Origin of the sequence: Notoacmeibacter marinus (genome assembly GCF_002238045.1) — a bacterium.
Taxonomy (GTDB): domain Bacteria; phylum Pseudomonadota; class Alphaproteobacteria; order Rhizobiales; family Rhizobiaceae; genus Notoacmeibacter; species Notoacmeibacter marinus.
Window position 1 is genome coordinate 115,344 of the sequence record NZ_NBYO01000001.1, and the last position, 229,268, is coordinate 344,611.

General features: G+C 61.1%; 208 protein-coding genes, 4 tRNA genes, 2 pseudogenes and 1 riboswitch (2 of these 215 cut by a window edge). Of the genes and pseudogenes, 96 read left to right on the plus strand and 118 right to left on the minus strand.

Features of this window, described 5'->3' with window-relative positions; translation table 11 throughout:
- Together B7H23_RS00540 and B7H23_RS00545 are read left to right on the plus strand one after the other, a co-directional pair.
- Window positions 1-471, plus strand: the 3' portion of a protein-coding gene (locus B7H23_RS00540; protein ID WP_094075473.1) for an arginyltransferase. 285 nt of this gene lie to the left of the window's left edge; 471 of the gene's 756 nt are visible here — the last part of the coding sequence; the start codon falls outside the window, past its left edge; it ends in the stop codon at window positions 469-471.
- Between the two features lie 80 nt (window positions 472-551).
- A complete protein-coding gene (locus B7H23_RS00545) occupies window positions 552-1,469 on the plus strand; it encodes a DMT family transporter (protein WP_094075474.1) in 918 nt (305 codons plus the stop codon).
- Window positions 1,470-1,493: 24 nt separating this feature from the next.
- Here B7H23_RS00545 and B7H23_RS00550 read toward each other — a convergent pair whose 3' ends face one another.
- The 5 genes from B7H23_RS00550 to B7H23_RS00570 all read right to left on the minus strand — a co-directional run bounded on the left by B7H23_RS00550 (window position 1,494) and on the right by B7H23_RS00570 (window position 9,645).
- Entirely contained in the window at window positions 1,494-4,649 is a 3,156-nt protein-coding gene (locus B7H23_RS00550) for an efflux RND transporter permease subunit (protein WP_094075475.1), read from the minus strand.
- Window positions 4,646-5,869 carry an efflux RND transporter periplasmic adaptor subunit gene (locus B7H23_RS00555; RefSeq protein ID WP_158215727.1) on the minus strand — a complete coding sequence of 408 codons (1,224 nt, stop codon included), beginning with the start codon at window positions 5,867-5,869 and terminating at the stop codon, window positions 4,646-4,648. The genes B7H23_RS00550 and B7H23_RS00555 overlap by 4 nt, the downstream gene beginning before the upstream one ends.
- A gap of 1 nt (window position 5,870) precedes the next feature.
- Window positions 5,871-6,554: a TetR/AcrR family transcriptional regulator gene (locus B7H23_RS00560; RefSeq protein ID WP_094075477.1), complete on the minus strand. Its 684-nt coding sequence runs from the start codon at window positions 6,552-6,554 to the stop codon at window positions 5,871-5,873.
- A gap of 220 nt (window positions 6,555-6,774) precedes the next feature.
- On the minus strand, window positions 6,775-9,018 hold the full coding sequence (parC, locus tag B7H23_RS00565) for a DNA topoisomerase IV subunit A (RefSeq protein ID WP_094075478.1): 2,244 nt from the start codon (window positions 9,016-9,018) through the stop codon (window positions 6,775-6,777).
- A gap of 147 nt (window positions 9,019-9,165) precedes the next feature.
- On the minus strand, window positions 9,166-9,645 hold the full coding sequence (locus tag B7H23_RS00570; RefSeq protein WP_094075479.1) for a hypothetical protein: 480 nt from the start codon (window positions 9,643-9,645) through the stop codon (window positions 9,166-9,168).
- A gap of 354 nt (window positions 9,646-9,999) precedes the next feature.
- Here B7H23_RS00570 and B7H23_RS00575 point away from each other — a divergent pair, with 354 nt between their 5' ends.
- Both B7H23_RS00575 and B7H23_RS00580 read left to right on the plus strand, forming a co-directional pair.
- Complete coding sequence (locus B7H23_RS00575) at window positions 10,000-11,196, plus strand: hypothetical protein (RefSeq protein WP_094075480.1); 1,197 nt, start codon at window positions 10,000-10,002, stop codon at window positions 11,194-11,196.
- Window positions 11,197-11,267: 71 nt separating this feature from the next.
- Window positions 11,268-11,612: pseudogene (locus B7H23_RS00580) on the plus strand (2'-5' RNA ligase family protein); the annotation flags it as partial.
- A gap of 80 nt (window positions 11,613-11,692) precedes the next feature.
- Here the strand turns inward: B7H23_RS00580 and B7H23_RS00585 are convergent.
- Together B7H23_RS00585 and aspS are read right to left on the minus strand one after the other, a co-directional pair.
- Window positions 11,693-12,352, minus strand: coding sequence for a pyroglutamyl-peptidase I (locus B7H23_RS00585; RefSeq protein ID WP_094075482.1), 660 nt, complete (start codon window positions 12,350-12,352; stop codon window positions 11,693-11,695).
- A 4-nt stretch (window positions 12,353-12,356) separates the two neighbouring features.
- Complete coding sequence (aspS, locus tag B7H23_RS00590; RefSeq protein ID WP_094075483.1) at window positions 12,357-14,174, minus strand: aspartate--tRNA ligase; 1,818 nt, start codon at window positions 14,172-14,174, stop codon at window positions 12,357-12,359.
- 232 nt (window positions 14,175-14,406) lie between these two features.
- On the opposite strand from aspS, the gene rnd reads away from it, so the two are divergent.
- Both rnd and B7H23_RS00600 read left to right on the plus strand, forming a co-directional pair.
- A complete protein-coding gene (gene rnd / locus B7H23_RS00595; RefSeq protein ID WP_094075484.1) occupies window positions 14,407-15,558 on the plus strand; it encodes a ribonuclease D in 1,152 nt (383 codons plus the stop codon).
- Window positions 15,559-15,682: 124 nt separating this feature from the next.
- Complete coding sequence (locus B7H23_RS00600; protein WP_094075485.1) at window positions 15,683-17,008, plus strand: hemolysin family protein; 1,326 nt, start codon at window positions 15,683-15,685, stop codon at window positions 17,006-17,008.
- Between the two features lie 19 nt (window positions 17,009-17,027).
- Here the strand turns inward: B7H23_RS00600 and B7H23_RS00605 are convergent, their stop codons facing one another.
- Together B7H23_RS00605 and B7H23_RS00610 are read right to left on the minus strand one after the other, a co-directional pair.
- A complete protein-coding gene (locus B7H23_RS00605; RefSeq protein ID WP_094075486.1) occupies window positions 17,028-18,545 on the minus strand; it encodes a Ppx/GppA phosphatase family protein in 1,518 nt (505 codons plus the stop codon).
- Window positions 18,542-20,746 carry an RNA degradosome polyphosphate kinase gene (locus B7H23_RS00610; RefSeq protein ID WP_240535008.1) on the minus strand — a complete coding sequence of 735 codons (2,205 nt, stop codon included), beginning with the start codon at window positions 20,744-20,746 and terminating at the stop codon, window positions 18,542-18,544. The genes B7H23_RS00605 and B7H23_RS00610 overlap by 4 nt, the downstream gene beginning before the upstream one ends.
- Window positions 20,747-20,980: 234 nt before the next feature.
- On the opposite strand from B7H23_RS00610, the gene B7H23_RS00620 reads away from it, so the two are divergent.
- From B7H23_RS00620 to B7H23_RS00665, 10 genes are all read left to right on the plus strand, one after another.
- A complete protein-coding gene (locus B7H23_RS00620) occupies window positions 20,981-21,226 on the plus strand; it encodes a zinc-finger domain-containing protein (RefSeq protein WP_094075489.1) in 246 nt (81 codons plus the stop codon).
- A gap of 20 nt (window positions 21,227-21,246) precedes the next feature.
- Window positions 21,247-22,452 carry an FAD-dependent oxidoreductase gene (locus B7H23_RS00625; RefSeq protein ID WP_094075490.1) on the plus strand — a complete coding sequence of 402 codons (1,206 nt, stop codon included), beginning with the start codon at window positions 21,247-21,249 and terminating at the stop codon, window positions 22,450-22,452.
- An 85-nt stretch (window positions 22,453-22,537) separates the two neighbouring features.
- Window positions 22,538-23,710, plus strand: coding sequence for a cystathionine beta-lyase (locus B7H23_RS00630; protein WP_094076779.1), 1,173 nt, complete (start codon window positions 22,538-22,540; stop codon window positions 23,708-23,710).
- Between the two features lie 123 nt (window positions 23,711-23,833).
- A complete protein-coding gene (locus B7H23_RS00635; protein ID WP_094075491.1) occupies window positions 23,834-25,930 on the plus strand; it encodes a 3-hydroxyacyl-CoA dehydrogenase NAD-binding domain-containing protein in 2,097 nt (698 codons plus the stop codon).
- Window positions 25,931-25,973: 43 nt separating this feature from the next.
- Window positions 25,974-27,155, plus strand: a complete 1,182-nt coding sequence (locus tag B7H23_RS00640; protein ID WP_094075492.1) for an acetyl-CoA C-acyltransferase — start codon at window positions 25,974-25,976, stop codon at window positions 27,153-27,155.
- Window positions 27,156-27,173: 18 nt separating this feature from the next.
- Window positions 27,174-28,379 carry a pimeloyl-CoA dehydrogenase large subunit gene (gene pimC, locus B7H23_RS00645; protein WP_094075493.1) on the plus strand — a complete coding sequence of 402 codons (1,206 nt, stop codon included), beginning with the start codon at window positions 27,174-27,176 and terminating at the stop codon, window positions 28,377-28,379.
- A gap of 37 nt (window positions 28,380-28,416) precedes the next feature.
- A complete protein-coding gene (locus tag B7H23_RS00650; protein ID WP_094075494.1) occupies window positions 28,417-29,565 on the plus strand; it encodes an acyl-CoA dehydrogenase family protein in 1,149 nt (382 codons plus the stop codon).
- A 153-nt stretch (window positions 29,566-29,718) separates the two neighbouring features.
- Window positions 29,719-30,156, plus strand: a complete 438-nt coding sequence (locus tag B7H23_RS00655) for a YeeE/YedE family protein (protein WP_094075495.1) — start codon at window positions 29,719-29,721, stop codon at window positions 30,154-30,156.
- Window positions 30,157-30,159: 3 nt separating this feature from the next.
- Window positions 30,160-30,603 (plus strand): DUF6691 family protein, encoded by a 444-nt coding sequence (locus B7H23_RS00660; protein ID WP_094075496.1) that lies wholly within the window; start codon window positions 30,160-30,162, stop codon window positions 30,601-30,603.
- 66 nt (window positions 30,604-30,669) lie between these two features.
- Window positions 30,670-31,005, plus strand: a complete 336-nt coding sequence (locus B7H23_RS00665) for a protein tyrosine phosphatase family protein (RefSeq protein ID WP_094075497.1) — start codon at window positions 30,670-30,672, stop codon at window positions 31,003-31,005.
- Between the two features lie 70 nt (window positions 31,006-31,075).
- Here B7H23_RS00665 and B7H23_RS00670 read toward each other — a convergent pair whose 3' ends face one another.
- From B7H23_RS00670 to B7H23_RS00680, 3 genes are all read right to left on the minus strand, one after another.
- A complete protein-coding gene (locus B7H23_RS00670) occupies window positions 31,076-32,398 on the minus strand; it encodes a TRAP transporter large permease (protein WP_094075498.1) in 1,323 nt (440 codons plus the stop codon).
- Window positions 32,395-32,913: a TRAP transporter small permease gene (locus tag B7H23_RS00675; protein ID WP_094075499.1), complete on the minus strand. Its 519-nt coding sequence runs from the start codon at window positions 32,911-32,913 to the stop codon at window positions 32,395-32,397. The genes B7H23_RS00670 and B7H23_RS00675 overlap by 4 nt, the downstream gene beginning before the upstream one ends.
- A 128-nt stretch (window positions 32,914-33,041) precedes the next feature.
- A complete protein-coding gene (locus B7H23_RS00680) occupies window positions 33,042-34,166 on the minus strand; it encodes a TRAP transporter substrate-binding protein (protein WP_094075500.1) in 1,125 nt (374 codons plus the stop codon).
- A 256-nt stretch (window positions 34,167-34,422) separates the two neighbouring features.
- Between B7H23_RS00680 and queF the strand changes: the two genes are divergently transcribed.
- From queF to B7H23_RS00695, 3 genes are all read left to right on the plus strand, one after another.
- Window positions 34,423-34,884: a preQ(1) synthase gene (gene queF, locus B7H23_RS00685; protein ID WP_094075501.1), complete on the plus strand. Its 462-nt coding sequence runs from the start codon at window positions 34,423-34,425 to the stop codon at window positions 34,882-34,884.
- 81 nt (window positions 34,885-34,965) lie between these two features.
- Complete coding sequence (mutL, locus tag B7H23_RS00690) at window positions 34,966-36,798, plus strand: DNA mismatch repair endonuclease MutL (protein WP_094075502.1); 1,833 nt, start codon at window positions 34,966-34,968, stop codon at window positions 36,796-36,798.
- A 51-nt stretch (window positions 36,799-36,849) separates the two neighbouring features.
- On the plus strand, window positions 36,850-37,086 hold the full coding sequence (locus B7H23_RS00695) for a DUF2093 domain-containing protein (protein ID WP_094075503.1): 237 nt from the start codon (window positions 36,850-36,852) through the stop codon (window positions 37,084-37,086).
- Between the two features lie 3 nt (window positions 37,087-37,089).
- On the opposite strand, the gene lpxK is transcribed toward B7H23_RS00695, so the two are convergent.
- The 5 genes from lpxK to B7H23_RS00720 all read right to left on the minus strand — a co-directional run bounded on the left by lpxK (window position 37,090) and on the right by B7H23_RS00720 (window position 42,112).
- Window positions 37,090-38,133, minus strand: a complete 1,044-nt coding sequence (gene lpxK / locus B7H23_RS00700; RefSeq protein ID WP_094075504.1) for a tetraacyldisaccharide 4'-kinase — start codon at window positions 38,131-38,133, stop codon at window positions 37,090-37,092.
- Between the two features lie 9 nt (window positions 38,134-38,142).
- Window positions 38,143-39,471, minus strand: a complete 1,329-nt coding sequence (locus tag B7H23_RS00705) for a 3-deoxy-D-manno-octulosonic acid transferase (RefSeq protein ID WP_094076780.1) — start codon at window positions 39,469-39,471, stop codon at window positions 38,143-38,145.
- A 117-nt stretch (window positions 39,472-39,588) separates the two neighbouring features.
- Window positions 39,589-39,834 (minus strand): DUF4170 domain-containing protein, encoded by a 246-nt coding sequence (locus B7H23_RS00710; protein WP_240534917.1) that lies wholly within the window; start codon window positions 39,832-39,834, stop codon window positions 39,589-39,591.
- Between the two features lie 111 nt (window positions 39,835-39,945).
- The gene (locus B7H23_RS00715; protein WP_240534918.1) at window positions 39,946-40,755 is read right to left on the minus strand and encodes a 3'(2'),5'-bisphosphate nucleotidase CysQ; all 810 of its coding nucleotides are present in this window, start codon (window positions 40,753-40,755) and stop codon (window positions 39,946-39,948) included.
- Window positions 40,742-42,112, minus strand: a complete 1,371-nt coding sequence (locus tag B7H23_RS00720; protein ID WP_240534919.1) for a TldD/PmbA family protein — start codon at window positions 42,110-42,112, stop codon at window positions 40,742-40,744. Before B7H23_RS00720 ends, B7H23_RS00715 begins: the two co-directional genes overlap by 14 nt.
- Before the next feature lie 107 nt (window positions 42,113-42,219).
- Between B7H23_RS00720 and B7H23_RS00725 the strand changes: the two genes are divergently transcribed.
- Window positions 42,220-44,034 carry a monovalent cation:proton antiporter-2 (CPA2) family protein gene (locus B7H23_RS00725; protein ID WP_094075506.1) on the plus strand — a complete coding sequence of 605 codons (1,815 nt, stop codon included), beginning with the start codon at window positions 42,220-42,222 and terminating at the stop codon, window positions 44,032-44,034.
- Between the two features lie 24 nt (window positions 44,035-44,058).
- Here the strand turns inward: B7H23_RS00725 and B7H23_RS00730 are convergent, their stop codons facing one another.
- From B7H23_RS00730 to B7H23_RS00750, 5 genes are all read right to left on the minus strand, one after another.
- Complete coding sequence (locus B7H23_RS00730; RefSeq protein ID WP_240534920.1) at window positions 44,059-44,994, minus strand: patatin-like phospholipase family protein; 936 nt, start codon at window positions 44,992-44,994, stop codon at window positions 44,059-44,061.
- An 8-nt stretch (window positions 44,995-45,002) separates the two neighbouring features.
- Window positions 45,003-46,511 carry a M16 family metallopeptidase gene (locus B7H23_RS00735; protein ID WP_240534921.1) on the minus strand — a complete coding sequence of 503 codons (1,509 nt, stop codon included), beginning with the start codon at window positions 46,509-46,511 and terminating at the stop codon, window positions 45,003-45,005.
- Window positions 46,508-48,001, minus strand: coding sequence for a M16 family metallopeptidase (locus tag B7H23_RS00740; protein ID WP_094075507.1), 1,494 nt, complete (start codon window positions 47,999-48,001; stop codon window positions 46,508-46,510). Before B7H23_RS00740 ends, B7H23_RS00735 begins: the two co-directional genes overlap by 4 nt.
- Window positions 48,002-48,092: 91 nt before the next feature.
- Window positions 48,093-48,650: a 16S rRNA (guanine(966)-N(2))-methyltransferase RsmD gene (gene rsmD, locus B7H23_RS00745; protein ID WP_094075508.1), complete on the minus strand. Its 558-nt coding sequence runs from the start codon at window positions 48,648-48,650 to the stop codon at window positions 48,093-48,095.
- Window positions 48,650-50,497 (minus strand): pseudouridine synthase, encoded by a 1,848-nt coding sequence (locus tag B7H23_RS00750; RefSeq protein WP_094075509.1) that lies wholly within the window; start codon window positions 50,495-50,497, stop codon window positions 48,650-48,652. The genes rsmD and B7H23_RS00750 overlap by 1 nt, the downstream gene beginning before the upstream one ends.
- Window positions 50,498-50,660: 163 nt before the next feature.
- On the opposite strand from B7H23_RS00750, the gene B7H23_RS00755 reads away from it, so the two are divergent.
- On the plus strand, window positions 50,661-51,110 hold the full coding sequence (locus B7H23_RS00755; protein WP_094075510.1) for a nucleoside deaminase: 450 nt from the start codon (window positions 50,661-50,663) through the stop codon (window positions 51,108-51,110).
- 13 nt (window positions 51,111-51,123) lie between these two features.
- Here the strand turns inward: B7H23_RS00755 and B7H23_RS00760 are convergent, their stop codons facing one another.
- From B7H23_RS00760 to B7H23_RS00780, 5 genes are all read right to left on the minus strand, one after another.
- The gene (locus tag B7H23_RS00760; protein WP_094075511.1) at window positions 51,124-51,753 is read right to left on the minus strand and encodes a hypothetical protein; all 630 of its coding nucleotides are present in this window, start codon (window positions 51,751-51,753) and stop codon (window positions 51,124-51,126) included.
- 158 nt (window positions 51,754-51,911) lie between these two features.
- Window positions 51,912-54,935, minus strand: a complete 3,024-nt coding sequence (gene ileS, locus B7H23_RS00765; RefSeq protein ID WP_094075512.1) for an isoleucine--tRNA ligase — start codon at window positions 54,933-54,935, stop codon at window positions 51,912-51,914.
- Between the two features lie 261 nt (window positions 54,936-55,196).
- A complete protein-coding gene (locus B7H23_RS00770; RefSeq protein ID WP_158215728.1) occupies window positions 55,197-56,297 on the minus strand; it encodes a PAS domain-containing protein in 1,101 nt (366 codons plus the stop codon).
- Between the two features lie 164 nt (window positions 56,298-56,461).
- Window positions 56,462-57,472, minus strand: coding sequence for a bifunctional riboflavin kinase/FAD synthetase (locus B7H23_RS00775; protein ID WP_094075514.1), 1,011 nt, complete (start codon window positions 57,470-57,472; stop codon window positions 56,462-56,464).
- A complete protein-coding gene (locus tag B7H23_RS00780) occupies window positions 57,473-58,315 on the minus strand; it encodes a TIGR01459 family HAD-type hydrolase (protein ID WP_094075515.1) in 843 nt (280 codons plus the stop codon).
- 129 nt (window positions 58,316-58,444) lie between these two features.
- Here B7H23_RS00780 and B7H23_RS00785 point away from each other — a divergent pair, with 129 nt between their 5' ends.
- The 5 genes from B7H23_RS00785 (at window position 58,445) to B7H23_RS00805 (ending at window position 63,020) form a co-directional block, all read left to right on the plus strand.
- Window positions 58,445-59,617, plus strand: a complete 1,173-nt coding sequence (locus B7H23_RS00785; RefSeq protein ID WP_143534696.1) for an EAL domain-containing protein — start codon at window positions 58,445-58,447, stop codon at window positions 59,615-59,617.
- 180 nt (window positions 59,618-59,797) lie between these two features.
- The gene (gene groES, locus B7H23_RS00790) at window positions 59,798-60,094 is read left to right on the plus strand and encodes a co-chaperone GroES (protein WP_094075517.1); all 297 of its coding nucleotides are present in this window, start codon (window positions 59,798-59,800) and stop codon (window positions 60,092-60,094) included.
- 63 nt (window positions 60,095-60,157) lie between these two features.
- A complete protein-coding gene (gene groL / locus B7H23_RS00795) occupies window positions 60,158-61,801 on the plus strand; it encodes a chaperonin GroEL (protein WP_094075518.1) in 1,644 nt (547 codons plus the stop codon).
- Between the two features lie 476 nt (window positions 61,802-62,277).
- Window positions 62,278-62,814, plus strand: a complete 537-nt coding sequence (locus B7H23_RS00800) for a DUF2975 domain-containing protein (RefSeq protein WP_094075519.1) — start codon at window positions 62,278-62,280, stop codon at window positions 62,812-62,814.
- Complete coding sequence (locus tag B7H23_RS00805; RefSeq protein ID WP_094075520.1) at window positions 62,814-63,020, plus strand: helix-turn-helix domain-containing protein; 207 nt, start codon at window positions 62,814-62,816, stop codon at window positions 63,018-63,020. The genes B7H23_RS00800 and B7H23_RS00805 overlap by 1 nt, the downstream gene beginning before the upstream one ends.
- An 18-nt stretch (window positions 63,021-63,038) precedes the next feature.
- On the opposite strand, the gene B7H23_RS00810 is transcribed toward B7H23_RS00805, so the two are convergent.
- On the minus strand, window positions 63,039-63,341 hold the full coding sequence (locus B7H23_RS00810) for a chorismate mutase (protein ID WP_094075521.1): 303 nt from the start codon (window positions 63,339-63,341) through the stop codon (window positions 63,039-63,041).
- 218 nt (window positions 63,342-63,559) lie between these two features.
- On the opposite strand from B7H23_RS00810, the gene B7H23_RS00815 reads away from it, so the two are divergent.
- Window positions 63,560-63,964 (plus strand): DoxX family protein, encoded by a 405-nt coding sequence (locus B7H23_RS00815; protein ID WP_094075522.1) that lies wholly within the window; start codon window positions 63,560-63,562, stop codon window positions 63,962-63,964.
- Here B7H23_RS00815 and hisG read toward each other — a convergent pair.
- From hisG to hisS, 3 genes are read right to left on the minus strand one after another with little or no spacing between them, the layout of a single operon-like run.
- Complete coding sequence (hisG, locus tag B7H23_RS00820) at window positions 63,961-64,680, minus strand: ATP phosphoribosyltransferase (protein ID WP_094075523.1); 720 nt, start codon at window positions 64,678-64,680, stop codon at window positions 63,961-63,963. The two genes, B7H23_RS00815 and hisG, sit on opposite strands and share 4 nt — an antisense overlap.
- Window positions 64,677-65,795, minus strand: coding sequence for an ATP phosphoribosyltransferase regulatory subunit (locus B7H23_RS00825; RefSeq protein ID WP_094075524.1), 1,119 nt, complete (start codon window positions 65,793-65,795; stop codon window positions 64,677-64,679). The genes hisG and B7H23_RS00825 overlap by 4 nt, the downstream gene beginning before the upstream one ends.
- A 10-nt stretch (window positions 65,796-65,805) precedes the next feature.
- A complete protein-coding gene (gene hisS / locus B7H23_RS00830) occupies window positions 65,806-67,428 on the minus strand; it encodes a histidine--tRNA ligase (protein WP_094075525.1) in 1,623 nt (540 codons plus the stop codon).
- A 180-nt stretch (window positions 67,429-67,608) separates the two neighbouring features.
- Here hisS and B7H23_RS00835 point away from each other — a divergent pair, with 180 nt between their 5' ends.
- On the plus strand, window positions 67,609-68,493 hold the full coding sequence (locus B7H23_RS00835; RefSeq protein WP_094075526.1) for a DMT family transporter: 885 nt from the start codon (window positions 67,609-67,611) through the stop codon (window positions 68,491-68,493).
- A gap of 48 nt (window positions 68,494-68,541) precedes the next feature.
- Here B7H23_RS00835 and B7H23_RS16280 read toward each other — a convergent pair whose 3' ends face one another.
- Both B7H23_RS16280 and B7H23_RS00845 read right to left on the minus strand, forming a co-directional pair.
- Window positions 68,542-68,994, minus strand: coding sequence for a BA14K family protein (locus B7H23_RS16280; RefSeq protein WP_094075527.1), 453 nt, complete (start codon window positions 68,992-68,994; stop codon window positions 68,542-68,544).
- Between the two features lie 105 nt (window positions 68,995-69,099).
- Window positions 69,100-69,732, minus strand: coding sequence for a DNA-3-methyladenine glycosylase I (locus tag B7H23_RS00845; protein WP_094075528.1), 633 nt, complete (start codon window positions 69,730-69,732; stop codon window positions 69,100-69,102).
- Between the two features lie 245 nt (window positions 69,733-69,977).
- Between B7H23_RS00845 and B7H23_RS00850 the strand changes: the two genes are divergently transcribed.
- Window positions 69,978-70,781, plus strand: a complete 804-nt coding sequence (locus tag B7H23_RS00850) for a L,D-transpeptidase (protein ID WP_094075529.1) — start codon at window positions 69,978-69,980, stop codon at window positions 70,779-70,781.
- A 15-nt stretch (window positions 70,782-70,796) separates the two neighbouring features.
- Here the strand turns inward: B7H23_RS00850 and glcF are convergent, their stop codons facing one another.
- The 4 genes from glcF to B7H23_RS00870 are packed head-to-tail and all read right to left on the minus strand — an operon-like array spanning window position 70,797 to window position 75,593.
- On the minus strand, window positions 70,797-72,185 hold the full coding sequence (gene glcF / locus B7H23_RS00855; RefSeq protein ID WP_094075530.1) for a glycolate oxidase subunit GlcF: 1,389 nt from the start codon (window positions 72,183-72,185) through the stop codon (window positions 70,797-70,799).
- The gene (locus B7H23_RS15790; RefSeq protein WP_143534697.1) at window positions 72,185-72,850 is read right to left on the minus strand and encodes a hypothetical protein; all 666 of its coding nucleotides are present in this window, start codon (window positions 72,848-72,850) and stop codon (window positions 72,185-72,187) included. The genes glcF and B7H23_RS15790 overlap by 1 nt, the downstream gene beginning before the upstream one ends.
- 11 nt (window positions 72,851-72,861) lie before the next feature.
- Window positions 72,862-74,085, minus strand: a complete 1,224-nt coding sequence (gene glcE, locus B7H23_RS00865; RefSeq protein ID WP_094075532.1) for a glycolate oxidase subunit GlcE — start codon at window positions 74,083-74,085, stop codon at window positions 72,862-72,864.
- Window positions 74,082-75,593 carry an FAD-binding oxidoreductase gene (locus B7H23_RS00870; protein WP_420814455.1) on the minus strand — a complete coding sequence of 504 codons (1,512 nt, stop codon included), beginning with the start codon at window positions 75,591-75,593 and terminating at the stop codon, window positions 74,082-74,084. Before B7H23_RS00870 ends, glcE begins: the two co-directional genes overlap by 4 nt.
- 90 nt (window positions 75,594-75,683) lie before the next feature.
- On the opposite strand from B7H23_RS00870, the gene B7H23_RS00875 reads away from it, so the two are divergent.
- Window positions 75,684-76,616, plus strand: coding sequence for a LysR family transcriptional regulator (locus tag B7H23_RS00875; RefSeq protein WP_094076786.1), 933 nt, complete (start codon window positions 75,684-75,686; stop codon window positions 76,614-76,616).
- A 36-nt stretch (window positions 76,617-76,652) separates the two neighbouring features.
- On the opposite strand, the gene B7H23_RS00880 is transcribed toward B7H23_RS00875, so the two are convergent.
- On the minus strand, window positions 76,653-77,990 hold the full coding sequence (locus tag B7H23_RS00880) for a DUF3422 family protein (RefSeq protein WP_094076787.1): 1,338 nt from the start codon (window positions 77,988-77,990) through the stop codon (window positions 76,653-76,655).
- 82 nt (window positions 77,991-78,072) lie between these two features.
- Here B7H23_RS00880 and B7H23_RS00885 point away from each other — a divergent pair, with 82 nt between their 5' ends.
- The 3 genes from B7H23_RS00885 to B7H23_RS00895 are packed head-to-tail and all read left to right on the plus strand — an operon-like array spanning window position 78,073 to window position 81,022.
- Window positions 78,073-78,900, plus strand: coding sequence for a (Fe-S)-binding protein (locus tag B7H23_RS00885; protein ID WP_094075533.1), 828 nt, complete (start codon window positions 78,073-78,075; stop codon window positions 78,898-78,900).
- Complete coding sequence (locus B7H23_RS00890; RefSeq protein ID WP_094075534.1) at window positions 78,897-80,324, plus strand: LutB/LldF family L-lactate oxidation iron-sulfur protein; 1,428 nt, start codon at window positions 78,897-78,899, stop codon at window positions 80,322-80,324. The genes B7H23_RS00885 and B7H23_RS00890 overlap by 4 nt, the downstream gene beginning before the upstream one ends.
- Window positions 80,321-81,022, plus strand: coding sequence for a LutC/YkgG family protein (locus tag B7H23_RS00895; RefSeq protein WP_094075535.1), 702 nt, complete (start codon window positions 80,321-80,323; stop codon window positions 81,020-81,022). The genes B7H23_RS00890 and B7H23_RS00895 overlap by 4 nt, the downstream gene beginning before the upstream one ends.
- Window positions 81,023-81,081: 59 nt before the next feature.
- Here B7H23_RS00895 and B7H23_RS15980 read toward each other — a convergent pair whose 3' ends face one another.
- Window positions 81,082-81,222 (minus strand): hypothetical protein, encoded by a 141-nt coding sequence (locus tag B7H23_RS15980; RefSeq protein ID WP_158215729.1) that lies wholly within the window; start codon window positions 81,220-81,222, stop codon window positions 81,082-81,084.
- A 299-nt stretch (window positions 81,223-81,521) separates the two neighbouring features.
- Between B7H23_RS15980 and B7H23_RS00900 the strand changes: the two genes are divergently transcribed.
- From B7H23_RS00900 to xseA, 4 genes are all read left to right on the plus strand, one after another.
- Window positions 81,522-82,292: a 16S rRNA (uracil(1498)-N(3))-methyltransferase gene (locus B7H23_RS00900; RefSeq protein ID WP_094075536.1), complete on the plus strand. Its 771-nt coding sequence runs from the start codon at window positions 81,522-81,524 to the stop codon at window positions 82,290-82,292.
- Between the two features lie 72 nt (window positions 82,293-82,364).
- Window positions 82,365-83,738: a glutamate--cysteine ligase gene (locus B7H23_RS00905; protein WP_094076788.1), complete on the plus strand. Its 1,374-nt coding sequence runs from the start codon at window positions 82,365-82,367 to the stop codon at window positions 83,736-83,738.
- 57 nt (window positions 83,739-83,795) lie between these two features.
- The gene (locus B7H23_RS00910) at window positions 83,796-84,734 is read left to right on the plus strand and encodes a DUF937 domain-containing protein (protein ID WP_094075537.1); all 939 of its coding nucleotides are present in this window, start codon (window positions 83,796-83,798) and stop codon (window positions 84,732-84,734) included.
- A gap of 21 nt (window positions 84,735-84,755) precedes the next feature.
- Window positions 84,756-86,252 carry an exodeoxyribonuclease VII large subunit gene (gene xseA / locus B7H23_RS00915; RefSeq protein ID WP_240534923.1) on the plus strand — a complete coding sequence of 499 codons (1,497 nt, stop codon included), beginning with the start codon at window positions 84,756-84,758 and terminating at the stop codon, window positions 86,250-86,252.
- A 3-nt stretch (window positions 86,253-86,255) separates the two neighbouring features.
- Here the strand turns inward: xseA and B7H23_RS00920 are convergent, their stop codons facing one another.
- The 4 genes from B7H23_RS00920 to B7H23_RS00935 form a co-directional block, all read right to left on the minus strand.
- Window positions 86,256-89,717 (minus strand): ATP-binding protein, encoded by a 3,462-nt coding sequence (locus B7H23_RS00920; protein ID WP_094075539.1) that lies wholly within the window; start codon window positions 89,715-89,717, stop codon window positions 86,256-86,258.
- An 8-nt stretch (window positions 89,718-89,725) separates the two neighbouring features.
- The gene (locus tag B7H23_RS00925) at window positions 89,726-90,979 is read right to left on the minus strand and encodes a metallophosphoesterase family protein (protein WP_094075540.1); all 1,254 of its coding nucleotides are present in this window, start codon (window positions 90,977-90,979) and stop codon (window positions 89,726-89,728) included.
- A 144-nt stretch (window positions 90,980-91,123) separates the two neighbouring features.
- Window positions 91,124-91,200: transfer RNA gene (locus B7H23_RS00930), tRNA-His, on the minus strand.
- A gap of 172 nt (window positions 91,201-91,372) precedes the next feature.
- On the minus strand, window positions 91,373-91,909 hold the full coding sequence (locus tag B7H23_RS00935; protein ID WP_240534924.1) for a phasin: 537 nt from the start codon (window positions 91,907-91,909) through the stop codon (window positions 91,373-91,375).
- A 254-nt stretch (window positions 91,910-92,163) separates the two neighbouring features.
- Between B7H23_RS00935 and B7H23_RS00940 the strand changes: the two genes are divergently transcribed.
- From B7H23_RS00940 to B7H23_RS00955, 4 genes are all read left to right on the plus strand, one after another.
- A complete protein-coding gene (locus tag B7H23_RS00940; protein ID WP_158215730.1) occupies window positions 92,164-95,664 on the plus strand; it encodes an ATP-binding protein in 3,501 nt (1,166 codons plus the stop codon).
- A 136-nt stretch (window positions 95,665-95,800) separates the two neighbouring features.
- Complete coding sequence (locus B7H23_RS00945) at window positions 95,801-96,850, plus strand: extracellular solute-binding protein (protein ID WP_094076790.1); 1,050 nt, start codon at window positions 95,801-95,803, stop codon at window positions 96,848-96,850.
- Window positions 96,851-96,935: 85 nt separating this feature from the next.
- The gene (locus B7H23_RS00950; RefSeq protein ID WP_094075542.1) at window positions 96,936-98,639 is read left to right on the plus strand and encodes an ABC transporter permease; all 1,704 of its coding nucleotides are present in this window, start codon (window positions 96,936-96,938) and stop codon (window positions 98,637-98,639) included.
- A 296-nt stretch (window positions 98,640-98,935) separates the two neighbouring features.
- Window positions 98,936-100,759, plus strand: coding sequence for an AsmA family protein (locus tag B7H23_RS00955; protein WP_094075543.1), 1,824 nt, complete (start codon window positions 98,936-98,938; stop codon window positions 100,757-100,759).
- 11 nt (window positions 100,760-100,770) lie between these two features.
- Here the strand turns inward: B7H23_RS00955 and B7H23_RS00960 are convergent, their stop codons facing one another.
- Window positions 100,771-102,216, minus strand: coding sequence for a helix-turn-helix domain-containing protein (locus B7H23_RS00960; protein ID WP_094075544.1), 1,446 nt, complete (start codon window positions 102,214-102,216; stop codon window positions 100,771-100,773).
- A 270-nt stretch (window positions 102,217-102,486) separates the two neighbouring features.
- Here B7H23_RS00960 and B7H23_RS00965 point away from each other — a divergent pair, with 270 nt between their 5' ends.
- The gene (locus tag B7H23_RS00965) at window positions 102,487-102,720 is read left to right on the plus strand and encodes an SMc00767 family acetate metabolism repressor (protein ID WP_094075545.1); all 234 of its coding nucleotides are present in this window, start codon (window positions 102,487-102,489) and stop codon (window positions 102,718-102,720) included.
- 83 nt (window positions 102,721-102,803) lie between these two features.
- Here B7H23_RS00965 and B7H23_RS00970 read toward each other — a convergent pair whose 3' ends face one another.
- A complete protein-coding gene (locus B7H23_RS00970; RefSeq protein ID WP_158215731.1) occupies window positions 102,804-103,598 on the minus strand; it encodes a DUF1206 domain-containing protein in 795 nt (264 codons plus the stop codon).
- 120 nt (window positions 103,599-103,718) lie between these two features.
- Here B7H23_RS00970 and B7H23_RS00975 point away from each other — a divergent pair, with 120 nt between their 5' ends.
- Entirely contained in the window at window positions 103,719-104,435 is a 717-nt protein-coding gene (locus B7H23_RS00975; RefSeq protein WP_240534925.1) for a DUF1223 domain-containing protein, read from the plus strand.
- Here B7H23_RS00975 and B7H23_RS00980 read toward each other — a convergent pair.
- On the minus strand, window positions 104,414-105,178 hold the full coding sequence (locus B7H23_RS00980; protein ID WP_094075548.1) for a phosphatase PAP2 family protein: 765 nt from the start codon (window positions 105,176-105,178) through the stop codon (window positions 104,414-104,416). The genes B7H23_RS00975 and B7H23_RS00980 overlap by 22 nt on opposite strands.
- A gap of 89 nt (window positions 105,179-105,267) precedes the next feature.
- On the opposite strand from B7H23_RS00980, the gene B7H23_RS00985 reads away from it, so the two are divergent.
- The 6 genes from B7H23_RS00985 (at window position 105,268) to edd (ending at window position 112,658) form a co-directional block, all read left to right on the plus strand.
- Entirely contained in the window at window positions 105,268-106,707 is a 1,440-nt protein-coding gene (locus B7H23_RS00985) for a glutamine synthetase family protein (RefSeq protein WP_094075549.1), read from the plus strand.
- Between the two features lie 10 nt (window positions 106,708-106,717).
- On the plus strand, window positions 106,718-107,116 hold the full coding sequence (locus B7H23_RS00990; RefSeq protein WP_205319994.1) for a nuclear transport factor 2 family protein: 399 nt from the start codon (window positions 106,718-106,720) through the stop codon (window positions 107,114-107,116).
- Between the two features lie 56 nt (window positions 107,117-107,172).
- Window positions 107,173-108,465 carry an NAD(P)/FAD-dependent oxidoreductase gene (locus B7H23_RS00995; protein ID WP_094075551.1) on the plus strand — a complete coding sequence of 431 codons (1,293 nt, stop codon included), beginning with the start codon at window positions 107,173-107,175 and terminating at the stop codon, window positions 108,463-108,465.
- Window positions 108,466-108,611: 146 nt separating this feature from the next.
- Window positions 108,612-110,084 carry a glucose-6-phosphate dehydrogenase gene (gene zwf, locus B7H23_RS01000; protein ID WP_094075552.1) on the plus strand — a complete coding sequence of 491 codons (1,473 nt, stop codon included), beginning with the start codon at window positions 108,612-108,614 and terminating at the stop codon, window positions 110,082-110,084.
- On the plus strand, window positions 110,071-110,835 hold the full coding sequence (pgl, locus tag B7H23_RS01005) for a 6-phosphogluconolactonase (protein WP_094075553.1): 765 nt from the start codon (window positions 110,071-110,073) through the stop codon (window positions 110,833-110,835). The genes zwf and pgl overlap by 14 nt, the downstream gene beginning before the upstream one ends.
- A gap of 5 nt (window positions 110,836-110,840) precedes the next feature.
- Complete coding sequence (gene edd, locus B7H23_RS01010) at window positions 110,841-112,658, plus strand: phosphogluconate dehydratase (protein WP_094075554.1); 1,818 nt, start codon at window positions 110,841-110,843, stop codon at window positions 112,656-112,658.
- A gap of 42 nt (window positions 112,659-112,700) precedes the next feature.
- Here edd and B7H23_RS01015 read toward each other — a convergent pair whose 3' ends face one another.
- Window positions 112,701-115,193, minus strand: a complete 2,493-nt coding sequence (locus B7H23_RS01015; protein ID WP_094075555.1) for a GumC family protein — start codon at window positions 115,191-115,193, stop codon at window positions 112,701-112,703.
- 166 nt (window positions 115,194-115,359) lie between these two features.
- Here B7H23_RS01015 and B7H23_RS01020 point away from each other — a divergent pair, with 166 nt between their 5' ends.
- Window positions 115,360-116,676 carry a lipopolysaccharide biosynthesis protein gene (locus tag B7H23_RS01020; protein ID WP_240534926.1) on the plus strand — a complete coding sequence of 439 codons (1,317 nt, stop codon included), beginning with the start codon at window positions 115,360-115,362 and terminating at the stop codon, window positions 116,674-116,676.
- A gap of 24 nt (window positions 116,677-116,700) precedes the next feature.
- Here the strand turns inward: B7H23_RS01020 and B7H23_RS01025 are convergent, their stop codons facing one another.
- The 3 genes from B7H23_RS01025 to B7H23_RS01035 are packed head-to-tail and all read right to left on the minus strand — an operon-like array spanning window position 116,701 to window position 119,437.
- A complete protein-coding gene (locus tag B7H23_RS01025; protein WP_094075556.1) occupies window positions 116,701-117,597 on the minus strand; it encodes a DUF6492 family protein in 897 nt (298 codons plus the stop codon).
- The gene (locus B7H23_RS01030; RefSeq protein WP_240534927.1) at window positions 117,594-118,325 is read right to left on the minus strand and encodes a WecB/TagA/CpsF family glycosyltransferase; all 732 of its coding nucleotides are present in this window, start codon (window positions 118,323-118,325) and stop codon (window positions 117,594-117,596) included. Before B7H23_RS01030 ends, B7H23_RS01025 begins: the two co-directional genes overlap by 4 nt.
- A gap of 17 nt (window positions 118,326-118,342) precedes the next feature.
- Window positions 118,343-119,437, minus strand: a complete 1,095-nt coding sequence (locus tag B7H23_RS01035; RefSeq protein ID WP_338044311.1) for a glycosyltransferase family 4 protein — start codon at window positions 119,435-119,437, stop codon at window positions 118,343-118,345.
- 265 nt (window positions 119,438-119,702) lie between these two features.
- Between B7H23_RS01035 and B7H23_RS01040 the strand changes: the two genes are divergently transcribed.
- From B7H23_RS01040 to proC, 3 genes are all read left to right on the plus strand, one after another.
- Window positions 119,703-120,722, plus strand: a complete 1,020-nt coding sequence (locus B7H23_RS01040; RefSeq protein WP_094076792.1) for a glycosyltransferase family 2 protein — start codon at window positions 119,703-119,705, stop codon at window positions 120,720-120,722.
- Complete coding sequence (locus B7H23_RS01045) at window positions 120,691-122,025, plus strand: O-antigen ligase family protein (protein WP_094075559.1); 1,335 nt, start codon at window positions 120,691-120,693, stop codon at window positions 122,023-122,025. Before B7H23_RS01040 ends, B7H23_RS01045 begins: the two co-directional genes overlap by 32 nt.
- Before the next feature lie 68 nt (window positions 122,026-122,093).
- Complete coding sequence (proC, locus tag B7H23_RS01050; RefSeq protein WP_094075560.1) at window positions 122,094-122,900, plus strand: pyrroline-5-carboxylate reductase; 807 nt, start codon at window positions 122,094-122,096, stop codon at window positions 122,898-122,900.
- A 90-nt stretch (window positions 122,901-122,990) separates the two neighbouring features.
- Here the strand turns inward: proC and B7H23_RS01055 are convergent, their stop codons facing one another.
- The 5 genes from B7H23_RS01055 to B7H23_RS01075 form a co-directional block, all read right to left on the minus strand.
- The gene (locus B7H23_RS01055) at window positions 122,991-124,277 is read right to left on the minus strand and encodes an imelysin family protein (RefSeq protein WP_094075561.1); all 1,287 of its coding nucleotides are present in this window, start codon (window positions 124,275-124,277) and stop codon (window positions 122,991-122,993) included.
- Window positions 124,278-124,299: 22 nt separating this feature from the next.
- Window positions 124,300-124,788, minus strand: a complete 489-nt coding sequence (locus tag B7H23_RS01060; protein WP_143534698.1) for a hypothetical protein — start codon at window positions 124,786-124,788, stop codon at window positions 124,300-124,302.
- A 168-nt stretch (window positions 124,789-124,956) separates the two neighbouring features.
- A complete protein-coding gene (locus tag B7H23_RS01065; protein WP_094075563.1) occupies window positions 124,957-126,027 on the minus strand; it encodes a DUF1513 domain-containing protein in 1,071 nt (356 codons plus the stop codon).
- A 1-nt stretch (window position 126,028) separates the two neighbouring features.
- Window positions 126,029-127,132, minus strand: a complete 1,104-nt coding sequence (locus tag B7H23_RS01070; RefSeq protein ID WP_094075564.1) for an imelysin family protein — start codon at window positions 127,130-127,132, stop codon at window positions 126,029-126,031.
- Window positions 127,129-128,733, minus strand: coding sequence for a di-heme oxidoreductase family protein (locus B7H23_RS01075; protein WP_240534928.1), 1,605 nt, complete (start codon window positions 128,731-128,733; stop codon window positions 127,129-127,131). Before B7H23_RS01075 ends, B7H23_RS01070 begins: the two co-directional genes overlap by 4 nt.
- Window positions 128,734-128,918: 185 nt before the next feature.
- Here B7H23_RS01075 and B7H23_RS01080 point away from each other — a divergent pair, with 185 nt between their 5' ends.
- A complete protein-coding gene (locus tag B7H23_RS01080; protein ID WP_094075566.1) occupies window positions 128,919-129,329 on the plus strand; it encodes a response regulator in 411 nt (136 codons plus the stop codon).
- Between the two features lie 62 nt (window positions 129,330-129,391).
- Here B7H23_RS01080 and B7H23_RS01085 read toward each other — a convergent pair whose 3' ends face one another.
- Genes B7H23_RS01085 through B7H23_RS01095 form a run of 3 tightly spaced genes read right to left on the minus strand, consistent with a single transcriptional unit; the run spans window position 129,392 to window position 134,491 of the window.
- On the minus strand, window positions 129,392-132,820 hold the full coding sequence (locus B7H23_RS01085) for a PAS domain S-box protein (RefSeq protein WP_094075567.1): 3,429 nt from the start codon (window positions 132,818-132,820) through the stop codon (window positions 129,392-129,394).
- 12 nt (window positions 132,821-132,832) lie between these two features.
- Window positions 132,833-133,180 (minus strand): Hpt domain-containing protein, encoded by a 348-nt coding sequence (locus tag B7H23_RS01090; protein ID WP_094075568.1) that lies wholly within the window; start codon window positions 133,178-133,180, stop codon window positions 132,833-132,835.
- Window positions 133,181-133,207: 27 nt separating this feature from the next.
- Window positions 133,208-134,491, minus strand: coding sequence for a GGDEF domain-containing protein (locus B7H23_RS01095; RefSeq protein WP_158215732.1), 1,284 nt, complete (start codon window positions 134,489-134,491; stop codon window positions 133,208-133,210).
- A gap of 181 nt (window positions 134,492-134,672) precedes the next feature.
- On the opposite strand from B7H23_RS01095, the gene B7H23_RS01100 reads away from it, so the two are divergent.
- Complete coding sequence (locus B7H23_RS01100; RefSeq protein WP_158215733.1) at window positions 134,673-135,860, plus strand: GGDEF domain-containing response regulator; 1,188 nt, start codon at window positions 134,673-134,675, stop codon at window positions 135,858-135,860.
- A 30-nt stretch (window positions 135,861-135,890) separates the two neighbouring features.
- On the opposite strand, the gene B7H23_RS01105 is transcribed toward B7H23_RS01100, so the two are convergent.
- Window positions 135,891-136,274, minus strand: coding sequence for a response regulator (locus tag B7H23_RS01105; protein ID WP_094075571.1), 384 nt, complete (start codon window positions 136,272-136,274; stop codon window positions 135,891-135,893).
- 34 nt (window positions 136,275-136,308) lie between these two features.
- Entirely contained in the window at window positions 136,309-138,090 is a 1,782-nt protein-coding gene (locus tag B7H23_RS01110; protein WP_094075572.1) for an ATP-binding protein, read from the minus strand.
- Window positions 138,091-138,472: 382 nt separating this feature from the next.
- Between B7H23_RS01110 and B7H23_RS01115 the strand changes: the two genes are divergently transcribed.
- From B7H23_RS01115 to B7H23_RS01135, 5 genes are read left to right on the plus strand one after another with little or no spacing between them, the layout of a single operon-like run.
- Window positions 138,473-139,333, plus strand: coding sequence for an STAS domain-containing protein (locus tag B7H23_RS01115; protein WP_158215734.1), 861 nt, complete (start codon window positions 138,473-138,475; stop codon window positions 139,331-139,333).
- A 4-nt stretch (window positions 139,334-139,337) separates the two neighbouring features.
- Entirely contained in the window at window positions 139,338-139,715 is a 378-nt protein-coding gene (locus B7H23_RS01120; protein WP_240534929.1) for an STAS domain-containing protein, read from the plus strand.
- Window positions 139,716-139,732: 17 nt separating this feature from the next.
- Complete coding sequence (locus B7H23_RS01125; RefSeq protein WP_143534699.1) at window positions 139,733-140,116, plus strand: ATP-binding protein; 384 nt, start codon at window positions 139,733-139,735, stop codon at window positions 140,114-140,116.
- A complete protein-coding gene (locus tag B7H23_RS01130; RefSeq protein WP_094075575.1) occupies window positions 140,101-141,117 on the plus strand; it encodes an ATP-binding protein in 1,017 nt (338 codons plus the stop codon). Before B7H23_RS01125 ends, B7H23_RS01130 begins: the two co-directional genes overlap by 16 nt.
- On the plus strand, window positions 141,114-142,253 hold the full coding sequence (locus B7H23_RS01135) for an ATP-binding protein (protein ID WP_094075576.1): 1,140 nt from the start codon (window positions 141,114-141,116) through the stop codon (window positions 142,251-142,253). The genes B7H23_RS01130 and B7H23_RS01135 overlap by 4 nt, the downstream gene beginning before the upstream one ends.
- Window positions 142,254-142,328: 75 nt before the next feature.
- Here the strand turns inward: B7H23_RS01135 and B7H23_RS01140 are convergent, their stop codons facing one another.
- On the minus strand, window positions 142,329-143,111 hold the full coding sequence (locus tag B7H23_RS01140; protein WP_094075577.1) for a FadR/GntR family transcriptional regulator: 783 nt from the start codon (window positions 143,109-143,111) through the stop codon (window positions 142,329-142,331).
- Between the two features lie 231 nt (window positions 143,112-143,342).
- Here B7H23_RS01140 and B7H23_RS01145 point away from each other — a divergent pair, with 231 nt between their 5' ends.
- The 9 genes from B7H23_RS01145 to B7H23_RS01185 all read left to right on the plus strand — a co-directional run bounded on the left by B7H23_RS01145 (window position 143,343) and on the right by B7H23_RS01185 (window position 153,271).
- Window positions 143,343-144,392, plus strand: coding sequence for a TRAP transporter substrate-binding protein (locus B7H23_RS01145; protein ID WP_094075578.1), 1,050 nt, complete (start codon window positions 143,343-143,345; stop codon window positions 144,390-144,392).
- Window positions 144,393-144,508: 116 nt separating this feature from the next.
- Window positions 144,509-146,572 carry a TRAP transporter large permease subunit gene (locus tag B7H23_RS01150; protein WP_094075579.1) on the plus strand — a complete coding sequence of 688 codons (2,064 nt, stop codon included), beginning with the start codon at window positions 144,509-144,511 and terminating at the stop codon, window positions 146,570-146,572.
- A 73-nt stretch (window positions 146,573-146,645) separates the two neighbouring features.
- Window positions 146,646-148,370, plus strand: a complete 1,725-nt coding sequence (gene dld, locus B7H23_RS01155; protein WP_094075580.1) for a D-lactate dehydrogenase — start codon at window positions 146,646-146,648, stop codon at window positions 148,368-148,370.
- Between the two features lie 11 nt (window positions 148,371-148,381).
- A complete protein-coding gene (locus tag B7H23_RS01160; protein ID WP_094075581.1) occupies window positions 148,382-149,530 on the plus strand; it encodes an alpha-hydroxy acid oxidase in 1,149 nt (382 codons plus the stop codon).
- Window positions 149,531-149,670: 140 nt separating this feature from the next.
- Window positions 149,671-149,811, plus strand: coding sequence for a hypothetical protein (locus tag B7H23_RS01165; RefSeq protein WP_476703818.1), 141 nt, complete (start codon window positions 149,671-149,673; stop codon window positions 149,809-149,811).
- A gap of 185 nt (window positions 149,812-149,996) precedes the next feature.
- Complete coding sequence (locus tag B7H23_RS01170; RefSeq protein WP_094075582.1) at window positions 149,997-151,016, plus strand: glycosyltransferase family 2 protein; 1,020 nt, start codon at window positions 149,997-149,999, stop codon at window positions 151,014-151,016.
- Window positions 151,009-152,037, plus strand: coding sequence for an acyl-CoA/acyl-ACP dehydrogenase (locus B7H23_RS01175; RefSeq protein WP_094075583.1), 1,029 nt, complete (start codon window positions 151,009-151,011; stop codon window positions 152,035-152,037). The genes B7H23_RS01170 and B7H23_RS01175 overlap by 8 nt, the downstream gene beginning before the upstream one ends.
- Window positions 152,034-152,687, plus strand: a complete 654-nt coding sequence (locus tag B7H23_RS01180; protein WP_158215735.1) for a PIG-L deacetylase family protein — start codon at window positions 152,034-152,036, stop codon at window positions 152,685-152,687. Before B7H23_RS01175 ends, B7H23_RS01180 begins: the two co-directional genes overlap by 4 nt.
- Complete coding sequence (locus B7H23_RS01185) at window positions 152,684-153,271, plus strand: class I SAM-dependent methyltransferase (protein WP_094075585.1); 588 nt, start codon at window positions 152,684-152,686, stop codon at window positions 153,269-153,271. Before B7H23_RS01180 ends, B7H23_RS01185 begins: the two co-directional genes overlap by 4 nt.
- 94 nt (window positions 153,272-153,365) lie before the next feature.
- On the opposite strand, the gene B7H23_RS01190 is transcribed toward B7H23_RS01185, so the two are convergent.
- The 8 genes from B7H23_RS01190 to murA all read right to left on the minus strand — a co-directional run bounded on the left by B7H23_RS01190 (window position 153,366) and on the right by murA (window position 158,528).
- Window positions 153,366-153,441: transfer RNA gene (locus B7H23_RS01190), tRNA-Phe, on the minus strand.
- A 125-nt stretch (window positions 153,442-153,566) separates the two neighbouring features.
- Entirely contained in the window at window positions 153,567-153,770 is a 204-nt protein-coding gene (gene yacG / locus B7H23_RS01195; protein WP_094075586.1) for a DNA gyrase inhibitor YacG, read from the minus strand.
- Between the two features lie 87 nt (window positions 153,771-153,857).
- Window positions 153,858-154,490: a Maf-like protein gene (locus B7H23_RS01200; protein ID WP_094075587.1), complete on the minus strand. Its 633-nt coding sequence runs from the start codon at window positions 154,488-154,490 to the stop codon at window positions 153,858-153,860.
- Between the two features lie 32 nt (window positions 154,491-154,522).
- Window positions 154,523-154,741 carry a translation initiation factor IF-1 gene (infA, locus tag B7H23_RS01205; RefSeq protein WP_094075588.1) on the minus strand — a complete coding sequence of 73 codons (219 nt, stop codon included), beginning with the start codon at window positions 154,739-154,741 and terminating at the stop codon, window positions 154,523-154,525.
- Window positions 154,742-154,862: 121 nt separating this feature from the next.
- Window positions 154,863-155,342, minus strand: a complete 480-nt coding sequence (locus tag B7H23_RS01210; RefSeq protein WP_094075589.1) for a UPF0262 family protein — start codon at window positions 155,340-155,342, stop codon at window positions 154,863-154,865.
- Entirely contained in the window at window positions 155,335-156,645 is a 1,311-nt protein-coding gene (gene hisD, locus B7H23_RS01215; RefSeq protein WP_094075590.1) for a histidinol dehydrogenase, read from the minus strand. The genes B7H23_RS01210 and hisD overlap by 8 nt, the downstream gene beginning before the upstream one ends.
- A 62-nt stretch (window positions 156,646-156,707) precedes the next feature.
- Window positions 156,708-157,148, minus strand: a complete 441-nt coding sequence (locus tag B7H23_RS01220; protein WP_094076794.1) for a DUF2948 family protein — start codon at window positions 157,146-157,148, stop codon at window positions 156,708-156,710.
- 90 nt (window positions 157,149-157,238) lie between these two features.
- Window positions 157,239-158,528 (minus strand): UDP-N-acetylglucosamine 1-carboxyvinyltransferase, encoded by a 1,290-nt coding sequence (gene murA, locus B7H23_RS01225; protein WP_094075591.1) that lies wholly within the window; start codon window positions 158,526-158,528, stop codon window positions 157,239-157,241.
- Between the two features lie 444 nt (window positions 158,529-158,972).
- Here murA and B7H23_RS01235 point away from each other — a divergent pair.
- Window positions 158,973-159,047: transfer RNA gene (locus tag B7H23_RS01235), tRNA-Thr, on the plus strand.
- 544 nt (window positions 159,048-159,591) lie between these two features.
- Here B7H23_RS01235 and B7H23_RS16300 read toward each other — a convergent pair.
- The 8 genes and pseudogenes from B7H23_RS16300 to B7H23_RS01275 all read right to left on the minus strand — a co-directional run.
- Window positions 159,592-160,587, minus strand: a pseudogene (locus B7H23_RS16300) (recombinase family protein); the annotation flags it as partial.
- On the minus strand, window positions 160,584-160,979 hold the full coding sequence (locus tag B7H23_RS01245; protein WP_094075593.1) for a hypothetical protein: 396 nt from the start codon (window positions 160,977-160,979) through the stop codon (window positions 160,584-160,586). The gene B7H23_RS01245 and the pseudogene B7H23_RS16300, both read right to left, overlap by 4 nt.
- Window positions 160,980-160,994: 15 nt before the next feature.
- On the minus strand, window positions 160,995-161,690 hold the full coding sequence (locus B7H23_RS01250) for a hypothetical protein (RefSeq protein WP_094075594.1): 696 nt from the start codon (window positions 161,688-161,690) through the stop codon (window positions 160,995-160,997).
- Between the two features lie 135 nt (window positions 161,691-161,825).
- Window positions 161,826-162,326 carry a hypothetical protein gene (locus B7H23_RS01255; RefSeq protein WP_094075595.1) on the minus strand — a complete coding sequence of 167 codons (501 nt, stop codon included), beginning with the start codon at window positions 162,324-162,326 and terminating at the stop codon, window positions 161,826-161,828.
- On the minus strand, window positions 162,319-162,633 hold the full coding sequence (locus B7H23_RS01260; RefSeq protein ID WP_094075596.1) for a hypothetical protein: 315 nt from the start codon (window positions 162,631-162,633) through the stop codon (window positions 162,319-162,321). Before B7H23_RS01260 ends, B7H23_RS01255 begins: the two co-directional genes overlap by 8 nt.
- Window positions 162,630-164,009, minus strand: coding sequence for a type IV secretory system conjugative DNA transfer family protein (locus B7H23_RS01265; RefSeq protein WP_240534932.1), 1,380 nt, complete (start codon window positions 164,007-164,009; stop codon window positions 162,630-162,632). The genes B7H23_RS01260 and B7H23_RS01265 overlap by 4 nt, the downstream gene beginning before the upstream one ends.
- A 71-nt stretch (window positions 164,010-164,080) precedes the next feature.
- Window positions 164,081-164,383, minus strand: a complete 303-nt coding sequence (locus B7H23_RS01270; RefSeq protein ID WP_094075598.1) for a hypothetical protein — start codon at window positions 164,381-164,383, stop codon at window positions 164,081-164,083.
- The gene (locus tag B7H23_RS01275; protein WP_143534700.1) at window positions 164,380-164,742 is read right to left on the minus strand and encodes a hypothetical protein; all 363 of its coding nucleotides are present in this window, start codon (window positions 164,740-164,742) and stop codon (window positions 164,380-164,382) included. Before B7H23_RS01275 ends, B7H23_RS01270 begins: the two co-directional genes overlap by 4 nt.
- Window positions 164,743-164,810: 68 nt before the next feature.
- On the opposite strand from B7H23_RS01275, the gene B7H23_RS16135 reads away from it, so the two are divergent.
- Entirely contained in the window at window positions 164,811-165,350 is a 540-nt protein-coding gene (locus tag B7H23_RS16135) for a hypothetical protein (RefSeq protein ID WP_206608837.1), read from the plus strand.
- Here B7H23_RS16135 and B7H23_RS01285 read toward each other — a convergent pair.
- Window positions 165,308-166,588, minus strand: a complete 1,281-nt coding sequence (locus B7H23_RS01285) for a hypothetical protein (protein WP_143534702.1) — start codon at window positions 166,586-166,588, stop codon at window positions 165,308-165,310. The two genes, B7H23_RS16135 and B7H23_RS01285, sit on opposite strands and share 43 nt — an antisense overlap.
- Window positions 166,589-166,720: 132 nt before the next feature.
- On the opposite strand from B7H23_RS01285, the gene B7H23_RS01290 reads away from it, so the two are divergent.
- The gene (locus tag B7H23_RS01290) at window positions 166,721-167,560 is read left to right on the plus strand and encodes a hypothetical protein (protein WP_143534703.1); all 840 of its coding nucleotides are present in this window, start codon (window positions 166,721-166,723) and stop codon (window positions 167,558-167,560) included.
- Window positions 167,557-167,979 carry an ankyrin repeat domain-containing protein gene (locus tag B7H23_RS01295; protein ID WP_094075603.1) on the plus strand — a complete coding sequence of 141 codons (423 nt, stop codon included), beginning with the start codon at window positions 167,557-167,559 and terminating at the stop codon, window positions 167,977-167,979. The genes B7H23_RS01290 and B7H23_RS01295 overlap by 4 nt, the downstream gene beginning before the upstream one ends.
- Before the next feature lie 11 nt (window positions 167,980-167,990).
- Here B7H23_RS01295 and B7H23_RS01300 read toward each other — a convergent pair whose 3' ends face one another.
- The 4 genes from B7H23_RS01300 to B7H23_RS01315 are packed head-to-tail and all read right to left on the minus strand — an operon-like array spanning window position 167,991 to window position 170,915.
- Window positions 167,991-168,467 (minus strand): type II CBASS E2 protein, encoded by a 477-nt coding sequence (locus B7H23_RS01300; protein WP_094075604.1) that lies wholly within the window; start codon window positions 168,465-168,467, stop codon window positions 167,991-167,993.
- A 2-nt stretch (window positions 168,468-168,469) separates the two neighbouring features.
- The gene (locus tag B7H23_RS01305) at window positions 168,470-169,672 is read right to left on the minus strand and encodes a nucleotidyltransferase domain-containing protein (RefSeq protein ID WP_094075605.1); all 1,203 of its coding nucleotides are present in this window, start codon (window positions 169,670-169,672) and stop codon (window positions 168,470-168,472) included.
- A complete protein-coding gene (locus B7H23_RS01310; protein WP_240534934.1) occupies window positions 169,669-170,682 on the minus strand; it encodes a CBASS cGAMP-activated phospholipase in 1,014 nt (337 codons plus the stop codon). The genes B7H23_RS01305 and B7H23_RS01310 overlap by 4 nt, the downstream gene beginning before the upstream one ends.
- 8 nt (window positions 170,683-170,690) lie before the next feature.
- Window positions 170,691-170,915, minus strand: coding sequence for a DUF2188 domain-containing protein (locus B7H23_RS01315; RefSeq protein ID WP_094075607.1), 225 nt, complete (start codon window positions 170,913-170,915; stop codon window positions 170,691-170,693).
- Between the two features lie 136 nt (window positions 170,916-171,051).
- Between B7H23_RS01315 and B7H23_RS01320 the strand changes: the two genes are divergently transcribed.
- The 5 genes from B7H23_RS01320 to B7H23_RS01340 all read left to right on the plus strand — a co-directional run bounded on the left by B7H23_RS01320 (window position 171,052) and on the right by B7H23_RS01340 (window position 174,019).
- On the plus strand, window positions 171,052-171,366 hold the full coding sequence (locus B7H23_RS01320; protein ID WP_094075608.1) for a helix-turn-helix domain-containing protein: 315 nt from the start codon (window positions 171,052-171,054) through the stop codon (window positions 171,364-171,366).
- Between the two features lie 10 nt (window positions 171,367-171,376).
- A complete protein-coding gene (locus B7H23_RS01325; RefSeq protein ID WP_094075609.1) occupies window positions 171,377-172,258 on the plus strand; it encodes an ImmA/IrrE family metallo-endopeptidase in 882 nt (293 codons plus the stop codon).
- A gap of 539 nt (window positions 172,259-172,797) precedes the next feature.
- Window positions 172,798-173,307, plus strand: a complete 510-nt coding sequence (locus tag B7H23_RS01330; protein ID WP_094075610.1) for an antirestriction protein ArdA — start codon at window positions 172,798-172,800, stop codon at window positions 173,305-173,307.
- Window positions 173,308-173,408: 101 nt separating this feature from the next.
- On the plus strand, window positions 173,409-173,687 hold the full coding sequence (locus tag B7H23_RS01335) for a type II toxin-antitoxin system RelE/ParE family toxin (RefSeq protein WP_094075611.1): 279 nt from the start codon (window positions 173,409-173,411) through the stop codon (window positions 173,685-173,687).
- 11 nt (window positions 173,688-173,698) lie between these two features.
- Window positions 173,699-174,019 carry a HigA family addiction module antitoxin gene (locus B7H23_RS01340; protein WP_094075612.1) on the plus strand — a complete coding sequence of 107 codons (321 nt, stop codon included), beginning with the start codon at window positions 173,699-173,701 and terminating at the stop codon, window positions 174,017-174,019.
- A gap of 226 nt (window positions 174,020-174,245) precedes the next feature.
- On the opposite strand, the gene B7H23_RS01345 is transcribed toward B7H23_RS01340, so the two are convergent.
- Window positions 174,246-174,815 carry a recombinase family protein gene (locus B7H23_RS01345; protein ID WP_094075613.1) on the minus strand — a complete coding sequence of 190 codons (570 nt, stop codon included), beginning with the start codon at window positions 174,813-174,815 and terminating at the stop codon, window positions 174,246-174,248.
- A gap of 190 nt (window positions 174,816-175,005) precedes the next feature.
- Between B7H23_RS01345 and B7H23_RS01350 the strand changes: the two genes are divergently transcribed.
- Window positions 175,006-175,368, plus strand: a complete 363-nt coding sequence (locus B7H23_RS01350; protein ID WP_094075614.1) for a hypothetical protein — start codon at window positions 175,006-175,008, stop codon at window positions 175,366-175,368.
- Window positions 175,369-176,220 (plus strand): hypothetical protein, encoded by an 852-nt coding sequence (locus B7H23_RS01355; RefSeq protein WP_094075615.1) that lies wholly within the window; start codon window positions 175,369-175,371, stop codon window positions 176,218-176,220.
- Window positions 176,221-176,247: 27 nt separating this feature from the next.
- On the opposite strand, the gene B7H23_RS01360 is transcribed toward B7H23_RS01355, so the two are convergent.
- From B7H23_RS01360 to B7H23_RS01405, 11 genes are all read right to left on the minus strand, one after another.
- A complete protein-coding gene (locus B7H23_RS01360) occupies window positions 176,248-178,323 on the minus strand; it encodes a hypothetical protein (RefSeq protein ID WP_094075616.1) in 2,076 nt (691 codons plus the stop codon).
- A 908-nt stretch (window positions 178,324-179,231) separates the two neighbouring features.
- Entirely contained in the window at window positions 179,232-179,858 is a 627-nt protein-coding gene (locus B7H23_RS15795) for a hypothetical protein (RefSeq protein ID WP_143534704.1), read from the minus strand.
- Between the two features lie 384 nt (window positions 179,859-180,242).
- Window positions 180,243-180,428, minus strand: a complete 186-nt coding sequence (locus B7H23_RS15800) for a hypothetical protein (RefSeq protein ID WP_143534705.1) — start codon at window positions 180,426-180,428, stop codon at window positions 180,243-180,245.
- A gap of 312 nt (window positions 180,429-180,740) precedes the next feature.
- A complete protein-coding gene (locus B7H23_RS01370; RefSeq protein ID WP_094075618.1) occupies window positions 180,741-182,006 on the minus strand; it encodes a relaxase/mobilization nuclease domain-containing protein in 1,266 nt (421 codons plus the stop codon).
- Entirely contained in the window at window positions 182,003-182,449 is a 447-nt protein-coding gene (locus tag B7H23_RS01375) for a plasmid mobilization protein (RefSeq protein ID WP_143534706.1), read from the minus strand. The genes B7H23_RS01370 and B7H23_RS01375 overlap by 4 nt, the downstream gene beginning before the upstream one ends.
- Window positions 182,450-182,778: 329 nt before the next feature.
- Window positions 182,779-183,456, minus strand: a complete 678-nt coding sequence (locus B7H23_RS01380) for an HAD family hydrolase (RefSeq protein ID WP_094075619.1) — start codon at window positions 183,454-183,456, stop codon at window positions 182,779-182,781.
- Entirely contained in the window at window positions 183,456-183,689 is a 234-nt protein-coding gene (locus tag B7H23_RS01385) for a tautomerase family protein (RefSeq protein ID WP_094075620.1), read from the minus strand. The genes B7H23_RS01380 and B7H23_RS01385 overlap by 1 nt, the downstream gene beginning before the upstream one ends.
- Before the next feature lie 30 nt (window positions 183,690-183,719).
- Window positions 183,720-184,568 carry a hypothetical protein gene (locus B7H23_RS01390; RefSeq protein ID WP_173861866.1) on the minus strand — a complete coding sequence of 283 codons (849 nt, stop codon included), beginning with the start codon at window positions 184,566-184,568 and terminating at the stop codon, window positions 183,720-183,722.
- A gap of 62 nt (window positions 184,569-184,630) precedes the next feature.
- Window positions 184,631-185,404, minus strand: a complete 774-nt coding sequence (locus tag B7H23_RS01395; protein WP_094075621.1) for an AfsA-related hotdog domain-containing protein — start codon at window positions 185,402-185,404, stop codon at window positions 184,631-184,633.
- A 28-nt stretch (window positions 185,405-185,432) separates the two neighbouring features.
- Window positions 185,433-186,044 carry a hypothetical protein gene (locus tag B7H23_RS01400; RefSeq protein ID WP_094076797.1) on the minus strand — a complete coding sequence of 204 codons (612 nt, stop codon included), beginning with the start codon at window positions 186,042-186,044 and terminating at the stop codon, window positions 185,433-185,435.
- Between the two features lie 186 nt (window positions 186,045-186,230).
- The gene (locus tag B7H23_RS01405) at window positions 186,231-187,175 is read right to left on the minus strand and encodes a LysR family transcriptional regulator (protein ID WP_094075622.1); all 945 of its coding nucleotides are present in this window, start codon (window positions 187,173-187,175) and stop codon (window positions 186,231-186,233) included.
- Window positions 187,176-187,222: 47 nt separating this feature from the next.
- Here B7H23_RS01405 and B7H23_RS01410 point away from each other — a divergent pair, with 47 nt between their 5' ends.
- Genes B7H23_RS01410 through B7H23_RS01420 form a run of 3 tightly spaced genes read left to right on the plus strand, consistent with a single transcriptional unit; the run spans window position 187,223 to window position 189,811 of the window.
- Window positions 187,223-188,206, plus strand: a complete 984-nt coding sequence (locus B7H23_RS01410; RefSeq protein WP_094075623.1) for an aldo/keto reductase — start codon at window positions 187,223-187,225, stop codon at window positions 188,204-188,206.
- Window positions 188,203-188,598, plus strand: a complete 396-nt coding sequence (locus tag B7H23_RS01415) for a carboxymuconolactone decarboxylase family protein (RefSeq protein ID WP_094075624.1) — start codon at window positions 188,203-188,205, stop codon at window positions 188,596-188,598. Before B7H23_RS01410 ends, B7H23_RS01415 begins: the two co-directional genes overlap by 4 nt.
- Before the next feature lie 25 nt (window positions 188,599-188,623).
- A complete protein-coding gene (locus tag B7H23_RS01420) occupies window positions 188,624-189,811 on the plus strand; it encodes an MFS transporter (RefSeq protein ID WP_094075625.1) in 1,188 nt (395 codons plus the stop codon).
- A 37-nt stretch (window positions 189,812-189,848) separates the two neighbouring features.
- On the opposite strand, the gene B7H23_RS01425 is transcribed toward B7H23_RS01420, so the two are convergent.
- The 6 genes from B7H23_RS01425 to mscL all read right to left on the minus strand — a co-directional run bounded on the left by B7H23_RS01425 (window position 189,849) and on the right by mscL (window position 195,452).
- On the minus strand, window positions 189,849-191,153 hold the full coding sequence (locus B7H23_RS01425) for an NAD(P)/FAD-dependent oxidoreductase (protein ID WP_094076798.1): 1,305 nt from the start codon (window positions 191,151-191,153) through the stop codon (window positions 189,849-189,851).
- A gap of 120 nt (window positions 191,154-191,273) precedes the next feature.
- A complete protein-coding gene (gene fghA, locus B7H23_RS01430; RefSeq protein WP_094075626.1) occupies window positions 191,274-192,116 on the minus strand; it encodes an S-formylglutathione hydrolase in 843 nt (280 codons plus the stop codon).
- Window positions 192,116-192,883 carry an NYN domain-containing protein gene (locus B7H23_RS01435; RefSeq protein WP_094075627.1) on the minus strand — a complete coding sequence of 256 codons (768 nt, stop codon included), beginning with the start codon at window positions 192,881-192,883 and terminating at the stop codon, window positions 192,116-192,118. Before B7H23_RS01435 ends, fghA begins: the two co-directional genes overlap by 1 nt.
- Before the next feature lie 2 nt (window positions 192,884-192,885).
- The gene (locus B7H23_RS01440; RefSeq protein ID WP_094075628.1) at window positions 192,886-193,995 is read right to left on the minus strand and encodes an S-(hydroxymethyl)glutathione dehydrogenase/class III alcohol dehydrogenase; all 1,110 of its coding nucleotides are present in this window, start codon (window positions 193,993-193,995) and stop codon (window positions 192,886-192,888) included.
- A gap of 138 nt (window positions 193,996-194,133) precedes the next feature.
- Window positions 194,134-194,928 carry a 3-hydroxybutyrate dehydrogenase gene (locus B7H23_RS01445; protein ID WP_094075629.1) on the minus strand — a complete coding sequence of 265 codons (795 nt, stop codon included), beginning with the start codon at window positions 194,926-194,928 and terminating at the stop codon, window positions 194,134-194,136.
- Between the two features lie 80 nt (window positions 194,929-195,008).
- Window positions 195,009-195,452: a large conductance mechanosensitive channel protein MscL gene (mscL, locus tag B7H23_RS01450; protein ID WP_094076799.1), complete on the minus strand. Its 444-nt coding sequence runs from the start codon at window positions 195,450-195,452 to the stop codon at window positions 195,009-195,011.
- Between the two features lie 177 nt (window positions 195,453-195,629).
- On the opposite strand from mscL, the gene B7H23_RS01455 reads away from it, so the two are divergent.
- Window positions 195,630-199,133: a PAS domain-containing hybrid sensor histidine kinase/response regulator gene (locus B7H23_RS01455; RefSeq protein ID WP_094075630.1), complete on the plus strand. Its 3,504-nt coding sequence runs from the start codon at window positions 195,630-195,632 to the stop codon at window positions 199,131-199,133.
- Window positions 199,134-199,144: 11 nt separating this feature from the next.
- On the opposite strand, the gene B7H23_RS01460 is transcribed toward B7H23_RS01455, so the two are convergent.
- Entirely contained in the window at window positions 199,145-199,819 is a 675-nt protein-coding gene (locus B7H23_RS01460) for a response regulator (protein ID WP_094075631.1), read from the minus strand.
- Window positions 199,820-199,938: 119 nt separating this feature from the next.
- Between B7H23_RS01460 and B7H23_RS01465 the strand changes: the two genes are divergently transcribed.
- Both B7H23_RS01465 and B7H23_RS01470 read left to right on the plus strand, forming a co-directional pair.
- Complete coding sequence (locus B7H23_RS01465) at window positions 199,939-201,495, plus strand: hypothetical protein (protein ID WP_143534707.1); 1,557 nt, start codon at window positions 199,939-199,941, stop codon at window positions 201,493-201,495.
- Complete coding sequence (locus B7H23_RS01470) at window positions 201,492-202,346, plus strand: acyl-CoA thioesterase (protein WP_094075633.1); 855 nt, start codon at window positions 201,492-201,494, stop codon at window positions 202,344-202,346. Before B7H23_RS01465 ends, B7H23_RS01470 begins: the two co-directional genes overlap by 4 nt.
- Here the strand turns inward: B7H23_RS01470 and B7H23_RS01475 are convergent.
- Window positions 202,343-202,765, minus strand: a complete 423-nt coding sequence (locus B7H23_RS01475) for a hypothetical protein (RefSeq protein ID WP_143534708.1) — start codon at window positions 202,763-202,765, stop codon at window positions 202,343-202,345. The genes B7H23_RS01470 and B7H23_RS01475 overlap by 4 nt on opposite strands.
- A gap of 52 nt (window positions 202,766-202,817) precedes the next feature.
- On the opposite strand from B7H23_RS01475, the gene B7H23_RS01480 reads away from it, so the two are divergent.
- Both B7H23_RS01480 and B7H23_RS01485 read left to right on the plus strand, forming a co-directional pair.
- Window positions 202,818-203,165: a DUF952 domain-containing protein gene (locus B7H23_RS01480; protein ID WP_094076800.1), complete on the plus strand. Its 348-nt coding sequence runs from the start codon at window positions 202,818-202,820 to the stop codon at window positions 203,163-203,165.
- A complete protein-coding gene (locus B7H23_RS01485) occupies window positions 203,162-204,259 on the plus strand; it encodes a quinone-dependent dihydroorotate dehydrogenase (RefSeq protein ID WP_094075635.1) in 1,098 nt (365 codons plus the stop codon). The genes B7H23_RS01480 and B7H23_RS01485 overlap by 4 nt, the downstream gene beginning before the upstream one ends.
- Here B7H23_RS01485 and B7H23_RS01490 read toward each other — a convergent pair.
- Entirely contained in the window at window positions 204,219-205,595 is a 1,377-nt protein-coding gene (locus B7H23_RS01490; RefSeq protein ID WP_094075636.1) for an MATE family efflux transporter, read from the minus strand. The two genes, B7H23_RS01485 and B7H23_RS01490, sit on opposite strands and share 41 nt — an antisense overlap.
- Before the next feature lie 139 nt (window positions 205,596-205,734).
- On the opposite strand from B7H23_RS01490, the gene B7H23_RS01495 reads away from it, so the two are divergent.
- Window positions 205,735-206,643, plus strand: coding sequence for a histone deacetylase family protein (locus tag B7H23_RS01495; RefSeq protein ID WP_094075637.1), 909 nt, complete (start codon window positions 205,735-205,737; stop codon window positions 206,641-206,643).
- On the opposite strand, the gene B7H23_RS01500 is transcribed toward B7H23_RS01495, so the two are convergent.
- The 3 genes from B7H23_RS01500 to B7H23_RS01510 all read right to left on the minus strand — a co-directional run bounded on the left by B7H23_RS01500 (window position 206,640) and on the right by B7H23_RS01510 (window position 208,229).
- Window positions 206,640-206,912 (minus strand): DUF6460 domain-containing protein, encoded by a 273-nt coding sequence (locus B7H23_RS01500; protein ID WP_094075638.1) that lies wholly within the window; start codon window positions 206,910-206,912, stop codon window positions 206,640-206,642. The genes B7H23_RS01495 and B7H23_RS01500 overlap by 4 nt on opposite strands.
- A 99-nt stretch (window positions 206,913-207,011) precedes the next feature.
- Window positions 207,012-207,085: transfer RNA gene (locus B7H23_RS01505), tRNA-Gly, on the minus strand.
- 49 nt (window positions 207,086-207,134) lie between these two features.
- Window positions 207,135-208,229 (minus strand): 2'-deoxycytidine 5'-triphosphate deaminase, encoded by a 1,095-nt coding sequence (locus tag B7H23_RS01510; protein WP_094075639.1) that lies wholly within the window; start codon window positions 208,227-208,229, stop codon window positions 207,135-207,137.
- A 140-nt stretch (window positions 208,230-208,369) separates the two neighbouring features.
- On the opposite strand from B7H23_RS01510, the gene B7H23_RS01515 reads away from it, so the two are divergent.
- Window positions 208,370-209,884 carry a bifunctional metallophosphatase/5'-nucleotidase gene (locus B7H23_RS01515; protein WP_094075640.1) on the plus strand — a complete coding sequence of 505 codons (1,515 nt, stop codon included), beginning with the start codon at window positions 208,370-208,372 and terminating at the stop codon, window positions 209,882-209,884.
- A gap of 38 nt (window positions 209,885-209,922) precedes the next feature.
- A riboswitch (SAM riboswitch) is annotated at window positions 209,923-210,001 on the plus strand.
- Window positions 210,002-210,042: 41 nt separating this feature from the next.
- Window positions 210,043-211,224 (plus strand): O-succinylhomoserine sulfhydrylase, encoded by a 1,182-nt coding sequence (locus tag B7H23_RS01520; RefSeq protein ID WP_094076801.1) that lies wholly within the window; start codon window positions 210,043-210,045, stop codon window positions 211,222-211,224.
- Here B7H23_RS01520 and B7H23_RS01525 read toward each other — a convergent pair.
- Window positions 211,221-211,826: a CDP-alcohol phosphatidyltransferase family protein gene (locus B7H23_RS01525; protein WP_094075641.1), complete on the minus strand. Its 606-nt coding sequence runs from the start codon at window positions 211,824-211,826 to the stop codon at window positions 211,221-211,223. The genes B7H23_RS01520 and B7H23_RS01525 overlap by 4 nt on opposite strands.
- 64 nt (window positions 211,827-211,890) lie before the next feature.
- On the opposite strand from B7H23_RS01525, the gene apaG reads away from it, so the two are divergent.
- Window positions 211,891-212,283, plus strand: a complete 393-nt coding sequence (gene apaG / locus B7H23_RS01530; protein ID WP_094075642.1) for a Co2+/Mg2+ efflux protein ApaG — start codon at window positions 211,891-211,893, stop codon at window positions 212,281-212,283.
- Here the strand turns inward: apaG and B7H23_RS01535 are convergent.
- The 4 genes from B7H23_RS01535 to B7H23_RS01550 all read right to left on the minus strand — a co-directional run bounded on the left by B7H23_RS01535 (window position 212,280) and on the right by B7H23_RS01550 (window position 216,767).
- Window positions 212,280-213,464 carry a sensor histidine kinase gene (locus B7H23_RS01535; protein WP_158215736.1) on the minus strand — a complete coding sequence of 395 codons (1,185 nt, stop codon included), beginning with the start codon at window positions 213,462-213,464 and terminating at the stop codon, window positions 212,280-212,282. The genes apaG and B7H23_RS01535 overlap by 4 nt on opposite strands.
- A gap of 195 nt (window positions 213,465-213,659) precedes the next feature.
- Complete coding sequence (locus B7H23_RS01540) at window positions 213,660-214,643, minus strand: Hsp33 family molecular chaperone (RefSeq protein ID WP_094075644.1); 984 nt, start codon at window positions 214,641-214,643, stop codon at window positions 213,660-213,662.
- A gap of 1 nt (window position 214,644) precedes the next feature.
- Window positions 214,645-215,568 carry an ornithine carbamoyltransferase gene (gene argF / locus B7H23_RS01545; RefSeq protein WP_094075645.1) on the minus strand — a complete coding sequence of 308 codons (924 nt, stop codon included), beginning with the start codon at window positions 215,566-215,568 and terminating at the stop codon, window positions 214,645-214,647.
- Window positions 215,565-216,767: an aspartate aminotransferase family protein gene (locus B7H23_RS01550; RefSeq protein ID WP_094075646.1), complete on the minus strand. Its 1,203-nt coding sequence runs from the start codon at window positions 216,765-216,767 to the stop codon at window positions 215,565-215,567. The genes argF and B7H23_RS01550 overlap by 4 nt, the downstream gene beginning before the upstream one ends.
- 443 nt (window positions 216,768-217,210) lie before the next feature.
- Here B7H23_RS01550 and B7H23_RS01555 point away from each other — a divergent pair, with 443 nt between their 5' ends.
- Window positions 217,211-217,753, plus strand: a complete 543-nt coding sequence (locus tag B7H23_RS01555) for a GcrA family cell cycle regulator (protein WP_094075647.1) — start codon at window positions 217,211-217,213, stop codon at window positions 217,751-217,753.
- Window positions 217,754-217,905: 152 nt separating this feature from the next.
- On the plus strand, window positions 217,906-218,820 hold the full coding sequence (ppk2, locus tag B7H23_RS01560; RefSeq protein ID WP_240534937.1) for a polyphosphate kinase 2: 915 nt from the start codon (window positions 217,906-217,908) through the stop codon (window positions 218,818-218,820).
- Here the strand turns inward: ppk2 and B7H23_RS01565 are convergent.
- The gene (locus B7H23_RS01565; RefSeq protein WP_094075648.1) at window positions 218,783-220,813 is read right to left on the minus strand and encodes a glycosyltransferase family 2 protein; all 2,031 of its coding nucleotides are present in this window, start codon (window positions 220,811-220,813) and stop codon (window positions 218,783-218,785) included. The genes ppk2 and B7H23_RS01565 overlap by 38 nt on opposite strands.
- A gap of 171 nt (window positions 220,814-220,984) precedes the next feature.
- On the opposite strand from B7H23_RS01565, the gene B7H23_RS01570 reads away from it, so the two are divergent.
- Complete coding sequence (locus B7H23_RS01570) at window positions 220,985-221,848, plus strand: transporter substrate-binding domain-containing protein (RefSeq protein WP_240534938.1); 864 nt, start codon at window positions 220,985-220,987, stop codon at window positions 221,846-221,848.
- Between the two features lie 90 nt (window positions 221,849-221,938).
- Window positions 221,939-223,609, plus strand: a complete 1,671-nt coding sequence (locus B7H23_RS01575; RefSeq protein ID WP_094075649.1) for a lysine--tRNA ligase — start codon at window positions 221,939-221,941, stop codon at window positions 223,607-223,609.
- A gap of 2 nt (window positions 223,610-223,611) precedes the next feature.
- On the opposite strand, the gene B7H23_RS01580 is transcribed toward B7H23_RS01575, so the two are convergent.
- From B7H23_RS01580 to B7H23_RS01605, 6 genes are all read right to left on the minus strand, one after another.
- Entirely contained in the window at window positions 223,612-223,902 is a 291-nt protein-coding gene (locus B7H23_RS01580; RefSeq protein WP_158215737.1) for a polyhydroxyalkanoic acid system family protein, read from the minus strand.
- Between the two features lie 94 nt (window positions 223,903-223,996).
- Window positions 223,997-224,944: a hypothetical protein gene (locus B7H23_RS01585; protein WP_094075651.1), complete on the minus strand. Its 948-nt coding sequence runs from the start codon at window positions 224,942-224,944 to the stop codon at window positions 223,997-223,999.
- Between the two features lie 44 nt (window positions 224,945-224,988).
- Window positions 224,989-225,651 carry a S24 family peptidase gene (locus B7H23_RS01590; RefSeq protein WP_094076804.1) on the minus strand — a complete coding sequence of 221 codons (663 nt, stop codon included), beginning with the start codon at window positions 225,649-225,651 and terminating at the stop codon, window positions 224,989-224,991.
- A gap of 99 nt (window positions 225,652-225,750) precedes the next feature.
- Window positions 225,751-226,365 carry a 2-hydroxychromene-2-carboxylate isomerase gene (locus B7H23_RS01595; protein ID WP_094075652.1) on the minus strand — a complete coding sequence of 205 codons (615 nt, stop codon included), beginning with the start codon at window positions 226,363-226,365 and terminating at the stop codon, window positions 225,751-225,753.
- 192 nt (window positions 226,366-226,557) lie between these two features.
- Entirely contained in the window at window positions 226,558-228,771 is a 2,214-nt protein-coding gene (locus tag B7H23_RS01600) for a 3-hydroxyacyl-CoA dehydrogenase NAD-binding domain-containing protein (protein WP_094075653.1), read from the minus strand.
- A gap of 24 nt (window positions 228,772-228,795) precedes the next feature.
- On the minus strand, window positions 228,796-229,268 hold the 3' portion of the coding sequence (locus B7H23_RS01605) for an acetyl-CoA C-acetyltransferase (protein ID WP_094075654.1). The gene runs 736 nt beyond the window's last position; the window shows 473 of its 1,209 coding nt (coding positions 737-1,209); the start codon falls outside the window, past its right edge — the gene reads right to left on this strand; it ends in the stop codon at window positions 228,796-228,798.

Here is a 229,268-nt window from a genome sequence, read left to right on the forward strand (position 1 = left end):
GTCGGCACGGCCTACGCCGCCGAGCCCAGTTCGGAGCAGTACGATCTGTTCCGGGACTATCTGCTGCATCGCCACGCGGAAGGCGGCATGGCCGAAATGACGGTGCTGGATTACGCGATGATGGTCGAAGACAGCTTCGTCAATACGCAGATCATCGAATATAGGCGGCGCGGTCCCGACAGTTTCCTGACCGGCGAAGGACAAGGCAAGCTGGTCGCGGTCGCACTGACCGACGAGATGGCGGACGGGCTGTCCATGGTCTATTCGTTCTACGATCCTGCGGAAGAGCATCGCTCGCTCGGCACCTATCTGATTCTGGATCATGTCAAACGGGCGCGCGACGTCGGAAAGCCGCATGTCTATCTTGGCTACTGGGTCGAAGGATCGCGGAAGATGGCCTACAAGGTCCGGTTTCAGCCGCAGGAACATCTGATGCCTGACGGCTGGCAGCGCTGTACGGTCGGCGACTGAGGCCGCCGGCGGCCGGGATCGACAGTGCCAGGCTTAGCGTCTAAGGCCGTGGCACCGCCAACTCTTTCAAGCAGGTTCATATGACAAAGGCCGGATCACGGTCGCTGGTGATGGGATACGGGCTCGCCCTTCTGGGCGGGCTTTCTCTGACAGCCGATATTCCGACGCTGCGCCTGGCGGACGCCGATCTGACGTCCGCGCTCTTGTTCCGGTCGCTTCTGGAGGTTGGCGCGGCACTGCTAATTTGGGCCGTATGGCGGATCGCGCGGGGCGATGCACCGGCACTCGTTCCCGGATGGCCGGGTCTGCTTGTCAGCTTCTTCTACGGCTTGGGGTCCATCGTCTTCATCATCGGCGTCATGGAATCGGCTGAGCACGGTGCGACCGGCGCGCTGCTCTTTCTGCTGGCGACAAGCCCACTGCTTGCGGCCCTCCTATCGTTCTTCTTTCTGGGCGAACGACCTTCGTTGCCCACATGGATCGCGCTGGCGACCGTTCTGCTCGGTGTCGGTCTGATCGCCGGCAATCCGACGGCCGGAAGTACTCTGGTGAAGATTTGCGGGTTCGGCTCCGCCCTGCTGATTGCCGCGGCGATCACGACCTCGCGATGGAGCGGTCGGGCTATGGGCTTCACGCCGCTGATCGCCTGCGTCCTTCCAGCCATGATTGGCGCGGCCATCATGATGATGGGCGACGGCGTCACGATCGAAGTCGGCTCGTGGTTCTGGCTGACGGTCAATGGCGCGCTGGTGCTGCCGATCGCCTTCTTCCTGCTGGCCCAGGCGCCGCAATATATTCCCGCGCCTCAAGCCGCTCTGTTCTACCTGCTGGAGACGACCATCGCTCCGGTCTGGCTGTTTCTGATCTTCGGCGAAACACTGTCCACGCCGGCGCTGATCGGCGGCGCACTGATCGTCGGCGCTGTGGCCTACGACACATTCATGCAGATACGCCGGACCAGGCGGCCGCCCGGCATCCGCCCGCGCCGCAGCGCCTGAACAGGGGGCTGGTCGGCCCGCCGCCTATTCCGCGGCGTGGCCGAACCGGTCCATCACCTCGTGCGCATCATCCTTGTGCTGTTTGATGTTCGCCTGGTGAATCTCTTCATCACTGATCTCCTCCTTCTTGTTGGGCTTCAGAGCCCAGCGGAAGAAGGCCGTGATCCGGCGACTGATCGAATCCATGATGTCGAACATGCTCGGCACGAAGATCAGCGTCAGAAGCGTGCCGATCAGAAGACCACCGATCACCGCGATGGCCATGGGCGCGCGGAACTCGCCGCCATCGCCGATGGCGAGCGCGGCCGGCACCATGCCCGCACTCATCGCGATGGTGGTCATGATGATCGGACGGGCCCGCTTGCGGCAGGCGTCGATCATCGCATCACGCCGCGGCACACCCAGCTTGATCTCCTCGATGGCAAAATCGACCAGCATGATCGCGTTTTTCGTCACGATGCCCATCAGCATGAGAATGCCGATCACGACAGGCATGGAGATGGCGGTGTTTGTGAGCACCAGACCGGCCACCACGCCGCCGATCGAGAACGGCAGCGACAGAAGAATCGTCAGCGAATGAAAGACCGAGCCGAAAAGCAGGATCAGGACAACGAGCACCAGCATCAAACCGGTGACCATGGCATCCCGGAACCCGGCGAACACATCGCCCATGATCTCCGCATTTCCCGATTCCTGAATCCGCAGACCATCCGGCAGGTTCTGCACTTCCGGCAGATTGTTAACGATCTCGGTTCCCACACCGATCTCGACCCCTTCAATCATGGAGGCGCCGATCAGAATGCGACGTTCGCGGTCGAAACGCTGGATGGATGTCGGTCCCTGCCCGAACCGAACATCGGCCACCGAGGCCAGCGGTACGGTCTTGCCCGACGGCGTCGGAATGGAAAGCTGGCGGATCACACCGATATTCTCGCGCGCCTGCTCCGTAAGCTGAACACGGATCGGGATCTGACGGTCATCGACCTTGAACTTCGCCAACCGCTGATCGAAATCGCCGATCGTCGCCACGCGCAGCACATTGGACAGCGTCGCGGTCGAAATATTGAGTTCGGCCAGACGGTCTTGGCGCGGCTCTACGATGATTTCCGGCCTGTCCAGCGCCGCATTGGAGGTCACGGAGCGGAACTGGCCCGTCTTGACCATTGCCTGCTGAATGCTACGAGCCGCCTCGTCGAGGGGAAGATCGTCATTTTCGGCCAGAAGCGCGATCTGCAACTCCCGTTCGCCGCGATCATCGACGAAATAGGCGCGTATATCCGGCACCTCTTCGACGAGGTTCAGAACCTGCGTCTCGATCTGCGCCTGTGAGCGTTCACGCTCCGATTTGTGGCTTAGATCGATGGTGATGGAACTGCGCCGCAATTCCAGATCGCCCGTCGGGCTGGCGCCACCGACAATATAGACATTGTCAACTTCCGGAATCTCTTTCAGGCGCGCGACCAGTTCATCGGCCGATCTGCGCGTATCGGACAGCTTGCTGCCCGGCGGCAGTTCGAGCGACAGCACGATGCGCGACGCATCTTCCTTCGGAACGAAGCCGGTCGGCAGCAGCGATGTGCTCCAGATCGCAGCGGAGAAGAAAGCTATGCCGATAAACAGGGTCAGCCACCGGAAGCGGAGCGTGCCGTAGAGAAAATCGGTATAGGTATTCATAAGGCGGCTAGGCGCCTGGTCTTCCGAATGACCCGATCCCCGCATCAGGTAGGCGGCCATCAAAGGCGTGATCAAACGCGCGACCAACAGCGAGAAAAAGACCGCTACGGCAACCGTCAGACCGAACTGCTTGAAGTACTGACCAGCGATCCCATCCATAAAGGACACCGGTGCAAAGACGGCAATGATCGTCGTGGAGATGGCGATCACGGCCAAGCCAATCTCGTCGGCCGCCTCGAGCGAGGCGCGATAGGGAGACTTGCCCATGGAAATATGGCGGACGATGTTCTCGATCTCGACGATAGCGTCGTCGACGAGAATGCCGACAACGAGAGTGACGCCCAGAAGCGAGACCAGGTTGAGCGAGAAGCCCAGCAGGTCGAGAACCCAGAATGTCGGAATGATCGAGAGCGGTAACGCAAAGGCCGCAATCATCGTGGCGCGCCAGTTCCTCAAGAAGAGGAACACGACAGCGACGGAGAGGATTGCGCCCTCATAGAGGGTATGCATTGCGCTTTCGTAATTGCCTTCGGTATATTCCACCGATGTGTCGACGAGATTCAGCTCGAATTCCGGGTTCTGCTCGCCGATCTCTGCCACAGCTTCAGACACCCGTTCGGCCACGGACACGTCGGACGCGCCCTTGCCACGGAATATGGCGAAGCTGACCACCGGTTCGCCGTTGAAGCGGGAGAAGGATCGCTGCTCGGACCAGCCATCGGTGACGGTTGCCACCTGCTCGACCCGCACTCGGCGACTGCCTGCCAGGGGGATTTCGAGCTTGCGCAGATCCTCGATGCTCTGCGTGGCTCCAAGCGCACGGATCGTCTGTTCGCGGCCGGCGATTTCGGCGCGCCCGCCCGTCATATCCGCGTTGGCGGCGCTGAGCGCCTCGCTGATCTGTCCGACAGAAACGCCAAGTGCGGCCAGACGGTCCGGATCGACCTCGACCTCGATCTCGCGGGTGACGCCGCCATAGCGGTCGACGCGCGACACGCCCTTCAGCCCCTGCAGTTCCGAAATCACGGTATCGTCGACGAACCAGGACAATTGCTCCAGTGTCAGCCCCGGATTGGAGACAGCGTAGGTCACGATCGCCTGGCCTTCGATATCGATCCGGTTGACGATCGGATCGTCGGCCGAACCGGGCAGGTCCGCCTGAATGCCTTCGATGGCGTCCTTCGTATCGGTCACCGCTTCTTGGGTCGGCGTGTCCAGCTTGAACTGGACCACAGTGACCGAGCGCCCTTCCGTGACGTTGGAAATGACCTCATCGACACCGGAAATGTTGGCGACGGCGTCCTCGACGATCTTGGTCGTCTGCGTCACCATTTCGGATGCCGCGACACCCGAATCCGTCACGACAACGGAGACGAGCGGAAAATCGATGTTCGGAAAGCGGGTAACCGGCAGCTTGAAGAAGCTCATCATGCCGAGCGCCACCAGTACGACGAACAGAAGGATCGGCGGCATGGGGTTGCGAATGGACCAGGCGGAGAAGTTCATCGGTCGATGGATCCTGTCTTCTGGGCCGTGTCGGGCACCGATGCCGTTTCGCGAATAGGCCTGATCTGGTCGCCATTGGCGACGAAGGTGCCGGCACGGCTTACGATGAGGTCGCCCTCGTCGACACCGTTCCGCACCTCGATAAACCCGTCGGTCCGAACACCGAGCTCAATCGGTGTGGTCTGAATCACATCGTCGACCACCTTCTGCAGTTGCGGCTGCCGACCGTCGAAGAGAATGGCGGTGGACGGCACGGCAACCGCCTGGCGATCCACCGTTTCGATTTCGGCGCGTGCAAAGGCGCCAGCCCGAAGACCCTCGACCTTCGGCAGACCAATCCGCACCGTGCCAAGGCGCGTAACCGGATCGATTTCCGGATCGACAATACGAAGCGTTCCCTCGATAGGCTCATCGCGCCCCGGCAGAACGACCTGTGCCTTCATGCCCTTTTCCAGAGAAAGAAGTTCGATTTCGGACACTTCCGCCGCCAGTTCCAGTTCTCCATCGACAGCGATGCGAAACAGCGGCGAAGAGCCTGCGGCCACCACCGCACCGAGCGTGGCGTTGCGCTCCAGGATCAGCCCTGGCGACAGAGCCGCAACCTCGGCGTCGTCGATCTGCCGGTCGATATCGCGAATCTGCGCATCCGAGAGGGCGATCTGCGACTGCGCCGCCATCACGGTCCGTTCAGCCGTCAATAGTTTGGCGCGGGCGCTGTCGAGCGCGTAACGCGCATTGTCCAGCGACGCCTTTGCAACGGTGCCGCTCTTGCGCAACCTGTCCTGCCTATCGAGCGCGTCTTCCGCCTGGCTGACCGCGACCCGTGCATCGGCCACCTGCGATTGGGTCTGGGCGACCTTGGCCTCCGCGGAGTCCCGCTGCGCGACAGCCTGTATGCGCTGAATATCGAGCGAACTGGTATCGAGGCGAGCCAGAACCTCGCCCTTCTCGACAATATCGCCTTCATCGGCGAGCAACTCCAAAATGGCCAGACCCGAAAGATTCGTGCCGACGACCGCCTCCTGTCTCGGCTCGATCGTCCCATTGGCCGGCAGAGACGCCGTCATGTGACGGCTATTCGCCTCGATCACCCGAATGGCCGGTGGCTTGGTCTGCACCTCATTGGGCCGTGCCGCATCGGCATCGTTGGCCACTACGGAGGGCAATGTTCCGAGTATCAGGGCCGCAGCCGTCATCGAGAAAAGTACAAAACGACGCATATTAGTTTGTTCCATCAAGGCAAAGTGACGATGTGCCATGCGACGCCTCGACGGGCCGCACGACAGCGGAAATTTTTGCTCTAAGAGCCTTCTGTATGTCTGCGGCGGATAATTCGCGACCCGGCAGATCCGCCATGATGAGCCCCTCACCGACCGCCATGAGAACGGTCACGACCGCGTCCAAGGAAACAATGGGACGGATGCGGCCATCCCTCCAGGCCTCTTCCAGATAGAGCCGGAAACTTGCCCGAACGTTATCCTCATTCTTGCGACAGGTGTTGCGAACCGCCGTGTTACGCATGGCTTCTGCACGAATTTCGACAAAAAGCGGACGCAGGCCGGTCTCTTCCGTCAGGCGAAGATGATTGTAGAAGGCTTCGACGATGCCCTCGACCACATCCTCGCAACTGGCCATTTTGGTCAGAATCTCGACGTCATTCTTACGGGCTTCGGCGACGATCGCATCGATGATCGCCTCCTTGGAGGGGAAATAGCGGTAAAGCGCACCCGGGCTCATCTCGGCTTCGCGGCAAATATCGTGGATGGAGGCGCCCTGAAATCCCGAACGGACGAAACACGCCGTCGCCGCGCGCATGATGCGCTGGGTCTGAAGCTCGCGTTTCTCCGCCCGGCTCGACTGCCCATCGGCAGCGTTCCGGGACTGGCAGGATTTGAAGAAGTTCATCGGACAAAAACCAAATGCGAATGACCGTTCGCATTTATTGCGTCGCGGCGAGATGGTCAAGTGAGAGCGAACGATCATTCGCAATGAAAAATGCCGTGGTTAAGAGGTCGGTTAGTCCCGACCGGTGCGATCCGCGCCGCTCATCTCCAAACCGTTATGTCGAAAGCAGACGTTACGCGCCGGCCATCGAACGCTCCGCCATATCCAGCAAGACGACTCATCAGCCGTCGAATTTACCGCTCTTCGGAAACCCCTTCGGAACCATGCGGCCAGTCATGGCGCGGTCGCCTTTCCATTCCAGCAACTCCTCGTTGGATCGCGTGAAGCTGCGGCCCGCGCTGTCATGCCAGGTCAGGCCGTCCGACAGGTTGAAGACCTGCACGTCCGATACGCCGCCATCCTTGTAGCGTTGCAGGCGCACGCCCTTGCCGCGCGTCAGTTCTGCAACCTGCTCCACGGGGAAGACCAGCATTTTCCGGTTCTCGCCGACGATCGCCACCGTCCCGCCCGTCACCGGGACGGCGAAGGCTGCCTCATCCGGAGCCTTGACGTTCAGCGCCTGTTTGCCTTTGCGCGTATTGGCAACCAGATCGTCTTCCACGCCGACGAAACCGTAACCAGCCTTGCTGACCATCAGTCGCCTGGCGCCTGGCTTGTGAACGAAGGCGGTAACGATATCGTCGTCGTTTTCCATGTCGACCATGATGCGGATGGGCTCCCCGGCGCCGCGCCCGCCCGGCAGGCGGTCCGCGCCGATCGTATAGACCCGGCCGAAACGGGACATGACCAGAATCTTGTCGGTCGTCTGCGCGTGGAAGGCCACCTTCAGGCCGTCGCCATCCTTGAAGGACAGGTTCGACATATCGGCGAGATGCCCCTTGAGCGCGCGGGCCCAGCCCTTTTTCGACAGAACGACGGTGACAGGCTCCTTTTCGATCATCGCTTCGTGAATGGCCGCCAAGTCTTTCGCCGGCGCATCGCCGAAATCGGTTCGACGACGTCCAAGATCGGTCTTCGGTCCGAAGGTCTTGCGAACCTCCCGAATCTGGCCGGAAATGGTCTTCCACTGCTCTTCATCGGACGCCAGAAGCGCCTCGAGACCGGCCTTCTCCTCGGTCAGATTTTCATGCTCGCGGCGTATTTCCATCTCTTCGAGCTTGCGCAGATTGCGCAGGCGCATGTCGAGGATCGCATTGGCCTGCACGTCGGTCAGGTCGAAGGTTTGGATAAGTTCCTGCTTCGGCTCGTCCTCCTCGCGAATGATGCGGATCACCTCGTCGAGATTGAGATAGGCGATGAGCAGTCCGCCGAGCACTTCCAGCCGCTGTTCGATCTTGCCGAGTCTGTGCCGCGAGCGCCGGATCAACACGTCCTTACGGTGTTCCAGCCATTGAAGAAGGCAATCCGCCAGCGAAAGAACGCCCGGCACCTTGCCGCCGGACAGCACGTTCATGTTCAGCGAGACACGGCTTTCCAGATCGGTCAGGCGGAACAGGCTCTCCATCAGGAGTTCGGGATCGACCGCGCGGCTCTTGGGCGTCAGGACGATGCGGATGTCTTCGGCGCTCTCGTCGGCAATGTCTTCCAGAAGCGGCAGCTTTCTGGACAGCAACAGTTCGGCCGTCTTCTCGATCAGCCGGCTCTTCTGCACCTGGTATGGAATTTCGGTGACCACTGCGACCCAGTTGCCGCGGCCGAGATCCTCCTTGTGCCAGCGGGCACGGACGCGGAAACCGCCGCGGCCGGTCTCGTAGGCCTCGGCCATGCTGTCGGCGCTTTCGACGATGATCCCGCCGGTCGGGAAATCCGGTCCGGGCACAAAGCGCATAAGGTCGCGGCTTTTCGTGTTCGGGTGCTTGATGAGATGCAGCGCGGCATCGCACAGTTCCGCAGCGTTGTGCGGCGGGATGTTGGTCGCCATGCCGACCGCAATTCCGGACGAGCCGTTCGCCAGAAGGTTCGGAAAGGCACCCGGCAGGACGACTGGCTCGCGGTCTTCTTCATTGTAGGTGTCGCGGAAATCGACCGCGTCTTCTGCAATCCCCTCCAACAAAAGGGACGCCACCTCGGTCATCTTGGCTTCGGTGTAGCGCATCGCTGCGGCGTTATCGCCGTCGACATTGCCGAAATTGCCCTGCCCGTCGACCAGCGGATAGCGAACCGAGAAGGATTGCGCGAGCCGCACCAGCGCATCGTAGATGGCGCTATCGCCGTGCGGATGGAACTTGCCCATCACGTCGCCGACGATGCGGGCGCATTTGACGTAGCCGCGATCGGGGTCGAGCCGCAGCAGGCGCATGGCATGCATGATCCGACGATGCACCGGCTTCAGGCCGTCGCGCACATCCGGCAGGGCGCGATGCATGATTGTCGATAGCGCATAGGCAAGGTAGCGCTCTTCAAGCGCACTCTTGAGATCGATCGGAGTGATCTCGTCTTTCGGCGACTCGCCATTCTTACCCATGGTTCAGTCATACCGAAATCCTTGGGGTTCACCAATTCCAAACGCCGCTTTGTTGCGGTTTTCACCGGATTTCGACGCATCCGGCGCAACGAAGCCCGTCGAACCGGCACGCAGTCCGACAGGGCTCAATTCTTTCACTCATAAAACCTAGCGCGAGAAGCACTGCCGGTTCGGCAAGGCGCGGTTCGCCGCGCGTTTATACCAGCGTTCGCCGATATTGAGCGTGCGGCTCAGCGAAACCTTCTCGACACCGACACCGCCGAGACAAACCCGATCCCGCGTGAAGCTCTGGACCGTCGCGCCAAGGCGGATCGATCCGGACGCATCGCGGCGGATCTTCCGCTTCAACGTCACCGAAAGGTCGGCGCGCATCCGGCAACCATCGAAGCGGACCCGATCGACGCCGCGTATAATCAAGGTCTTGCGACGGCTGATCTCGTAGCGCGCGCCTGCGACGCGAGCATTCATCTGATCGCGGATATCGCCCGCCAGTGCATTGCCTATGCTTTGTACGACGCGGCAATTGACCTGGGCCTGCGCCGGCGCGGGGTTGGCCAATATAGCGGCGACAAAAGCGCCGAGGGCCACCGTGCCACTGCATGCCATGATTTTGAACAGATTAGGCATGATCGTCTCCTCTCCTATCTCTCCCATTATTCTTCCGCTACGGAAGATGTGGGAGCATGGCAGGTCCGACCTATCGCAGCCATGAAGGCGACGTTCAGTTAGCGTTCACGCATCAAGGAGGGTTTGTTGTTCCGCCGACTATGGTTTCCCAACTCCAAACGCGCATTCACAGTTCTAGTGAGGACGGGGTTGCAGTCGGTTCGTGCTGGCCCGATCCAATCGAAAGGCGCCGGCATCGGTTCGGTCATCAGTCAGATGTGACCAATCGTGTCTTTCCCTTCCAGGGACGCGCGATAGGTTGCTGTTCAATTGGCAAGACACGGCCATCGGCCGATCGACATAAAGGATATTTCCATGCGCCATATTCTACTGACTGCAGGCCTCAGCCTTGCCTTCGCGCCGGTGCTCGCTCTTCCTGCCTGGGCCGTCGATGCGCAGGCCGTTTCGGACAGGCTGGTGGAACTGCTCAATGAGGAAGGCTTCGATGTCGAGATCGGTTCGGCGACGGAGGACGGCGACGACGTCGTGCTCGGCGACGTCCGGTTCGGCGAAGGCGACAAGCAGTTCAGCTATGACGAAATTCGCCTGGAGAATGTTTCCGAGCAGGGCGACTATTTCCTGATCGAACGAACCGAACTGCCCGCCAAAACCGTCGACATGGACGACAACGCCAAGATGGACCTCTCCTCCATCTCTTTGGAAAAACTCCAGCTTCTGCGCCAGGACGATCCGGAGCATATAGCACCGCTCCAGCTCGATGCGTTCCAGATGGAGCGGATGTCCATTTCCGTGCCGGCTGGCGAGTTTCTGGTGCTGGAGGATCTGGCAGGCGCCGGCATGACGTACGATCCCGAAAAGCCGATGGAGGCGACCGGATCGGTCGGCAGCTTCGTTCTCGATACGCAGATTCCCTTCGGTCCGAACAAAGACGAGAGTGCGGCCATGCGCAAGCAACTGGCCGATCTGGGCTATTCCACCATTAAGGGACGGGGCGAAGGCTCCGGGCGCTACGATCCGCAATCGGGCGTCATGTCTTTCGCGCAGCGGATGGAATTCACTGATGCCGCTTCCCTTCAGTTCGAAGGCGAAGTCTCGGCGGCGACGCCCGAACTGATGAGGGAACTGCAGAAGGCCGACCGGAAAGTCAGCCGGATCGACGATATCGAAAAGCAGAACAAGGCCATGATCGAAGACCTCGCGCCCCTCTACGGGCAGCTCGTTCTGGAAACATTCTCGCTGCGGCTCCAAGATGCCTCGCTGACAAACAAGCTGATCGGCATCGCCGCCGAACGACAGAATGCGGCGCCAGAGCAGTTGAAGCTTCAGATGGCGATGATGGCGCCGGCGCTTCTGGCTTCCTATGTGCCGGCGGAACTGGCGCAGAAGGTCGGTGAGGCGCTCCAGACCTATCTGAACGATCCGCAATCGCTTTCCATCACCATCGAGCCGAAGGACGGTACGACGATCGGCCAGATCAGCGATATGGTCCGCTCGAACCCGAAAGAACTACCCGCGGTCTTGAACCCGGATATCACCGCCAATCAGGACTGATGGCAGCCGATGACGCTCCTCTGATCGTCACGCTCGGTTTCGACGCCGTCGCCTTCGCTCATTTCGATGCGATGCGGCGGCGTCACTTTCCGGCGGAACGGAACCACATTCCCGCGCATCTGACACTGTTCCATCACCTTCCGGCAGCGGAGGAACCGGCCGTTCGCGCCGCCTTGGCCGAAGAAGCCAATCGAATGCGCGAGCCTTCCATGGCTGTTGTCGGTCTCTTCTTCATGGGGTTCGGCAGCGCCTACCGGATCGAAAGTCCGGAACTGGGCGGCCTTCGCAGCAGGTTATCCGAGCGGTTCGAGCCATGGCTGAGCCAGCAAGACCGACGGCCCTTTCGCCCGCATGTGACCATTCAGAACAAAGCGCCGGCGGCCAAGGCCAAGGCCCTGTTCAGCGAATTGCAGGCCGCATTCGTGCCATTCGAGGCGACAGGCGTCGAACTGCTGCTCTGGCGCTATCGCGGCGGACCGTGGGACGCAGCCGGGCGTTATCCCTTCTCAGGCGATTCCGAACGATAGGCTGTCAGGGCCGACCCGATGACGATCTGCGCGCCAGGCAGCAACTGGCTTTCCGTCAGCGTGACGCAATCGCCCTGCCCCTCGCCGCGCATCCGCTCGAGCAGCGGCACGTGAACAAACCCCGCCATGGCAGGCGAATAATCCTTGGCGACCCGATCGGACAGTGCGTGGAACATGACGTGGTTGCATAAGTATCCGCCGGCATCGTCGCTCCATTCGACCGGCAGATCGGCCAAAGCGAGACGTTCGGCGATCATGTCGAGCGGCAAGGTTGCGACGCAGTCCGATGCGCCGGCGACTATTGGATCGTCACTGCGCACCTCACCGCGATTGTCCGGTGTTGAAGAGTAGCACCGGTTTTTGGCCAGCCGTTCCAGCCGAAAACCCTTGGCCGCAAGCGCCAGACCGAAATGAATGGCGATATCGGGCTGATAGTCGGCGCCAATAGCCTCCAGCACGGACGGTGCGGCGATAAAATCAACCGGTAGCACCGCCGTTGCGAGATCGGCGCCAGCAGGGCGCCAACCGGCCAGCGCGCCCATCAGCCATTCGGTCGGATTATCGGGCGCGCCGGGAAAGGCCGGGAAACCGGTGACGAGAATCCTCGCCGGTCTGTCCCGATCGCGCACCGCGTCAGTCTTTTTCGCGCGGGATGACCCGCATGTTCAGTTCGCGAAGCTGGGCGTTGGTCGGCGGCGCTGGCGCGCCCATCAGAAGGTCGCGCGCCTGCTGGTTCATCGGGAAGAGGGAGACGTCGCGCAGGTTTTTGGCGCCCGCCAGCAGCATGATCACGCGGTCGACGCCGGCTGCCATCCCGCCATGAGGTGGCGCACCATACTGGAAGGCGCGATAGAGGCCGCCGAAGCGTTCCTCGACCACCTCTTTCGACAGGCCGGCCAATTCGAACGCCTTGACCATGGTTTCCGGCAGGTGGTTTCGGATGCCGCCGGATGCGATCTCGAAGCCGTTGCATACCATGTCGTACTGGAACGCCTTCAGACCGAGAAGCGCTTCGTCGCCGCCCTTCTCCGCCTCGATCAGCGCATCCATGCCACCCTGCGGCATGGAGAAGGGATTATGGGCGAACTCGATCCGCTTTTCCTCCTCGTTCCATTCGAAGAACGGGAAATCGACGATCCAGCAGAGTTCGAACCGATCCTCGTCGACCAGTCCGAGCTCCTGCCCCGCGCGGTCGCGGGCAGCACCGGCAAACGAGGCAAAGCTCTTCGGATCGCCGGCGACGAAGAAACACGCATCGCCCGAACCCAAGCCAAGTTGCTCGCGGATCGCTTCGGTACGCTCCGGACCGATATTCTTGGCGAGCGGACCGGCACCAGCGATAACGCCACCCTCTTCGCGCCAGAAAATATAGCCGAGACCAGGCTGGCCCTGCTGCTGCGCCCAAGAGTTCATCCGGTCGCAGAAGGCGCGGCTGCCGCCGCTTTTCGCCGGGATCGCCCATACCTGGTTTTTCGGCGACGACGCCAGAATGTTGGCGAAGACCTTGAAACCGGAATCGCGGAAATGATCGGAGACCTCTTCCATTTCGATAGGGTTGCGAAGGTCCGGCTTGTCGGAGCCGTATTTGCGGATCGCCTCATCGTAAGGGATGCGGCGGAAGGTTTCCGTGACCGGCTTGCCATCCGCGAACGTCGTCATGACATCGCGCATCACCGGCTCCATCGTGGCCAGCACATCGTCCTGCGTGACGAAGCTCATTTCGAGGTCGAGCTGGTAGAACTCGCCCGGCAGGCGGTCGGCGCGCGGATCCTCGTCGCGGAAGCAGGGCGCGATCTGGAAATAGCGGTCGAAACCGGAGACCATCAGAAGCTGCTTGTAGATCTGCGGGGCCTGCGGCAGCGCATAGAACTCGCCGGCATGAATGCGGCTCGGCACCAGAAAGTCGCGTGCGCCTTCCGGCGAAGATGCCGTAAGAATGGGCGTGGAATATTCGGTAAAGTTCGACAGCGCCATCTGGCGACGCATTTCGGAAACGACCTTCGTGCGCAGGACGATATTGTTGTGCAGCTTCTCGCGGCGCAGGTCGAGGAAGCGATATTTCAGACGCACCTCTTCCGGGTAGTCCAGATCGCCGAAGACCGGTAGCGGCAATTCCTTGGCTTCGCTCAGCACTTCGATGTCGCGCGCGAAGATTTCTATGTTGCCGGTGGAAAGGTTCGGGTTGACCGCTTCTGCGTCACGTTCCTTGACGGTGCCGTCGACGCGGATCACCCATTCGCTGCGCAGGGTTTCGGCCGTTCCGAAAGCAGGCGAATCGGGGTCCGCAACGATCTGGGTAAGACCGTAATGGTCGCGCAGATCAATGAACAGCAGGCCGCCATGGTCGCGGACACGATGCACCCAGCCGGAGAGACGTACCGTCTGGCCAGCTTCGGATAGCGAAAGCGCACCGCAATTATGCGTGCGATAGCGATGGATGGAATCGTCCATTTCTCTAAAAACCCTTGAGGTCTAGCCGAGCGTCTGCCCGTCAAAATCCGATGCCGGCAAAGCGCCCGAAAAGGTGCGGCGTGGACCAGCGGAAACCGGCGCGGACAAGCGCATGGGATCGGCCTTGTGTCAAGGCGAACGCGGGATGCGCCTTGACGACGACCGGTAGCGGCCCTTAACGGATGGCTTTCGCGAAGGCAACCAGAAGACGTTTTGCCAGGAAAGAGGCGTAATGCAGATCATTACAGAGACGGATGAACTCGAAGCGGCCATGAACCGGCTTTCGAGGGCCGAGTTCGTCACCGTCGACACCGAATTCATTCGCGAGACGACCTTCTGGCCGGAACTGTGCCTCATCCAGATCGCGGACGACGAAGACGTCTTTCTCATCGATGCGCTCGCCCAGGAGATCGATCTTTCCTCCTTTTTCGGACTGATGGGCGATGAGTCCGTCATCAAGGTCTTTCACGCCGCACGGCAGGATCTCGAAATCGTCTACAAGATGGGCGAGCTCATTCCGCACCCGATCTTCGATACGCAGATTGCCGCCATGGTCTGCGGCTATGGCGATTCGGTCTCCTACGACGCGCTGGTGCAGAAGGTGACCGGCAAGCAGCTCGACAAATCCAGCCGCTTCACCGACTGGCGACGCCGCCCGCTTTCCGAAAAACAGCTCAATTACGCCGCCGCGGACGTTACCCATCTGCGCGACGTCTACCGCGAATTGAAGCAGACGCTGGAGCGCACGGAGCGTACGCATTGGGTGGCCGAGGAAATGGATATCCTGACCTCGCCCGCGACCTACGACATCAAGCCGGAGGACGCATGGCGCCGTTTGAAGATGCGGGTGCGCAAGCCGCGTGAACTGGCGGTCATGCAGTCCGTCGCCAGATGGCGCGAGGAACAGGCTCGCGGCCGCAACGTACCGCGTGGCCGCGTATTGAAAGATGATGCGATCTATGAGATCGCGCAACAGCAACCCCAAACCCAGGAAGCGCTCGGACGCCTCCGGGCGGTGCCAAAGGGCTGGGAGCGGTCGCAACACGCGCAGGGGCTTCTCGATGCGGTGAACGCGGCGCTCGCGATTGCCGATGACGAACTGCCGAAGATCGAAAGGCAGCGCCGTTCACCCGAAGGAGCCGGCGCGGCAAGCGAACTGCTCAAGGTTCTCCTGCGGCTCATCGCCGAACGCGAAGGGGTTGCGCCGAAGGTGCTGGCCACGACCGACGAGATCGAGAAGATCGCATCGATGGGCGAACAGGCCGATGTTCAGGCTCTTTCCGGCTGGCGGCGCGATGTCTTCGGCGTCGAGGCGCTGCGATTGCTAAGCGGCGATGTCGGCCTGGCCTTCCGGGACCGCAAGATCGCGGCCATCGATCTGTGATGGGATCGCCGGGCGGCGATCTCCGCTTTGCGCGAAGCATTCCGAGGCTTGCGGTTGGCCTGGGGCGGGTCGGGCTCTAGATGGGTAGCGAGCCGCAACGGCCAGTGCCCATTGGATTAGACCCTTGCTGACTAATATTCTCATCATTCTTGCGCTTTTCATCGTCAACGGCGTTTTGGCCATGAGCGAACTGGCCGTGGTGTCCGCCCGTCCGGCCCGACTGAAAACGATGGCCGATGATGGCTCGATCGGCGCGGCCATCGCGCTGCGTCTGGCGGAGGATTCAGGGCGTTTTCTCTCGACCGTGCAGATCGGCATCACGCTGGTCGGCATCGTGTCCGGCGCATTTTCCGGCGCCACGCTCGGGCTGCAGCTCGCCGACATTCTCAAAGATTTCGGATGGAGCCCCGACACAGCCGATACGCTCGGCGTCGGCATCACCGTGGTCGCCGTCACCTATCTATCGCTGGTCATCGGCGAACTGGTGCCCAAGCAGATCGCGCTTCGCCACCCCGAAGCCATCGCCACGAAGGTGGCTGGGCCGATGCGCTTCCTTTCCAGGATCGCCGCGCCCATCGTCTGGATCCTCGATATGAGCGGCAAAGCCGTGCTGTTCCTTCTGGGCCAGAGCCGTGAATTGAAGCAGACGGTGACCGACGAAGAGGTCAAGAGCGTGCTCGACGATGCCGAAGAGGCCGGCACGATCGAGGCGGAAGAAAAAGCGATGATCAGCGGGGTCATGCGGTTTGCAGACCGGCAGGCCAAGGCGCTGATGACGCCGGCCATCGAAGTGGAAATGCTCGATATCTCGCAGGACCACCAATCCATCCGCGACCAGATCGAAGCGACACGGCGCTCGCGCCTTCCTATCCGGGATGGCTCGGACGACAATATTCTAGGCGTTGTGCGAACGCAGGACCTCCTGATCGCCTTCGGCCGCGGCGAGGATATCGATCTTCGCGAAATGATGCAGAAAGCGCCTGTCATCTACGAGAACGCCCGCTCGATCCAAGTGCTCGACAAGCTGCGCGAATCCACTGTCAATATGGGCCTGGTCTTCGACGAATACGGCCATTTCGAAGGCATCATCACCACCGAGGACATCCTGGCGGCCATTGCCGGCGTGTTCGAGGAGGAAGACAATAGCGAGCCGGCTTTCGTCGAGCGCGCCGACGGCACCTATCTCGTTTCCGGCTGGATGCCAGTCGATGAATTCCGCGATGAGTTCAACGTGTCCATTCCGCCGGGCGATTACGAAACGGTTGGTGGCCTCACGCTGGAATCAGTGGGACATCTGCCTGCAGTGGGCGAAGTCTTTCAAGTGTCGGACTGGATGTTCGAGGTTGTCGATCTGGATGGCCGGCGCGTCGACAAGCTACTGATCACGCCTCCCGGAAAAGCCGGCGATCCAAGCGACGATGAAGCCGCCGAAGAGGACGGAGCGCGCTAGCATCCTGGCCGTCAGTCAGCTAGTTCACAACCAGACGCATCGGTCGATCCAGATATTTGGAGAGTTTGGCCAGCCTGTTGGCAGGACGTGTGCCGTGTAACGCGCTGAGCGCCGCCGGAATGGCGATCTCGATAGTGCCATCGTCATCGCTGCCGATGGTCAGGCGCGGCAGAACGCCCGGCATGGATGCGGAAAGCACGTATAGTACACGCATCAGGAGCCCCAAAGTCCGGGCGCGGTGAACCAGCCGTTCATTCATCAATTTCAGAAGGTCGGCCGACCAGCCATCATCCTTGACGCCGTTGTATCGGTAGAAATTGGCGAGCGCCAAAAAGGCGCGCCCATCGTGACCGATGGCGGTAAGCGAGGAATAGGCGATAACGTTCATGGACTGCATGCCACGATAGTCCGGATGGGCCCGCCATCCGAGATCGGCGATCAGGCAGGTCGCCCGGCGCAGACGCCGCTCGTCCTCGGTCTCTTCCAGTTTAAAAGCGGCAAAGGCGGCGTCCGTCCAGTTCGCCAGTTCTTCGGCATGTTTGACAGATCGCGCCCGCAGGATGGCCAGCTCACGCGCGCCGACCAGAAGCGGGTCGTCGTCGCGATCCTCGTCGTCGAGCAGCGAAAACAGATAGCCTTCCCGCACGCCGACACCCGAGGTCATGACGCGCTTGGGTTTCATCGCCGCGATAATTTCAAGCAGGACGGCTGCGCCATAAGGCAGCAGCGCGCGTCGATTTTTCGATACGTCGTCAATACCGTCAAAACGATCCAGATCACCCGTCGCGACTGTCTTTAGAAATGCGATCGTTGCCGGATCCTGTGCGTCGATCGCATATTCGTGCAGAACCGATAGAGGATAATCGATCGTCGACATGTGAAGGCGCGCGAGGTTTCGCCATGTGCCGCCGACCGCAAAGAAATCCGTTCCCGCCGCTTCCTTCAGAAACGGCGCGCGTTGGAGTTCCCTCGCTGCGACAGCTGCCGCCTTCTGCGGGTCGCCATCGGTCACATCGGACAGGCGCAACCCGCCGAGCGGCAGGGTGATGCCCTGCTCCGGGTGATCGCCATTGACCCGCACCAGTTCCAGCGAGCCGCCACCGAGATCACCCGCGATGCCCACCGGTTTGTAGAAATGCGCCTTGACGGCAAGGGCCGCGTAATAGGCCTCTTCCCGGCCAGACAATACGCGGATTTCGGTTCCGAGACGCTTCTGCGCTTCGGCGATGAACTCTTCGCCATTCTCTGCTTCGCGGGCGGCAGCCGTCGCGATGACATGGACATCCGTCGCGCCGGCCTGATCGGCGAGCGCGCGAAACCGGCTAAAGGATTGTAACGCGGCGTCGACGCCATCATCATTCAGTTTCCCGGTATCGACGAGTGAGCGTCCAAGGCCGGCCAGCAGCTTTTCATTAAAGAAGAGCGTCGGTGCGCGCGTCACACCCTCGAAAATTACCAGTCGGACGGAGTTGGACCCGATATCGACGATTGCTACGGGGTCGCGGCCGGGCAAGCGGCCTTGGGACTGCAGCCTCATTCCTTGCCGGAGCCCGCCTTGTTCGCCGAAACCGACTGTCTGCGACGGCGGCGATAATTGGCGAAGCGCTTGGGCGCGTGGCTTTTGATCGAAGCGCCGCGGCCCGACAGCGATGGATAGTTCATGAAGTATTCCTGAACACTGAAGGCTTCCTCGCCCTCCTCTCGCACGATTCGGCGCGAGCTGCCATCGGGCAGAATCTCCCAGCTCTGCTGGTTGTCGATAATGTTGGCGACCATGATCTGGTCGAGGATCTGCTCGTGGACGGTCGAGTTCTTGATGGGCACATGCACCTCGACCCGCCGGTCCAGATTGCGCGGCATCATGTCTGCGCTGCCAATATAGACGATGGCCTGATCGCTCGGCAGTCCATGGCCGTTGCCGAAGCACAGAATGCGGCTGTGCTCCAGAAACCGTCCGACGATGGACTTGACCGAAATATTCTCCGATAGCCCCGGCACGCCGGGGCGCAGCGAGCAGATGCCGCGAATGACCAGATCAATATCCACACCGGCTTCGCTGGCGCGGTAAAGCGCATCGATGATGGCCGGGTCGAGCAGGCTGTTCAGCTTCATCCAAATCTGGGCCGGACGACCGGCTTTCGCGTGCGCGATCTCGTCCTCGATGTGACCGATCATCCGGTCGCGCATGATAAAGGGAGAATAAGCCAGTTGAATCTCGTCTGTCGGCTCAGCATAGCCGGTCACGAAATTGAAGATCTGCGCCACATCGTGCGCAACGGTCTCGTTCACGGTGAAATAGGACAGGTCGGTGTAGATCTTGGCGGTGATCGGATGATAGTTGCCGGTGCCGACATGGCAGTAGGTCACCAGCCCCCTTTCCTCCTTGCGGACAACTGTGGTCAGCTTGGCGTGGGTCTTCATCTCCAGAAAACCGAAGACGACCTGTACCCCTGCCCGTTCCAGATCGCGGGCCCAGCGAATATTGGCTTCCTCGTCGAAACGCGCTTTCAGTTCGACAAGGGCTGTGACGCTCTTGCCGGCCTCGGCAGCGTCGATCAGGGCGCGAATGATCGGGCTGTCGTTGGACGTGCGGTAGAGCGTCCCCTTGATGGCGACGACGTTCGGGTCCTGCGCCGCCTGGCGAAGAAACTGCACCACCACGTCGAAGCTCTCATAGGGGTGATGGACGATGATATCCTTTTCGTGGATGGCGGCGAAACAGTCGCCGTCGTGTTCGCGAATGCGCTCCGGGAAGCGCGCAGAATAGGATTCGAACTTCAGGTCTTCGCGCGGCAGCGATACGATCTCGGAAATCTGATTGAGCGCCAGCGGACCCTCCACCACGGAAACGCGGTTGCCCGCCACTTCCAGATGCTCGGCGACGAAATCGCGAAGCGCCTCGGGCATGGCGGCGGAGAACTCCACCCGCACCACCGATCCCTTCCGGCGACGCTTCAGGGCGCTTTCGAAATAGCGGACGAGATCTTCGGACTCCTCTTCCACCTCGATATCGCTGTCGCGAATGACCCGGAACGTACCCGAGCCGATCACCTCGAAGCCTGGAAAGAGCTTCGGCACGAACAGTTCGATGACCGATTCCAGCGCGATGAAGCGGGTCGGCTGGCCCTCTTTGTCAGGAAGCTGGATGAAACGCGTGAGCGCCGGCGGCAGACGCAGAAGCGCACTCATCTGCTCGCGCGTCGTCTTGCGCTTCAGTTGCAGTGCGATGGAGAAGCCGAGATTGGGAATGAACGGAAAGGGATGGGCCGGATCGATGGATAGCGGCGTCAGGACTGGAAAGACCGAATCGTCGAAATGTTCGGTGATCCATTTGCGATCCGTCTGGTTCAGCTTCTTGGCCTGGACCAGCTCGATATTCTCTTCCTTCAGATCATCCAGCAGACTGACGAGCACCTTTTGCTGCTCATCCTGCAGGCGTCCGGCCTCCTTCAAGATGACGTCCAGCTGCTGAGCGGGCGTGCGGCCATCGGCCGAGCGCACGGTTACGCCGGCCTTGACCTGGCCTGCGAGCCCGGCCACGCGCACCATGAAGAATTCGTCCAGATTGTCGGCCGAGATGGAGAGAAAACGCAGCCGCTCGAGAAGCGGTTGGTTCTCATTGGTCGCCTCTTCCAGCACGCGGCGGTTGAACTGCAACCATGACAGCTCCCGATTGACGAAGCGTTCGGGCCGTTCGCTCAGCGGCACTTCGCCGGAATCGGGAACGGGATCGACCATCGAACCATTGGCCGCAATCTCAATTCGTCCGGAATCGCTTATGGTGTCCATCGCTAAGCCTATGATCTCCTTTGTTTTCTCCGTCATTACAACGTGGAAGTATCGCGATCACGTAACAATTCTGCGACAATCCGAAACCAGCCATCGAAAGCTTGCAATGGACGGCTCTATGATACAAACCCTCATCCTGCCGGGTCGTTGCAAAACCGGCGTCAAGTCGGCTTACGGAGAGATATGATGGCCAGTCGCATTGCCCACTTCCAGAACAGTTCCGGGCACGACCGTATCGAGATCGGCGTACGGGAATTCATGTGCGTCGGCGCCAACCCGCCCTTCGATCATCCGCATGTCTTTCTGGATATGGGTCGCGACAATGAGAAAGTCTGCCCCTACTGCTCCACGCTCTATGTTTTCAACGGCACGCTGACCGCCGAGGAAACCAAGCCGAAGAACTGTCTCTACCGGGTGGTTGCTGCCTGAACCGGTAAGGCGACAGCAGTTTGGAACCTCCTCGAACCATTATCGTCGCCGGTGCGGGCATTGCCGGCCTTACCACCGCGCTAATCCTGGCGCGGCAGGGCCGGCCCGTCATTATCATCGAGCGGTTCGACGAGCCGAGTGAGGTCGGAGCCGGCCTGCAATTGTCGCCCAATGCCAGTCGCATTCTGTTCCGTCTCGGCCTGGAAGAGCGGTTGCGCGATCAGTCCCACCAGCCCGAGGCTATTCGCCTGGTGGCTGGCGGACGGCGGACGGCTATTACCGAACTGCCGCTCGGCGACCTGGCCGAAAGCCGCTGGGGCGCCCCCTATCTGACCATTCATCGCGGGCGCCTGCATGCCATTCTTTGGGATGCGGTCAAGGCGGAACCGCAGATCACCATCGAAACAGGACACGCGATCGTCGGGATCGAAACCGACGCCGTGGGTCCGCGTGCGATCGTCGGCGGGCCGGATGGCGAAGAGGACCGGTGGGGCCATCTTGTGGTGGGCGCCGATGGCGTTCGCTCGGCGGTTCGGGCGGCCATGCCGAAGGGTTTACCACCCCGCTATACCGGAGAGATTGCGTTTCGCGCCGTCCTGAAAGGGCCGGACGCGCTTGCCAAGGCGGCGGCCGCCGGCATCGACACGAAAAGCGTTTCGGCGTTCCTTGCCCCGTCCGTTCATCTGGTCGCCTATCCGCTCGGCGGTCATCGCGGCGTCAATCTCGTCGCCAATATTGCCGGCAACGATCCCGGGCCCGGGTGGAGCGAGATTTTCTCGGCCATGACGGCACAACGGGCAATCGGCCGCATCTCGCCCGCGCTCGGCGAGATGGCTGGAGATCTGAACTGGCTGGCCTGGGGTCTCTACGCGGTAGCGCCACGCACCCCTTATATCGATCCGGGTGGTGTCGCGCTCGTCGGGGATGCGGCCCATGCCATGACCCCATTTGCCGCGCAGGGCGCGGCAATGGCCATCGAGGATGCCGCCGTTCTGGCGCGCTGCCTCAAACGCTGGCATGGCGACCGCCGCGCCGCGCTGCTGCAATATGAAGCCGAGCGGCGTCCCAGAATCGCTCGTGCCCGGCGACGTGGCGCGTTCAACCACTTCGTCTGGCACGCGCCTTTTCCGATCTCGCTTGGACGCGACATCGTTCTTCGCGCACGCAACGGACAGAACCTTCTATCCGATCTGGACTGGCTCTACGGCTACGATGCCGGGCGCTGATCAGCCGCCTGCATCCTCTTGGGCCGCAATGGCAATCGAACAGACAGGCATTGTCGAGACACAATCGAACGCGGAGCATTCTTCGATGACGAAACTTCCCAAGGATATCGGGATCAACACTCTGCTGGCTCATGCCGGCCACGACCCGAACGACTATCACGGCTTCGTCAATCCGCCGGTCGTCCACGCTTCGACCGTCCTCTTTCCCGACACCGAAACCATGCTGAGCCGCAACCAGCGCTACACATACGGCACCCGCGGCACGCCGACGACCGATGCGTTGGCCAGCGCCGTCGATGCGCTCGAAGGGTCGGCGGGCACGATCTGCGTGCCGAGCGGGCTTGCCGCCGTCACCATTCCGCTTCTGGCCTTCCTGTCGTCGGGCGATCACCTGCTCTGCGTCGACAGCGTCTACAATCCGACGCGGCGCTTCGCCGACGGTCTTCTGAAGCGCATGGGCATCGAGACGACCTATTACGAACCGGAGATGGGCGCGGATATCGAAAGGCTGATCCGGCCCAATACGAAGGTCGTCTGGACCGAAAGCCCCGGCTCCAACACGTTCGAAATGCAGGATATTCCCGCCATTTGCGAAGTCGCGCACCGGCACGACGCCATCGTGATGATGGACAATACCTGGGCGACGCCCCTCTATTTCAAACCGCTCGATTTCGGCGTCGATATCTCCATTCACGCAGCGACCAAATATCCAGGCGGCCATTCCGACGTTCTGCTCGGTCTGGTGTCGGCCAATGAACGATGCTGGACGCAACTGCACGACACGCACATCACGATGGGCTGCTGCTCCGGACCGGACGATGTCTATCAGGTGCAGCGCGGGCTGAAGACGATGGGTATCCGGCTCGACCGTCACCAGAAAAGCGCGCTCGAAATCGCCCGCTGGTGCGAAGGGCAGGACGGGATCGCTTCGGTCCTGCATCCGGCCCTACCGAGCCATCCCGGATACGATCTCTGGAAACGCGACTTCTCCGGCTCCTCCGGCCTCTTCTCCATCGTTCTCGATGGCGGAGGACAAGATGCCGCGGCGGCCTTCCTCGACGCGCTGACAATCTTCGGCCTCGGCTATAGCTGGGGTGGCCATGAGAGCCTCGCCGTTCTCGTCAACCTGTCCGACCGGACGGTGGCACGGGGCGATTATGGCGGTTCCGTTATCCGGCTGCAGATCGGACTCGAAGACCCGGCCGATCTGGTTGCCGATCTGGAGCGCGGCCTTGCCGCCGTCAAAGCGCTCGACTGACACCGGCCTTGCGTCCATCAACATACTGAGTAGTATGTCTGGGTGGAGAGGCTTCGTTGCGCGCTATCTGGTGCGGTTGAGGCACCCGTCGTAGGCGGGAAATACGGTGTCGGAGGAGTTTTCATGGACGATCTCGTAACCACCAAGCGGGATGGCGATATCGCCATCGTTACCATCGATAATCCGCCGGTGAACGCACTTGGTCATGCGATGCGGACCGAGCTTCACGCCGCACTGGAGAGCGCAAAGACCGATAACGACGTTCATGCCATCGTCCTTGCCTGTGCCGGCCGGACCTTCGTCGCGGGGGCGGAAATCAAGGAATTCGGCAGCGACAAGGCGCTTGCCGATCCCAATCTGCCGGGTCTGATCGCGCTTCTGGAAAGCATCGATAAACCGACCGTCGCGGCCATTCACGGCACGGCGCTCGGCGGCGGGCTGGAACTCTCCTTCGGCTGTCACTACCGCGTCGCCCTTGCCGGATCGAAAGTCGGTCTGCCGGAAATCAATCTCGGCCTCATTCCCGGCGCGGGCGGTACGCAACGCATGCCGCGACTTGTCGGGCCGGAGCGCGCGCTCGACATTATCCTGTCGGGCAAACCCATCCCGGTCGAGGCGGCGCACAAGGACGGCGTTATCGATGCGGTGTTCGAAGGCGATCTGGTCGAAAACGCAATCGCCTTCATTCGTGAGAAGGCCGAGGGCGGGGAAACGGTCGCTCATATTCGCGACCGCGACGACAAGCTCGCCGGCTGGAAGGATGATCCGAACCGTTTCGATGCCGTCATCGCGGAGAAGACCAAGAAGAGCCGAGGGCTTGACGCTCCCATCGCAGCGGCGCGCGCGGTGAAGGCCACGCTGACCATGGACATCGACGAGGGCCAGAAATTCGAGCGGGAGCAGTTCGTCAAACTGGTAAGCGGAGACCAGTCGGTCGCGCAGCGCCACATCTTCTTTGCACAACGCGAAGCCACAAAGGTTCCGGGTATCGGCAAAGAGGTGAAAGCACGCACCGTCAAAAAAGTTGGAGTGATCGGCGCCGGCACGATGGGCGGCGGCATTGCCATGTCGATGGCCAATGGCGGCTATGACGTCGCTATTCTGGAGATGAACCAGGAGGCGCTCGACAAAGGGCTCGACCGCGTATCGAAAACCTATGATATTTCCGTCAAGCGTGGCTCGATGAACGAGGATGCCAAGGCGAAACGCATGGCGCGGCTCAGCGGCACGACCACTTATGGCGATCTAGGCGATTGCGACCTCATCATCGAGGCCGTGTTCGAGGATATCGGCGTCAAGGAGGACGTGTTCGGCAAGCTCGACAAGATCGCCAAGGACGGCGCCATCCTCGCATCCAACACTTCCTATCTCGATGTCGACAAGATCGCCGGCTTCACCGGGCGCCCTCAAGACATTCTCGGCACGCACTTCTTCTCGCCCGCCAATGTGATGAAGCTGCTCGAAATCGTCCGCGGCGGGAAGACCGCGCCGGATGTGATCGCCACGGCGCTCGAAGTCGGCAAGCGCGCCGGCAAGATACCGGTGGTCGTTGGCGTCTGTCACGGCTTTGTCGGCAACCGGATGCTGGAGGCGCGCTCGGCCGAGGCAGAAGACCTGCTGCTGGAAGGCGCGACGCCGGCCGAGGTCGACAAGGCGTTCCGCGATTTCGGCTGGCCGATGGGTCCCTACCAGATGAGCGATCTGGCGGGTATCGATATCGGATGGCGCAAGCGCCAGGCGCGCGGCGAACGCGCCGAGATCGCCGACACGCTCGCTGAACAGGGCGATTTCGGACAGAAGACCGGCAAGGGCTATTACAGCTATGAGGATGGGCGCACGCCGGTTCCGCGCAGCGAAACGCAGGACATCATCGAGCGTGTCGCCGGTGAGAAGGGCGTCGAACGGCGCGCCATTTCCGACGAGGAGATTCTGGAGCGGACGCTCTATCCGATGATCAATGAGGGCGCGAAGATCCTCGAGGAGGGGATCGCAACCCGCCCGTCGGACATCGATGTCGTCTGGGTTTATGGCTACGGCTTCCCGGTCGGCAAGGGCGGACCAATGCACTGGGCCGACCAGCATGGTCTTTCCAAAATCGTCGAACGGCTGGAGCATTGGGGCAAGGCGACCGGCAAGGATGTCTATGCGGTGTCGCCATTGCTGAAGATGCTGGCCGGTGAAGGCAAGGGGTTCGCCGATTACCAGAAAGAACGCGCCTGAGCGCGGCAACGGACGCGCATTCGCGCTAGGAGGAGAGAATATCATGGTCGAAGCCGTCATCGTATCCACGGCACGCACGCCAATCGGCAAAGCCTATCGGGGCGGCCTGAACAATACGGATGGCCACAGGCTGGCCGGTCATGCCATCAAACACGCGCTGAAGCGTTCGGGACTGGAAGGCTCCGACATCGAGGATGTCGTGATGGGCTGCGCCATGCAGGAGGGCACGACCGGGCTGAACGTCGCCCGCCGCGCGCTTCTCTCCGCTGGTCTGCCGAACACGGTCGGCGGCACAACCATCGACCGCCAGTGCTCATCGGGCCTGCAATCGATGGCGGTGCTGGCCAACGCCATCCGCAATGACGGCGTCACCGCCGGCATTTCCGGCGGCGTGGAATCGATCAGCCTCGTTCAGAACGATCACCGCAACACATTCCATCTACTCGACAAATCGCTGTCCGGCGATGCGGCGGATGTTTACATGCCGATGATCGATACGGCCGAGAATGTCGCCAAACGCTACGGCATCTCCCGCGAGGCGCAGGACGAATATGGCGCGCGCAGCCAGCAGCGCACCGCCGAGGCGCAGGATGCCGGCAAGTTCGCCGACGAGATCGCGCCGATCAGCACCACGATGGGCGTGATGGACAAGGAGACCAAGGAAGTCTCTTACAAGGACGTGACGGTAGAGAAGGATGAGGGCGTGCGTCCCGGCACCACCGTCGAGGCGGTGTCCGGCCTCAAGCCCGTGCGCGAAGGCGGCACGATCACGGCGGGCAATGCTTCGCAGCTGTCCGACGGGGCGTCGGCGCAGGTCGTGATGAGCAGCAAGGAAGCGGAAAAGCGCGGCATCGAGCCGCTCGGCATCTTCCGCGGTTTCAACGTGGCGGGCTGCGCGCCGGACGAGATGGGCATCGGCCCTGTGTTTGCCGTGCCCCGCCTTCTGGAGCGCCATGGTTTGTCGGTCGACGATATCGATCTTTGGGAACTGAACGAAGCCTTTGCCGTGCAGGTTCTCTATTGCCGGGACAAGCTCGGCATTCCGGACGAGAAGCTGAACGTCAATGGCGGTTCGATTGCCGTCGGTCATCCTTACGGCATGAGCGGCAGCCGAATGATCGGCCATGTTCTCATTGAGGGCAAACGCCGCAACGCCAGATATGCCGTCATCACGATGTGCGTCGGCGGCGGCATGGGCGCGGCCGGTCTGATCGAGATCGTCTAAGCCAGGGAGGCAAGAGCCATGGAACTTAAGCTGAGCGACGAGCAACGCGCCTTTCGCGATGAGGTTCGGACCTTCTTCAAGGAAAACGTGCCGGACGACATTCGCAAGACGATGGTCGAGAGCGGCCATCCGACGAAGGAGCAGTTCCAGCGCTGGACGAAGATCCTTGCCTATAAGGGCTGGGGCGCGCCGCACTGGCCGGAAGAGCATGGCGGCACGGGCTGGGGACCGGTCGAGCAATACATCTTTCTGGAAGAGTTGCAGGCCTATCCCGCGCCAGCGCCGCTGCCCTTCGGCGTCAACATGGTCGGGCCAGTGATATACACGTTCGGCAATGAGGAGCAGAAGCAGACATATCTGCCGCGCATTCTCGATCTGACTGACTGGTGGTGCCAGGGCTTTTCCGAGCCGGGCGCCGGCTCGGACCTCGCTTCGCTGAAGACCCGCGCGGTGAAGGAGGGCGACCACTACATCGTCAACGGCCAAAAGACATGGACGACGCTGGCGCAACACGCCGACTGGATCTTCTGTCTGGTTCGCACCGACCCCGATGCCGACAAGCCGCAGAAGGGCATTTCCTTCCTGCTCATCGACATGAAGAGCGAAGGCATCACCGTGCGCCCGATCCAAACCGTCGATGGCGGTGTCGAGGTCAATGAGGTTTTCTTCGACGATGTGAAGGTGCCGGTCGAAAATCTCGTCGGCGAGGAGAACAAGGGCTGGGATTACGCCAAGTTCCTGCTCGGCAATGAACGCACCAACATCGCCCGGATCGGCATGAGCAAGCATGCGGCGAAGCGCATCCGCGAACTGGCCGGAATCGAACTGGCGGGCGGCAAGCCGCTGATCGAGGATCGACGGTTTGCCGAGAAGCTCGCAATGCTGGAGATCGACCTGAAATCGCTGGAGATCACTCAAATGCGTGTGGTCGCCGACGATGCCAAGAACCCGAACGCGAAAACGCCAAATCCGGCCTCGTCCATTCTCAAGATCAAGGGCAGCGAAATCCAGCAGCGTTGCACCGAGCTTCTGATGGAGGTGATGGGACCCTATGCCGCGCCGCGTCAGCACGACGATTATCTCGGCCACAACGAGCCGCCGATCGGACCGGACTACGCCGCCCATGCCGCGCCGGGCTACTTCAATTATCGCAAGGTTTCGATCTATGGCGGGTCGAACGAAATCCAGAAGAACATCATCGCCAAGGCCGTGCTCGGTTTCTGATCCCGGCTGATGCGACTGCGAATGGAGGACTGATCGGATGGATTTCGATCTTACCGAAGAACAATCGATGCTGAAGGACAGTCTCGACCGGCTGCTCTCCGACAATTACGGTTTCGAGGATCGCGAAAAGATCCGCAAGGCAGAACCGGGCTGGTCCAGGGATGTCTGGGCGCAGCTTGCCGAACTCGGCCTGCTTATGCTGCCCTTTGCCGAAGAGGACGGTGGTTTCGGCGGGGGGCCGGAAGACGTCATGCTTGCCATGGAGAGCCTTGGCGGAGCGTTGTCTCTGGAGCCGTTCCTCGCGACCGTCGTGCTGGCTGGCGGCGCATTGCGCGAAGCTGGCTCCGATGAGCAACGCGGTGAGCTGGTGCCGCAGATCGTCGGTGGCGAACTCGTGATGGCGCTGGCGCATGGCGAACGCGGCGCGCGCTACACGCTCAGCCATGTCGAGACGACGGCGAAGAAAGACGGCGACAGCTATGTGCTGAACGGCGAAAAGAGCATCGTTCTGCACGGCGCGGATGCGCACAAGCTGATCGTCTCGGCGCGGACCTCCGACGATGCGGCCGATGAGGACGGGATCAGCCTGTTCCTCGTCGATGCGGATGCCGACGGCATTTCGCGCCGCGGCTACAGGTTGCAGGATGATCGGCCAGCCGCCGAGATCACGCTGTCGGACGTCAGGGTACCAGACTCAGCGCGTCTGGGCGCTGAGGGCCAGGGCTATGGCGTTCTTGCCAAGGTGCACGACCAGGCCATCGCCGCGCTTGCGGCCGAAGCGGTGGGCCTGCTGACGCGCATTCTGGCGACAACGACGCAGTATCTGAAGGATCGCAAACAGTTCGGCGTGCCGATCGCCAAGTTCCAGGTTCTGCAGCACGATAGTGTCGATATTTTCGTCGCGCTGGAGCAAATCCGGTCCATCGCCATGTATGCGACGTCCGAAGCCGACAATGAGGACGCAGAAATTCGTTCGCGGGCGGCATCGGCGGCCAAGGTCATGCTCGGTCAGGACGGTCGCAAAGCGGCGGAGACGGCGATCCAGCTGCATGGCGGCGTTGGCGTCACGATGGAATACGCCATCAGCCACTATTTCAAACGCATGACGGTGAACGACATGCTGTTCGGCAATGCCGATCACCATCTGAAGCGGATTGCCGAGACGGGATCGCTTTTGGAAAGCTGAGTACGACGATGCGGCGGACCCGAGCGAAGGCGCGGCCCGACGGCCGCGCCTTTTTTCGCTTGAGCGTATCGGCTCGCCAGCCTTGCGGATCGTACAACGCTTTCATATATGACTTTCTCTATATATTATCCCAGCGAACGAGACATTTTCGCCATGGACTTCATACCAACCGAATTCACGCCATGGGCATCGCTCGCCGGCGGCATTCTGATCGGCCTGTCGGCCGTTCTGCTCATGGCCCTCAACGGCCGTATCGCCGGCATGACAGGCATTCTCTCCATTCTGACTCGACCCGCCGACTGGTCCGGCGAACCCTGGAAGATCGCGTTTCTCGCATCAGCCATCGCGGCGCCGCTTCTTCTCCTGGTCTTCGGCTATACGGTGCCCGTTCAGGTGCCCGCTTCCACACCCTTTCTGGTCGTGGGCGGACTTCTGGTCGGCATCGGCACGATGCTGGGCAGTGGCTGCACGTCCGGCCACGGCGTCTGCGGGATCGCCCGGCTATCGCCACGGTCCATCGTCGCTACGGCAACATTTCTCGGCATGGCGATCGTGACCGTATTCGTCGTCCGTCTAACGACGGGGGCCTGATCCATGAGCATTCGCCAGATCGCTGCCGGCGCGGCTGCCGGTCTTCTTTTCGGGCTCGGCATCGCTCTTTCGGGCATGATTAACCCTGCCAAGGTGATCAGCTTTTTCGATGTTACCGGAGAATGGGACCCGTCGCTGCTGTTCGTCATGGGCGGCGCGTTGATGACAGCCTTCATCGGCTATCGCATCATCTTCAAGACATGGTCGCATCCGCTGTTCGACACGAAATTCAATCTGCCGAGCGCGGCGGAGATCGATGCGCGGCTCGTCAGCGGCGCCGCCATTTTCGGTATCGGATGGGGCATTGCCGGTTTCTGCCCGGGCGGCTCACCGCCAGCGATCCTTCTCAATCCCGTGCCGACGCTGATTTTCATCGTGTCGCTGCTTGTCGGCGGTGTCATCGCACGACTTTTCATCGCACCGCGCTTTCAAACCGCGAAGGCTTGAGAAGGTTCGTCCGACGGGCGATAAGGCACGATATTCCCACGTGTCTCATTTCGAGGACTGACGAAGATGGATCTCCGCTACCTCACCGAGGATCTGGCCGTCGCCGGACAAATATCGGCCGACCACATACCCGCCATCGCCGAAGAGGGCTTCAAATCCGTGATCTGCAACAGGCCCGATAGCGAAGACGGAGCCGTCGCGCATGAAGAGGTGGAGCGGGCGGCGGCGGAAGCCGGCCTGCAATTTCGCTACATTCCTGTCGTCTCCGGCGCGATCGTCGCGAACGACGTCACGGAGATGGGCCAGGCCCTTCAGACCTTGCCCAAACCGGTTCTTGCCTATTGTCGCTCCGGCGCACGGTGCACCAATCTTTTCGCGTTGACCAAGCAGGCCGGTTACTGATCCAAAAGACAATCACCCGAACCGAACGGCCGCATTCCGATGCGGCCGTTTTCCGTTTGCCAGCCCGTTCCTAGAAGACGCGCAGAAGACCCAGTGTCAGGATCGGGAACGCCACCAGTACGACGACCCGCAAGAGGTCCGAAGCGACGAAGGGCAGCACGCCCGTGAAGGTTTCGCGGATCGGAATCTCCCGTTTCGCCATCGAATTGATGATGAAGAGATTCATGCCGACCGGCGGCGTGATGAGCCCCACCTCCACCACGATCAGAGCCAGAATCCCGAACCAGATGGAGAAATCCTCCACGCTCATTCCAAAATCGAGCTGGATGACGATCGGGTAGAAGATCGGGATGGTCAGCAGGATCATCGAGAGCGAATCCATGACGCAGCCCATCAGAAGGTAGAATACCAGAATGATGATGAGCACCATCATGGGGGCGAAGCCCTGATCGGTGACCCAGGCCGCCGCCTCCTGCGGCACCTGCGTCAAAGCCAGAAAGCCATTATAGATGCCGGCGCCGAGCACGATGAGGAAGATCATCGCCGTGGCCGATGCCGTCGCCAGGATGCTTTCGGAGAAGGTGCGCCAGTTCATGCCGCCATTGACGAGCGCAATGAGACCCGTGCCGGCCGCGCCGACAGCAGCGCCCTCGGTCGGCGTGAACCAGCCGCCGTAAATGCCGCCGACCACGAGAATGAAGATGACCAGCACCGGCCAAACTTCTCCGAGCGCAATGAAGCGTTCCTTATATGGCACGCGCTCGCGAATGCCGGCGCTTCCCGGCCTAAGGCGGACATAGATGGAAATCGTCAGCATATAGCCGATGGCGGCCAGGATGCCTGGAATGAAAGCCGCGACGAACAGTTTGGCGATGTTCTGTTCCGTCAGAATGGCGTAGATGACCAGAATGACGGAGGGCGGGATGAGAATGCCGAGCGTGCCGCCGGCCGCGAGTGTGCCGGACGCCAGCGCACCGCTATAGCCATAGCGGCGCAGTTCCGGCAGGGCGACCTGCCCCATCGTGGCAGCGGTGGCGAGGGATGACCCGCAGATGGCGCCAAAACCAGCGCAAGCGCCGACTGCGGCCATCGCCACGCCGCCCTTTCGATGGCCCATCCAGACCTCCGCAGCTTTGAAGAGGCTCTGGCTCATGCCACCGAGAGTGGCGAACTGGCCCATCAGTAGAAAGAGCGGGACGATCGACAGCGAATAGGAGGAGAAGGTGGTGTAGGTCTCGCTTTTCAGCTTGGCCAGGATCATCAGGGTCGAGCCGCCAACCATCCAGGAGCCGCAAAAACCGACGACCAGCATGGCCAGTCCGATCGGCATGCGCAGAAAAATGAGCAAAAGCAGGACTGGAAACGACCAGAGGCCGAGTTCGAGATTGCTCAATGGATCGTTCCCCCGGTTTCGATCGGCCGCTTGTCCGACAGTTCGCCGATACGAACGAACACCATGTAAATGGACACGATGCATGCAATGACAGCCGGCACGAACGCCGCCGCATAGCCCCACCAGACCGGAAATTGCAGAATGAAGGTGGTCTCGCCGTAGCGCAGCTTGTCGGTCAATCCATGATAGAGACGCCAGGTGATGACGATCAGCGCGACTGTCATTACGATCTCGCTAACGAGATCAATCCAACGATTGATCTGTGCGGGCAGTCTTGCAGTAAAGAGATCGACCATCGCGTGAGCACGGCGGAGCTGGCACCATGGCAGAAAGGCGAAGATAGCGAGGGCCACACCCGCCTCTATCAGTTCGAAATCGCCCTTGACCGGTTTCAAGCCCACCGACAGGCCGGCCCGGCCGATAATGCTGATACAGGTCATGATCGTCAGCAAGACGAGCACAATGCCTCCCACCATGGCGCTGGTCTTCGCCAGACGCTCAATCCACCTGCTCATGAAAGTCCCTCCCCCGGGAAATTGGCCGCGCCATGGGCTGCGCGGCCAATCCAATTCAAGCTCGATCTGCCGCTACCATAGAGGGCTACTTGGTTGCAAGTGCAACCGTTTTGGCGCCCAGCCGGCTATCAATTCGCGGTTTTCGTGTCGGATCCGGCGTCGGAGGGGGCCTCATCGAGCGGTCCCACCGAGCTGTTGCCTTCTGCCAGCCAGTCGTTCTCTTCCCTGATGAACGTCTTCGCTTCGTCAAGAAGCGCCTTTCCGTCGATTCCCTTGGAATCGATATCTGCGGTCCATGCCTCGACGACGGGCTTGGCGGCATCCTTGAAGCCCTGGAGCGCATCGCCCTCCAGCACCATGACATTGTTGCCCATTTCGACGGCTCTCTCCCGCGAGGGGCCGTCGGCGCCTGCCTGTGTTCGACCAGCGAAGCCGGAGAACTCGATTCCGGAATTGTCATCGATGACCTTCTTCAGATCGTCCGGCAGGCTCTCATATTTGTCCTTGTTCATGGCGAGAACGAAGGTGAGCGTATAAAGCGCGGGCGTTCCGAACTCGGTGTGGTTCTTGACGAGCTCCGACACTTTCAGGGCCGGCACCACTTCCCACGGAATGGTTGCGCCGTTGATGACGCCTTTCGACAAGGCTTCCGAAATAGCGGGCACAGGCAGGCCGACCGGTTCGGCGCCCAGCTCGTCCAAAAAGGCATTGATGGTTCGCGAACCGCCACGAATCTTCATTCCGGCCAGATCGTCGACACTCTCGATCGGCTCGTCGGAATGGAAGATGCCGGGACCGTGCACCCAGGTTCCAAGGATCTTGAAATCCTTGAACTCCGTATCCTTCATGTCCTTTTCGAAAAGACGCCAGAACGCTCGCGACGTCGCCTCGGCGTTTTCCATGATGAAGGGCTGCTCGAACACTTCGCTGCTCGGGAACAGACCGGGCTTATAGCCGATGACGTACCAGGTGATGTCGATCACCCCGTCCCGCACCTGATTGATGAGTTCCGGCGGCGTGCCGCCGAGTTGCATCGCGGGGTAGATGTCGATCTTGATCCGATCGTCCGATTCCTGTTCGACGGCCTTGGCCCAAGGTTCAAGAATAAGTCGCGGCACGTTCGCCTGTGCCGGCAGGAAGTGCTGCATGCGCAGGAGGACTTCTTCGGCCATGGAACTGGCTGGCGATACGAAGGCCGCCGCGGCTCCAAGAACGGTTCCGAGAGCCAGACGGCGCAGTGAGAATGTCGACATATATTCCTCCCTTGGCGATTTAGCATCGGAGTGGCGCTCGTTTCTTGCCGCTACCTGATGCGCCGGCGTATGATACCGGCGACGCGACCATTCCCCTAGGGGCAGTGTCGCCAAATCTTTTAAGACCGACCAAGCGGTCATGTAAACGCAATTCATCGCGGAACAGACAACTTCCATGACTTGATGGCATCGATGCCTGTCTTTACAGCCCGTGCGACAGGACCGTCGATCCGTTCGCGCATGAGGGAGATGAGTGGTGACCGACACATCCAATCTGAAGATGCTGGGTAGCCAAACCGAGCAGCCGCAAAATCCGGACGAAGCGATTCTCGAAACAGTGCCTTACTCAGGCACGGCCGAGGCGCCGTGCGTCGTGCGCTTTACCTGTCCGGAATTCACCTCCCTTTGCCCGATGACGGGCCAGCCCGATTTCGCGCATCTGGTCATCGATTATGTGCCGGGGCCAAAGCTGGTGGAAAGCAAGAGCCTCAAACTCTTTCTGACGTCGTTCCGCAATCACGGCGCGTTTCACGAAGACTGCACGCGCATGGTAGGCCGACGGATCGCGCAGGCGACCGAATGCCGCTGGTTGCGCATTGGCGGCTACTGGTATCCACGCGGCGGCATTCCGATCGACGTGTTCTGGCAGACCGGACCGATGCCAGGCGATGTCTGGATTCCCGACCAGGGCGTGCCGCCCTATCGTGGCCGAGGCTAAGGGCGAAGGACGCCCTCAGAAGCCGGTGGAAAGTGAAGGACCGCTTTCGATTTTGGCCCCATTGTGCCGTAAGATCGATCGATGAGCATCCGCCAGCTTCCCGAAACCATCGTTAACCGGATCGCGGCCGGCGAAGTGGTCGAACGCCCGGCCTCCGTCGTGAAGGAGTTGGTGGAAAACGCCATCGACGCCGGGGCCAGCCGTATCGAGATTGCGACTGCCGGGGGCGGGTTGTCCCTCCTTCGCGTCAGTGATGACGGCGCTGGAATGGAACCGGATCAATTGCCGCTCGCCGTCGCGCGGCACTGCACAAGCAAGCTCGGCGACGATATTTTCGACATACGTTCGCTGGGTTTCAGGGGCGAGGCTCTGCCCTCGATCGGTTCGGTCGCGCGGCTTTCCATCCGCTCGGCGAGGGCAAGCGGCGAAGGTGCAGAAATCGCTGTCGAAGGGGGGCGATCGTCTCCCGTTCGCCCGGCAGCCTGCAATCGCGGCACTGTCGTCGAGGTGCGCGACCTTTTCTTCGCCACGCCCGCGCGGTTGAAATTCATGAAGAGCGAACGGGCCGAGAGCGCGGCGATCACCGAACAGGTGCGCCGCATCGCGCTGGCGTTTCCGGCGATCCGTTTCGCGTTGTCCGGGCCGGACCGAACCTCGCTGGAACTGCCTGCCTGCAGCGGCATGTCCGAAGCCGCAGCCAAAGCGCGGATGGGCGAAATACTCGGCGAAACCTTTACCGAGAACTCGCTTTCGATCGATGCTATGCGCGAGGGTGTGCGCCTGACCGGCCGGGTTTCCACGCCGTCCTACAGCCGCGGCAATGCGCAGCATCAATACGTCATGGTCAATGGCCGGCCCGTCCGCGACAAGCGCCTGTCGGGCGCCATTCGCGGCGCCTATGCCGATACCCTGCCAGGCAACCGGCATGCCGCAGCCGTTCTTTTTCTGGATCTTGACCCGGCGCTGGTCGACGTGAATGTCCACCCGCAGAAGGCCGATGTCCGTTTCCGCGACAGCGGTCTGATTTCCGGGTTGATCGTCGGCGCAATCCGACAGGCTCTGTCCGGAGCCGGTATCCGACCCTCCACCGCTGCGGCCAGCGCCATGGCGTCGGCCTTCAACGCCCCGCCGCACGACCAATCGGCGATGGTCAGCAAAGCGCCGCTCTCGCCGAGCAGCTTCGCCTTCTCGCCCTCGGCCCGCAGCGAAACGGCATGGGCCGGCGCGCTGTCACCCTACCGACCCGTCGAAACCGGCTTTGCCGAAGCGGCGCAAGACGCCTTCGAGGCGCGATCCGATGAAGCCGAACCGACTGCGCAGGAACAGCCAACGAACTTTCCGCTCGGCGCGGCGCGAGCGCAAATTCACGAGAACTATATCGTGGCGCAAACCAAGGATTCGCTCGTGCTCGTCGATCAGCACGCGGCCCATGAGCGGCTGGTCTATGAAAGGTTGAAAACGGCCATGGAGGGCCGCGCCCTTCCCGCCCAGCATCTCCTCATTCCGGACATCGTCGATCTTCCGGCAGATGATGTGAGCCGGCTGGAAGAGGTTGCGGCGGAACTGGCGCAATTCGGCCTCATCATCGAACGGTTCGGCCCCGGCGCGATAGCCGTTCAGGCCACGCCCGCCATGCTGGGTGAGATCGATGCGGGCGCGCTTGTCCGTGATCTTTGCGATGAGTTGGCGGACGAGCAAGGAAAGGACGGGCTGCGCCTTCGGCTCAACCATGTCGCCGCGACGATGGCGTGCCATGGCTCGGTTCGCTCCGGCCGCCGGCTACGCACCGAAGAAATGGACGCGCTCCTGCGGCAGATGGAAGCGACACCCGGCTCAGGCACGTGCAATCATGGCCGGCCAACCTATATCGAACTCAAACTCACCGATATTGAAAGACTGTTCAGCCGCCGTTAGAGAACAAGCCATCATTGCTTTGCCGGTGGAACGCGCTCAGGATCTGCACCTATGAATCATCTGGACTTCCTTTCGTCCCGAGAAGCCGAGATACAATATCTGGACGCCGATTTTCGCATCAAGAGGAATGGGAGCTTCGTCCGGTGCGCTGTGACCGGCGAGCCCATTCCGCTGGAAGAGCTGAAATACTGGAGTGTCGACCGGCAGGAAGCCTACCGCGACTGCCATGCCTCGCTACAGCGGGAACTCGAACTCGATCCGGCATTGCGCAAGCGCAAGAAAACTTAACGCTCAGCGCTTGTTCCGTTCGTTCAGGCGGCGGCGCTTGAACGCGTCTATCGTGGCCTCGACGATACGCGTCGCAGCGGTTGGATTGTCGAACGCCGCTTCCACCGGCAGCACCGCGCTCTGCTCATAAAGCGTCTGGAGCGCGCCTTTTCCTCCGCGCAGGCGAATAGCGTCCTTCTCCGTCGTGACGAGTCGCAGGCCATCCCGGTGCGCGTCGGCAAGCAGTTCGGCCGCGTCGTCCTCGGTGAAGACGTGATGGTCGGGAAACGAGCGGGTTACGGCAACCGACGCGCCGATCCGTCGAAGCGTTGTAAAGAATTTCTCCGGCACACCGATACCGGCAAAAGCGAGGCACGGGGTCCCCATCAAATCGGGCGAGCCTGTGGGATTTATCTTCGCCCGATGAATGGGTAGGGCCGCCCGGGCCGCGATCCGCACCACATGATCGGCGGCATCGCCGTCCCCCATGACGAGCAGGCTGTCGGCATGGCGAAGTTGCGTGCGGAGCGGTGCCCGCAAGGGGCCCGCGGGAATAATATGGCCATTGCCGAAACCGTGATGGGCGTCGACGACAAGAAGGGCGTGATCGATGGCGATCCGCGCGCTCTGAAAACCATCATCCATGATCAAAAGGTCGCACTGCCGCTCTTCCATGAGCAGACGCGCCCCGGCGAGGCGATTGGGCGTAACAGCGACGGGAGCGGCGCGCGCCAGCAGCAGCGGCTCGTCGCCAACGTGACGGGCAAGATCGTGATCTGGGTCGACGATGCGGGGCCGATCGAGATTGCCGCCATAACCTCGGGACAGAATGCCAGGCTTTCGGCCAAGCTGGATCGCCATGCGCGCCAGTTCGATAGCGACCGGAGTCTTGCCGGCTCCGCCGACTGTGAAATTGCCGACGCACAGAACCGGCGCGTCGACCGGGCGACGCGGCGCGCGATCCTGCCGGTAGCCGGCCACCGCTCCATAAACCCAGCCCGCCGGCGCCAACGCATAACCGCGCCAGTCGCCATTTATCCACCAGAAGGGAGGAGCTTCGCTCGCCATGATACCCGCCTAGTGAACATCGTCGGTTTCGTTGCGAAAGGTCGCATCCATGATGAGTGGATGGATGAAGCGGTCGAGTTCGCGCAAGGTTGCGTCCAGCGCGCCTCGCATCTTGCCGGCGGCATCGGCTGCCGCAGCGGCCATCCGGTTGCGCATGGACGGCCGGGTCAGCAGAAAATTGACGGCACCCGCCAGCGTCTTGCTGTCTTCCACCACCTTCGCTCCGCCGGCCGAGCGCAGCTTTTCGAAAGCATCCCGGAAATTGGTGTGGTCCGGGCCGGTGAGAATGGCCGTGTCCAGCATCGCCGCCTCGAGAGGATTCTGGCCGCCTGTCGCTTCCGCCGCCATGGAGCGGCCCATGAAGGCAATACCGGAAAGACGCAGATAAAGGCCCAGTTCGTTCATCGTATCGCCAAGCCAGATATCGGTCTGCCGATCCGGCACTTCGCCCTTGCTACGTTGCGCAACGCGAAAGCCCACTTCGCTCAACTGGGCTGCGATCACGTCGCCCCGCTCGGCATGGCGCGGCACGATGAGAGTCAGAATATCGGGATGGCGCTTTTCCAGCATGCGATGGACGGCGCCTGCCATTTCTTCTTCGCCGGGATGGGTGGAAATCGCGGCCCAGACATCCCGTTGGCCGATAGCCGCGCCCAGACGGCGAACCTCGTCCATCTCCGCCGCCGGGATCTGCGCATCGGCCTTCAGATTGCCCGTCGAGGTCACCCGCCGCTCCGACAGGAGACCGAAACGCTCGGCCTGTTCGTCCGATTGGGCCAGGATCAAAGCGTAGCGATTGAGAAGGGCGGCGGCGAGCGAAGGGTTCTTGCGCCAGCGGGCAAAGGTCTTGTCCGACAGGCGACCGTTGACGAGCGCATGGGGAATGTGCCGCTCGGACAGAAGATGAATGGTGGTCGGCCAGATCTCCGATTCGCAGCTCACCACAAGGTCGGGCCGCCAGAAATTCAGAAAGCGGCGCATGATCGCCGGAATGTCGAGCGGGCGGTATTGATGGGTAACCCGATCGGTGAAACGCTTCGAGGCGATTGCCGCTGCCGTCACGGTCGATGTGGTCAACAGCACATGGACGTTGTGCCGCGCTAGATGATCGATCAGCCCGGCAATGGCGTTCAGTTCACCGACACTGGCGGCGTGGACCCAGACCAGTGGGCGTTCGGGCCGCTCGGCCGAAGCGTAGCCGTAGCGTTCTCGCCGGCGGTTCCGTTCTTCCTTTCCGGCGAAAGAACGCCCCGCCAGATAAAGCCCCGCGAAAGGCCGAGCGATCTGGCCGACCGTCCGATAAGCGCCGAAAGCAATTCGCGGAAAAAGTGGTTTCATGGGCAAGGGAGGAATGCCGTTGCGAACGTGACGGAATTGACCGGCGAGGACGCCAAGAACCAGCCCCTCCATAGAGGCGGGAACGGCAATCCGTTTCGGCGCGCGGCCATCGGGGCCTCAGTCCTGCCCGGGCGACAGGAAACGATGCATGTGAACGATGAAATAACGCATATGCGCGTTGTCGACGGTCTGCTGGGCCTTCTTGCGCCAGGCTTTCTCGGCCGTCGCGAAATTGGGAAAGATGCCGACAATATCGAGTTTGTCGATGTCGCGAAATGTCAGCCCATCGAGGCTTTCGAGCTCGCCACCGAAAACGAGATGGAGAAGCTGTTCTGACTCCTGGCTTTGTGCATTCGTGGCCAAGCTTTCCTCCTGAAAGGTCATATTGCTGTTTGAGCGCGAGCCCGGCGTTTAGACAATCAATATTTGTTCTACGCAAGAGCCCCGACCTGCAAAGACAGGACTATTGCGCAATCATGATCGCTTGTGGGCAGCGGCTCGAATAACGGGCAGAAGATCGCCGGTTACATGCAAATGACTGGCGAGAAGGGGGCCATGACGTGGTGTTGTCCCACAGAGTTTCACGTCGCCGCCATCGGGCCGGAGGAGCCGGCCGCCCATCTCGGTCAGAAGGAGCATGGCGGCCGCAATGTCCCAATCATGCGCGTTGGCCTTGATCAAGGTGGCGTCGAGACGGCCATCGGCCACCATGGCGATCCGATAGGCGAGCGAGGGAATATGGCCGCGATGCCGATTGGCCACGGCAAGGCTCGGCGGCAGGTCCCGAAGCAGGCTTGCCGGACCGGCAATGGACACAGCCTGTCTACTTCCCGCTGCCTTCAACAGCTTGCCGTTGCACAGTGCGCCCTGCCCGGCTACGGCTTCGAACGACTCTTCCAAGGCCGGGCAATCCAACACCCCAGCAAGCGGCGCTCCATCCTCGACGATTGCGATGGATACGCACCAGGTCTTCTTTCCAGCCAGAAAGGCGCGCGTGCCGTCTATGGGATCGACCACGAAAGCGCGGCGGCGCGACAGACGGGACGAATCGTCCTCGGTCTCCTCCGACAGCCAGCCATAGTCCGGTCGGGCGGCCAGAAGCGTCTTGCGTAGGAACTCGTCCACCGCCAGATCGGCTTCGGAAACGGGACTGTTGTTCTCCTTGTTCCAAACATCGGGATCGCAGCCGAAATGATCGAGTGCGATCCGTCCCCCTTCGGATGCGGCCTGACGGATAAGGGCCATATCGTCGGCAAGGGTCGGCAGCGGGTCATTCGCCGGCAAGTGTCATCCCCTCAATGCGCAGCGTCGGCGCGGCGGTGGCAAAGGAGCGGTCCAGATCGTCGGCCGCCACCATCTGGCGAAACATGTCCTTCAGATTGGCGGCGATCGTCACTTCCGTCACCGGGTATGTCAGCTCACCCTTCTCGATCCGGAACCCCGAAGCACCGCGCGAATAGTCGCCGGTTATCAGGTTCACGCCCTGTCCGATCACTTCCGTGACGTAAAAGCCGTGATCGATGTCCCCGATCATGTCTTCGGCAGATATGGCACCGGCCTCGATAGCCAGATTGGTGCTGGACGGCACAACCTGCGCACCGCTTCGCGCACCGCGGCCATTCGTCTGCAGTCCCAGTTCGCGCGCGGTCGATGTGGAGAGGAACCAGTTCCGCAGAACCCCCTCCTCCACCATCGTCATCGGCGCGCCACGCACGCCCTCACCATCGAATGGGCGTGAGCCGCCACCGCGTCGTATCTGTGGATTGTCGGTGAGCGTAATGCCGGAAGCGGCGACGGCCTGCCCCATCAGATCACGCCAGAAACTGGTCTTTCTCACAACGGCGCTGCCATTGACCAACTGTCCCATGGTGCCCGCCAGTCCACGCGCGACCCGCGGATCGAACACGACCGTGACCGGTCCCGTGGGCATTTTCCGCCCGCCGAGGCGGCGAACGGCGCGTTCTCCAGCGTGGCGGCCAATCGCCTCGGGATCCCGCAAATCACTTCGATGACGTGCCGAGGAGAAATCGTAGTCGCGCTCCATGGACTGGCCCGTTCCGGCAAGCGCGGCGACGGATTGCGAAAAATGACTGCCCCGGTACGAACCGGAGAACCCGCCCGATGTCGCGAGCGTCAGGCCGCTCCGCGTACACGATACGCCCGCTCCCATGATTTGCGAAACACCCTCAACCGCGTCGGCTGCACCTTCCATCGCAAGGGCCGTTGCAACCATCGCTTCGGTATCGGGCCAGCTATCGTCGAACAGGTCCAGATCGACGACCTCATGCGCCAAACGGTCGGGCTCGGCCAGCGAGCGGCTTTCGTCCACCGGCGCAACGCGCGCCATGGCCACGGCTCGTTCGGCAAGCCGGCCCGGTTCATAACCGCTCGTCGCACCGACCGACGCAACGCGCCCGTCCACGAAAACACGCAACGACACGTCGTCACTCTCGGCGGCTTCGCTGTTCTCGACCTTGCGTTCGCGAATGGAGACCGAAATGGAGCGGCTTGCGACACAAACGGCATCGGCCGCGTCGGCTCCTGCCCTGCGCGCCGCTTCGACCAGTTCCGAAACACGGTCGAGCCGCGCTTGCTCGTCCTCGTCAGCCCGTTCGGGACGATGCTTATTCGCAAGGGTCAATGGATTCTCTTCTGTCGATTTTGCTATGCACCATCTATGAAGGAAGAACCGCCGTGACAAGCAGCCGCTTGTGACGGTTAGACACCCAGCACAAGGAACGAACGGGTTTGGCCACGCCAGAAGCATCTCTTTACGGTGAAGCGGTTCTCCTTCTGGCAGGGGCTGTCGTCGCCGCACCCCTCTTCAAGCGAATCGGCCTTGGCACGGTTTTGGGCTATATTGCTGCTGGCATCCTCATCGGACCTGTGGCGCGGCTGATCGCCGACGGCGAAGAAATCCTCCACATAGCCGAACTCGGCGTGGTCTTTCTTCTGTTCCTGATCGGGCTGGAACTGAAGCCCTCGCGGCTCTGGGCGCTGAGGCGCGATATCTTTGGGCTGGGCCTGTCGCAAGTCATGCTGACGGGCTTCATCATCTCCTTGCTATTGCTGATATTCCTGCCGCCGGCCGCAGCGGTCATCGCCGGGTTCGGCCTTGCCCTTTCGTCCACGGCTTTCGGCATGCAGATCCTGGAAGATACAGGCGACACCAACCGGCGTTACGGCCAGCGCGCCTTCTCCATCCTGCTTTTCCAGGACATCGCCATCGCCCCGCTTCTGGTGCTGGCCACGTTCCTGGCGCCCTATGGCGCGGAAGATGCGCGTTCGCCGCTTCTCTCGATTCTGCTTGCAGTCGGAACGGTTGCCGCGCTGATCGTCGCGGGCCGCTATCTGCTCAACCCGCTCTTTCGGATCATCGGCAATACCGGTGCGCGCGAAGTGATGATCGCAGCAGCGCTTTTGCTCGTCATCGGTTCGGGCCTCGCCATGCAGTGGGCGGGACTTTCCATGGCCATGGGCGCTTTCATCGCCGGCGTTCTTCTGGCCGAATCGCGCTATCGGCACGAGCTGGAAGCCGATATCGAGCCGTTCCGTGGCATTCTTCTGGGCCTTTTCTTCATGGCCGTCGGCCTGTCGCTCGACCTCACCGTCATTCAGAACAATCTGCTGCTGATCGTGGCGGCCGTGCCGGCCCTTCTACTTATCAAAGGGCTGATCATCTTTCTTCTGGCGCGGGTCTTCGGATCGACCAGTGACGACGCTATGCGTGTCGCCAGCCTTTTGCCGCAGGGCGGCGAATTCGGTTTCGTTCTGTTTTCGGCAGCGGCCAGCAGCGGCATCTTCTCCGCCCGGACCGCCTCCATCCTTGTGGCCATCGTCACCATCTCGATGGCGCTCACGCCGCTCAGCCGGCGGATCGGCGACTGGATCACCAGCGCCACGCTGCGCGACGACGATGTCATGGAAGAGGACTTCGCCAATGCCGGCAGCGATGTGCTGATGATCGGGTTCTCGCGTTTCGGTCAGATCACCGCGCAGATGCTGCTCGCCGGCGGCGTCGACGTGACGGTGATCGATCTGTCCGCCGAGCGCGTAACCCAGGCAGGGAAGTTCGGCTTTCGCATCTATTACGGCGATGGCTGCCGCAAGGACGTACTGGAAGCGGCAGGTATTCGCCGCGCCAAGGTGGTGCTGGTCTGCACCCATCTGCCGTCGATCACCAACCGCATCGTCGATCTGGTCTCGTCGGAATATCCGAACGCCAAGATCTATGCGCGTTCCTGGGACAGGGCGCACGCCATCGCGCTGCGCAAGCGCAATGTGGATTACGAATTGCGCGAGACCGTGGAGAGCGCGCTCGTCTTCGGTCGCCAGACCCTTCATGCCCTTGGGATCGAAGACCATCTGGCGCATGAAATCGAGAAGGATGTGCGCCAGCGCGATGAAGAGCGTCTGGCCATCCAGCAGGTCGAAGGCCTGTTCGCCGGTCAGGAAAAGGTCTTTACCAGCCCCGTTCCCGAGCCGCTCATCGAACCTCGGAAAAGGCGCGAGGCCGGGGACGGCAAGCACGATAAGGATGACGGCGCATGGTCCGCCGGATGATCGACAACGATTGAGAACGGGCCGTCAGTGCTGGGCGGATAGCCGCTCTACAATCCGGTCGGCAACGAGTTCGGGCCTCAGCCGAAGCAGAGCTTCGCGAAGGTCGAGACGCACATTGCGGCTCTCGTCCAACACCTGGTCCACGCGGGCGAAATCGAGCACCCGGAACCGGTCGATGGCCGGGCGGAGCATGATGTCGGGCGGTCGCCGCTCCAGTTTTCCAGCCGTGATCGACTGCATCATAAGTTGCGTGGCGCCGAAGAGAAGATCGATCGAGGACGGGCTTTTGCCGCTTCGGCGCGGCGAGCCCACGACATCGACCGCTATCACGATATCGACGCTGTCGCCGAACAGATCGAACGGCACGGGCGAACAGATGCCGCCATCGATAAAGAGCGTGCCGTCTCGCCGAACGGGTGCGAACAGCGCCGGCACCGCCGCTGACGCCGCCAGCGCGCTCAAAAGATCGCCATCCTTGAGGATGCAGGCGCGATGACCGTAATAATCCGTCGCCGTGACCAGCAGGGGAACTTCCAGTTCCTCGAACCGCGAATGCAGCCGCTTGGGGAGAAAGGCGGCCAGAATGTTCTCGATATTGAACTGTCCGAGATGAAAATTGCCGGAGACCGTTTCGCCCACACGCGTCGGGCGGACCTGAAAGACCCGTTTCAAGGTCTCGACCTTCCGGCCGAACGCACCTATCGCATAATCGCGAATCTCGGCTCCACTCATACCGGCCGCATACCCCGCGCCCACGAGCGCGCCGATTGAGGATCCGGCAATCACCGTCGGACGGATACCAAGCGCATCCAGCTCTTCCAGAACGTGAATATGCGCGAGGCCTCTGGCCCCGCCGCCGCCTAGCGCCAAGCCGATACGCGGATCTGCACCGCCGGCCGAACGCGTGTAGGGCTGGCGGTGTTTCTCTTCGGGAACTGCCTCGTCTTTCGCTGTCATCATTCCGTCCGTCAGTCACTGCCCGTCGTTTCGCCGGGTTTGCCGGTCGACGGTTTGCTGCCCACCTCGCCCGTATCGGCGCCGGCGGCACCCTCGCCCAATGCGCCAGCCGGCGCCTGCCGAATCGTGTCGCCATCGTCCGACGATGCCGCACCCTTTTCGGCATCATCGTTGGCGGCGGTCGCCAGAGGCGGTCCCACGACAAGAAGGGAAGGCTCCACCGAAAGGAGGCGTGCGGCCTCCTCATTTACCTCATCCAACGTCACCGCGCGAATGGTCGCTTCCCGCGTATCGATATAATCGATCGGCAGGCCGGCCAGTTGCAGGCCGAGCACCGTACCGGCGATCGACGCCGATGAATCGAAGTTCGCGATGGCATAGGCGCCGACCACGAAGCTTTTCGCAGCTTCCAGTTCGTCCTCGGTGACACCCTCTTCGGCAACCTTTCGCACCTCTTCACGTATGATGCCGAGTGTTTCCGCTCCCCGGTCCGCACTCGTGGCCGTCCCGATGCCCCAGGTGCTCGTATGATCGAGATTGGAAAGGTTCGAGCCCACGCCATAGGCAAGGCCGCGCTTTTCCCGCACCTCGTCGTAAAGTCGCGAGGAAAAAGATCCACCGCCCAGAATATGATTGGCGAGGTAGGCTGCGAAGAAACGCGGATCCTCGCGTTCGATACCCGGATAAAGGAGCGACAGGCGGGTCTGTGGAAGCGGATATTCGTAATGGACGGTATGACCGAATTTCGGTTCGAGATCAGGCACGTCGCTGAGATTCGCTTCTTCAGGCAGGGCACCGAAAATCTGATCCAGACGCTGGCCGAGCTTTTCTGCTGAAATTGCGCCCACGGCGGCAACGATCAGATTGCCCTGCGCAAACTGATCGCGGTGAAAGGCGCGCAGATCGTCCGCCGTCAGGCCAGCCATGCTTTCCTTCGTGCCATCGCTGTCGCGAGCGTAGGCATGGTCGCCGTAGATTTCCTGACGCCATTGGCGACCGGCCAGCGTGTTCGGGTCGCGTTCTTCCGCGACAAGGCTCGTCAGGAACTGGCTTTTCATGCGCGCGACGGGCTCGTCATCGAAACGAGGCTCATTCACGGCCATCGTCAGGAGGCGCACGGCCTCGTCCTCGCGCTCGGCCAGCCAGGTCATCGAGCCGGTGATTTCGTCGATGCCGGCAGAGAACCCCATTTCGGCGCCGGATACATCGAGTGCATCCTGAAAAGCGTCCCGGTCGAGGTCGCCCGCACCCTCGTCAAACAGGCCCGTCATCAGTTTGGCCAGCCCGCCCTTGCCTTCAGGATCCTGGGACGAGCCGCCCTTGAAGGCGAACTTCATCGAGACCAGCGGAACGGTATAATCCTCTACCAGCCAGGCCTTGATGCCGCCGGGCGAGACCACTTCCTGGATCTTGACGGCCGCATTGGCCGGCACAGCGATGAGGAATACAACCGTGGCAAGAGCCGCAAGAGCGCTCCCACGGGCTTCTTTAAAGAAGGACGCGATCATCATTTTCATCATTCGCCCTGCTCCACAGCCGTCAAATCTTCGTCTCGATCCATATCGGTTTCCGCATTGTCGTTGGCCGCCCCATCCGCCGGCAATGCTTCTTGCATTGCCCGGTCCTTCGGTGGGAGAAGATAGGCGGTCGTCGCCAAATCCTCATCGAGCCAGCGTGTTGCAGCAGCGCTGATCTGTTCGCTTGTGACCGCGCGGATATGACCTGCCCATTCGTTGACGTCCTCGACCTTGCCGCCGGTGGTCAGCAGAGCGCCATAGATCCGGGCCATCGTCGCCTGGCTGTCACGCGCGAAAATAAGCGCCTTGATCGCGCGGTTCTTCGCCTTGTCCAACTCGTCATCCGGCACGCCATCCGCCGCGATCCGTTCGATTTCCTCCCGGATCGTCCGTTGCATCGCTGCGATCTCACCTTCGCCGCGCGGCGAACCCCAAATGGTGAAGGAACCATCGTCCCAGGCCGATGCGTCATAAGACGCGCCGACACTCTGGGCGATGCCTTCCGCCACGATGAGGCGCTGATAAAGCCGCGAACGCACGCTGCCGCCCAGCACTTCGGCCAGCATCTCAAGGGCTGCCGTCTCGGCGTGATGCTTCGCCGTGTTATAACTCGGTGCGACCCATTCGGAATAGAAGGACGGCACGCTCACGCGCTCATCGCGCAACGTGACCGATCGGGCGGTGTTCTGTTCCGGCTCCCGTGGGCGGATGCGAGGCGGCAGGTCGGGACCGCGCGGCACCTTGCCGTAGGTCTCTTCGGCCATGGCTTTCACCTCATCGGCGGAGACATCTCCGGTAACAACGAGAACCGCATTGTTCGGCGCGTAGAAGCGCGTGTAAAAATCGATCGCGTCCTTGCGATTGAGCTGCTCCATCTCGTGCTTCCAACCGATCACTGGAATGCCGTAGGGGCTGTTCTGCCAGAGGGTCGCGGAATGCTCCTCGCGCAACAACGCCGCCGGGCTGTTTTCGACCCGGCTGTTGCGCTCTTCCAGAATGACAAGGCGCTCCGGGCCGATCACGTCCTCGGTCAGCACCAGATTGACCATCCGGTCAGCCTCGAACGCCATCATATCCTTCAGCGCGGAAGGCGGCACCTGCTGGTAGTAGGCCGTGTAATCGTAGGAGGTGAAAGCGTTCTCCTCGCCACCGATCTTCGAGATGGCCTTCGACATGGCCCCGGCCGGGTGATTCTTCGTGCCCTTGAACATCAGATGCTCGAAGAAATGGGCAATGCCGCTCTTGCCCGGCGCTTCGTCGGCGCTGCCGACCTTGTACCACAGCATATGAGTCACAACCGGCGCGCGCCGGTCCGGCACCACCACGATCTCCAAGCCATTGTCCAGCGTGAAATGGCTGACATTGGGCACTTTGTCGTAGGAAGACGACGCTTCGGCCGATGTCTCTGCCGCGGGAGCATTTGCCAGAGCGACGCCACTGGCGGAAAACAGAAGCGAAAATGCAACAAGACTGGTTGCCAGAGAGTTGGCCATTCGATCACCCGGGTTCGTGTCGTTGAGGGGCCAGATAGGCCGATCGATTGAGGCGGAAACGCGCCGGAGGGATGAAAAGATCGTAAGGCGGTTAAGATTGCGGTCGAACAAACCGCAAGATGCTGTCACCCATCGGCCGCTCATCCACAAGATCGAAGCCGCCCGGTAGCAAGAAAGGCGCATCCGCCGCTTCTTCGAGAACGCAGAGCGCACCATCCGCCAGCCATTCACCCGATAGCGCGGCAGCAAGCGCTTTTTCGCCGAGCCCCTTGCGATAAGGTGGATCGGCGAAGACCAGATCGAAGGGTTTCATGGTGCCGACAGCGCCGATCCGCGTCGCATCGCGACGAAAGATCTTCGTGCGCCCTGCCAGACCCAGCGTCTCAATATTGGCGCGGATAGTGGCGCGAGCCGCCCCGGCATCTTCGACGAAGAGGGCAAACGCCGCGCCGCGCGAGATGGCTTCGAGGCCGAGCGCACCGGTTCCGGCGAAAAGGTCCAGCACACGCGCGCCATCCACATCGGCATCGTCGCGGTGCGACAGAATGTTGAACAGCGATTCACGCGTCCGGTCGGTGGTTGGGCGCGTGGCGTCGGATGATGGCGTCTTCAGAGGTCGTCCGCGAAACGCGCCGCCGACAATCCGCATCAGCTTTTGCGTCCGCGCGGACCACCACGCGGTTTTCCGTCGCGCGGCGCACCGCCGCCCAGCTTATCACCACGCGGTGCCCCACCGCCAGGGCCGCTCCTGCCGCCCGGCTTGCCGCCACGCGGCGCGGCGCCCTGCGGCTTGCGGCCATCGTCGCGCTTGTCGGGGCGGCGGCTGTCCGGTCTACCGCCATCCGGTTTACGGGCATCCGGTTTGCGGCTATCGGGACGGCTGTCGCGACCCGGCCTTTCAGAGCGAGCCGGCCTGTCGGAGCGAGCCGGCCGCTCGCCGTCGCGCGAAGGCCGGCCCTGGCCGGACGGTCTGTCCGCACGGCGGTCGGACCCGGCCCGTTCGCCCGGATGTCCGCTGCGATCGCGCGTGCCGCGTCCCTCCGAACGCTTGTCGTCACGGGCGGGGCGGGCGGGCCGGCCGGGGCGGCGCTCGCTTCCTCCGCTCTTTGCGTCTTCATTGTCCCGCTGAAAGGTCGCGGCCTTGTTGGCGTCTCGAATCTTCGCCCGCTCCTTTTCCTTTCTGGTCAGCGGACGCGCACCCTCCGCCAGCCAGACATGCGTGTTGCGCTGGCGCGAGCGTAGCGGCTCGTAATCGCCCGAACCTGCCGCCTTCTTGTCGTCTTTGGCATCCTTGCGGTCACGACCGGTGCTTCTGACCCACCCCTCGTCACGCGAGGTGGACAGTCGGTCGAGCGCATCGTTGCGGACATCGTCCTTGTCGCGCCGGACCTTGGACTTGTTGTCCGTCTCTTCGGGTTTACGCTCGGCACGGACCGGCTTGTTGCTGAAAGCGTTCAGGATCGGTGCTTCGAAATCGGCGCCCGATTCCTCAATCAATTTGACACCGAGCTGATCGCGAAGGGTCCGGCCCTTCAATTCACGAACCGTGCGCTCCGGCAGATCGACAAGCTGGAAAGGGCCGTAGGAAATGCGGATCAGGCGCGTCACTTCCAGACCGAGCGCGCCCATAATGTTCTTCACTTCGCGGTTCTTGCCCTCGCGAAGGCCGACTTCCAGCCAGGCATTGGAACCTTGCGTGCGTTCCAGCGACGCTTCGACGCCGCCATAGAACACGCCATCGACCGCGATCCCATCCTTCAGTTCGGCCAGACGCGCTTCGTCGACCTTGCCGTGAACGCGCACCCGGTAGCGCCGCAGCCAGCCGGTCGATGGCAGTTCCAGCGCACGCGCCAAACCGCCATCATTGGTCAGCAGCAACAGACCCTCGGTGTTGATGTCGAGGCGACCGACCGAAACCACGCGAGGCATATCGCTCGGCAACGCACCGAAAACCGTCGGGCGGCCTTCCGGATCGCGATTGGTGGTGACGAGACCGGCAGGCTTGTGGAACAGCCAGAGCCGCGTCCGTTCCTTTTGCGGGATCGGTTCATTGTCCAGCGTGATCTTGTCGCCGGGCATGACATTGAAGGCCGGGCTGTCCAGCACCTTGCCATTGACGGCCACACGGCCCGCTTCGACCAGCGCCTCCGCCTCGCGGCGGGAAGCCAATCCCGCACGGGCCAGCCTCTTGGCGATGCGCTCACCCTCGGCAATACGTTCCTCTACCCGATCGGCCGCCTCGCGTGGCCCTTTCGAACGCGGGCCGGCATCGCGACCGCCGCCGTCACGACCACCCGTGTCGTCGCGCCTTGCCGCCGGCCGCTTGCCGTCAGCGGCGCGGTGTGGCGGCTTGCCGGTGTTACGATCATTGCCCTTCGCCCCATCGCGGGCGCTATGACCCTTCGATCCACCGGGCCTGTCGTCCCGGTGGCGGGAGGGTCCGCCCGGCCTCTGGCCTTTGCGATCTGGGCGCTTGTTGTCGTCTCTGTCGCTCATGCGGGGACAGACCTTTCCGTAGGTGCAGTTCTTCATCGATCGCCAGCAGGATCAAGAGGACCCGGCGATCATCGCTTCCCGGCGAAGCCGAAACGCTCTAACAGGAAGCCGCACCTTGCACTAGAGGCCGTCTATGAACAGGACGAACAGAGGCGACAGCCCGATGAAGCGCGCGCTCGACGAAGCGCGGAAGGCCGGGCTGCGCGGCGAAGTGCCGATCGGCGCCTGTCTTGTCTTGGACGGCGCGATCATCGCAGCCGCCGGCAATGAAACACGGGTGAGCAACGATCCAACCGCTCACGCGGAAATACTTGTCATCCGCCGGGCCTGCGCCGAACTCGGACAGGAGCGGCTTGTCGGCGCCGATCTCTACGTGACGCTGGAGCCCTGCCCCATGTGCGCGGCTGCCATCTCATTCGCGCGGATTGCGCGGCTGTACTACGGCGCGCAAGACCCGAAAGGCGGCGCGGTCGAGAGCGGCCCGGCCTATTTCCAATCCGCGATCTGTCACCATGCGCCGGACGTCTATTCCGGTCTGGCGGAAGCCGAAAGTGCCCAAATGCTCCGCGCCTTCTTCGCCGAACGCCGCGGCCAGGCCATCACCACAGGCTGAACGTTCGAAACGGTCAGAAGAAGATAAAGCGCTTCTTCTTTTTGACGCCCGCTTCCTTGGCAAGGCGCGCCGCCTTGTCCTTCTCGTCCTCACCAATCTCGCCTGTGGGCGCGCCATCGGCGGGGACCCGGTAATCAGTGGGCGGTTCGGAGAGGAAGCGCCGCTGCTCGGCGTCACCGACCGACGCAATGCGTTTGCGGCGCTTATATTCAGCGCTCTGCGCCTTCATACGATCGAGTCGCTCCAGATTGGAGGAGGCGTCGATCCTTGCCGCGCTGGAAGCGTAACGGGGCGAACTGACCACAGGACGGAAACCGGTTTCATCGCGATTTGCGGTCGCAAAATCACGGTAGCGCTGGCGGCGCTCCTCGGGCGATTCCACCCACTGGTCGGACTGGGTGGCATTCTGCTGCGGCGTCGGCAGAGCGGCAACTGTCGGAGGGGTCACGAGTTCGGGACGCGGCTGATAGGCGATGGGCTCGCCCTTTTTGGGCGTCAGGTCGACCATGGAGGTGACATCTTCGAGCAATTGCACATTAGCGCCCTTGCCGGTGCCATAGGTCGGGCCCTGCAGGCCGCAACCAGTCAGCGCCGCCAGCGCGGCCAGCGTCGCTATCGCTCTCACGGATGAGAAATGGTTCATCGATCGTCCCTCAGTTCCCCAAGCGCCCGCCGCAAGAGCGCCATTTACTGCCTGTTCCCCTGACGGAACAATCCGGCAAGATCATGTCGAAAGGAAGGGCCGCGCCTCCTGCGCGCCCCTTCCGGCCCAAATCTGTGGCCAGTATGCAACGGCTCGCCTCAGAGCGATAGCCGCCCGCCCGCCTTCAATTCACGCAGCGCTTCGGCATCACGCGGCGTCACATCCGGATAGTCGGGATCGGAGCCGACCTGCGGCGACACCTTCCATGACCGGGCGCATTTGCGGCCCTTGGCCAAGGTCGGAACAACGCCGACGCCGGCCACTTCCGGCATCCGGAACGCCGCTTCCGGCGGTTCGGCGGTCGTGATCACAATATCGCTCGTGATACAAATCTCGGCCATATCGAGCCCGGCAATCGCCTTCGAAAGCTCCGGATCGGTCACATGCACAATCGGCGCGGCCTCCAGTGACGAGCCGATGCGCTTGTCCTTCCGCTCGATTTCCAGCGCGCCCGTCACGACGCGGCGGACCTGGCGCACCTTCTTCCACTTGGCGGCCAGTTCGTCGTTGCGCCATTCGGCCGGAATGGTCGGGAACTGCTCCAGATGAACCGAGACCGCGTCCGGATGGCGCGCCATCCAGGCTTCCTCGCAAGTAAAGCAGAGCATCGGCGCCAGCCATTTCACGCAAGCGTCGAACAGGGTGCGCACCACTTGCAACGCCGCCAAGCGGCGCGTCGAACTCGGTGCGTCGCAGTAGAGGGCGTCCTTGCGGATGTCGAAATAGAAAGCCGAGAGGTCCAGCACCATGAAGTCGGTCAAAGCGCGGCTGATCCGCTTGAAGTCAAAATTGTCGTAACCGGTGCGGACGAGCTCATCCAATTCGGCGAGGCGATGGAGCATCAGCCGTTCCAGTTCCGGCATGTCGGCAAACGGAACTTCCTTGCCTTCGTCATGGGCGAGTGTGCCCAGCATCCAGCGCGTCGTGTTGCGAACCTTGCGATAGGTGTCGATATTGGTCTGGATGATCGCCTTGCCGAGGCGCTGGTCCTCCCAATAGTCCGTCGTCATGACCCAGAGGCGCAGAATATCGGCGCCGGATTGCTGCATCACCTCCTGCGGGGTGACCGTATTGCCGAGGCTCTTGGACATCTTGCGCCCGTCCTCGGCCATGGTGAAGCCATGGGTGACGACTGTCTCGTAGGGCGCGCGGCCACGCGTGCCGCAGCTTTCCAGCAGCGAGGAATGGAACCAGCCGCGATGCTGGTCCGACCCCTCCAGATAGATGTCCGCCGGCCATTTCATGTCGTCGCGATCTTCCAGCGTGAAAGTGTGCGAGGAGCCGGAATCGAACCACACATCGAGAATGTCGCGAACCATTCGCCAATCTTCATTGGCGTGCGATCCGAGGAAGCGCTCGCGCGCGCCTTCGGCGAACCAGGCGTCCGCGCCCTCGGCCTCGAAGGCTTCGAGGATACGGCGGTTGACTTCGTCGTCCTTGAGGATTTCGCCATCCTCATTGGCGAAAACGCAGATCGGCACGCCCCAGGCGCGCTGGCGCGACAGCACCCAGTCGGGGCGATCCTCGATCATGGTACGCAGACGCTTCTGCCCGGCAGAGGGTACGAAGCGCGTCGCATCGATGGCGGCCAGCGCACGGCTGCGCAGCGTGTCCTTGCCTTCCGGCTGTGCGCCGGACAGGCCATAGCCGTCCAGATCCTTGTCCATCGAGACGAACCATTGCGGCGTGTTGCGGAAGATGACCGGCTTCTTCGACCGCCAGCTATGCGGATAAGTGTGCTTCAGTCGGCCCCGCGCGAACAGCGCATTCGCCTCGATCAGCGCGGCGATGACCGATTTGTTGGCGTCGCCCTTCTTGCCCTTGTCGTCGATGACGCGCGCCGGCCCACCCTCGCGATCCGGGCCGAAGCCCGGCGCATCCTTGGTGTAGTAGCCAGCATCGTCGACCGGGAACGGGATTTCCGTCGGCACGCCGCGCGCTTCCAGTTCGGCCTTGCCGTCGATCCAGGCTTCGAAGTCTTCCCGGCCATGAGACGGCGCGGTGTGGACGAAGCCCGTGCCGGCATCGTCGGTGACATGTTCGCCGGCAAGCAGCGGAACCGGGAAATCGTAGCCGAGATCGGCGAGTGGGTGGCGGCAGACCATTTCCGACAGCATCGCCGTGTGAACATCCATCTTGCGCTCGAAACCGAGTTTGGCTTTGGCGAAACTCTCTTCGGCCAGCGCATCGGCGAAGATCAGCTTCTCGCCGGGCTGCGGACCGAAATCGTTCTCGGCACTCGTGACCTCGTAGAGACCGTAGGAGATACGGGGCGAAAACGCGATGGCGCGGTTGCCAGGGATGGTCCAGGGCGTGGTCGTCCAGATGACGACATACGCTTCTGATAGTGCCTTCTGCCCTTCAATTGCCTTCCCGGCAATATCTCTGCTTTCTTCCTTAGTACCGAACCAGGAGGTTTCCGTAAACACGCCCCGACGCACGGGAAACTTCACCCAGATCGTATCGGACTCGTAGTCCTGATACTCGACCTCGGCCTCGGCCAGGGCGGTCCGCTCGACCACGGACCACATGATCGGCTTGGAACCGCGATAAAGCTGGCCGCTCATCGCGAATTTCAGCAGTTCGCCGGCGATGCGCGCCTCGGCGTGATAGTTCATGGTCGTATAGGGGCGCTCAAAATCGCCGACCACGCCGAGCCGCTTGAACTCCTCGGACTGCACCTCGATCCAGTGCGCGGCGAAATCGCGGCATTCCCTGCGGAATTCGTTGATCGGCACCTCGTCCTTGTTCTTGCCCTTGGCGCGGTACTGTTCCTCGATCTTCCATTCGATCGGCAGGCCGTGACAGTCCCAGCCCGGCACGTAGTTGGAGTTGTAGCCGCGCATCTGGAAGGAGCGCGTGATCACGTCCTTCAGGATCTTGTTGAGCGCGTGGCCGATATGGATGTTGCCATTGGCGTAGGGCGGGCCGTCATGCAGCACATGCAGCGGTCGGTCCTTTCCGTCTTCGCGCAGCTTTTTATAGAGATCGATGTCGTTCCAGCGCGCAACGATCTCCGGCTCCTTCTTGGGCAGCCCACCCCGCATGGGAAAGTCGGTTTGCGGCAGGAACAGGGTTTTGGAATAGTCGATGCCGGTGTCGGTCTTGGTATCGTCGGTCATTGAACTGGATCAGCCTGGGCGCGGCAGATAGCGAAAAAGCGGCCGCGCCATTGGTAGGAAAACTCACGCGGCACCGGGTCGGGTTGGCCGCAAGCGAAACATCCCGGACCTTCGTGCGCGCCAATCACGCGCAGGAGAAGGCCGGGCGGCTAATTCGTATGCCGGCAAGAACCGGAGGGATGCGCCGTTCCGTCATGGCCGCGCTTCTAGCCGAAGGCGGGCGAAGTGGGAAGCGTTTTGCGACCCGGTCCTGCGAAAGGATCACTCATTCGGTCCTAAAGGGAGGCGGATCGTCAGTCGGAGGCCCTCGGTCCGCCAGCCCAGCTCGACGTGACCTCCGACACCGGTCAACATGCCCTCGATGATGCGTGAGCCGGTGCCGAGTTGGCTTTTCTCAGGGACGGTTATGGGCTCGATCGGACGCTCCACCCATTTCAGCAGCAATTCATCGTCCTGTTCCTGCCAGTTCACGACAATACTGCCCTCCTCGTGCCTCAGCGCTCCGTATTTGACGGAATTCGTCGCCAGTTCATGCAGTGTCAAACCAAGGGGCGTGACGGCCTGACCGGGGAGAGCGACAGGCGGGCCCGAAATTTCGATCCGGTCCACCTTTTCCGTCGGATAGGGACTAAGAACGGTTTCGACCAGTTTGTGGAGGTCGGAAGCCGTATCGCCCTCGTCAGCGTTTCTGGACGCTGCCGTGGCCTTATGGGCGCGCAGCAGGGCGCCAAGCCTGTCCTCGATACGTTTGACGACCAGTTCTACATCCTTCTCCCCTCGAGCGGAAAGGCGAACAATCGAGCCGACGATAGCGAAGACGTTGCCGATCCGATGGCGCAACTCTTCCGCGAGATAGGTCTGGCGGGCCAGCTTGTCCGCCGCTTCGGCCAGTTCCGTCACGTCCCATTGCGATCCGTAAAACTGCTGGATTTTTCCGTCCTTGCCGAAGATCGGGCCGATATGAAGCATGTTCCAGAAGGCCGAGCCGTCCTTTCGGAAGTTGCGGATCTTGACGACCTTCACCTCTTCCTCCCTCACGGCCTTTCGAATTTCCTCCAGCACGGCCTGATCGGGATCTGGCCCCTGCAGGAAGCGGCAATTGCGCCCGATCACCTCTTCGCGGTCATAGCCGGTGAGGTCGAGAAAGGCCTGGTTGACGAAGACGATCGGATTGTCGGGCAGTTTGGGATCGGTGATGGTGATGGCCATGCGGGTTTGTTCCATGGCCTGTTCAAGCATCGCACCGGCTGGCAGATTCATACTGTCAGTCGCTGTGTTGGCGGACTGGTCCGTCTCTTCCGGGTTGTAGGCGCGCTCTTCCTGCGGCTTATGCGTCTGATCTTGATTGTCGTGCGTCATCATCCAGCCCAGTTCGTCATCCCTTCGATCTGTGCTGCTATCGCGCCCAATCCATCTGTTTGTTTCGTCGGGAGACCGGTAGCACCGGTACATCCAAGATGAATTTCAAATGTCAGACTGGTCTGGCCGCACCGCACAAGCCGTATTTGCGCACAAGTTTGAACCTGTCACAAGAGCACCTCGATAGGCGTGCCTTCTTTGCGAAAGGCGATGGCGTTATCGAGAGGACCGAGCGGTTGGACGCCACCGAGAACGGTGCGGGCTTCTTCTTCGTCGCGCTTCATCTGAGCAATGAGCGGATCGAGCCCGTCGAATTTCTCTTCGCCGCGCAAATAGGAGAAGAGGCTGACTGCGCAGGTCTCGCCGTAGAGATCGCCGGAAAAATCGAAAAGGAACGTCTCCAGAAGCGGCGCGCCCTCATCGGTCACGGTCGGTCGTCGCCCGAAGCTGGCAACCCCGTCATAGAGGATGCCATCGGCGCGACGAAAGCGCACGGCGTAGATGCCCAGCGCAAGCTGGGTCTGTGGCGGCAGCGACATGTTGGCCGTCGGGTAGCCCAATGTCCGTCCAAGCTGCTGGCCCTTCTCGACCGTCGCGATCACCGTATGGCGGTAGCCGAGCAATCCGTTCGCCATGGCCAGATCGTGGTCGGCAAGCGCCTGGCGGATCGTGCTGGACGAAATCAACAATCCGTCTTCCGCGGTTTCCGGCTCGACAATATCGACGGCGAAACCCTTTTGCCGACCGGCCTGGGCCAGCATGGCAGGTGTTCCGGCGCGTTTGTGCCCGAAATGGAAATCATGGCCAACGATGACGGCCTTGGCGCCAAGGCCATCGCGAAGCATGTCGTCAATGAAGGCGTCCGGCGACAACGCCGCGAAACCGGCATCGAAGCGCTGCTCGACAACGGCGGCGACGCCCAGTTCACCAAGCAGTGTCGCGCGCAGAGCCGGCGGCGTCAGGCGATAAATGGCTTCGCCCGAAAAGAAGGCGCGCGGATGAGGCTCGAATGTCAGGACGATCAGCGGACGCCCGGCTTTTTCGGCCTTTTGACGCGCCATACTCAACACCGCCTGATGACCGCGATGGACACCGTCGAAATTGCCAATCGCAATGACGCCGTCGCGAAGATCGGCAGGCAGATCCTTGCAATGGTCGAGCCGAAGGATCGCCATCATTCAGACCAGATGCGTCATGGAAGCGACAGGCCGTAGATCGGCGGCCCGCAGAAGAGCGAACAGATCGGCATCGCCTTCGATACCGGCATCGCCGCCGGTAATGAAGAGACAATCGATGGCCTGGTCGACGGCGCCCTTCACATCGGTCGGGATTCCATCGCCGATCGCCAGCGCCTCGTTCTTCGCGAAGATGCGGCCGGCAGCGTTCCCGGCTGCATCAAAGGCGGCGTCATAGATCGGCGCATGCGGCTTGCCAGCGACGCGGACTTCGCCGCCCATCGCCTCATAGGCTTTCGCAACGGCGCCGGCGCAGGGCACGATACGGTCGCCACGGCGCACTTTCAGGTCGGGGTTGGCGCATACCATGGGCACGTTCCGGGCGAGAAGCTCCCGCAGCAAACCATCATACTCGTTCAGATCTTCGTGCTCATCGTCGAACAGGCCGGTGCAGACCGCGGCTTCCGCCTCGCCTTTCGAAACCCGCTCGACACCGAGACCTTCATAAAGATGCAGTTCGGCCTCTGTCCCAATGTGGAAAACGCCGCGCGGCCCTTCGGCGATCAGCCGCCGCGTCGCGTCGCCCGAGGTAACGATGGCGTCCCATGCGTCGGCGGAAACGCCGATCTGCGCCATCTGCTCCGCCACGGCGTCGGCGCGGCGCGGCGAGTTGGTGATCAGCACGACCGTCCTGCCAGCCTGCCGTTCGCGAACCAGTGCCTTGCAGGCTCGTTCGTAGGGTCGCACACCATTGTGCACCACGCCCCAGACATCGCACAGCAGGAGGGAATACGCGCCCGAAACCTCGTCCAACGAGTCGATGAAAGGCGGGGTCTGCCAGGTCATATTGTCCCTTGAGAGCGGTTATTGCGCGCTGCATCTAGACCATGACGGCGCGCAAGTCACCATGGCAGTGGCGTTGTGGCCTGCGCACCCGTAAACATGGATGCGACCAGCCGCGTTCAGGAGTTCATTATGCGGAAAGTTCTGCTCGCCCTTTTCGTTATCATTCTCTTTTTTGCCATCTACCAGGTGCTGACGCCCATCCTGTCCGCCAATCCCGATTTCTCAAGCCTCGTGGTGCGGGACGTTCTCGTCGTCAGCCTTCTGATTGCAACGCTCGCCCTCGTCCTGGCGCTGGTGGCGCTTCTTCGGGCCAGCCGGGTACAGAAGCAAACCGAGGACCGGCTGATCGCCATCGATCAGGCCCTTTCCGATTTCGCCAACCGCGCGGATGTGGCCGCTCTTTCCATGGCCGATCTTGCGCGCGCCACCCATCGCGACATCGTCTCGATGCGGCAGACGATGGATGGCGGCAAGGATGTCGAAGCGGATGCTGAGCCGGTCGCAGATTTCAAAAGGCGGTCGTGCAAGGTCGTGCCGATCAAGATCGCGCCGGCCCGAACGCAGGCCGATAGCGACGAAACCGACGGATCGTCGTTGCAACGGATGATCGAGACCAGCGAACCGCGCCTCAGCCTTCAACCCATTGTCGACGTCATCCAGTCCAAGCCCATCGCGTTCGAAGCCTATGCATCTTTCGGCAGCGCTGAACAAAGCCTAGACGTTCAACGTGCAAATGGGCTTTCGATCGAAACACAAAGGCGCCTTGCCGGCATTTTGTTGAAAAAAGCCGCCGAGGTCGCCCGGCAGATCGCAACCGACGACGCCAAAACGTCCCAACCGATCCACGTGCCGCTGAGCGCCGCGTTTGTCGACGCGCCAACCAATCAGGCCGTCGGCGACGCTCTTCATTCCAGGACGCTACGGAATGCCAATGCGATCGTTCTGTCACTGCCAATCGCCATCATTCTCGACGGTACGCTTCCCTGGTCGGACACGGATGAACGCCCGACGCTCGCCTGCGAGAGCGACAATTTTCCGGAGGCGCATATGTCCCGCCTGGCCGAGGCCGCCATTCGTTGGCTGAAACTGCCAGCCAAGGCGGTTCTCGCTGATGCTGAGAGCGAGCGTTATGGATTCATCTGCGAGCCGCTTGGAATCGATCTCATCATCACCCATGTGCATGACCAGGACGAAGCGGTCAGCCTTCTGGATCGCGGCTTCCGCTATATGAATGGGCCGCATTTCGGCATTCCCCGACCGTTGCGCAGCGACATCTCCGCAGTCGATCCGGGGGTCGACTGAGCTTCCGTTGTGATGCGCTTGGGGCCCGGAAAAATTTGCGGGGCCATTCTTGACAGTCCTGTCCCTCCCGCTTACCTCCGCCGCGTTAGCACTCGTCAAAAGAGAGTGCCAATATTGCCCAGTCATTCTGGAGCGATTCATCGTTTCAACGAGACGTCAAAAGCCAGGGGTTTGAAAAACATGGCCGATACCAATTTCCGTCCGCTGCATGACCGCGTCGTGGTCAAGCGCGTCGAGTCCGAAGAAAAGACCGCCGGCGGCATCATCATTCCGGATACCGCCAAGGAAAAGCCGCAGGAAGGCGAAGTCGTGGCCGTTGGGCCGGGCGCGCGCGACGATAGCGGCAAGGTCAACGCTCTGGACGTCAAGGCTGGCGACCGCGTGCTTTTCGGCAAGTGGAGCGGCACCGAAGTCAAGCTGAACGGTCAGGATCTCCTCATCATGAAGGAGAGCGACATCATGGGCGTCATCGCCTGATCGCATAACTGAACCCAATCGATATTCACGAATTTACGGGCCTAGAGCCCAGGAGGCACGATAATGGCAGCCAAAGAAGTCAAGTTTAACCGCGATGCTCGCGAGCGCATGCTCAACGGCGTCAACATCCTCGCCGACGCCGTGAAGGTCACGCTTGGCCCGAAAGGCCGCAATGTCGTCATCGACAAGTCCTTCGGCGCACCGCGCATCACCAAGGACGGCGTGTCCGTCGCCAAGGAAATCGAACTGGAAGACAAGTTCGAGAACATGGGCGCGCAGATGCTCCGTGAAGTGGCGTCCAAGACCAACGATCTGGCCGGTGACGGCACCACGACCGCGACCGTCCTTGCACAGTCTATCGTTCAGGAAGGCGCAAAAGCCGTTGCCGCCGGCATGAACCCGATGGACCTGAAGCGCGGCATCGATCTGGCCGTGACAAAGGTCATCGAGCACCTTCGCGGTAGCGCCGCTTCCATCTCCACTTCCGATGAAGTCGCCCAGGTCGGCACCATCTCCGCCAATGGCGAGAAGGAAATCGGCAAGATGATCGCTGATGCGATGCAGAAGGTCGGCAATGAAGGCGTCATCACGGTCGAGGAATCCAAGACCGCCGAGACCGAGCTGGAAACCGTCGAGGGCATGCAGTTCGACCGCGGCTATCTGTCGCCCTACTTCGTCACCAACACCGAGAAGATGATCGCGGACCTCGAAGATCCGTACATCCTTCTGCACGAGAAGAAGCTCTCCAACCTGCAGGCCATGCTGCCGGTTCTGGAATCGGTGGTTCAGTCGTCGCGTCCGCTTCTCATCATCGCTGAGGACGTCGAAGGCGAAGCGCTTGCCACGCTCGTCGTCAACAAGCTGCGTGGTGGCCTGAAGATCGCTGCCGTCAAGGCGCCTGGCTTCGGCGACCGCCGCAAGGCCATGCTCGAGGACATTGCGATCCTGACGGGCGGCACGGTCATTTCCGAGGACGTCGGCATCAAGCTGGAAAACGTCACGCTCGAAATGCTCGGCACCGCCAAGAAGGTCTCCATCACCAAGGAGAACACCACCATCGTCGATGGCGCCGGTTCGCAGGACGACATTCAGGGCCGCGTTGGCCAGATCAAGGCGCAGATCGAAGAAACCTCTTCGGACTACGACCGTGAGAAGCTGCAGGAACGTCTTGCCAAGCTGGCTGGCGGGGTTGCCGTTATCCGCGTCGGCGGCTCCACGGAAGTGGAAGTCAAGGAGAAGAAGGACCGCGTCGACGATGCGCTGAACGCAACGCGCGCTGCTGTCGAAGAGGGCATTGTCGCCGGTGGCGGCACGGCTCTGCTTCGCGCCACTTCCGCTCTGGAAGGCCTGACCGGCGAGAACGAAGACCAGAACGCCGGTGTGCAGATCGTTCGCCGCGCGCTTCAGTCGCCGATCCGTCAGATCGCCACCAATGCCGGTGACGAAGCATCGATCGTGGCCGGCAAAGTGCTGGAAAACGCATCGGCCACCTATGGCTATGATGCGCAGACCGGCGAATATGGCGACATGATCGAGATGGGCATCGTGGATCCGGTCAAGGTCGTTCGTACGGCCCTGCAGGATGCGGCCTCCGTTGCCGGTCTGCTGGTCACCACCGAAGCCATGATCGCCGAGCTTCCGAAGAAGGACGCACCGGCCATGCCGGGCGGTGGCGATATGGGTGGCATGGGCGGCATGGGCTTCTAAGGAAGCCCGTAGCACGCCCATCTCTTTGGGTTGGTCGAAGTCCCCTTCGGGGCTTCGACTGGCGGCATGGGCTTCTAAGGAAGCCCGTAGCACGCCCATCTCTTTGGGTTGGTCGAAGTCCCCTTCGGGGCTTCGACTGGCGGCATGGGCTTCTAAGGAAGCCCGTAGCACGCCCATCTCTTTGGGTTGGTCGAAGTCCCCTTCGGGGCTTCGACTGGCGGCATGGGCTTCTAAGGAAGCCCGTAGCACGCCCATCTCTTTGGGTTGGTCGAAGTCCCCTTCGGGGCTTCGACTGGCGGCATGGGCTTCTAAGGAAGCCCGTAGCTCACCATCGCTACTTCCTGAGAGGGGCGGTCTTCGGGCCGCCCCTTTTTGTTCCTGCAACGCGACAAAGAATTTTTGTTTTTCAGAAAATAGTTATTGCAAGACAATAATTTTCTGACTAATAGGCCGTCAAATAGTCAGGAGCAGACCTCATGGAACGAAACATCCGCAGACAACGTATCGTCCTCTGGAGCAGGGCCCTCAATCTCCTTCTGACCGCCATGGCGGTTGTCGCGCCATTGGCCGTTGTCGTTATGGGCGCAACAATGAGTGCAGCGGAAATCGCTGCAAGCGCCGACGTCGATCCTGCTCTCTTTCCGACCGTTACCGACGATAAGCGTATCGCGATTGTCGTCCTCACCGTCATCCCGGTGCTCGTCCTCTCCTATGGCCTGCTTCGGTTGCGCACGGCCCTATCCGCTTTTCGCAGGGGCCAGTATTTTTCGCGGGACGTTTTCGTGGCCTTCCGCAGTTTCGCCAGCACCCTGCTTGCCGCGACGCTTCTGCGGCTGGCGGTCGTTCCGCTAACCGGCTTGATCCTTTCTGCCGGCAGCGAAAAAGGCAGCCTTGCGATCACGATCGGCTTCGACACGATCCAGTCGCTGGTTCTCATTGCCGGCTTCTGGCTTCTGGCCTGGGTCTTTACCGAGGCCGCCGCGATCGAAGACGAAAACAGGCAGTTCGTCTGATGCCGATCGATGTGCGCCTGTCCGTCATGCTGGCCGAACGCGGCGTCAGCGGGCGCGACCTTGCCGAACATATCGGCATTACCCAGGCCAATCTGTCCCTGCTGAGGCAAGGCAAGGTTAAGGGTATCCGCTTCGAGACGCTCGAGCGCATATGCGAGTTTTTAGAGTGCCAGCCGGGGGACCTGCTGCGCTACCGCAGCGAGTGACCGGACGGGACGACCGGTTCAGCCGCCGATAACCTTGCTTTCCCGCGCAATGGACCATTCGACGATCTCATGCCAGATCGTCTCGGCCAGTTCGGGATCGAAACCGCGATCATTGGCGGCGCGGCGCGCATTCGACAGCACCTCCGCCACGCGCGTCGGCACCCGCGCCGGCAGCTTTTCCACCTGCTTCAGTTCGATGGCCCGGTCGATATAGGTGCTGCGGAGCGCGAGAAGCTCCATCAGATCGGCATCGATCGCGTCAATTTGCTGGCGCAGTTCTCTCATCGTGCGGCATTGCTGCGCCGAGCGCCGATCCGTCATGACAGTCTCTCCGTAAATCGTGCAGCCCACCTGCCTGGCCGCCGCGGTTCAGTTCTCCGACGCCCTTAGCAGATGAACCGGGCGTTGATCACGCCGTAATTGAGCGTTCCTGGCAGTGCTGTTTTCCACCGGGCAGGCCCTTGCCACCCGGTGCAGGGCTCGACAAATGCCTCTCCGCAACAAAATGTGCGGGCAGAGCAATTCGAAGAGGGACCCCCATGGCCGACACACTCGCGACCAAGCGCGCCAATAACGACATTTTCCTTCTGATCGGCCGCATTCTGGCTTCGAGCATCTTCATCGCATCGGGCGCGCAGAAGCTGATGGGCATTGAAGGAACCGCCGGCTATATCGAATCGGCCGGCCTGCCCTACCCCGTCATTCTGGCCTGGGTCGCCGCCATCTTCGAGACCGTGGCGGGACTGCTTCTGCTGGTCGGGTTCCTGACGCGCTCGGCGGCGCTGGCGCTGACCGGGTTCTGTTTCTTCACCGCCTTCGTCTTCCATTTCCAGCCGGACGACCCGCAACAGATGACGCAATTGATGAAGAACATCGCCATGACGGGTGGTTATCTGGCCTTCGCCGCCGTCGGCGCGGGACGCTTCTCCATCGACCGGAGCTAGGCGGTCTCCGAGACCATCGCGCGGATGGATGCGGCGATCTGGCCCATCCGTTCACCCTTGTCGCCGGCAAGCGAGCGGCGATTGGCGACGAGGCAGGCCTCGCTCTCCAGAATGACGCCGTCGTCGAGAACGCGAAGATCGTTGGCGTGCAGCGTGGAGCCGCTGGACGTGATGTCGACGATCACGTCGGCGCTGCCGGCGGCGGGTGCGCCTTCCGTCGCGCCGAGGCTCTCGACGATCCGGTAAACCTGGATGCCGTGGCGCTGCGAGAAGAACTCCTGCGTCAGCCGCCAGTATTTCGTGGCAATGCGCAGCCGCCGCCCATGGCCGGCGCGGAAATGGGCCGCCACATCGTCCAGATCGGCCATGGTGCGCACATCGAACCAGCAGTCCGGCACAGCCACCACCACGTCCGCCCGCCCGAAACCGAGCCGTGCTTCGATGGCGACCTTCTCGTCCCAAGCCGGCAGGCTTTCGCGCACGAGATCCTCGCCGGTCACACCGAGATCGACCGTGCCGGCACCCAGTTCACGAGCGATCTCCGAGGCCGACAGAAAGGCAATCTCCAGCCCGTCCATGCCCTCGACGCTTGCCCGGTACTGGCGGGAATCGGCGGGTTCGCGCACATTGTAGCCGGCGGCGCGCAGAACGCCCATCGCCTGCTCCTTCAGCCGGCCCTTGGAGGGCAGCGCCAGCGTGATGGTCCCGCCGCTCATCGACCCGCCTCCAGCACTTCTATCCGGTCAAGCCAGGCGACGAAGCCGACGCCGGGGATGGGACGTTCCGCCCCCAACAGCGTCAGCAGCCGGTCGTAGCGCCCGCCGCTCGCCAGCGGCCTTTCATGGCCTTCCAGCCCGACCTCGAAGACGAGGCCGGTGTAATAGTCGAGCGGGCGGCCGAAAGCGGCATCGTATGTGACCGTGCCGGGGTCGATTCCCGCCAGCCGGATCGCCTCGATCCGCGCGGCGAACAGTTCGATCCGCTCGGTCACATCAATTTCGGCCTTCCCCTCGAAGGCCGTCAGCGCGCGACCGGCTTCGGCCAGCGGCACGCGCAGGGCGATGAAACGTTCCAGCGCGGCCAGCGCATCGTCCGGCAGCCGCGTCGCAGCGAGCGCAGCGCGCTCCTTCAGGCGCGCGGCGATCTCTTCGGGCCGCCGCCCGGCCATGGGCGAGATGCCGGAGCCGGCCATGGACACTTCGATATGGGCCACAAGCGCGGCATCGTCGCCCGATGAAAGGAGGTCCGCGACCCGGCTGTCCTGCGTCACCGCCGGCGCTTCCCGGCCGGACAGGACATTCAGCGCGTTGGCGAGCGCATCCGGCTGACCGAAGGCACGCAGCAGGCGCATCTGCCAGCCGCCCGGCAGGCCCAGCGCCTCCAGAATGGCGGCAAAAACGGCCTGATCGCCGAGCGTGATATGCAGGCCCTCGCCCGTGCCGCGCAGCCGCGCGACGAGGCCCGCCGCGTCGGCCAGTGCGCGCGCATCGGCGGCAATCGCGTCTTCGGTGTCGAGATCCTCGATGCCGGCCTGAAAGAACTCGCTGTCACCGTCGCGATGCTGGCGGAAGACCTGCGCGCAGAGCCCGTAGCGGATCGGTTCGAGCGGACGCTCCTGCAGATGTTTGAGGCAGACGGGAATCGTGAATTCCGGCCGCAGGCACAACGCCTTGCCGGTTTCGCTCTCGGTCAGGAAGATGCGGCGGCGCAGATCCTCTCCCGCCATGTCGAGAAACGGGTCGGCCGGCTGGATGACCGGCAGCACGGTGCGCCGCGCGCCCGCTTCTTCCAGATACGCCTCGGCGGCGCTCAGCATCTGCGGTAGAGCCATGATGCGCCGCCTAGCCCGCCGCGCCCGCGCGCTCGGCCGCGTGGTCCGCAAGGCGCTCGCGGATGGCGTCGATCAGCTTGGTATAGTCGAGGTCGCCCTTTTCGTCCCGAACAGGGACTTCGAATTGTCCGGGACGGGTTTCGCGCCACTCCTCATTGCTTTCGATGGCCTGGGCCTGCTTGCGGCCTTCGATCAGGTCCTTCACCTGCACGATGCCGCGCCCCATCTCGTCGCTGCCCTGAATGATGGCGAGCGGGCAGCCGCGCCGGTCGGCATAGCGGAGCTGGTTGCCGAATTTCTTCCAGTTGCCCTGATACATCTCGACCGGAACGAAGGCGTCATCGGTGCGAAGACCGTCGCGCAGCGCCTTGGTCAGCGCGGCATAGTCGCTCATCCGCTCGCCATCCATCACGGTGACGAGCACCGGCGCGAGCACATCTGTGTCGTCCAGCTTGCCGAGGTTTTTGAGGGCGGTCATCAGACGCGAGACGCCAATGGAAAAGCCCGTCGCCGGCACATCCTGTCCTGTGAAGCGCTTCACGAGCCCGTCATAGCGCCCGCCGCCGCCGACCGAGCCGAACTGCACCTTCTCGCCCTTTTCGTTGACGACATCGAACAGAAGTTCGGCCTCGTAAACGGGACCGGTATAGTATTCGAGACCGCGGACGACGGAGGGGTCTACGAGAATACGGTCGGCATCGTAGCCAGCTGACAAAACCAGATCTTCCAATGCCGAAAGCTCGTCCTGACCCTCCAAGTAGGTGGGATTTTGCATGCTGCCTCCGAGCAATCCCTGGCGCGGCAAACTTAATTTTTGTCTTACTTTTTCTGAAGCTATCCGCTGCTTGGTATCAACTGCATCTGCAGAATTCAGAAATGTGTCAGCTACGAAACCTATGTAACTACTTTTCAGCCCCGCGCCCGGCGTGAAATCGCCTTCGCCTTCCTTGCCGCCGTCCCAGCGGCCTTCGCCGAGAAGCTGGCGGACGCCCTCAATGCCGAGCCGATCCAGCTTGTCGATGGCGCGGAGGACCGTCAGCCGCCGTCCGGCATTCTCCTCGCCGCCAAGGCCGATGGCCTCCATCACGCCGTCCAGCACCTTGCGGTTGTTGACGCGGATGACATATTGGCCGCGCGGGATGCCGAGCGCCTCCATCGTGTCGGCCATCATCATGCACATTTCGGCATCGGTCTGGACGGATGGCGCGCCGACCACATCGGCATCGAACTGCATGAACTGGCGAAAGCGGCCCGGGCCAGGCTTCTCGTTGCGAAACACCCAGCCGGCGCGATAGGTGCGGTAGGGCAGATTGAGCGTCTGAAAATTCTCCGCCACATGGCGGGCGAGCGGCGCGGTCAGATCGTAGCGCAGGCTCATCCACTGCTCGTCATCGTCCTGCAGCGAAAAGACGCCCTCATTCGGCCGGTCCTGATCCGGCAGGAACTTGCCGAGCGCGTCGGTATATTCGAACATCGGCGTCTCGACCGGCTGGAAGCCATAGCTCTCATAGACGCGCCGGATGGCCGCCATCATCCGGTCCGTCGCGCGGATATCCTCCGGCGAACGGTCGACGAAACCGCGCGGCAGACGCGCCTTCAGCTTCTGAAGCTTCTTCTTTTTCTTCTCGGCCATGGGCTCACTTGCAGGATCGGTGTGGCGGCGGGAGGTGATACGTAATTGATTACTTACCAAACGGCCCTCCCCCTAGCGAAAAGCCCCGTTTCCGGCAAGGCGGCGCGCGGGCCGTAACGTTTGCCTTGCCTCACCGTATTGCAAAAGGCCAGCTTGGCGCGAACAAGGGACGGAGACGGCATGGCGATCTTTCTGCTGGCGGCGCTGACGATGGTCGCGTTCGCCGCCAATTCACTGCTCAACCGGCTGGCGCTGACCGACAGCGCCACGGACTGGTCGGCCTACACCTTCGTGCGCATTGCATCGGGCGCCATCATGCTGATGGCGCTTCTGGCGTGGCGATCCTGGCGGGCGTCGCAGGCCGACCAGGCCACATCCGCGCAGGGACTGTCCCTTCGGCCACCCGGCTCGTTTGTGTCCGCCCTCGCGCTCGTCGCCTATGCCGCCGCTTTCTCCTACGCCTATCTGTCGCTGGAGACCGGCATGGGAGCGCTGATCCTGTTTTCGCTGGTGCAGGCCAGCATGATCGCCTGGGGCCTCGTTTCCGGAGAGCGACCGAGTGGTCTGGAATGGACCGGCATGGTCGCCGCGTTCGGTGGCTTCGTCTGGCTCGTCTCGCCGGGCCTTTCGGCCCCCGATCCGCTCGGCGCGGCGCTGATGGCGCTCGCCGGGATCGCCTGGGGCATCTATACGCTGCGCGGCAAGGGGGCCGCTGATCCGCTGGGGCTCACCGCCGGCAACTTCCTGCGCGCCGCGCCGCTCGCCCTCGTGCCGCTGCTTTTTGCGGCGGTCGCGGGAAGCTGGAACATCGACGGCTACGGCGTCTTTCTGGGCATCCTTTCGGGCGCGATCACCTCTGGCCTCGGCTATGCGCTCTGGTATCGGACGCTGCGCCATTTCACCGCGACGCAGGCGGCAATCCTGCAACTGACGGTGCCGGTGATTGCAGCGGGGATGGGCCTTGTCTTTGCCGGCGAAGAGCCGACCCTGCGGCTGATGGCGGCGTCGGCGATCATTCTCGGCGGAGTGGCCATCGCCATTCTGGCCCGTCGCCCGCATACATGAAAAAGCCCCGCCGGATGGCAGGGCTTTTGGAGAGACGTTCCGCCGCGATCAATCGTAGGGCGAGTAGCACTGGCGGCGCGGGCCGTGATAGGGCTGGAACGTGTTGTCGTAGGACCGGTAGGACCGGTAGCGATTGTGGCACCAGCGGTAATGCGCGCGCGAGAAGCCATCGCTGTAGCGATAGCGCGGCTTATAGTAGCGGCGCGGCCTGTCAGGGTAGTAATAGCGCGGCGCGGTGCGGTAATATCCGCCCCGGTAGAAGGCGCGGGGTGGGAAATACCAGCCGCGATATTCCCGCCATCCGCGATGCCAGCGGCGGCTGCCACGATGACCATTGTAGAAATAAATGCCGCCCCGCACCCGGAAATCGACATTCTGCGGAGTGTTCGTGCTGGTTGTCTGCGGCGCTGCCGGGATCGACAGGGGGGCAGCCTGGGCCGGGCCGACGCCCGTAAAGCCGATAGCGGCAGCTATGGCTGCGATCGTCATCATCTTTTTCATGGATGTCCTCCATAAAGGGCCCTTCGTAAGGTTAACTAGATTTGTGGCCGGGAAGTTCCATGGTGTTTCACCCTGTCGTGAGCGGCATTTCAGATCCATAAAAGATCACTCCGGCACACAGAGGATCTCGCGCGCCTCAGTGCAGCCGGCCCGCGCCGTGCAGCCCTCCACGTGATCATTGACCAGTCCCATCGCCTGCATGAAGGCGTAAGCCGTTGTCGGTCCGACGAAACTCCAGCCGCGCTTCTTCAATTCCTTTGCCAGCCGTTTGGAGGTCGTCGTTGCCGGATTGGCGACGATTGCCTCCCACGTCACCGGGTCGGGCCGTTCGCTTTGCGGCGGTTCGAACGACCAGAAAAAAGCGGCGAGGCTGCCCGCCTCACGCTGCAGTTCGAGCGCGCGTGCAGCATTGTTGATCGCCGAGCGGATCTTGCCCTGGTGACGAACGATGCCGGCATCGCCGAGAAGCCGCTGCACGTCGCCCTCGTCGAAAGCGGCCACCTTCTCAAGCTCGAAGCCGGCAAAAGCAGACCGGAAATTCTCCCGCTTCTTCAGGATCGTCAGCCAGGAGAGGCCTGACTGGAACCCTTCCAGCACGATCTTTTCGAACAGGCGCGTATCCTCCGTGACCGGACGACCCCATTCCTTGTCATGGTAGCGCCGATAGAGCGGGTCGCTGCCCGCCCATTGGCAACGGCACACGCCGTCCTCGCCTTGTCTGAGACCGTTCCCCTGCATAGTCGCTCCATTGCCGGGCCACCCACCCCGGAGCAGCCGATCGCCTTTAACACCTTCTTTACCGCGCCGGGAAACCTCGTCCTAACCCTGAAGAACGGTTTCGGTTCTCCATCGCATTTTACGGGAGGCTCTTAACCGCTTGGAGTCCGGCGCTACGGCACGCTGGATGCAACGAAATACCACCCCGCCAGTTCGGGACAAGTGCGTTCGGCCGTTTCGGCCCGTCGAGTTCGAAGAGTTTGCGTATGTTAAAACCGTTCACCCTCCCTGCCCTTCTGGCGTCGCTGGCGCTTCTGAGCGGACTGCCGGTCCCGGCAGCACTGGCGCAGCAGGCCGTGATGGTCAGCCGCGACGTTGCCGAGCCATGGATCATGCAATTGAAACCACGCGCCTTGCCGGGCCGGGCCGGACGGGCCGCCAGCCGGGTGCAGCGCGGTTATGTGGTGCGCCCCTCGGCTCCGCAGCGCCGGGTGGCGCTGCCGCGTGCCCGGACCGTTCAACCGGGCAGGGTTCAACAACGACGCATAGCGCTTCCTGCGCCGGTCCAGCGCACATCTATTCCCGCATCACGGCCCCTCGCCAACCAGACGATCGATCCCCGCTTTCTGCCGCAGATCGTCGATTATCGCGGCAGACAGAAGCCCGGAACGATCGAGATCGATACCGCCAGCCGTTTTCTCTACCATGTACTGCCCGGCGGAAAGGCCAAGCGCTATGGCGTGGGCGTCGGAAAGCCCGGCTTCGAATGGAGCGGCACGCACAAGGTCAGCCAGAAGCGGGAATGGCCGGACTGGCGCCCGCCGGCCGAAATGATCGCACGCGAGAAAAAGAAGGGCCGCAACCTGCCGAGCTATATGGCGGGCGGACCATCCAATCCGCTCGGCGCGCGGGCGCTCTATCTCGGCTCGACGCTCTACCGGATTCACGGCACCAACGCGCCCTGGACCATCGGCCAGAACGTCTCCTCCGGCTGCATCCGGATGCGCAATGAGGATGTGCAGGATCTCTACGGGCAGGTCGGCGTTGGCACGAAGGTGGTGGTGAGATAGGCCATATCGATACCGTCAGGAGACCGTGACAGCAGCCTCTTTCGCAAGGGTTTCGAGAAGCGAAGCCGTTTCGCTCTTAGCGGCAGGTGCGCGACCCTCCGGCGCGCCGTCGGGCTTCGGCCCGCCATAAGCCCAGTCGAGCAGCTTGACCGTGTGAATGAGCGGCACGCCCGCCTCGCCCGACAATTGCATAATGCAGCCAATATTGCCGGCGGCGATGACTTCCGGCTCCGTTGCCTTCAGGTTCTTCAGCTTGCGTTTTTTGAGCCGGCCTGCAATCTCCGGCTGGGTGATATTGTAGGTGCCGGCAGACCCACAGCACAGATGCTTCTCCGCCGGTTCGGACACATTGAAGCCAGCCGCGCGCAGCAGATCGATGGGCGTCTCGGTGATCCGCTGACCGTGCTGCATCGAGCAAGCCGAATGATAGGTGACGTTCAGGCCCGTCTCGTTCACCGGCTCCGGCAGATCGAGCGCGTAAAGATATTCGGTGATGTCCTTGGCGATCGCGGCGACCTTTTCGGCGCGTTTCGCATAGCCCTCGTCGTGCCGCAGCATGAAACCGTAATCCTTGATCGTGGTTCCGCAGCCGCTGGCCGTGATGATGATCGCGTCGAGCCCCTCGCCCTCGATCTGGCGGCTCCAGGCATCGACGTTCTTTCGCGCGAAATCGAGCGACGCTTCCTCGCGGCCCATATGGTGGACGAGCGCGCCGCAGCAGGTTTCGCCGCGCGGCACGACCACCTCGACACCGACCCGGTTCAGGAGGCGGATCGTCGCTTCATTGGTTTCGGCATCGAGAACGCTCTGTGCGCAGCCGGTCAGAATGGCGACGCGCCCGCGCCTGGCGACGGTCGGGTCGGCACGGCGGACGCCAGGCGCAACACTGTCGCTCTTCGGCGGCATTTGCGCCGGAGCCAGCGCAAGCATGGCGGTAAACGGTTTCGTCAACTCCCAGCGTCCGAAAAGACCGGCGAAGGGGCGGCCGATCTGCGCGCCGCGCAGCGCCAGCCGGAACCGCGACGGGTAAGGCAGGACCGCCGCCAGCACGTTGCGCAGCGCGCGCTCGTGCCATGGTCGCTTATAGGTCTTCTCGATATGGGCGCGGGCATGGTCGACCAGGTGCATATAGTTCACGCCCGACGGGCAGGTCGTCATGCAGGCAAGGCAGGAGAGGCACCGGTCGATATGGGTGACGGTCTTCTCGTCAGCAGGCCGGTCGTTCTCCAGCATCTCCTTGATGAGGTAGATGCGCCCGCGCGGGCTGTCGAGTTCGTTGCCGAGCGTGACATAGGTCGGGCAGGTGGCGGTGCAGAAACCGCAATGGACGCATTTGCGCAGGATCGCCTCGGAATGGGCGGTGGCAGGATCGGTCAGCTGCTCGGCGGTGAAATTGGTCTGCATCAGCGACTCTTAGGCGTCATAACCACAGCATAGCCACACTGCCAATATCTGTAGCCATCCCAATCTTTAGAATTAATTCTTATACCTCCCTGAAACTTGAATTCAGGATACGCTGACTTTGACTTTTCCATAAAATCCTCCAAGGTTGTCCGAAATACTTCTTCTGCCTCCTCGTTCATACAACCAGCGTCGTTGTCGATTTCTTCTTCGCGGTCGCGTGTAGCTGCAAAAGCTGCCCAACGAAATGTTCCCTTGTTCAATACCCCGTACTTCTCGATCAATTTAGCTGATCTATCTACATCCTTAGATAAATTAGAATAACCGAATTGCCTTTTAACCTCGACAATACCAATGGGAAAATCTCTTTTGTGCCAATACACAATATCCGCACGCTGTCCATTTTTCAGTAAAGTTGGTATTCTTCCTCTTTCTCCTGATTTACCTGACAAATCTCTTAACATTTTGAATCCAGTTTCTAAACTTACGAAGCACCTTTCGTCTTTTTCGCATCCAGCATCGTATAGACTCTTAGCTACTGCAGCAGAAATTAACGACTCCGGTCCTGATTGACTGATTGACCAACCTCCTGTCATATCAAGATAATTATTGTTAGCGATTTCAATTCCACTCAAAATTGCTTGATATGTTTCTTTTGCTGTCAGCATTTACTGTCTCTCTAAGCCACCATTTTTCCGGGATTGAGAATGCCCTTGGGGTCGAAGGCGTCGCGGATCCGTTTTTCCAGCGTAACGAGGGGTTTGGCCTGCGGCTGAAAAGGTACGGCGAAACGCCGTTCGCTCGGCGTCGCGCGGATGAGCATGGCGTGGCCGCCGCCATGGGCTGCCACGGTCTTCCGCACGAGCCCCGACAGCGTATTGCCGCCCTCCATTCGTACCCAGGCCAACCCGCCCTGCCAGTCATAAAAGGCGGACGCGCCGGCCTCCATGCGCAGCGCCATCACCGCTTCATGGGCGTCGGACGGTTTCATCGAGAGCCGCCAGACCGGGCGCTGCCTCTGATCGGCGAAGGGTTTGACGTCGCGAATGTCGGACCAGAGCCGCTGGCTCCGTTCGGCGTCCAGCGTTTCGATCTCGCCGAGCCGGCCGAACATCGCCTTCAGCTTCTCGGCGCGTTCATGGACGGAGCTTTCGAACCCCTCCAGACGCATCAGCGTGGCCGGCTCCGAGCCAAGCGCGCCATCGAGCACCTTGCCGGCAGTGAGTTCGGGCAGATGCGCCGCGCCCGTCACATCGGTGGACGTCGCCATGGCGTGAGCAAGGACGGTCACGGCATCGGCCTCCAGCAGGCCACGCACGGCAAGGGTCGCTTCGGTCTCCGGCTTCGGCTGCACTTTCAGCGTGACTTCAGTCAGAACGCCGAGCGTGCCGAAACTGCCGGCCATCGGCTTCACCAGATCGAGGCCGGTAACATTTTTCATCACCCGCCCGCCATTCTTGACGATCTCGCCTCTGCCATTGACGAAGCGGACGCCCAGCAGGCTGTCGCGGCAAGCCCCTGCGACGAAGCGGCGCGGGCCGGAGGCGTTGACCGCCACCATGCCGCCGACCGTCGGCTTGCCTTCGGTGCCGAGCAGGGTGTGGTGGTCGATCGGCTCGAAGACGAAGCGCTGATTGGCTTCGTCCAGCGCGGCCTGCAATTCGGTAAGCGGCGTTCCGGCTTTTACCGTGGCGACCATCTCATTGGGCGAATAAGCGACGATGCCGGAGAGTCTGGCCGTCGAGAGCGTGGCGAGGGCATCGACCGGGCGGCCGAATGTCCGTGTGCCACCACCTTCGATCTCGAGCGGCGTGCCCTCTTCGGCCGCTTCGCGAACGGCATCGGCCAATTCGGTCTCGTCAGCCGGCTCGATCCGCCGGTCGGCCTTGTCCGAAGGGATCATTCCGCCGCCTCCATTGGCGAAGGGCGCGTATCGGGGTCGGCCGAAGCCTTGCCGCCATCAGTTTCGCCGCGGCCTTCCAGCGGAAAGACCTTGGAGGGGTTGAAAATCCATTCGGGATCGAAAGCGGCGCGCACGGCCTTCATCTGATCGAGGTCGGTGTCGTTATATTGATGCGTCATCAGATCGCGCTTCTCGATGCCGACGCCATGTTCGCCGGTCAGGCATCCGCCGGCATCGACACAGAGCCGCAGAATATCGTTGCCGGCATCCTCCGCCTTCTGGCGTTTAACCGGATCGTTCACATCGTAGAGGATGAGCGGGTGCATGTTTCCGTCGCCGGCGTGAAACACATTGGCGGCGCGCAAACCGTAGCGCTTGACGATCTCGCCAGTCTCTTTCAGCACATAGGCAAGCTGGCTGAGCGGCACGGTGCCGTCCATGCAGATGTAATCGGCCACGCGGCCCGTTGCGCCGAAGGCGCTCTTGCGCCCCTTCCAGATCAGCGCCGCCTCGGTGGCGCTCTGGCTCTCCTTGATGGTCTGCACATCGTGGCGTCGCGCGATCTCGACAATACGACCGAGCTGGTCGGCCATTTCCTTGTCGGAGCCTTCGACCTCAACGATCAGCAGCGCTTCCGCATCGAGCGGATATCCGGCCTTGGCGAAGGCTTCGCAAATGGCGATGGCTTCCTTGTCCATGAATTCGATGGCCACGGGAATGATGCCGGCGGCGATGATGTCGGCCACGCAATCGCCGGCCTTCTCGGAGCTGGCAAAACCGAACAGCACCGGCTGCGCGCCTGCCGGCTTGGCGATCAGGCGGACGATGGCCTCTGTTACCAAGCCGAGCTGGCCCTCCGATCCGCAGACGAGGCCGAGCAAATCGAGGCCGGCCGGATCGAGTTCGCCCTCGCCGAGGCGGATGACCGTACCGTCGTAGAGAACCATCGTGACGCCGAGCAGATTGTTGGTCGTGACGCCATATTTCAGGCAATGCGCGCCGCCCGAATTCATGGCGATATTGCCCCCGATCGTGCAGGCGAGCTGGCTCGACGGATCGGGCGCGTAGAAGAAGCCGTCGGCGGACACCGCCTCGGAAATGGAGAGGTTGGTCACGCCCGCCTCGACCCGCGCCAGGCGATTGGGATAATCGACCTCCAGAATGCGCGACATTCTGGTCAACGAGACAATGACCGCATCCTCCTGCGGGATCGCTCCGCCACAAAGCGATGTGCCCGCTCCACGCGGCACAACCGGAACTTTTTTCCGCGCCAAGGCTTCCATCACTGCCGCGACTTCTTCGGTAGATGACGGCAGAACGACTGCCAATGGCAGTCGGCGATAGGCCGTGAACCCATCGGTTTCGAAGGCGCGCAACTGGACCGGATCGGAGACAACCGCCTCGTCAGGCAGAACCGACCGCAAACTGGAAACAATATCGTCCCGGCGCGCGAGAATGGAGGGATCGGGCTTGAGAAACTGGATGGACGTCACGATCGCTCCTCCCATCGGTGTATGCGTCAGAACACCAGAAATACATCTATGGCTTCGCCGCCAGCCCGCAAGATGCAGCCTGCCGAAACGGTCCGGGGAGCGAACATGACCCCGACCGCCGAACTGGAAATCTTCGCGCGTGTCGTCTCGGCCGGTTCGCTGTCGGCTGCGGGCCGGGAAATGGGCCTGTCGCCGGCCGTGGTGTCCAAGCGGCTGCGCAAGCTGGAAGACCGGCTCGGCACGCGCCTTCTGCAGCGGACAACGCGGCAGATCGCGTTGACCGAGGCCGGCCAGGGCTTTCACGAGCGGGTCGTTGCCATTCTGGCTGCCGTGGAGGAGGCGGAGTCCTTCGTTTCGCGTCGCTCGGCACAGGCCAGAGGCACTTTGAAAATCTCGGCCCCGACCTCGTTCGGGCGGATGCACGTCGCCCCGCATCTGACAGCCTTCATGGAAGCTCATCCCGATCTGTCGATCAATCTGGCTCTATCGGATGAGTTCGTCGATATCGTCGCGGATGGTTTCGATCTGGCGATCCGGATTGCCGAACTCCCCGACAGTTCGCTGGTCGCGCGCCGGCTCGCCGATGTCGAACGGCTTCTGGTCGCCGCGCCGGACTATCTAGCCAAGCATGGCGAGCCGAAATCGGTCGACGATCTGGCGCAGCATCTGTGCCTTCCTCCGCATAATGGCGAGCTTTGGCGTTTGGAAGGTCCCGATGGCGCGGCCGTCTCATTGCGGCCGGACGGTCCGCTTTCGACCAATTCGTCAGAAGTTCTGCGCGAAGCGGTGATCGCCGGTACGGGAATCGCCCTGCGCTCCACATGGGATATCGGCTCGGAGCTGGCGCGCGGCGAACTGGTGCACGTGTTGCCGGATTGGCGGGCATCGCGCCATATCGGACTTCATGCCGTCTATCCCTCGCGGCGCTTCCTGCCTGTGAAGGTCCGCCTCTTCATCGACTATCTGGCCGATCTGTACGGTCCCGAACCTTATTGGGACCATCCGCGCAATTCGGAGTATTCCACTGCGGCCGAATAGGCAGGCGATGGTTACGGCCGTCATCAGGCGAGCGCCCTATGACGGGTCGCGGTGACCTTTGCGGATACGCCAGACGATTGCGGCGATGGCCAGCACCACGACCGGCACCGAGAACGCCGTGACATAGGCCGGATCGACCGACGCGCCCAGCGGGTCGAGCCCCTTGGCCAGATAGCCAATCAGACCCACGACGTAATAGGAAATCGCGGCGATCGAGAGCCCTTCGACGGTCTGCTGCAGGCGAAGCTGCGCTGCCGTCCGCCGGTTCATCGATTTCAAAAGGCCGGCATTCTGTCGCTGTAGATCGATGTCGACCCAGGACCGGATCAGCGCCGAGGCGCGGGTTAGCTTGCGGCTCATATTGGCCTGCCGCTCCTCTACCGACCGCACGGTCCGCATCGCCGGCGCCAGCCGCCGCTCGAGAAAGGCGGTCCAGCTTTCGGAGCCGGAGACCGGCACCTCGCCAAGCGATTTCAACCTTTCCTCTACGATGCCGTTATAAGCGCGGGCCGCGCCGAAGCGATAAAGGCTCGAAGTCGCATCGGCTTCCAGGTCGGCGGCCAGATCGGTCACGGTTGCCAGCAAATCTTCTGCGTCACGCGGTCCCCCCGCACGCATCCGGTTGGCAATATCGGCCAGGTCGTTCTCGACCCGGGCGATGCGCGGCGACAGTTTTTGGGCCAGCGGCAGGGCCAGCATGGCCAGCGTCCGATAGAACTCGATCTCGATCAGCCGCTGCGCGAGTACCCCGGCGCGAGCCGGGGACAGGCCATCATGCAGAACGAGAATATGGGTGAACCCCTCCGCATCCTGGCGGAAATCGGTGATGGCGCTGGCCTGGCCCTTTTCCACCAGCGAATGGCTGAGCGTGACCGGATCGAACCGTTCGATCAGCTTTTCGCTTCTCGCGTTACGCGAATGGATCTCGAGATGAACGGCTGAGATGACGGTCCCAGGCGCCGAGAAGGACCGGCCGAACGGGCTCTGACCAAGAGGTTCGCTGCTTTCAGGGCGAAGAGGGGCATGCCACAGATAGGTCGAAAACTCGGTATGGCGCTCCCAGCGCAATTCGCCGTGCGGCAGGTCGATGGCGTAATGGCGGACGCTGCGGTCCGGCACCGACGCGCCCAGGGCCCGGCATTGCGACGCCAATGCCGACCAGGCCAAGCCGCTTCCCCCATCGGACATGAAAGCGATCGCCTTGATGATCGAGGGCGTTTCGACGACCGGGTTGGGCCGGGAATGCACTTCGCCAATCGCATCATTGCGCAGATGGTACGGCAAAAAACCGGCAACGCGCGCGCCGCGCTCCTCCAGCGCGGTGGTCCGATCCTGGTCGGCGGCGGACGGTTCCGACTTGCCATTTTCGTTCATTCCGGGGCGCTCGCCTTCCATTATGGCTTTCTCATTTCGTGATCGGATCGTGCCTGTTATACCAAAATACCGGGAAGGATACATGGAGCGAGGCATCGTGGTGGAGGAGATCGACAAAGGAAAGGGAGAGCAGTCCGCGCGACCGACGGTCGGCCTGTTCGTGACCTGCCTTGTCGATCTGTTTCGACCGACGGTCGGTTTCGCAGCGATCAAACTGCTGGAAGAGTCCGGCTGCGATATCACCGTGCCGAATACTCAGACCTGCTGCGGCCAGCCTGCCTACAATGCCGGCCATCGGAACGAAACGGCCGCCATCGCCCGACAGGTGGTCGCCGCCTTCGAGGCTTTCGACTACGTCGTCGCGCCATCCGGGTCTTGCGCGGCGATGATCCGCCATCACTACCCGGCGCTTCTCGCCGACGACCCAAAATGGGCAGCGCGCGCCGAAAAGCTAGCTGAGAAAACGCACGAACTGACCAGTTTTCTGACGGATGTCCGGTCTGTGAGCACTACCGCCGCAGCCCTGCCTGCAAGGACCAGCGCCACCTATCACGATAGCTGTTCGGGGCTGCGCGAACTTGGCGTGAAGGCTCAGCCTCGCGCGCTTCTGGCGAAGATCGACAACCTCGAACTGAAGGAAATGAACGATCCGGAGGTCTGCTGCGGGTTCGGCGGCACGTTCTGCGCCAAATATCCGGCCATCTCCGAAGTAATCGTCTCGGCCAAGACCAAAGACATCGCCGGAACCGAAGCCGACCTGCTGCTCGCCGGCGATATGGGCTGCCTGATGAACATGGCGGGGCGTCTTCGGCGAGAGGGTCACAGGACCGAAGTGCGGCACGTCGCCGAAATCCTTGCTGGCATGACCGATACACCGCCTATTGCGGGCTCCGGGGAGGATCGCTCGTGAAGGTTCATTCCGCCGAATTCATCGAACGCAGCGCCGAGGCCATTGGCGACAAGCAGCTTCAGCGTGCGCTCGGCAATGTCCGCGCCGGGTTTATCGGCAAGCGCGCCAAGGCCGCGGCGGCGTTGCCGGAATTCGAGGCGATCCGCGATGCGGCGGTCGGCATCAAGAACCATGTCCTCGATCATCTGGATGTCTATCTCGAGCGGTTCGAGGCCAATGTGAACGCCGCCGGCGGCCATGTTCACTGGGCGCGCGATGCCGACGAGGGCCGGGCGATCATTCTGGATATCTGCCACAAGGCCGATGCCCGAACGGTCACCAAGGGCAAATCCATGCTGACCGAGGAGATCGAACTCAACGCCCATCTCGATGCGCACGGGATCGAGGCCGTCGAGACCGATCTCGGCGAATACATCATCCAGTTGCGTGGCGAGACGCCGAGTCACATCATCGCGCCCGCCGTCCACCTCAACCGCGACCAGGTCGAGGCCGATTTCCGACGGGTCCACACAGGTTTCGACAAAGATCGCATTCTCGATACGCCCGAAAGCCTGCTGGGCGAAGCGCGCGAAGTGCTGCGCCAGCGCTATTTCGAGGCGGATGTCGGCATAACCGGCGCCAACTTCCTCGTTGCCGAAACCGGCAGCACGGTGATCGTGACCAATGAGGGCAATGGCGACCTGACGCAGACATTGCCGCGCGTTCATATCGCCCTCGCTTCCATCGAGAAGATCGTGCCGACGATGGAAGATCTTTCGACGATCCTGCGGCTTCTCGCCCGTTCGGCAACCGGCCAGGAGATGAGCGTCTATACAACCATCTCGACCGGACCGCGCCGCAACGAAGATCAGGACGGGCCGGAGGAATTTCATGTCGTGCTGCTCGACAATGGCCGCTCGGCGCTGCTGGGCACGGAGTTTCAGGAGGTGTTGCGCTGCATTCGCTGCGGGGCGTGCATGAATCACTGCCCGGTTTTTCATGCCGTTGGGGGCCATGCCTATGGCGCGGTCTATCCCGGACCCATCGGCGCAGTCATCACCCCGGCGCTGGCGGGCATCGACCAGGCTGGGCACCTACCGAACGCTTCGACCTTCTGCGGGCGCTGCGAGGCGGTCTGCCCGATGCGCATTCCCTTGCCGAAGCTGATGCGACAATGGCGTGAAAAGGAGTATGAGAAGGGCTATCAGCCCGGCGCCATGCGGCGCGGCATGAGCCTTTGGGCGTTTGCCGCCCGTCACCCGCGACTTTACAGGTTCGGCGCGATCATTGCCGCGCGAATACTGTCCGGCCTGGGCGGCACGCGACATCGTCTGTCGCGCCTGCCCCTTGCATCCGGCTGGACCGATGCGCGCGATTTGCCGGCCCCGGAAGGGCGAACCTTCATGCAGGCCTATGCCAAATCGGAAAAGGCGAAGCGGCCATGAGCAGCGCCAGAGACATCATCTTGCAAAGGATTGGCAAGGCTATCGAGGAAGGTCGTGCACCGCCCCGATCCGAAAGGGAGAGCGGCGCCGAAGCCTGTCTCGCAGCAAAGGAAAACGTTCTGGTGCCAGCGGGCGCGAACGTCTCCGGCGACGAGGCCATCGCCCTTTTCACGCAAAAGGCGCAAAGCGTTCAGACCACCATCCGGCATGTGGCCGCAATCTCGGACGTGGCCGAGGCCGTCTCCCAATACCTAACCGCCAAAAACCTGCCACAGGCGATCCGGCGCGGAAGCGACCCGCTTCTCGACAGGGCCGGTTGGGAAGCACAGCCGTTGATGGAGGTGACGATCGGCCCCTCGGACGGTTCCGACCGCGTCGGCCTGTCGGTGGCGGTGAGTGCAGTCGCCGAAACAGGAACCCTCATTTTGTCGTCCGGGCCGGACAATCCGACGACGCTGAACTTTCTGCCCGACCACCATCTTGTCGTCCTATCCGCCGCGCGGATCGTCGGGCCGCTGGAAGAGGCTTTGCGGGCGACGGTCGCCGAGGCCGGTCCGGCCGGCATCCTGCCGCGCATCGTCAATCTGATTACCGGGCCGTCACGCTCCGGCGATGTCGAGCAACAGATCGTGCTGGGCGCTCACGGACCGCGCGCCGTTCACGTTATCCTCATAGGCGACCATCCGACCGCGGTCTGATCCCAAAACGAAACACCCCGCTTGCGCGGGGTGTTTGCCAAATTGCTATTTTCAAAGGATCAGTTGATCGCGGCAACAACACCGTAACCGGCGGCGTAGCCATTGCTGGCTTCGGCTTCAGTTGCGTTCATGCCAACATACCAGATACCGGCGGCAGTCAGGGTAAAAACGGAAAAAAGGGCTGCTTTCACGGCGTTCATCTCGAATGGTCTCGCAATCTCGGTTATAGATCAATTTGCTTTCCGAAACGTTCCCGCCGGCAGGGTCGCTTCATTCGAGGGGCTAACGGAGTGTGGCGGATGTGGTTCCCCAAAAGAACACAATTCTGCTCACTTTGCCGTTACCCAAGAAACAGCACGTGATCGGTAACGGGCGGCTTATGGGCCCAAACCGTAACAGGCGAAAGTCATTAAATCGTTGTCGTTGACGCTCCCTGTGGAAACGTGTCCTACCCGCAACAGCGACCGTCCATTAACCATTCACAAACCATAGAGAGACAATGCGCGCCGATTACCGCCTGCCCCGCCTCTTCATCGACGGTGATCTATCCGAGGCAAAGCCTGTCGTTCTGACCAAGGATCAAAGCAACTATCTACTCAATGTCCTACGCATGGACGACAGCGCCCCGTTGCTTCTCTTCAACGGGCGCGACGGCGAGTGGCGCGCGGCGCTTCGGCGATCGGGCAAAAAGGGCGGGGTACTGGAGATCGGAGAACAGGTGCGGCCGCAGCCGCCGATGCCCGACCTCCATTACCTTTTCGCGCCGCTAAAGGTCGGCCGTATGGATTATATGGTGCAGAAGGCGGTGGAGATGGGCGCCGGCATTATCCAACCGGTTCAGACCCAGCACACGCAGATGCCGCGGATCAATGCCGGCCGGCTGGAAGCCAATATGCGCGAAGCGGCCGAACAGTGCGGCATTCTGACGCTTGCCGAACTGCGTCCGATGCAGAAGATCGGCCCGCTGCTGGAAGGGTGGAATCCAGCGCGCCGCATCGTCTTCTGCGACGAGGATGCGACCGACGACGATCCCGTGCCGATCCTTTCCAGGCTGACGCCCGGCCCGATGGCCGTTCTCATCGGCCCGGAAGGCGGGTTTTCGGACGACGAACGGCGGATGCTGCGCGCCCTGCCCTTCGTGACGGCCATTCCGCTCGGGCCGCGCATTCTGCGCGCCGATACGGCCGCGGTGGCGGCACTGGCCCTCGTTCAGGCGGTTTGCGGCGACTGGCGCGGAAATGTCCACGACGATCGTGTGACAGACGATTGATCTTCCCGGCCGCCTCCGCCATCTATGCGAAGATTGATGGCGTGCCTTCGCGCCGAATGAGACGGAATGACCATGGCACGCGATACCAGCAACGACACGCCCGTCGAGGGCTTTGACGACCTTGTCGACTATCTGGCCCAGGGGTGCCGCCCCCGCGAAGACTGGAAGATCGGAACAGAGCACGAAAAATTCGCCTTTTACGCGGATGGCAACAGCCCCGTGCCCTATGATGGCTCCGCCGGCATCCGCGTTCTTCTGGAAGGCATGCAGGAAAAACTCGGGTGGGAGCCGATCGTCGACGGCAACAAGCTGATCGGCCTTGCATCGCCTATCGGCCAAGGCGCAATCAGCCTCGAACCGGGCGGCCAGTTCGAGCTTTCGGGCGCGCCGCTCGAAACGATCCATCAGACCTGCCGGGAATCGAACGTTCACCTGTCGCAGCTTCGGCAGATCGCCGAGCCGCTCGGCATCGGGTTTCTCGGCATGGGCGCCAGTCCGAAGTGGTCGCTCGAACAGACACCGCTCATGCCGAAGTCGCGCTATGAGATCATGTCCGCCTATATGCCGGAAGTCGGCAGTCAGGGGCGCGATATGATGCGCCGGACCAGCACCATCCAGACCAATCTGGATTTCTCGTCGGAAGCGGATATGCGGCGCAAGATGCAGGTCGGCATGAAGTTGCAGCCGCTTGCGACGGCGCTGTTCGCTTCATCGCCCTTCACCGAAGGCGCGCCGAACGGTCTTCTGTCCTGGCGCGGCGACATCTGGCGCGATGTCGACAACAATCGCGCCGGCATCCTGCCTTTCACCTTCGCCTCCGATTTCGGCTTTGCCGATTATGCTGAGTGGGCGCTCGACGTACCGATGTATTTCGTCCTGCGGGACGGGCGCTACCATCGCGCGACCCATGTCACCTTCCGCCAGTTCATGGATGGCGCACTGCGTGACGAGGTACCGAACCCGGAACCGACGCTGGGCGACTGGATCAATCATCTGTCGACGCTCTTTCCCGATGTGCGGCTGAAGCAGTTTCTCGAAATGCGCGGCGCCGATGGCGGCCCATGGCGGCGGATCTGTGCTCTGCCGGCCTTCTGGGTCGGCCTACTCTACGACCAGGACGCGCTCGACGAGACGGCCGATTGGACCGCGGACTGGACGGTCGATGAAGTGCAGGCCATGCGCGACACCGCGCCGGAAAAGGCTTTGGCGACGCCTTTCCGGGATGGCACCATGCGCGATCTCGGTTATCGCGCGCTGGCCATTGCGCGGGCCGGACTGCAACGACGCGCGAAACTCAATCCGGATGGGTTCGACGAAGCGCATTTCCTGGCGCCGCTGGAGGAGATCGTCGCGCGCGGGACCACGGAAGCGGAAGAAATGCTTCGCGCCTATCACCTTCGCTGGGATCATTCGATCGAGCCTCTATTCGAAGCCTATGCCTATTAGCCTGGACTATCGGTCGCTTTCCGGCCGAAAACCGCTATTGTGACAGGGAGCAGACCAATGAGGCGACCCATGATTCCGATCTTTCCGATGCTGTCATCCATGAATGATGGCGCGCTTCAGAAGCAGTTGTCGGAGCAGTTCGCTCTCAACCAGAAACAGGCCATGAACGTACTGGCCGCCGTCGCGCCGGCCTTCAGCGAAGCGTTGCGACGGCAGACGGCGACGCCCGCCGATACGACGGATTTCATGGCCACCCTCAGTTCCGGCCGGCACGCGCCCTACGGTTTCGACGTCACAAAGGCTTTCGAGCCAAATGCGATCCATCAGGCGCAGAATATTCTCGACCAGCTCTTCCGTTCGGCCGGTTTGATGCGGGCCATCACCGACCAGGTAGCCAATGAAACAGGCGTGCCGCGCGAGGATGTGCAACGCATGCTGCCGGTCATCGCCAGCGCGGTGATGGGCGGCATCACCCGGCAGATGACGGAGTTTTTCGTAACCGCGAGCGATGCCGCGCCCCGTTACTCCAACCCTTACGTTCAGGCGCCGGCCGCTGCTGCGCGGAAACCCGAAAATCAGCGGCAGGAAGAACCGGCCGGGCTGATGGAAGCGATCTACGGGCCCGCCGGTCGTGTCTGGGACGAAATGTGGGCGCCCTTCGTGAACAGCGCAAAGGCGGCGAGCCAGTCGACGCGCGGCACGGGCGGCTTCGGCGATATGATGGAAATGTTTCTTGGACGCCCACGCTCCAACCCGGAAAAGAACCATACGGCGGACGGCATCGGCATGGTGCCGCCCGGCCTGCCGCTCGAGCCGGAGCCTTTTCTGGTCGACGAGGCCGCCGACCCGGATTCGCCGGACGACGACGATCAGGACAAGACGGCCAATGATTTCTTCGGGCCGATGTTCGCCGCGGGCGAAGCCGTCAGCCGTCAGCAGATCGAGGCGATGGAAAAGCTCTTCGATCAGTTCGGCGTCGGCTCCAAGAAGGACTGAGCGTACGAGCGGGAGGCAATCTTGGCCGCCGCCAAGTCCAATGCGGAAGAATTCACCGTCAGCGATCTGTCTTCGGCGCTCAAGCGCGTGGTCGAAGACCGCTTCGGCTATATCCGCGTGCGCGGCGAAATCACCGGCTATCGCGGACCGCATTCCTCCGGCCATGCCTATTTCGGCCTGAAGGACGAGCGTGCCCGGCTGGACGCGGTGGTCTGGCGTAAGGCTTTCCAGCAATTGGCCTTCAAGCCAGAAGAAGGGCTGGAGGTGATCGCCACCGGCAAGCTGACCACCTATCCGGGATCGTCGAAATACCAGATCGTCATCGACCGGATCGAGCCGGCGGGCGAAGGCGCGCTGATGGCGCTCGTGGAGGCGCGGCGCAAGGCACTGGCCGCAGAGGGTCTATTCGACGAAAACCGCAAGAAGGCGCTGCCCTTTCTACCAAAGACGGTGGGCGTCGTGACCTCGCCGACCGGCGCTGTCATCCGGGACATCTGCCATCGGATCGCCGACCGTTTTCCGCTGCATGTCCTGGTCTGGCCGGTGCGCGTTCAGGGCGAGACGAGCGGCGACGAGGTGGCGCGCGCCATTGCCGGCTTCGACGCGTTGCCGGCGGGTGGCGATCTGCCGCGCCCGGACGTGCTGATCGTCGCACGAGGGGGCGGATCGCTGGAAGACCTCTGGGGCTTCAACGATGAAGCAGTGGTTCGCGCGGTCGCCGCCTGCTCGATCCCAGTCATCTCGGCCGTCGGCCACGAAACGGACTGGACGCTGATCGACCACGTCGCCGATCGTCGCGCGCCGACGCCAACCGGCGCTGCGGAGATGGCGGTGCCGGTGCGCGCGGAACTGCAGGCCGCCGTCGCCACATTCGGTGCGCGGCTGGGGTCGGCCCACCGCCGCCTTCTGGATCGTCGCTCCCAGGATTTGCGAAGCCTGGCGCGCGCCCTGCCATCGGTCGACGCGCTGCTTGCCATTCCCCGCCGCCGCCACGACGAGGCCGCCGGGCGGCTGGCGCGGGCCCTGGTCTCCGGCATCGCGCTTCGCCGCAACCGGCTGACGCATTTGACCGAGCGGCTGTCGCCGACAGTGCTGGACCGGCAGCTAAGAAGCGAGCGGCAAAGGCTGACGGTTGCCGACAAACGCCTGGACCCGGCGATCCGGCGGATCCTCGAACGGCGGCGGGAGCGTCTTGTCTCGACGGCGCGGCTGATCGAGGTTCTGTCGCACCAGAACGTTCTTGCGCGCGGCTACGCCGTGGTACGCGACAGCGAGCGGAACGTTCTGACGCGAGCCGGCGACATCTCCGCCGGCATGGCGCTTCATCTCGAGATGGATGGCGGCACCGTTCTCGCAACGGCAAGCGAAGCCGCTCCTGGAGCGAAGGCTGAGCGAAGGCGGGCCGGAAGTGCGAAGACTGCGACATCGACAGGCGGAAAAACCCGAAAGGCGGCGGCCAAGCCGACCAACGAACGGTCGCCTGCGACACCGGTCAACCAGAAGGACCTCTTCGACTGAGGGTTACAACTCGATCAAATCGAGCCCGTCCCCGAGCGTGCGCTGTGCCGTCTCGGCAACCGCTTTGTGGTGGGTAAAGAGGATGGGCTGAACAGCGGGCGCGATTTCGGCGAAGGCCCGCAGTCCCGCTTCGGTTCGGTCATCGTCGAAACTCGCGAAGAGATCATCGCCGATAAAAGGCGGCAGATCGTTGCGCTCCGCCCGTTCCTTCAGCCAGGCAAGGCGTAGCGCCAGGTAGAGCTGGTCGCCCGTCCCCTCCGACAAGGTGCCGGAAACCGGCATCGTTCCGCCATCGGCACGCTGAACGATGAGGATTGGTTTGCCCTCGCTATCGAGATCCTCCGAAAGACCGCTGAACGCGCCGCCCGTCAGGGTCTCAAACAGCCGCCCGGCTTCAGTAAGGGCTGCGTTGGGAACGGATCGCGCATAGTGGTCCATCGCGGCATCCAGCAAGATCGAAGCAGCGCGCAACCGGCCCCATTCGCGTGCCGCATTGGCCATGCGCTCTTCGGCAGCCTGGCGGCGGAAGGCTGCAAGTTCCGAACCCCTCCGCGCGCCAAGCGTCGCTTTTCTCTCCAGAAGCCGGCCCGCCTCCAAGCGATGACGCTCCCGCTCTTCTTCGGCCGTTCCCTTTTCGTCTTCGAGCCGCATCAACTCGTCGCGCGCGCTCGTCTGGTCCATCGCCTCGACCGCCTGCCGCACATCTTCTTCGGGTAGACCGTCGGCGAGATCGGAAAACCGGCGTTGCTGCTCGACCAGCGTCCGGGCTGCCCGTTCACGCTCCCGCAGCCGCTCCGCAACCGCGGGCAGTTCAGCCCCTTCCGGCAGCAGGGCCGCACATGCAGCAAGTGTCGCTTCCGCCTCCTGCCCGCGCGTTTTCGCCCTGGACAGCGCTTCGTCGGCTTCGGCGTATTCGCCGCGCAGATCCGCTACCCGCCTGGCAAGACTGGCGGCCTCTTCGCAACGGTCGCGCAATGTGCCGACGGCGCTATCCAGGGAATCGCCCGCGGCATCTGGCATCAGCCGTTCGATCAATTCCTGTGCCGACCGGCGAAACGCTGCATTCTTGTCGTCGATACCGGCCAGGCGGCGTTCCGTCTCGGCGATCTTGGCACGGGTTTCCGATAGATTGTTGAACCCTTCGAGGATCGCGAAGACTGTCTCGGGCATCACATCGTCCGGCAGGGAAAATCCCGAAAGGTCCGCCTTCAGCGCCGTGCGCATGGCGGCGATTTCGGCGGAAAGGCGCTGATATTCGCTCTCGGCGTGGCCATAGGATTTGCGGCGCTCGTCCATGACGGCGCGCTCGGTCTGCCTTGCCCGATCCTCCTGCGCAAGACCGTCGAGACGACGCGCCACCGCGCGCCATAATATGTCGATGGCAAGCGTATCGGCATCCGGCAGAACGACCGAGGCCGCCAGTTCGAGCAGAGCCGGCCGGTGGCCGTCGGCGCGGTCGATAATTGAATCGGCTTTGTCCTGGCTCGCATTCGCCGCCGCAACGGCATCGCGTAGCGAGCGAAGGCGACCCATCCAGTTCGCCGCCCGCGCCGACGCAGGCGGTTTGACGGAGAGCGTTTCGAACAGCGTCGCCCAATCCTCCTGCCAGCGATCCATCGCCTGCCGCACCGTCTCCAATTTCCGGACGATGTCGTTACGCTGCAAGGCCAGTCTTTCCCGCTCGACCCGTTCCTGCCGCCGGGCAGCCATCGCATCGGCATCGTCGATCAACCGGTCGGCTATTCGATCCGCCGCGGCGACCGCTTTCAGCGCATCCGCCCAATCACCCCTTCCCGCTTGGAGGTGCGCCAGCCCACTATCGCGTTCCATGCGCGCATTTTGCAGGTCCATGCGATCAGGCAACTGCTCCGCTGCATCGCCTTCACCGGCACGGCGCCGCCCTTCCGCCATTGCCGATTCCAGTTCGGCCAATCGCGTTTCGAGGCGGCTCTGATCCGTCGTCAACGCCGTATGACGGCCGAGCGCTTCGTCGATATCGCTGTCGGAGGGCCAGACCAGCCCGATCTTATACGCAAGCGCCTCGACCGGCGGATCAAGCCGGAGCGCAGCTTCGCCGGCTTCGACAATCGCGCGCTGCGCTTCCGCGCGGCGTTCGATCGCCTGGTCCAGCGGCTCGAAAACAAGTGACAGGTCAGCCGCCAATCGCAGCGAGCGCGGTAGATCCGGTAAGGCCTTCGCGTCTTCGGTATTGTCTTCGCGCCTCATGCGTTCGGCCAGTTCCGCCATCTCGTCGAAGCGGCTCTGGCGGCTAGCGAGAAGACGCTGCAGGCGCAATGCCTGTTGGTTCAGATGGCTTCGTTCGGCAATAGACGGCAGCGCCAACCCTCCACCGTCAGCTTTCGGATCGAGTTCGCGCCACCAACGTGCCTCCTCGGCCTTTTGGGTCGTCAGACGCTCCGTGAGTTTCGGCGTATGTTCCTGCCACTCCCTGAACGCACCGAGATTTTCCGCCAATTCCTTGACCGCAGGCATCGCTGCAACGAGAGCCTGATCCGGCGCATAACGTTCCAATTGTTCGGTAAGGCGGGTCCGCCGCGTCTCCGCATCCGCCAGTGCCCGGCTGGCCGCGTCCTGTTCCGCGAGTGCCGCGTCGATCCGGTCGGCTAGGCCATCGGGAAGGTCGGCCAGATCGTCGAAAACCGCAAGATCGCGCCGGGCCTCGTCGAGATGTCGAAGTGCCGGTCGGAGAGCGATCCGCCGGCTCAGGTCGCGGTGGCGCTGATCAAGCTGCGCCAGCTTCTGGCGGGTTTCGTCCTGTGCGACCGCATTGTCCCGGATCGCTGCTTCGTTATCGCGCCATTCTCTGGCGCTGAGAACGATGTCGGTGTCGCGCTCGTCATTGCGCGCCGCATCGCGTTCGGCGCGCGCCAGGGCGAACTGGCTCTTTTGAGAGCGCGGCTTGAAGATATCGTCCGCTTCTTCGTTAATTCTCAGCTGCAGCCGGCGCAGCCCGACCAGGCCGGAGGACGCGGCAAGGAGGCTGCAGCCAAGATCGGCGTCGGTCTCGCCAGCCAGAACGGCACCGCCCTGCCGAAGCGTTTCGGCGTCCAGCCCGTGTTCCCGGATAAACCGCTCGCGGTCCAGCCCACCCAGAAAGGCATCCAGCGCATCGTCCGGCAGGGTCTCGCCCGTATCCGGATCACTGAGCGCGGCCTTGTTGGCCTTGCGGCGGACAAAGGCGAGCGTCGCGCCGTCCTTGCGCAGCAATTCACCGCCCAGGCGCAGTTCCGGGAGCCGGAAACGGAAATCGACAGGCCGATGGCGCGCTTTGCCCGTATAACGCTGAGGAAAATCGAAAAGGAGGTCGCCAATGGATTGCAGGACCGTGGACTTGCCGGCCTCGTTCGGCCCGTAGATCAGATGAACCTTGGCATCCGACCGGAAGCCAATGCGCCGATCTGCGAAATGCCCGTAGGCGATCAGGTCCAGATAGCGAATATGCATGGCCGGACCTACTGCTCTTCGGCGCGCGCGAGCAAAGTGGCGCGGCCTTCGGCAAGAATGGCATCGATCTCGCCTTCGAACTGTTCCGATCCGCCCGTCATATGACGGCCGATCTGTGCCATCGTTTCGGTGATCTTCTCCTGCACGGCGGGATCTGTCGCAGCCTCCGACAGGAGTGTTTTCAGATCGAAATCGCCGGCAGCAAGAATGTTCGCGGCTCGGGCGTCCGCCTCTTCAGTCCTGACGGGAGCAGTGCGCAGAACCACTTTCTCGATGCGAATATCGTCACGCCGGCGGTCCGCCGCAGCCTGGGCTTCCGCCATCCGTTTCTCGTGACCGATTGCGATCAACGCATCATGGATCGATCCCTCGCCGCCGATCACGATCCGGGCCGCGTGAAGGGTCTCGACGCCCGGTTCGACAACGGTTGCGAACTGATCGCTCAACCCATCCCACAATTCCTGCATTTCGTTCAGACCCTCAATGTCGACGCCGATCTGCAGAAACTGCCCGCTATCGACAATGAGGCGCTCCGGCGGGCCTGCGATGTGGCCGTCTTCCACCATGACGAGAACAGCGCCCTTCGGCCCCTGTTCGCGGATCGAACGGCCCTGAAGATTGCCGGGATAGACGATCATCGGATCGCTGTGACGGACCATTTCGAATTCATGGCTGTGGCCCAGAGCCCAGTAGTCGTAACCACGCGCGACAAGATCGGCGGGTGTGCAGGGCGCGTAACTGCCATGACCCTGCCGACCATCGAGAGAAGTATGAAGAAGGCCGATATTGAACCAGCCCTCTTTCGGTACCGGATAACGGCTTGCCAGATTGTCCGGACAGGCCCGGTCCGCAAAGCCCTGCCCGTGGATCGCGACGCGTAGATGCTCCAACGCGACCGTCTCCGGCGCGTCGGTCGAAAGCTCCCTTACATTGTCCGGCAAGGTGATTTCGCGCCGCACGACGCTGCGCGCGTCGTGGTTGCCGCGCAGCATGAAGACCGGAATGCCGGCTCGTGCCAATCGCGCCATCTGGGCAGCGAAATCCAGCCCGGTGGACAGATCCTGCCATTCACCATCATAGATATCGCCAGCCAGCAACAAAAAGGCGGCTTCCGCCTCGATCGTCCGGTCGACAAGCCTGCTGAGCGCGGTACGGGTCGCCTGGGCGAAATGCCGCGCGGTCGCTTCGTCACGAATCGCCAGACCGTGAAATCGGGTACCAAGATGCAGATCGGCGGCGTGGACGAAGCAGAATTGGGACAAGGCTGACCTATCGGGCGAATCGGTGGATCAGAGTGCCATGGTAACTGCTGCAGGCGAAAGGCGAGCGCCGATCCCATGCACATGAGAATGGGCCAGGTTGCAACGCTCGGCCGTCAGGCGGCCAGATCAGTGGGAAAAGGGAAATGGTACGGTCGGGTGGAGTTGAACCACCGACCTCAGGAGCCACAATCCTGCGCTCTAACCAACTGAGCTACGACCGCACATTGCCGGGCGGCGAATGCGTCCAGCGAAGGCTCCATACAGGCGAGAGCCGCGCCTTTCAAGGGCTAAGATTTGCTGTGGGCCGCCAATTATCGGCAACTCAAAAACAAACCGCCATGCCGGTCAGGCATGGCGGTTTCAACCGTTCGTGAACGGATAGCGTTTCGGCGCTTAGCGCGACATGCCGTCAACGGCCTTCGTGAAGGCTTCACGCGCGGGCTTGGACACTTCTTCCACGGCGCCGGACGTTACGTTCTGCATTTCCTTGGCCTGAGCGATATTCATCTCGGCCTGCTGCCGCAGAAAAGCCGTCTGGATTTCAAGAAACTCGCTGATCGACTTAACACCCATCAGCCGCTCGACGTGATCGAACGCGGCCTGCGACTGCTGGCGGGCATTCTCGATGCTCTTCTTCGACACAGTCTGAACAGCCGAACGAACGGTCTCGACCGATTCTTCGAGCGCCTTGTGGTTCTCTTCAGCCTGGGACTTGAACTTGGCGTAGGCTTCCTGGGTCTGCGCCATGCCCTTCTCGGCAAAGCTGCGGAACTGCTCGGATACGGCGTCCGAATTGAAGTTGGCCATGGCAGCCGTCGCGGCGTCGTTCACCTGCTTTGCTGCGGTCTCGACCGTCTTCTTGGCTGCTTCGGGAGCGTCATTCGCGGTCGCGTCGTTGATCGAACCGGTTTTCGTTGTTGCACGAGCCATGAGATAATTCTCCTTCCTCTACAATTGCCGACGCACCGTTCTTGGAAAACGGAGTGTCGGCCGGCTTGTTCCTGCTACGGTTAAATATAGGCATTATTTTTTGCGTTGCAACATTTATTTTGCAGTGCATCATTTTGAGCTGTTAACCGTGGCTTCGTACGGTCGGTGTTAGCCGGTTTACGTGACGATCGTGCTTTGATTAATTAATGAAGTGTAAACTGGGCCACACGCGCGCCGCCCAAGCAGGACCATTCATGCGCCTATACCCCTTTATCGATATCGCGGTGCTTCCGCAGGTGCGCGAGAGTTTCTCCAAGGGTGAGGCTCTGGCGGTCCTGAGCGAAGACGCCGCCGAGATATTGTGGATCAACGGCCCGGGCGCCGCATTTTTCGGTTCCGATGCGATCGAGGACTGGATCGGCGAAGCGACGCCATTGCAAGCTCAGGCCCGGCGGCAGGTGCGGGCGGCGGGCAGCGGCCCTTTGCCGCGCCCGCTTCTGCTGCGCATGGACCGCAGCGTAACGCAGCGCCAAGTGGCCATCAAAGCGAGTCGTATTGACCTGCCGGATGGAAGCCGCGGCATTCTGGTCATCGCACCGGGCACGGGAGAAGAAAACGCACTGTCCGGCTTCTCGGACGACAAGACGGTTGCGGCTCTTCTCAATGAGACCGGTGCGCGCATTGTCGGCGACCCGCGACTGGACGAGATCGACCCCTCGCCGGAAGACCTCTTGGTCATGCGCAACCGACTGGACCGGGAAGGCGCAGCTTCCGTCAAGCGGCGTATCCAGACCGGACAGGGCCTGGTACCGGCCGCACTTGGCGATCTGGGTGGCGAGCCGAAGCGGTTCATCCTCTTCATGTTTCTGGAACCGGCATCCAACGCTGCACCTGTCGCCGTAGCTTCGGAGGACGCGCAGCCGGCAACGCTGCGTTTTCTTTGGGAAACCGATTCTGACGGTCGCTTTGCGATCGTCTCCGAGCCCTTCAAACGTGTCGTCGGGTCGACCGCAGCCGTCGAGGACCGTCTTTTCCAGGACGTCATGACCCGCCTCGGTCTCGACCCGCAGGGCCGTTTGTCATCCCTGATGCAACGGCAGGAAACCTGGTCGGGTCAGACAGTCCTCTGGCCGATCGCCAAGACGTCGGATGCTGTTCCGACCGATCTGGCGGCTCTGCCGCTCTTCGACCGCGAGCGCCGTTTTCTCGGTTATCGCGGCTATGGGGTCGCACATCTGTTGCAAATCGCGCCCGATCCCGAACGGCGCGGAATGGGCTTTGGCGATGCTTGGCCAGACCAGAGCGAACCGCCTGTTGCAACCGGAAAGGACGATGGCGTCAGTGTCGAGAGCGGGGCCGGGGCCGGGACGACGCCCGTGGCGAATGTCCTGTTCGAGCCTCCGGCCCTCACCCCGTCGCTCTTGAGACGACGAAGCGATCGACCGGATAACAACCGGACGCGAAAGGCATTGACCGACGCGGAAACGCTGGCCTTCCAGACGATCGGCGCGCGTTTGCGCGAAGAGAGCGATCCTGAACCTGAAGCATCGGACGCCGAAGGCATCCAAACGGAAACTGGGGACGCTGAGCCAGATACATCTTTCGCCGATCCGCGAGAGTCGGTGCAGGAACCGGACGCTCATGCCCTGTCGCCGGATGCGCGAGCCGCAGAATTTGTCGAGGAAGAATCCACTCCTGACAAAGTTTTGCCGGCTGGTGGTGACGAGACCGAGCTCAATGACGAGATCGCCCGCCTCGCGATAGAGGCGATGGGCTGGCAACGCAGCAACAAAGCCGATCCGGCTTTGATAGCTAGGCTTGCCGCGCTTTCCGACCGCAATCCAACGAATGACGGGAAGCCGCGCCCGGCCGATGAGATAGCCGATAGCGAAGCGATCGGGGGCGGGACCAGCGAAACGACAGCGGAGGTCGGAGGCGACTCTCCGGTCGATGACACGCAAGATGAAAGCGGGGCGCATCCTGTTTCCATCGAGAACGGGGTGGCCGATCTCGTCACCGATGAACCTGACGCCAGCAGCGACTTGGACGACGCGGGGGCCGAGCCCGATCGATCGTCTGTTTTTGCGCAAGCCGACGAGGTCGATCCTATCGGTCGAGGTCCCGAAACCGATAAGAGCGATGAAACCGTTCCTGATGCCGCGATAGAGGTCAAAGAACCCGAAAATGCGGCTCAGCTCGATATTGAGGCGGCTGCCGCGCCCCTACCGCGCAGCACGCATCTGACACCATCGGCGCTGGCCTTTCTCCCGGTGCCGTCGCTGGTGCTCGATCGTGGTCGGATCGCCTATGCTTCGCGCGCGCTGCTCGACCTCACCGGCTATCCGGACGTGGCGGCGATGGAGACGGCCGGCGGCTTTGCCGAACTGTTCGGCGAACCCGAGACAGACGGAAATGAACGCCCTGACGGCCCACCGCTGCGCATCGTCAAGGCGAACGGCGCCATTGCCGCGATCCATGCGCAGATGCAGGCCATCGGGTGGAATGGCGCCAGCGCGCTTCTCTTCGCGTTTACCCCTGTGGGACCGCAGCCGCAAACAGATCGCCAGGACACCACCGACCGGACCAATCGTCTGACCGAGGACGAGGCCGCAAGGCGCGCCGAGGAGATCGCCGAGCCGTTGCGACGGCATGTCGATGAACTGTCCGCCATCTTGGATACGGCGACCGATGGCGTTATCATCCTGACGCCGGAAGGCGATATCCGCTCGATCAACCGGTCCGGCGAAGCATTATTCGGCGACGATGCCGATGCGCTGCGGAACCGGCCCTTCCGCCAGCTCTTCGCCTATGAAAGTCGCCTGACCATCGACAGCTACCTCGCTTCGCTGCGCGAAAGCGAAATGGCAAGCGTGCTCAACGATGGCCGCGAAGTCATCGGCAAAGAAAAGGGCGGCGGCTTCATTCCGCTGTTTATCACCCTCGGCAAACTGCCGTTCGACAGCGGCTATTGCGTGGTCCTTCGCGACATTACACCATGGAAACGCGTGGAAAACGAACTGCGCGAGGCGCGCCGCGCGGCCGAAGACGCATCCGCCCAGAAAACGGAGTTCCTCGCGCGGGTCAGCCATGAAGTTCGCACCCCGCTGAATGCGATCATCGGCTTTTCCGAACTGATGATTTCGGAGCGGTTCGGCCCGGTCGGCAATCCCCGCTACCGCGACTATCTGCGCGACATCCAGAAATCGGGCACACACGTTCTGGATCTGGTGAACGACCTCCTGGACATTTCCAAGATCGAAGGCGGCCATCAGGAGATGGAATATGAAGCGCTCGGCCTGAACGAGGTGGTCGCTGAAGCCGTCGCCATGTTGCAGCCGCAGGCCAATGCCGAGCGAGTGATCATCCGCACCTCGATGCATTCGGGCCTGCCCGATGTGGTGGCCGATCCGCGGTCCGTCAAACAGGTGGCGATCAACCTCTTGACCAATGCGGTCAAATTCACCGCCGCCGGCGGGCAGGTCATCGTTTCGACTGGCCGGAACCGGGACGGGTCGGTGACCTTGCGGTTTCGCGATAGCGGTATCGGGATGAGCGAAGACGACATTTCGCAGGCACTGAAACCGTTCAAACAGATCAGCACGCTGCGCCGCAGCCGACGCGACGGGACCGGCCTTGGTCTTCCGCTGACCAAGGCGCTGGTCGAAGCCAACAAGGCGCGGTTTTCGATCGAGAGCGAGCCGAATATCGGAACGCTGATCGAAGTGACGTTCCCGTCCGGCCGTGTCCTGAACTGATCTTGCTTCCAAAACTGGAATCGTTCCAGCCAACCGATCTTATCCTTGACCGTGAGCGTCGACTTTAAGAGAAGGCGTCATGGCTTCACGCCTTGAAGCCTTGGAAAGACATCTTCTCGCTGTCACGGAGTTTCAAATGATCGCATACGCCGCGAGGCTGGCCGCAGCCGCTACGCTCGTGTTTTCTTCCGGCCTGCTGGCCCCTGCCCAGGCCGCAGATGACACAACGGTCAATATTTACAGCTATCGGCAGCCGGACCTCATCAAGCCCGTGCTCGACGCCTTTACCAAGGAAACGGGCATCGAAACGCAGGTTCTGTTCATCAATAAGGGTTTGGAAGAGCGTGTGCAGGCCGAAGGTGAAAACTCACCTGTTGATCTCATCCTGTCGACCGACATTTCGCGGTTGGTCAACGCCAAGGATATGGGCATCACCCAGCCGGTCGAGAGTGAAGAACTCGCCAGCGCCATCCCCGCCGAATATCGCGACGAAGAGGGCAACTGGTTCGGCCTGACCCGTAGGGGCCGCGTCATCTACGCCAGCAAGGAGCGCGTTGACACAGATGAAATGGACTATGCCGATCTGGCCGATGAGGCCAATCGCGGACGCATATGCATTCGCGACGGCCAGCATTCCTACAATCTGGGTCTCTTCGGCAGCCTGATTGCCCGCTGGGGCGAGGAAAAGACCGAAGAATGGATGGAAGGGCTGCGCGACAATCTGGCCCGCCGGCCGGACGGCAACGACCGCGCGCAGGCTCAGGGCATCTATTCGGGCGAATGCGATCTGGCGCTCGGCAACACCTACTATGTCGGCTTGATGCAGACCAACGAGAAGGAGCCGGAACAGCAAGAGTGGGCCAAGGCCATCAAGGTCATCTTCCCGACCATTGGCGAGTACGGCACGCATGTGAACATTTCCGGCATGGCGCTGGCCAAGCATGCGCCCAACGCCGAAGCAGCCAAGAAGCTGATGACATTCCTGGCTTCGGACGAAGCGCAGCGGATCTATGCAGGTCAGGTGTTCGAATATCCGGTCAAGGACAGTGTGCCGGCGTCCGACATCGTCAAGGGCTTCGGCGAACTCGACGCGGACGACCTACCGCTTTCCGACGTGGCTTCGCATCGCCGCGCCGCATCGGAAATGGTGGACCGTGTCGGTCTCAACCAGGGACCGACAAACTGATCGGCTGCGATCACACTTTCGATAAAGGACGCATCGGCTGGATATCCCGGCCGGTGCGTTCACGCATGTTTCCGGTGCCGGTCTGATGGAAGCATTTCTTTCCGAATGGCGTCTACGCATCCAGCCGCGGCGGGCTCAAACCGTCCGGATCAGGAGCAAGGGTCCGCTTTTCACCGTCGGCGTGATCGCCGCTCTGGCGCTTCTGCCGATCCTAACCGTTCTGGGCATCGCCGTCTTTGGCCAGACAGACGCGGCGCAATGGCGTCATCTGACCCAGGCCGTCCTGCCGAACGCCTTCGGCACGACGTTGTGGCTGCTCCTTCTCGTCGGGATCGGCACGACCCTTATCGGCGTCGGCACGGCATGGCTGATCGCCACGTTCGAATTTCCGGGTCGGCGCCTGCTGGCGTGGATGCTGGTTCTCCCCATCGCGGTGCCGCCCTATCTGGCAGCCTACGCCTTTGCCGAATTTCTCGCCTATACCGGCCCGGTCCAGGGTGCGTTGCGTGCAGTCTTCGGCTGGCAGAGCGCTCGAGATTACTGGTTTCCCGACATCCGCTCCACCGCCGGCGCGGCGCTGGTCATGGTCGTGGTTCTCTACCCCTACCTCTACCTCGCGGCGCGGGTGATCTTTCTGATGCAGGGGCGCAATATCGCCGATGTGGCGCGCACGCTCGGCGCCAGTACGGCCAAAGTGTTCGGCCGTGTCATGCTGCCGACCGCGCGCCCAGCCATTGTTGCTGGCCTCGCTTTGGTGATGATGGAGACGCTGAACGATATCGGCGCGGTGGAGCATCTGGGCGTGCGAACGCTCACCTTCGCCATTTACGATACGTGGCTGTCGCGCGGCAGTCTGGCCGGCGCGGCGCAGTTGGCCGCCGTGATGATGATGATCGTCTTTTCGCTCGTCCTAGCCGAGAACTGGGCACGGCGTCGCCAGATCTTCCACGGTAGCCGCGCCACGCAGATGATGAGCCGGCCCGTGCGCCAGAACCTGCCCACCGGACCGAGGCTGATGGCGAGCGGCTTGTGCGCCCTGCCCGTTCTCCTCGGCTTCGGCATTCCGCTCGCGGTGCTCGCCCGCTACGCGCTGCACCGGCCGGAGCAATTCACCAGCCCCGCCATGATGGAGGCGTTGGGCAATTCGATGGTTCTAGGGGCGGCGGTGGCGGCGATCACCGTCATGCTGGCTTTCGTTATGCTGGCCGCCAGTCGGCTGGAGCATTCGCGCCTGCTCGGATCGCTCTCCCGGCTAGCCACGCTCGGATACGCCATGCCAGGCACGATTCTTGGGCTAGGCCTGCTCTTTGCCCTGACGACATTCGACAATTCGCTCGATCGTTTTCTTCGCGCCAATTTCAGCCTTTCGACCGGCCTGCTGCTGTCGGGATCGGCCATCGCCGTCGGCTATGCCTGCACGGCGCGCTTTCTGGCGCTGGCCGACGCCAATCTGCGCGCCGGCCTGCACAAATTGCCGCCCCATATCGACCATGCCGCCCGCTCGCTTGGCGCCGGCGCCGGACGCTCCCTTTTCCGAGTGCTGCTTCCCCTTTTGAAACCTGCGCTCGGAACGGCCTATATTCTCGTTTTCGTCGATACGGTGAAGGAACTGTCTGCGACAATCCTGTTGCGGCCATTCGGCTTCAATACGCTTGCGACGCATGTTTACGAAAATGCGTCGCGCGGCGCCGTGGAGGATGGCGCGGCGGCGGCTCTTCTCATTCTCGTCCTCGCCATGATCCCGGTGCTGCTTCTTTCGTACGCGCTGCGACAGGACCGCCCCGTCTAGAAGCCGGGCGCAAACAAAAAAAGGCCCCAGCCTTGATGGCCGGGGCAAATATGTGCGAACCAAACCTTCAGAGAGCCTGAAAACTGTTTTCAGGGGGTAGATATACGCCTCTGAACGATGGGCATCTTCGGTTCATACATACTAACGAAACCTTGCCCGTACATCTCAAAATTTACCATTGGCTAGGAAGTGTGATCTTAAGGTAAATTTGCGCGAAGGACTTTCTTAACCATAGCAGGTGGCGGCTTCTTCCGGTCCGTCCTCGTTGAAAACCCGATCCGTTAGCGTCAGACCTCATGAAACGTCGCCTCCGCACCGCTGGTATCGTCGCAGCCTCCATCGCGCTTGCAGCCGCCATCTTGCTGCCAGCGCTTTCCTATGTCGGCTCGCAACTGGTGCTGCGCGAACGCATCGTATCGTCTCTGTCGCGATGGACCGGTCAGCCCGTACGGATCGGACGCGATCTTTCGATTGCCTATTTTCCCCGCCTGTCGGCAGAGGTGAGCGATCTGAGGATCGGCCGGGCAATGGCGGACGGCCAGGCGCCGCTTCGGGTGCGCCAGGCAAGCCTCCAGCTATCACTGATCGACGCTCTTTTCGGCGAGGCCAATCTGTCCTCCGTGGTTCTGATCGGCCCGGAACTGCGCATTCCATCTGCCGATACCGCAGACCAGGGACCGGCCATTCTCGACAATATCGTGCGCCGCTGGATCGGGACGAAGGCCGCACCAGCTCCGCGCGGTCCGGGCTATCTGGAGCTTCGCGATGGACGAGTCGTATCCGCCTCCGGCGATAGCCCACCCATTGCCATAAACATCGAAGGGCGATTGGCCGGGCTCGATGCGGACAGGTCGCTTCGCTTCGAGGGCGGGGCGAACTGGCGTTCGCTACCCATCAGCGGATCTCTGCAGATCGAACGCCTTCGGGACCTGGCGAAGATTCAGCCGACCGCCGTTACCGCAAGCGTCCGCTCGCCGCTCGGCTCGTTTGCCTTCGAAGGGATGTTCGACCCGCGCCACCGCAACTGGATGCGCGCGCTGGCCGGCGATTTCAGCTTCTCGTCCAATCGCCTGGCGCAGTTCGGTCGGGCGGTGGGTCTTAGGTTGCCGGTCTCACTGCCCCGGTCTCTCTCGATGGCCGGAATAATCGAGCAGGAAGACAGTCGGGCGAATCTGACGCTGCAGACCATCACCCTCGGCGATCATAGCGGGACCGGAACCGTTGGGTTCACGCCGCGGCGACGGAATTCTCCCGCAGCGCTATCGGCGACACTCGGATTTCAAACGCTCGATCTCATGTCCGTCATCAACCGCGTCGACGCCCCCATTATCGAACGCCGAGGCCGTCCCCGCGCCGGCGATACGGGCCGGACGGCGGGACGTGTCGACAATCTGGTCTCTATCGATTTGCGGCTATCCGCCAGTGAGGCGAATTATGGCGCGGTTCAACTTGCCAATCTGGCTGTAAGCGGACGGTTCGGCGAGGGCAGGAGCGCGCTCGACATCAACAACGCACAATTGCTCGATGGAAGGCTTCAGGGGAACTGGCGGCGGGAACGCGAACCGAACGGAACGAAAAGCCGGCTCGAACTGCATTTCGCCGGCGTTTCCGGCTCGCGACTTTCCAAGCATCTTGGCCTACCCGGCGCCCTGCCAACGGGCATCGCTCATATCGATCTGGACCTGGCCGGCCCGTCCTCCCTCAACCGGCTGCTGCTTAGGGGCGAAGGAACGTTCAAGGCGCGATTCGAAACCGGCGAGATTCAGGGGCTCGATCTGGCTCCGCTTATCGAGGAAGAACTCGGGGGCGGTTTCTTCAGCCTGTCGCGCCTTGCCGGAAGCGACCTCGACTACGATGAAGCACGCTTCGAGGGTTCGGTCAGGAGCGGCATCGCTCAACTCGATGACGGTCTCATCCGGACAGGCCGATACCGGATCGAACTGAAGGGGCGCGTTCCCTATAGCAGTGGAAGTCTGGCGCTATCGGGGCGACTTCTGGCCACACCCGCTCCCGGCCTGACCGGCGCGCTGCCGGACGACGCCGTGCCGCGCGTGCTGACCCGGTTCTTTGTTGGCGGTTCCTTTACCAACCCCTTTATCAACGCCACTCCAAACCAGTGATCTTTTCTCCATCACCGAAAATCGAAGGCAGACAGGCCCGTGACCATCTCGTCCAGGCCGAGCGGCCGCGTAATCGGCGGTTCCGCACGAGCAAGACAAGCCTGGCGTTCGCATAGCCGGCAGGCCGGGCCGATCGGCGTTGCGGGAACGAACGCTTCCTTGGTGCCGCCCGCCTCCACGCCCGGCAGACCATCGCCATAGACGATCTCGTCCTTCTGATTGAGATCGCAGCCAAGAAGGATCGCTGTGCGACGAGGACGCTCGGAGAACGAGCCTTGCGGTCCTTCAAGCGTGCGGCTGACCGTCAGGAATGCCGCACTGTCCGGCATCTCCACCGCCTCGACGAACAATTGTCCGGGCTGGGTAAAGGCCGCGTGGATAGCCAGTTTCGGGCAATGACCGCCAAAACGCTGCTGGGGAAAGCCGGTCGCACCCGCCCGGCGGAAGCGATTTCCGGCATTGTCGATTTCCAGCATGAAGAACGGCACACCTTCCATCCCGTCGCGGCGCAGGGTTGTCAGCCGGTTTGCCACCTGCTCGAAACTGACGGAGAACCGGCTGCGCAACACATCGATGTCGTAACGGACCCGGCGCGCGGCCGTGTGAAACCGCTCATAGGGCATTATCAGCGCATGAGCTGCGTAACGCGCCAGTTCGAACCGGGCGATCCGCCGCGCCTCTTCCGTAGACAGCGGCAGCGCTTCGATCTGTTCGGCGATAGGCCGCGCCAAGGCGATCATCGCGGCTTCCATCGCGACTTCACGCAACTGATCGAAGGGCGACAGCCGCTCGGAGATGAACAGGCGCTGGCTGTGGCGGTCGAAGCGGCGGCGCCAGAGCGGCATGGTCGAGACGGGAAGCACGCGGACGGACAGCCCCTGCTCGGCGCGGAACCACTCCTTCAGGGCGGGCAGCAGCGCATCGCCAGGGGACAGGGTGTCGTAAAAGGCTTCGGCAGCCGCCTCGATGGCCGGGAAATGGTTCGGCCGGGCCTCGAGCAGTTCGCGCACCTCATCTATCGGCATACGCTTGCCGGCGACGGCTGTAACCCGGCCCTCCTTGGCCAGAATGGAGGACAGATCGGACAACCTCTCGCCCTGCTCGACATAGGCCCGATGCAGTTTGACGATGGATGCGGCGACATTCGGCGCAGCTTCGGCCACTTCCAGCAATTCGGTCTCGCTCGGTACGTCGTCGGCGAGAAGCGGATCGGAGAAGACCTGCCGGATCTCGCCGACCGTGGCGTCGGATTCCCCCTGCAACTGCTCCGGATCGACCCGGAAGACCGAGGTCAGCTTCAATATGATCTGAACGGTCAGCGGCCGCTGATTGCGCTCGATCAGGTTGAGATAGGATGGCGAGATGCCCAGCCGTTCGGCCATCGCGGTCTGGGTCAGTTTCTCCGCGTGACGAATACGGCGAATGCGCGGGCCGGCGAAAATCTTACGGTCAGCCATGTGTTTTCCGAAACGGTGAGAGGGAGCAGTTTCCTGGGTAAAAGTTTTTACAAAATTACAGAGACCGACTGCGTCAAGCAAGACAGCTTGACCCTTTCTTCTTAAAGCCTTTCTTCATTTTCGCTCGAAAAGCGGTAGGTTTTCCGTTTAGAGGCGTTCTGCTCTTTACAATCGATGACAGGACGCGATGGTCGACGATGGTTCGCTTGCCAAGCCCGATGTGCGGGGCTATCGAGCCGGAACGCTAACAGATCGCATGGAGACGCGACGATGAAACCACCCGTCAAGGAACGCGCCGAAGAACAGTCTTCCGCCATGGATGGCGATCAGCAGGCTGCCATTCGCATGGTCGCGAACGACCTTCACCGCCTCAACCAGAGCGTCATGAAGGCCGTGGATGCCGGCGTTTCGGTGGAACTCGTCCGCTCTGCCCGCCATCATGGCGGCGAAGGCAATTGGGGCGACCTTCTGGTGCCGGTCATCATCGCCCAGAAGGCTGGCTGACCGACGAATATAGACACCGCCAAAAAAAAGAGGCCCGGCGCGCATCGGCGGCCGGGCCTTTTCTCGTTTATGCGCTGCATCCATCAGCCCGGTGCATCGGCGTCCTCGACATTGATCTTGCGCCAGATCGCCTCGGCAAAGGAGTAGGCTGCAAAACAGATCAGTCCGACCCCGATAACCCCCATTAGCAAAGCACCAGCCGGTAGATCGGCGATGAAGCGCAGGGCATCGGCCAAGCCGACATCGGTATCGCCACCGCCGCTGACGGCGCGCCAGGCAAAGAGGTAGGAGATAATGAGGAAGATGATACCGCGGGCCGTCAAACCGGTTCGCGAAACGGGGTCGACGATCCATTTCGCCTCTTCGCTCGGGCTCATATATTTCATGTAGCGGCGCTTATAGGCCTTCACCAGATGGGCAATGGCAACGCCCAGGAACACGATAGCCAAAACCGCCGAAGCCAGCGTCGATCCGATGAAGTTCGACATGGTTTGCGCAAGACCGCCGCCACCGCCATCGTCGCTTGAGCCGCTCCGCCAGAGCGAGAAGGTGTAGGCCGCCAGTGCGGCGTAGGTAAAACAGGAAGCCAGCAAGCCGCCTCGGATCGCGAGCCCCTTCGGCTTCAAGCCATGGTCGTCCGTATCGAAGATCGATTGAATGAAACGCCAGACGGCATAGGCCACGAGCCCGATCATCAATGCGATGGCGACCAGCGTTCCGAACCCGCTGCCGCCCAGCAGCTTCTGCAGCGCGTCCTTGGAGCTGAGGATTTCACCACCGCCGATCGCAAAATAGGCGGCGAAGATGCCGATCACGAGAAACACCAGGCCTCGCGCGGCATAGCCCGTGCGCGCAAACGGTCGAAAAACTCGTTCCATGGCCTTGCGATCCATCGGTTTGCATCTCCTTCGCCAATTCATTGATCTGGCAATAAGCTGTAATATTGCGGAAGGTTCCTTCGATAAGGGGTTATGCATATAGGACGGAGGACGTCGCCGATGAGAATTCTTTTTGGACTGCTGGCGGCTCTATGCCTTGCAACGCCGGCGCTGGCGCAATCCCGACCCGTTACCGTCGTCGAACTCTTCACAAGCCAGGGCTGCAATTCCTGTCCGCCGGCTGACGCGTATCTGGAAGATCTTGCCGAACTCGATGACGTTCTGGCTCTCGGCTATCATGTCGATTACTGGGATCGCCTCGGCTGGAAGGATACGCTTGGCGATCCGGCCTTCACCGCGCGGCAATATGGTTATGCCGAGACATTACAGCGTCGCGGCGTCTATACGCCGCAAGCCGTGATCGACGGCAGGCAGCATCTTGTCGGTTCCAACCGCCCGGCCATCGAGACAGCGCTTGCGCAGAAGGCGACCCGGGAAGCGCCGATGCTTTCGCTCGATACTGGGGATGGTAGCACCATTTCCATCTCGCTATCGGGAGCCGATGGGTCCGACCCTTCCCTACACCTGACGATCGTGCGTTATATCGAAGAGGCGGCGGTTCCCATCGAACGCGGCGAGAATGCCGGAAAGACGATCGCTTACGTCAACGCGGTTCGGTCCGTGAAAGCCATGCCGTTACCGGATGGCAATGCAACCCTGAACGTGCCTCGCCTCCAGAAGGGCGAAGGGTTGGCCGTTCTTCTGCAGGCCTACAGTCCCAAGGGCGCGCCAGGGCCTATCCTTGCCGCCGCGCGTTACGAGGCTGTGGACGACTGACCTTCGCCATTGTCGGCTCTGGCCCGGTCCGTATCGCGCCAGCGTTGCAGAAGGGTCATCACGACCCAGCAAAAACACGCCCAGAACGTCCCGATTGCCCAACCGGCCAGAACGTCAGACGGCCAGTGGACGCCGAGATAGACGCGTGTAACGCCGATCAGCAACGCGTAGATCACCGCCATGACGAAGATGTAGACGCGACCGCGTGGATTGTCGGTCAGGCGGATCAGCATGACGGCGAGCGTCAGCACCACGCAGGTGGTGATCGTTGCGTGGCCGGATGGAAAGCTCTTGGTATGGATCACGTCGAGCTGCGTTACCAGATCGGGACGCGGGCGGCTGTAGAACAGCTTCAGGCTGGTCGACAGCGCCATGCCGCCAAGAATGCCGATGGAGACGAACAGCGCCGCGCCCCATCGCCGTTCGATCGCCAGGAAACCGAGCACGGTGATCACGAGCAACGTGACCACGGGAATGCCGCCCAACGCCGTGAATTCGATGGCCGATTCGCGGACCCAGGGCGGCCCGATCGTCTGTTCCGGATCGCCCGCATGGCGGAAGAAAAGCAGGACAGCCTGGTCCAGTCGCTCGGTTTCGCCTTCATCGACCTCGTCGGCAATGGCGAGAAAAACGAAAAGCGCAGCAGACGCAATGGCCGCCACGATCATCGAGGCAAGGGAAAGCGGGCTGCTCCGCAATTCGTTCAGGAGAGCGCGAGCCGTTCTTCTAATCGTTCGATTCATTCAAAGCCTGTCCATCGCATTGCGCCACTTCTCTCCGGCACCAATCAAATCTATACCGGACACGCAACAGTGGTAGTGGCGGAACAGAGATGACAACCCATAAGGAGCCGCCAGCAGCCGGCGCCAACGAGAAATGCGACGATGACGATCTGCAGCTTGCAATCCAGTCGCTGCGCGGCGTACCCGGCTGGACGGAAGCTTCGGCCTGGCTACAGGCGCGCGGGATCGAGGACATCGAATGCATCACGCCGGACCTCGCAGGGGTAACGCGCGGCAAGATGATGCCGAGCTCCAAATTCACGTCGAACACCGCCCTCTCGCTGCCCTCATCGCTGTTTCGGCAGACAATCTCCGGCGAATATCCCGACGAGACAGGCGAGTTCCGCTACGACCCGAACGATGGCGACCTGAAACTGCGCCCGGACCTTTCCACGCTCTGCGTCGTACCATGGGAAAGCGACCCGACCGCACAGATCATTTGCGACATTGTCGATACGACTGGCGAACCCGTCCGCTACACGCCGCGCAATGTGTTGAAGCGGGTCGTCCAGGCCTATTCCGACGATGGCTTTCGCCCTGTCGTTGCCCCGGAGATCGAGTTCTATCTCGTCGCCCAGAATATCGATCCCGACGATCCGCTGAAACCGCCGAAGGGCCGGTCCGGCCGGCCCATTCAGGGCGGGCAGTCCTACTCTATCGCCGGCATCAACGAGTTCGACGATCTGGTCGACGATATCTACCATTTCTCCGAAGCGCAGGGGCTGGAGATCGATACGCTCATCCATGAGGAAGGGCCGGCGCAGATGGAGATCAATCTGCGCCATGGCGATCCGCTGGAACTGGCCGATCAGGTGTTTCTGTTCAAACGGACTATTCGCGAAGCGGCGATGAAGCACGGCATCTACGCCACCTTCATGGCCAAGCCGATGGAAGGGCTGCCCGGCAGTGCCATGCATATCCACCAGAGCGTGGTTGATAGCGAGACCGGCGCCAACATTTTCACGGCAGAGAATGGCGAGCCGTCACCGCTGTTCTTCCATTATGTCGGCGGGATGCAGCGCTACGTCCCGCGCGCGCTCGTCACCATGGCGCCCTACGTCAATTCCTATCGGCGGCTCGCGCCGGACATGGCCTGCCCGCTCAACAACAAATGGGGCTACGACAACCGCACCACGGCCTTCCGCGTGCCGGCGTCCGAGCCGCAGGCGCGGCGCGTGGAGAACCGCCTGCCCTCCTCCGACGCCAATCCCTATCTGGCGCTGGCCTCCTCGTTGGCCGCGGGTCTTCTTGGCATCCGCAACGAAATCGAGCCGGACGAGCCGACGCAGGAATCGGTTAATGAGGGCGCGATCGAACTGCCGCGCAGCCTGCTCGACGCGGTGGCGCTCTTCGAAGGCGAGGGCGATTTTCGCGAGGTTCTCGGTCGCGAATTCATCACCAATTATTGCGGCGTCAAACGCGGCGAATTCGAAACCTTCATGCAGGTCATCAGCCCGTGGGAACGGGAATATCTGCTGCTGAATGTCTGAAAGCCGGCTCATGACGACCGACTCGGACCACATCGTCCACCGCGCGGATATCGATGCGCTGTTCGATACCTATCGCAACGGGTTCGATGATTTCGATGCCGAAGCCATCGCCGACTGTTTTACCTTCCCGGTGACGATCTGGCAGTTCGGCAAGGGCAATATTTTTCAGGACGCGGACGATCTTCTGGATAATATCGAGGCGCTTCTCGACGTTCTTGGCAAGGAAGAGATCGCGTCGAGCGACTTTGCAATCCACGCCTGCGAAATGGTCGGCGCAACCGCCTTCGTCAGTGTCGAATGGGTGCAAAGCCGCGCCGATGGCGAAGAGGCGTGGCGCTTTGCCTGCCATTACACGCTTATTCTGGATAGCGACGACGTTCCTGCCATTGCGATGATCGTCAACGCCTGAGGCGACGATAAGTGCTGCCACTTGTGCCGCGCAACGGCGGCGGCTAATGGCGCGCGATGAACTATCGCAGCCCCATCTCTCCCGGCCTGTCCTGGTATGAAGCCAGCCTTACCGACCGCCCGACCTACCCTTCGGCGGACGGCGATATCCGCGCGGACATCGCAATTATCGGCGGTGGCTATACCGGCCTGGCTGCCGCGCTGCGACTTGCCGAACAGGGTGTCGATGTCGTCCTGATCGATGCGCATCGCTTTGGCGATGGGGCGTCAGGCAGGAATGGCGGGCAGATCGGCACCGGCCAAAGAGCGTGGCCGACCGAACTGGAGGACGACCTCGGCCTTGACCGCTCGCGCGCGCTGTTCCGCATCGCCGAGGACGCCAAGACCGAACTGCTGGCGCTTCCCGCCAAACATGGATTCGACGTTGGCTACAGGCCAGGTCAGATCAGCGCCGTTCACAAGAAGCGCTGGATTGCCGGCTACCGCAACCATGCCACGGCAATGGCGGAGCGCTACGATTATCCGCATATCGCCTATCTGGACCGGCCCGAGACCGCAGCGGCCATCGGATCGAAGCGTTATCATGCCGCGATACGCGATGCCGGTACCGGACATATCCATCCGCTCAAGCTTGTGGTCGGGTTGGCTGGCGCGGCCCGAAAGGCCGGGGCGAAGCTCTATGAAAACACGCCGGCGCTCGGCATCGATCCTGCCGGTGGGCGCGTGAAAATTACGACCGAACGCGGCATCATCCATGCCGATCGCTGCCTGGTGGCGACGAATGCCCATGGCGATGCGTTCGAGGCCGAGCCCGTCTCGCCGCGCCATATCATGCCGATCCGCTCCTTCATCGGCGCCACCGCGCCGCTGCCCGCGAACGACGATATTCTGCCGGGGGGCGAAGCGGTCGACGACAGTCGGTTCATGGTGCGCTATTTTCGCAAGACGCCCGACAACCGGCTGATGTTCGGCGGGCGCGAGGCCTATAGCGCGAAGACCCCGAACGATATTGCCGGCCATATCCGAGCGCAGATCGCGGAAATCTTTCCCGCCCTCTCCGAAGCCGACATCGACTATGTCTGGGGCGGTTCCGTCGGTATCACATTGCCGCGCCTGCCCTTCGTGCGGACGATCATGCCGGGCGTTACGTCGATCGGCGGTTTCTCTGGCCATGGCGTCATGATGGCGACCCATACGGGCCGCCTTTGGGCCGATTCGGTCACCGGCCGTCGCGACGATCTGAACCTTCTACGCGATCTCGACATTCCGCCATTTCCCGGCGGCACCGCGCTGCGCAAGCCACTGCTGTTTCTTGCCATGACCTGGTATGCGATGCTGGACAGGCTCTGATCGGGTCGGGGTGGCCGAACGGGTTCGCCGCGCCTTCCAACGGCAGAAAAATCGACCGTGCATGGCAGCCGCGCAAGAAGGCTCATTGCCCTTCTAAATCGATTTATATAAACAGTCCCCATCGACGTTGGAGAACCGTCCGCCTCATGAGCAGCACTATCATTCCCGTCGCGTCATGCGATTTCGTCATTTTCGGCGCGACCGGCGATCTGGCCGAACGCAAGCTCCTGCCGGCACTTTATCACCGCCAGTGCGCCGGTCAGTTCTCCGAACCAACGCGGATCATCGGCGCATCCCGTTCGGATCTGACCGACGAAGCATTCCGGGATTACGCGCGTGAGGCGCTTGCGGAGTTCGTCAGTGAGGAAGAACGCGATCACGGCGAGATCGACCGGTTCCTGAACCGGCTCTCCTATGTCGCCATCGATGCGAAAAGCGACGGCGGCTGGGACAAGCTGCGCGAGGCGATCGGCGACAGCAAAGCAGTTCGCGCCTTCTATCTGGCGGTCGGGCCTTCGCTCTTCGGTCCCATCGCCGAACGCATTCGCGACCACGAGCTTCTGAGCAACGAGACGCGGATCGTGGTCGAGAAGCCTCTCGGCCGAGATCTGGCCTCGGCCATCGAACTCAACAAGACTTTGTCCTCCGTCTTCCGGGAGGACCAGATTTTCCGCATCGACCACTATCTCGGCAAGGAGACGGTGCAGAATCTGATGGTGCTGCGCTTCGGCAATGCGCTCTACGAACCGCTCTGGAACAGCGCCCATATCGACCATGTGCAGATTACGGTTGCGGAGAATGTCGGTCTGGAAAGCCGGGCGGATTATTACGACAAATCCGGGGCCATGCGTGACATGGTGCAGAACCATATTCTCCAGCTCCTTTGCCTGGTCGCCATGGAGCCGCCCTCCTCTCTCGACGCCGATGCGGTTCGCGATGAAAAGCTGAAGGTTCTGCGCGCGCTCGATCCGCTGACCGGCGAAGCGGTGCATCGCCAGACCGTTCGGGGGCAGTACCGCGCCGGCGCAGCGCATGGCGGAGCCGTCAAGGGCTATCTAGAAGAGCTGGAAAGCGGGCAGAGCGATACGGAAACTTTCGTCGCGCTCAAGGCCGAGATTGGAAACTGGCGTTGGGCGGGCGTGCCGTTCTATCTGCGGACGGGCAAAAGGCTGGCGGCACGGGCATCCGAGATCGTCGTTCAGTTCAAGCCGATCCCCCATTCCATCTTCGAGGAGGCCGAAGGTCAGGTCATCGCCAACCAGCTGGTGATCCGCCTGCAGCCCGATGAGGGCGTGAAGCAGTGGATGATGGTCAAGGATCCCGGACCGGGTGGGATGCGCTTGCGCCATGTGCCGCTCGACATGTACTTTGCCAAGGCTTTCGACGTGCGCAATCCGGACGCCTATGAGCGGCTCCTGACGGATGTGGTGCGCGGCAATCAGACCCTGTTCATGCGCGGCGACGAGGTGGAAGCGGCGTGGCGCTGGATCGATCCCATCCTACATGAATGGCAGGGCCGGCCGAAGGATATTGCCGGCTACACATCGGGCTCATGGGGGCCGTCGGCTTCCATCGGACTGATCGAACGAGATGGCCGGAGCTGGCATGAATCCATCTGACCCTCCCGCCCAACGCGACCCGAGCGACTTTCTCGCCGATGCGCCGGGCGAGCCGAAATGGCAGGAATATTCCAGCGGCGGACGGCTGGCGGAACGGCTGTCCGGCACGGTCGCCGAGCAACTCTCAAACGCCATCGAGGCGAGAGGCGTCGCGACCCTGGCCGTTTCGGGTGGACGAACGCCGATCCCGGTTTTCGTTGCGCTTTCGGAGCGGGACATCGCCTGGGACAAGGTGATCGTGACGCTGGTGGACGAGCGCTTCGTCGACACATCGTCACCCCGTTCCAATGCTGCGCTCGTGATACAACGCCTTCTTCAGCGCCATGCCGCAAATGCGGCGTTCGAATCGCTTTACGAGCCTGTCGCCGATGCGGCGATGTCTGCGGAAGTCGCGAGCCGCCGCCTTGCCAATCTGCCCCAGCCTTTCGATGTCGTCATGCTCGGCATGGGGACGGACGGGCACACTGCCTCCTTCTTTCCGAAGGGCGACAGGCTGGATGAGGCGCTGGACCCCAAGGGCGAACCGCGCATCGTTTCCATGGACGCGCCGGACGCCGGCGAACCACGCCTGACCTGGACCCTTCCGGCGCTGGTCAATGGACGATTCATCCATCTGCACATCGAGGGAGTGGAAAAGAAGAACGTGCTGTTCGACGCGCTCTCCGACCAGGAGTCGCCCTACCCCATTCGGGCGATCTTCAACCACGCCAAAACGACCATCAGCATCTGGTACGCGCCAGCCGAAGGATAAACGACATGCCGACCGCAAACATCTCCCAGATCACGCAACGCATCGTCGAACGCAGCAGACCGAGCCGCGAAGCCTATCTGGAGAGGCTCGACGACGCAGTGACAGCCGGCGTGAACCGCTCGTCCCTCTCCTGCTCCAACCTGGCGCATGGCTTTGCGGTCTGCTCGCCTTCCGAAAAGAGCGATCTTGCCGGCGACACGGTGCCCAATCTCGGCATCGTTACCGCCTATAACGATATGCTGTCGGCGCATCAGCCCTTCGAGCGCTTCCCGGACATTATTCGCCAGGCGGCGCGCGAAGCCGGCGGCGTGGCGCAGGTGGCGTCCGGCGTGCCGGCCATGTGCGATGGCGTCACGCAGGGCCAGCCCGGCATGGAACTGTCGCTCTTTTCGCGCGACGTGATCGCCATGGCGGCGGCGGTCGGCCTGTCTCACAACATGTTCGATGCAGCGGTCTATCTCGGCGTCTGTGACAAGATCGTGCCCGGCCTTTTCATCGCGGCGCTTACCTTCGGCCACCTGCCGAGCATTTTCGTGCCTGCCGGGCCGATGCCTTCGGGTTTGCCCAATGACGAGAAGGCGCGCATCCGCCAGCTCTATGCCGAGGGCAAGGTCGGCCGCGACGAATTGCTGGAGGCGGAGAGCAAGAGCTATCACGGCCCCGGCACCTGTACCTTCTATGGCACGGCCAATTCCAACCAGATGATGATGGAGATGATGGGCCTGCACATGCCGGGCGCTTCGTTCGTCAATCCGAACACGCCGCTGCGCGATGCGCTGACCAGGGAGGCGGTCAGCCGCGCCTTCCAGATCACGCAGGCGGGCAATGAGTTCACGCCGGTCGGGCGGATGATCGACGAGCGCTCGATCGTCAATGCCGCGGTCGGGCTGAATGCGACGGGCGGCTCGACCAATCACACGATCCATCTGATCGCCATGGCCGGCGCCGCCGGCATCAGGCTCACATGGCAGGACATTTCCGACATTTCCGACACCGTGCCGCTTCTGGCGCGGGTCTACCCGAACGGCCTGTCCGACGTGAACCATTTCCACGCCGCCGGCGGCATGGGCTTTCTGATCAAGGAACTCTGCCAGGCCGGGCTGATGCATGACGACATCCGCACCGTCTATGGCGAAGGGATGGAAGCCTACGGCATCGAGGTGGGCTTGAATGAAGACGGTACGGTCCGCCGTTCGCCCGCTCCGGAGATCAGCCACGAGCCAAAGATCCTAGCGACCGCCGACAAGCCGTTCCAACCGACCGGCGGACTGGAAGTGCTGCAGGGCAATCTGGGCGATGCGATCATCAAGATCTCCGCCGTCAAACCGGAAAACCGGGTGGTCGAGGCGCCGGCCATCGTCTTCGAGGACCAGTCCGAATTGCAGGCCGCCTTCAAGGCGGGCGAACTGGAGAAGGACTTCATCGCGGTCGTGCGCTTTCAAGGACCGCGCGCCAACGGTATGCCCGAATTGCATAAGCTGACGCCGCCACTCGGCGTGCTTCAGGATCGCGGCTTCAAGGTCGCGCTCGTCACCGATGGACGCATGAGCGGCGCGTCGGGCAAGGTGCCGGCGGCCATTCACGTCACGCCCGAGGCGCTTGATGGCGGGCCGATCGCCAAGCTGCGTAACGGCGACCTGGTCCGGCTGGATGGCGAGAGCGGCACGCTCGAAGTGCTGGTCGACGAGGCGGAGTTCGCCGCTCGCCCGGCCGCCAAGGGCCAGATGGTGAAGAACCAGCACGGCATGGGCCGCGAACTATTCGCGGCGTTCCGGCAGGCGGTCGGCCAGGCCGATCACGGCGCAAGCGTGTTCGGCGTCTGACCTTACGTTAGTAAGACGGCGCCGGTCGCGCGGCGCAGCCTCCTAGCGGCTTATGCGAGAAGCCAGATCGTCCAGTATATGCCGCATGGAGCGCACCGTTTCGCGCATTTCGGCCAGTTCGCGCTGATCGATATTATGCTGCTGGCTATATGGCCCTGCCATCCTCACGCCACGAGGATCGTAGGGCACGGGCTGACCTTGCCAGTTCGGCGCAGCAGGATAATGGGCGGCGGCAGGCTCCGGATAAGGATAGGGATAAAGCGCGCCCTGCCCCGTGTGCGCCACAGGCTGCGCACCATAGGCCGGCCGGTTGTGCGTCTGGGGTGCGTAACCTTCGTTCTGCATGCCATGCTGATGGTTCCAGCCGCCTGCTGACGGCGGATAGGATGATCCCCCATACGGATCGTGTGCTGCCATCGGTCCGTGATGACCCGGCTCGTAAGGAGGCGTATTCGGCGCCATAGCGGGGGAAGCGTGATGGGCGTAGGGATCGGTCGCGGCGGTCATCTGCGTTGTCGAACGTGGCGGATATGCGTCTGGATAGGGCGATGATCGGTACATGGAGTCCTCACTGGGCGTTTCTTCAGGTTCGTCGCGCGATTGGACCTGGCTCTCGTTTTCGGATTCGGGTTCGGTGTTCCTCCGGTCGCGGATGAAAACATTTGAACCGGTGAGCGATCGTTGGGCCATCATATCCGCCCACACGCCGCGAACTGCCCCGATCACCACGCCGACGAGAAACCCCAGGATTGTGGAGAGGATCACCGTGGAGGAACGGGACGGTCCTTCTGGACGCAGAGGAGGCTGCGCCTTGCCGATGATGGAAATGTTGGTGGTGTCGATGTCCTTTTGCTCGCCGGCATCGCGGGCGCGCAACAGATAGGATTCGTAGATATTGCGTTTGGCAGCCGCCTCTCGCTCCAGCTGGCGCAAGGTGACGAGTTCGTCGGAAATGTCGCCCTGGCGCACCTTCAATTGGGCAAGCCGATCCGCCAGATCCTGTTGCTGCTGGCGCGCCCGGCGCAACTCCGCTTCGGCGGAGGCGGCGATGCGTCGCAGTTCGGCCGCCATCTGTTCGCGAGAGCCGCGCAGCTGCGATTCAATGGCGATCCGTTGCGGATGGCGCGGCCCCAACCGCGCCGAAAGGCTTTCCGCCTGCTGACGGAGCTGGGCGTACTGCGCACGCAATTCACCGATCACCGGCGAGTTGATGGCCTCGGGCAGGCCGCCACCCAAGATCGCATCCGTGCTGGTCTCACGGATCGAACGCGCTTTGGCTTGCAGCTCGATCAGCTGCGCCTCGGCATTGGCGAGTTGATCGTTAAGGCGAAGGATTTCCTCGTCCGTGATGAGCCGACCTTGCGATTCCACCAGATCGTTTTCGGTACGGAAAGCTTCCACCGCCCGTTCGGCCGCTTCCACTTCCGTCCGCAGATCGTCGAGTCGCGCCGTAATCTCGCTTTCGGCGCGCCCCGCCGTGGCAGAGGAAAGGTTGCGGGAAACGTCGACATAAGCATCGATGACAGCGTTAGCGATGTCTGCCGACAATTGCGGATCGCGCGTTTCCGCAGCGACCGAGACGACAAATGTGCGGTCCGCACGGGCGATCTCGAGGGATTGCGCCAGATCGCTGGCGGCATTGGCGATTTCGCTGTCGTCATCACCATCGCTGCCGAGCGAGACCAGCGAACGGAGAGCTTCAATCAATGCGAACAACCCGCTTGGCGGCGCGGTGAAACGCGGATCATTGGCAAGATCGAGGTCGCTTGCCACTTTGCGCATCACCTGCGGAGCGTACATCAGACGCACCTGGTTCTCCACAAGCGCCAGAGTGGCGTCGGACGGCAGCCCCTGAGAAGTCAGGTCGCGGTCGGAAATCTTGATGTCGCGCGGATCGATGAGAACATCGGCAGACGCCACATAGAGCTTCGGCGTAGAGAGCGCGATTACAATCCCGAGGACCGCACCGATAATCGTGGTCGCGGCAACAATCAGCTTGGCGTTCCAGATACCCGTCAGCACAGCGAGAGGATCGACTGCCGGTCGCCAGACCTCGCTTTGGACGCGCCGCCGCTCAGGGAAGAACGAGGAATGTTCCCGGTGGACTTCGCGGTCGGCGGCGGGACGAATCGAGGGTGCTGTTTCGGATGGCTCCGCCACCGGAGCATTCTGCCGATCGACGCGAGGCGTTTCTTCGCCGGCGGGTTCCGACTTCTTCGCGGCCATCCAATGACGAACGGAATCCAGCACGGTCGGCGTTGCTTCGACAGGCTTTTCGACCGGACGCTGCCGCGCGTTGACGGCAGGATTGGGCCGTGCCGCCCTTGTCGGCGCCTCAGAACGCGGCTGGGACTTCGGCTCCGCAGACGAGGACGATTTTTCCTTTCGCCTTGCCGCTGCCGATAGAACGCTGTTGCTGCGCTGGCTACGCCTACGATCCTTCGCTTCGACAAATGTCTGGCGAATGTCTGGCTGCTCGGCGCTGGGCTCCTGCCGGTTCGCGTCTGCCGTTCTCGAGAGAAATGATCCGGTCATCCGGCCCTTACCCGCCAAAGCTCATCGGCCGGTTCTGGACGCCGACGGTGAATTCTTTTCGAAGACTAAACAGCCATGGCAAAGAAAGTGTAAAGATTTCCGACTGCTTGAGCCGGCCCGATGTCTGCGAACCGGACATTAAGGCCTTTCGGGCAAGGTAAAGCCCATGTCGGAGAGCCCTCTTCATAGCGGAACGATCCGCCGCCATCCGCTTTGGCTGCGCAGACTGGCCAGCCGCCTGCCCGAAGGAGCCCTGCGGTTGACCGGCGGCTACCTTGCCGCAACCAGTGGTTCGCTCGGCCGCCTTGTCTTCTCGCTCGCCTATTTCGTCCTGCTTGCCAACACGTTGACCATCGCCGAGTTCGGCGTGTTCGCAACGGCTAGCGCCGCAGGTGTCATGCTGTCGCGGATCGTCGGTTTCGGCATGTCTTCGCCCCTCTATCGCGCCGCCACCGTACGGCCTCGTCTGATCGGCCTTTACGCGGGCGGTTTGCTGGTCGCAGGGGCGCTTTCTCTGCCCGTTCTCGCGATGGCCACCTACGCGACCTGGCTCCTCATTTTCGCCCGCGATGTCCCCTTCGGCCCCTTCGCACTCATCATTGCGGCCGAAGCGCTTCTATGGCGTAGCACGGAGATCGTCATCATCGTCAATAACGGCCTCGAACGGTTCGGGCGCGGCGCTGTCCTGACCATTCTCGGAACCGCCCTGCGAGCGCTCGCAGCGCTCGGCATGACTTTCCTGGCAGTGCCGGATCTCGCTGCATGGTCATGGCTCTACCTTCTGGCCAATGGCGTCGCCCTGGCTGTCGGGCTGGCGTTCTACTGGCCGCGACAGCGCCTCCGCTGGCATCCTGGCGCCTGGTGGCGGCGAACCTCCGACGCCATTCCGGCCTGCGGTGCGGAGATCCTGTTCTATCTGCAATCCGAACTGGACAAGCTGCTGGTTCTGTTTCTCGGCGGCGCACAACTGGCCGGTCTCTATGCCGTCGTGATGCGGCTCGTCGATCTGACGGCCCTGCCGGTAAGAACCTTCATCATGCTTCTCATTCAGAAACTGATGGGCAGCACGCAGGCCATAGCTTCGCGCCTGCGACGGCTCGGTCTGGAGGCGGCCATCGCCACCGCCTCGACGCTCGGGATCGTGGCGCTGGCGTTCATTCTATGGCTCCGGCCGACATTGCTTGGCGACAATGTCGCCGAGGCCGCACCGCTGGTTCTGCTCGTGCTGGCCGTGCCGGCGCTGCGCAATCTCATCGAATATCACGCCGAACTGCTCTACGGACGCGGCCAGAGCGGCCGGCGAGTGATCAATCTGGCACTGATCGGCATGGCGAAGGCTGCGCTACTTGGCGCGCTCCTCATTCGCTTCGAAGAAGCCGGTTCGATCATGATATGGCTGAATGCCGTATTCGCTGCGCTTTACGCCCTCTCTCTCGTCCTGACCTACCGGGCGCTGTCAAAGGGCAAGGGTCGGTCGTTCTAGTGGGTTGTAAGCCCAGCGTCCCGGTTATCCGATCACGCGCCGCAGATCGCCGATATCCGACCCGGTAAAGCTTTGCAGCGCAACCGCGACCTGGCTTTCGCCCATTGCGTCGAGGAAGTCGCGGATGCCTCCTTCCGTCAGACCGGGACCGCCCCAATAGGTGTGGCACCATTCCGTATCGTCGTGAAAATGATGGGTCCGATCATCGAACTCGTCACTGAATCTGCCGTAGATCATGCATTCGGAAAAGGCTCTTTGCCGCGCAAGCGCCTCGACCCAATGGCGCGAACACGCGTTTTCGATGCGTTCGATCATCGCTCGAACCGAGGCCGTTCGCCAGGCAATGAGGGTGGCGATATAATCGTGTGGCGAAGTGGTCGATCCGAGGCCCAATATGCGGCCCGCATTGCGGCTCCAGACATGCTGTTCGGAAGGTGGCCGGCGAACCAGTTCGAACGGTCGGCGGAACAGCCTGACCGAACCATCGGAGCGGACAACCGTGCGCGCATCGAATGCCTTGACGAAGGCGACATCGCTATCGAGGAAAACCAGCGCATGTTCGTCGACATGCCGAGCGATGGCGATCTTTCGCAATTGCTGGATGTGCCAGCCGCGCAGCGGCCAGCCGCGCCAGGACAGCCAGAGTCGACGTCCGCCAAGATTGAAGGGATCGGGCATGTCGTGCAGCCATTCCGGCAGGAGTTCGTTCTCGTTGACGATATGGCGGCGCGGACCTTCGAACGGGCGAAACAGCGCCGCATCGCGACCGGAGACCAGGACAAGATGACGGGAATAGCCCTGCGCGTGACGGTCCAGCGTTTCGCAAAGCAGGCGAAAGCGCTCCATGTCACCAGCATAGCTGGCTGTCACGAGGGCCACCGAGTGATCGTGGCCAGGCGCCGCACGTTCCGCTTCGGTCAACGCTCGCTCCGATCTTTCAGAACACGGTAGAGAAAACGCGGATTGCCAATCACGTATCGCGCAAAGAGGCGACGCGGTTCCAGCGCCAGCCGCCACACCCATTCGCTTCGCAACCGACGGATCGAGCGAGGTGCCCGGGGCACCGCGCCGGAAAGGAAATCGAACAGGGCGCCAACCCCGAACACCAGCGTGCCATGGCGATGGTCCAGATGACGAGCGATCCAGTTCTCCTGCGCCGGCACGCCCATGGCGACCATCAGAAGATCGGGCCGGTCGCCAAGCAGACGATCAAGCACGGCCTCCTCCGTCTCCTGCTCGAAATAGCCGTCCGAAAACGCGGTGAAGCGGTGCTGCGGAAAACGCGTTCTGAGCGCACCGACCGCGCCATCGAGACTTTCGCGGGAGGCACCGATGAGCCCGACATGAAGGGCGGGCCTCAAACGGCTTAGAAGAAGAGGCATGAAATCGGTGCCGTTCAGATTGGCCGGAAAGGTACCGCCATGTTTGAGCCAGGCGGCAATGTCCACGCCGATCCCGTCCGGCAAAATCAAAAAATCCCGGAGCAGTTGCTTATAGGCTGGATCGTCGGCGGCGATGTTGGCGACATGACTGTTCAGAAAGGCAATGCGGGTAAACTCGCCGCGGTCGAGCCGCATCTGCAATTCCACCGCAGCCTCAGCCGCCGTCAGTGCGGCAACGTGATGACTCAGAATCTGCTTGGCCGGCAATTCCGCTCCATCCGACATCAAGCTGCTCGAAAACTTGCGATGTCATGACCAAGGGCCGCCAGTGCGCGGTCCATGGCGCTATCGAGGGCCGCCTTCTGGCGCTGACGGAAAGCCGAGCCATCGATACGTCGCCCTTCTTGGGCCTGGCGGACCATCATCGAGGCAAACTCGGTCGGATCGTCGGACACAACGACATTAGGCGGCAGATGGGCAATCCCGCGCAGCGAACTCGACGTCGCCACGGCGGGCATTCCCAGTTCAAACGTTTCGAGCGTCTTCAGTTGAATACCCGTGCCGGCCCGGCTCGCCAGCGGCACCATCCGGCCGCCGAGCAGAAAAGCGGTGGCGTCCTCCACGCGGCCGACAAAACGCACGCCGGTCGTCGGGGGGCGGATATCGCCCGGCATGTCGCCGGCAATTTCGACGGTAAAGTCTGCGGGCAGGCGTGGCGCAACATGCTGGAGGAACCACTCCAGGCCGATCCGGTTGGGCGCCCATCCCCACGAGCCGATCATGGTTGCGCTGACACGCGGCTCAATGGCCGGCACCTCCTCCGGTGCGGGCGTAACGAGCGGCAGAACGGTCGCTTCGTCCGGCGTCAGTCGCAAGGCCTGCCGATCGTCTTCCGTAAGAACGATCACGTGGCTGGCGCGATGGCACAGATCGCTTTCGAGCCGCTGCAACAAAGCGGCTTCGCGCCGATAGAGAAGCCGCTCGAAAACACTCGTTGCGGCCACGGCATTTTGCAAGGCCGACTGGTGCTCGACATTGTGTGCGATGAACAGAGCAGGCCTGTCGCGGAACAGCTCTGGATAAGCCCCCGCCAACTGCACCGAATTCCAGACGAAACCGTCGATCGGAGGCAATGCGTCAAGCTTTTGCCTGATCTCGGCCGGTGAAGAGATACGAAGCTTTGCGTTTGCGAAAGTGTTGCGCGTACCGACGGCGCGGCCCAACCATGCGAGCTTGGTGGTCAGCGAGGCATTTTGCGTCCGCGCATCGATTTCGCCCAGCACGATTGTCGAGGCGCCCTGCGAGCCGTCGTCCTGACCTGGCCAGCGGTAACCAAGCACGCTGATGCGCTCCACGCGTGCCTCAAGCGCCCTCAACATGGCCGCATTGGCCACGTCAAAACCGCTTGCCGGTGTATCAGGCGGGATCAGAGATGTTACGAATACGAGATGCATATGTCTCAAAGCACTCTTGTAAAAGGCCCTTATTAGCCGCCTTTATCGAATGATGCTGTGCCGAAATGAAATTGCCGTTAACACCCGCCATGGTAGAGAATTGTAAACAATTTTTAACTTTAGATTGCTCTACTGAACGATACCTCTTTGAGGAGGCGTCATGCGTTCGGTCGAAGGTTTTCGCAGTCAGATGGACCAAAGCGGTGTAACGACGGACGGACATAGCGTCCCGCCGGTTTCGACCATTCTGACGCGGTCGGCCGGTCTTGATGTGGACGCGCCCGAAATCGTGATCACGGTGCCAACCTACAAACGTCCCGACCAGCTTCTCAGAACACTGCAAAGCCTGATCGCGCAGAAGACCAGCCGTTCCTATGCCATCATCGTCATGGAGAATGAGAACGAAGCGCGCGAAGGAGCGGCGGCGGCGGCTCACCTCTTCGAAAGCGGCGCTGTGGCCGGGCTTATCATCGCGGCTCACAGGCGCGGCAATTGCGAAGCCTACAATGCCGGCTGGCAGATGGCGCTCGAGACATTCCCCCATTTCCGACACCTCCTGGTTATCGACGATGACGAGACCGCCGATCCGCGCTGGCTGGCGCGCATGTGCGGCACGGCCGAAACATTGGAACTCGATATTGTCGGCGGCCCTCAAAATCCGATCTTCGAAAAGGACGAGTATGAAAGCTGGGCGCAACATCCCGTCTTTCGCCCGCCTTACACGGAGACCGGCCCCGTGCCGGCGCTCTATTCGACCGGCAACCTGCTGCTGACGAGACCGGTGCTGGAACGTTTTTCGCCGAATTTCCTCGATCTTCGCTTCAATTTCATGGGTGGCGGCGATTCCGATTTTCTGACGCGCGCGCGCAAGGCCGGCTATGAATTCGGCTGGTGTGCGGAAGCCATAGTTCACGAGACCATCCCGTCGCGCCGGCTTCAGGCGGACTGGATCAGAACGCGGTCGTTGCGCAACGGCGTTATCTCGACCCTTGTCGATCATGAGCGGCGGAAGGGGCACAGCTTTGCACGCGTTCAGGTGCTGATGAAAAGTCTGGCACTTCTGGCGGCGTCTCCCTTACGCGGCCTGAAGGCGGGGCTGGCAGCAAGGTCGCTTTCCGTCGGTCTTTACCCGGTCCTTGTCGGGGCAGGACGGGTGCTCGGCGAATTCGGTTACATGAATGACCAGTACCGCCAAGCCGAGAAAAACTGATCCCCAGATCGCTTTTGAGGTGATGGGCAAAGCGTGGCGTGACGGCACGCTGGCGACGCTACTTGCCTGTCTTATGCTGGCCGTCGCGCTGATCGGATTTCGCCCCATCTCGATCGACTACGATCCGGATTATCTGACGAAGGGCGATCCGCTCAATCAGATGGGCTGGGGTGCAATGATGGTGCTGTCGGTCGTCGCCGGTCTTCTGATGGCCGATGCGCGGCGCCTCTATGCATTGCTGTCGCCATGGTGGCTGTTGCTTATTGCCATGGTTCTTCTCAGCGTCATGCGTACGCCCGATCCGATGGGCGCCTTTCGGGGCGTCGCCTTCTCCATCATCGGCATTGGCGCGATCATGGTGATTTTGTCGCTGCCGCGAACGCAGGCGCAAATGGCTACCGTCCTCGCCTTCGCCGCTCTGTCGCTGCTGTCGCTCAGCTATTTCGCCGTTTTCGCCTTTCCGCAATCGGGCATTCACCAGACCGGCGGTTTCGAGGATCAGCATGCCGGGCTTTGGCGCGGCATCTATCCGCACAAGAATGTCGCCGGTCCCGTTGCAGCCTGCACCCTGTTTGTCGGGCTCTACCTTTTGCGTCTGGGGCGGCCGGTCATCGGAGGCATTGTCTTCGTGCTCGCGACGATCTTCGTTCTGAAGACCGGCTCCAAAACAACGCTCGGCCTGCTCGGCATCTCCATATTCATGGTTCTTCTGCCCTCGTGGACGGGCTTTCGCCGTTACCTGCCGGCGATCTTTCTTGTCGCGGTCGCGGCGCTGGCCCTTGCAACACTCGGTATCGTCTTCATCGAACCGCTGAAGAACTGGATGAGTTCAGTTGCTCCGACATTCAGCTATACGGGGCGAACCACGCTGTGGGACTTTGGCGGCCGGATGGCGATGGAACGCCCTTGGACGGGTTATGGCTACGGCAATTTCTGGCAAACGCCGCTGGTGCTCGAAGCCGAAGCCCATTTCGACGAACGCTGGGACTTTCGGCGGATCGGCGATTCCCATAGCGGCTATATCGACACCATGCTGATGGGCGGTTTCCCGGCACTCGGCATCACCCTTTTCGCCATATGGGTGGCCCCAATGGCCGATTATGTCCGCGTCCCACAGCTCCGGCAGAACATTCTCTTTGCCGATCTGATGATCATGATCGTCATTTTCACGGCGCTGAACGGCTTTCTCGAGACTTTCTTCTTCAACCGGGCGGACCCGGTCTGGATCTATATGCTGCTCGGATGTTTCGGTCTTCGGATCGCGTCACGTTTTGTCCTGCATGAGAACGGTCCGCCCGGCTGAGACGCGCCTTGCACAGATGTGCCGGCCTTGCCACAAGCATTGGCAGGAAAGCAAAAACGGAGCGGACGATGCGGATTCTGATGGTCGGATGCGGCAATATGGGATTTGCCGTTCTCAAGGCCTGGCTGGATAGCGGCGCGGTTGCTGCGGCGGATGCAGCCGTCGTGGAACCGGGCGATGCCGGGCGCGAGCGGGCCGCGGCGCTCGGTGTCGAAACCTTCGCCGAAGCGCCCTCTCCCGATGCCTTCACGGCCGATCTCGTCGTGCTGGCGCTCAAGCCGCAGATCATGGGCGACGCGGCCCCTGCCTATCGGTCGTTCACCGATGGCGGCGCCGCCATCATGACCATCGCGGCAGGCCTGCCGATCCGTTTCTACGAAGCCATGTTCGGCGACAATACGCCCATCATCCGCGTCATGCCGAACACGCCCGCCGCCATTGGCGAAGGGATGATGGCCTATATCGCCAACGAAGCGACCACCAGCGAGATGGTCGACCAGATAAGAGAACTGCTGAAGGCCAATGGCGCGGTCGCCGAACTGGCGAGCGAAGAGCAGATGGATGCGGTCACGGCCATTTCGGGCAGCGGGCCGGCCTATCTCTTCCATTTTCTGGAAGCCCTCACTGCCGCCGGCGAACAGATCGGGCTGGAACCCGACCTAGCGGCGCTTCTGGCCCGGCAGACCGTTCTCGGCGCGGCGAAGCTGGCCGCCGATGGCCAGACCGAGCCGGCCGAACTGCGCCGCCAGGTGACCAGTCCGAACGGCACGACCGCCGCCGGCCTTGCGCCGATGATGGAGGGCGACCGGCTGAAAAGCCTGATGCGCGAAGCGGCCGAAGCCGCAAAGCGCCGCTCCGTCGAACTGTCGCGCTGACCCAGCCATTCACCGATTTGTGAAAATGGCGGCCGCACCCTTGGACATCGGGCGGGCCGCCAGTCTGCCAGGCTATCGATGCCGACGCTCTTACTGGAAAACGGCGTTCGGGTCGTCCAGGCTGTCGGAGCCTTCCAGTTCGATATTGCCGAGATCGAGAGCCGCAATCACCCGTTCGATGGTTCGCGTCTGCGCGATCAGCGCATCGATGGCGGCCTGCACCCGCGCATTGCCATCTTCATTTCCCTCGCCGATCTGCTGATCGTAGGCTTCGCCCGCCTCGGCCTTGTCGGCAATTGCCTGCATGGCCGCCATCGTCTCATCGAGCTTGGTGCGCATTTCTTCGTCCAACGCCGGGTCTGTGGCCTTCACCAGATCAGAAAGCGCTGTGCCGGAAACGGTCTCGCCATCAGGACCTTCATATGCACCGAGATAGACGTTCCGGATGCCTTTCGCGTCATAGAGGTGAGAATTGTGCGTATTGTCGGAAAAGCAGTCATGCTCTTCTTCCGGATCGTGCAGCAGAAGGCCGAGCTTCATGCGCTCGCCGGCCAATTCGCCATAGGACAGAGAGCCAAGGCCGGTGAGAATGGTCCGCAGAGCCTCTTCCGGTGCGCCCTCCGTAAGATTCTTCCGCGCCGCGCCATCGGCCGTCCAATGGCCGACCATCTCTTCCAGATCGGCGATCAGAAGGTCCGAAGCCGCCTTCAAATATTCGGCCCGGCGGTCGCAATGGCTGCCCGTGCAGGCCTCCCCTTCGGCGAAATCGCTCGCGGGGCGCGCGCCCGCGCCAGCATCGGTGCCGTTGAGATCCTGGCCCCAAAGCAGAAATTCGATGGCGTGGTAGCCCGTGGCGACATTGGCCTCGACACCCCCGGCCTCCTGCAGTTCATCCTGAAGCAACGCCGGCGTGATGGTGCTGGCGTCTACCGTTTCGCCATTCAGGGATAGGCTCGGATTGGCGATGATATTGGCCGTATAGGCTGTATTGGCATCACTTTCGTTGCCATAGGACGCATCGACGTAATCGATCAGCCCCTCATCGAGCGGCCATGCATTCACCCGGCCCTCCCAATCGTCGACGATCGGATTGCCGAACCGATAGGCTTCCGACTGCTGATAGGGCACCCGGGCCGCGATCCACGCTTGCCGCGCAGCCTGCAGTGTTTCGTCAGTCGGGTTTTCGATCAACGCATCGATCTTCGCATCCAGTTCGCGGGCCGTCTCCAGTGAATCGGTATATTTCGCCAGAGCGATGTCGGCGTAATTGTCGACGATAGCCGAGCGGTCGATGCCTCCCTCGGCGAGAGCCGGAGCGACTGTTCCCGCCAGAAGAACGGTGAACAGGCTTGCGCGAATGAAAGTGCGATGTCTCATGATGATCCTTTCGGTAATGATGTCAGTGTAGAGTTGGGAGAGCCGAGCGCCGGTCGCGCGGAGACGTCCCGTTCGTCTTCGCCAGAGATGCCGTCATGGCGGCGGAAACAGGCAAGAGGGTTCGGCCAACCATGCGAAGGCGCATTGCGTAATCGGTCGCCGACATGGCCAGTTCCCCGCAACGCAACGGGCAGGACAAGGCCTGCGCCGCGATCTGGCCGGTCTGTTCATCGCCATGTTGAGCAGCGGCGATCAGCGCCAGCAGCAGGCCCTCGTCGCGGCAAAGATGGCGCATGTCGCTGTTGAAGAAGCGCAGCGGACACCGCGCGCAGCGACCAAGCGCGTCGATCATTCCGATCAGGCCATCAAAGGCGATCCGCCCACCGTGCGCACCCAGTTCGTCGCGGTAAAGGGTCCAGGCGACCTGCCAGCCGCTGGGATCACCGCCCGCACAACCGGACAGACCCGTGCGATAGCCCTCGACAACCAACCGTTCCGCCGGGCGCGCCAAATATGTTTCCGCAGGGCAAACGGGTCCGCTCCGCGAATCGTCGAAACGCGACATGAAAACTACCTCGGTCAGCAGGGTCACTGTGCTTTTCTGGTAGAATCTTCGATCAGTGGAGTCAAAGAGTCTAGTTTACAATTCTTCCAGTCTGGGCACTCGGCGCGTATGGGTTCAGAGCGCCAGAATGTGATTGTCGAACGCCATCGACGCCAGGTCGCTCGTTCCAAACCGGCCAGTGCCGGTCGAGGTCACGAAATCGTTCGCCAAGGGCGCCACGCCGCAAAGGTCGACGCCGTTCCGAGAACCAACAACCTCGCCCCGACCAGCATCCATAAAGATCGCGATGTCGCCATGTGGCGACGTGATCGCGATCAGGCCTGACCGGTTGTTCACGCTGACCGAACCGACATAGCCGTTGAGGCGCCGTGCGAATTTGCCGAGATCGTGTTCGCGCCGGTCCTCGCCGCGCGCGAAGGAGAGCAGCAAGGGCGGGCAGTCATTCGCCTCGCCCTGCCACTGGCACCCCACGAAAACCCGCCCGCCGGCGGTGATGTCCATATGGCGCGTCGAAAGACGCGACCAGTCCGGCGGCAGCGTGTGCCTTTCCTTCAACGATCCATCGGCTGCGTCGAGAAAGACCAAAGAGGGCTCCATGAGAGCCAGGTTCAGGATCTGACGGCCGAAATCAGGATGAGTTTCCATGCCGCCATTGGCGACGATCAGCGAGCGGCCATCGGGCGAAAGCGCCAGATCGTGCGGGCCGACGCCATGGCTGGACCATTCGTCGATCCGCCGGAAACCATTCATCGCGTCGTAGAGACCGAGAACGCCCCGACCCTTCTCGTAATCGTTCTCCGTCGCGACAAGCAGGCGGTCCCGGTCGATGAACAGGCCGTGCCCGTAGAAATGCCGGTTGGGCGGACAATGAAACACCTGCGGCTCACGGCTCTTGCGGCGGTCGAGCGCTAGGGCGAAGGTTCCCGGCCTACGGGCAAAGGCGACAATGTGATCGCCGCTGGAATCGGCAGTGACGTCATGACCGCGGCCGGGCAGCGAAATACGGCGTAGCAAATTTCCATCCCGATCAAGAATGGCCATTCCGAACCGTTCGCCCTCCATAAAGGCGGTTGCGAAGAGCGGATCACCTGCTTCTTCGGCCCTCGCGACCGTTGGCAATCCGATCGTGGCCAGCGCCGCGCCAAAGCCACGCAGAATGGTGCGGCGTGAAAACGCGATGGACATTTCAGTCGCCGTCCAGCGAAGAGAAGCCGGCGACCAGCCCAATGGCGTTCGCGAAGCGTTCGGCGAAGAGGTCGCGAAGGCTTTGCGTGACGATGAGCAGATAGGTGACGGGTTGGCGCTTCTCCTCGGTCTGCACGAGTTCAGGCAGTGGTTCGTCGATGCCCGACAAAGCGCGCTGCGCACTAGCGAATTCGAAGCGGGTTTCGGAAGCGAGATTGCTGTCTTCGGCGGGCAGCAGGCGCGCCATGCCGGCCGCATCGAACAGAACGCGCAATCCATCGAGATTCTGCGCAAGCGCTCTGTCCGTCAAACCCGACCGCCACCACGCCGCCGCCTTCGGACGGGCCGCTGCCGCGCCCGTCCCGAAGAAGGGCGCGATGCGCGTATCGGCAATCAGTTCGAAGCCATTAGTGAAGGCGCCGAGCAGCGCGCGGAGCGAATCGTCTACCGTCTGGAAATCGGCGTAAGTGGGATCGGGGCCGGTGAACCGCTTGGCAATCCCATCGGGCGCGGCCCATTCATCGGCGATGAGCGTCGCCGTCGCTTCGATGCGCTCCGTCACCGCCTCGGCGAAATCGCAGCGAAAGCCGCCCGCGCCCTCAGCGGCCAGATCCCGCGCACCCGTTCCGAAGAGCAGATATTCCAGCGTGCCGAGCCCCTGCAGCGCGACGCTCTTGCCGGCAAGGCTCTGCGCATCCGCCGCGGTCTCGTCCTTCGTCGCCAGGACGCCCTGGACCTGCCGCAGACCGATGCCGCGACGGTCCGGGAAGAAATAGAGCCGTTCGGCCGCGTTCTGGCGCAGGATCGGGCCAAAGCGAATGCTCTCCAGCCGCGACCAGGCGGCGACCGTTTCGCCGAATGCCTGCCGGGCGGACCCGAGCGCATCGTCGGACGGCACATCGCACAGCGCTCCGACGGCGTCGTTCAGCGCGCCGGACCGTTCCTGCAACTGACGGTATCCGGGCCGGATGAACTTCTCGACAGCATCGGCGAGGACAGCGCGGGCCAGCGCCTCGTCGCGCTCTGCCGAAAAGGCCGGCTCCGGCCCAAGCGGCAGGGCCGACAATGCGCCAATGACGGCGAAGGCGGCGGCGATCCCCCTCATAGCGATTCCAGAAAGGCGATCAGCGCTTCACGTTCGGGTTTCTCCATTGCGGCATAGGCGTCGCGCGCGCTTTGCGCCTCTCCACCGTGCCACAAAATGGCCTCTTCGAGATTGCGCGCGCGGCCATCGTGCAGGAACAATGTGTGGCCGGAGACAGTCTCGGTCAGCCCGATGCCCCAAAGTGGCTGGGTGCGCCATTCGCGACCATTGGCGCGACCAACCTGCTGGCCATCGGCCAGCCCCTCGCCCATATCGTGCAGCAGAAAATCCGAATAGGGCCAGATCAACTGGAAGGCGTGCGCCTTGTTGGACGCATCGCGCCGGGTGACGAATTTCGGCGTGTGGCAACTGGCGCAACCCGCGCCGTAAAACGCTTCCTTGCCGGCCAGAACCGTCTCGTCGCCGACATTGCGGCGCTCCGGCACGGCGAGATTCTCCGAATAAAAAGCGATTAGACCGATCACCGGATCGGGCGCTTCCGTCGGCCCCAACCGTTCCTGTTCGCCATTAGGCTGGGCGAAGCATGCCGTCTGCGCCTCGGTGCAGTCGCCATAGGAGCGCGGCACGGGTGGCGATGATATGCCGATGTCGCCGGCAAGCGCCTCGGCGGACTGTTCGTGCACCGTCGCATTCTGCGCCTTCCAGCCGAAACGTCCCGGAACGACATTGGACGCCACGCTTCCCCGCGCCCAGGCCAGCCGCCCGGAAATACCATCGTCATCCGCATCTTCAGGGTCGGCGTTGCGCGCCAGATCGGCCGGGTGGATCGCCTGAATGAGGCCCATGCCGATCATCGGATTGGCGATCCGCGGCGACAGGCTGACCCCTTCGTCGAGCGGGCCGTAAGCCAGATCGCGCAGGCTGTAATGCGGCTTGCGCAACGAGACCACCGTGCCGTCGTTGAGCGTGACGGGTACTTCCTCGTAGCGGATGTCGACCTGCCCTTCCGGCTCGAGGCCCGGCACGGCCGCCGTCTGCAACTGGCCGCCATAGGTGTCGTCGGGAATGGCCGGCGCCAGAAAATTCTCCAGCGCCGCCTTCTCGTCCGCCGTCGCCGCCGGCTTGCCGAGGCGGATCAGCATGGAGACGGCCGGCTCACCGGCTGCGGGAGGCTGGCCCCGACCATCCTTCAGATGACAGTTCTGGCAGGCGCGGGCATTGAAGAGCGGGCCGAGCCCATCCGATGCCTGTGTCGAGGAAGGTGAGGCCACCCAAAGTTTTCGAAAGAGGGCATTGCCGAGCTTGAAGCGCTCTTCCTCGGCGAAGGTGAGATTGGCGGAGGACTGCGAGAAGGCATCTCGATTGGCAAGCTTTCTGGACGTTGCTGCCCCGCCGCTCATCGCTTCGAACGGCTCCGGCTCGTCAAAGGAGCTGGCCGGCTCGGTGACGCCAATCACCCGCTGCCGATCCGCTTCCGAAAGATCGGTGCGTTCGGTCAGACTGCCGGTTACGTTCGCAGCAGGCGGTATTTGACCGCCATCCGGTGTCGGAACCGCGTCGTCCGCTGCCGAGATCCCGGCAAGTCCGCAGAGCAATGTCAGGCCCAACGCCAAAGCGGCTCGCCTACCCAAACAGTTCCGCACTTCCATTTTCCGCTCCATGGACATCCACTTTCAAGTCCATGGCGCTGATAGGCGTCCCGAAGCCGGCAAGTCAAAGACGCAATTCTGGAAATATTCCAGACTGCGCGCGGTGGACAAACTCGCCGAAGGCGCCCCACCGCGTGTTCTGGACGGTTCACGCAATAGTGAATTGCAAATATGAAAGATCAGGCCGATGATTCGACATGAATAAGGGAATATTCCACGTGCGAATACTTTATGTCGACGACGATCCCGATATTGCCGAGATCGCCACCATGTCACTTCGGTTGAACGAGGAGCTTGAGGTCGAAAGCTGCTCAAACGGCAAGGAGGCGTTGGAAAAGGCGGAATATTGGCAGCCAGATCTTGTCCTTCTGGACGTAATGATGCCGGGCATGGATGGCCCGACCGTGCTGGAAAAACTCCAATCCATGCCGGACACCCAAGACATTCCTGTGGTCTTCATGACAGCCAGAACGCAAACCGCAGACGTCGAGCGATTGATGGCGCTCGGAGCGCGGGGAGTGATTGCCAAGCCGTTCGATCCAATGACCCTTGCCTTGCAGGCTCTGGCCTATGCGAGAGATGCTTCGGTGCCTTCCGGGGTTGGCTGAACAAGCCGACGCCGCGCCGGCGCCAGCACCGGCCGGGCGGTCGCGAAATGATATGCAAGAGACTATCCGGCCGCCGAACGGTCTTTCTGCGATCGGTTCGCGACGGGCAGGTCCACCCAGAAGGTCGAGCCTTTGCCGACTTCGCTCTCAAAGCCAATGCGGCCGCCCATCTCTTCCACCATCATCTTGGCGAGATGCAGGCCAAGACCAGTGCCGCTCGCCTTGCGGGTCGCGGACGAATCCGCCTGGGCGAAGCGCGAGAAAATCCGCTGGCGGAATTTGGGAGATATGCCAGGACCGTTATCCTGGACATGGATGCGGACGCTATCTTCTAGCTGCTCGCCGAAAATTCGCACCGTGCCATTCTCCGGAGAGAACTTTACGGCGTTGGAGAGCAGATTGGCCAGAACCTGATGGAGCCGGTGGCGGTCGACCGCGATCTGCACGTCCGGCAATTCGTCGTCCAATTGCTGTTCGATGCCGGCCTGTTCGGCATATCCCTCATTGGCCTCCAGCGCGTCGACGATCAAACTGCGCAAATGTTCCGGCTGAATATCGAACGACATGTTTCCCGTCGACATCTTTTCCAGATCGAGAATGTCGTTGACCAGGAAGATCAAACGTTCGGAGTTCGAATGGGCGATCGTCAGCAGGTGTTTCACACCCTCGGAAAGTTCATGGTTCATGGTACCCAGAATCAGGCTGAGCGATCCGCGAACCGAGGTCAGAGGCGTGCGCAATTCATGGCTCACGCTCGCCACGAACTCCGATTTGAGACGCTCGGTTTCCTTTTGCTCAGAAATATCCTGGAAAATGATGATGAGGTGTCCCGAGCCGCCGTAATCGTGCCCGAGCGATACGCTGATCGACATCCAGAGAACGCGCCCGTCCTTGTGCAGACAGCGTAGCTGCCTCTGATAGGCGGTCAATTCGCCAGCGACGACCTGCTCCATCTTTCCGTCCCTCGTCTTCTCCAAGTCTTCGGGAAGCATCACGTCGGCAATATCGAGGGACAACAATTCTTCTTCGGTGTATCCGAGCAGGTCGCATAGCGCTCCATTGACCTTGATCCACGTCCGGTCGGGCGTCATCAGCGCCATTCCGACCGGCGCATCCTCGATCGCGTTCCGGAATTTCTGCTCGCTGGCCTGAAGAGCGTTCGCCGCGTTTCTCAACTTGGTAATATCGGTTTGGGTACCGATCATCCGAATCGCGGTGCCATCGCTGGCACGGGCCGCGATAACGGCGTCCGAACGTATCCAAGTCCAGTGGCCATCGACGTGTCGGATCCGGTACTCGGCGATGGAACGGGGCGCGTCTCCCTTGATACAGGCCCGGTCCGCTTCAAGCACCGACGGCAAATCGTCCGGGTGAAGCCGCTCGATCCATTCCTTCTGTGGATCGATGGAGGCGTCCGGTTCGAAGCCGAGCATCGTCTTCCATGTCGACGAGACCTTGGAGGTTCCCCTCTTCAAATCGATATCGAAGACGCCGAGAGCGGCACCCTCCAACGCCAGCTTCCAGCGCTCTTCGGTTTCCTCCAGAGCACGGGTCGCCCGCACTTCGCCGGTGATGTCCCGAATAAGAGCCGTAAAGCGCCGCTCATCGTTTTCGCTGGTCCAGCCATTCAGCTGAACGGCCAGATGCAACAGCTCACCGTGACGATCGCTTGCGGTTATGGTCCGCTCCACCGGACCGGAGGTATCGGCCAGAAGGTTCAACTGGCCGAGATGGGCGCGGCACTGTTGATCGGCCCGTTCATCGGGTCCGTAATCGAACAATCTTTTGGCGGCATGATTGTATCGAAGGATCCTGCCCTGATCATCCAGCACAACGATCGCGATCACCGCCGTCTGAACGATCGATTCGTTCTGCTGCTCGACGGCGACAAATTCGCGTGTCTTGCGCTCCACGGTCTGCCGGATGGATTCTTCGCGGCGGTCGAGGGCAAACAGGAAAAGGCTGAGGAGGAAGCTGGCAAGCAGGCCACCGATCAACACTAAAATTCCTTCCCGACTGCCGATGGCGTCATCGAATTGCGGCGTACTCTCCCACAACAGAGTCCATTCGCGCCCCATGACCGACAAGGTTTTCGTGACCCTTATATCGCCCGTCTGCGTGGTCGGCTCTGTCCGGCTGGAGTAGATGAGACGATCAGGGTCAACCTCCCGCCCTTCAAAGATAGCGACGTTCAGGCGCAACCCCTGACTTTGAGTTAGGCCACTCATCAAGGCGCTGCCGGTCAACTGCGCATAGGTCCATCCGACAAAGGCCTGCCGTCTCTGTGCTTCGGTGCGCGGCCGAACAGCGCCGTCATACATCGGTCGAAAGATCAGCAGCCCGAGATCGGCCGGTGGCCCGTCGCGACGGCGGGTCAGGGTCGTCTGCCCCGTATCGCGCGCCCGAAGGGCGGCTTCGTATTCGCCGGGCTTCAGCTGAAGCGTGGGTGGTGGCGGCGTCTCCGCGTTGGTTGCGGGGGAGAAATACTCAACCGTGCGGCCGGCCAGTCCGCCGGACGCCCCCCAATGTGGAGACATTGCATGTTCGGATGGCGCTCGCAGCGGCTCCTTTGCGTCATTCGCAACAAGTCGCACAGCCCCGATACCATAGGTTTTGGACAGAGCGTTGCCATAGGCGATTTCATCGACGAAAGCCGCCCATTCATCGGGGTCGACACTGTCGGACCCGCGGAAAAAGCCGGCGGCCGCATCCAGACTTTCCTTGTAGGAATTCAGGCGCTGCAAAAGCGCGAATTCGTGATCGTGCGCCAGCGTCTCGAATGCGTTCGCATTACGCTGATCGGCAATACGGCCGGTTACCCCGGAGGCCAGAAAGGTCAGGCAAAGCGAAAGCCCGATCGCCGCGACGGACAATTGGGTAAAGCTCGTGACCGGCTTTCCGTTGTAAGTCATTGTCCATGGACGCCATGGTCCAAAAAGACCGAGAGGCAGGAAGATCAAGACGCCGAGAGCCTGGCCCAGCCACCAGTTCGTCCAGCTTAGGGGCAATTCGGCGAGGGTCAGACTGTCCCGCACCATAATGATCGCCAAGCCGAGTGTCGGAGCAATGGCGCAGATGAGCGGTCCGCAAATGAGCAGGAGAAGGACGAAATCGCGCACGCTCCTGAATTGGATCGGGCGGCCGAACAACCGTCTGGCGATGAAGGCGGCGACCACCGCCTGAATCGTCGGCCCGACAGCAAAAGGCGCAGCCAAGGCGATGGCCTGCCAAGAGAGCGGCACCCCGCCCGATACCACGATCCAGGTCGACAGGATGACCGAGCCGATAAAAATGCCCGGCCAGAGCCGCATGCCCCAGAGGATCAGGACCGCGATCGCCAACCCGGCCTGCGGCCATATGGCCACGTCGTAATCTGCCGGTTTCGTCAGCGCCGGGCCGATCATCCCCATGACGGGATAGGCCAGACCGATGGCGGCCAGCTTTGAAAGATAAGATAGAGATCGGGAGGTCGTTATTGTGATAGCGGGCATTGTGGTGCGCGTTTATCGGGCCATTCTTTTGCGGCGATCCACCATCCGGGCGTCGAAATAAAGGCTGGTCCGTTCCGCTTCGTCTTCGACGGCCGACAGTGGCGCACGTAGATCGCGTCGATCGCGGCAAGCCTGCTCCAACACCAATGACAGTTCCGACAAACGCGAGCACCCCAGAATTCCCGCGCGCGATGCCAGCTTGTGGGCGCGCATCTCGATATCATCGACGGCCGTCACATCACCCCGCGTCAGCCCGATCGACAATTGGCGAAGATTGGCGATGAACGCCTCGATCCGTTCTTCGTCGAAAATAGCCAGCAATTCGTCGAAAGCCGCTTGGTCGAACTCGTGCCCGCTCATATCCGTTCCCCCTCGTTCAGGCGCATGTCAGGCCGTGGCCTTCAGGCAAACCGGCGGCTTGTTCATCATGTCCGTCACGGTCCTCCGACGGCCCCGAGCCTTGGCCTCGTAAAGCGCGGCATCGGCCAGCTTCACCAGATCGGTGGCGGACATGCCCTTGCTGAAATCGCTGATCCCGGCGCTGAAGGAGACGTTGAATGCAACATCGTCGACCTCGAAGTCGGTTTTCTCGAACGTCTCGCGGATGCGGTCGATGACCTGCGCGGCAGCCTCGGCATCGGTGTCCAGCAATACGGCGCCGAACTCCTCGCCGCCCAGCCGCCCGATCAGATCCGTCTTACGCAGCGCATTCGTCAGCAGGGTCGCGAGAGAGCGGATGACCCGGTCGCCGACCTGGTGGCCATACGTATCGTTGACCGATTTGAAGTGATCCAGATCGATCAGCGCTACGCTGATCTTCGCCCGGGTCCGGCGGCTTCGCTCGATTTCGTGTTCCAGATGAGCATGAAAGCGCCCATGATTGAGTAGGCCGGTCAGACTGTCGCGTTCGATCAGGCTCTTCAGAGCCCCCGCACGCTGCAAACGCATTTCCACGATCTGACAAAGCCGGCTGGGCGCGACCGGTTTCAAGATGAAGTCGTCGCCGCCGAAACGCCGCGCCTGCAATTGACGCGACGGATCGCGTTCGCTGGACAGGAAGATGATCGGCAGGGACAGATTTTCCTGATCCTGACGTATGATCCGCGCCAGTTCCACGCCATCGACATCCGGCATTTGCAGATCGAGCAGCACAGCATCGACGCTATTGGCGTGGAGAAAGGAAAACGCCTGCTGAGCGCTGTCGACCACGGTCACGGTCATGTCGGCCTGCCGAAGGGCCTGAGCGCTGACTTCCTGAGTAACACAATCGTCGTCGACAATGAGAACATGGGCCTTGCGGGCGTGTTCCAACGTCGAAAAGTGACGAACCCAACTGGTCAGTTCGTCGCTGGAGACCGGCGCATGAACGATACCGGCAATGCCTTCCCGCGCGGCCTGTAGACGTGCATCGAACGACTTGTCGTTGGTGATCTTGATCGTCGGCAGATGACCGCCGATGGCCTGCCACTTCTGCTTCGCTCCAGTCGCGTCGCCATTGAGGATGACGAGATGCGGCTGGAAGGGTTCCTCGTCGAGAGCCTCGACGCCGAACCCGTCTATGGGTATGAAGCGAAGCTCATGAACAACGGCCTCGACCTGGGAAAACGACTCGCCTTCATCGAAGATGACGATCGACCCTCGGCTTCCATCTGACGCGATAGCATTCTGCATGAGTCCCCCCATACCCGCATTCTGCCGCGAGGACAGCGCTGGATTGTCAGAACCATATTTCCTCCATTGGCTGTAGAAAGTCTTAACGCAACCTATGCTGATAGTTCCAAGCAATCATGTGTTAGGATTTTTAAAGCGAAATCCATCGATAATACGCCTTGCCACTTCCGAAGGATCAAGCATGACCATGTCTCCCAGCGGCCCAATTATTCTTGTCGTGGATGACGATCCGGATTTCCGGGAAATTCTTTCCGGCGTTCTGAAACAGAATAATTTCCAGACCATTGAAGCCGCGGGCGCCAAAGAGCTTTTAAGCTTCGCCAATGACAGGGAATTCGACTGCGTTCTGCTTGATTACAATCTCGAAGGCGAAACTGCCTTTCACGTAATGGATGTTCTGGCCGATTCCGCCAATGCCGATGCGCCCATCATCATCATGACGGCTTCCAAGGAACAGAGCGTTGCCATCAAGGCATTCCGCTTTGGCGTGGCCGATTTTCTTCCCAAGACGTCGCTGGGTTTCCGCGATCTACGCACCGTGATCGAAGGGGCCATCGTCAGCAAGCGCCAAAGCGTTGCCGAACGGCTGGAACTGGAGCGTCTGCGCGCGGAACGGGCTATCGATCTTGTGACCGGTACATTCAGCCGGGCCGAATTCGAGCGACAGGTCCAGTCGCTTGGTGAAGCCGATCCATCGCGGCTGGAGCCGATCATTGTTGTCTCGTTCGACATCTATTACCGGGAGACGCTTCACCGGTTCGGGCAGAAACAGGCGGATACGTTTCTGCGCGAAACAATCAAACGTCTGCGCACCCATTCCGATGCCGACGATATCTGGGGCCGAACGGGCGATGGTACCTTTGCCTGCCTAGCGCCAGCCATCCGGGACAGAGCCCGCCTGAAAACGCGCCTCGATACGCTGAGAGAAGGTTTGTCGTTTGTCTTCCATGTGGGTTCAGCCACGCTTTCGGTCGAGCCGGAACTCAGTGTCCTCATCGCATCCGACGATGAAGACTCGTTGAGCGATCAGCTGGCAAAGCTCTCCAGGCCCTCCACCGAACCGACAACTCGTGCGGCAGCTCAGCCTTTCGCGGATGCCGATGAAAGTGCGGGCGGCGACAATGCCGGGCAAGTCGAACGACGTCGCGTTCGCCGGACCCGCGTTCTGAAGGCCGCCAAGATCCTCATCGGGCCGTCGACGATCGATTGCGTCGCGCGTGACATGACAGAGCATGGCCTGCGGCTTCGGCTGGACCAGTATATGCCGCTGCCATCGAAGTTCTCCGTTCGGCTCACGGAGTCGAGCGAAGAGCATCCGGTAATGCTGAAATGGCAGCGGGACCGCGAATGCGGGGTCGCATTCATCTAGAAAATTGCCGAACCGGGCACGGGTTACGGATCAGCGCGTGGCCGAAACCAGCGTTTCCTTGACCTGCTGAACGAGTTCCATCGGCATGAACGGCTTGGGAATCACACCAAGTGCGCCGAGAGCAATATAGCTCTCGATTTCCTGCTTTTGGGTGCGCGCGGTGACGAAAATGATCGGAATATCGCTGGTCTCGTCTGCGCTGCGCAAACGGCGCAGTGTTTCGGGGCCGTCGACGACAGGCATCATTACATCGAGCAGGATGACATCCGGCTGCCAGGTCTTGGCAAGAGGCACGGCCTCTTCACCGGACGCGCAGGACTTTACGGCGAACTCATCCCCAAGCCCCAAAGAGATCGTGGCGATCTCTCGGATATCGGGTTCGTCGTCGACATAAAGGACGCGCAGCTTGTCCATTCCTGGGTATTCCGAACTAAATTATCGATCCGTGTCAGCGCGATAAGGCTTCGCGTGGCCGTGACGGCTCCAGAGCGTCCTCTTCCTTCGCATCGATTAGCCTCTGACGCAACGATTTAGCAAGCTGGTCCGTGTCGCGGGCAGGTTCGGATGCGATTTCCACGACAGGGAACTCCACGATGAAAGTCGTTCCAGCGTCCATCTCGGTGACGAAGTCGATCGTGCCATCCATGCGTTCGACGATGGCCTTGCATATACTCAGACCAAGACCCGTTCCGCCCTTCGTTCTATTGTTGGCTGAATCGAACTGTTCGAATTTCTCGAACAGCAGATGCTGAAAAGACACCGGAATGCCAGGTCCTTCATCGCTGATCGAAATCCGTGCCAGACCATCGACTTCTTCCAGCCGCACGATGATCAGGCCATCGGGTGGCGAAAACTTCAACGCATTGGACAGCAGGTTGGCGATGATCTGATTGAACCGGTCCGGATCGATCAGGCCGGCCACGCCGGGCGCGTCATTACGAAACGTGATCGTAACCTCATCGGACGACCGATAGTTGGCGTTTGCGTCGATCGCCTGTTCGATGAGACTATCCAATTGCACCGGTTCGAGTTCGAACGGCATCGATCCGGATTCGATCTTTTCAATATCCAGAATATCGTTGACGAGGTTCTTCAATCGCTCGCTGTTCTGCAGGGCGAGCGTAAGCAGCCGGCGAACCGATTGCGGCATCTCTCCCTGCGTGCCGCTCGCCAGAAGACTTAGCGCCCCGTGGATCGAAGTTAGAGGCGTACGCAATTCATGGCTGACCGTCGCCACGAATTCGTTCTTCATCTGCTCGTTGCGCTTCTGGGTGGTTATATCGGAGATACTGCCGTCCCAGACCAGACGCTGCTGACTGTCGATCCGGGGTTCGGCGCTAAGCTGCAACCACACAAGTTCGCGCGTCGGATGGTGGTAGACGGCCTCGAACGACCATCGATTTCGGCTTTCGGCAGAGGCCGTCAGGACCTCTTTCAGACGCTGTCCGTCCGCCTCGTCGAGAAGCTCGTAGATGAAGTCCGGCGTCTGCAGAAAACGCTGACGGCGAATACCGAAGATCCGACGGCTTCCTTCCGACACATAAGGGAAAAGCAGACGTCCCTTTTCATCCAGCATCATCTGAAACAGCATGCCTGGAGCATTGTTGGCGATGGCCGCGAGATGGGCTTGCATCTCGATATTCGACTTCATCGCCCAGCGCCGCTGCTGTTCCGAAACGATCAGTCCGCCCAATAACAGAACCGCAAGGAAATTGGTCGGCGTCGCCATGCTGATCGAACGAATGAATATTTCCGGCGGGGCCTGGCTCATCATGAAGATCACCAGGGCGTGAACGGCGGCAGCGGGAAAAGCCGCCTGATAGAAGATGTACATCTTCGATGGCTGGAGCCCACGCCACCTGGTCCACCACGCCCAGAGGACGACCGAAGAAATTGCGGCCGCTCCAATGCTGACCATGCCGGCCACCGCGCCCATACCGCCGTAACTCCAGCGAAGAGCCATCATGGCGATCGCGCTGATGGCCGCGCTGACGGGTCCGCCAATCGCACCGGACAGAACCGCCACGGCATTGCGCGGATCCGTTCTGATGCCGGGGATCAGCTCTACAGAGTTCGACATCACAATGGCGCCGGTTATGGCAAACACCACGCCATAGACGACGCCACCCAGCCATAGCGATCCGCGCAGTCGTTCGCCAAAGAAGATGCAACACAGCACGGCGACCACGATCACCGAGCCACCTTCGACCATTGCAATAATGGAATCCATCGCCGCACCTCTTACCGCTGCCCAATTGTTGGGCCAAGAGATTAAGAATTACTGTCGAAGAAACTTTCAAAAATCGGATTATCGTCAAGAATAGCGGGGCCAACAAATATCAATATAAAATCAGTCCAACCATCACCTCGCGTTATGTTTTTCGTTGAACGCCTAACGGACATCCCCTCACAGGCAGTGCTTGCCCTTTAAGAACACGTCGGCCTTCCGAACGATCTATCTGCCAAACCTGCCGGCGGCATCGCAAAAAATTCGCCTGGCCATGAAAGCCGAACCGGACTGCCTGGTTTTGCGTTCCCGCTCCGGCCTGTTTGCCAAATGATCCGCGCTGCTACATAGACGATCCGGAATGGACAAAAAACGAAAGCATGACATGCCCAACGAAGTAACCATATCGTCGATCATTATCAATGATTACGAGCGTGTTCTGACCGAATGGCTGAAGGTTCAGAGCGCGGAAGGCGTCAAGCGAACCGACCTCGTTTCCGGCAAGGAGTCGGAACAGCAGAGCCGTGATCTTCTGTCGGCAATGGCGAAGGCCATGCCGAAGGAGGCAACGGACGACAATCTCGATCTGGCGGAGCCCGGCTGGGAACCGGTGCGCGATGCGCTGGAGACGATTGCCGAGAACCGAACGCAGCGCGGTGTCTCGACCACTGAAATGGGGTGGTTCATCGGCGCGCTGAAACAGCCGCTCTTCAAGATCCTTCAGGGCGAGATCGGCGAGAAGCCACGCATCCTTATGCGCGAGATATGGAACGTCACAAGGCTTATCGATCAGATCAGCCTTCATGCGATCGAAACCCTCGTTTCCAAGCGCGAGGCGATCATCGAGCGTCAGCGGGCGGAGATGACCGAGGTCGCCGCTCCGGTGGTGAAGATCTGGGACAGTATTGTGACGGTCCCACTGATCGGCACCCTGGATTCGTTCCGCGCCCAGACGGTGATGGAAAATCTGCTCGATGCGATCGTGCAGTGGGAGGCCGAGGTCGCGATCATTGACATTACCGGCGTTTCGACGGTCGATACAATGGTGGCGCAGCATCTGCTGAAGACGGCGGCGGCAGTGCGGCTGATGGGCGCGGAATGCGTCATTTGCGGTATCAGCCCGAAAATCGCGCAAACCGTTGTGAATTTGGGCGTCGAACTGCCCAATATCGTGACCCGCGTGGATCTGGAGAGCGGATTGGCCTACGCCTTCGAGCGCGTCGGCGTCATAGCGGGCCGAGGATAAGCCGTTGCTGGAATCGGCCAACCCCGTCCCGATGATGACCATCAATGGCTGCGTCATCGTCGCCATCCGCGACGATCTGGACGATCAGGAGATCGTGTCCCTTCAGGACCAGCTCGTCGAAGAGGTCGCCAAGCGCGCGGCGCATGGCGTCGTCATCGACATTTCCGCGCTCGAAATCGTCGATACGTTCGCCGGGCGTATGCTCGCAGCGATGGCGCAGATGGCTAGGGTCATGAATGCCCGGACGATCATCGTCGGCATGCGGCCTGCCGTCGCCATGACGCTTGTGGAACTCGGAATGACGCTGGACGGTGTGGAGACGGCGCTCAACGCTGACCGGGCCGTCAACGCAATTGTGAGCGGTCGGTCCAATACGCCGTGATCGATGAGGCTACGAGGGTGACGCTCAAGACCCCAAGCGATGTCGCATTTGCCAGACAGGCTGCCGCGCGAGCGATGGGAGCGATAGGAGCGTCGGCGATCAAAACCACGAAGTTCGTGACCGCGGTTTCGGAAATCGCCAGAAACGCTGTCATTTACGGGCGTGGCGGCGTAATCAGCTTCACGCAGACCGGTCCCTCCGGTCGGCAGAGCGTCATAGCGGTCTGCACCGATCGGGGGCCCGGCATCGAGGACATCTCCGCCGCCATTGCTGATGGATACAGCACCGGAAAGAGCCTCGGTCTGGGATTGGGGGGAGCCAAACGGCTGGTCGACCGTTTCGAAATCACCTCCTCGTCTCGCCAGGGAACGAAAGTCACACTTGAATGCGGTCCGCGATGATCTCACTGCCGGTCGAAGATGAAAGCCAGATCGGTATGGTCCGGCGTGCGGCGATGGCCGCTGCCAAGTCCGTAGAACTGTCTCCAGACGATGCCGATCGGCTGGCTATTATCGTGACGGAGGCGAGCACCAATCTCATTCGCCATGCCAAGGGTGGCGAAATCCTTGTCGGCACCGAGAACGGCGACAGCACGGGCGTCGGAGCGGTGGTCGTCGTAGCGATCGATAGCGGTCCCGGCATCGCCAATGTCGAAGCAGCAATGGTGGACGGGTTCACCACGTCGGATACGAAGCCACATGGCATCGGCGGCGGCCTCGGGTCCATGAAACGGCTGGCGGATTCCTTCGACATTTATAGTAGCCCGCACGGGACAACCGTAGTGGTAACAGTCGGACAGCGCAGCCCCAACCCTTCATTCTACGATGTGGCTGGGCTCATCGTTCCAAAACCCGGGTTCGACAAAGGCGGCGATGCCTTTCAAATACGGGTTGGCGAGACGACCACGACCGTGATGCTTATGGATGTTCTTGGTCATGGACCGAAGGCGGCTCGCGATGCCGACATTGGTATCGAGGCGTTTGCCAAGGCAAACTCCGCTTCCCTCGAAGGCACCGAAGAGGCCATCGCCAATGCGCTGGCAGGCGGGCGCGGCGCTGCCGCGCTTCTGATCGAAATTCCCCATGAACCGGGTGTGATACGTTGCATGGGAGTCGGCAACATCAAAGGCGATGTACTTCATCAAGACGGGCGGCGGAACGGCATCCCATCACAGCCCGGCATATTGGGTGCGAGTGCGCGACGCCCGCGCGTGACAGAACATGAGTGGGCGCAAGGTTCCATTCTTCTCCTTGCCACGGATGGATTGAAGACCAGTTCAGCCCAGCCGGAGCCGACATCTCTGCTCTTTCGGAGTGCGGAAATGATCGCCAGCGCCGTTTACAAGCTCAAGCGCCGGGGCACCGATGATTCTGGCGTTCTGGTCGTAAGGTCACAGCAGTGAAATCCGTGATCACATCGATAGCCCTGGAGCAGGACGGGGACGTTTCCCACACCAGACGCACGGCCCGTCTGATTGCCAAGGTCGGCGGCGCAACCAGCCGCGATCAGATCCGCTTCGCCACGGCCGTCTCGGAGATTGCTCGCAATGCGGTGCAATATGGCAAGGACGGCGTGGCGGAATTCGCATTCGACGAAGGCCACTCCAATACCCACCTCATCGCCCGCGTCCAGGATCACGGCAATGGCATCCACGCACTCGACGACCTGCTACGCAACCGGCATCAGTCCCATCGGGGTCCAGGGCTGGGGCTGTCCGGCTCGCAGAAGCTGGTGGACGCGTTTCATGTCGATACGGATGAAGCGGGAACGACGATCGACCTGACCCTGAACCTCAAAACGGACAGTCCAGTTCAGGAGTTGGCCAATGCCGCCGCGGAGGCTCTGGTCAAGGCCGCGCACGGCTCGCCGATCGAAGAACTTGCCGAACAGAACCGGGCGCTGCGCGACGCCCTGGCCGAGCAACAATTCCTGTTGCGGGAGATGCACCACCGTACCAAGAACAATCTTGCGATCATCCAGTCCCTTGCCCTTCTACAGGCACGTCAGTCCGGCAATGAAGAGACCCGAAGGGCGCTGAACGACTTTACCGGCCGTATCCAGGCCTTTGCCAATGCGCACAACCTTCTGCACCGGGCCGACGACGTGACCGAGGTCGATCTGCAGACGCATATCGAGACGCTTGCCGAGCGGCTCCGTCGGGCTTTCGACCAGAGTGGGGTCACGATCGAAACGAAAAGCGAAGCGCTTACCGTCTCCTTCGATACGGCGACCGAAATCGGCCTTATCGTCAATGAGCTGCTGACCAATGCCGTCAAACATGCTGCCGACAAAGCCGGCCGCGCTGACGAACAGAGATGCGTTCAGGTGATCGCCTCTCAGGTCGGCTCAAAAATCCGCCTTACCGTCAAGGATAATGGGCCGGGCCTCGACAACGCGAAAACAGTGCTGCGCAAATCGCGCTCGCTCGGCTGGAAGATCGTCGAGGGCTGCGTCCGAAAGCTCAATGGCAGCATTGAGGTAGACGGCACAGACGGGCTTGCCGTCTCGATCGAGTTCAACACTCACACCCTCCAATAGGATGCGCCGCGAGAATCGGGCGGTTGAGTTTCATCAGCGCCGCGCGCCTTCGCCAGTCAGCGACAAAGTTGCGATTCAGGCCAGCTCGCCAGTGATCTTGCGTTTGCGTGCGAAGCCCTCGCGCCGCTCCCGGTCGATCCCCTCGCGAAAGGACTGTTCGACGAAATCGAGATGTTCGCGGGCGGCCTCTTCCGCTTCGACCGGATCGCCCGCCAGGACACCTTCCGCGATACGGTGATGCTGGGCGAGAAGCTGGTCGCCGGTTCCATCGATGGATCGCAGATAGCGGCGATTGTAGAAGACGCCGCGCCGGGTCAATTCGTAGATCGACGTCATCATATGCATGAGCATGGCGTTATGGCTGGCATTGACGATACTACCATGAAACCGAACATCGGCCGCCGCCGAGCGGTCCGGATCATCGGTTTCGTGCGCCTCGTCCAGTTCACGAACCAGGTGCTCGATCGCTTCGCGATCCGAGGGCGTGGCGCGCAGCGCGGCCATCCGCGCAGCGAACGCTTCCTGCTCACGCCGATATTCCAGATAGTCGTAGAAGGCGTGCCCGTGACGGGCGTAGAGATCGATCAGCGCCGGCGACATCGCTTCGCCGGCCAGTTTGGCGACGAAGGTGCCCTCCCCTTGCCGCACCCGCAGAAGGCCCTGCCCTTCAAGGCGCTTTAATGCGTCGCGCACTTTTGGACGAGAGACATCGAAACGCTCCGACAACTCCCGTTCCGAAGGCAACCGTGCCCCTTCCCGAAGAATGCCTTCGACGATCATGGATTCAATCTGGCCTGCGACCAGATCGACCACGGATTCCGACGCAATGGGTTCGAAAAGGCTGTCCAGACTATTCATCAGCGTATCTCCTCCAGTGGTTATTTTAGTTTTCCACCAAAGGAAGGCAAGCGTCTGTTTTCTGTAAGATCATCGCACCAATCCCACGACTGCGAGAGTACATGACAGCCGATCGCTCCGACGAAAGTGGTAAAGAAGATTGTTGACTTGACCATTGGTAAACAATATTGACCACCTTGCAATTCTTGCATAGCCGCTATGCGGTATCGTCAATACGGAGGACTCAATCCTATGAAACACGCGCTGACCGGCCTGCTGCTCGCCGGCTCCATTCTCGCCCAGCCCGCCCTTGCCGCGGACAAGCTGCTTCTGAAAGTGCCGGTCGCATTTTCGACCGAGTTGCCGAGCCTTGGCACGCCGATTCCACGCGTGGCCGAAGAAGTCGAACTGATGTCTGGCGGCAATATCAAAATGAAGGTCTATGAGCCGGGCAAGCTGGTTCCGCCGTTCGAAATTCTGGACGCCGTCTCGGCCGGCAAGATCAATGCCGGTTACACCACGGCCGGCTACTGGGCTGGCAAGATTCCGGCCGCCCCGCTCTTCTCCGCCGTGCCGTTCGGCCCGGAAGCCGGCGAGTTCATGGCCTGGATGTATTACGGTAACGGACTGGACCTCTACCAGCGCATGTATGACGAAGCCGGATACAATGTGAAGGTTCTGCCCTGCGCCATCATCGCGCCGGAGACCTCGGGCTGGTTCTCCAAGGAGATCAATTCGCCGGAGGATCTGAAGGGCCTGAAAATGCGCTTCTTCGGCCTTGGCGGCAAGGTGATGGAGAAGCTTGGCGTTGCCACCTCGCTTCTGCCGGGCGGCGAAATCTTCCCGGCTCTGGAAAAGGGCGCGATCGACGCGACCGAATTCTCCATGCCGGCGATCGACCAGCGCCTCGGCTTCTACAAGGTCGCCAAGTACAACTACTTCCCGGGCTGGCACCAGCAGGCGACCGTTTTCGAACTACTGATCAACAAGGACGCCTGGAACGAAGCCAGCGAGCAGCATCAGGCCATCCTGTCGGAAGCCTGCAAGGCCTCCATGGCCGACAGCTTTGCCGAGGGCGAAGCGCTGCAGGCCGGCGCGCTGAAGAAGAACGTCGAGGAAAACGGCGTCGAACTGCGCAAGTGGAGCCCGGAGATGCTCGACCTCTTCCGCACCACCTGGGACCAGGTCGCCGCCGAGGAAAGCGCCAACGATCCGTTCTTCGCCGAGGTTTATGAAGACCTGACCGCGTTCCGCGAAGAATACAATCTGTGGGAAGAAAACGCCTTCCTGCCACGCCTCTGATCCCTCCGAGACGTTGAGCGACCCCAGCGCGCCGGGGCTCCCGGCGCGCTTTTCACCACACATCTGACTGCCACGTCCGCCCTTCCCGGCGGCTACGCGCGCAGAGGAGGACGATCATGACCCAGAAGCCTGAATATCACGGCGACGTCGCCGAAACCTACGAGGCGCTGATCGAGCATCCTGATGCCGACGATCTGCCTCTCGCACGGGCGCTGGACAACGGCATCAAGGCCATCGGCCATGTCGTGATGTGGGCCAATCTCATCCTCATGATGGCGATCATCGTCCAGGTCGTGCTGCGCTACGCGCTGAACATGAACTTCCCGAAGCTCGACGAATTGCAGTGGCATTTCTACGGCCTCGTCACGATGATCGGCGTGTCCTACGCGCTGACCACCGACAGCCATGTGCGGGTCGACCTGCTCTACATGCAGCTTTCGAACCGGGCGCAGCGCATCGTCGAGATCATCGGCATTCTCTTCCTTCTTGCCCCATTCATCTATCTGATGATCGACCAAGGCTACGACTATTTCGCCGAAAGCTACCGCGTCAACGAACGATCATCCTCGGCAACCGGTTTGCCGTTCCTCTGGGCTTTCAAGGCGCTGATTCCGGTCTCCTTCGTCCTGCTCGGCATCGCCGCGCTGGCGCGGCTCATGCATGACGTTCATGCCATCGTCACCCGACGGGACACCGATGAGGGCAAGGGCCTGATGCTGCCGCTGACGGCGCTTCTCATCGCCTTCGTGATAGCGGCGGGGTTGTCGACGCTGGTCGAAACCACCGAGGAGATGCTGGTCATCTCCATGTTCCTGACCTTTATCGGCATCCTGTTCACCGGCTTTCCGGTTGCCTGGGCGCTGGCCGGCACCGGAATGATCTTCGCCGGACTTGGCTACCATTTCGATATGGGCAACATGGCCTGGACCGGCCTGGAGGATACGTTCACCGGCCTCGACTATCTGACGCTCGGTTCCGTGGTGAACCGTGTCTACGCCACCATGTCGAACGCGGTTCTCGTTGCACTGCCGATGTTCATCTTCATGGGTCTGATGCTGGACGAGTCCGGCGTCGCGGAACGGCTGATGACAGCGATGACGCGTCTTTTCGGCACGGTGCGCGGCGGTCTTGCCATCACGGTCACGCTGATCGGCATCATCCTCGCCGCTTCGACCGGCATCGTCGGTGCGTCCGTCGTTTTGCTCGGCGTTCTTTCGCTACCCGCCATGATGCAGCACAACTACTCCAAATCGCTCGCAACCGGCGTCGTGGCCGCTTCCGGCACGCTCGGCATCCTTATCCCGCCATCCATCATGCTGGTCATCATGGCGGACCAGATGGCGCTGAGCGTCGGCGACCTCTTCATGGCCGCGGCCCTTCCCGGCATGCTGCTCGGCGTGATCTATCTGCTCTACATATTCATCATCGCGCTTCTGAAACCGTCATCGGCCCCAGCGCCGGCGGACGCCAAGCGCATCGACTGGCCGATCATTCGCGATGTGATCATCGCCGTGCTACCGCCCCTGGCGCTGATCCTGTCGGTTCTCGGCTCGATCTTTGCCGGCATCTGCACCCCGACCGAAGCGTCCGGCATCGGTGCGGCCGGCGCGACGCTATTGGCGCTCGGCTACCGCAAGCTGACCTGGGCGAAGACATGGAACGTGCTGAAGGCGACATTCAACACGACCGCCTATATCTTCGCCATCTTCCTCGGTGCCACGATCTTCTCTTTCGTGTTGCGCGAACTGGGCGGCGACGAGTTGATCGAATCTCTCGTCACCTCGACGGGGCTCGGTCCGAACGGCACGGTGATCTTCATTCTCGGAATCGTCTTCCTGCTCGGCTTCGTGCTGGACTGGATCGAGATCACACTGATCGTTCTGCCTCTCATGCGCCCAATCGTGAACGGCCTCGGCCTCGACATTCCCGGCTTTGGCGAGATCGACGAACCGGCGCTGATCTGGTTCGTGATCCTGGTTGCCGTGGCGCTCCAGACCTCGTTCCTGACACCGCCAGTCGGCTTCTCGCTCTTCTATCTGAAGGGGGTCTGCCCGCCGAGCATTCGCCTGACGGACATCTATAAGGGTATTGTGCCGTTCGTGTTGCTGCAGCTCTTCGGTCTGGCTCTTGTCTTCATGTGGCCCGCCTTGACCACCTGGCTGCCATCGGTCGCCTATTAGGGACGGCCCTGCCCTGAACGCAGTTCGCCTCGGCCGGTCCGCCGGTCGAGGCTCCAACGCAAGGAGAGTGCCGATGTCCGGAGAAAACCTGATCGACGAGCTTTCAAGCATCGTCGGACGCCGCCGCTGCCTGACCGATCCGGCCAGCACGGAGCGCTACCGAAGCGGATTCCGTTCCGGCGAAGGCGAGGCCATCGCCGTCGTCATTCCCGGAACGCTGGTGGAGATGTGGCGAGCGCTTCAGGCCATCGTCGCCGCCGATTGCATCATCATCTGTCAGGCGGCCAATACCGGGCTGACGGAGGGCTCGGCGCCGAAGGGCGTTTACGAGCGCGATGTCGTCATCATCTCCACCCTGCGGCTCGACAGGCTGCACCTGCTCGATGAGGGGCGGCAGGTGGTCAGCCATCCGGGCGGCACGCTCTTCGCACTGGAGAAGCTTTTGGACCCGCTCGGGCGCCAGCCGCATTCGGTGATCGGTTCCTCCTGCATCGGCGCGTCGATCATCGGCGGGGTCTGCAACAATTCCGGCGGCGCGCTGGTCCGGCGCGGTCCGGCCTATACGGAACTGGCGCTTTTCGCCCGGATCGACACGGAAGGCGATCTTGAACTCGTCAATCATCTCGGTATCGATCTCGGCGACACGCCCGAAGAGATGCTCGGTCGGCTGGACCGGGGCGAGATCGACCCAGCCAGTGTCCAGCACGATACCGGCCGCGCCTCCGACGACAGCTATGGCGAGCGGGTCCGCGACATCGATGCCGAGACACCGGGACGATTCAACGCCGACCCGCGAGGCCTCCATGAAGCGTCCGGGTCGGCCGGAAAGATTGCGATCTTCGCGGTGCGGCTCGATACATTCGCGGCCGAAACTGGCGAGAAGGTGTTCTACATCGGCACCAACGACACTACCGCGTTGACGGCTATGCGCCGCCGGCTCCTGAGCGAGTTGGACGAGTTGCCGGTCAGCGGCGAATATCTGCACCGCGAATGCTTCGACATCGCCCACCGTTACGGCAAGGACACGGTGATGATGATCGACTGGCTCGGCACTGACCGGCTGCCGTTCTTCTTCGCGCTGAAGGGCGCGGTCGACGCGCGCGCACGCAAATGGCGGTTCCTGCCCGCCAATCTGACCGACCGGGTGATGCAGACGCTGTCGCAAATGACGCCGGAGACGCTGCCGAAGCGGATGCTCGCCTTTCGGGACCGCTTCGAACACCACCTGATCCTGAAGGTCTCAGGGCCGACCGCTGCTGCGACCGAGGCGATCCTCACTGACACGATCGGTGAAGACGGCTTCTTCGTGTGCAACGAGACCGAAACGAAGAAAGCCATGCTGCACCGGTTCGCCGCCGCCGGCGCCGCCGTCCGCTACGCCGCCGTGCGAAACTACGCGCCGGAAGCGATCGTCGCGCTCGACATCGCGCTACGGCGCAATGACGATGACTGGTTCGAGAAACTGCCGCCCGAACTCGAAGACGAGATCGAAGCCAAGCTCTATTACGGGCACTTTCTGTGCCATGTGCTGCATCAGGACTACGTGGTGCGGCCCGGCGTCGATCCGAACGTGGTCAAGGCGAAAATGCTGGCGTTGCTCGACAAGCGCGGCGCGGAGTATCCAGCCGAGCACAATGTCGGCCATCTCTACAAGGCCAAGCCGGCGCTTCGCGCGCATTATGAGAAGCTCGACCCGACCAACAGCTTCAATCCGGGCATTGGAAAGACGTCGCGCGAGCGGCACTATGGCCGGTCCTGCGGATGCGGCGGTCGATCCGATGAGGCGGCGGCAGAGTAAGGACGAGCGATATGCGACTGTCACAGTGTCACAATTTCCATGACTTCCGACGGCTGGCGCAACGGCGGCTTCCGGGACCGGTTTTCAATTATATCGACGGCGGCGCGGACGATGAGGTCAGCTATCGCAAGAACACAAGCGCCTTCGACAATTGCGATCTTCTGCCTTCGGTTCTGAACGGTGCGGCCGAGGTCGACATGTCCATCACCGTCATGGGCCAGAAACTGGCGATGCCGGTCTATTGCTCGCCGACGGCGCTGCAGCGGCTCTTCCACCATCGGGGCGAACGGGCGGTCGCGGCGGCAGCCGACAAGTTTGGCACCATGTTCGGGGTCTCTTCGCTCGGTACCGTCAGTCTGGAAGAGCTGCGGCAGAAACATGCCAGTCCGCAGGTCTACCAGTTCTACTTCCATCGCGACCGGGGCCTGAACAATGCCATGATGCAGCGCGCCAAGGAGGCCGGCGTCGATGTGATGATGCTGACCGTCGACAGCATTACCGGCGGCAATCGCGAGCGCGACCTGCGCACCGGCTTTTCCATTCCGTTCCGGCTGACGCTTGCCGGCATGATGCAATTCGCCATGAAGCCGATGTGGGGGATCAACTACGTCACCCACGAGAAATTCCGCCTGCCGCAGCTCGACGATTTCGTCGATATGTCGGGCGGAGCCAGTTCGATCGGCGGCTATTTCACCGAAATGCTGGACCCTTCCATGAACTGGGACGATGTCGCGCAGATGGTGCGGGACTGGGACGGACAGTTCTGCCTCAAGGGCGTGATGACGGTCGAGGATGCACGCCGCGCCGCCGAGATCGGCTGCACGGGGATCGTCCTGTCGAACCATGGCGGGCGGCAGCTCGATGGATCGCGCACGCCCTTCGACCAGCTCGCCGAGGTGGTGGATGCGGTCGGCGACCGGATCGACGTGATGATGGATAGCGGCATCCAGCGCGGCACCCATGTTCTCAAGGCGCTGTCCCTGGGCGCGAAAGCTGTCGGCATCGGACGCTATTATCTCTACGCCCTCGCGGCCGCCGGCCAGCCCGGCGTTGAGCGCGCCCTGCATCTGCTGCGCGCCGAAATCGAGCGCGACATGAAGCTGATGGGCGCGCGGACGATTGCCGATCTGGACCGCAACAGCGTGCGTTGGTCCGCCTAACCGCGCGAACGCCTCGTCGTCAGGATTTCGCTTCTCCCTTCGGAGCGACCGCGCCGCCGCAATATCTCTCGTAAAGAACTGCAGAGCCTCTCCGCCATCATCGTCGACGATGGGGTAGAACATCGTCTGAGTTCGTCGCCATGCGCGAGGCGCGCGATGCGACGCTCGAAGTGCCGACCCTGATCCTGCCCTCCGTTCAGGTCAACATCCGCGCCGGCGAAATGCCATCTGCCGAGGACAGTGGCGTCTTCTACCTCAAAATCCCGATCAACCAGCTTTGAACGCATGTCCATGGCGACGGTACGGGCAGCGGCAACCCTCTTATAATCTTTTCCTCGACTGGCGTGCGGCCCCTTACGTCATTTGACAAGAATTAGTCTCTGGCGCATCGTCCCATCAATCTGAATTAAAGATCACTCGTCAAAGGTGGCGATAGTGGCGATATGTTCCTGAAAACACTCGCACGATGAACATTGCCATTGCCGTACCTGTTCGCGATGAGGAACGCGGCCTTCCCCATCTTCTGACCGCACTTGCCGCCCAAGAGGGTGTCGAGCAGGCGATGCTGAGCATCTATCTTTTGTTCGACGGCTGCACCGATCGGGGCGTGGAGATCGCCAAGGCGTTCTTCGAACGCCATCCGAACAGGGGTGGCTGGTCGGTGATCGAACGACAAACCGAGCCATCAGCGGGTCGGGCCCGGCGTGCGGCGGCCGATGCCGTCCTGCGGCACTGCGAGTTCAATCCGCCTGACATCCTTCTCACCAGCGATGCGGACACCGTTCCCGACCGCGACTGGATCGCCTCGGCCGCCTACGATCTTCGCCATGTCGACGTCGTGGCCGGCTATACGGCCCGCGATACCGCCACATCTCTTCCCGCGCGCGACGCGCTGGAGGATTATCTGGAACGGCTGCACGCCCTGCGCCGGCGCATCGATCCCCTCGACTACGATCCGGCTCCATCCCACCCCTGGGTCGGCGGCGCGAATCTCGGCATTCGCCTATCGGCCTATCAGCAGCTGGGCGGCTTTCGCGAACTGGAGAGCGGCGAAGATCGCGATCTGGTCGACCGGGCACGTCATGACGGCCTGCGCGTCCGTCACTCCCGGCGGATGCGGGTGCGGACCTCCTCACGCCTTGAAGGGCGCGCGAGAGGCGGCCTGGCCGATGCGCTTCGCCATATGGCCAGCGAAGTTGGCGAGCCACAGGTCGAACATCCCTTCGATGCGGCCCGCCAATATGGCCGTCACGCCTTGGCAAGGCGCGCCTTCTTCGTCCGTGACGATACCGAGTTGGACTGGATCCGACTTGGATCGTCCATTGGAACACCGGCAGAGGCTCTTCGAACAATCGCAGGCCGGGCCGCCAATGCCGAAGCCTTCGTGATGAAGGCCGTTCCGGTGCACCCCACATCCCGGTCCCTGCCCCTCAGCAAAGCCTCGAACATGCTCGACACGCTCACTCCGGAGCAATTTCATGAATAGGGTCGTGCTATCCGAACCCACCCTGCCTTCGCGCAAGGACATACCTTCGAACAGCCGGTTCGTCTTGCGCTCCATCGCTGTTCTGGACCGAAATCGACCTCATGGCGACCCGCAGGACGAAGCCGCGATGGACGCGCTGTTGCATCGGCTCTTCCGGGCCGGTCGCCACGATATTGCACTTGGACGTCTGTTCGAAGGCCATGTCGATGCCTTGCAGATCCTTTCACGCTACGGCAGCGAGGAAGACCTGCAATCGCTAAGAGCCGGCGAAAACGAACATCCTGTTCTGGGTGTGTGGAATGCCGAAGGGCCGGACCACCGGCTGACATTCGACGGCGATCGCATCACGGGCGGGAAGTCATACGCATCCGGCGCGGGCATTCTCAGCCATGCCTTGGTTACGACCAGTGCCGGAACGCCTGCCGTGCAACTGCATCTCGTGGATCTGAAAGGCGCATCGCCAGAGACCGACGAAAGCTGGTGGAACGTTTCCGGCATGAAACAATCGGCGACCCATCGCGTATCCTGGCAGGGGGCGAAGGCCAGGCCGATCGGCAGCCCCGGCGACTATGAGCGCGAACCCTGGTTCAGTGGAGGTGCGCTCCGGTTCACGGCGGTGCAGGCTGGCGGCATCGCCGGACTGACCGATGCGGTACGCAACCATCTCGTCACTCTGCATCGCCAGGACGATCCCGTTCAGCAAAGGCGGCTTGCCGAACTGTTCGGCCTGGCGTCCGCCGCAACTGCAACGGTTCGCCAGACCGGTCGGGAAATCGTCCGGGGCGATGACGAGGAGGGCGGTGCGAAAGTCGCCAATGCGCGCAATCTGATCTACCGGTTCGGCGAGGAGGCCATTGCCATCGCGCAACGCGCCTGTGGAACCGCCGCCTATTTCCGCGACAATCCGGTATGCCGTTTCGCGCAGGATCTCGGCATGTATATCCGCCAACCCGGCCCCGATGCGCAGTGCGCCAAAGTCGGAAAAGCCGTCGCCAACGAAGCGCTCGATCCTTGGCAATGAAAGGGATCGATCTGAATGGGGTGCGTCATGCGGTGATCGTCGCGCCCCATTCCGATGACGAAACGATCGCCGCCTTCCATCTGATCTGCGCGTTGCGGCGGCGGGGCGCTCGCGTCGACATCGTCGTCGTCACGGACGGGTCGGCTTCCCATCGCAACAGTGCAAGCTGGCCGAAGCCGCGCCTGGTGGCCGAGCGCCGCCGCGAGACGATGCGGGCTATGGCCATGGCCGGGGTGCCGCGTGACCGGATCGAATTTCTGGGCCTGCCCGATGGCGGGCTGCGCAGCCTCGACCGCAGGCAAATTGAAACCGCCCTCGTCGGACTGCGCCAGCGACCGGAGCCGGATCTTCTCATCGTGCCGAGCGTTTTCGATGATCATCCCGACCATCGTGTCGTTGCCCGACTGTGCGAAAGGGCCTGGCCGAAGTGCGTGAAGCGGCTACATTATATCGTCTGGCCGGACCGGCAAAATGAAGCGCGCCCATCCTACTGCGATCTTGCCATAGCCGGCTGCCCGTTACGCAAGCGCCTTGTCATGCGCCGTTATCGCACACAGACCGGAATCATCACCGACGATCCCGCCGGTTTCTCACTGATGCCGCCAATGCTGACGCGAATGTGCAGAAGCCATGAGCACTTCGCCTCATGATCGTGGAGAAGGCGAGCCTGGAACATTTCGACACGCTGTTCGGACGGTCGCCGGACCCGTGGGGCACCCGCAGTAAACGGTCCGAAGGCTTCAAGCGGGGTCATATCGTTCGGATGCTCGGTCCGCATAGCCGGGGGCGGATTCTGGAACTGGCCTGCGGCAATGGCAGCAACAGCCAAGCCTTGGCGGCGCGCGGGCTTCGACTAACCGCTTGTGACGGTTCGCCCGCCGCCCTCGAACGCGCGAGCGAAAGCCTGACGGAGCTGGCAAATGTCGATCTGTTTCATCTGGTTTTACCAGGGCGCTTTCCCACCGGGCCGTTCGACGCCATCATCATTGCCGAACTGCTCTATTATCTCGACGATCGCACGCTCAATGCGGTGATGTCCGAAATCGATCGAAATTTGCGGCCCGGCGGCTCGCTGATCCTATGCCATCACCATCGTCAGTTCGGCGACGCGCTTCAGCAACAGACCGGCCTCCATGAGCGGTTTCTGCGGCGGTCCGTCCACCGGTGGGTCGAGCGAAACACGCAACGGACCATGAACTGGTCGGCTGTGCGCCTGGACCGGCCGTTACGCTGAGCGAACACCATCGGACTTGAAGAGCAGCCGCCAATTCGCCGGTCGCGTTTCAGTAGCAACTCCGGAATGGACGCAAGAAACAAGAGAAGAACAATGGTGCCCAGGGGTGGAATCGAACCACCGACACTGCGATTTTCAATCGCATGCTCTACCAACTGAGCTACCTGGGCACTCCGGGAAACCGGCCCTTAAGGCCGACGCGGCTTGGTATTCCAACGTCCGGAAACGGGCGGGTTATAGCGACGCCTCCGGCACGTGGCAAGCGGTCGGATGCGGCTTTTTTCGTCCTTATGAATCAATCGCCACGCTGGGCGGTTTCCTCCACGTTTTCTTCCTCTTCCGTCACCGGAATTGCGTAACTTCCGGTCAGCCAGCGCGATAGATCGACATCCTTGCAACGATGCGAACAGAAGGGAAAATGTTCGCGTGCGCTCGGCTGCCCGCATTCCGGACAAGGGCGGGCTGGGCGCAGGGGTGTGACATTATCGGCGGTGGCCATATGAGATCCGTCGTTTGGCTGACTTGGTAAATTGCGCAACCCGCATCATCTTGGCATTCACGCCGCGACGATCAAGTCCATACGCCGTCAAACGCGGCCCGGCTTGCCCAGCCAGCTCTGGTGAACGTGAAACCCCTCGCCGACCAGCAGCGAGACCGTTTCGTAGAGCGGCAGGCCGACGACATTGGAATAGCTGCCGACAAGCTTGATGACGAATGTGCCGGCAAGCCCCTGAATGGCATAGCCGCCTGCCTTGCCACGCCATTCACCGCTCGCCAGATAGGCCTCGATTTCCTCAGCGCCAAGTCGCTTGAAGCGTACGCGGCTTTCCACCATGCGCTGGCGGAACTGTCCTTTCGGCGTCACCAGGCAGATGCCGCTATGCACCCGATGGCTGCGCCCCGACAGGAGCCGAAGCGCCGAAGAGGCTTCATCGACCATTTCCGTCTTCGGCAAAATTCGCTGACCGACCGAAACCACCGTATCGGCCGCAAGAATAAACGCCCGCTTCTGTTCGGGCTGCTCACGTTGCGCCTCGAAGGCTGCCTCGGCCTTCTGCACCGAGAGCCGCTTGGCAAGGGAACGCGGGTGTTCGGCGCGACGCGGCGTTTCGTCGATTTCCGTCGGCAGCAGGGAATCCGGTTCGATGCCGGCCTGCTGCAACAATTCGACACGCCGCGGCGAGCCCGATGCGAGGATCAGTTTCTGCAGCACGCTCATGCTGGTGTCGCCTTTCGCCGCCGCATGGCGACTTATTTGAAGCGATAGGTGATGCGGCCCTTGGTCAGATCATAGGGCGTCATTTCGACTAGGACCTTATCACCCGTGAGCACGCGGATACGGTTCTTGCGCATTCGTCCAGCCGTGTGAGCAATGATTTCGTGATCGTTTTCGAGCTTGACCCGAAACATGGCGTTCGGGAGCAATTCCGTCACGACACCGGGAAATTCGAGGACTTCTTCTTTCGCCATTCTTCGCCTTTATCCATTATGGCGCGACCGGAGCCGGTCATGCGCGCGCGGAACCTATAGGAAGAGCCGGCAGAAGGAAACAGCCCCTCGCCGGCAGTTCGTCTATCGCTGAACGAGGCTTTTAACCACGCCAGTGCAGAACGCAAACCAACGTGAACAAACGCCGCGCCGTATCGAAATCGATTTCTATCTTACCGGCCAACCGGTCCTGCAGGGTCTGGCTGCCTTCATTGTGAAGCCCGCGCCGCCCCATATCGATCGCCTCGATCTGTGCGGAAGACGCGGTGCGGATCGCCTCGTAATAGCTTTCGCATATCATGAAATACTCTTTGACGATCCGACGAAACGGCGTAAGCGACAGAATATTCGTGACCACGGCATCGCCATTCTCGCGCGAAATCTCGAAAATCAGCTTGTTGTCGCGTACACCCAAGCGCAGCTTGTAGGGGCCGCCACCCTCGTCGCCAACCGGCTGGAAGCTGTTCTCCTCGATCAGATCAAAAATGGCGACCTCGCGCTCATGCTCCACATCGGGCGTGGAGCGACCGATCGATTCATCGAGCACCACATCGATCAGGCGGGCGTTCTGCCGTTCAGCCATCGCTGCCTCCGGCATTCATGCGAATGGCGACCGAACGCGCATGGGCTCCCAAACCTTCCGCCTCGGCCAGCGCGATCGCCGCCGGGCCGAGCGCGCGGAGCTGCTCGGGGCCGCATTTCAATATGCTGGTGCGCTTCATGTAATCCAGTACGCCCAGACCCGACGAGAACCGGGCCGAGCGTGCGGTCGGAAGAACGTGGTTCGAGCCGCCGACATAATCGCCGATCACTTCGGGCGTATGCGCGCCGATAAAGATCGCGCCCGCATTGCGGACCTTGGCAGCGTAGTCGTCGGCACCCTCGAAGGCGAGTTCCAGATGTTCGGCGGCGACCCGGTTCACCAGCGGCAGGGCGGCATCGAAATTCTCGACCAGGATGACCGCGCCGAAATCGTCCCAGGAGGCCCGCGCGATGGCGGTGCGCGGCAACGTCACAAGCTGCCGCTCGACAGCCGCCATCACCGCTTCGCCGAACGCTTCGTCATCCGTCACCAGAATGGATTGCGCCGCCGCGTCATGCTCGGCCTGAGCCAGAAGATCGGCCGCGATCCAATCGGGATTATTGTCGCCATCGGCCAGAACCAGCACTTCCGACGGCCCGGCGATCATGTCGATTCCGACCGTGCCGAAGACGCGCCGCTTGGCGGCTGCGACATAGGCGTTTCCGGGGCCGACGATCTTGGAAACCGGCGCAATCGTTTCGGTGCCATAGGCAAGCGCCGCCACGGCCTGCGCTCCGCCGACGCGGTAGATTTCGCTCACCCCGGCCAGCCGCGCCGCGACCAGCACCAGCGGATTGACGGCGGCATCGGGCGTCGGCACCACCATGGCAATGCGTTCGACGCCTGCCACAGCCGCCGGTACCGCATTCATCAGAACGGAGGAAGGGTAGGAGGCCGTGCCGCCCGGCACGTACAGCCCGACAGCCTCTATCGCCGTCCAACGACTGCCGAGTTCGACGCCCAGCGCATCGGTATAGCTGTCATCCTTCGGCCGTTGCCGCTCATGATGGGAGCGAATGCGGTCGCGCGCGAGGGTCAAGGCCTCGATGGTCGCAGGCGGCACCTCGTCGAACGCGGCGTCGATCTCGTCTTCGTTGAAGGCGAGGCCGGCGGTCGATGCGACTTCGAACCGGTCGAACCGGCGCGTATAGTCTATGAGCGCTTCGTCGCCGCCGGTCTTTATACCCGCAATGATGTCGGCCACCGTCCGATCGACATCTTCCGAAGCTTCGCGCTTCATCCCCAGAAGGGCTGCGAAACGGTCCTCGAAATCGGATGCGGCGGTCGAAAGCGTGATGGCCATGACTGGCTTTGATTTTCCCTACCCGGCCTGAACCGGCTGTCACTGAAGGCGAAGCGGCCGCCCTACAGTTTGTGAGCCGGCCGGTTCTCCGTCTGCCATGCCGCGCCCAGATCGGCAAGGCGCAGTTCGATACACTCGACATCGAGCGCGATCGTGGCGTCGGCGGAGAAGACCAGTTCGACAGTGCCGCCGGGATCGTCTTCCGCTTCACTGGGCGTGAAACGGATGGCAAGGAGGTTCAGCACCGCCTCATCGGCTGCCTGGTCGATATTGCTGGAGCGAACGGCGGAGACCGCACCGATGGAGAGGGCTGCAAGACGCCGCTCACCCCGGCCGAAGAAGCGGCGCTTCTTCTCCCAGGCGTAGCGGCGGATCGGCAGAACGAATGTCCGGGTGCGCTTGTCGAAGGATGCCTCGACGGGCTTGGCGAGCGCATCCTGACAATGGGCGGAGACCACCACCAGGTCGTCCGTATCGAAGGCGGCGAGTTTCAGGGCTTCCATAAGACCTTCCATATGCGCATCGGGCGCTCACGGTTCAACATTGTCCCCGATCTCGCCAAGTCCAGTCGTCTATCGACGATCCGGCCGGTCTCAGTCGGCCACACGCTCGATCTCGGCGCCGCAGCCTGCGAGCTTTGCCTCCAGTCGCTCGAAGCCACGGTCCAAATGGTAGACGCGATTGACCTCGGTGGTACCCTCGGCTGCCAAACCTGCGATAATAAGCGCCGATGACGCGCGCAGATCGGTCGCCATCACGGGCGCGCCACGAAGCACCGGCACACCCTCGACCACGGCGGACTGACCCGAGAGGCTGATATGGGCACCGAGCCGCGCCAGCTCCTGCACATGCATGAAGCGGTTTTCGAAGATCGTCTCGACGATGCGCGATGTTCCGGTCGAGCGCGTCATCAGCCCCATGAACTGCGCCTGCAGATCGGTCGGGAACCCGGGAAAGACTTCGGTCGTCACATCAACCGGATTGATCTCGGCGCCATTCTTGCGCACGCGAATACCGCCCGCCTCCTCGATGACGTCCGCGCCGCTCTCGCGGATCTTTTCCAGCGCCGCCTGCAGAAGATCGGCCTTCGCGCCGGCCAGCAGCACATCGCCGCCCGTCATCGCGACGGCCATGGCGTAGGTCCCGGTCTCGATGCGATCCGCCACGACCGCATGGCGCGCGCCGGACAGCTGATCGACGCCCTCGATGATGATGGTGGACGTTCCGTGGCCGGAAATCTTCGCGCCCATGGCAATCAGGCATTCGGCCAGATTGACGACCTCCGGTTCGCGCGCGGCGTTTTCCAGCTCGGTCGTGCCCTTGGTCAGCGTCGCCGCCATCATCAGCACATGGGTGGCCCCGACCGACACTTTCGGAAAGACATAGCGTCCGCCCTTCAGTCCACCCTCGGCTTTTGCGTTGACATAGCCGCCATCGACCTCGATCTCCGCGCCAAGATGGTGCAGCCCGTCTATGAACAAATCGACCGGGCGTGTGCCGATGGCGCAACCACCCGGCAATGAGACACGCGCCCGGCCGGTGCGCGCCAGAAGCGGGCCGACGACCCAGAAGCTGGCCCGCATTTTTGAAACCAGCTCGTAAGGCGCGGTGGTGTCGACGATGTTGCGGGCGGTGAAGTGGATGTTGCGGGCGTAATTTTCATCCTGGCCGCGGCGCTTGCCGGTGACCGAATAGTCGACGCCATGATTGCCGAGAATGCGGATCAGTTGATCGACATCGTCGAGATAGGGCACATTTTCCAGCGTCAGCGTATCGTCGGTCAGCAGTGATGCGATCATCAGCGGCAGCGCCGCGTTCTTTGCGCCGGAAATCGGAATGGTGCCGATCAGCGGCTTGCCGCCCACTATGCGAATACGATCCATAAAAACCCCAAAATGATGCGATGCGTCCCTTGCAATCGACGGTAGCTGACGGCCCGCCCGCGCGGTTTGCGTCAGGTCAAGACAAGCGCGTTCCTCTAGACGATGTTTGGGAGACGTTCAAGAATCGCCCTTCGGACGTGGTGAAACGGTCCCCTCCTTCGCGGTAGCGTGGCCATCTTCGGCCGCCGGAAGGCCGCTTCGCCGGTCGGCCTTGCCGCCCCGCGAGGCGTGGGACTGGGCCTTGCGGCGCCGAATGTTTGCGCGAAGCTGTTCGGCCAGCCGTTCTTTTCTGTCCTTCTCCGACACGTCCGCGACCCTTTCCATACCGGCCAATTCAGGCTGCCGGTTATTTTGCGTCTTCGGCTGCTTGCCAAGGCAGGGGCGTTATGGCAATACCCGCCGCGTTCGCGCGCCGCCAATGGCGGTCGACCGACCGCGCGGGATGCTGCCGTAGCTCAGGGGTAGAGCACTCCCTTGGTAAGGGAGAGGCCGAGAGTTCGAATCTCTCCGGCAGCACCATTTGCTTTCCCGGCAGGGAAATCCCCTCTAACATTTTGAACGGCAAGGACTTTTTGGGGTTCAAAAACCCTTTTTCGCGGTGGTAGGAAAGACGGTCAGTAAAGGCCAGTCTGAGCACCATTTTACGCAAGTGCATGTTGCCGGAATCCCATAGTTTCCAAGGGTTTGAGAGAAAGCCAAGGGCGAGTTCAAACATTTCCTCGAAGCTATGCTTCGGCCGGCTTTGTTTCTGGACTTTTTCAGCCGTGATGAGCTTACTTTGTTCCAGCCTTTCAATCTTCTTCTCATAGGCAGATATGACTGAGGGGTTGTCGGTTTCGACAATGCGCTCTAACAGCCGGGCGACCTGCTTATCGGCATCGGCCATCTGCTTTTTCAGGCCGGCCAGGATTTCACTGGTCTGTGCCAACCTTTGATCCCATGCCTGGGCGAACATGGCGCGGCTAATTTCAAACAGCCCTGCTTCGGGTTCGAGCGATTGCAGCAGCGTTTCAAATTCACTTTCAATTTCGGCCCGGCGGATGGACTTACCATAGCTGTTACAACCCTTGTTGTAGCAGCGGTAATAGGGATGCTTCTTTCCGGTCTTGCTTTTCGACCAACTGGAGGTCAGGGGCGTTTCGCATTCGGCGCACTGAACGGCGCCCCGCAGGATAAAGTCATCACGCATGTCTTTGCGCGCCGGGGCATAGACGCCCTGCTCCAAGCGCTGCCTGATCTTCTCAAACGTCCGGTAACTGATCAATCCTTCATGCTGCCCTTTGCGTAAGGAGCCCCCCCACATCGGCGCGTGGACATAGCCGGCATAGACCGGACGGGTGAGCAGCCGGGTCGCCTTCCAGGGACGTATCGTGCCGTCGGGAAAATCCTTGGGAAAGGAAGGCTGGCTTTCCAGGAAGCGCTGCACCTCTACCTGGGTGGCAAAGCGTCCGCTGGCATAACCTTCCAGTGCTTCAGCAATAACCGAGGCCACCGGTTCGTCACGTACCAGTTCCTTGCCGCCGCGTTTTGATTTTTCGTAGCGGTAGCCGAAGGGTGCCTGAAACACCCAGAAGCCTTGCTCGACACGGGCCTTCATCTTCTGGACGACCTGCCGGCCATTTTGCTGGCGTTCCAGTTCGCCGTGCGCGGCGAAGACGGTCTCGATAAATTTGCCTTCCGGCGTGTCCTCGAATTTAAAATTCAGGCACTCGACGCTGGCATTGCGGTCGCTGAGTTCACGGCGCAGCTTGATATGAAATTCAGTATCGCGAGCGAAACGCTTCAGGTCGTCAAAGATGACGACGTATCGCTTATCCGTCTGGGCGCTCAAATAAGCCAGCAGCGCGACCATGCCGGGCCGCTTCATGAAATCGCCGCCGCCACTGATATCATCGGGAAAGACCGCTTCGACATGCAATCCTTTGCCCGCCGCATATTCGCGGCAGCGATGCTCCTGTGAATCCAAACCGCTGCCCTGATCTTTCTGCCGTTTCGATGAGACGCGGCAATAAATGAGCGCCGCCTTTTCCGATTCTATGGATGTGTCTTTTTGTGTCATATCTCCTTCCTTTCCGCACGATCGGGCTTTCCGCGATCCGCAGCTTGTGCAAATTGATTTTTCGATAAAGCTTTCTTCGAGCTTACCACGTCAGAGGCCATCAGGCTCGACAAATCAAGCTCCTGCCCACAGCCATCGGACCCTAAATCCGCATCTGCCTGTTGCAGCGGATGGACGCCGAAGCCCAGATCGACAAAGCCGACGATGATGGTCCAGAGCGTTTCGAGAAATTCCTTCTTCTGGGCATCCGACAGATCGGAATCATCGAGGAATTTCTGGTACAGCGCCGTATCCAGGGTGAGCGTGACCATCCTGGGGCGCTCACCCGATCCCACGCCGCGATCGATTATTGTCAGGTCGTTTTCTATTTCCGGTTCTTTCATCATCGTCATGGCTTCGTCTTTCTCTTAGGCAGGTTGTCGGGCGCGTGAGCGCGGGCGGTTTTTGTCGCGCGATGCGCTGCCATGCGCCTGCCGCAGGCTTCCTTCTGTGTTGGAGCGCTTTCGTCCCCGGGACTGGTCCTGACGCCCCCGACGTTCGGCCTTCTCCGCCTCGATCTGAGGCCGGTAGTATTTCTCTTCCAGTTCCCTGCCCCAGTCGTAGAGTTCGCCGTCCGCTTCTTCGCGGAAAACGTCGCACATGATGCGTCTGGCCGCGGTCTGGGTAATACCAAGCTCGCCCGCCATCATGCCGGCCTGGCTGTCATAGGCACGGTGGAACGGCATCTTGTCGCCGTCCTTGATCATGGCGTGGATATTGCGGGTGGCTTCCTTCGCCAGTTCGTCAGCGCTTTCATCGATTCCGCTCTCCCGGTCCATCAGGCTTTCGCGCAGCTGGTTCATGGTCTGACCGGTGCGCGCTTTGTAGAGATCGCGCAGGATCGTTTCCGCCTTGACCACATCGAAGCTTTCCGTCCGGGCAAACGCATAGGCATAATCGGCCAGCTTCTCCTTGAAGGTGCCCGACTTGTAGATTTCGGCTTCGATGATGCCGGTGATCGCCACGGCTTCATTGAACTGACCATCGGTCAGCAAGCGGCCTGAAAAGCTCTCCCGGGCCTCGGCGAGGCGGCTCGATTCGTGAGGTTCATAGTAATTGTTCATGGTCTTTCTCCTTTGGTTGGTTAGTGAACAAAACAAGAACAGAATATGTCAATAGGTGAAAGTTGTCCACAAGTATTTTCATTATATAGTTTCTTTGTTTTGTTTGTATTTGTCATATTATTACATAGTTTTATCTTATCGGCGTTGTCGTGCCCGCGTTCTGGGCCTGTCTGAGCTTGGGGAACGATCGGGGTTGTTGCGGGCAACCTTTGCAAAGGAGGCTTGCGCTTTTCCGCGCGTCCGCCCGAGCCGGCGCTGTTGTTCAAGGAAAGCCGCCTTCGCTCCCAGTTCGCGTTTTTCCAGTCCCTGAAGCTGGCCGGCATGGTGCGTGCGCACCTGGCGGTGGGCCTGGCGAAGAAGCGCGTTCGCATCGAACCGATCGCTGCCAAGGAAGCGGTGTTTAAACTCCTTCGTTTTGGCGGCGCGCCCATCGATCAGCCTCTTTCTTACCGTCTCGACGCGGCTTTGATATTCGGATGCATAGTTGCGCTCCAAATCCCGCCGTTGCGCCGCAAAGTGTTTGTCCAGCAGCTGATAGTCCCGCCATCCCCTGGCAGAGAGGATGATCTTCGCTTCGCGGGTAAGGGCGGCCAGTTCAAAGCTGCGTTTGATCTGAAGTCCCAGACTCTCAGCCATGTTCCCGCCCTCCCCCAGACCAGCCTTGGATGTGCGAAAGATCGAGGCCGGTGCCTTTTTGATCCTTACGGAAGATGAGCCATGGGCATTTTCCGGCGTTTGCCGGCCGCTTGAAGACGCCGTAAGGGCCGGCATAAGTGCAGCTCGTATAATGACGCGCAGCAAAGGGGTCATACCCCTGGCCTTCATCACGCCAGCTATAGGACCAGATCATGTGTGGCAGGCCGAAGGTGAGGAAAGCCCCATAAAGCGCTATCGGCAAAAGCACCCAGATAAAGTATGCCGGGCGGATAAGACGTACCTTCATCGTTTCGCCCCCTGATCGCCTGTGCCTAAGGTGAGCTTCGGATCGGGCGTGAGACGCGCGCCTTCGAGCGGATTGTCGCCCAGATCAAAGCACCAGGGAGCGATTTCATTCTGACGGATTTTCTTCGCGTGAATGAAGCCGACATCCTTGACGTGAATGATCTGTTCATCGCCGGGCAGGCACATCAACTCGTCCGGCGTGTAGAGCCGTTCGCGTCCGGTTTGCAGGCTGCTGGACAAATCCTGATTTCCGGAGCTGACGCTTACCGAATGAGCGACATTCTGTGCTTCGCCCATCGCTTTGGAGACACGCTCGGCTTCTTCGAAAGAAGAAAAACCGAACCACTGCTTGACCACCCCATTTTCTTCGATGGTGAGCGTTTCTTTCTCGCCGTAACGGCGCTGAATTTCTGAGCGCGATTGCGCGATCATATGCGCGCGTCCGCCATAGCCGCGCATGGTGGTCAGACGCGAGACGAGTTCCTTCAAGGGTGCATTGGTGAACTCATCCAGGATCAGATCGACCGCGCCGGCCCCCCTGGTCATTGAGCCTCCTAAAATCGCATCCATGAAGCTTTGCAAATGCAGCGCATAGTACGGTCCCAGCCGTTCCATGTGCCGTTGCGGACCGACAATAAAGATGACGGCCCTTTGCCTTAGAAGCTCCAGATGCGTGGTGTCCGCGCCGCTGCCGGCGCGGTGCAAGGGCGAACCCGCACCGAAGATACGCAAGGCTTTAAGCGCGGCCGCCCGGTGCTGCGGAAAATGCTCCTCATTGCCCTGCATCTCCAAAACCAGCCGGGCGAGCGTAGCCAGGGTCTCATTGCCCTCCTCGATATCGATGCGCGCCGCATTGCTCAGCATTTCGGTATCCGCAATCAGCGACCAGATCGCGCCGGGGATCGCCAGGGCCGGATTGCGGTTCAAAAGGGTGGCTTGCGCGTATTCCAGAATCGTGCGCGGCTCATCGCGCCAATACTGGTTCTTGGCATCGCCGGCAGGTTCCTCAATCAGCGCGTGATTGGCGCTGTCGCTGGCGAAGATCATTTCGTCTTGTCCCCGCTCATGGGCGGCGATCAAGCCGCCGAACGGAGCCAGGGCAATGCGGTAGGGATTGGCCTCTCCCCAGATGCCCTCAAGCACCGCAAAATCATCGAGGATCGCGACCTTCCGCCCGGCCCTGGCGCAAAGAGCGGCAGCCTGGGCGGCGATCTCGCCATCCTTGGAATCCATGACCACAATCGCGCGGCTTCCATCGGCCAGCATGGAAAGCAGCCAGGGCAGCGCGCCGCAGGTGGTCTTGCCGCCCCCGGCCGCCGCCAGCAGCAGAGAATGCGAAGGCCTGGGTTCAAAGATCGGCCGGCCGTCAAAGCTCAAACCCAGCAGCCGGCGGCCCACCCTGGCAGGTGAAGCATTCGGTTTTGGCCTGCGTTTCAGTCCGGCAAACATCACCGCATCCCCGCTTTTTCTAAGGAATCGTCTCCGGCCACACGGGCGGTCTTTGGTTTGGCTCCCTGCGCTTCGAATTCAGCGAGCGCTTTATCCCGCAGATAGAGTTTGCTCGCCGCCCGGATCGCTTCGATTAGAAGGCCCAAGGCCGAAAGGGCGGCGCAGACCGAAATGATGCCAAAGCCCCACCATTTCATCGAGGTCGGCCAGGTAAACCAGGCAATGACGCAAAGACTGAACGCCCAGAAGAGCCTGGCATTGATGCCTATAATCGCACCCAGGGAAGAGGGACGCCGCGTCATGATCCGGCTCCCATTCCGACAGGAGACTCTGCCCCGGGACGGCTCAAACGAATTGCGGCGACGATTTGTGAGCGAATGCGGTTCAGGTGCGAATAGCTGCCCCAGAGCGCGTCGATCAGTTCGCTGCCGCGCAAGTCCCGCGAGAGCAGCTTGAGCTGGCCGGCCATGCTGCCCGCAGCGACAAGGCTGAGCCCGCCGATCACCAGGCCGAGCAATTCGCCCGGATAGAGCAGATCGGCAAACATATGGCCGAAGCCACTCAATCCGCCGCCGATCATGAATGCCGGGGCCATGAAAGGACGGCGCACGGAGACGACGGAAATATCGCTTAAGCGGTAGCTGTCGCGGTGCGTGATCAACGCCGCCTCTTCGATCTGAATAGAGCCGAAAATCATCTTGTTTATTCCTTGAGCGCGCAGGCCGGAGTGTGAAGCGCGGTATTGAGTTCGTGATCGAGGGCCGTGACCGGCGCTGGTTCGATCAAGCGCAACGATCCGGCATGAAGCGCAAAATCCGTCCGGCGCTTTTCCAGGACAAACGCTTCGGCGCAGGCGCAGCGGCTGGACGTCTTTGCCGCACTATTTTCCAGACGCTTCCTGTTGGCTTCCGCCAATTGTTGCTGATGCGCGTTCAGTTGATCGAAAAGCGGCAGCTCGAAATTGCCGTAAGTCTGACAGAGCTGCCGACCTTCGCGGCCGAACAATCCGAAGACGGAAGAGCAATCCAGCTTCGGGACGAAGTCAGGTGGTGTTTGGTTCCGCTCAAGTTCCCTGATCAGCCTTGCCTGGCATTGCTGCTGCCAGCCGGTTTTTTCGATCAGGCGCTCACCTACGAGGGGACCCGTGGCAGACAGGCTGATCGCGCCATAGACCAGAGCGCCAACAATCACGCCGCCGGTCACTGGAAGATTGCTGATATCCAACATCACGCACCCTCCTTCTTAGCTGAGGCGGCAGCGCCCCCATGACGGCCCGAGCGGCGCGAACGCCGGCCTCCGCCATTCTTCCCAGTCGTTTCCAGCCGCGTGACATTGGCGTTGTCTTTGGCAGCTTCCTCGGGCTGCGCAGCCTCCGCCCTCGCGGCCTCGGGTTTTGCAAGATTCCTTTGCGCCGCCTGCTTGACACGCAGCTCCTTCTCCCAGGCGATGCCGATGAAGGCATAGACCCACAGCGCCAACGGCAGGATCAGTTCGACAACAGCCGTGATCGCGGCAATGGGCAGGAAGTGCCCGAGATAGGCGAAGGTGGACGACACCCCGGCCTCGGGCGGAAAGCTCGGGCGAACCGTTTCGGATATTTCCAGGGTCTCAAGGACGGCGGCCAGGGTCCGCCCGTGACCAGCCAGAACGCGGTTCGCCGCATTGGTGGCATTCGGACGATCAACAATCGAGATGCCCGCCTGAAGTTCGCCGACATATGCTTGAAGCAATGTCGTCGGCATGGCTTCCGCCAGATCGCTCAGAGCCTGATCGATTTTCGCATCGATCCCGATCAACTCGGCGCGGCGCGCGTCCAGCGACCGGTTGCTATCCCCCAGAACCCCTTGATACTCCCCAAGCAGATCATTCAGACGCTCGATGATCGCCCTGCGCTCCTGATCGCCCTGGCCCAGGGTCGCGGCAATCTGATCGGCACGGGCCGCGACGATTTCCAGGGCTTTCGTCACGGGTCCGCGCCCGCCTTCGCGCCCTGACAGGCAGGCGGAACGGATTTCGCAATCCACCTTGCCACGCAGATCGCTTGCTACGGCACGAATAACAGGAAGCGTGCGCGTCGCCTGGGAGGTCCCCTCATTGACACTGCCGACATAGCGCGTGAGTTCACGGCCATATTGTTGCAAGCGCAGCTCATCGACCGATGCCAGCGTCAGGCCGGCAAAGGTCGAGGCAAACAGGCCCGCTCCGACGAACAGGATAGTGCCGACGCTCGCCAGGCCGGCGCTTACATATCCGGTTGCCGCAAGAGGCGCGCCGCGATCAATGGCAAAGCGATTCACAGCATAGGAAACGACGCCGGCCATGACGCCGATCAGCCCGATCTTGAGCCAGGCCCAGACACCGGTTCCCGGCAACAGGGCCGCCATCGCGATCGTCGCGATCATCGCTGTCGCAACCCCGCTGATGATCAGCAGCGCCGCTTCAAGCCCCACACCCTTGCGCCTGGTTCTGTATTCGAGCGCTTGAATCTGTTCCTGGTTATGCAACACTGCTTATCTCCATTGTCAGGTTCTCTTGCCTGATCACCAAATGGAGACGCGCCGTAACTTTGGGAATGCAACAGATTGCAACATGTTATGCAGCAACCGGCAGGCCGGCCGAGTAACCGCCGGTCATTTACCTTGTTCACCAAGAACAGGGCTCTGAAAATATTGCAGGACTACAGCCTTCGGACCGGCCGGAAATGGCAGACTATCAGCAAGGAGATTGGCCGCACCCTCGATCTCGATGAAGGGCTTTTGGTTCGGCAGGACCTGGAGCACTGGGCCGGCGGGCGCAGCGTTATCAGCGATATCAAATTCGGCTTCGTCTATGATTTCCTGACCCACCCGGAAACCCTGGCGCGCGAAGATTTCGCCGGGGCCAGGGCCTTAAGTGGGATCGGGCAAACTGAGCGCATCGGCAGCGCCTTTATGGATTTTTATGACCCTCCTGACCGATCCCTGCGTAGCGAGGGAACGGGGGAATGGAAGCAAGGCAAGGGCCGGCCGCCATCGATACTTTCTACTCTGCTGGCCGGTTGTTATACCGGAACCCACAACGCTCTGGATTACTGTCTATCCATTGATCGTGTCTCCGGCCACCACTTCCTGATCTGCCATCTCTTTCATTGGCCTCAAAACGGTTTCGGGACAACAGAAGACTGGAATGTCGAGCGGGCAAGCGGTTTTTGTACCACCGGCAACATCGTGAGGCTTCATCTCAAGCGAGTAACCGACGGAAATGTCAGTGAACACTTCATCCTTCGCAAAGGCGTTTCTGGGGCAGGTGATCCCAAACAAATGAAACTGATAAATGATTCCGTTATATCCTTGAGCGCCGTTAAGCCCGACGACAAGGATGAAACAGGTCGAGATCGGATATATCTATACCCTGAACATCATACCGTAGATTTCGTCAGAGCCGAGGATCGGGAACTTGATGAATTTATTGACAGTTTTCGTTGGAATATCGTAATATGACCAGACATCCATTAAAGAAAAATGTTAGAAAGGATTCAGGTTTTAAAGGAGTGAACGCAGATATTATTCGCGGCGCAATGCATAACGATATTTCCGAAGTACGCGCTGCATTAGAAAACGGAAAGAATATTAACGAACAGGATCGCATCCACGGCCTAACTGCCCTGCATCATGCAGCCGTCCGAGGCAATTACAGCATGACGACATATCTGCTGACCCAGGCTGAAATTGATATTTCCCTGAAAGACCGCTGGGGCCGCGATCCATTGGACGTAGCAATCCTTACCGGCTGCCAACCAGTTATCGACCAGATGTTCCGCTTCAGGGAAACAGGGGAAAGCGAAGACCCTGAAACTTCTGCCGAACGGGTTGCCGATATGGTGCCAGGCCCCGCATCCTTCCGCCGAAGGGAGCCGTAGCTCGGGCCGGATTACCAGCATCTATTGCTGGCGCGGCGAACGTGACGGTTAGGCTTCTCGTCATCATCCGCTGAAGGATGCTCACCGCCCCCTTTCCATTCCCCTGAAACCAGCCACTCCTCGAAATAGTAGAGCCAAATGGCCGTCCACGGAACGAAGGTTTGATCGATACGCATCCATCCCGCCCATTCTTGAGATTTCGGAAGATAGAGGCACAGCCGCGTCGGGTCGTGATAAATATGCGGCAACTCCCGACCCTGTGCTAAGAGCTCAATGTCCGGCTCCTTTATCATCACCCTTGGTATGTTACCGCGCTCGAACTCGATCCGGACAACATATTCACGGCTCAAAGGGCTAGGGCTCGTTCGGTACTCCCAATGCAAACCGGTAGGGGTCAACTTTCCCTCCCCGGTACATATTGGATTGGCGCGCAGGAAGAGAAACTGGTGCGGCGGCATCAAATCAGGTTTACCGACATGACGTCCCATTCTCAGTCACCAAAAAATGTGTTGCCGGGCACTGGAGTGGCCTCTGCGGTTTTCGTCAAACTCAAGCCAACGGCTGGAGCCATATAGAGCATCTTCTTATTGCGGGCATTGGAGATATTTTCCGTCCTTGCATCCATAACGCGTCCAACAACCCGGGACCCAAGGCTCTCCCCAATACTCATCGTCACGACATCCAGGCCTTGCAGTTGCTCCAGTTTTTCAAAATCCGAGAGGGCCTTGGCATGCCACCGATAAAAAGCCCTCGCGCGCTCAGGTTCGGTGTTCCAGCGTTCAGCGAAGTTCTCGCCAGCGGTCGTCTCATTCGGAACAACGTACATGCGCCTGCCATCGACATACGGCCGTTCAATAAAGTGTGGCATCAACCGAATCGTTGCCACCAGCACATCCAACTCAGTATCGAAGGTAAAGGTATTTACACAGAACTCGTAAGAACGGGCTGCCAGTGTCGTGATAATGATTGAAATCGGCGCAATATCTTTTGTAACTTCTTCAAACGCTACGTCACGGTGACGCTTCAGAAGCTGCACAATGCGGCGAAGAATTCCTTTTGGGCCAGTATGAACAGGGTACGGCTCTATATTGGCATGATCCTGCGATGCCGCGATTCTCTCCTGTATCTTCATCCGAGGGAGAAGATTGGCACGATGCTCAAAAAGGCGCCTATAGCCCCTTGGATTAGTCGGCTTCCACTCTTCGAGCTTCTTGTCAGGGACCAGCTCGCCGCCATTGTCGCAAGTGAAATTGGTAATCGTAGGCGAAATATCGAGATGATACTGACCGGCATAGTTCAGCCGCCAGCAGCGCTTTTTCTCTTCGAGAATGGATGCGTAATAATCATGGTCGCGCAGCCTATCGCCGACGATTTTCTTGAGCTCTGCCGGAGACCCGTGGGACGGGTATCGACGCGACAGGCAGATGAGATCGACATCAAACTCTTTCTGGCCCAACGGCCTCACCGTTGTACCCAAGGCCATCGATCCGTGTGCGTAGACATCAATTTGTTGCAGCGCGTCATGCTCGGATTGCGAAAGCCATCCCGCCACCGTTTCATAGCTTGTTTCAGCAGATTCCGATTGCGTGGTCGTCGGTTCGAGATCCAAACAAATATCATCAAGGATGGAATAAAGTTCGGACTTTCGAAGCCGGATATGGTCCGGTATCTGGAATTGACTTGTCTCATTCATTCTCCAGCCTCCTTAAGCCTGTAGATGGGTTCAAATGCATCGGCTATGGTCGAGAAAAAGACTGGCTCGAGACGCGGCCGCTCTTTGCGTGCCGACGCATTTCCCAGCCCCCGCAATTGCTGAATTTTGCGGGTGTCATCCAAGCTGAAGAGGTTCTTCGGCACGTCCGGACAGCATCGGAAAATCGCCTGACGTTCGTGCTCATGACCGGTAATAAGTTTTGCCATGCCGAGCGCGCCGCGCGATTGACCATCCATAAAAAGGCGGCTGATATCGCGGATTAAACCGCCCCGGCCAGGGGCTTCTCCTAGCGTGTATATTTCATTCACACATCCGAGGCTTAAGATGCGCAAACTTTCCGGCGGCCAACCCAAAAGGGTGATGCTTTCGACCACGGCGAGGGCAATCGGGTTGTTTGCCCACACACCGCCATCTAACAAACCAATATCATCGGCCGTTCTGTGACGCCGGAAATAAGTAGGAGCCGCTGCCGTCGCCATAGCCGCATCAATGGCAAGGCGCTTATAATCTGTCTTTAGCCGTTGATGATGCGCGGTTTTGAAGATGTAAACGCTGCGGTGGTCAGCATCCCATGCAGGAACGAGAAGTCGGGCTTTGGCTTCACCAATCTTCTTGTCCTTTAAGACTGGTGCGAGTTCAGCGCGTAAGAGATTGGAATTGTGTTTGGGAACCGCAATATGCCGGACGCTTCGCCATAGATCGGCAAGCCGGCCGAGAGTTGGGTTGCCCGACTGCCCAAATATATACGGGCCTCGGTCTGTATAAAGATCGAGCAGTTCTTTTGCAGAGTGGCCCATCGCCAGACCGATGGCCAGAATGCCACCAGTGGACGTGCCGGAAATCAGATCGAAATATGCCCCGATGGGGTGTTTCAAATCCTCTTCCAGAGCAGCAAGAAACGCCGCCGGTTGGACTCCCATAATTCCTCCGCCGTCGATACTGAGTATTCGACGAACGGGAAAAGACGGAGGATCAACCGGCAACGTCATAACAGGCGTCATCCTTTCGGCGGATGCGGATCGTTTCCATACGAATCCTTGTCGCGGATTTCCCCATTGGGTCGATGGATCACCACTTCACTTTGTTGGTTAATGGCAATCTGCCGAGCCGCACGGCGGGCTCCTTCCTGGGTGTCATGTGTCGATGTGACACGATCGTTGCCGGCACCACGCACCGCCCACTTATCACCGTGCGGAACCACATGTTGATTTTTTCCAGACATCCTTCTCTTCCCTTCTAATTCTTGACTTGTTTTGCAAATCGTCATATCATTTATGACGATCTGTCATAGGTCAGATTTATAAAAATGCCCCCGAAGGAGCTGACGACTTGAACATAACCCACTATACGATTTCGTCATGAGCGAGTCAACCACCTCCTCCAGCTTTGCAATCCGACTTCGTAAAGTGCGTGATGATAGAGCCCTAAGCCAATCAGAACTTGCGCGCCTTGCCGGCCTGCAACCTTCGGCGATCGCGCATTTCGAAGCCGGACGGCGCAAGCCATCTTTCGATAATGTGCGAGCGCTTGCCAAGGCACTAAAGATTTCAGCCGACTATCTCCTCGGATCGCAAACGGCGACAACTGCTTTTCGCGATGAGGAGAAGCTCTCTTTTAAGGATCGTGATTTCATTCAAAATATTATCGACACGATGATAGAAAAGAAAAAATAGGGAATTTGCGATGGGCAAATTTCGGCTGACGATGGCTTGTCAACTTGGCGAAAAAATAGCGGAAGAGGCCGGCTATAGGGAGTTTCCCGTTGAACCGTTGGCGATTGCCCAATCAAAGGAGATCACGGTTCAAGCTAAGCCCTCGGATGTGAAGGGCATATCGGGTGCGTTAATCTTTGCCGGAAATGACGCCACCCTTATCTACTCAAACGAGTACGATAATCTTGGTTTTGAGAATTTTTGCATTGCCCATGAGCTAGGTCATTACTGTTTGCCGGGTCATCCCGAGGAAATCATCCAGCAGGGCGGGACGCACCTATCCCGTGCCGGGTTCACCCAAAACTCATCAATCGAACTTGAAGCCGATCATTTCGCGAGCGGTCTCTTGTTACCGACAGGACTGACGCGGCAATTTTTAGGTGAAACGCAAATCGGATTGCAGGGGATCATCCAACTCGCTGAGAAAGCGCAATGCTCGCGCACAGCGGCCGCCATTCGTGCCGCTGAGTGCAGCCCTTATCCTATGGCCGTAATTGTCAGCCAGGGTAACGAAATTGCCTATGCATTCCTGTCAGAAGCTTTCAAGAATCTTGGTAAGCTATCTTATCTGAGGAAGGGCTCACCGCTTCCTGAAAGTGCGACGTTGAACTTTAATGGCGTCCCCGAAAACGTGTTTGCGGTGCGGCAGCAATGTGCCGAAACAAATTTGAAAATTTGGTTTGATGGAATGGCAGGCATAAAGCTCGATGAAGAAATTCTTGGTCTGGGGAAATACGGATATACACTAACGGTCCTGAGTAGCGATGAACTGGCTGATGATCCATATGAAGAAGATGATGAGGAGGCGGAACTTGAAAAAACTTGGACCCCACGTTTTGCCTATGGTCGTTGATCTTACTAACCAGGCTACTGTTCATTAAGATTGGTATTGCTGTCCCCGCCTCAGACGGGCGGGCTCTACCTTCGCTGCACGCTGCGGCCGAACCTCCCCGAAGGTGAGTTTCGGTCCATTGGGATGACGATCCCTGACAGGGTATGTGGAGCCTCCCGCCATGGAAGCGGTCGGCACATGGTTGTTCAGGCGCGCCGGGCCGCGCCCTGGAACCTTCCTTCCAGCTTACACCGCCGCGAAAGCGCCTGATCCAATAGCCTGCCGTCCTTCCTGCCCGCTCCATTCGCCGGCCGCACGCGGCCGCCTCCCGTGTTGTCGGACCTTCGCCGCTTGCAGGCAAGCGGGGAGGCTTTGGAGCGTTTCGCTTACGGTAGCAGCGCCCTGTGTTCGGCTGAATTCTGAAATGCCAGATTTCTGAATTCAGACTTCTGGTTTCTGATTTCCGATCAGGGCGCTCGCCGCTGGGCAGAGGTTCATGCGCGAGGTTTTCCTTTGTGGGGAGCCTCCGCAACAAATGAACCCAGACCAGCGAGGAGACCATGCCCCCTTTACTTTATGCCCAGCCCTACAACATCGACGCCGAAGGATTTTTCTTTCGCACCGAAAGTGAGTATTCATTGCAGGCCCAACATATCCGGGACCGCTTTGGCAACTATGTCGAAGAATTTGAGATTCAATTCATCGATGGTGAAGCGCTTGACGGTGAACTGGCCGGGGCCATGGGCCTGAGCCAGGGCAATGTCGCTCGTTTTTTCGAGCTCGCCGATGATTGGGATGAGGATCAGAAAATCCACTTTATCATTGCGGTCGGCGAAGGCGGCTATCCCTTCGACCTTGATAGCGATGATCCTGACGCGCTGGATATCGATATTTATGAAATCGAAAGCCTGCTAGAGCTTGCGCGGGAATTTGTCGATGAGGGGCTGTTCGGCGATATTCCCGATCGGCTTCAATGCTATCTCGACTTTGAGGCCATCGCCCGCGACCTCGGCATTGATTATTCGATGACTGGGATTGCCGGCCGGCGTTTTGCTTTTCGTTGCGGGTAAGGAGGCAGCGATACAAGAACCACTCGCGCGGGTCATGCTGGAGAAGCAGCTTGACAAATGTCGCGCGACATGCGACTATTGCAGTTAGTTAAAGGCATTGGATGATAACAGGTTTTCGACACAGGGGATTGAAACGCCTTTTTGAAAAGGACGATGGCAGCAAACTGCCGCCGGAAATGGTGAGGCGTATTCGTGAGATTCTGACCTATCTCGACGCGGCCTCCGATCTTGAGGATATGAACCGCCCGACATTCCGCCTGCACCGTCTAAAAGGCAACCGCAAAGGCGAATATGCGGTCGATGTACGGGGACCCTGGTGCATCGTGTTTCGCTTTCACAATGCAGAAGCCTTTGACGTGAATTTTGAAGATTACCATTAGGAGGAAGATATATGACGATGAAAAATCCATGCCATCCCGGAGAGCTTGTGAAGTCCGATTTAGAGGCGCTAAAACTCTCGGTTGCTAAAGGAGCCGACGCCTTGGGCGTTACGCGCTCCCAGCTTCACCGTGTAATCAAGGGCGATAGCGCCATCTCGCCTGAAATGGCAGTCCGGCTCGAAGCCGTTATCGGCGGCAGCGCCGATACCTGGCTGCGTATGCAGTCAGCTTATGACCTGGCACAACTGCGAAATGGCAAGATCAATCCTGCCAAGGGGCTGAAACGCATTCCCGTGCCTGCCGATGCGCCCGGCGATCAGGCGAGGGCTTGATGAGAAAAATGAGCAGCACCCTTGAAACAACAGGTGTTTTCAAGCGATGGCATGAAGACCCGGCCTATATGCGCGAGTTTCAGGCCTTAGAGGACGAATTTGCCCTGGCGTAGCTGTTCATCAGCGCCCGGAGCGCAGCCGGCCTGACCCAAGCCGAGCTGGCCGAGAAGATGAAGGCCTCGCAGTCCTGTGTCACCCGGCTGGACACACCATCTCCCCTCCGCGATTATTCTTCGACCACCTCTTCCAGCCGCCGGAGCGAGCGGGTGAGCGTCCAGGGATGCACCCCGTTCAGCGCGGCCAGTTCGGCGATCGTTGCTTCCTTGTTTGCCAGTTTCTGTTTCGCCGCCAGCGCCTGTCGTTTGCTCATGGCCGGCGGCCGTCCGAGCTTCTTGCCGCGCTTCACCGCCGCCCGCAGACCCTCTTTGGTTCGCTCTGACAGCCGGTTGCGCTCATGCTCGGCAAAAGCGGCCAGGACGGTATAAACCAGCTTGCCGTCGGCCGTTGCCGTATCGACACCGAGCGTCACGATCTGGAATTCCACCCCCCGGGCGCGCAGTTTTTCCGCCTGGGTCAACGCGTCAATTGTATTGCGAAAGGCCCGGTCCAGGTCCCAGACCACCAGCGTATCACCGGACTTCAGTTGCCGCATCACCCGCTCGAAAACCGGGCGCTTCTTTGCGACGGCCGAAAAGCGCTCAATATGTAGAATATCGCAAAGGGGTTTGAGGCCGTCGATCTGTCGATCCGGTTTCTGTTCCTCGGTGCTGACCCGCAGATATCCTACCTTCTTCATACTTTCCCAAGGGCCTGATGCATCCCCGGAACGAGGGGGCCAATCCCGCAAAATCGTTCCTTTCTCCATCAGGACGGCCTGATCGCCGGGATGCCAGCCGGATTGGCCTAACCCATTGAAATGCCATTTATACAAGTATATTATAGCAAATTCGAGACAATGAAGTAAAATAACGCGAAACCGAACGATTATGTTGGTTACGCAATCGTTAAAATTAAGGAAATATCAAGTATTATTCGCCATACTATTTCCTATGATAGGGGGAATTACGATTTCTGACGCCTACGGGCGCAATCTGGATGCTGACTTCGTACTCAACGAAATGGAGTCGAAGCAGCAATACGCCTTCGTTCAAGGTATTCTTTTGGGCTTGGCCTATGCAAGGTTTCTGGCAGACAAGCCCGACGAGACAGCAATGACGTGCATCCAAAACTGGTTGAATACCGATACAGAGCAGCGGTGGCGCCTGATCAGAAACTCGTTTGAGAAATTCGGCGACAAGCCTCCCGCCGTCATTTTGCATCTCCTGACGAACAAGGAATGCGGGGAATAGATGATTCAGTTGAGCAGTCATTTTCGCGACAATCGCCAAGGCCATCAGTCCGAATTGCTGCGCCAGCGTCAATGGTTCATCAAGGCCAGGCAGGATCAGCAGCGCCGCGAGGAAGTCGCCGAACAGGCTGAAGACAATCTGATTGCGGCCGGGCAGGAGATTGCCCTCGCCACCACAATGCAAATTCGCCAATTCCAGGCTCGGATGGATGCTTTTGAAGCCGGCCTCGATGACTATGATGCAAAGCTGGATATCTACGACGCGGCGGTGGCCCGCGCGCTCATGGAACAGATTGAACGTCTGGGGCAGTTGGAAGCCGAGAAGCAGGCAATGCTGGATAGCGCCTTCGTGCTGGAGGACGGCCGACGGGTCTTCCTGTCTCGGGATAGAACCTACGCCGTTGATGAACAAGGGGCACAGCTAACGGAAACTGAGTTTGTCGAAAGTGGAATTACACCCGGTGAATTTACGGCTGAAGATTTTTTGGCGAATACCGATGCGATCGACCGGACCAATGAAGAAATCGACCAGCTGCATGAGGCGCAGGCCGATATTGACGCTGCCCGCGAACAGAGCGCCGAAGCCAGAGAGCTAATCGAAAAGAGTCGCGATCTGGCCGCAGAGGAAGATGTGACACTCGAAGCCCTGGAAGAGCTTGATAGCGAAATCGCGGACGCCATGCCTGACAGACTGCCAACCATTCCGGCCTCGGCTATGAAGTATGTCTCCGAAACCGATCTATCGGCCGCACCCGCTATAAAAAACAGCTTTGCCGGCGCGACCGCCAACCGTCTCGACACCGGCGTCACCATGCCCTCTCCAGCGCCCGCAGCAATAGAACCGGGCGGTTAAGAGGACTATATTGCTTATAATCAAGGTCTATAAGAGCGCGCGATTATCCATCTTTTGCGCATTGTCCAGGAGGGCTTGAGCCACCGGGTTCAGGGTTTCAAAGCGCCTAATTTCAGCAATGAGATCGCCGCTGCGATTGGTGAGATGTCTTGGCTTCAGCAGGCCCTGCCAAAGCCCCCCTCCTTTTGCGCAAAGATAGAAAAGCTGGTCGATGCTCAGCCACCATGTTGACATGGCGAAGCTGAAGAAGGCTCGCTCCGCTTTTTTCTCATCGACACCGATTATTTCTCTGATGCTGCCGGCTAGTTTTTCCAAGCGACGATTGGTCCTTTCAGTGATTGCGTCAAATTCCGGGTGATCCGTCGTCATCTGCGAGCCGGCAAGGAGATTAATCAGAGACATGGTCATATTCCGATCCTGGAGCGATCCGTGATCGAATAGACTGATCCCGATCTTCTCGATCTTTCGTCCTCCCAAGAGGAGGCTGCGGCCGTCATCGAAATCAATCCGGCCATCCGACCTCAACCTGGCTTCATGATGCGCCAGTTGCTGGACGAGTTTAAGGAAACTTGCTTCCAAGTCGTTGATGATCGCCATTGTATGACCACCACGGGCAGGAGCCGTCAGCGGCTTTTTCGTACATTCGACAAGAAAAATACGCTCGGGCGTTTCGTAGACCAGATCGACCTCAAACGTTTGTCCTCTGCTGGAGCCGGCATAGCCCGCATTCCGGAATGTCGGCTCCATCCCAAAATGGCGCAGGATAGCTTCAGTGGTCCTTTCCAAGGCAACGCCATATTTGTTACCGAGCTCCGCATCGCCTTGCTGTCGCATAAGTGTAAAAAGGCGCTCTATCAGCGCTCTTGAGACAACTGCCTTTGGTTGCACCACCCACACATCCCCCCGTGCCCTAAACACCGGATAAAACGTGCTGTTGCGGGCCTTGTTATCGGAAGGCGTCATATAGCCTGAATTGAGAGCGCCGTCAGCGACATTAAGCGCTTCCAACATCTGGAAAGCCTGTTCCGCCGTTAGGCCAGGAGATACAAAATCCAAGCTTCGAACCTGGATCAATTGATCAGAGCGTGCGAGTCTAAGCAGACCCGCTAAAAAATCGGCCCACTGATCTTTACGCGCTACCGGAAAATTGCAACCGGCACTCTCAAGTTGGTCAAGCCAGACCGGTCCCAGAAATTCAGCGGCTAGAGGCTGCCATTGCGGGAAAGCAAAAAGCTCATCGTATATGACTGTATCATAGAGAGCCCCGGGCAGTCCTGGCCCGGAAAGCGATAGATTCTCATACGAACTTTGCGGCTCGACATTCAGGGAGGCAGCCATCAACCCGGCCAGCTCTTCCATATCCTGAAGAATCTTTTCCGCGTTGGTTCGCGTTGGTTTCGCTTCAATATGCTTGAGCGCGAGGGTGTATATGTAATGCCAAGGCGTGCCGGCTTCTGCCGTCCTGTAAATCTGGGCTGGCGTCCGCGCATGGAGAAGCGAACCGTCATAGATGCGGCTGGATTTCGTCATGACATTCAAAAGCGCATTCGCCGCGTCAAATCCCCCGACGCGGCAAATCTTCTGTTCAATCTTCGCACAGACTTTATTATAGGCTGGCTTGGTCAGCCTGGCTCCAAGTCCGTCAATTTCGAAGCCAAATCCCTTGCGCTTCAGTGCCATTAAAGATCGGCCAACCACGCCTTCCCGGGTATTGTCATTGTAGCTATTGCGAAAGCTAGAGGCATTGATCGCCCTTACGGCAGCGGAGATAGCGACCTGCCAAGCCATTTTTTCTGACAGGGGTTTTATCCGCTCGTCTTCTCGCAGGGCTTCGAACAGTTCCCAGAGAATATAGTATTCAGAAACAGAGGCTCGGTGGAGCGGCATGGCAATTTCAATGATCTTTCTGAGCGAAAAAAGTGACTCAACCGGCCAACCACCATCGGCGACTGCCAGCGTTTCGCGGATGGCTTCCCTCTGGCGTTCAATTTCAACCTTATCTCCGCAGACGGCACTGACAGGCCTCTGAAGCAATTCAGCACGCGCACTCTTGCTAAGAGCTAGAAAGTCATCAAAGGCTGGTTTGGGAAGAATCGAGTACATAGACCATCATAACTTTGTACCGCTTTTGTCCCAATTAATTTCTCAACTGCGGCAACGCCCTGGGTAAGCCTGTAATGAGGCGGTTCACCGTATGGCAGACAAGCTTTGAAAAGAGCCGTTAAGACGGTTATCCGTTAGGGCAAGATGTGTGTTGTCAGACAAATGCGTCCCGCAGTTTGTTTGTCTGACCCGCTTCGTCCCTCATGCGGGCTGGCGCAACACCACTTGGCAAGGGAGACGCTGGCGCTCTCCCGTTGCATCCCTCTTGCTTGTATCCAAACCGATGTGGAGCGTGAATCCCAGGCGCCGCTGCCTATGACGGAGACCGCGGCCAACGCCTACCTTCCAGAGCTAGACAGAGCAACCGGCTAGCATGTGGGGAAACTGAGGTTCAGCTAAACTTTATTGACGCCCGCAAACGCGAACTCCCTTAATCACTTCTAAAGTCGAGTTTGCCGCTTCTCTAATTTGAAATGTATCGTCTACCAATTCATACGCCAGGCAATCATCGTGACGTTCAACAAATATGTCTAGAAGCTCGACAGATGTTCCTGACTCTTTGAATGGAACCCTCTGCGTCTCAATGTCCCGCAACGAATGAGGATTAAACTTCATTCTGTAGCACTTGCGATTATATATCTTATCTCCAATAATTCGGACCCAAGCTGGTTCGTGACAATATTGAGCAAGCTTCCTCTGCAATGGATCAAAGAAGTGATCAATTCCGATCTGACCATCACGCGGGGAGAGGTTCGAAGTTAACGGCCTATCTATTACCCTATCACTAACATGGTAAAAAGTCCCTGTAGCAACAGCTACGGCTAGCGTTCCTACCAACGCGCCATATGCAATATTTGGTATACGTCTTAGTTGCCGCCACAACCTTGATTGTCCTTTTTTTACCTCGTTCATTGAAGTGCGGGCGCAGCAGCTGTCATATGAGAAAATGTCTCATCCGAAATAACTGATACCGACAACTGGAGGGTCGGGATTGTAAAACGGCCAAAGCTAGGTGCTCCTTCAACATATGCCACACATCTAACTTCAGTATTATCGCCTTTCTGCTCTAGGTAAAGAAAACCTCCATCAGCTGAAGTTCCAATAGGATCAGAAAGGGATGAATTATTCTCCCTGACCGCCTCAGCACATTGCTTCAAACTATCTGACTGATCGCTAAGGAGGTTTACAACCTCACCGATAACGTCGCTCGATTCCCGACCGGAATTTATTCTTGCAAGAAATACGCGACGAACTAACGGCTCGAGGTCTCCAGAAATAGCATCTTCCAACAGGTTTGCTATTGGGACTTCATCGTCTCGAGTAGAAGGCTCCTCCTTTCGTGCCCCCTCAACCGTGAATGTGCAAATTCCCTCGCCGGGATCGGAAAAAGAAGACACGTCGACATCACCGTGAACGAACGTTATAGCATCGTTGCTGACCGGATTAGGTTCACACCTATAGGGCGGATTCGCCTTCGCCAAATGCGACAGGAGACTGATGGAGAAAAATACGAAAAGGGCTACTACGAATTTCAAGTGTAACACCTCCGCCCAGTTTAAAAAAATTAGAAGGATGGGAAAGGGCTTCTGTCAAGCTGGCGGCTTCGGACCTGCGGGTTTCACCGAGTTGGCTTCGCTTTCATAGCACATTCCTATATGAAAATATACGCCAGCAGATAATACCCAATACGGGATAATGGATGCCGGCGCGTCAAACATCATCACTCCACCTCCAATAATACATGTATTGGCGAAGGAAAAAAGAGCTGTCGTATACAATCGATCCTTATTGAATATATCTCTTAAGTTCATCTGCGAAATAACTAATAATATATAAAGTTGCGTAAAAGTATATAAATATACTAATAACTTATAGAGTCAAGTGAAAAAAAGAAATATACCCGCAAGATATGTAGTCTTCTAATGAAACTCTAATGTAAAACGAATTTCTATCGCTTTGCGAGTTGCTTGCAAATTGGCATATGCGGTCCGAAACTCCGCTGATCCGTCCGCCATGTCAGGTAATATTTGAAGGATTTTCTGTTGCAGCGCCATGAGTTCCGCCCGGCTCATGCGGTTTAGTTCGGCTTGGGTGAATACTCTCATCTTGTCCTCCGTTTCGTTTGTTGCGGCCGCTTGGAGCGCCCTGAAAGCCGGAGAGATTGCGGGCTTGGCGGCGGGCTGCACCCTTGCAGGGCCGAAACGTCAGAGAAGGAGCGCTATAGCGCTTGCGGCCATGAGAGCCGGCAAGGACGCTTTGATGGCCTTAGATACAGGGCCTGCGGACGAAACAAATGAGAGGGAGGAAGTTTGAAGGCGAACCAAACCAAGCCGACCGGCTGGGCAGAACCGACAGGAGGCAGCGCTAAGAGTAAGGCAGGCTGGTACCCGACGGACTCGGCAGCAACTGCGGTGACTTTATGAAGGACGCCTTCGGCGGCTCAGCTTGCGTGTTTCCGACATATGTGCGTCCCGCAATTGACTCTGGCGCGTCTGAATTTCGGCGAACAGCGCTTCAAGCCCCTCGGGCGGTTTTCGATCCTGCCGGCGCAGCCGTTCTTTCAGGTCCCGCCGCTCCCGCAACTGCTTCCAAATCAGTTCAGTCTGTTCCAGCTGATCGCGCTGGTTGCAGGCCGCAGCTTCCTGTTCAATTTCCTTCTGAAGCGCCTTGTAAGCGCCGGTGAGGCGCGACCACAAAGCTCTGAGACCGGTCGGCATCCTTGCCTGGCGTTCTTTGCGTTCGATAGAAGCGCGCCGGCCTTGCCTTTTCGCCAGCTGCCGGCGTTGCAGGCGCTGTCTTTCCACCAGTTCAGCGCGTGCGGCCTGATAGCGTGCCCGCCGGTCCGCCTTTCGTTTCTGTGCGGCGGCCTGAATCTCCGTCGCTGTATCGCTGAGGTGCTCCGCGATCAGGTTTTTCGTCTCCTCAATCGACCGAAGTCCGGCAGCGGGGCCGAGTCTGGCCTTTAGCTCGTTGGTCTTCCTGCCGGTCCAGCGCGAGAGCGAATAGACTTCGCCGCGCCTGTCCACGGCGATATAGCCCCGGCGATCGCCCCTGGCGAGGTAGAACCCCTGATCGCTTAAGGCGGCTTCAAACGACGCGCGGCTATCGGATGTTTCCCAGGAGCTGAGGAAGAGCTGTTTGAGTTTGCGCGGATTTTTCTCCACCCGCAGCGCCTGTTGCCATTCCTGGCGGGCAAGATTCAGCGGATCGCGATCCTTTGCATGGACAAGCCCCGGCGGCATCTCCCATTGATGCTCATGATATAGAGCGCGGGCGATATCGCGCAGCTTCATCTTGTAATGCGGCAGGTTGATTGCGATCATCGCGTCGGTATCAATCCGCGACCAGACGCAATGCGCGTGCCGCCGGCCGTTCTTTTCATGGAAGATGATTGCGCGCGGCTGGCCGGATAGCTTGAGGCGGTTTTCGATTCTAGAGATGGCGCGTTCAAACGCCTCGACCGGTACATCCGCTGTCTCCGGCGGGTTAAGGCTGAGCGAGAACAGGAACTGCCGGCACTTCGTCCCCCGGCTGACCGCATAGGCTTCGTTGAAAGCGCCTTCCAAATCCCCGGCGACAAAGCCGCGCAGTTCATGCACAGTGACATGATCATTGTCCCGGAGATTGAGCAGATGCGCCGCCAGTTCGCTTGCCCCGGCCCGTTGATTGCCTTTCAGGATCATTGTCCCTTGGCTCTCAGCCCCAGCGCTTCGATCAGTTGCACCCGCATCCAGGCGATTTTAGCGCAGGCGAGCTTGATTTCCTCTTCGGTCTGCGGGTCCATCATCAACGAGCCGCAATTGGCCTGATAGGCGATTTGATTGAGGTTATTGGCGATACGGCTCTGTCCCAGCTTGCCGAGAATCTGAGCCAGGGCCGCCTGGTCTTTCACCGGCACGCGGGCGCGTGTTTTGCGGAGCGAAGCCCCATCGCCGAAGAGCTGCTTGCGGATATAGGCGCTGATCGACACGCCCTTGGCAGCATCGGTCAGTTTGGCATGCTCTTCAGGCGTCAGCCGGATCGTGATGCGCGGCGCAGATTTGTGTGATGAATTTGACTTCCGTGCCGCAAGGTGAAATTCACCTGGGAGAGACGCATCTGTGTTTTGGAGAGCAACTGTCTTCATAGCGACGGCCCCCGTCGAACATGACGTTTCTTAACTGGGGGCGGTTTCGGAAGATCGACATTTTCGGCTTTGAGATAGGCGTTCCATTCCGCTAAAGTTTCAAAGAGATCGTCGCCTTGGGAGTTCGAACTATCTCCCTGTAGGCGCACCATCTTTTCGAAGACGTATCGCACATTTGCAAGATGTCGTGCGAGGCCTTGGAAGTTCCTGGATGTTGGCGCGTCCGTGAATGTGTCCGTTTCGCACAGATACACAAGGCCCGATCCACAGCGAGCCGATGCGGATCGGCATCGCCGTTCCGCGTCTCCGGCAGGTCGGCGCGCCCAAATTCAGGCGGCAGAGAGCGTCTTCCAACTCTGCGAAGTCGCATGTCGGGCCAATGGCGAATCGGAGCCGACCACTACCGGCGTGCCGACAGATCTCAGCATGGGCAGATCGGACATGTCGTCTCCGAAGGCATAACACAGGGAAGCGTCCGCCTCGTGATGCGCCAGAAACGCCCTGACCGCATCAGCCTTACCCGCGCCAATGGTCTGCGGTTCGCCAATTTCTCCTGAAAAGCGACCGTCATGTCCGATCAGAAGAGTGGTCGCAAGGCTATGCGTCACGTCCAGTTGATCGGCCAGGGGCTGCAGAACCGCGTCGAAGGAGCCGGAAACAAAGACGGCTTCGACACCCTCCCCTTGCAAGCGCCTGAGTTCGGACACGGCCGAAGCGACGAAGAGCCGGTCCGGCGCAGCCAGCCAACGCGCTGCCCATGCCTGCCCGGCCTCGGTCAGCCGATCCGGCTCGAGGTTCTTGAAATAGCGATAATAGGCGCGGTTCAGGTCTTCACGTGGCTGGCCCGCCCTCCGTCTCCAGGCAAAATCGGCTTCGAACAGCGCGAGGCGGTCCGGGTCTTCGAGCCAATCGAGCGTCCAGAACCGGAAGAAGTCGAACATGCTCTTGATGTGGATCAGGGTATCGTCAACATCGAAGAATGCGAAACGCCGGCTCGAACGGTTCATCAGGCCACATCCTCCTCGTAGCTCATGCGCCGGCTGCGCGAGGGAAATTCCGGATGACTACCGACAACGCCGGCATCGGCCCAGCGGGAGGGCTCCACCTCCGTCAGGAAGGCACTGATCTTGTCGAGCGGCACGCCCGTTACACGATGCATCGCGGCAGTGACTTCGGTCAGCAAGTCTTCCGCCTTCTGCTGATCGGCGATCTTGAAGGTGGAGATCTGGATAACTGGCATCGTCTTGTCCTCGCTGAGTAATGAAGAGAATTACGCTTTCGTTTCAAGGTTCTGAAACATCGGCGTCCGAAATTTCAGTTGTGCATGAATGTCGCCGCCCAACCCGTAGCGTCCGATCGCACCGCCGTAGTTCATCTGGCTGCTCATCCAAAGAACGACGATATTGATGACGCGGTTGGCGCCCGCCCGGCTAGACGGTGGAAAGGGATCGGGCAGCGTGGCGGCAAAGCGCGCATGACCGGAATCGTCCGTCACGAAGACATTGGGGATGCCGAGCGGTCCCGGTCGTGTCGGGCCTTCCGGGTCGAGATCATGCGCGCGCAATGTCATGATCGTATAAAGCGAACGCGGCAGCAGGTTTTCGAACTCGCAGACGAAGCCCGCGGCGCGGTCGCCATCCTCCAATGTCACATTCAAGGTTCCCCGCGCCGCGGCCCATTGGCCCAGCGTGACCGGCTTTCGCAATTGCCGCCCGTGCTCCGGCAGAAAATCGGGGATCGGCGCTCGATGAAACGGATAGCTCGGCCGGCAGTCGGAATTGGCGTCCGGGAACTGCTCGGGTGCAAATACCATCGGATAGTTCGAACATGGCAGCGGCAATGGCAGAGTATGCAGAACCTTGCTGGCGAGCCGTTCCGGCAATGGCTTGTCGGGGCAGAAGCGCTCGACCATGTCGTAGGGCGCTCTGTCGCCGAACGGCGGCACGTCGCTGCTGGCGGCCACGATCGCGCCACCCCATTCGGTCTTCACGCCTCCGGTCGCATCCCGATCGTTGATCGCACCGATCACAATGAAATTGCCGTTCTCATCCATCACTTCACTCGGTGGATAGAGCGGACCCTGCGTGGTGAGATCGAATGTGTATTCGTGACGGCTCATGGATATCTTCCGAAGATAGCCGGGTGCGCGAAGAGGGCGCACCCGGTCCGTAAGGCGGTCGGTCAGGCCACGCGCGCCGGTTTGGCGCCGTCGCTCTGGCCCTGCAAAGCGAACTGGGTTGCGGAAATGGCCAGCGCCGCTTCCCTTTCCGAAATCACCTGATGGGGGAAGACGGTGAAGGCGCAGCCGATCCGGGTTCTGGCCTCACCGCCTTGGTAAAGCAGCATCTCGACTTCGAACTTACGCCGCCTTTCGTTGATGTCCTTGGTCAGAACGCGGTATTCGATGTGGGCCGGCAGGGGAAAGACAAAGCCCAGGAATTCCGTGGTGATGGACTTGATGACGAAGTACGTCTTCTCGTTCACGCCATCCATGAAGAATTTTTCCGTGACGGCTAGGAAAGCCTGCCGTCCCGCTTCCACCAGCAACATGCCCTGAACATGCTGGCCGGTCTGATGGTCGCCCATCAGCTCGCATTTCTCATCGATGCAGATATCGACATGGAAGGTGTCGTCCGCCGCACGTACCGGCACGCCAATCAGGGTATTACAGGGATTCTTCTTATGCGACAGAGCCGGTTCGGCGCGATCCGGCAGGGTCCTGAGATCGGCCGCGTCCCACCTTTTGCCGGTCGGGTCAAACGCATCGATACGGCGGACCAGATCGGCGATGTCAGAGTCCGGCACGCCCTGGCCCGCGAACAGGCGGATCGGGCCGGGCAACACCTGCTCGGGCAACTCCAGCATGGTGAGCATCTGGCTGAGCGTGACCGCACGCTTGGAACTCGTAAACTCTGCAAATTTGTCAGCGACAATGACCAACGTATTGGAAGTCATGACACATGTCCTTTGAAGATCTGAGATTTCAGGCCGCGCGTTTGGCGGTTTCCGCGTAGATTTTCGTATAAAGACCGTCGGTTCCTCCAGTGATGTACTGGTCGCCAGCCTGCTGCACGATGGTGCGGTAGCGTTCGGACGAAAACACGGCGCCGTAGCGGTCCGGATCGGTCGAAAAGCCGGAAACGAACATGACCCCGGGCTGACCACTGATCACCGAATGGTAGGCCAGGAACGTCTCAACCTCATCGGCGCTGCGAACCACGTCGAAGATCGTTTCGTCCCGCCACTGTCGATAGGCGTCCATCTGGTCAGGCTTGACCTCGACATGGCGCAGTTGAAGATAAGGCGTATCGGGCAGGCTCGTTTTGCAGGCTTTCGGCGCCTCGACGAAATGCAGCACTTCGCGCTTTACGTCGCCGGCGAGATATTGCGCATATCGCTTCAGTTGTGGCGCCAGAGTTTTCTGTAGAACGCCAAGTGCCGTATCCGAATCGAGCGGCTCCAGCAGGACCACTTCGTCGTCATCGAGTGCAACGAAAACGCGTGCATCTGCCGATACTTCCAGATCGGTCGCCAGAATTTCGGCCTTACCGGTCTTGGTGGGAAATCTTGATATCATGAGAATGTCTGCAGCCATGCCAGTCTCCATCTATCGGTACGGCGTGCCGCCCCTCATTCTATCAAAGGGTTGCGGCCGCGAGCGGGTTACGAGGCAAGGTTGCCATTTTCCTGAATCGGAATCTTTAACCAATAACGCAAAGACGTTTTTCAATTTTGGAAAATGATCGCTTCTTCGGATCGCCCGACCGCATCCGAAACGGCTTCAATGTCCCTGAAGTCTGGAGCGGTTTGCGATGATCAGATCGCTCAGGAAATCCGCCATGACGCGTGTGCGCCGCGCTTGCGCAAGATCGGACTGGATGACCAGATAAATCGGCTGATCGATGCCGATATCGGCGTCGACACAGGTCAACCCAGCTCCTTCCGCCAGGAAGTGGGGGATCACGGCCAATCCGAGCCCCGCTGCCGTTGCTGCAATTTGAGTCGAAAGCGACGTCGTGGTGATCACGGGCTGGCGCCCACGCAGTATGCGCTCCACCCACTGGGCCGCAGGAAGATGGGCCTGAACCTCCCCCCAGCTGACGAAACTGTCGGACTCGTAATTGCCGCGATCGCTATCCGCCTGTCGCGTCGCAAGATAGTCGCTGCTTGCGTAAAGCCCGTATCCCAATGTGCCAAGACGCCGGATCGCAACGTTGCCACGGGTGGGCTTGACCATTCTGACGGCAAGGTCGGCGTCCCGCCGATGAACGTTGACGGCCGTGATATCGGTGACGATCTCGACCATGAGCCTGGGATGGAGCTTTCGAAACTCTGGCAATGCCGGCAGGATCAATGTCGTTGCCAGATTTTCAGCGGTCGCGAGCCGTACCTTGCCGGTCAGATAGGGGTGATGGTTGACGCTGGCGCCCAAGGCGCGGGCCGCCTCTTCGAGAGCTTCGGCCTTCTCCACCAGTTCGGCCCCATCCTCGGTCAACTGATAGCCCGATTGCTGCCGAACGAAGAGCGGTACATCCAATGCCGCTTCCAGTCGGTCGATCCGGCGCGACAGCGTCGCAATGCCGATATTCAATGTTTGTGCGGCTGCGCTGAGCGTGCCGTAACGCGCAACGGCAAGAAAAGACCGGGCGTCGTCCCAAACGAGATTGTTGCGGCCTGATTTTTCAGAAACGGAAATCACGTTATCGGATTTGTCTAATTCTTTCATTTTTAGAATGTGCCACCTTCTCCTGCGCTGAGACAAGGAGGACAAGCATGAAAAAACGCACACTCGGACAGGACCTGACGGTCTCAGCCATCGGCCTGGGCTGCATGGGCATGAGCGAATTTTACGGCCCGCGGGACGATGAAGAGTCGATGGACGTGCTGGCCCGCGCCGCCGAACTGGGCATCGATTTCTTCGATACCGCCGACATGTACGGCCCCCATCACAATGAGGAGCTGCTCGGCGCGTTTTTGCGGACGACCAGCGCTCCCATCAAGATCGCCACGAAATTCGGCATCGTCCGCAAAGCCGGCGAATACAAACGCCAACTGGACAATAGCGCCGCCTATGCCCGCAAGGCATGCGAAGCCTCGCTGCGGCGGCTCGGGATCGATTGTATCGATCTGTATTACGTTCATCGCGTCAATGGCGGTCAGCCGATAGAGGCGACGATGGAAGGCCTCGCCGCCCTGGTCGAGGAAGGCAAGATCGCAAGAATCGGGCTGTGCGAGGTCAGCGCGGATACGCTGCGACGTGCCCACGCCGTTCATCCCGTCACAGCCGTTCAGACCGAGTATTCGCTATGGTCCCGCCACGTCGAAGCCGACATCCTGCCGACTTGCCGTGAGCTGGGAATCGGCTTCGTTCCCTATTCGCCGCTCGGCCGCGGCTTTCTCACCGGGCGCTTCCAGAGCGATCATGATTTCGAGAGCGGCGATTTTCGCGCCGCGCTGCCGCGTTTCGAGCGTGAGGCGATCAGCAAGAACCGGCGGATTGCCGACGTCATTGCCGATATGGCCGCGGAGAAAGGCTGCACACCCGCGCAGATCTCCCTGGCCTGGCTACTCGCCAAGGGCGACGACATCGTTCCCATCCCCGGTACCAAGCAGTTGACCTATCTCGAAGAAAACGCTGCGGCGGCCAATATCCGCATGAGCGCAAGAGAATGCGAGCGACTGGAATCTGCGGTCGAACGACTGCCCGTGGCGGGAGAGCGGTACACCAAAGAAGGCATGAAGGGTGTGGACGCATGAACGGGATGCAGCGTGACAGCGAGGAGCGCACGCGCCGGGCATTGGCTCTTCTGGACCGGCTGGAATCGGGCGCGCCGAACCGGGTGACCGCCAATCTGAAAGCGTTCGACGAGGAAGCGGTCGACCTGATTTTGGGCTTCGCCTTTGCCGATATCGTCAGCCGGGATGGCCTCGACCTTCGAACGCGCGAAATGCTGACGGTCGCAATGCTCAGCGCGATGGGAACTGCTCCTGGACAGCTCGATTTCCATATGCGCGCCGCCATGAATTGCGGCGTCAAACGTTCCGAGATCGTCGAGATCGTTTACCAGGTCGCGGTTTATGCCGGTGTTCCCGCCGCCATGAACGCCATCACCTCCGCCAAGAAGGCGTTCGCCGCGGCCGACGCCTGAGCCCCCAAAGGAAGAGTTTATCGATATGCACGATAACATCTCAGATGCCGACTGGCGCTCATGGATCGCCGTTTGCGCTCTCGGTATAGGCAGCTTCGCCATTGTGACGGCGGAACTCGCTCCCATCGGCCTGCTTTCGTTAATCAGTGACGATCTGGGCGTGCCAACCGGCCAGGTTGGCCTGATCGTCACCCTTTACGCCTGGATCGCAGCCGGCGCCGCCATTGCATCCGCCGTGTGGCTTGGCGGCATGCCACGCCGGCCGCTTCTGGTCGGTCTCATGCTGGTCCTTGCCATATCGGGGGTTGCCGCAGCGTTTGCCGACCGGTTCGCCTCGCTTATGGCGGCACGGATCGTCGGCGCGTTCGCCCATGGGGCGTTCTGGGCGATGATCGGCACATTGGGAGCGCAGATCGTGCCGAAAAAGAATGTCGGACTGGCGACATCGATCATATTCGGCGGTGTGTCCGCCGCCAGCGTTCTAGGCGTTCCGATGGCCAACTTCATCGGTGTCGCGTCCGGCTGGCGGATGGCCTTCGCCATTATCGGCGCGCTTTCCCTGCTTGTCGCCGTGGCAATATGGCTGACCGTGCCGCGACTGGCGGGACGTGGCGGAATCGGCGCGCAGGCGCTGTTGCGCGTTCTGGCGGATCGTCGTTTTCAGAAGATCTTTCTGGCGACCCTTCTCGCGATCACGTCGCATTTCATGGCCTTCACCTATATCGAGCCGTTTCTCATCGGCCCGGCTGGTGTGAGCGGCCATGTGGTCGCCCCTCTGCTATTGGCCTTCGGCGCATCCGGGCTGGCCGCTAATGTTCTGACCGGCGCCATGATCGATCTGCGGCTAAAGGCCATCGTGACGAGCGCGCTCGTTCTGACCTGCGGCGCGCTTTTGGCGCTTGCAATGAGCGCGCCCTATCTCGGCGTTCTGGGTATTGGCGTCCTTCTGATGCTCTGGGGCGGCGCCATTGCCGCCATCCTGGTCGGACTTCAGACCTGGATTCTCAAGGAAGCAGGGCAGGATGCGCTTCAGGCGTCGGCGATCTACGTGGCGCTCTTCAACGCCGCGATCGGTCTCGGCGCGGCGCTGGGCGCAGCGTTCCTGAGCGCGACCGGGCTGTCCGGACTGCTGCTTCTGGCCGCCTTGATCATCGGCGTCGGCGTCTTCGCCATCGCCTTCCTTCGCGAGCCCGGCCCCGTGCCGGCGGAATAGCTGGCAAGCCGCGCTTCGTCGGCCGGGCGACAAACGTTCACCGGGCTGGTCGCAGGCGCGCGCCGATGGCGTGCATCGCCGAAGCGCCGAACTCGTAATAAACGGCTTTGGCGCTTGTCATCCGTTCAGAATAGTCTTCGATGAGCGGCAGCGGCAATTCCGCTTCGTTCCCGTTCAGGAGATAGCGCGCCGCTGCTGCCCCCAGAACCGTTCCGGGTGCGATGCCGCGTCCCGAATAGCCGAAAATGGAGAGCCCGGAAGGCCCGAGCGCCAGCGCCTTCGGCAGATGGTCCGCCGTCATGGCGATCCGCCCGCTCCATTCGTGCTCGAATGGCATGTCGGCAAGAGCCGGATAGAGCGCCCTCAATTTCCGCCGCGCCCAGCCGCCATGGATGCGCCCGCCCGGCCCCTGCCCGTAGCCCATACCGCCGACGATCAGTCGCCCGGCGCGGTCCAGCCGGATCGACGACATGACCAACGCCGTGTCCCAGCAACCCTCTTTGCCCGGGAGAATCGTTTCCAAAAGCTCGGCCGGAAGCGGCCGGGTCGCGAACTGGCAATAATTCACTGGGACATAGCGGGATGCGCCCTGCGCCGCCCATGCCGTATCGTAGGCGTTCGTCGCCTGCAGCAGCGCACCGGCTCGCACGGTATGATCGCCGGCCTGCACCGACCAGGCGCCGCTGTTCCATTCCGCTGAACGGACGGGCGTATCGGAATAGATCATCGCGCCCCGTCGAAGCGCCGCGCGCGCCAGGCCGTGGCAATAGGCGAGCGGCTGGATCGTTCCGGCCTTCGGGTTCCAGAGCGCGCCGTGAAAGGCGTCCGATCCGGTGCGTTGGCGGGCTTGCTCTGCATCCAGAAGATGCAGCGCCGCGCCGAACGTGTTGCCCTGCCGATGCCGCTTTTCCAGATCCGCCAGCCCACCTGGCGAATGCGCCAGATGCAACGTGCCGGCGCGCGTTGCCTCGCAATCGATCCCTTCGCGCGCGATAATCTCGAAGACGCGGTCCGGCCCTTCCGCAAGCGCATCGATCAGGCGGCGACCGTCCGTTTCACCCATCTGCGCGATGATCGTTTCCGGTGGCAGCCAAAGACCCGCATTGACGAGGCCGACATTCCTGCCCGACCCGCCATAACCGATGGAGCGCGCTTCCAGAACGGCGACCGACGCGCCGAGGCGCGCTGCTTCGAGCGCGGCGGCGCAGCCGGTGAACCCGCCGCCGACGATCGCCAGATCGACGTTCAGGTCCTCGTTCAGCGCGATGGCCGGCGTACTCTTGGCTAGCGTGGCAGGCCAGAGGCCGGCTTCGGTCCGGACGGTTGCTTCACTGCCTGTCATCTCGTGGTCCACCCGCACCCGCCAGCGCCTGCCGGATCGGCTTTGCAACACCGGCTCGACTTGCGGCCATCCTAGCCATGCGCGGCTTGCCGCGACAGACCCTCCATGGCCGCGCGGCGCTCACACGCCGGCAAAACGCTGGGCGTGCCAGCGCAGATGATCGTCCATGAAGGTCGAGATGAAGAAATAGCTGTGATCGTAGCCGGGCTGCAGGCGCAGGGTCAGATCGATACCGGCCGCCTGGCAGGCATCGGCCAGCCGTTCGGGCTGCAGCTGCTCTTTCAGGAAATTGTCGTCCGCCCCCTGATCGACGAAGAGAGCCGGCACACGCGCGCCGTCCTCGATCAGCGCCACCGCATCGTGCTTGCGCCAGGCGGTTCTGTCATCGCCGAGATAGGCCGGCAGCGCCTTTTGCCCCCACGGCACTTCGCCCGGCGCGACGATGGGCGCGAAGGCCGACACGGCCCTGAACCGGTCGGGATGGCTGAGACCGATCGTCAGCGCGCCGTGCCCGCCCATGGAATGACCCATGATCGACTGGCTCGACGCATCCATCGGAAAATGCTCGGCGACGACGACCGGCAGTTCCTTCGTGACATAGGACCACATGCGGTAGTTCTGCGCATAGGGCGCTTCGGTCGCATCGACATAGAAGCCGGCGCCGATCCCGAAATCGTAGGCGCCTTCGGGATCGTCCGGCACGCCCTCACCACGCGGAGACGTGTCCGGGGCGATGAAGATCAGGCCGAGTTCGGCACAGGCCCGCCGGTACTCGCCCTTTTCCATCACATTGGCGTGGGTGCAGGTGAGGCCCGACAGATACCAGACGGCCGGCAGCAGTGCGCCCTCCGCATGATCGGGGACGAAGACGGCGAACATCATCTCCGTCTTCGTTTCGCTGCTATTGTGGCGGCAAACATATTGGGTGCCGCCATGGCTGCGGTTCTGGCTGACGATCTGCATCAGGTCTTCTTCGCTTTGTTCGCAGGCTGGCGGGATGAACTCTGGTCTGCAGGTCTTTTGCGCATTCGCGCAGGCGACGACTTCAAATCGACTTCGTAACGGTCGATTCGCTTGAGAAGCCCGCTGAGATTCCCGCTGCCGAAATTGCGCGAATCGAAATCAGGATGGTTTGCGATCAATTGCTGGCCGAGACGACCCAATTGATGCCAGTCCGATTCTTCGCCAAGTGCGGAAATCGCGGCTTCGATCAATGGTATCGCTTCCATCGGCATCTGTTTGGATGTGTTGTCGAGGGTCGCCTCGCCGGTATCCTGCCTTTCGGCGCTCGCCTGAAGATTCTCGATGAAGATGAAGCGTTTGCAGGCATTGCGGAACGCATCGGGCGTCTTCCGCTCGCCGATGCCGTAAACATCCAGTCCCTGCTCGCGGATACGGCTTGCCAGTCGCGTGAAATCACTATCCGACGAGACCAGAACGAACCCGTCGAAACGGTTGGAGTGCAGCAAGTCCATGGCATCGATCACCAGGGCGATATCCGATGCGTTCTTGCCTGTCGTGTTGGCGGATTGCTGGTGGGGCACAATCGCCAGACTGGCCGTCGTATCCAGCCAGCCCTTCATCCGCGGCGAGGAAAAATCACCGTAGAGACGGCGCACGGCCGCTTCTCCCAAGGTGGCGATTTCAACGAAAATGGCCTTGGCCGCCTTGGGCGAGGTGTTGTCGGCGTCGATCAGAACGGCCAGGAGCGGGGTGTCGCGCTCCGCCATCCTCAATAGACCACGACGGCGCGGATCGACTTGCCTTCATGCATCAGGTCGAAGCCCCTATTGATGTCTTCGAGGTCGAGGCGGTGGGTGATCATCGGATCGATGGCGATCTTTCCGTCCATATACCAGTCGACGATCTGCGGCACATCGGTGCGGCCCCGCGCGCCGCCGAAGGCCGTGCCTTTCCAGACACGGCCGGTGACGAGCTGGAACGGGCGGGTGGAGATTTCCTTGCCGGCTTCGGCCACGCCGATCACGACGGAGACGCCCCAGCCGCGATGGCAGGCTTCCAGGGCCTGGCGCATGACGGTGGTGTTGCCCGTGCAGTCGAAGGTGTAATCGGCGCCGCCATCCAGCATCTCGACCAGATGGGCAACAATGTCCCCGTCGATCTCTTTCGGATTGACGAAGTCGGTCATGCCGAACTTCTCGCCCCATTCCTTCTTGTCGTTGTTGAGGTCGACGCCGACAATGCGGTTCGCACCGACCATTCTGGCGCCCTGCACGACGTTCAGGCCGATGCCACCGAGGCCGAAGACCACGACATTCGCGCCCGGCTCGATCTTGGCCGTATTGACCACCGCGCCGACACCGGTCGTGACGCCGCAGCCAATATAGCAGGCGGTATCGAACGGGGCGTCCTCGCGGATCTTCGCCAGCGCGATCTCCGGCAGAACCGTGTAGTTGGAGAAGGTCGAGCAGCCCATATAGTGGTAGACGGTCTGGCCCTTGTAGGAAAAGCGGGACGTGCCGTCCGGCATGACGCCCTTGCCCTGGGTGGCGCGGATCGCGGTGCAGAGATTGGTCTTCTGCGACAGGCAGCTTTTGCACTGCCGGCATTCGGGCGTGTAGAGCGGAATGACGTGATCGCCTTCCTTGACGCTGGTCACGCCGGGGCCGACCTCGCGGACGATGCCGCAGCCCTCATGGCCGAGGATCGACGGAAAGATGCCCTCGCTGTCGAAACCGTCGAGCGTATAGGCGTCGGTGTGGCAGATGCCCGTCGCCTTGATCTCGACCAGCACTTCGCCGGCCTTCGGGCCGTCAAGGTCCAGTTCGACGATCTCGAGCGGCTTCTTGGCCTCGAACGCAACGGCTGCGCGCGTCTTCATGGCGATCCCTCCCCAATTTGGTCTCCGACCTCAGGCGTAGGCGAAAAGATCATAGATTTTCAAGCGTGACGAGCGCATGTTTCAATCGAATCTCTCTATCACCAATCTGGCTTTGCCGTTTGGCTCGACCGTCCCTCGTCAGCGCATGGACCAACCATGGCTGACCACGATGGACTGACCGGTCAGCGCGTTGGAACGGAACGAAGCCAGGAACGTCGCGACGTCGGCCACGTCCTCCATGGTCGTGAACTCCTGATCCACCGTGTTGCCGAGCATGATCTCGTTGACGACTTTCTCCTCGGAAATGCCGAGATTCTTCGCCTGCTCAGGGATCTGGCGCTCGACAAGCGGTGTCTTGACGAAGCCGGGGCAGATGACGTTGGAGCGGACGCCGTGCTTCGCGCCCTCTTTCGCCATGACGCGGGAGAGACCGAGGACGCCGTGCTTGGCCGCCACATAGGCCGCTTTCTGCGTGGACGCTTCGTGGCTGTGGACCGACCCCATATAGATCAGCGATCCGCTCTTTTGCGGATACATATGCTTGACCGCCGCCTTGGTCGTCAGGAACGAGCCGTCCAGATGAATCTGGACCACCTTGCGGAACTGCTCGTAAGGGAAATCTTCAATCAGATGGACGATCTGGATGCCGGCATTGGCGACCAGCGTATCGATCCGCCCGAAATGCCCGGCGACGCTGTCCATGCCCGAATTGACCGCACTCTCATCGGTCACGTCCATATGGACGGTCAAGCTTTCGGTGCCGTACTTCTCCTTCAGCATGGACGCCGTTTGCTCCGCGCCGTCCATGTCGATGTCGCAGATCGCGATTCTGGCGCCCTCGGCCGCCATGCCAATGGCAATAGCCCGCCCGATGCCCGAGCCCGCTCCGGTGATCACCGCAACATTGCCGTCCAGAGATTTCTCGCCTGCCATTGATCGCTACTCCATCGTTTGCCGGTTCGTTCGGGTTCGCCGGAACAATTGTGCTGCGTTGCGACAAAAGCAAGCGGCAATCAGGTGGTGGCGCCCGGCCTTCCCTCCTCGCGAACCAGCGCGTCCCTGATCTCGGTCAGGAGCTGAATGTCGGCTGGCGGCGCGGAAGCGGCGACTTCCTTCTCCTTGTTTTCCTTCCTGCGCAGATTGTTGACGCCCTTGACCATCAGAAAGACGATGAAGGCCAGGATCAGGAAGTTCAACGTGACGGTGATGAAGCTGCCATAGGCCAGAACGGCCCCCTGCTCTCTGGCGGCGTCCAGCGTTCCGGCCTCGACGCCGCCCGCCAGCGGCAGAAAATAGTTGGAAAAGTCGAAACCGCCGAAGATCGCGCCGGCAATTGGCATGATGATGTCGTCGGTCAGCGATTTGACGATGCCGCTGAAGGCCGTTCCGACGATGACGCCGACCGCCAGATCGATGACGTTGCCCTTGGCGATGAACTCCTTGAACTCGCTGTAGATGGTCATGGTCTTCTTCCCTGATTGCGAACCGTCCGCCTATTTGGCGGCGAACGGGCGCCAAATCCATCCCGACCGCAACGAATGGTCAACCATAGTCGCCTTCCCGTCGCATGGAGGCTGGGCTAGACTCCGCGAAGGGAGCGGCGTGGGAGAGCGCATGAGGGAGAGCTTGGCGATATGAACGCATGGGTCGTTTCGCTCGTGGCGCTCAGCTATCTGACCGTGCTGTTCCTCGTGGCGGCCCTTGGCGACCGGGGCAGGCGAAGCGAACGCGACCGGCCAATCCGTTACGCGCTCTCGCTCGCTGTCTATTGCACGTCGTGGACGTTTTTCGGCTCGGTCGGCGTCGCGGCCAATAGCGGGCTGCTGTTCCTCGCCATTTATATCGGACCCGCGCTGGTCTTCATTCTCGCCACGCCATTCCTGCGGCGGATCACGCGTATCTCCAAAGCGGAACGCATCACATCCATTGCGGATTTTCTGGCCTCCCGCTACGGCAAGAGCTTCAAGGTCGCCTCCATCGCAACCCTGATCGCCACTGTCGGCGTCGTTCCCTACATCGCGCTGCAACTGAAGGCGATTTCGGATTCCGTCACATTGTTGGCCGAAACGAGGAGCGTCGGCGCGGCGGCCCTGCCCATGCCGATCGGCGTCGGCGGAACTTCCTTCTGGGTCACGGTCCTTCTGGCGGTCTTCGCCATGCTGTTCGGCACACGCCAGACCGACGCCACCGAACATCAGGACGGGCTCGTCTTCGCCATCGCCATCGAATCCGTCATCAAGCTGGCAGCGTTTCTGATCGTCGGGTTCAGCGTCTGCTTCCTGCTGTTCGAGCCGTCCAGCCTTTGGGAACAGGTCAGCAACCACCCGTCGGTCTGGGACAGTCTGACCAACGAAACGTCGATGCTCAGCTGGTTCACGCTGACGCTGCTTTCGGGCTCAGCCATTCTGCTGCTGCCGCGCCAGTTCTACGTGATGGTGGTTGAGAACCGGTCGGAACGGGAAGTGGAGCGCGCGCGCTGGCTCTTTCCGCTCTATCTGCTGGCGATCAACATTTTCGTACTGCCCATCGCACTGGTCGGCCTCACGACTGTTGGCGGGCAGACCAATGCGGACCTCTACGTCCTGGCCATTCCCCTGTTGCACGGCAATGAGTGGCTCTCCATCGTGGCCTTCATCGGCGGGCTGTCAGCCGCGACCGCTATGGTCATCATGGCGTCCGTCGCCCTTTCCATCATGATTTCCAACGATCTGATCATGCCCGTAGTCCTGCACCGAACTCTCGGTATGCGCTGGGCGGATCATGAAGACTGGTCGCGGACGATCCTGTTCATTCGACGTCTGGCCATCGCCGGATTGCTGGCAGCCGGCTATTTCTACTATCGGTCGATCGACAATGCGGCGCTTCTGGCCTCCATCGGCCTTCTGTCCTTTGCCGCAATCGCCCAGTTCATGCCAGCCTTTCTCGGCGGTATGGTCTGGCGGGGGGCCAATGGACGCGGCGCTGTCGCCGGCATGACGGTCGGCTTTTGCGCCTGGGCTTACACCCTGCTTCTGCCAAGCATTCTGTCGCCCGATGCTTCGATGCTGGTCGACGGGCCGTTCGGCCTCGCCTGGCTCAAGCCGCAAGCGCTGTTCGGTCTTGGCCTGTCGTCGCTCGAACACGGCACACTGATCTCGCTGGCGGCCAATACGCTGGCCTTCGTGATCGGCTCTCTGTCGCGCAGCGCCCTTCCGCGCGAGCGCATACAGGCCGCGCTCTTCGTGCCGCGCGGCGCAGGCCGCTCACCCTTTCCGCGCAAGATCAAGACGCAGCTTACAGTCGGCGAAATTCAGACGACGATCGGCCGCTATCTCGGCCAGAAGCGCACCGCACGCAGTTTCAAATCGTGGCAACAGCGTGAGAACCGGGTTCTGCAACCATCCGATATTGCCGATGCCCACATTCTTCGCTTCGCCGAAGGGCTTCTCGGCAGCGCGGTCGGATCGTCATCCGCCAGGTTGATCCTGTCGCTCCTGCTGGAGCGCTACGACACCAATGCCAGCTTTGCCTATTCGCTGCTGGACGACGCGACCGAAGCGCTCCAGCAAAATCGCGGCCTCTTGCAGATCGCCCTGGACCAGATGGAACAGGGTATTACCGTGTTCGACAAGGATCTGCGGCTGACCTGCTGGAACCGACGGTTCCGCACCCTCTTCAACCTACCGGAATCGCTTGGCGTGGTAGGAGCCCCGCTGTCGGACGTTGTCGAGCATCTGGCCGGCCAGCGCGAAATCGAGCAGCAGGAGATCGAAACGATCATCGACAGGCTGGCGCGTGCGCAATCGGCGTGGCAGCTCGAATTGCGGCGATCGGGACGGACCATCGAAATCCGCACCCGCCCCATGCCGGAAGGCGGGGTCGTCGGCACCTATACTGACATCACAGCGCAGGTCGAATCGGACCGGGCCCTGAAGAGCGCCAATGAAGGGCTGGAAGCGGCTGTTGCCGCGCGGACCCGCGAACTCCTCAACGTCAATGGCGAACTCGTCTCGGCACGGCGGGCCGCGGAAGACGCCAATCTCGGCAAGACCCGGTTTCTGGCTGCCGTCGGCCATGACATTCTGCAGCCGCTCAATGCGGCGCGCCTCTATTGTTCGGCCATTGGCGAGCGGACGCAGACCAGCAGCCAGCCACCGAAGGATTTACCCGAAACCGTTCAGCGCATCGACGCCTCGCTCGACGCGGTGGAAGATATTCTCTCCGCCGTTCTGGACATTTCGCGTCTCGATACGGGCGCGCTGACGACCAATATCAGCACGTTCCGGCTCGGCGACGTCCTGCAGCACGTGGCAACGGCGCTGGCCCCGCTTGCCGAGGCCAAGGGGCTGAAGCTCCACGTCGTGCCGTCTTCCATCCTCGTCGATAGCGACATCAACCTGCTGCGCCGTCTTGTTCAGAACCTCGTCTCCAACGCCATCAAATATACGCGGAACGGACGCGTTATTCTCGGTGTACGGCGACGCGGTCCGGATGCGGAAGTGCAGGTCCTCGATACAGGTATCGGCATAGCCGAAAATCAGCTAACGGCCATCTTCGATGAGTTCGCGCGGCTGGAGGAAGGCGCGCGGGAAGCAGAGGGGCTAGGGCTGGGGCTGTCTATCGTGGACCGTATCGCGCGGGTTCTGCATCTCGAAGTCGCCGTTCGATCACGCCCGGGCCAGGGCACCAACTTCGCTGTCATCCTGCCAGTCAGCACAGCCACCCAGCCCACCAGGTCGCTTACGCGGCACGGACCGCCCATCGCCGCCAGCGACCTGAGTGACCTTCGTATTCTGGCTATCGATAACGAACCGGACATTCTGGATGGTATGGAACTGCTTTTGAGCGGGTGGGGCTGCACCGTCCAGCGCGCCGCCGGCTCCGACAGCATTCGGGCTTTGCCCGCCGATTGTCCGCCGGACCTGATTCTCGCCGATTATCATCTGAATGGCGAAACCGGCTTTCAGGCCATCGACACCGCCCGACAATGGTTCGGGCGGGATATTTCGGCCGTACTTATCACGGCCGACAGGTCGAAGGGCGTCATGAACGAAGCCGCCGAACGGGACATTCCCATGTTGAACAAACCGCTGAAGCCCGCGAAATTGCGTCTGATCATGAACCGTCACAAAAAGACGCTGCGTGCCGCGGCGGAATAAGGTTCCGCCGGTCAGTTGCGGGTGGAGAGCACCGGCGCCTTAGCGCCAAGTTGCGACAGCAGGATCACGGCCTGCGTCCGGCTGTCGACGTTCAGCTTGGTCAGAACAGCCGATACATGCGCTTTGATGGTCGCCTCCGACACGCTCAGTTCGTAGGCGATCTGCTTGTTGAGAAGGCCTTCCGCGATCATGGTGAGGACGCGTGTCTGCTGCGGCGTCAACGTACCGAGCCGCTCAATCAGATCGGCAATCTCCGGGTCCGTTTCGACGCCCAGTTCGATGTTCGCGGGCACCCAGACCTCGCCCTCCAGAACCTTTTCAATCGCTTCACGGATCGTCTCCATCGGCGCGGATTTGGCGATGTAGCCGGCAGCGCCCAGTTCAATGGCGCGGCGAATGATCTGCGGCGATTCCGTTGCCGATACCACGATGATCGGAATATTGGCCTGGACGGCGCTGAGGCCGATAATGGCGGAATGACCCGACGAACCGGGCATGTTCAGATCCAGAAGGATCAGATCGTAATCGTCGCCCTGTTCGACGAGGCGTTTGGCGCCGATGAAATCACCCGCTTCGTGAATGTCGCATTCGCTAGGTAACCCTGCAAGAACCTGCCGCAGCGCCCCACGAAACAGGGGGTGATCGTCCGCGATCAGAATTTTCAGTGCTGTTTCCGACAATGCCATCCATCCCCCCAAAGCGTTGGCCGAATATCTCCCACAGACGACGACAACGCGCTTTTTTCTTGTAAAGCCCACCCGATTTGATGACAACCCAATCGAAAGTTCACGGTCGGGAGATGGTGTTGATCAGGAAGCGGAGTGTATTCAGCAGCGCATGGGCCGCGCTTGTTCTGGGTTTTGCCGCTCTGGGTCTGACCGGTCTGGCCTTCATCGGCGAGCGGGCGGGCGTTCCCACCACCATGCTTCGCTTCCTGTTGACCGTCAGCATGCTGGGCACGCTTTTGGGTTTCGGCGTGTCGTCGCTGATCGTCGAACCGCAGCGCTGGAGCCTTGCCGACCGGAGCGTGCGGGGCGTCAGTGCGGCTCCGGCCATGATCGTTCTTGCCCTGACCATGACTTGGATCACGGCCAGTTCGATGCCAGCGGCCCTGCCGGCTGCCCTGTTCGCCGGCTGTCTGGTCGGGCTCTTGCTCCATGTCGCGGTTTTCGGTCCACGAATGCGGCGGATCGGAGCGCTAAGCCCCGGCCGAATGCTCAGTCTGCGCTTCACCGGCTGGGAGGGACTGCCGCTTCGGATCCTGACGGGGGCGCTCGCCTGCCTTCTTCTGGCCGGCCTGGTTCTTCACGTCATCGGCCTGATCGCCGAGCGGTTCATGACGGACCTCTCCCTTTCGTCAGTCTGGGCGAAGGTGATGGCTGCATGCGTTCTCTTCCTACCGGCGTGGGCGGGCGGCATGACCACCCTTATCCGTCTCTGCCGGATCGGCCTCGCCTTCAGCCTCGCCACGCTTGCCGCGGCCCTTCTGATCAGCACTTTGTTGCCGGGCAGCGCAACCGCCGCCCTACCGCTGTTTCCCACGGTTTGGGATCATGCGATGACCAAGGCCATGCAAGCCGGTCTTCTGACCATCCTTTTCCTGCCGGCCCTGATGCCGGTTCTGGCCAGTCTTTCCACACCGCGATCCAATTATCGTCTGGCCGCCTGGATTGCAGCCCTCGGGGCCTGCATGATCGCAGCGATGCTATGGATCGGCATTCCGAACGCAGACCCCGGAACGGCCGCGCCGGCACTGAACGGCAGCGAACTGGCGCCTCTCCTTTTGAACATGGCCGGCCTTGCAATGCTGACGACCGGCGGCGGGCTGCTGCTGTTTGCCCTCTGTGCCTGCTTCGTCGACGACCTGGTCCTGTCCGTCATGGACGAGCCGAGGATCGTCAAGGGCCGGCTTCTGGCCTGGCGGCGCTTTGCGATGATGGGTGCGTTGACAGGTCTCATCGTCATGTTTCTCCTTTTCGGCCAGAACGATCCGTGGATGACGGAGCTCGACCGGATCGCCCTACCCATCTTCGTCGCCATGGCGATCGCAATCTACCCACCGGCACTTCTTTGGTCCGGCACAAGCGGGATCGGCGCGCTGAGCGGCCTGCTGATCGCCAGCCTCTCGCAGGTCGTTCTTCTTCTGGTGTTCGGCGCCGGCGCGCCGTCCGAAGCCATCTTCGGTCTCGGCGACGGTCTGGCCTGCGGCCTGTTCGGCGCGACCGTCACACTCGTCGTCAGCCTGATCGTGCCGCCCCGTGAAGATGCCTGGCAGACGGCGGCCGCCATGGCGCAGACAGACGAAGAAACCGCGTTCGACCCAAGGTCGGCAACGGCCCGGCCCATGGAGGGGCTCGCATGATCGAAACGCACCGTTCCTTCGTCAATCGCTGGGAATGCGACGAGAACGATCATCTGAACATCCAGTTCTACGGCCAGCGCTTCGATGAGGCGGCGCGCTTCTTTCGCCTCCACTCCGGCGGCCCTCTGCTCGGGCCGTTGCCACGACTTCGGCTGATCCGCTACCATGCCGAAATGAGCGGCGGCGCGATGGCGCGGATTGAAAGCGCAGCGATCGAGGGCGGCGACCATGACGGCGCCACGCTGCATCTTATGCGAACCGTTCCTGGCGGAACCCTGGCAGCGAGCTGCCTCGACCTCGACGCGCTGAACCGCAATGGCGGCGTGGCCTCGATTGCTCAAGGCGATCTGTTGGCCAGCTGGCTGCCGCGAAGCCCCTCTTTCGAGCAAACAGAGCCGCTATCCTTCGACGAATTTGCGAAGATCGGCGGCTTCTGCACCGGTCAATCGCTGGTCGAAGGCCGCGAATGCCACGGTGACGGCACTTTGACCCAGCAGGGCTATCTCGCGCGTTACAGCAATGCCGCCGCCCATGCCTGGTCGGCCATTGGCGTCGGCTCCACCATGCTGGCCGAGCGCCGTCTCGGCCGGGTCGCGGTTGAAATGAAACTGACCCACCACCGACCTGCCCGTCTCGGTGAAGGGTTGATCATCCATTCCGGAACCGTGGGTTCGGAAGGCAAGACCATCCGGCTTCGTCACGAAATCCGCCGCGCGACAGACGGCGTTCCGATTGCTTCGGCCGAGGTGGTTTCGCTTCTCATCGATCAGGAGCGTCGAAAGGCCGTCTCATTGCCCGACGAGGTCGCAGCGTGGGTCGGCAGGCCGGTGCCGCCAGAAGCCAGGAACTAAAGCGCGCCGCCAGCTTTTTCTTCAGCCTGAAGGTCGCGAACCATGTCGCGGAACGCCTCGAAAAAGCGCTGCATATAGCCGAGCGCCTGATCGAATTCCTCCTCCGATGGCAGGGCTTCCTTTTCAGCTGCACCGGCTTGCAGCCGGCTTTCCAGCTTCGTTACTCGTTCTTCCAGCCTGTCGATCCGCGTCTGGTCCGCAGGCGCGGCCCGACCATCCGGCAAATCGGTCTGGCAGGTCAGTTTGCCACCCTGTTGACGGCAGACCGTGATCTCTCCGGTCTGTCCGTCCATCCGCACCCAGCCATCCTCGGTCCGATCCATCACATAGCGGTCAGGCGCGGCCTGTGCTTCAGGGGATGACGCCATCACAGCCGCCACGAGACCCATACCCAAACCGGCCACAAAAAGGTTTTGCATGAACGACTCCCTATGGCTTTGCATGGCGCAGGATTTTCGCTACGCCGGTGCCATGGGAACGATGATCTACAAGGCCGTGCCGGCGCCAATGTGGCAACAGGCGCAGAAAGAGCGGCATTGGCATGGCGCGCCTATCGATCTATCCGATGGGTATATTCATTTTTCGACCGCCGAACAGCTGTCCGAGACGCTGGCCAAGCATTTCAGCGGGCAGGGCGACCTTTTGCTCGTAGCCATCGATGAAGACCGGCTGGGCCCGGCACTGCGTTGGGAAGTCTCGCGCGGTGGCGCGCTTTTTCCGCATCTGTACGCGCCGCTTTCCACCGATGATGTGGACTGGGTCGACGATCTACCGCTCGATGCCGATAGCCGCCACATCCTGCCGGAGCGTGTTGCATGAAATTGACCAGTCTCAGCACCATGCCGCTGATGGCGCTGGAGCCGGAACGGGCCCACAATGCGTCCATCGCCGCGCTGAAGGCCGGAGCCGGGCGAATGTTCGGGCCGGGCAAGCCGTTCCAGTCCGACCGGCTGAAAGCCACTGTCGCCGGCATCGCCTTTCCAAATCCGCTGGGCATGGCTGCCGGCTACGACAAGAATGCCGAGGTGCCGGACCCGCTTCTCGCGCTCGGTTTCGGCTTCGTCGAAGTCGGCACGGTGACGCCGCTGCCACAAGCCGGCAATCCGCAGCCGCGCATCTTCCGGCTGACAACGGAAAAAGCCATCATCAATCGGCTCGGCTTCAACAATGAGGGCCATGACGCGGCCCTGCGGCGGCTGATGAAACGCCGCCATCGCGGCGGGCTTGTCGGCGTCAATATCGGCGCGAACAAGGATAGCGAGGACCGCGTCGCCGACTATGAGCGCGGCATCGCCAGCTTCGCCCCCTACGCCTCCTATTTCACCGCCAATATCTCCTCGCCCAACACGCCCGGCCTGCGCGACCTGCAGAGCGCGGAAAACCTGTCCGAACTGCTGGGCCGGATCATGGCGGCGCGGGAAGCAGCGGCCGGCCAGACGGGCCGCATCGTGCCGGTCTTCCTGAAGATCGCGCCGGACCTGCAGGAGGCCGATCTCGACCATATCGCCCGGTCGGCGGAGGAGCATCGCCTGGACGGGCTGATCGTGTCCAACACCACGCTGTCGCGGAGCAATCTGCTGGATCGCAAGACGGGTGCCGAAGCGGGGGGCCTCTCCGGCAAGCCGCTGTTCAACCGTTCGACGACGGTTCTGGCCAAGATGCGCGAGCGGGTCGGCCCGGCCTTGCCGCTGATCGGCGTTGGCGGCGTGCACGACGCCCAAAGCGCGCTGGAGAAGATCCGCGCCGGCGCCGATCTGGTGCAGCTTTATTCGGTGATGGTCTATGAGGGCCCGCGCCTGCCGATCCGCATCCTTCGCGGTATGGACCGGCTGCTGGCAGCGCAGGGCGAAACCGTCCGTTCGATCAGGGACCTTACGATGAAGGACTGGGCGAGCCGGCCTTTGCCGGGTTGAACTCGCTCTCCATCCTGCCCGGCAACGCGGCCAGCAGCAACAGGCCCCGCGCCAGAAGAAACAGGTGAAGCGAGGCCCAAAGCGCCGCATTGCCGTAGAGCGGCGTGAACATGAAAAGCGCCGCCACGAACAGCGCCAGCGAGACGAGCATCCGGTTGCGCATCGCCGCGCCCCAGGTCGCGCCGATAAAGACGCCATCCATCTGGAAGGCCAGAACGCCGGTGATCGGCGTCAACGCCGCCAGCGGCAGCCAAAGCCCGGCGACCTGCCGGACATCCGGCGCGGTGGTCATCAGCGCGATCAGCGCCTCGCCCGACAGATAGAACAGCGCGGCCAGCGCGAAGGAGAAGATGAAGCCCCATAGCGCGGTCAGTTTCACCGCCTGGACAAAAGTTGCGCGTCGCCCTCCGCCGACGGCATGGCCGACGAACCGCTCGGCGGCTGTCGCAAACCCGTCCAGAAGATAGCCACCGAGAAGGAAGAAGTTCAGCAGCACGGCATTGGCGGCCAGTTGCACCGTGCCGATGCCAGCGCCCGCCCGCGTGAACAGCGCAAACGCGGTGAGAAGTGCGAAGGTGCGGATCATGATGTCGCGATTGAGCGCCAGAAGCCGCCCGAAGGCCGGTCGATCCATGATCCGCGCAAGCGACGGACGCGCGGCGCCGCCATATGTCCACGCCATCAGCGCCACACCGGCGGCAAAGCCGATGGCTTCGCCCGCCACCGTGCCCCAGGCGACGCCCTCCAGCCCCCACCCGAAGACCAGACCGAACAGGATGGACAGAACAATATTGCTGCCATTGACGACGATCTGCAGTCCGAGCGCCGTGCCGGACTGACCGCGCCCGAGAAGGGTGCCAAGCAGCGCGTAATTGCCGAGCGCGAAGGGCGTGGAGAGCGCGCGTATCAGGATATAATCCGTCATGGCGGCGGAGACGCCCGGTTCCGCGCCGATAAAGATGCGCCCGGCCCAGGCGATCAGCGGCGCGGCAAAGGCGATAAGAAGGCCGCAGGCGACGCCGATCATCAAGGCACGGACGAGAACGGCCTGCTCCTCGAGCGCGTCGTCCCTGCCGCTTGCCTGCGCAACCAGTCCGGTCGTACCGGAGCGCAGGAAGTTGAATGTGCCGAAGACCAGATCGAAGACGATAGCGCCCGCCGCGAGACCGCCCAGCAATACCGCATCGCCGAGTCGACCGACCACGGCAGTGTCGACAATGCCGATCAGCGGGGTCGTCATAAAGGCGAGCGTCGTCGGCAGGGCGACGGCAAAAACGGCGCGGTGGGTTAACGGCAGGCCGTCCGAGCCAGATGCCGGGCGATCGATTGCCGTCATATCGGGTCTATCGTAACGTTCATTCGCCGTCCCTAAAGGGAAAGACCGGCTTCGCCAAAACCGAAGATGTCACGAGGACACGCTTTGCAGTGCCTGCGTGGATTGTCGGCGCCCCGCTTTCCCCTACCCTTTCTGGCCCATGGCGCGCCTTCCGATCGTCCACCACCCCGATTACGATGCCCGGTTTTCGCCGGTGCACCGCTTTCCGATGGGCAAATACACTTTGCTGATGAACGCGCTGCGCGAACGCGGCATCGTCGAGCGCGCCTCGCTCCACCGGCCCGGACCCGCTCCGTCAAACTGGCTCGGCCTCGCCCATGAGCGCGGCTATGTCGATAGGGTGCTGACGCAGCGCGTGCCACGCAGTATCGAAAGGCTCATCGGTTTCGCCGTGGACGAACGCGTTGCCCGACGTGCTTCCCTCGCCTGCGCGGGAACGGTACTCGCGGCGCGTCTGGCGCTGGAAGAGGGTCTGGCCTGCAACACGGCGGGCGGCAGTCACCACGCCCGTTTCGAGCACGGGGCCGGCTTCTGCGTCTTCAACGATGTGGCGGTGGCCGCGCAGGTGCTGCGCGCCGGCGGCGAGGTGCGGCGCATTCTCATCGTCGACGCCGATGTCCATCAGGGCGACGGCACGGCGCGCATCTTCGCCGATCAGCCGGACGTCTTCACCTTCTCCATTCATGGCGCCAAGAACTATCCGAGCGCCAAGGAAACGAGCGATCTGGACATCGAACTGCCGGACGGCACCGGTGACGACGCCTATCTCGAACGGCTGGCCGACGGGCTGGACACCGCCCTTGCGCGGTTTCCCGATCCCGATCTCGCCTTCTACCTGGCGGGCATCGATCCGCATCACGAAGACAGGCTGGGCCGCCTTTCCATGACGGATGAGGGTCTTTCCCGCCGCGACGAGATGGTGCTGAAGGCACTGCGCGAGCGGTCGATCCCCACGGCCTGCGTCATCAGCGGCGGCTACAGCCGCGACATGGAGAGCCTCGGCCGGCGTCACGCCATCGTCTTCGGCGTGGCCGAGACGTTCGTTTAGCTGCCGCGCCGATAGGACATAAGGCGGACGATCAGGAAGATCGGCACGACCACCACCGCGCCGATGATGAAGTAGGAGGCGAAGCTCGCCAGCGCCTCGTAGCCGTTCTGCCAGGCCCATTCGATCATGCCGACGAACCGGTCGATCACTTCCAGCGGCGTGACGCCGAAATAATGCATGAACACGCCGACGATAAACGAGATGATGATGAGCTTGAGCGCCACCCGAAGCGGGGAATCGCCAAGGAAACGCTGCACCGAACCGGCCATCTTCTACGCACTCCGTCTGTCGTCGATCGTGTTCAATCCTGCGTCAGCAGATACGCAGTGCGGGCGGCGCAATCAAGGCAGGCCGGTTTTTTCAGGGAGTGGAGCGGGTGAAGGGAATCGAACCCTCGTCGTTAGCTTGGGAAGCTACTGCTCTACCATTGAGCTACACCCGCCAGGCACCGCGCCGATTGACCATCGCGGCGGCCAGGCTGTCAAGCGGTATCACGACCGGAAATGCTTGCTGAGCTTCAGGCCCTGGCCCTGATAGTTGCTGGCCAGATCCTGCCCGTAAAGCGCGTCGGGCAGGCCCTTCATATGCTCATAGACCAGCCGGCCGACGATCTGGCCGTGTTCGAGGATGAACGGCACTTCGTGGCTGCGCACTTCGAGGACGGCGCGCGCGCCGGTGCCGCCCGCCTGCGAATGGCCGAAGCCCGGATCGAAGAAACCGGCATAATGGACGCGGAACTCGCCGACCAGCGGGTCGAAGGGCGTCATCTCGGCGGCGTGATGCGGCGGCACATGCACTGCCTCGCGGCTGACGAGAATGTAGAACTCGTCCGGGTCCAGCACGAGTTCGCCGAAGCGGTTCTTCGGCAGCGGCTCCCAATAGTCGACCCGGTCATAGGCGTTCGGCTTGTCGACATCGACCACGCCGGTGTGATGCTTGGCGCGATAGCCGATCGGCGCGTCCGCTTCGCCGCGCAGATCGACGGAAAGGCCAATGCCGCCGCCCGAAATGTTCGGCCTGTCCGCGGCGACCAGCGTTTCGGCCTCGTGCAGCGCCTGCAATTCGCTTTCCGACAGAAGCGCCTGGCCGGCCCGAAAGCGGATCTGCGACAGGCGCGAACCGGTCCGCACCACGATGGGGAAGGTGCGCGGCGAGACCTCCATCCACAGAGGGCCGCGATAGCCGGCGGGAATCTTGTCGAATTCCGGGCCGCGATTGACCATCACGCGGGTGAAGATGTCGAGCCGACCGGTCGAACTCTTCGGATTGGCCGATGCGGAAATATCGTCCGGCAGGGCAAGGCTTTCCAGCAGTGGCACGATATAGACGCAGCCCGTCTCCAGCACCGCGCCCTTGGTCAGGTCGATTTCATGCAGAACGAGACGGTGCAGCTTGTCCTCCACCGTCGCTTCCGGCCCCGGCAGGAAGGAGGCGCGCACCCGGTAGGCGGTCTTGCCGAGACGCAGGTCGAGGCTCGCCGGCTGAAGCTGGCGCTCGGCCATATCGTCCGACAGTTGCAGCGCGCCGCTTTCGATCAGCGCGAAGATGTCGCGGTCGGGCAAGATGCCCGTCGTCCGATCCGCCATGGCCGTCTCTTTCCCTTGTTCTCCTCTTCCATGCCTCCCCTGCGGCACGCTGACAAGCGTGGAATCATGCTTGTCCAAGGCGTTCGAATGTGCTGCGCTGGCTATCCCAACACCCGTTCCACCCTTTGCGGAGTTCGCCCATGTCCTTCTCAAGTCTTACCCGCCGCGCCCTTCTCGGTATGGCCTTCGCTACCCTTCTTCCGGGCGGCATCGCGCTGGCCGAAACGACCGATGTGACCTTCGTGCTGGTCAATGACAGCGACAAGATGGCTGCCGACCGCGACGGCCGCGGCGGCTTCGCAAAGATGGCCGCCGTCTTCAAGACGGAGCGTGAAGCGAACCCGAATACCATCGTCGTGCATGGGGGCGATATGCTGTCACCCTCGCTGCTTTCCGGCTTCGACAAGGGCGAGCACATTGTGACGCTGGCCAATATGGCCGGGTTCGACGTGGCCGTGCCGGGCAATCACGAATATGATTTCGGGCCGGAAAACGCGACGGCGCAGTTGGCGAAGACCGACTTTCCGGTCCTCGCCGCCAATATCGAAAATGCCGACGGCACCCCGCTCGCCGATTTCGAGTCGACCATGGTGAAGGAGGTCGGCGGGGTCTCGATCGGCTTTATCGGCCTGGCCGAGGAAACCACCGAGGAACTGTCCAGCCCCGGCGATCTTAGCTTCACCAATCCCGTGGCCGCCGCGACGGAGCAGGCCGAGAAACTGCGCGGCGAAGGCGCGGACTTCATTGTGGCGATAAGCCATAACCGGCTGTCGCTGAACGAGCAGATGATCGAGGACAATGTGGTCGACCTCGTGCTGGGCGGGCACAACCACAATGTCTGGGCTTATTACAATGGCCGCGCGGCGGGGATGGAGTCGGGCCATGACGGCATGTGGATCGGCGCCGTCGATGTCAGTTTCGAAATCGAGGAAGAAGACGGCGAGCGGGAAGTGGAATGGACGCCGACCTTCCGCTTTACCGATACGAAAGATGTCGAGGCCGATCCGGACGTTGCGGCCAAGGTCGCGGAATATGAAGCGACGCTCGACAAAGAACTCGATGTCGATGTCGGCACGACCTCCATCGAACTCGACAGCCGCCGCGCCTCCGTGCGCAGCCAGGAAACGGTGCTCGGCAGCCTCATCGCCGATGCGATGAGAAAGGCCGTCGACGCCGACATCGCCATCACCAATGGCGGCGGCATTCGCGGCGACAAGACCTACGCCGCCGGCACGAAGCTGACGCGCCGCGACGTGCTGACGGAACTGCCCTTCGGCAACCGGAACGTGCTGCTGGAAATGACCGGCGCGCAGGTCAAGGAAGCGCTGGAGAACGGGGTCAGCCAGATCGAGGAAGGCGCGGGCCGCTTCCCGCAGGTCTCCGGTCTGTCCTTCAATGTGGACCGCACGGCGGCAGCCGGATCGCGTGTCAGCGACGTCATGGTCGCTGGCGCGCCGCTGGACGAAGGCGCCAGCTACAAGGTCGCCACCAATGATTACATGGCCGGCGGCGGCGATGGCTATGCCGTCATGAAGGACGCCAAGGTGCTGCTCGATCCTTATAGCGCCAAGCTGATGGCCAATGACGTGATGGTCTATATCCGCGAGATGGGTGAAGTTACGGCACCGGACGGTGTGCGCATCACCATCAAATAGGCGAAAGGCTTGCGCTCTGTGCTTTCGGAGCGTAAGCCTTCTTCATCTGTGGTGATTTGGCCGGCCGGCTTGCAGCCACGTTAAAGAAGTCGCTAAAAAGGGCCGATGACGGACCGGTTGCGACTTTTCGCGGCCGGTTTTTTGTTTGGACGGTAACGATGGTCGATTATTCGAAACTTCACCCCGAAACCCAGCTTGTGCAGGGCGGCATCAATCGCAGTGGCTTCGGCGAAACATCGGAAGCGCTTTTCCTGACGCAGGGCTTCGTCTACCCCGATGCGGAGGCCGCCGAAGCGCGCTTCAAGGGCGAAGAACCTGGTTTCATCTATTCGCGCTATGCCAACCCGACCGTCGACATGTTCGAAAAGCGCATGTGCCTGCTCGAAGGCGCAGAGGATGCGCGCGCGACCGCTTCCGGTATGGCGGCGGTTTCCGCGGCGCTGCTCTGCCAGCTCGAGGCCGGCGATCATATCGTCGCGGCGAGGCAGCTTTTCGGTTCATGCCGCTGGGTGGTCGAGACGCTGGCGCCGAAATACGGCATCGAGACCACGCTGATCGATGGCACCAAAACCGAAGAATGGGAGGCTGCGTGTCGGCCCAACACCAAGGTCTTCTTCTTCGAAAGCCCGACCAATCCGACACTGGCGCTGATCGATATCGCCGCCGTCGCCCAGATCGCCAAGGCGAAGGGCATCACCACTGTCATCGACAATGTTTTCGCGACCCCTATTCTGCAAAAGCCGCTGGAACTGGGGATCGATGTGGTCTGCTATTCGGCGACCAAACACATCGATGGTCAGGGCCGATGCCTCGGCGGCATAGTTCTGTCGTCGAAAGCGTGGATCAACGAAAAGTTGCACGATTATTTCCGCCATACCGGCCCGTCCATGAGCCCGTTCAATGCCTGGACGCTTCTGAAGGGGCTGGAAACCCTGTCGCTGCGTGTCGAACGGCAGACCGCGAGTGCCGGAAAGATCGCCGACTGGCTGGCCGACCAGAACGCCATCGAAAAGGTGCTCTATCCGGGCCGGGACGACCACCCGCAGGCGGCGCTCGCCAAAAAGCAGATGGCGGGCGGATCGACCATGATCTGCTTCGAACTGAAAGGCGGCAAGGACGCGGCCTTCGCCTTCGAGAACGCTCTCGAAATCATCCGCATTTCCAACAATCTGGGCGATGCGAAGAGCCTGATCACCCATCCGACCACGACGACGCACAAGAACCTGACGGAGGAGGCACGCGTCGAACAGGGCATCATGCCCGGCTCGGTGCGCCTTTCCATCGGACTGGAACATCCTGACGATCTGATCGCGGATCTGGACCGGGCGTTGGGAATCTAGCCGAACATCCGGCGGGCGAGCAGGATGCGGCTGAGCGCCGTATAGCCGGTTAGGCCCGCGAAAAGCGCAGCGAGGATCGGGAACAAGGACGGAAAGAGGCACATAAGGACGAAGACAATCAGCGTTTCGCCGGCCTCGGCGAGTCCTGTCGTGAAGAAGAGCGACTTTTCGCCACGCGCCTCGCTATGCTCGCCCCGTTTCTCGGCCATGACCGCATAGGCCAGAAAGCTGCCGCCATTGACGTAGAAGGCCAGGAGGAGAAGGCCGCCAGCCACCGCATTCTGCGCCGGATCGAGCAGGATGAAGGCGAGCGGCACCGCGCCGTAAAAGGCGAAATCCAGCACGATATCGAGAAAACCGCCGAAGTCGCTCGTCCGCGTCCGCTGGGCGATGGCTCCGTCCAGCCCGTCGCCGAGCCGCGATAGCAGCAGAAGCAGGATGGCGATCCCAGCATGGCCGACCGCGATCAGGACCGCGCCGGCGATGCCGATAGCGAAGGCGATCAGTGTCATGCCATTGGCCGAGATACCGACGGCAACGGCACGGTCGGCCAGTCCGTCGATCAGCGGCGAGAGTTTTCGCCGGCCCCATCCATCGATCATCTCGCCCCCGTTTGACGCTCGCTATGCGCTACCCAATATGGCTGCATAAAGGGAGATCGCCATCATGTACCGCGCCGTTACAGAGGATATTGCTGTCGAGGTGCAACCGTTTTTCCTGCCGGATCATTCGGAGCCGCAGAACAATCATTTCGTCTGGGCCTATCGCGTCACGATCGCCAACGGGTCGGACCGAGCCGTGCAACTGCGCCGCCGCTACTGGAAGATCACCGATGGCGTGGGCCGGGTGGAAGAAGTCGAGGGCGCGGGGGTCGTCGGCGAAGAGCCCCGCCTGCTGCCCGGTGAAAGTTACACCTACACTTCGGGCTGTCCACTCACCGTGCCCTCCGGCATGATGCAGGGACATTATACGATGCAGCTCGATACGGGCGAACGGTTCGAGATCGCCATTCCAGCCTTCTCGCTCGACCTGCCGGAGGACGAGCGGACGCTGAACTAGGCGACGCCGAAATCGCGTCCCGCGATACGGGCAGCCAAGCTCGCATCGCCCTTCCTGTTCATCCCGCCAGCCATGGCAGCGAGGGGCACGGTCAGTTCGTAGCTCAACGTTCCGTCGGCCATGCTCCGGCGCGCCCGGCCCTGCAGAATGGTCGGAACGATGTGAAGCAAAAGCCGGCTCCCAAAACCGCCCTTCTCGACCGCGCCATGCGAAAGTCCGACCGTTTTCGGCAAATCTTCCCGCCAGCGGATCATCAGTTGATCCTCATTGCCGTCGGAGGGCTCCGCCTTTTCCCAGGAAATCCGGATCGTGCCAGCGTCCGTGGACAAAGCGCCATATTTTTGAGAGTTGGTCGCCAGTTCATGGAGCGCAAGGCTGATCTGCTGCGCGGCTTCGGAACCGGCATCGATCGGCGGACCGGATACATGGACGCGGTCGCCATAGGTTAGTTCGACGGGTTCGAGTTGCCTGCGAACCACGGCCCGGAGATCGGCGGCGGCGTTTGAATCGCCCTCAATGACCGTCGCAGTGGCATTGGCCAGGGAGTTGAAGCGCCCAACCAGCGTATCGATGAAGCTTTCGGTATCGGTCTGGTGACGCGCACTTTGCCGCGCGATCGACGAAACCACGGCAATGAGGTTGCGGCTGCGGTGGACCGCTTCGCGTGTGGTCACGGCAAGTTTTGCATTGGCACGGCTCAGATCGGCCGTTCGTTCCTCGACCTCCGCTTCCAGATTCTGCTGCGCCAGACGCAGCTTGGCAAGCGTCGCCTCGTGCGACGCAATCTCCTGCTGAAGCCTCTCATTGGCCTCCTGCAACTTGCTGGGCGTCGGAATGGAAACAAGCCGTGGGACGAGCCGGAACAGAACGATGGCGGTTACTGCCGAGACGAGGCCCGTTGCGAGTTTCAGAAAGCCCTGCAGCGGATAGATCGGATACCAGAGGGTGACGATGGAGACAGCGTGCGTCAGCCCGCAAAGCGCGATGAAGCTGACAAACAGCAGTACCAGTCTGCGGTGGTTCAGATCAGGCCGTTGGCTCAAAACCTTCAACAAAGCCAGCGGGATAAGAAAGTAGGAAATGAAAATCAGAAGATCGGAGCCGCCCCATAGGAGCAGAAGCCAGGGCTCCCAGAGCAGACACATGCCATGGGGCATATATGGCGAAAAATCGGTCAGCATTTGCAACACAACCATCTCCAATCGATGAGCACACGACGGATCAGGCTGGTCGCCGAACAGCTGCTCTCTGGAGCAGGTCACGGCCCTAGCATAGCCAGGCTGTCAGTCAAAGGAATGGAGCTGCCCTGGCCAGGTGAGTCCCAGCAAGGCAGCGCCGTTGGGAGGACACGCCGCCCGGCGCGTTGGAACCCGTCTTCAGTCCGCGCCGGCGAACTGCGTCGGATCGAAGGCATATTCGGTCGAACAGAACTCGCAGCGAACCTTGATTTGCCCCTCCTCGACGCTTTCGGCGCGCTCATCGTCCGACAGGCTCGTCAGCACCGTTTCGATCTTCTTGCGAGAGCAGGAGCAGTCGTCCTTAAGTTCGACGCCCTCGTAAACGCGCACGCCATGTTCATGGAACAGCCGGTTGAGCAGACGCTCGGAGCCAACAGTAGGATCAAGAAGCTCCAGATCTTCCACCGTGCCGACCAGAAGCCGCGCTTCCTGCCAGGCATCGTCGATGGCGGCCTCAGGATCGATCTCGTCTCCGTCGCCGCCCGGCAGATCGCCCATCCGCATCCGCTCCGGCGCATCCGGCAGGAATTGCGCGACGATCCCCCCGGCACGCCATATCTCGTTTCCGCCCGGCAGAACCTGCTGGCCGGCGGCGAGCCGTATATCCGTCGGAATCTGCTCGGACTGGCGGAAATAGGTGCGCGCGACATCTTCCAGCGAAGCGCCATCGAGCGCGACGATCCCCTGATAGCGCTGGGTCTGCGGCCCCTGATCGATGGTCAGCGCCAGAACGCCGTTTCCCAGCAGTTGCTCCGGCTTTGTCTCACCGGCGGCAACCGCGACGTCCAGGCGGGTCTCGTCGAACCGCGCATAGGCGCGTAGCGAGCCCGGAACCGTCAGATCGGCCACCAGCATGTCCACCGGCCCGTCCGTTTTGGTCTGGACAATGAACTTGCCGTTGAATTTGAGCGAGGTGCCGAGCAGCGCAACCAGCACGACAACTTCCGCCAGTAGCCGGCTGACCGGCTGCGGATAGGCGTGACGCGACAGAATGGCGTCCAACTCCGGGCCCATCTGGACGACACGGCCGCGCGTATCGAGATCTCCGACCTGGAACGGAACGACATGATCGTCGCCCGCATGGCCGTATTCGCCCAGTTCGGGCTGCTCGACGGCGTTCATGTCAGGCCACTCCGCCAAGACACCAGTGCAGGACAGCTTTCTGCGCGTGCATACGGTTTTCCGCCTCGTCAAAGACGACACTTTGCGAGCCGTCCATCACCTCGTCAGTGACTTCCTCGCCACGATGGGCCGGCAGGCAGTGCATGAAGAGCGCGTCGTTCTTGGCGCAGTTCATCAGGTCGGCATTGACCTGGTAACGCTGGAAGACATTGTTGCCACGCGCCCGGTGTTCCTGGTTCATCGACACCCAGGTGTCGGTAATGATGCAATCGGCGTCGTCGGCGGCCTTCTGCGGATCGTCGGTCAGTTCGACCGTCGCGCCCTGCCCACGCGCCCAATCGACAAAACGTTGCTGCGGCTCGGAACCGGCGGGCGTGGCGATGGACAGCGAATAGCCGAACCGCGCCGCGCCCTCGATCAGCGAATGGGTGACATTGTTGCCGTCGCCCGTCCAGGCGAACTTCTTGCCCTTTACCGGGCCCCGGTGTTCTTCGAAGGTCAGAATGTCGGCCATGATCTGGCAGGGGTGCGTGTCGTCGGTCAGGCCGTTGATAACCGGAACGGTGGCCGCGTCCGCCAGTTCCAGCAGGCGCTCATGCTCCAGCGTCCGCACCATTATGATATCGACATAGCGCGAAAGGACCCTGGCCGTATCGGCGATGGTTTCGGACCGTCCGAGTTGCATCTCCGCGCCGGTCAGCACCACGGTATCGCCGCCAAGCTGACGCATCCCGACTTCGAAGGAAACACGCGTCCGGGTCGACGGTTTTTCGAAGACCATGGCCAGCGTCTTGCCGGCGAGCGGCGTATGGCTCTCGCCAACTCGCTGCCTGTCCTTGACGAACCGGGCGTGATCCAGAATGGCGCGCAGCGCGTCATTGGACATTTCGGCAAGGTCGAGAAAGTGGCGTGGGGTCACGGTCATTGTCCGTTTGTTTGTACAGCGTCCAGCGATAGCGCACCGGCGGCGCGGTCCAGAGATTGGAGAGCCGCGCGAATATCTTCATCGCTGACATTGAGCGGCGGCAGGAAACGCAGGACATTGTCACCCGCCGGGACCAGAAGAAGATGTTCGTCGCGGACAGCCGATAGCATCATGGCGGCCGGCAGCCGACATTTCAGACCGATCAGAAGCCCGGCGCCCCGCACGGTTTCGAACAGGTCCGGATAGGTGTCGACAACCGCTGCAAGCCCCTGCTTGACGAGGAGCGCCTTGCGGTTGACCTCATCGAGAAATCCGTCTTCCAGAACGCATTCGACCACGGCCTTGCCGACCGCCATGGCCAGCGGGTTGCCGCCAAATGTCGAGCCGTGCGTGCCGGCGGTCATCGCAGCCGCCGCCTCTTCGGTCGCAAGGCAGGCGCCAACCGGAAAACCGCCGCCGAGCCCCTTGGCCACCGCCAGAATGTCAGGCGTGATCTCCGCCCATTCATGAGCGAAGAGACGCCCCGTCCGGCCGATACCTGTCTGTACTTCGTCGAGAATGAGCAGGACACCGTGTTCGTCGCAAAGATCGCGCAGTTCCCTCAACCATTGCGTGTCGACCGGGCGTACGCCGCCTTCGCCCTGGATCGGCTCGATCAGAACAGCGGCCGCGGTCGGCGCGGCGATCGCCTCTTTTGCCGCTTCATGATCGTCAAAGGAAACCTGTATGAAACCGGCAGCCTTGGGCCCAAAACCCTCCAGATATTTGTCCTGGCCGCCGGCGGCTATCGTGGCCAGCGTCCTGCCGTGAAAGGCCCCGTCGAAGGTGATGATGTCGATCCGGTCGACATCACCTCTGGCGTAATGGTAACGCCGGGCCGTCTTGACGGCCGCTTCGATCGCCTCGGCGCCCGAATTACAGAAGAAGACGCGCTCGGCGAATGAATTGGCGCATAGCAACTCCGCCAGTTCCCGCTGAACCGGAATGTCGTAGAGGTTGGAGACATGCCAGAGCTTGTCCGCCTGTTCGGCGAGCGCAGCCCGCAGCCGGGGATGGGCATGGCCGAGCGCGTTGACCGCTACACCGGACGCAAAATCCAGATATTTCTCGCCATCCGTGGTCCAGACCCAGGCGCCCTCCCCCTTCTCGAAGGATAGCGGAGCGCGGGCAAAGGTATCGAAGAGCGCCGAGCCGCCCATTGTCACATCTCCCGAACTGACAGGCCTTCCGGGCGGGTGATGCAGGCCCTCCGGAGCCCAAAAGCAAAAGCCGCCCCGTTCGCCGAGGCGGCTATCGGCCCGTTATCATGCCGCACTGCCAAAAAGTCAACGCATCAGCGCTTTAGCTGTTTGCGCAAGTGCGATGAGACCATCATCCACACCTTTCGGCCCCATCAAGCCCGTAAAAACCAACCGGACTCATTTCCGTCCCAAATTTGGGGAAAACAGACAAAAGCGAATCATCACGGCCAGCTGATGGTGGACAGCGAGTCCGGCGGCGGCGTAGGTTTAGCACCAATCGAGATAAGAAATCTCTGGCGGCGAACCCGATACGGTCAGTTTATCCAAACTGCGAGCGAAGTATTTGCTTGCAGGGCCGAGGGATTCGAAGAGGCGATGCGGCAAACGAGGAGAACAACCTTATGAGTTGGACAGACGAGCGGGTCGAACTGCTCAAGAAACTCTGGGCCGATGGCCTGAGTGCGAGCCAGATCGCAAACCAGTTGGGCGGGGTGAGCCGCAATGCGGTCATCGGCAAGGTTCATCGGCTGAAGCTTTCCAGCCGGGGACGAGCGAGCCAAAAGCAGGCCCGGCCAAAGAAGCCGTCTGCGCCGCGGCAGCCTACCGTTCGGTCCGCCGCACCGCGGGCGAGCGTTTCGAACGTCGTCGCCAGCCAGTCGATGCCGCGCACGAATTCAGCTGGCGCAACCGCGCTGAAGGCCGATTACGCGATCGACGAGGTCGCCGAGCCGATCTATCAGTCCGCCGCAGAAGTGGTGGTGCCGATGAGCCGCCGCCTTTCGCTGCTGGAGCTGAACGAGCGGACCTGCAAATGGCCCATTGGCGACCCGCTGCACGAGGACTTTCACTTCTGCGGCAACGATAGCGGCGAAGGCACGCCCTACTGCAAAGGTCATGCCCAGGTGGCTTATCAGCAGAATGTGGACCGCAAGCGCTCCCGTTAGGCCTTCACACACGGCCGTCTGGCACAGTTCAGGGCGCCCTCTCCTGGAGCGGCGCCCTTTCTCGTCGCCAATCCGAAAGAGAAGGCTTGTCGTCCTGCGATCACCGTGACCACAATCGGCCCAAGCGAAAAACCCGAAGGACCGACCCGATCATGAGCGAAAAGAACGCCGGCGAACATGTCGTGATGATGGATCTCGAACCGATCGATCTGATGATCGGTGGAAAGAAGCGCCGGTTCGATATTGCCGATCCCGAACTGCCGGATTGGATCGACGATGCGGCGTTTTCGTCCGGTGGCTACCCCCATGAGGATAAGCTGAAGCGGAACACCTATGAAGATCTGCTGGAAGCGCTACAGGGCGAACTGATCAAGCTTCACGCCCATCTGCAGGCAACCGGCGGGCGACTGGTCGTTCTGTTCGAAGGCCGGGATGCTGCCGGCAAGGGCGGCACCATCAGCCGTTTCCGACACAATCTCAACCCTCGCGAGGCCCGCATCGTCGCATTGTCGAAACCGACGGAAACCGAGCAGGGGCAATGGTATTTCCAGCGCTACGCCGAGCATCTACCCACGGATGGCGAAATCGTTCTGTTCGACCGTTCCTGGTACAATCGTGCTGTGGTCGAACCCGTCATGGGATTTTGCACGGAGGCGGAATACGAGGCCTTCCTCGATGCGGTGAACCCGTTTGAAAAGCTGCTGACGGATGACGGTATCCATCTGTTCAAGATCTGGCTGAATATCGGCCGCGAAATGCAATTGGAGCGGTTTCACGACCGCGTCCACAATCCGCTGAAATACTGGAAGTTCTCATCCATCGACCTGAAAGGCATCGGCCTTTGGGATCGCTATACAGACTACCGCAATCGCATGTTCGCGGCGACCCATACCGATCATGCGCCCTGGACCGTGATCCGGTCGAACGACAAAAGGCGCGCACGTGTCGAGGCTATTCGGCTTGTCCTGTCGTCAATCGATTACAAGGGACGCGATGCTTCTGTGATTGGCGAAGCCGACGCGCAGATCGTCAAGAATGCAGGCGACTTTCTGGCTGCCAAGCTTTGAGCCTTCTCGGCAGGAGCCGATCGACGGTCGGCTTGTGTGCGGTCTTCTCCCAAATGTGGGCGCGCTGCCGAACGAGTTGGAAGACAGCCCGCCAGGCTGCAACCGACTGCAGCAACCAATAAGCCGGCACCCCCGCCCATATGGTGGCGAAGGAAGCTCGCTCGCGCATGGTAGCGGCCTTCGTACCGAGCCAGAGATAGGCGCCGATGCACATCGCGAAATTGGTGAAATCGATCCCATAGAGGAGCAACTGTAACGCTGTCGGGCCTTCACTGCTTATTGCGACATGACCGAGCAGATAAAGAGCGCTGAACAGCATGACCGGCAATAGCAGAGCCGCACCCGGAATGCCCGAAAGCAGGATCTGCGAAAGGAAGAAAGAGGGCCCGCCCAGTTCCCGCCAAAGACGGCGTGGGTGACGGTTGTGAACGAGCCAGCAAACCATCCACCCTTTCAGCCATCGGGTTCGCTGCGGCAGCCAGGTTTTCAGATTATCCGGCGCATCTTCCAGAGTGGGTGCGTCGATCACGCCGCTGCCATAGCCGGCTCTGGCCATGCGCATGCCCAGATCGGCATCTTCGGTCACGTTGTAGGGATCCCAACCGCCCACCTCGTCCAGGACCGCCCGGCGAAAATGGTTCGATGTGCCGCCGAGCGGCAGAACGCTGCGCGATGCCGCCAGAAAGGGTAAAATGCCACGAAACAGCGCTGCATATTCGAAGGCGAACTGTCGAGCGAGCCAGTGATCGTCGCCATTGGTCACGATGAGCGGCGCCTGCAGGCAACCAAGTTCGGCAGGGCCGTCCCGAAACGTCTGGTAGGCTTCCATCAACTGATCGGGATGCGGACGATCCTCCGCATCGTAGAGACAGACATATTCGCCGCGGCATGTCGGTAGCGCAAAATTGAGCGCACGGGGCTTGGTACGCGGTGCGCCGGGCGGCACTTCGAGCACCTCGACATGAGCCGGGGGGCGCAAAGCGTGAATCGCTTCGATCGTCTGGCGGTCGTCAGCTTCGCAGATCAGGCGGATTTCCAGCTTTCCGGTCGGCCAGCGCAATTGCCCGAGGGCCGTCAACAATTGCCCCACCATATCCGCTTCCTGATAGAGCGCGACCAACACTGTATAGACCGGCAGTTCATCGCGATCGCCGATCAGGTTCAGACGTGGCTTCTTCGCACCCGCATGCGGCACGGCGGCCAGGCGCAACGCCATGCAACTGAGAAAGAATGTGGACGACAGAATATGCACCGCAAGCATGACCAACGTCGGTGCGGCGACAAGACCGATGGCCAGACTGACAGCCAAAGCACCCAGTACAAAGGATTGCCAGGCATTGGTCAGGTGCCGCGCTGAAAAGCCCGGTGCATCGACGAAGAGCTTATTGCGGGCCCGCTCTTCCAGTTCGGCGGACAGGCGATCTATCAGCGCCTTGCGCAGAACCGGTCCTGCGACCAGACAGGACTCGTCTCGGCTTTCGGACGGCAGGCGATGGGCGCGGCTGACGCTGTCGGGTACCAAGCGCCTGTAACGCCCGTCCGGCAAACGATAACCGACCGCGATATCCTGCCAGCGGCAAGCAAGAAGCCGTTCGATGGCGGCGCTCGGTAGGACCAGATTTTCCGGCTTGAGCGTCTTAAGCTGCGGCAGACCGCTCTCCTGCGCAAGAAATCGCGACCACTTCGTCCGGTCGAAAAGCGTGTTCGACAAAACCGCATCTTCCAGGCCGGTACGATTGCGGCGCGCCCGGTCGATGGCATCGCGCAAATCCGTCGCTTTCCATCCCATGAGAATAAGAACGCGAATGATCAGGCGATCATGATGAGCGCATCGCTGAAACGATCCCGCCGCGTTGAACGCAACAACATTCGATGCTCCTGCAGGCTTTCGTGCAGCGCCATCGGAATCTTCATCATAAAGTGCCGATTCACCGACAGAATCCGGACAATAGTCGACCGATGCCAGCGCAAGCCGGCTGTTCTGCTCTGTCATGAAATCTGCCCCCTCGCGCGGACGACCTCTTTTTCCCGCACGTTATTCTTAACTGTGCTCTATAGTTCGATAAAATAGGAATCAAAACAAGGATAAATTTCAACTCTGATGTCGGTGGCTGACATTGACGTGATCTGATATGCACACGGCGCGATACGAACGGTTGGTTCAGTGACACTCACGGCTTCTCTGGAATATTTTCGGGTTCTTGCCTTAAGCCTTGCGATTATCGGCATTGCTCCGGCCGCCTTCGCGCAGGGCAGCACACCCACGCAACCGCGCCTTTGGGACGAAACGGAGCGGGTCGATCGCATCGATGCTTCATCGGTTCAGCGGCTCCGCTTTCTTACCGTTCTGGATGACCCGCCATTCGCGTTTCTGGACAAGTTCGGAAAGCTGACCGGTCTGCATATCGATCTGGTTCGCGCCGTCTGCGACGAACTCGGGATCGCCGAACGCTGTCAGATCCAGGCCCTGCCCTATGACGAACTGGTTTCCGCCCTGGAGGTCGGCGATGGCGACGCGGTGATTGCCGGGGTTCCGGCAACTGCAGAAAACCGACGCTCACTAATTTTTACGCGGCCCTATCTTCTGCCGGCTGCGCGGTTCGTCACGCGAAAGACCGATGGCCCAATAGACGATCCGGCTGCGTCTTTCGCCGGACGGCGTGTCGGTGTGCTCGCCGGTTCGTCGCATGAAAGGCTGCTTCGGCGCGACATGCCCGATATCGAGCCGGCGGTCTATACCCGAGAAATCTGGATGTTGAACGACCTCAAAACCGGAAAGATCGATGCGATCCTTGGCGACGCGACCCGGTATTCGGTCTGGCTGGCCGGGACGGGCGCCGATGGCTGCTGCCGGTTCGGCTCCGGACCATATCTGGCGCCCGAACTATTCGGCAATGGATGGAAGATCGCCGTTTCGCGCCGCGACCAGGCGCTCGCGGACGCCTTGAATGCTGCGCTACGCGCCATTTCGAACGATCAACGCTTCGAACAGATCTTCCTGCGCTATTTTCCGCTGGGCATATACTGAGCGCAAAGGCGTTGACGGGGGCCGCCTGGCCAGCCTACCAGTCCGCCGACCGCAATACCGGGCTTGGCCCGGCCTGATCGTGAGAGCCCAATGAGTCTGCCCGCGCTGACCGAAGAAGAATTATCCGCCGACTTCCGCCAGGAAGCAGCGGTCAGCAAGGCCTGGCCATTCGAGGAAGCGCGCAAGATCATCAAGCGCTACGCGAAGGGCGAGTACCCGGAAAACGGTGTTCTCTTCGAGACGGGCTACGGTCCATCCGGCCTGCCGCATATCGGTACATTCGGCGAAGTGGCGCGTACATCGATGGTCCGCCATGCCTTCCGCGTTCTGACGAGCGACGAGGTGCCAACCCATCTGATCTGCTTTTCCGACGATATGGACGGCATGAGGAAGGTGGCGGAGAATGTGCCGGACCCGCAGGCACTGATGCCGCATCTGCAGAAGCCCCTCACCGAAGTGCCGGACCCTTTTTGCGGCGGGCATGACAGTTTTGGCGCGCACAACAACGCCAAGCTGCGCAGCTTTCTTGACCAGTTCGGCTTCGATTACGAGTTCGCCTCGGCGACCGAATTCTACAAGTCCGGGCGTTTCGACGAGGCTCTGCGCGAGGCCGCCCGGCAGTATCGCAAGATCATGGACGTCATGTTGCCGACCCTCGGAGAGGAGCGGCAGGCGACCTATAGCCCCTTTCTACCCATCGATCCGAAGAGCGGGCGCGTCCTCTACGTGCCGATGAAGCATGTCGACCCCGAGGCGGGGACAATTACCTTCGACGATGAGAATGGCGAAGAAATGACCCTTCCGATCACCGGCGGCCACGTGAAGCTGCAATGGAAGCCCGACTTCGGTATGCGCTGGGCGGCGCTGGGCGTGGATTTCGAAATGTTCGGCAAGGACCACCAGACCAATGCGGTGGTCTATGACAAGATCTGTCGCATTCTCGGCGGTCGGGCGCCGGAGCATTTCGTCTACGAGCTGTTCCTCGACGACAAGGGCGAGAAGATCAGCAAGTCGAAGGGCAACGGCATTTCGATCGACGAATGGCTGGCCTACGCCCCGACCGAGAGCCTGGCGCTCTACATGTTCAGCAAGCCGCGCACCGCCAAGCGCCTCCATTTCGATGTCATCCCACGGGCGGTCGACGAGTATTACCAGTTTCTCGCGGCCTATGGCCGGCAAGACGCCAAGCAGCGGCTGGCGAACCCGGTCTACCACATCCATGCGGGCAAGGTGCCGGTGGTCGAACTGCCGATTGCCTTCTCCATGCTGCTTAATCTGGTTTCGGCTTCCAACGCCGAGAACAGAGATGTGATGTGGGGCTTCATATCGGCCTACGCGCCGGGGACGAGTGCTGAAACCCATCCTGATCTGGATCGGCTCGTCGGATTCGCGTTGCGCTACTACGAGGACTTCGTCAGGCCGGCCAAGAAGTTCCGGGAACCGGACGCAATCGAGCGCGATGCGCTGGAGCAGTTGCAGGCCAGCCTGCGCGGCCAGCCGGACCATGCCGATGGCGCCATGCTTCAGGACGCGGCGCTGGACGTGGCGCGCGGCATCGAGCGCTACCAGGATCACAACAAAAAGAGCCCGAGCGGCGGCCCGGGCGTCTCGGTGGCGTTCTTCCAGATGCTCTATGAAGTGCTGCTCGGACAGGAGAAGGGGCCACGCTTCGGTTCATTCGTCGCCCTTTACGGAACGGAACGGACGGCCAAGCTGATCGATCAAGCGCTGGATGGCGAACTGACCGGGCCCGAAACCTGAGGCTATTTCTTCTCAAGAAGAAGGGTCGTATCTTTCTTGAGCTTTCCAAGAATCTTGTCCGCCATGCCGGCCAGGAGCATCGGCAGGCGGACCTCGATCCGCACATCCTCTTCACGCACCTCGATCTCGCCGGTGACGTTCTGGCCCAAGGCCTTGGCGTCGAAATGGCAGGTATCGGCTTCCCAACGGCTGTTCAGGGCAATTCCCATACCGATATCGCCGGCGTAGCGGTCGAACCCGCCCTTGATACGCGACAGAGCCTCTTCCTTTGAGAGGTCGTGGGAAAGAGTCATGCTGACAGGCTTGGCCATATGGTAGAGCGCTCCGCGGTTTGATGTCTCGGCGGCCAACGCCGCCCCAAGCCATGCATATGGGTGGTTTTTGCGATTATTGAAAGGTTTCCTGCACATCCGGTTTCATGGTTCCGGTCAAATCATTCGCGGTGCCGGTCGCTTCCCTTTGGGTCAGACCGGACGGCGGCAGGATGGTCGCGACGGGATAAGTCCATTGCGGCGTCGGAAGCGTGGCGACCTGATCGCGTCTATCGACTTCATCGCTGCACCCACCCTTTCCTTCCGCCGCGCAGCTATCTTCTGGCGACCAGCCGCCCAGTCCGAACAGGCCGAGCCCCTTGCTGCGCGCCTTCTCGCTCAAGCCAGGCAGATCGGAGCTTACCTCACGGCCCGTGTGCGTTCCGTCCTCACTGGACGCGTTCGTTCCATCTTCGCCGCTGGACGGTATCGCCCAGCCATTGGCAACGAGCCATGTCGCCACGTCCTCGCCGGCGAGCAGGCATTTGGTGCGGACAATCTCATCGGGTGAGCGCTGCGTGATAGCGGCGTTCTTCTGCTCGGGCGGTAAAAAGCAGGTCACGGCACGCGCACGCACCCACCGCCGAACGGAGGCGCGCGCGATCACGCCGCACCGGACTTTGCTATCGCCACAGCGATCTTCAACCGCTGGAGCAAGCACGCCATCGATCGACAATGTATAGTCTTCCGCTATTAGGCGATCTGCGGCAACGATCTTGGGTCGGAACAGACGGCGCCAGATCCAGTTGTCGGCAGCCGTTCGCATGGAAGCCCGCCCTTGCTCGAAGGACTGCCGATCCGCAGGCCTCGCCAAGGACGATAGCGGCTTGCGCGAGGGCCCGCGCCGAAACTCCGACACATTCAGATCGGGAGATATCCATCCTGGCGCAATACGGCGAACCGTCTTCCCGGTAACTGGATGCGGCAGCTCGGTATCGGTCGACGTCGGACCGGGTGTCAACGCATCATCCGCCCGGACCTGCGGGCCAATCATGATGATGATCGAAAGCGCCAAGGTCGCCAAAGCGAAGCATCCTGACGCTGAACGGGAAAACCCTACGCCGCGGCTTACTGGCTGGCCCAAAGAATACGCGCAACCCATTCGATCTCGTCCATTGCGAAGGTTCGCGGCGGATGATCGGGGTTGAACGAGCAGAGGTCAATGCTGTCTTCGGCATGCTTGTCGAGGACCTTGGCCATCACCTCGCCGGCGCGGGTTCTAGCAACCACACGGTCGCCATTATGCAGCTTAGCGCTTGGCGAGAGGATCAGGCGATCGCCGTCCCGATAAACCGGCTCCATGCTGTTGCCGTGGACCTGAAGCGCCCAGTAGGTCTCACCGCGATTGGCAGGAAAGGCAATCGTGTCGAGTCCTTCGCCCGAAGGATAGCCGGCATCGTCAAACCAGCCTCCGGGACCCGCTTCGGCAAAACCGAGGAGCGGAATTTCGAAATGGGACTGTTCCTGATCTGAAAAACCGTTTTCCGTTTTCCGCTGTTGATCCAGCGAAACGAAATTGGCAAAGTCGAAGATGCTTCGACCGGTTGCGTTGAGGACTTTGAAGATAGATTCAGTGGACGGCCAGCGATTGCGTCCGTCTTTGCTGACTCGCTTGCTCGGATTGAACGTCGTCGGATCCAATCCCGCACGACGCGCAAGCGCCGATGGGCTAAGGCCCGCCTCAGCCGCCAGTTGGTCCAGCGCTCGCCATACACTCGTGTGCGTCGTCACTCGCATAACCTGCCAATTATACAACCTGTGCGTTGTGTAGGTTGCATCTAGTCAACTGTCCATAGTGTTTATGTGATATCAGACATCGGTAGAATTTGATTATTGCGCGGTATAGGGTTTGCGGCCCGTCATCAAAGCGCTTTCCAGATATTCGATCCTGTCCTGACCGAAAAACAATTCGCCGTTCAGCGCATATGTCGGAACACCTTGAACACCGATAGCGACAGCCTGTTCGGAGTTGTCCTGTCGCTGCCTTGCGACCACATCCGAACCGGCCTCCTGTATTATCTTGTCCTGCGGCAGATCACACGTTGCGAGGATTTGCCGAAGGACCGCTTCATCGGCGATGTTCTGATCGCGTGTCCATAGCGACCTGAACGTCTCGAGCATGAAATTGCGCGGATCAAAGTCGCTTTGGCACAAGGCGATGACGATTCGGTCGGCGAGCGAAGGATCGGTCGGAAAAGAGGCCGGCTGCGGCTGGATCGGCACGTCTCGCATTTCGGCAATACGCTGCAATTCGACCAGACGATAACGCTTTCTCGCCTCAGACCGTTTGGCCAGTGGAAGGACGCCCGCCGCCGGAAACACGATCCCAAGATCGACCGGCAGGAAGCGCAACGTAGCCTTCTGGCGATCGGCGACCGTGCAAAGCGTTTCGTGGCCTAGATAGCTGAACGGCGAAATGGACGAGAAATAATAGTCGACAATCATACTCAAGAGCAGCGAACTCCCGCGACCTCGGTTTAAATCGGTTCATACCTTAGAACATTTGTTAATCGAATGTTCAATCGGATCGGACGGTTCCTTTGTTACAGCCGCTGTCTAAAAGGCGCGGCGTTCCATGAAAAAGCCCCGTCACCGAAGTGACGGGGCTTTCGATGCCAACCGGTGCGAAGAGGTCGCTCAGGCAGCTTTCCTGCCGACCGGGAACCGTTCGTAAAAGCTCTGGTCTTTCGACGCCATATCGCGCAGCAGTTCCGGCACGGCGAACTGTTCGCCATATTCGGCCTTCAGCGCGTCGGCGCGTTCGACGAAGACCTTCGCACCAAATCCGTCGATGTAGGAAAGCGCCCCGCCCGAATAGGGTGCAAAGCCGAAGGCCAGGATCGAGCCGACATCGGCCTCACGCGGATCTTCTACAATACCCTCTTCCATCACACGCGCCGCCTCGATGGCGATGGTGAAGAGAAAGCGTTCTTCCAGCGTCTCGACATCCAGCGAATCCGCTGCCGTCTGATCGAACATCTCTTTCAGGCCAGGCCAAAGATGCTTCTTGGCCGGCTTTTCCGGATAGTCGTAAAAGCCCTTGCCCGCCTTGCGGCCAAGCCGGCCCTTCTCGACCAGTTCGTCGACCATCTTCATGTGACGCTGATCGATGGCGTCGTCGCCGAGATCGCGTGCGGTCTGACGCATGATCTTCTGCGACAGATCGATGGCCGTTTCGTCGTTGAGCGCCAAGGGACCGACCGGCATGCCGGCCATCTTCGCCGCATTCTCGATCATCGCCGGCGGAACGCCCTCGACGAGCATATTGTAGGCCTCGGAAATGTAACGCAGCACGCAGCGATTGACGTAGAAGCCGCGCGTATCGTTGACAACGATCGGAGTCTTGCCGATGGCGCGAACGTAATCGATGGCGGTCGCCAGCGCCTTCTCGCCCGTCTTTTCGCCAAGGATGATCTCGACGAGCATCATCTTGTCGACCGGCGAGAAGAAGTGGATGCCGATGAACTGATCGGGCTTCTTCGAATTCTGCGCCAGCGACGAGATCGGGATGGTCGAGGTGTTGGACGCGAAGATCGTGCCGTCCGGGATCACCGCTTCGGCGCTCTCGGTCGCCGCCTTCTTGACGCCGCTATCCTCGAAGACCGCCTCGACGACCAGGTCGCAGCCCTCGAGATCGGCGTAATCGGCCGTCGTCGTGATCCGCGACAGAATCTCTTCCTTGTCCGCTTCGGTCGCGCGACGCTTCTTGATGCGGCCATCCATGATGCCGGCTGCATGCTGACGGCCCTTCTCCGCGCTTTCCGCGTCACGGTCCAGCAGGACGACATCGATGCCGGCCTTCGCGGTCACATAGCCGATGCCCGCGCCCATGAAGCCGCCACCGCCAAGGACGCCGATTTTCTTGAACTTGCTCTTTTCCACCCCATCGGGACGGCGCGCACCCTTGTTCAGCTCCTGCAGGCTGATGAAGAGCGAGCGGACCATCATGGCCGCTTCGGTCGTCCGCAGAATTTCGGTGAAGTAGCGCTGCTCGATGGTGAGGCCCGTATCGATCGGCACCTGAAGCCCTTCGAAAACGCATTTCAGGATCGCTTCGGCGGCCGGATAATTGCCGTAGGTCTGCTTGCGCAGGATGGCGATCGCCGGCGGCCAGAGCTGGCTGCCCGCACCGGAATAGACGGGCGTGCCCGGCGCACGGAACTTCTTCTTGTCCCACGGCGCTTCGGGATCGACCTCACCGGCCTTCAGCTTGGCCTTGGCCGCATCGACCAGATCGTCCGCCGCCACGACCTCATGGATCAGACCGGTCTTCTGCGCCTTGGACGCATCCATCGGCGAGCCGGTCGTCATGAATTTCAGTGCTTCCTGCGTGTCGATCAGGCGCGGAACACGTTGCGTGCCGCCGGCGCCGGGGAAGATGCCGACCTTCACTTCCGGCAGGGCGATCTTCACCTTCTCGCTGTCGGCGGCGATCCGGTAGTGGCAGGAGAGCGCCAGTTCCGTCGCGCCGCCCATGCAGGTGCCGTTGATCGCAGCGACCCATGGCTTGCCATTGGTTTCGATCTTCCGCCAGAGCCAGGACATCCGGCCCGCGCCTTCGAAGAGTTCCTTCATGCCCTCTTCGGTCGGGTTGTCCTTCAACTCCTGAATGCGCTCCATGCGGCCGTTCAGCATGGAAAGGTCCGCGCCGCCGGAGAAAGAACCTTTCTTGCCGGAGGTGAAGACGACGCCCTTGACGGCCTCGTCGCCTCTCGTCGCGTCGCAGATCGCCTCGATCTCGTCCATCACCTCTTCGGTAAAGACGTTCATGGATTTGTCGGGCATGTCCCAGGTCACGAGCACGATGCCGTCATTGTCGGTTTCGACGGTGAAGTTCTTGTAGTCAGCCATTGTTCCTGTCTCCTCCGTCTTCGCTCAAACGCGCTCGATGATGGTGGCCGTGCCCATGCCGGCGCCGATGCACAGCGTGCAAAGGCCGACATTGACGTCGCGGCGTTCCATCTCGTCGAGCAGCGTGCCCAGGATCATCGCGCCGGTCGCGCCGAGCGGATGGCCCATCGCGATCGCGCCGCCATTGACGTTCATCTTGTCGTGATCGATGTCGAAGGCCTGCATGTAACGCAGCACGACCGCCGCGAAGGCCTCGTTCAGTTCGAACAGGTCGATATCCGACAATTCCATGCCGGCGCGCTTCAGCAGCTTCTCGGTGACGTCGACCGGGCCGGTCAGCATCAGCGCCGGATCGGAGCCGACATTTGTGAAGGCGCGGATGCGGGCGCGAGGCTTCATACCCATCGCCTTGCCGGCGTCGTCCGAGCCGAGCAGCACGACTGCCGCGCCATCGACGATGCCCGACGAATTGCCGGCATGGTGGACGTGATTGACCG

Coding starts and splice junctions, on each gene's coding strand:
- B7H23_RS00545 (WP_094075474.1), top strand. CDS start 552: ATGACAAAGGCCGGATCACGGTCGCTGGTGATGGGATACGGGCTCGCC.
- B7H23_RS00550 (WP_094075475.1), bottom strand. CDS start 4,649: ATGAACTTCTCCGCCTGGTCCATTCGCAACCCCATGCCGCCGATCCTT.
- B7H23_RS00555 (WP_158215727.1), bottom strand. CDS start 5,869: ATGCGTCGTTTTGTACTTTTCTCGATGACGGCTGCGGCCCTGATACTC.
- B7H23_RS00560 (WP_094075477.1), bottom strand. CDS start 6,554: ATGAACTTCTTCAAATCCTGCCAGTCCCGGAACGCTGCCGATGGGCAG.
- parC (WP_094075478.1), bottom strand. CDS start 9,018: ATGGGTAAGAATGGCGAGTCGCCGAAAGACGAGATCACTCCGATCGAT.
- B7H23_RS00570 (WP_094075479.1), bottom strand. CDS start 9,645: ATGCCTAATCTGTTCAAAATCATGGCATGCAGTGGCACGGTGGCCCTC.
- B7H23_RS00575 (WP_094075480.1), top strand. CDS start 10,000: ATGCGCCATATTCTACTGACTGCAGGCCTCAGCCTTGCCTTCGCGCCG.
- aspS (WP_094075483.1), bottom strand. CDS start 14,174: ATGGACGATTCCATCCATCGCTATCGCACGCATAATTGCGGTGCGCTT.
- rnd (WP_094075484.1), top strand. CDS start 14,407: ATGCAGATCATTACAGAGACGGATGAACTCGAAGCGGCCATGAACCGG.
- B7H23_RS00605 (WP_094075486.1), bottom strand. CDS start 18,545: ATGAGGCTGCAGTCCCAAGGCCGCTTGCCCGGCCGCGACCCCGTAGCA.
- B7H23_RS00610 (WP_240535008.1), bottom strand. CDS start 20,746: ATGGTCGATCCCGTTCCCGATTCCGGCGAAGTGCCGCTGAGCGAACGG.
- B7H23_RS00620 (WP_094075489.1), top strand. CDS start 20,981: ATGATGGCCAGTCGCATTGCCCACTTCCAGAACAGTTCCGGGCACGAC.
- B7H23_RS00630 (WP_094076779.1), top strand. CDS start 22,538: ATGACGAAACTTCCCAAGGATATCGGGATCAACACTCTGCTGGCTCAT.
- B7H23_RS00635 (WP_094075491.1), top strand. CDS start 23,834: ATGGACGATCTCGTAACCACCAAGCGGGATGGCGATATCGCCATCGTT.
- B7H23_RS00640 (WP_094075492.1), top strand. CDS start 25,974: ATGGTCGAAGCCGTCATCGTATCCACGGCACGCACGCCAATCGGCAAA.
- pimC (WP_094075493.1), top strand. CDS start 27,174: ATGGAACTTAAGCTGAGCGACGAGCAACGCGCCTTTCGCGATGAGGTT.
- B7H23_RS00650 (WP_094075494.1), top strand. CDS start 28,417: ATGGATTTCGATCTTACCGAAGAACAATCGATGCTGAAGGACAGTCTC.
- B7H23_RS00655 (WP_094075495.1), top strand. CDS start 29,719: ATGGACTTCATACCAACCGAATTCACGCCATGGGCATCGCTCGCCGGC.
- B7H23_RS00660 (WP_094075496.1), top strand. CDS start 30,160: ATGAGCATTCGCCAGATCGCTGCCGGCGCGGCTGCCGGTCTTCTTTTC.
- B7H23_RS00665 (WP_094075497.1), top strand. CDS start 30,670: ATGGATCTCCGCTACCTCACCGAGGATCTGGCCGTCGCCGGACAAATA.
- B7H23_RS00675 (WP_094075499.1), bottom strand. CDS start 32,913: ATGAGCAGGTGGATTGAGCGTCTGGCGAAGACCAGCGCCATGGTGGGA.
- B7H23_RS00680 (WP_094075500.1), bottom strand. CDS start 34,166: ATGTCGACATTCTCACTGCGCCGTCTGGCTCTCGGAACCGTTCTTGGA.
- mutL (WP_094075502.1), top strand. CDS start 34,966: ATGAGCATCCGCCAGCTTCCCGAAACCATCGTTAACCGGATCGCGGCC.
- B7H23_RS00695 (WP_094075503.1), top strand. CDS start 36,850: ATGAATCATCTGGACTTCCTTTCGTCCCGAGAAGCCGAGATACAATAT.
- lpxK (WP_094075504.1), bottom strand. CDS start 38,133: ATGGCGAGCGAAGCTCCTCCCTTCTGGTGGATAAATGGCGACTGGCGC.
- B7H23_RS00705 (WP_094076780.1), bottom strand. CDS start 39,471: ATGAAACCACTTTTTCCGCGAATTGCTTTCGGCGCTTATCGGACGGTC.
- B7H23_RS00730 (WP_240534920.1), bottom strand. CDS start 44,994: ATGATGACAGCGAAAGACGAGGCAGTTCCCGAAGAGAAACACCGCCAG.
- B7H23_RS00735 (WP_240534921.1), bottom strand. CDS start 46,511: ATGATGAAAATGATGATCGCGTCCTTCTTTAAAGAAGCCCGTGGGAGC.
- B7H23_RS00740 (WP_094075507.1), bottom strand. CDS start 48,001: ATGGCCAACTCTCTGGCAACCAGTCTTGTTGCATTTTCGCTTCTGTTT.
- rsmD (WP_094075508.1), bottom strand. CDS start 48,650: ATGCGGATTGTCGGCGGCGCGTTTCGCGGACGACCTCTGAAGACGCCA.
- B7H23_RS00750 (WP_094075509.1), bottom strand. CDS start 50,497: ATGAGCGACAGAGACGACAACAAGCGCCCAGATCGCAAAGGCCAGAGG.
- B7H23_RS00755 (WP_094075510.1), top strand. CDS start 50,661: ATGAAGCGCGCGCTCGACGAAGCGCGGAAGGCCGGGCTGCGCGGCGAA.
- B7H23_RS00760 (WP_094075511.1), bottom strand. CDS start 51,753: ATGAACCATTTCTCATCCGTGAGAGCGATAGCGACGCTGGCCGCGCTG.
- ileS (WP_094075512.1), bottom strand. CDS start 54,935: ATGACCGACGATACCAAGACCGACACCGGCATCGACTATTCCAAAACC.
- B7H23_RS00770 (WP_158215728.1), bottom strand. CDS start 56,297: ATGATGACGCACGACAATCAAGATCAGACGCATAAGCCGCAGGAAGAG.
- B7H23_RS00775 (WP_094075514.1), bottom strand. CDS start 57,472: ATGATGGCGATCCTTCGGCTCGACCATTGCAAGGATCTGCCTGCCGAT.
- B7H23_RS00780 (WP_094075515.1), bottom strand. CDS start 58,315: ATGACCTGGCAGACCCCGCCTTTCATCGACTCGTTGGACGAGGTTTCG.
- B7H23_RS00785 (WP_143534696.1), top strand. CDS start 58,445: ATGCGGAAAGTTCTGCTCGCCCTTTTCGTTATCATTCTCTTTTTTGCC.
- groES (WP_094075517.1), top strand. CDS start 59,798: ATGGCCGATACCAATTTCCGTCCGCTGCATGACCGCGTCGTGGTCAAG.
- groL (WP_094075518.1), top strand. CDS start 60,158: ATGGCAGCCAAAGAAGTCAAGTTTAACCGCGATGCTCGCGAGCGCATG.
- B7H23_RS00800 (WP_094075519.1), top strand. CDS start 62,278: ATGGAACGAAACATCCGCAGACAACGTATCGTCCTCTGGAGCAGGGCC.
- B7H23_RS00805 (WP_094075520.1), top strand. CDS start 62,814: ATGCCGATCGATGTGCGCCTGTCCGTCATGCTGGCCGAACGCGGCGTC.
- B7H23_RS00810 (WP_094075521.1), bottom strand. CDS start 63,341: ATGACGGATCGGCGCTCGGCGCAGCAATGCCGCACGATGAGAGAACTG.
- B7H23_RS00815 (WP_094075522.1), top strand. CDS start 63,560: ATGGCCGACACACTCGCGACCAAGCGCGCCAATAACGACATTTTCCTT.
- hisG (WP_094075523.1), bottom strand. CDS start 64,680: ATGAGCGGCGGGACCATCACGCTGGCGCTGCCCTCCAAGGGCCGGCTG.
- B7H23_RS00825 (WP_094075524.1), bottom strand. CDS start 65,795: ATGGCTCTACCGCAGATGCTGAGCGCCGCCGAGGCGTATCTGGAAGAA.
- hisS (WP_094075525.1), bottom strand. CDS start 67,428: ATGGCCGAGAAGAAAAAGAAGAAGCTTCAGAAGCTGAAGGCGCGTCTG.
- B7H23_RS00835 (WP_094075526.1), top strand. CDS start 67,609: ATGGCGATCTTTCTGCTGGCGGCGCTGACGATGGTCGCGTTCGCCGCC.
- B7H23_RS16280 (WP_094075527.1), bottom strand. CDS start 68,994: ATGAAAAAGATGATGACGATCGCAGCCATAGCTGCCGCTATCGGCTTT.
- B7H23_RS00845 (WP_094075528.1), bottom strand. CDS start 69,732: ATGCAGGGGAACGGTCTCAGACAAGGCGAGGACGGCGTGTGCCGTTGC.
- B7H23_RS00850 (WP_094075529.1), top strand. CDS start 69,978: ATGTTAAAACCGTTCACCCTCCCTGCCCTTCTGGCGTCGCTGGCGCTT.
- glcF (WP_094075530.1), bottom strand. CDS start 72,185: ATGCAGACCAATTTCACCGCCGAGCAGCTGACCGATCCTGCCACCGCC.
- B7H23_RS15790 (WP_143534697.1), bottom strand. CDS start 72,850: ATGCTGACAGCAAAAGAAACATATCAAGCAATTTTGAGTGGAATTGAA.
- glcE (WP_094075532.1), bottom strand. CDS start 74,085: ATGATCCCTTCGGACAAGGCCGACCGGCGGATCGAGCCGGCTGACGAG.
- B7H23_RS00870 (WP_420814455.1), bottom strand. CDS start 75,593: ATGGGAGGAGCGATCGTGACGTCCATCCAGTTTCTCAAGCCCGATCCC.
- B7H23_RS00875 (WP_094076786.1), top strand. CDS start 75,684: ATGACCCCGACCGCCGAACTGGAAATCTTCGCGCGTGTCGTCTCGGCC.
- B7H23_RS00880 (WP_094076787.1), bottom strand. CDS start 77,990: ATGAACGAAAATGGCAAGTCGGAACCGTCCGCCGCCGACCAGGATCGG.
- B7H23_RS00885 (WP_094075533.1), top strand. CDS start 78,073: ATGGAGCGAGGCATCGTGGTGGAGGAGATCGACAAAGGAAAGGGAGAG.
- B7H23_RS00895 (WP_094075535.1), top strand. CDS start 80,321: ATGAGCAGCGCCAGAGACATCATCTTGCAAAGGATTGGCAAGGCTATC.
- B7H23_RS15980 (WP_158215729.1), bottom strand. CDS start 81,222: ATGAACGCCGTGAAAGCAGCCCTTTTTTCCGTTTTTACCCTGACTGCC.
- B7H23_RS00900 (WP_094075536.1), top strand. CDS start 81,522: ATGCGCGCCGATTACCGCCTGCCCCGCCTCTTCATCGACGGTGATCTA.
- B7H23_RS00905 (WP_094076788.1), top strand. CDS start 82,365: ATGGCACGCGATACCAGCAACGACACGCCCGTCGAGGGCTTTGACGAC.
- B7H23_RS00910 (WP_094075537.1), top strand. CDS start 83,796: ATGAGGCGACCCATGATTCCGATCTTTCCGATGCTGTCATCCATGAAT.
- B7H23_RS00920 (WP_094075539.1), bottom strand. CDS start 89,717: ATGCATATTCGCTATCTGGACCTGATCGCCTACGGGCATTTCGCAGAT.
- B7H23_RS00935 (WP_240534924.1), bottom strand. CDS start 91,909: ATGGCTCGTGCAACAACGAAAACCGGTTCGATCAACGACGCGACCGCG.
- B7H23_RS00940 (WP_158215730.1), top strand. CDS start 92,164: ATGCGCCTATACCCCTTTATCGATATCGCGGTGCTTCCGCAGGTGCGC.
- B7H23_RS00945 (WP_094076790.1), top strand. CDS start 95,801: ATGATCGCATACGCCGCGAGGCTGGCCGCAGCCGCTACGCTCGTGTTT.
- B7H23_RS00950 (WP_094075542.1), top strand. CDS start 96,936: ATGGAAGCATTTCTTTCCGAATGGCGTCTACGCATCCAGCCGCGGCGG.
- B7H23_RS00955 (WP_094075543.1), top strand. CDS start 98,936: ATGAAACGTCGCCTCCGCACCGCTGGTATCGTCGCAGCCTCCATCGCG.
- B7H23_RS00960 (WP_094075544.1), bottom strand. CDS start 102,216: ATGGCTGACCGTAAGATTTTCGCCGGCCCGCGCATTCGCCGTATTCGT.
- B7H23_RS00965 (WP_094075545.1), top strand. CDS start 102,487: ATGAAACCACCCGTCAAGGAACGCGCCGAAGAACAGTCTTCCGCCATG.
- B7H23_RS00970 (WP_158215731.1), bottom strand. CDS start 103,598: ATGGAACGAGTTTTTCGACCGTTTGCGCGCACGGGCTATGCCGCGCGA.
- B7H23_RS00975 (WP_240534925.1), top strand. CDS start 103,719: ATGAGAATTCTTTTTGGACTGCTGGCGGCTCTATGCCTTGCAACGCCG.
- B7H23_RS00980 (WP_094075548.1), bottom strand. CDS start 105,178: ATGAATCGAACGATTAGAAGAACGGCTCGCGCTCTCCTGAACGAATTG.
- B7H23_RS00985 (WP_094075549.1), top strand. CDS start 105,268: ATGACAACCCATAAGGAGCCGCCAGCAGCCGGCGCCAACGAGAAATGC.
- B7H23_RS00990 (WP_205319994.1), top strand. CDS start 106,718: ATGACGACCGACTCGGACCACATCGTCCACCGCGCGGATATCGATGCG.
- B7H23_RS00995 (WP_094075551.1), top strand. CDS start 107,173: ATGAACTATCGCAGCCCCATCTCTCCCGGCCTGTCCTGGTATGAAGCC.
- zwf (WP_094075552.1), top strand. CDS start 108,612: ATGAGCAGCACTATCATTCCCGTCGCGTCATGCGATTTCGTCATTTTC.
- pgl (WP_094075553.1), top strand. CDS start 110,071: ATGAATCCATCTGACCCTCCCGCCCAACGCGACCCGAGCGACTTTCTC.
- edd (WP_094075554.1), top strand. CDS start 110,841: ATGCCGACCGCAAACATCTCCCAGATCACGCAACGCATCGTCGAACGC.
- B7H23_RS01015 (WP_094075555.1), bottom strand. CDS start 115,193: ATGACCGGATCATTTCTCTCGAGAACGGCAGACGCGAACCGGCAGGAG.
- B7H23_RS01020 (WP_240534926.1), top strand. CDS start 115,360: ATGTCGGAGAGCCCTCTTCATAGCGGAACGATCCGCCGCCATCCGCTT.
- B7H23_RS01035 (WP_338044311.1), bottom strand. CDS start 119,437: ATGTTGAGGGCGCTTGAGGCACGCGTGGAGCGCATCAGCGTGCTTGGT.
- B7H23_RS01040 (WP_094076792.1), top strand. CDS start 119,703: ATGGACCAAAGCGGTGTAACGACGGACGGACATAGCGTCCCGCCGGTT.
- B7H23_RS01045 (WP_094075559.1), top strand. CDS start 120,691: ATGACCAGTACCGCCAAGCCGAGAAAAACTGATCCCCAGATCGCTTTT.
- proC (WP_094075560.1), top strand. CDS start 122,094: ATGCGGATTCTGATGGTCGGATGCGGCAATATGGGATTTGCCGTTCTC.
- B7H23_RS01055 (WP_094075561.1), bottom strand. CDS start 124,277: ATGAGACATCGCACTTTCATTCGCGCAAGCCTGTTCACCGTTCTTCTG.
- B7H23_RS01065 (WP_094075563.1), bottom strand. CDS start 126,027: ATGTCCATCGCGTTTTCACGCCGCACCATTCTGCGTGGCTTTGGCGCG.
- B7H23_RS01070 (WP_094075564.1), bottom strand. CDS start 127,132: ATGAGGGGGATCGCCGCCGCCTTCGCCGTCATTGGCGCATTGTCGGCC.
- B7H23_RS01075 (WP_240534928.1), bottom strand. CDS start 128,733: ATGGAGCGGAAAATGGAAGTGCGGAACTGTTTGGGTAGGCGAGCCGCT.
- B7H23_RS01080 (WP_094075566.1), top strand. CDS start 128,919: ATGAATAAGGGAATATTCCACGTGCGAATACTTTATGTCGACGACGAT.
- B7H23_RS01085 (WP_094075567.1), bottom strand. CDS start 132,820: ATGCCCGCTATCACAATAACGACCTCCCGATCTCTATCTTATCTTTCA.
- B7H23_RS01090 (WP_094075568.1), bottom strand. CDS start 133,180: ATGAGCGGGCACGAGTTCGACCAAGCGGCTTTCGACGAATTGCTGGCT.
- B7H23_RS01095 (WP_158215732.1), bottom strand. CDS start 134,491: ATGCAGAATGCTATCGCGTCAGATGGAAGCCGAGGGTCGATCGTCATC.
- B7H23_RS01100 (WP_158215733.1), top strand. CDS start 134,673: ATGACCATGTCTCCCAGCGGCCCAATTATTCTTGTCGTGGATGACGAT.
- B7H23_RS01105 (WP_094075571.1), bottom strand. CDS start 136,274: ATGGACAAGCTGCGCGTCCTTTATGTCGACGACGAACCCGATATCCGA.
- B7H23_RS01110 (WP_094075572.1), bottom strand. CDS start 138,090: ATGGATTCCATTATTGCAATGGTCGAAGGTGGCTCGGTGATCGTGGTC.
- B7H23_RS01115 (WP_158215734.1), top strand. CDS start 138,473: ATGCCCAACGAAGTAACCATATCGTCGATCATTATCAATGATTACGAG.
- B7H23_RS01130 (WP_094075575.1), top strand. CDS start 140,101: ATGCGGTCCGCGATGATCTCACTGCCGGTCGAAGATGAAAGCCAGATC.
- B7H23_RS01140 (WP_094075577.1), bottom strand. CDS start 143,111: ATGAATAGTCTGGACAGCCTTTTCGAACCCATTGCGTCGGAATCCGTG.
- B7H23_RS01145 (WP_094075578.1), top strand. CDS start 143,343: ATGAAACACGCGCTGACCGGCCTGCTGCTCGCCGGCTCCATTCTCGCC.
- B7H23_RS01150 (WP_094075579.1), top strand. CDS start 144,509: ATGACCCAGAAGCCTGAATATCACGGCGACGTCGCCGAAACCTACGAG.
- dld (WP_094075580.1), top strand. CDS start 146,646: ATGTCCGGAGAAAACCTGATCGACGAGCTTTCAAGCATCGTCGGACGC.
- B7H23_RS01160 (WP_094075581.1), top strand. CDS start 148,382: ATGCGACTGTCACAGTGTCACAATTTCCATGACTTCCGACGGCTGGCG.
- B7H23_RS01165 (WP_476703818.1), top strand. CDS start 149,671: ATGCGCGAGGCGCGCGATGCGACGCTCGAAGTGCCGACCCTGATCCTG.
- B7H23_RS01170 (WP_094075582.1), top strand. CDS start 149,997: ATGAACATTGCCATTGCCGTACCTGTTCGCGATGAGGAACGCGGCCTT.
- B7H23_RS01175 (WP_094075583.1), top strand. CDS start 151,009: ATGAATAGGGTCGTGCTATCCGAACCCACCCTGCCTTCGCGCAAGGAC.
- B7H23_RS01180 (WP_158215735.1), top strand. CDS start 152,034: ATGAAAGGGATCGATCTGAATGGGGTGCGTCATGCGGTGATCGTCGCG.
- B7H23_RS01185 (WP_094075585.1), top strand. CDS start 152,684: ATGATCGTGGAGAAGGCGAGCCTGGAACATTTCGACACGCTGTTCGGA.
- yacG (WP_094075586.1), bottom strand. CDS start 153,770: ATGGCCACCGCCGATAATGTCACACCCCTGCGCCCAGCCCGCCCTTGT.
- B7H23_RS01200 (WP_094075587.1), bottom strand. CDS start 154,490: ATGAGCGTGCTGCAGAAACTGATCCTCGCATCGGGCTCGCCGCGGCGT.
- infA (WP_094075588.1), bottom strand. CDS start 154,741: ATGGCGAAAGAAGAAGTCCTCGAATTTCCCGGTGTCGTGACGGAATTG.
- B7H23_RS01210 (WP_094075589.1), bottom strand. CDS start 155,342: ATGGCTGAACGGCAGAACGCCCGCCTGATCGATGTGGTGCTCGATGAA.
- hisD (WP_094075590.1), bottom strand. CDS start 156,645: ATGGCCATCACGCTTTCGACCGCCGCATCCGATTTCGAGGACCGTTTC.
- B7H23_RS01220 (WP_094076794.1), bottom strand. CDS start 157,148: ATGGAAGCCCTGAAACTCGCCGCCTTCGATACGGACGACCTGGTGGTG.
- murA (WP_094075591.1), bottom strand. CDS start 158,528: ATGGATCGTATTCGCATAGTGGGCGGCAAGCCGCTGATCGGCACCATT.
- B7H23_RS01245 (WP_094075593.1), bottom strand. CDS start 160,979: ATGACGATGATGAAAGAACCGGAAATAGAAAACGACCTGACAATAATC.
- B7H23_RS01250 (WP_094075594.1), bottom strand. CDS start 161,690: ATGAACAATTACTATGAACCTCACGAATCGAGCCGCCTCGCCGAGGCC.
- B7H23_RS01255 (WP_094075595.1), bottom strand. CDS start 162,326: ATGGCTGAGAGTCTGGGACTTCAGATCAAACGCAGCTTTGAACTGGCC.
- B7H23_RS01260 (WP_094075596.1), bottom strand. CDS start 162,633: ATGAAGGTACGTCTTATCCGCCCGGCATACTTTATCTGGGTGCTTTTG.
- B7H23_RS01270 (WP_094075598.1), bottom strand. CDS start 164,383: ATGACGCGGCGTCCCTCTTCCCTGGGTGCGATTATAGGCATCAATGCC.
- B7H23_RS01295 (WP_094075603.1), top strand. CDS start 167,557: ATGACCAGACATCCATTAAAGAAAAATGTTAGAAAGGATTCAGGTTTT.
- B7H23_RS01300 (WP_094075604.1), bottom strand. CDS start 168,467: ATGGGACGTCATGTCGGTAAACCTGATTTGATGCCGCCGCACCAGTTT.
- B7H23_RS01305 (WP_094075605.1), bottom strand. CDS start 169,672: ATGAATGAGACAAGTCAATTCCAGATACCGGACCATATCCGGCTTCGA.
- B7H23_RS01310 (WP_240534934.1), bottom strand. CDS start 170,682: ATGACGTTGCCGGTTGATCCTCCGTCTTTTCCCGTTCGTCGAATACTC.
- B7H23_RS01315 (WP_094075607.1), bottom strand. CDS start 170,915: ATGTCTGGAAAAAATCAACATGTGGTTCCGCACGGTGATAAGTGGGCG.
- B7H23_RS01320 (WP_094075608.1), top strand. CDS start 171,052: ATGAGCGAGTCAACCACCTCCTCCAGCTTTGCAATCCGACTTCGTAAA.
- B7H23_RS01325 (WP_094075609.1), top strand. CDS start 171,377: ATGGGCAAATTTCGGCTGACGATGGCTTGTCAACTTGGCGAAAAAATA.
- B7H23_RS01330 (WP_094075610.1), top strand. CDS start 172,798: ATGCCCCCTTTACTTTATGCCCAGCCCTACAACATCGACGCCGAAGGA.
- B7H23_RS01335 (WP_094075611.1), top strand. CDS start 173,409: ATGATAACAGGTTTTCGACACAGGGGATTGAAACGCCTTTTTGAAAAG.
- B7H23_RS01340 (WP_094075612.1), top strand. CDS start 173,699: ATGACGATGAAAAATCCATGCCATCCCGGAGAGCTTGTGAAGTCCGAT.
- B7H23_RS01345 (WP_094075613.1), bottom strand. CDS start 174,815: ATGAAGAAGGTAGGATATCTGCGGGTCAGCACCGAGGAACAGAAACCG.
- B7H23_RS01350 (WP_094075614.1), top strand. CDS start 175,006: ATGTTGGTTACGCAATCGTTAAAATTAAGGAAATATCAAGTATTATTC.
- B7H23_RS01355 (WP_094075615.1), top strand. CDS start 175,369: ATGATTCAGTTGAGCAGTCATTTTCGCGACAATCGCCAAGGCCATCAG.
- B7H23_RS01360 (WP_094075616.1), bottom strand. CDS start 178,323: ATGTACTCGATTCTTCCCAAACCAGCCTTTGATGACTTTCTAGCTCTT.
- B7H23_RS15800 (WP_143534705.1), bottom strand. CDS start 180,428: ATGAGAGTATTCACCCAAGCCGAACTAAACCGCATGAGCCGGGCGGAA.
- B7H23_RS01370 (WP_094075618.1), bottom strand. CDS start 182,006: ATGATCCTGAAAGGCAATCAACGGGCCGGGGCAAGCGAACTGGCGGCG.
- B7H23_RS01375 (WP_143534706.1), bottom strand. CDS start 182,449: ATGAAGACAGTTGCTCTCCAAAACACAGATGCGTCTCTCCCAGGTGAA.
- B7H23_RS01380 (WP_094075619.1), bottom strand. CDS start 183,456: ATGAACCGTTCGAGCCGGCGTTTCGCATTCTTCGATGTTGACGATACC.
- B7H23_RS01385 (WP_094075620.1), bottom strand. CDS start 183,689: ATGCCAGTTATCCAGATCTCCACCTTCAAGATCGCCGATCAGCAGAAG.
- B7H23_RS01390 (WP_173861866.1), bottom strand. CDS start 184,568: ATGAGCCGTCACGAATACACATTCGATCTCACCACGCAGGGTCCGCTC.
- B7H23_RS01395 (WP_094075621.1), bottom strand. CDS start 185,404: ATGACTTCCAATACGTTGGTCATTGTCGCTGACAAATTTGCAGAGTTT.
- B7H23_RS01400 (WP_094076797.1), bottom strand. CDS start 186,044: ATGGCTGCAGACATTCTCATGATATCAAGATTTCCCACCAAGACCGGT.
- B7H23_RS01405 (WP_094075622.1), bottom strand. CDS start 187,175: ATGAAAGAATTAGACAAATCCGATAACGTGATTTCCGTTTCTGAAAAA.
- B7H23_RS01410 (WP_094075623.1), top strand. CDS start 187,223: ATGAAAAAACGCACACTCGGACAGGACCTGACGGTCTCAGCCATCGGC.
- B7H23_RS01415 (WP_094075624.1), top strand. CDS start 188,203: ATGAACGGGATGCAGCGTGACAGCGAGGAGCGCACGCGCCGGGCATTG.
- B7H23_RS01420 (WP_094075625.1), top strand. CDS start 188,624: ATGCACGATAACATCTCAGATGCCGACTGGCGCTCATGGATCGCCGTT.
- B7H23_RS01425 (WP_094076798.1), bottom strand. CDS start 191,153: ATGACAGGCAGTGAAGCAACCGTCCGGACCGAAGCCGGCCTCTGGCCT.
- fghA (WP_094075626.1), bottom strand. CDS start 192,116: ATGCAGATCGTCAGCCAGAACCGCAGCCATGGCGGCACCCAATATGTT.
- B7H23_RS01435 (WP_094075627.1), bottom strand. CDS start 192,883: ATGGCGGAGCGCGACACCCCGCTCCTGGCCGTTCTGATCGACGCCGAC.
- B7H23_RS01440 (WP_094075628.1), bottom strand. CDS start 193,995: ATGAAGACGCGCGCAGCCGTTGCGTTCGAGGCCAAGAAGCCGCTCGAG.
- B7H23_RS01445 (WP_094075629.1), bottom strand. CDS start 194,928: ATGGCAGGCGAGAAATCTCTGGACGGCAATGTTGCGGTGATCACCGGA.
- B7H23_RS01455 (WP_094075630.1), top strand. CDS start 195,630: ATGAACGCATGGGTCGTTTCGCTCGTGGCGCTCAGCTATCTGACCGTG.
- B7H23_RS01460 (WP_094075631.1), bottom strand. CDS start 199,819: ATGGCATTGTCGGAAACAGCACTGAAAATTCTGATCGCGGACGATCAC.
- B7H23_RS01470 (WP_094075633.1), top strand. CDS start 201,492: ATGATCGAAACGCACCGTTCCTTCGTCAATCGCTGGGAATGCGACGAG.
- B7H23_RS01475 (WP_143534708.1), bottom strand. CDS start 202,765: ATGCAAAACCTTTTTGTGGCCGGTTTGGGTATGGGTCTCGTGGCGGCT.
- B7H23_RS01480 (WP_094076800.1), top strand. CDS start 202,818: ATGGGAACGATGATCTACAAGGCCGTGCCGGCGCCAATGTGGCAACAG.
- B7H23_RS01485 (WP_094075635.1), top strand. CDS start 203,162: ATGAAATTGACCAGTCTCAGCACCATGCCGCTGATGGCGCTGGAGCCG.
- B7H23_RS01490 (WP_094075636.1), bottom strand. CDS start 205,595: ATGACGGCAATCGATCGCCCGGCATCTGGCTCGGACGGCCTGCCGTTA.
- B7H23_RS01495 (WP_094075637.1), top strand. CDS start 205,735: ATGGCGCGCCTTCCGATCGTCCACCACCCCGATTACGATGCCCGGTTT.
- B7H23_RS01500 (WP_094075638.1), bottom strand. CDS start 206,912: ATGGCCGGTTCGGTGCAGCGTTTCCTTGGCGATTCCCCGCTTCGGGTG.
- B7H23_RS01510 (WP_094075639.1), bottom strand. CDS start 208,229: ATGGCGGATCGGACGACGGGCATCTTGCCCGACCGCGACATCTTCGCG.
- B7H23_RS01515 (WP_094075640.1), top strand. CDS start 208,370: ATGTCCTTCTCAAGTCTTACCCGCCGCGCCCTTCTCGGTATGGCCTTC.
- B7H23_RS01520 (WP_094076801.1), top strand. CDS start 210,043: ATGGTCGATTATTCGAAACTTCACCCCGAAACCCAGCTTGTGCAGGGC.
- B7H23_RS01525 (WP_094075641.1), bottom strand. CDS start 211,826: ATGATCGATGGATGGGGCCGGCGAAAACTCTCGCCGCTGATCGACGGA.
- apaG (WP_094075642.1), top strand. CDS start 211,891: ATGTACCGCGCCGTTACAGAGGATATTGCTGTCGAGGTGCAACCGTTT.
- B7H23_RS01535 (WP_158215736.1), bottom strand. CDS start 213,464: ATGCTGACCGATTTTTCGCCATATATGCCCCATGGCATGTGTCTGCTC.
- B7H23_RS01540 (WP_094075644.1), bottom strand. CDS start 214,643: ATGAACGCCGTCGAGCAGCCCGAACTGGGCGAATACGGCCATGCGGGC.
- argF (WP_094075645.1), bottom strand. CDS start 215,568: ATGACCGTGACCCCACGCCACTTTCTCGACCTTGCCGAAATGTCCAAT.
- B7H23_RS01550 (WP_094075646.1), bottom strand. CDS start 216,767: ATGGGCGGCTCGGCGCTCTTCGATACCTTTGCCCGCGCTCCGCTATCC.
- B7H23_RS01555 (WP_094075647.1), top strand. CDS start 217,211: ATGAGTTGGACAGACGAGCGGGTCGAACTGCTCAAGAAACTCTGGGCC.
- ppk2 (WP_240534937.1), top strand. CDS start 217,906: ATGAGCGAAAAGAACGCCGGCGAACATGTCGTGATGATGGATCTCGAA.
- B7H23_RS01565 (WP_094075648.1), bottom strand. CDS start 220,813: ATGACAGAGCAGAACAGCCGGCTTGCGCTGGCATCGGTCGACTATTGT.
- B7H23_RS01575 (WP_094075649.1), top strand. CDS start 221,939: ATGAGTCTGCCCGCGCTGACCGAAGAAGAATTATCCGCCGACTTCCGC.
- B7H23_RS01580 (WP_158215737.1), bottom strand. CDS start 223,902: ATGACTCTTTCCCACGACCTCTCAAAGGAAGAGGCTCTGTCGCGTATC.
- B7H23_RS01595 (WP_094075652.1), bottom strand. CDS start 226,365: ATGATTGTCGACTATTATTTCTCGTCCATTTCGCCGTTCAGCTATCTA.
- B7H23_RS01600 (WP_094075653.1), bottom strand. CDS start 228,771: ATGGCTGACTACAAGAACTTCACCGTCGAAACCGACAATGACGGCATC.